The 228,562-nt window shown below is 66.7% G+C and carries 219 protein-coding genes and 3 pseudogenes (1 of these 222 cut by a window edge); 125 read left to right on the top strand and 97 right to left on the bottom strand.

The features are described from left to right. The 4 genes from DTA22_RS26795 to DTA22_RS26780 all read right to left on the bottom strand — a co-directional run. Positions 1 to 1,389, bottom strand: the 5' portion of a protein-coding gene (locus tag DTA22_RS26795) for a GMC oxidoreductase (RefSeq protein ID WP_112301489.1). It extends 207 nt beyond the left edge of the window; 1,389 of the gene's 1,596 nt are visible here — the first part of the coding sequence; it begins with the start codon at positions 1,387 to 1,389; its stop codon lies off the left edge, out of view. 129 nt (positions 1,390 to 1,518) lie between these two features. Further along, positions 1,519 to 2,070 carry a TetR/AcrR family transcriptional regulator gene (locus tag DTA22_RS26790; RefSeq protein WP_037236120.1) on the bottom strand — a complete coding sequence of 184 codons (552 nt, stop codon included), beginning with the start codon at positions 2,068 to 2,070 and terminating at the stop codon, positions 1,519 to 1,521. 42 nt (positions 2,071 to 2,112) lie between these two features. After that, positions 2,113 to 2,412: a hypothetical protein gene (locus DTA22_RS26785; protein ID WP_112301488.1), complete on the bottom strand. Its 300-nt coding sequence runs from the start codon at positions 2,410 to 2,412 to the stop codon at positions 2,113 to 2,115. Between the two features lie 2 nt (positions 2,413 to 2,414). Continuing rightward, the gene (locus tag DTA22_RS26780; RefSeq protein WP_112301487.1) at positions 2,415 to 3,920 is read right to left on the bottom strand and encodes an APC family permease; all 1,506 of its coding nucleotides are present in this window, start codon (positions 3,918 to 3,920) and stop codon (positions 2,415 to 2,417) included. A 164-nt stretch (positions 3,921 to 4,084) separates the two neighbouring features. On the opposite strand from DTA22_RS26780, the gene DTA22_RS26775 reads away from it, so the two are divergent. Beyond that, positions 4,085 to 4,714: a TetR/AcrR family transcriptional regulator gene (locus DTA22_RS26775; RefSeq protein WP_112301486.1), complete on the top strand. Its 630-nt coding sequence runs from the start codon at positions 4,085 to 4,087 to the stop codon at positions 4,712 to 4,714. Between the two features lie 9 nt (positions 4,715 to 4,723). On the opposite strand, the gene DTA22_RS26770 is transcribed toward DTA22_RS26775, so the two are convergent. Beyond that, positions 4,724 to 6,337: an amidohydrolase gene (locus DTA22_RS26770; RefSeq protein WP_112301485.1), complete on the bottom strand. Its 1,614-nt coding sequence runs from the start codon at positions 6,335 to 6,337 to the stop codon at positions 4,724 to 4,726. A gap of 325 nt (positions 6,338 to 6,662) precedes the next feature. Here DTA22_RS26770 and DTA22_RS26765 point away from each other — a divergent pair, with 325 nt between their 5' ends. From DTA22_RS26765 to DTA22_RS26730, 8 genes are all read left to right on the top strand, one after another. Continuing rightward, positions 6,663 to 8,030 carry an MFS transporter gene (locus tag DTA22_RS26765; RefSeq protein WP_112301484.1) on the top strand — a complete coding sequence of 456 codons (1,368 nt, stop codon included), beginning with the start codon at positions 6,663 to 6,665 and terminating at the stop codon, positions 8,028 to 8,030. Between the two features lie 21 nt (positions 8,031 to 8,051). Further along, positions 8,052 to 8,696 (top strand): GntR family transcriptional regulator, encoded by a 645-nt coding sequence (locus DTA22_RS26760; protein ID WP_112301483.1) that lies wholly within the window; start codon positions 8,052 to 8,054, stop codon positions 8,694 to 8,696. 17 nt (positions 8,697 to 8,713) lie between these two features. Then, positions 8,714 to 9,526 carry a carbon-nitrogen family hydrolase gene (locus DTA22_RS26755; protein ID WP_037236101.1) on the top strand — a complete coding sequence of 271 codons (813 nt, stop codon included), beginning with the start codon at positions 8,714 to 8,716 and terminating at the stop codon, positions 9,524 to 9,526. Beyond that, positions 9,523 to 10,200 carry a DUF2848 domain-containing protein gene (locus DTA22_RS26750; RefSeq protein ID WP_037236100.1) on the top strand — a complete coding sequence of 226 codons (678 nt, stop codon included), beginning with the start codon at positions 9,523 to 9,525 and terminating at the stop codon, positions 10,198 to 10,200. The genes DTA22_RS26755 and DTA22_RS26750 overlap by 4 nt, the downstream gene beginning before the upstream one ends. A 1-nt stretch (position 10,201) precedes the next feature. Continuing rightward, complete coding sequence (locus DTA22_RS26745; RefSeq protein ID WP_037236099.1) at positions 10,202 to 11,659, top strand: pyrrole-2-carboxylate monooxygenase subunit; 1,458 nt, start codon at positions 10,202 to 10,204, stop codon at positions 11,657 to 11,659. A 6-nt stretch (positions 11,660 to 11,665) separates the two neighbouring features. Next, positions 11,666 to 12,013 carry a cupin domain-containing protein gene (locus DTA22_RS26740; protein ID WP_016884597.1) on the top strand — a complete coding sequence of 116 codons (348 nt, stop codon included), beginning with the start codon at positions 11,666 to 11,668 and terminating at the stop codon, positions 12,011 to 12,013. 7 nt (positions 12,014 to 12,020) lie between these two features. Beyond that, complete coding sequence (locus tag DTA22_RS26735) at positions 12,021 to 12,545, top strand: flavin reductase family protein (protein WP_112301482.1); 525 nt, start codon at positions 12,021 to 12,023, stop codon at positions 12,543 to 12,545. A gap of 353 nt (positions 12,546 to 12,898) precedes the next feature. Further along, entirely contained in the window at positions 12,899 to 13,594 is a 696-nt protein-coding gene (locus DTA22_RS26730; RefSeq protein ID WP_245973389.1) for a GntR family transcriptional regulator, read from the top strand. 115 nt (positions 13,595 to 13,709) lie between these two features. Here DTA22_RS26730 and DTA22_RS26725 read toward each other — a convergent pair whose 3' ends face one another. The 5 genes from DTA22_RS26725 to DTA22_RS26705 form a co-directional block, all read right to left on the bottom strand. Then, on the bottom strand, positions 13,710 to 14,858 hold the full coding sequence (locus DTA22_RS26725) for an ABC transporter ATP-binding protein (protein WP_174233869.1): 1,149 nt from the start codon (positions 14,856 to 14,858) through the stop codon (positions 13,710 to 13,712). A gap of 12 nt (positions 14,859 to 14,870) precedes the next feature. After that, positions 14,871 to 16,682 (bottom strand): ABC transporter permease, encoded by a 1,812-nt coding sequence (locus DTA22_RS26720; RefSeq protein ID WP_037236092.1) that lies wholly within the window; start codon positions 16,680 to 16,682, stop codon positions 14,871 to 14,873. A 66-nt stretch (positions 16,683 to 16,748) separates the two neighbouring features. Beyond that, complete coding sequence (locus DTA22_RS26715) at positions 16,749 to 17,813, bottom strand: ABC transporter substrate-binding protein (protein ID WP_245973390.1); 1,065 nt, start codon at positions 17,811 to 17,813, stop codon at positions 16,749 to 16,751. Between the two features lie 5 nt (positions 17,814 to 17,818). Beyond that, entirely contained in the window at positions 17,819 to 18,700 is an 882-nt protein-coding gene (locus DTA22_RS26710) for an amidohydrolase family protein (RefSeq protein ID WP_112301481.1), read from the bottom strand. 51 nt (positions 18,701 to 18,751) lie between these two features. Beyond that, entirely contained in the window at positions 18,752 to 19,657 is a 906-nt protein-coding gene (locus DTA22_RS26705) for a substrate-binding domain-containing protein (protein ID WP_037236087.1), read from the bottom strand. A gap of 572 nt (positions 19,658 to 20,229) precedes the next feature. Between DTA22_RS26705 and DTA22_RS26700 the strand changes: the two genes are divergently transcribed. From DTA22_RS26700 to DTA22_RS26665, 9 genes are read left to right on the top strand one after another with little or no spacing between them, the layout of a single operon-like run. Next, complete coding sequence (locus DTA22_RS26700) at positions 20,230 to 20,805, top strand: SRPBCC family protein (RefSeq protein ID WP_037236084.1); 576 nt, start codon at positions 20,230 to 20,232, stop codon at positions 20,803 to 20,805. Then, entirely contained in the window at positions 20,789 to 21,643 is an 855-nt protein-coding gene (locus DTA22_RS26695; RefSeq protein WP_112301480.1) for an HpcH/HpaI aldolase family protein, read from the top strand. The genes DTA22_RS26700 and DTA22_RS26695 overlap by 17 nt, the downstream gene beginning before the upstream one ends. Positions 21,644 to 21,674: 31 nt before the next feature. Beyond that, a complete protein-coding gene (locus DTA22_RS26690) occupies positions 21,675 to 22,733 on the top strand; it encodes an amidohydrolase family protein (RefSeq protein WP_112301479.1) in 1,059 nt (352 codons plus the stop codon). After that, entirely contained in the window at positions 22,730 to 24,382 is a 1,653-nt protein-coding gene (locus DTA22_RS26685; protein WP_037236074.1) for a thiamine pyrophosphate-binding protein, read from the top strand. Before DTA22_RS26690 ends, DTA22_RS26685 begins: the two co-directional genes overlap by 4 nt. 41 nt (positions 24,383 to 24,423) lie before the next feature. Beyond that, positions 24,424 to 25,305, top strand: coding sequence for a substrate-binding domain-containing protein (locus tag DTA22_RS26680; RefSeq protein WP_037236071.1), 882 nt, complete (start codon positions 24,424 to 24,426; stop codon positions 25,303 to 25,305). 34 nt (positions 25,306 to 25,339) lie between these two features. Next, the gene (locus DTA22_RS26675; RefSeq protein ID WP_112301478.1) at positions 25,340 to 26,320 is read left to right on the top strand and encodes a substrate-binding domain-containing protein; all 981 of its coding nucleotides are present in this window, start codon (positions 25,340 to 25,342) and stop codon (positions 26,318 to 26,320) included. 31 nt (positions 26,321 to 26,351) lie between these two features. After that, on the top strand, positions 26,352 to 27,203 hold the full coding sequence (locus DTA22_RS26670) for an amidohydrolase family protein (RefSeq protein ID WP_112301477.1): 852 nt from the start codon (positions 26,352 to 26,354) through the stop codon (positions 27,201 to 27,203). A 16-nt stretch (positions 27,204 to 27,219) separates the two neighbouring features. Then, positions 27,220 to 27,438, top strand: a complete 219-nt coding sequence (locus DTA22_RS35985; protein WP_146777801.1) for a hypothetical protein — start codon at positions 27,220 to 27,222, stop codon at positions 27,436 to 27,438. A 13-nt stretch (positions 27,439 to 27,451) separates the two neighbouring features. Beyond that, on the top strand, positions 27,452 to 28,813 hold the full coding sequence (locus tag DTA22_RS26665) for an MFS transporter (RefSeq protein ID WP_112301476.1): 1,362 nt from the start codon (positions 27,452 to 27,454) through the stop codon (positions 28,811 to 28,813). On the opposite strand, the gene DTA22_RS26660 is transcribed toward DTA22_RS26665, so the two are convergent. Together DTA22_RS26660 and DTA22_RS26655 are read right to left on the bottom strand one after the other, a co-directional pair. Next, positions 28,810 to 32,076, bottom strand: coding sequence for a protein kinase domain-containing protein (locus tag DTA22_RS26660; protein WP_112301475.1), 3,267 nt, complete (start codon positions 32,074 to 32,076; stop codon positions 28,810 to 28,812). The two genes, DTA22_RS26665 and DTA22_RS26660, sit on opposite strands and share 4 nt — an antisense overlap. A 152-nt stretch (positions 32,077 to 32,228) precedes the next feature. Continuing rightward, the gene (locus tag DTA22_RS26655) at positions 32,229 to 33,248 is read right to left on the bottom strand and encodes a LacI family DNA-binding transcriptional regulator (protein WP_112301474.1); all 1,020 of its coding nucleotides are present in this window, start codon (positions 33,246 to 33,248) and stop codon (positions 32,229 to 32,231) included. 164 nt (positions 33,249 to 33,412) lie between these two features. On the opposite strand from DTA22_RS26655, the gene DTA22_RS26650 reads away from it, so the two are divergent. Further along, positions 33,413 to 34,840, top strand: coding sequence for a purine-cytosine permease family protein (locus tag DTA22_RS26650; RefSeq protein ID WP_112301473.1), 1,428 nt, complete (start codon positions 33,413 to 33,415; stop codon positions 34,838 to 34,840). A gap of 59 nt (positions 34,841 to 34,899) precedes the next feature. Beyond that, entirely contained in the window at positions 34,900 to 36,009 is a 1,110-nt protein-coding gene (locus tag DTA22_RS26645) for a C45 family autoproteolytic acyltransferase/hydolase (RefSeq protein ID WP_112301472.1), read from the top strand. A gap of 67 nt (positions 36,010 to 36,076) precedes the next feature. Here the strand turns inward: DTA22_RS26645 and DTA22_RS26640 are convergent, their stop codons facing one another. The 4 genes from DTA22_RS26640 to DTA22_RS26625 form a co-directional block, all read right to left on the bottom strand. Next, positions 36,077 to 36,727 carry a GntR family transcriptional regulator gene (locus DTA22_RS26640; protein WP_037236050.1) on the bottom strand — a complete coding sequence of 217 codons (651 nt, stop codon included), beginning with the start codon at positions 36,725 to 36,727 and terminating at the stop codon, positions 36,077 to 36,079. A gap of 116 nt (positions 36,728 to 36,843) precedes the next feature. Beyond that, positions 36,844 to 37,836 carry a transketolase family protein gene (locus DTA22_RS26635; RefSeq protein WP_112301471.1) on the bottom strand — a complete coding sequence of 331 codons (993 nt, stop codon included), beginning with the start codon at positions 37,834 to 37,836 and terminating at the stop codon, positions 36,844 to 36,846. Between the two features lies 1 nt (position 37,837). Beyond that, positions 37,838 to 38,725: a transketolase gene (locus tag DTA22_RS26630; protein ID WP_112301470.1), complete on the bottom strand. Its 888-nt coding sequence runs from the start codon at positions 38,723 to 38,725 to the stop codon at positions 37,838 to 37,840. Further along, positions 38,722 to 40,113, bottom strand: coding sequence for an MFS transporter (locus tag DTA22_RS26625; RefSeq protein WP_112301469.1), 1,392 nt, complete (start codon positions 40,111 to 40,113; stop codon positions 38,722 to 38,724). The genes DTA22_RS26630 and DTA22_RS26625 overlap by 4 nt, the downstream gene beginning before the upstream one ends. A gap of 237 nt (positions 40,114 to 40,350) precedes the next feature. On the opposite strand from DTA22_RS26625, the gene DTA22_RS26620 reads away from it, so the two are divergent. The 4 genes from DTA22_RS26620 (at position 40,351) to DTA22_RS26605 (ending at position 43,260) form a co-directional block, all read left to right on the top strand. Continuing rightward, positions 40,351 to 41,124 (top strand): SDR family NAD(P)-dependent oxidoreductase, encoded by a 774-nt coding sequence (locus DTA22_RS26620; RefSeq protein WP_112301468.1) that lies wholly within the window; start codon positions 40,351 to 40,353, stop codon positions 41,122 to 41,124. Positions 41,125 to 41,149: 25 nt separating this feature from the next. Further along, positions 41,150 to 41,434 carry a WhiB family transcriptional regulator gene (locus DTA22_RS26615; RefSeq protein ID WP_037236040.1) on the top strand — a complete coding sequence of 95 codons (285 nt, stop codon included), beginning with the start codon at positions 41,150 to 41,152 and terminating at the stop codon, positions 41,432 to 41,434. A 105-nt stretch (positions 41,435 to 41,539) separates the two neighbouring features. Beyond that, positions 41,540 to 41,962: a YciI family protein gene (locus DTA22_RS26610; protein ID WP_037236036.1), complete on the top strand. Its 423-nt coding sequence runs from the start codon at positions 41,540 to 41,542 to the stop codon at positions 41,960 to 41,962. Beyond that, positions 41,935 to 43,260, top strand: a complete 1,326-nt coding sequence (locus tag DTA22_RS26605) for an RNA polymerase sigma factor (protein WP_112301467.1) — start codon at positions 41,935 to 41,937, stop codon at positions 43,258 to 43,260. Before DTA22_RS26610 ends, DTA22_RS26605 begins: the two co-directional genes overlap by 28 nt. A gap of 21 nt (positions 43,261 to 43,281) precedes the next feature. On the opposite strand, the gene DTA22_RS26600 is transcribed toward DTA22_RS26605, so the two are convergent. Continuing rightward, a complete protein-coding gene (locus DTA22_RS26600; RefSeq protein ID WP_112301466.1) occupies positions 43,282 to 44,475 on the bottom strand; it encodes a methyl acetate hydrolase AcmB in 1,194 nt (397 codons plus the stop codon). Between the two features lie 71 nt (positions 44,476 to 44,546). Next, on the bottom strand, positions 44,547 to 45,356 hold the full coding sequence (locus DTA22_RS26595; protein WP_037236031.1) for a DUF1932 domain-containing protein: 810 nt from the start codon (positions 45,354 to 45,356) through the stop codon (positions 44,547 to 44,549). Positions 45,357 to 45,469: 113 nt separating this feature from the next. Here DTA22_RS26595 and DTA22_RS26590 point away from each other — a divergent pair, with 113 nt between their 5' ends. Further along, the gene (locus DTA22_RS26590) at positions 45,470 to 46,132 is read left to right on the top strand and encodes a GntR family transcriptional regulator (protein ID WP_218027723.1); all 663 of its coding nucleotides are present in this window, start codon (positions 45,470 to 45,472) and stop codon (positions 46,130 to 46,132) included. A gap of 14 nt (positions 46,133 to 46,146) precedes the next feature. Here the strand turns inward: DTA22_RS26590 and DTA22_RS26585 are convergent, their stop codons facing one another. Genes DTA22_RS26585 through DTA22_RS26575 form a run of 3 tightly spaced genes read right to left on the bottom strand, consistent with a single transcriptional unit; the run spans position 46,147 to position 49,985 of the window. Beyond that, positions 46,147 to 47,490, bottom strand: coding sequence for an MFS transporter (locus DTA22_RS26585; RefSeq protein ID WP_112301464.1), 1,344 nt, complete (start codon positions 47,488 to 47,490; stop codon positions 46,147 to 46,149). Positions 47,491 to 47,525: 35 nt separating this feature from the next. Beyond that, entirely contained in the window at positions 47,526 to 48,893 is a 1,368-nt protein-coding gene (locus DTA22_RS26580; protein WP_112301463.1) for an MFS transporter, read from the bottom strand. A 39-nt stretch (positions 48,894 to 48,932) separates the two neighbouring features. Beyond that, a complete protein-coding gene (locus DTA22_RS26575) occupies positions 48,933 to 49,985 on the bottom strand; it encodes an amidohydrolase family protein (protein WP_245973392.1) in 1,053 nt (350 codons plus the stop codon). 359 nt (positions 49,986 to 50,344) lie between these two features. Here DTA22_RS26575 and DTA22_RS26570 point away from each other — a divergent pair, with 359 nt between their 5' ends. From DTA22_RS26570 to DTA22_RS26550, 5 genes are read left to right on the top strand one after another with little or no spacing between them, the layout of a single operon-like run. Beyond that, complete coding sequence (locus DTA22_RS26570; RefSeq protein ID WP_005237870.1) at positions 50,345 to 51,082, top strand: PIG-L deacetylase family protein; 738 nt, start codon at positions 50,345 to 50,347, stop codon at positions 51,080 to 51,082. Next, complete coding sequence (locus DTA22_RS26565) at positions 51,079 to 51,795, top strand: 4-carboxy-4-hydroxy-2-oxoadipate aldolase/oxaloacetate decarboxylase (protein WP_037236018.1); 717 nt, start codon at positions 51,079 to 51,081, stop codon at positions 51,793 to 51,795. The genes DTA22_RS26570 and DTA22_RS26565 overlap by 4 nt, the downstream gene beginning before the upstream one ends. Further along, positions 51,795 to 52,886, top strand: a complete 1,092-nt coding sequence (locus DTA22_RS26560) for a 4-oxalomesaconate tautomerase (RefSeq protein ID WP_112301462.1) — start codon at positions 51,795 to 51,797, stop codon at positions 52,884 to 52,886. The genes DTA22_RS26565 and DTA22_RS26560 overlap by 1 nt, the downstream gene beginning before the upstream one ends. Further along, a complete protein-coding gene (locus DTA22_RS26555) occupies positions 52,883 to 53,848 on the top strand; it encodes a VOC family protein (protein WP_037236012.1) in 966 nt (321 codons plus the stop codon). The genes DTA22_RS26560 and DTA22_RS26555 overlap by 4 nt, the downstream gene beginning before the upstream one ends. A gap of 31 nt (positions 53,849 to 53,879) precedes the next feature. Next, positions 53,880 to 54,200, top strand: coding sequence for a DUF2218 domain-containing protein (locus tag DTA22_RS26550; protein WP_112301461.1), 321 nt, complete (start codon positions 53,880 to 53,882; stop codon positions 54,198 to 54,200). On the opposite strand, the gene DTA22_RS26545 is transcribed toward DTA22_RS26550, so the two are convergent. From DTA22_RS26545 to DTA22_RS36365, 4 genes are all read right to left on the bottom strand, one after another. Then, a complete protein-coding gene (locus DTA22_RS26545) occupies positions 54,185 to 56,605 on the bottom strand; it encodes an ATP-binding cassette domain-containing protein (protein WP_112301460.1) in 2,421 nt (806 codons plus the stop codon). The genes DTA22_RS26550 and DTA22_RS26545 overlap by 16 nt on opposite strands. 52 nt (positions 56,606 to 56,657) lie before the next feature. Beyond that, complete coding sequence (locus tag DTA22_RS26540) at positions 56,658 to 57,071, bottom strand: VOC family protein (protein WP_005237883.1); 414 nt, start codon at positions 57,069 to 57,071, stop codon at positions 56,658 to 56,660. 13 nt (positions 57,072 to 57,084) lie between these two features. After that, positions 57,085 to 57,525 carry a helix-turn-helix transcriptional regulator gene (locus DTA22_RS26535; RefSeq protein WP_037236004.1) on the bottom strand — a complete coding sequence of 147 codons (441 nt, stop codon included), beginning with the start codon at positions 57,523 to 57,525 and terminating at the stop codon, positions 57,085 to 57,087. 61 nt (positions 57,526 to 57,586) lie between these two features. Next, positions 57,587 to 57,754 carry a hypothetical protein gene (locus tag DTA22_RS36365; RefSeq protein ID WP_174233868.1) on the bottom strand — a complete coding sequence of 56 codons (168 nt, stop codon included), beginning with the start codon at positions 57,752 to 57,754 and terminating at the stop codon, positions 57,587 to 57,589. Positions 57,755 to 57,950: 196 nt separating this feature from the next. Here DTA22_RS36365 and DTA22_RS26530 point away from each other — a divergent pair, with 196 nt between their 5' ends. The 12 genes and pseudogenes from DTA22_RS26530 (at position 57,951) to DTA22_RS26475 (ending at position 68,011) form a co-directional block, all read left to right on the top strand. Continuing rightward, complete coding sequence (locus DTA22_RS26530; protein ID WP_037236001.1) at positions 57,951 to 58,652, top strand: RNA polymerase sigma factor; 702 nt, start codon at positions 57,951 to 57,953, stop codon at positions 58,650 to 58,652. A 12-nt stretch (positions 58,653 to 58,664) separates the two neighbouring features. Then, on the top strand, positions 58,665 to 58,889 hold the full coding sequence (locus tag DTA22_RS26525) for an anti-sigma factor family protein (RefSeq protein WP_037236262.1): 225 nt from the start codon (positions 58,665 to 58,667) through the stop codon (positions 58,887 to 58,889). 118 nt (positions 58,890 to 59,007) lie between these two features. Then, entirely contained in the window at positions 59,008 to 59,313 is a 306-nt protein-coding gene (locus tag DTA22_RS26520; RefSeq protein WP_112301459.1) for a hypothetical protein, read from the top strand. A gap of 122 nt (positions 59,314 to 59,435) precedes the next feature. Then, positions 59,436 to 60,305: a MurR/RpiR family transcriptional regulator gene (locus tag DTA22_RS26515; protein WP_112301458.1), complete on the top strand. Its 870-nt coding sequence runs from the start codon at positions 59,436 to 59,438 to the stop codon at positions 60,303 to 60,305. 148 nt (positions 60,306 to 60,453) lie between these two features. Further along, positions 60,454 to 61,622: pseudogene (locus DTA22_RS26510) on the top strand (ABC transporter ATP-binding protein). Further along, positions 61,622 to 62,980: an extracellular solute-binding protein gene (locus DTA22_RS26505; protein ID WP_112301457.1), complete on the top strand. Its 1,359-nt coding sequence runs from the start codon at positions 61,622 to 61,624 to the stop codon at positions 62,978 to 62,980. The pseudogene DTA22_RS26510 and the gene DTA22_RS26505 overlap by 1 nt, the downstream one beginning before the upstream one ends. A 31-nt stretch (positions 62,981 to 63,011) precedes the next feature. Then, positions 63,012 to 63,761, top strand: a complete 750-nt coding sequence (locus tag DTA22_RS26500; RefSeq protein ID WP_112301456.1) for a tyrosine-protein phosphatase — start codon at positions 63,012 to 63,014, stop codon at positions 63,759 to 63,761. Positions 63,762 to 63,786: 25 nt separating this feature from the next. Continuing rightward, positions 63,787 to 64,650: a phosphodiesterase gene (locus DTA22_RS26495; protein WP_112301455.1), complete on the top strand. Its 864-nt coding sequence runs from the start codon at positions 63,787 to 63,789 to the stop codon at positions 64,648 to 64,650. Beyond that, positions 64,650 to 65,603, top strand: a complete 954-nt coding sequence (locus tag DTA22_RS26490) for a carbohydrate ABC transporter permease (RefSeq protein ID WP_112301454.1) — start codon at positions 64,650 to 64,652, stop codon at positions 65,601 to 65,603. The genes DTA22_RS26495 and DTA22_RS26490 overlap by 1 nt, the downstream gene beginning before the upstream one ends. Before the next feature lie 8 nt (positions 65,604 to 65,611). Further along, on the top strand, positions 65,612 to 66,505 hold the full coding sequence (locus tag DTA22_RS26485; RefSeq protein ID WP_112301453.1) for a carbohydrate ABC transporter permease: 894 nt from the start codon (positions 65,612 to 65,614) through the stop codon (positions 66,503 to 66,505). Between the two features lie 29 nt (positions 66,506 to 66,534). Further along, complete coding sequence (locus tag DTA22_RS26480; RefSeq protein WP_112301452.1) at positions 66,535 to 67,377, top strand: metallophosphoesterase family protein; 843 nt, start codon at positions 66,535 to 66,537, stop codon at positions 67,375 to 67,377. A gap of 172 nt (positions 67,378 to 67,549) precedes the next feature. Then, positions 67,550 to 68,011: a nitroreductase family deazaflavin-dependent oxidoreductase gene (locus DTA22_RS26475; protein ID WP_037235972.1), complete on the top strand. Its 462-nt coding sequence runs from the start codon at positions 67,550 to 67,552 to the stop codon at positions 68,009 to 68,011. Here the strand turns inward: DTA22_RS26475 and DTA22_RS36880 are convergent. Both DTA22_RS36880 and DTA22_RS26470 read right to left on the bottom strand, forming a co-directional pair. After that, positions 67,998 to 68,192: a type 2 periplasmic-binding domain-containing protein gene (locus DTA22_RS36880; protein ID WP_245973393.1), complete on the bottom strand. Its 195-nt coding sequence runs from the start codon at positions 68,190 to 68,192 to the stop codon at positions 67,998 to 68,000. The two genes, DTA22_RS26475 and DTA22_RS36880, sit on opposite strands and share 14 nt — an antisense overlap. 38 nt (positions 68,193 to 68,230) lie before the next feature. Further along, complete coding sequence (locus DTA22_RS26470) at positions 68,231 to 68,683, bottom strand: LysR family transcriptional regulator (protein WP_245973394.1); 453 nt, start codon at positions 68,681 to 68,683, stop codon at positions 68,231 to 68,233. A 408-nt stretch (positions 68,684 to 69,091) separates the two neighbouring features. Here DTA22_RS26470 and DTA22_RS26465 point away from each other — a divergent pair, with 408 nt between their 5' ends. Then, a complete protein-coding gene (locus DTA22_RS26465) occupies positions 69,092 to 70,444 on the top strand; it encodes a DUF1254 domain-containing protein (RefSeq protein WP_112301451.1) in 1,353 nt (450 codons plus the stop codon). 178 nt (positions 70,445 to 70,622) lie between these two features. Here the strand turns inward: DTA22_RS26465 and DTA22_RS26460 are convergent, their stop codons facing one another. From DTA22_RS26460 to DTA22_RS26430, 7 genes are all read right to left on the bottom strand, one after another. Further along, positions 70,623 to 71,186: a dihydrofolate reductase family protein gene (locus DTA22_RS26460; protein ID WP_037228657.1), complete on the bottom strand. Its 564-nt coding sequence runs from the start codon at positions 71,184 to 71,186 to the stop codon at positions 70,623 to 70,625. A 477-nt stretch (positions 71,187 to 71,663) separates the two neighbouring features. Then, complete coding sequence (locus tag DTA22_RS26450) at positions 71,664 to 71,948, bottom strand: DUF1905 domain-containing protein (RefSeq protein ID WP_037246047.1); 285 nt, start codon at positions 71,946 to 71,948, stop codon at positions 71,664 to 71,666. A gap of 2 nt (positions 71,949 to 71,950) precedes the next feature. Further along, on the bottom strand, positions 71,951 to 72,175 hold the full coding sequence (locus DTA22_RS36500; RefSeq protein WP_218027722.1) for a VOC family protein: 225 nt from the start codon (positions 72,173 to 72,175) through the stop codon (positions 71,951 to 71,953). Positions 72,176 to 72,182: 7 nt separating this feature from the next. Beyond that, on the bottom strand, positions 72,183 to 72,365 hold the full coding sequence (locus DTA22_RS37200) for a VOC family protein (RefSeq protein WP_218027721.1): 183 nt from the start codon (positions 72,363 to 72,365) through the stop codon (positions 72,183 to 72,185). A gap of 222 nt (positions 72,366 to 72,587) precedes the next feature. After that, on the bottom strand, positions 72,588 to 72,962 hold the full coding sequence (locus DTA22_RS26440; RefSeq protein ID WP_245973395.1) for a hypothetical protein: 375 nt from the start codon (positions 72,960 to 72,962) through the stop codon (positions 72,588 to 72,590). A gap of 160 nt (positions 72,963 to 73,122) precedes the next feature. Further along, positions 73,123 to 74,541 carry an SLC13 family permease gene (locus DTA22_RS26435; protein ID WP_112301450.1) on the bottom strand — a complete coding sequence of 473 codons (1,419 nt, stop codon included), beginning with the start codon at positions 74,539 to 74,541 and terminating at the stop codon, positions 73,123 to 73,125. Positions 74,542 to 74,854: 313 nt separating this feature from the next. Next, positions 74,855 to 75,328, bottom strand: coding sequence for an Lrp/AsnC family transcriptional regulator (locus tag DTA22_RS26430; protein ID WP_011593973.1), 474 nt, complete (start codon positions 75,326 to 75,328; stop codon positions 74,855 to 74,857). A 243-nt stretch (positions 75,329 to 75,571) separates the two neighbouring features. Between DTA22_RS26430 and leuC the strand changes: the two genes are divergently transcribed. The 6 genes from leuC to DTA22_RS26400 all read left to right on the top strand — a co-directional run bounded on the left by leuC (position 75,572) and on the right by DTA22_RS26400 (position 84,222). After that, positions 75,572 to 76,975: a 3-isopropylmalate dehydratase large subunit gene (gene leuC, locus DTA22_RS26425; RefSeq protein ID WP_112301711.1), complete on the top strand. Its 1,404-nt coding sequence runs from the start codon at positions 75,572 to 75,574 to the stop codon at positions 76,973 to 76,975. Positions 76,976 to 76,981: 6 nt separating this feature from the next. Further along, the gene (gene leuD, locus DTA22_RS26420; protein ID WP_112301449.1) at positions 76,982 to 77,599 is read left to right on the top strand and encodes a 3-isopropylmalate dehydratase small subunit; all 618 of its coding nucleotides are present in this window, start codon (positions 76,982 to 76,984) and stop codon (positions 77,597 to 77,599) included. Then, entirely contained in the window at positions 77,592 to 78,368 is a 777-nt protein-coding gene (locus DTA22_RS26415; protein WP_112301448.1) for an RraA family protein, read from the top strand. Before leuD ends, DTA22_RS26415 begins: the two co-directional genes overlap by 8 nt. 35 nt (positions 78,369 to 78,403) lie before the next feature. Next, complete coding sequence (locus DTA22_RS26410) at positions 78,404 to 81,913, top strand: indolepyruvate ferredoxin oxidoreductase family protein (RefSeq protein ID WP_112301447.1); 3,510 nt, start codon at positions 78,404 to 78,406, stop codon at positions 81,911 to 81,913. A gap of 77 nt (positions 81,914 to 81,990) precedes the next feature. Next, positions 81,991 to 83,136: an acyl-CoA dehydrogenase family protein gene (locus tag DTA22_RS26405; protein WP_112301446.1), complete on the top strand. Its 1,146-nt coding sequence runs from the start codon at positions 81,991 to 81,993 to the stop codon at positions 83,134 to 83,136. 645 nt (positions 83,137 to 83,781) lie between these two features. Continuing rightward, complete coding sequence (locus DTA22_RS26400; RefSeq protein ID WP_255309519.1) at positions 83,782 to 84,222, top strand: MerR family transcriptional regulator; 441 nt, start codon at positions 83,782 to 83,784, stop codon at positions 84,220 to 84,222. A gap of 182 nt (positions 84,223 to 84,404) precedes the next feature. Here DTA22_RS26400 and DTA22_RS26395 read toward each other — a convergent pair whose 3' ends face one another. The 3 genes from DTA22_RS26395 to DTA22_RS26385 form a co-directional block, all read right to left on the bottom strand. Further along, positions 84,405 to 84,896, bottom strand: coding sequence for a hypothetical protein (locus DTA22_RS26395; protein WP_235214567.1), 492 nt, complete (start codon positions 84,894 to 84,896; stop codon positions 84,405 to 84,407). 195 nt (positions 84,897 to 85,091) lie between these two features. After that, positions 85,092 to 85,589, bottom strand: coding sequence for a hypothetical protein (locus tag DTA22_RS26390; RefSeq protein ID WP_112301444.1), 498 nt, complete (start codon positions 85,587 to 85,589; stop codon positions 85,092 to 85,094). Between the two features lie 103 nt (positions 85,590 to 85,692). Then, positions 85,693 to 86,253 (bottom strand): hypothetical protein, encoded by a 561-nt coding sequence (locus tag DTA22_RS26385; protein ID WP_146777800.1) that lies wholly within the window; start codon positions 86,251 to 86,253, stop codon positions 85,693 to 85,695. Positions 86,254 to 86,671: 418 nt separating this feature from the next. Here DTA22_RS26385 and DTA22_RS26375 point away from each other — a divergent pair, with 418 nt between their 5' ends. The 4 genes and pseudogenes from DTA22_RS26375 to DTA22_RS26360 form a co-directional block, all read left to right on the top strand. Further along, positions 86,672 to 87,337, top strand: coding sequence for a PLP-dependent aminotransferase family protein (locus DTA22_RS26375; protein ID WP_245973397.1), 666 nt, complete (start codon positions 86,672 to 86,674; stop codon positions 87,335 to 87,337). Positions 87,338 to 87,527: 190 nt separating this feature from the next. Next, complete coding sequence (locus DTA22_RS26370) at positions 87,528 to 88,040, top strand: hypothetical protein (protein ID WP_037240892.1); 513 nt, start codon at positions 87,528 to 87,530, stop codon at positions 88,038 to 88,040. 358 nt (positions 88,041 to 88,398) lie between these two features. Beyond that, positions 88,399 to 89,541, top strand: coding sequence for a hypothetical protein (locus tag DTA22_RS26365; protein WP_037240891.1), 1,143 nt, complete (start codon positions 88,399 to 88,401; stop codon positions 89,539 to 89,541). Positions 89,542 to 89,672: 131 nt separating this feature from the next. Beyond that, positions 89,673 to 90,443: pseudogene (locus tag DTA22_RS26360) on the top strand (IS256 family transposase); the annotation flags it as partial. 15 nt (positions 90,444 to 90,458) lie between these two features. On the opposite strand, the gene DTA22_RS26355 reads toward DTA22_RS26360, so the two are convergent. Next, positions 90,459 to 92,552 (bottom strand): ISAzo13-like element ISRop2 family transposase, encoded by a 2,094-nt coding sequence (locus tag DTA22_RS26355; protein ID WP_112301442.1) that lies wholly within the window; start codon positions 92,550 to 92,552, stop codon positions 90,459 to 90,461. A 56-nt stretch (positions 92,553 to 92,608) separates the two neighbouring features. Between DTA22_RS26355 and DTA22_RS26350 the strand changes: the two are divergent. The 5 genes and pseudogenes from DTA22_RS26350 to DTA22_RS26330 form a co-directional block, all read left to right on the top strand. Then, a pseudogene (locus DTA22_RS26350) lies at positions 92,609 to 93,094 on the top strand (transposase); the annotation flags it as partial. A gap of 585 nt (positions 93,095 to 93,679) precedes the next feature. Next, the gene (locus tag DTA22_RS36870) at positions 93,680 to 93,811 is read left to right on the top strand and encodes a hypothetical protein (protein ID WP_009480666.1); all 132 of its coding nucleotides are present in this window, start codon (positions 93,680 to 93,682) and stop codon (positions 93,809 to 93,811) included. 242 nt (positions 93,812 to 94,053) lie between these two features. Next, positions 94,054 to 94,335 (top strand): type II toxin-antitoxin system RelE/ParE family toxin, encoded by a 282-nt coding sequence (locus tag DTA22_RS26340; protein ID WP_112301440.1) that lies wholly within the window; start codon positions 94,054 to 94,056, stop codon positions 94,333 to 94,335. A 58-nt stretch (positions 94,336 to 94,393) separates the two neighbouring features. After that, positions 94,394 to 94,687: a HigA family addiction module antitoxin gene (locus DTA22_RS26335; protein WP_007297375.1), complete on the top strand. Its 294-nt coding sequence runs from the start codon at positions 94,394 to 94,396 to the stop codon at positions 94,685 to 94,687. 223 nt (positions 94,688 to 94,910) lie between these two features. Next, on the top strand, positions 94,911 to 95,513 hold the full coding sequence (locus DTA22_RS26330) for a recombinase family protein (protein ID WP_007297376.1): 603 nt from the start codon (positions 94,911 to 94,913) through the stop codon (positions 95,511 to 95,513). A 59-nt stretch (positions 95,514 to 95,572) separates the two neighbouring features. Here the strand turns inward: DTA22_RS26330 and DTA22_RS26325 are convergent, their stop codons facing one another. Continuing rightward, entirely contained in the window at positions 95,573 to 96,334 is a 762-nt protein-coding gene (locus DTA22_RS26325) for a barstar family protein (RefSeq protein WP_039951252.1), read from the bottom strand. 234 nt (positions 96,335 to 96,568) lie between these two features. On the opposite strand from DTA22_RS26325, the gene DTA22_RS36440 reads away from it, so the two are divergent. After that, positions 96,569 to 97,576, top strand: coding sequence for a hypothetical protein (locus DTA22_RS36440; RefSeq protein WP_176582589.1), 1,008 nt, complete (start codon positions 96,569 to 96,571; stop codon positions 97,574 to 97,576). Between the two features lie 124 nt (positions 97,577 to 97,700). Here the strand turns inward: DTA22_RS36440 and DTA22_RS36360 are convergent, their stop codons facing one another. Next, positions 97,701 to 98,462, bottom strand: coding sequence for a hypothetical protein (locus DTA22_RS36360; protein WP_245973398.1), 762 nt, complete (start codon positions 98,460 to 98,462; stop codon positions 97,701 to 97,703). Between the two features lie 182 nt (positions 98,463 to 98,644). On the opposite strand from DTA22_RS36360, the gene DTA22_RS26310 reads away from it, so the two are divergent. After that, positions 98,645 to 99,280, top strand: a complete 636-nt coding sequence (locus DTA22_RS26310; protein WP_245973399.1) for a hypothetical protein — start codon at positions 98,645 to 98,647, stop codon at positions 99,278 to 99,280. A gap of 119 nt (positions 99,281 to 99,399) precedes the next feature. Next, complete coding sequence (locus DTA22_RS26305; RefSeq protein WP_112301436.1) at positions 99,400 to 99,624, top strand: hypothetical protein; 225 nt, start codon at positions 99,400 to 99,402, stop codon at positions 99,622 to 99,624. Positions 99,625 to 99,766: 142 nt separating this feature from the next. On the opposite strand, the gene DTA22_RS26300 is transcribed toward DTA22_RS26305, so the two are convergent. Continuing rightward, positions 99,767 to 100,861, bottom strand: a complete 1,095-nt coding sequence (locus DTA22_RS26300; RefSeq protein ID WP_112301439.1) for a hypothetical protein — start codon at positions 100,859 to 100,861, stop codon at positions 99,767 to 99,769. 205 nt (positions 100,862 to 101,066) lie between these two features. On the opposite strand from DTA22_RS26300, the gene DTA22_RS26295 reads away from it, so the two are divergent. Both DTA22_RS26295 and DTA22_RS26290 read left to right on the top strand, forming a co-directional pair. Then, complete coding sequence (locus tag DTA22_RS26295; protein WP_112301708.1) at positions 101,067 to 101,417, top strand: cold-shock protein; 351 nt, start codon at positions 101,067 to 101,069, stop codon at positions 101,415 to 101,417. Positions 101,418 to 101,529: 112 nt separating this feature from the next. Further along, entirely contained in the window at positions 101,530 to 102,090 is a 561-nt protein-coding gene (locus tag DTA22_RS26290; protein ID WP_255309518.1) for a hypothetical protein, read from the top strand. Between the two features lie 125 nt (positions 102,091 to 102,215). Here the strand turns inward: DTA22_RS26290 and DTA22_RS26285 are convergent, their stop codons facing one another. The 3 genes from DTA22_RS26285 to DTA22_RS26275 all read right to left on the bottom strand — a co-directional run bounded on the left by DTA22_RS26285 (position 102,216) and on the right by DTA22_RS26275 (position 104,816). Continuing rightward, the gene (locus DTA22_RS26285) at positions 102,216 to 102,695 is read right to left on the bottom strand and encodes a hypothetical protein (RefSeq protein ID WP_039951253.1); all 480 of its coding nucleotides are present in this window, start codon (positions 102,693 to 102,695) and stop codon (positions 102,216 to 102,218) included. A gap of 104 nt (positions 102,696 to 102,799) precedes the next feature. Beyond that, a complete protein-coding gene (locus DTA22_RS26280) occupies positions 102,800 to 103,582 on the bottom strand; it encodes a hypothetical protein (RefSeq protein WP_146777799.1) in 783 nt (260 codons plus the stop codon). A gap of 109 nt (positions 103,583 to 103,691) precedes the next feature. Further along, positions 103,692 to 104,816, bottom strand: a complete 1,125-nt coding sequence (locus DTA22_RS26275; RefSeq protein ID WP_146777798.1) for a hypothetical protein — start codon at positions 104,814 to 104,816, stop codon at positions 103,692 to 103,694. Between the two features lie 80 nt (positions 104,817 to 104,896). On the opposite strand from DTA22_RS26275, the gene DTA22_RS26270 reads away from it, so the two are divergent. The 3 genes from DTA22_RS26270 (at position 104,897) to DTA22_RS26260 (ending at position 106,351) form a co-directional block, all read left to right on the top strand. Continuing rightward, positions 104,897 to 105,169: a cold-shock protein gene (locus DTA22_RS26270; RefSeq protein ID WP_218027720.1), complete on the top strand. Its 273-nt coding sequence runs from the start codon at positions 104,897 to 104,899 to the stop codon at positions 105,167 to 105,169. A gap of 80 nt (positions 105,170 to 105,249) precedes the next feature. After that, positions 105,250 to 105,474, top strand: a complete 225-nt coding sequence (locus DTA22_RS26265) for a hypothetical protein (RefSeq protein WP_112301436.1) — start codon at positions 105,250 to 105,252, stop codon at positions 105,472 to 105,474. A gap of 385 nt (positions 105,475 to 105,859) precedes the next feature. Continuing rightward, positions 105,860 to 106,351: an SRPBCC family protein gene (locus DTA22_RS26260; protein WP_112301435.1), complete on the top strand. Its 492-nt coding sequence runs from the start codon at positions 105,860 to 105,862 to the stop codon at positions 106,349 to 106,351. 79 nt (positions 106,352 to 106,430) lie between these two features. On the opposite strand, the gene DTA22_RS26255 is transcribed toward DTA22_RS26260, so the two are convergent. The 5 genes from DTA22_RS26255 to DTA22_RS26235 are packed head-to-tail and all read right to left on the bottom strand — an operon-like array spanning position 106,431 to position 111,084. Then, complete coding sequence (locus DTA22_RS26255; RefSeq protein WP_112301434.1) at positions 106,431 to 107,639, bottom strand: serine hydrolase domain-containing protein; 1,209 nt, start codon at positions 107,637 to 107,639, stop codon at positions 106,431 to 106,433. 49 nt (positions 107,640 to 107,688) lie between these two features. Continuing rightward, complete coding sequence (locus DTA22_RS26250; protein WP_112301433.1) at positions 107,689 to 107,997, bottom strand: DUF202 domain-containing protein; 309 nt, start codon at positions 107,995 to 107,997, stop codon at positions 107,689 to 107,691. After that, complete coding sequence (locus DTA22_RS26245) at positions 107,994 to 108,338, bottom strand: YidH family protein (RefSeq protein WP_037238205.1); 345 nt, start codon at positions 108,336 to 108,338, stop codon at positions 107,994 to 107,996. Before DTA22_RS26245 ends, DTA22_RS26250 begins: the two co-directional genes overlap by 4 nt. Continuing rightward, positions 108,335 to 109,519 (bottom strand): acyl-CoA dehydrogenase family protein, encoded by a 1,185-nt coding sequence (locus tag DTA22_RS26240; RefSeq protein ID WP_112301432.1) that lies wholly within the window; start codon positions 109,517 to 109,519, stop codon positions 108,335 to 108,337. Before DTA22_RS26240 ends, DTA22_RS26245 begins: the two co-directional genes overlap by 4 nt. Before the next feature lie 14 nt (positions 109,520 to 109,533). Continuing rightward, positions 109,534 to 111,084 (bottom strand): acyl-CoA synthetase, encoded by a 1,551-nt coding sequence (locus DTA22_RS26235; protein ID WP_112301431.1) that lies wholly within the window; start codon positions 111,082 to 111,084, stop codon positions 109,534 to 109,536. Positions 111,085 to 111,203: 119 nt separating this feature from the next. On the opposite strand from DTA22_RS26235, the gene DTA22_RS26230 reads away from it, so the two are divergent. Further along, positions 111,204 to 111,806: a TetR/AcrR family transcriptional regulator gene (locus DTA22_RS26230; protein WP_037238200.1), complete on the top strand. Its 603-nt coding sequence runs from the start codon at positions 111,204 to 111,206 to the stop codon at positions 111,804 to 111,806. On the opposite strand, the gene DTA22_RS26225 is transcribed toward DTA22_RS26230, so the two are convergent. After that, positions 111,770 to 113,116 (bottom strand): MFS transporter, encoded by a 1,347-nt coding sequence (locus tag DTA22_RS26225; RefSeq protein ID WP_112301430.1) that lies wholly within the window; start codon positions 113,114 to 113,116, stop codon positions 111,770 to 111,772. The genes DTA22_RS26230 and DTA22_RS26225 overlap by 37 nt on opposite strands. 327 nt (positions 113,117 to 113,443) lie before the next feature. Here DTA22_RS26225 and DTA22_RS26220 point away from each other — a divergent pair, with 327 nt between their 5' ends. Beyond that, positions 113,444 to 114,124: a class I SAM-dependent methyltransferase gene (locus DTA22_RS26220; RefSeq protein WP_112301429.1), complete on the top strand. Its 681-nt coding sequence runs from the start codon at positions 113,444 to 113,446 to the stop codon at positions 114,122 to 114,124. Between the two features lie 9 nt (positions 114,125 to 114,133). On the opposite strand, the gene DTA22_RS26215 is transcribed toward DTA22_RS26220, so the two are convergent. Then, positions 114,134 to 115,357 (bottom strand): cytochrome P450, encoded by a 1,224-nt coding sequence (locus DTA22_RS26215; protein ID WP_112301428.1) that lies wholly within the window; start codon positions 115,355 to 115,357, stop codon positions 114,134 to 114,136. Positions 115,358 to 115,501: 144 nt separating this feature from the next. Between DTA22_RS26215 and DTA22_RS26210 the strand changes: the two genes are divergently transcribed. Together DTA22_RS26210 and DTA22_RS26205 are read left to right on the top strand one after the other, a co-directional pair. After that, complete coding sequence (locus DTA22_RS26210) at positions 115,502 to 116,281, top strand: hypothetical protein (protein WP_112301427.1); 780 nt, start codon at positions 115,502 to 115,504, stop codon at positions 116,279 to 116,281. Positions 116,282 to 116,482: 201 nt separating this feature from the next. Continuing rightward, positions 116,483 to 117,889, top strand: a complete 1,407-nt coding sequence (locus DTA22_RS26205; protein ID WP_112301426.1) for a guanine deaminase — start codon at positions 116,483 to 116,485, stop codon at positions 117,887 to 117,889. Positions 117,890 to 117,938: 49 nt separating this feature from the next. Here the strand turns inward: DTA22_RS26205 and DTA22_RS26200 are convergent, their stop codons facing one another. From DTA22_RS26200 to DTA22_RS26170, 7 genes are all read right to left on the bottom strand, one after another. After that, entirely contained in the window at positions 117,939 to 118,409 is a 471-nt protein-coding gene (locus DTA22_RS26200) for an SgcJ/EcaC family oxidoreductase (protein ID WP_112301425.1), read from the bottom strand. 86 nt (positions 118,410 to 118,495) lie between these two features. Then, on the bottom strand, positions 118,496 to 119,659 hold the full coding sequence (locus tag DTA22_RS26195) for a Gfo/Idh/MocA family protein (RefSeq protein WP_112301424.1): 1,164 nt from the start codon (positions 119,657 to 119,659) through the stop codon (positions 118,496 to 118,498). Positions 119,660 to 119,845: 186 nt separating this feature from the next. Beyond that, on the bottom strand, positions 119,846 to 120,118 hold the full coding sequence (locus tag DTA22_RS26190; RefSeq protein WP_112301423.1) for a hypothetical protein: 273 nt from the start codon (positions 120,116 to 120,118) through the stop codon (positions 119,846 to 119,848). Continuing rightward, positions 120,115 to 120,396 (bottom strand): hypothetical protein, encoded by a 282-nt coding sequence (locus DTA22_RS26185; RefSeq protein WP_112301422.1) that lies wholly within the window; start codon positions 120,394 to 120,396, stop codon positions 120,115 to 120,117. The genes DTA22_RS26190 and DTA22_RS26185 overlap by 4 nt, the downstream gene beginning before the upstream one ends. A 152-nt stretch (positions 120,397 to 120,548) precedes the next feature. Continuing rightward, positions 120,549 to 120,950 carry a LapA family protein gene (locus DTA22_RS26180; protein WP_037238182.1) on the bottom strand — a complete coding sequence of 134 codons (402 nt, stop codon included), beginning with the start codon at positions 120,948 to 120,950 and terminating at the stop codon, positions 120,549 to 120,551. Positions 120,951 to 121,023: 73 nt separating this feature from the next. Further along, complete coding sequence (locus tag DTA22_RS26175) at positions 121,024 to 121,809, bottom strand: hypothetical protein (protein ID WP_112301421.1); 786 nt, start codon at positions 121,807 to 121,809, stop codon at positions 121,024 to 121,026. A gap of 77 nt (positions 121,810 to 121,886) precedes the next feature. Then, complete coding sequence (locus DTA22_RS26170; protein ID WP_112301420.1) at positions 121,887 to 125,171, bottom strand: protein kinase domain-containing protein; 3,285 nt, start codon at positions 125,169 to 125,171, stop codon at positions 121,887 to 121,889. Positions 125,172 to 125,371: 200 nt separating this feature from the next. On the opposite strand from DTA22_RS26170, the gene DTA22_RS26165 reads away from it, so the two are divergent. Further along, positions 125,372 to 126,820: a hypothetical protein gene (locus tag DTA22_RS26165; protein ID WP_037238176.1), complete on the top strand. Its 1,449-nt coding sequence runs from the start codon at positions 125,372 to 125,374 to the stop codon at positions 126,818 to 126,820. Further along, entirely contained in the window at positions 126,820 to 127,842 is a 1,023-nt protein-coding gene (locus DTA22_RS26160; protein WP_112301419.1) for a glutamate ABC transporter substrate-binding protein, read from the top strand. The genes DTA22_RS26165 and DTA22_RS26160 overlap by 1 nt, the downstream gene beginning before the upstream one ends. Positions 127,843 to 127,892: 50 nt before the next feature. Here DTA22_RS26160 and DTA22_RS26155 read toward each other — a convergent pair whose 3' ends face one another. The 6 genes from DTA22_RS26155 to DTA22_RS26130 all read right to left on the bottom strand — a co-directional run bounded on the left by DTA22_RS26155 (position 127,893) and on the right by DTA22_RS26130 (position 135,144). Beyond that, positions 127,893 to 128,663 (bottom strand): SDR family NAD(P)-dependent oxidoreductase, encoded by a 771-nt coding sequence (locus DTA22_RS26155; protein ID WP_160118535.1) that lies wholly within the window; start codon positions 128,661 to 128,663, stop codon positions 127,893 to 127,895. A 2-nt stretch (positions 128,664 to 128,665) separates the two neighbouring features. After that, entirely contained in the window at positions 128,666 to 130,213 is a 1,548-nt protein-coding gene (locus DTA22_RS26150) for an APC family permease (RefSeq protein ID WP_245973400.1), read from the bottom strand. A 58-nt stretch (positions 130,214 to 130,271) separates the two neighbouring features. Further along, a complete protein-coding gene (locus DTA22_RS26145; RefSeq protein ID WP_112301706.1) occupies positions 130,272 to 131,582 on the bottom strand; it encodes an MFS transporter in 1,311 nt (436 codons plus the stop codon). Between the two features lie 190 nt (positions 131,583 to 131,772). After that, positions 131,773 to 132,525: an SDR family oxidoreductase gene (locus tag DTA22_RS26140; RefSeq protein WP_158461277.1), complete on the bottom strand. Its 753-nt coding sequence runs from the start codon at positions 132,523 to 132,525 to the stop codon at positions 131,773 to 131,775. Further along, on the bottom strand, positions 132,515 to 134,194 hold the full coding sequence (locus DTA22_RS26135; protein WP_112301417.1) for an NADH:flavin oxidoreductase: 1,680 nt from the start codon (positions 134,192 to 134,194) through the stop codon (positions 132,515 to 132,517). The genes DTA22_RS26140 and DTA22_RS26135 overlap by 11 nt, the downstream gene beginning before the upstream one ends. Before the next feature lie 5 nt (positions 134,195 to 134,199). Beyond that, positions 134,200 to 135,144, bottom strand: coding sequence for a dihydrodipicolinate synthase family protein (locus DTA22_RS26130; RefSeq protein WP_037238171.1), 945 nt, complete (start codon positions 135,142 to 135,144; stop codon positions 134,200 to 134,202). Positions 135,145 to 135,520: 376 nt separating this feature from the next. On the opposite strand from DTA22_RS26130, the gene DTA22_RS26125 reads away from it, so the two are divergent. From DTA22_RS26125 to DTA22_RS26080, 10 genes are all read left to right on the top strand, one after another. Then, on the top strand, positions 135,521 to 136,999 hold the full coding sequence (locus DTA22_RS26125) for an aldehyde dehydrogenase family protein (protein ID WP_112301705.1): 1,479 nt from the start codon (positions 135,521 to 135,523) through the stop codon (positions 136,997 to 136,999). A 163-nt stretch (positions 137,000 to 137,162) separates the two neighbouring features. Beyond that, on the top strand, positions 137,163 to 138,494 hold the full coding sequence (locus tag DTA22_RS26120) for a flavin monoamine oxidase family protein (RefSeq protein ID WP_037238225.1): 1,332 nt from the start codon (positions 137,163 to 137,165) through the stop codon (positions 138,492 to 138,494). 198 nt (positions 138,495 to 138,692) lie between these two features. Further along, positions 138,693 to 140,228, top strand: coding sequence for an APC family permease (locus DTA22_RS26115; protein ID WP_112301416.1), 1,536 nt, complete (start codon positions 138,693 to 138,695; stop codon positions 140,226 to 140,228). Positions 140,229 to 140,313: 85 nt separating this feature from the next. Continuing rightward, on the top strand, positions 140,314 to 141,204 hold the full coding sequence (locus DTA22_RS26110; RefSeq protein WP_160118534.1) for a LysR family transcriptional regulator: 891 nt from the start codon (positions 140,314 to 140,316) through the stop codon (positions 141,202 to 141,204). A 240-nt stretch (positions 141,205 to 141,444) separates the two neighbouring features. After that, positions 141,445 to 142,593, top strand: a complete 1,149-nt coding sequence (locus DTA22_RS26105; protein WP_052033497.1) for a PucR family transcriptional regulator — start codon at positions 141,445 to 141,447, stop codon at positions 142,591 to 142,593. Further along, entirely contained in the window at positions 142,590 to 143,345 is a 756-nt protein-coding gene (locus DTA22_RS26100; protein ID WP_112301414.1) for a VOC family protein, read from the top strand. The genes DTA22_RS26105 and DTA22_RS26100 overlap by 4 nt, the downstream gene beginning before the upstream one ends. A 115-nt stretch (positions 143,346 to 143,460) precedes the next feature. Next, positions 143,461 to 144,663, top strand: coding sequence for an aromatic ring-hydroxylating oxygenase subunit alpha (locus DTA22_RS26095; RefSeq protein ID WP_052033496.1), 1,203 nt, complete (start codon positions 143,461 to 143,463; stop codon positions 144,661 to 144,663). Further along, positions 144,653 to 145,597 (top strand): PDR/VanB family oxidoreductase, encoded by a 945-nt coding sequence (locus DTA22_RS26090; protein WP_112301413.1) that lies wholly within the window; start codon positions 144,653 to 144,655, stop codon positions 145,595 to 145,597. Before DTA22_RS26095 ends, DTA22_RS26090 begins: the two co-directional genes overlap by 11 nt. A 63-nt stretch (positions 145,598 to 145,660) precedes the next feature. Continuing rightward, on the top strand, positions 145,661 to 145,879 hold the full coding sequence (locus tag DTA22_RS26085; protein WP_112301412.1) for a hypothetical protein: 219 nt from the start codon (positions 145,661 to 145,663) through the stop codon (positions 145,877 to 145,879). A gap of 149 nt (positions 145,880 to 146,028) precedes the next feature. Beyond that, a complete protein-coding gene (locus DTA22_RS26080; protein WP_005567250.1) occupies positions 146,029 to 146,511 on the top strand; it encodes a carboxymuconolactone decarboxylase family protein in 483 nt (160 codons plus the stop codon). Between the two features lie 4 nt (positions 146,512 to 146,515). On the opposite strand, the gene DTA22_RS26075 is transcribed toward DTA22_RS26080, so the two are convergent. The 5 genes from DTA22_RS26075 to DTA22_RS26055 all read right to left on the bottom strand — a co-directional run bounded on the left by DTA22_RS26075 (position 146,516) and on the right by DTA22_RS26055 (position 152,752). Then, positions 146,516 to 147,409: a LysR family transcriptional regulator gene (locus DTA22_RS26075; protein ID WP_012690836.1), complete on the bottom strand. Its 894-nt coding sequence runs from the start codon at positions 147,407 to 147,409 to the stop codon at positions 146,516 to 146,518. 104 nt (positions 147,410 to 147,513) lie between these two features. After that, entirely contained in the window at positions 147,514 to 148,785 is a 1,272-nt protein-coding gene (locus tag DTA22_RS26070; protein ID WP_112301411.1) for a glucarate dehydratase family protein, read from the bottom strand. Continuing rightward, positions 148,785 to 149,720 carry a 5-dehydro-4-deoxyglucarate dehydratase gene (locus DTA22_RS26065; RefSeq protein ID WP_037238156.1) on the bottom strand — a complete coding sequence of 312 codons (936 nt, stop codon included), beginning with the start codon at positions 149,718 to 149,720 and terminating at the stop codon, positions 148,785 to 148,787. Before DTA22_RS26065 ends, DTA22_RS26070 begins: the two co-directional genes overlap by 1 nt. Before the next feature lie 25 nt (positions 149,721 to 149,745). Then, a complete protein-coding gene (locus DTA22_RS26060; RefSeq protein WP_112301410.1) occupies positions 149,746 to 151,341 on the bottom strand; it encodes an aldehyde dehydrogenase (NADP(+)) in 1,596 nt (531 codons plus the stop codon). A gap of 49 nt (positions 151,342 to 151,390) precedes the next feature. Then, positions 151,391 to 152,752: an MFS transporter gene (locus tag DTA22_RS26055; RefSeq protein ID WP_037238152.1), complete on the bottom strand. Its 1,362-nt coding sequence runs from the start codon at positions 152,750 to 152,752 to the stop codon at positions 151,391 to 151,393. Between the two features lie 189 nt (positions 152,753 to 152,941). Here DTA22_RS26055 and DTA22_RS26050 point away from each other — a divergent pair, with 189 nt between their 5' ends. Further along, positions 152,942 to 153,529 (top strand): GNAT family N-acetyltransferase, encoded by a 588-nt coding sequence (locus tag DTA22_RS26050; RefSeq protein WP_112301409.1) that lies wholly within the window; start codon positions 152,942 to 152,944, stop codon positions 153,527 to 153,529. On the opposite strand, the gene DTA22_RS26045 is transcribed toward DTA22_RS26050, so the two are convergent. After that, positions 153,505 to 154,515 carry an AraC family transcriptional regulator gene (locus DTA22_RS26045; protein WP_112301408.1) on the bottom strand — a complete coding sequence of 337 codons (1,011 nt, stop codon included), beginning with the start codon at positions 154,513 to 154,515 and terminating at the stop codon, positions 153,505 to 153,507. The genes DTA22_RS26050 and DTA22_RS26045 overlap by 25 nt on opposite strands. 137 nt (positions 154,516 to 154,652) lie before the next feature. Between DTA22_RS26045 and DTA22_RS26040 the strand changes: the two genes are divergently transcribed. The 11 genes from DTA22_RS26040 to DTA22_RS25990 all read left to right on the top strand — a co-directional run bounded on the left by DTA22_RS26040 (position 154,653) and on the right by DTA22_RS25990 (position 165,802). After that, the gene (locus DTA22_RS26040; RefSeq protein ID WP_112301407.1) at positions 154,653 to 155,627 is read left to right on the top strand and encodes a quinone oxidoreductase family protein; all 975 of its coding nucleotides are present in this window, start codon (positions 154,653 to 154,655) and stop codon (positions 155,625 to 155,627) included. 38 nt (positions 155,628 to 155,665) lie between these two features. After that, entirely contained in the window at positions 155,666 to 156,580 is a 915-nt protein-coding gene (locus DTA22_RS26035) for a TauD/TfdA dioxygenase family protein (protein WP_112301406.1), read from the top strand. Positions 156,581 to 156,630: 50 nt separating this feature from the next. Further along, positions 156,631 to 157,683 carry a beta-keto acid cleavage family enzyme gene (locus DTA22_RS26030; RefSeq protein ID WP_112301405.1) on the top strand — a complete coding sequence of 351 codons (1,053 nt, stop codon included), beginning with the start codon at positions 156,631 to 156,633 and terminating at the stop codon, positions 157,681 to 157,683. Between the two features lie 122 nt (positions 157,684 to 157,805). Continuing rightward, positions 157,806 to 159,137: an MFS transporter gene (locus DTA22_RS26025; protein WP_112301404.1), complete on the top strand. Its 1,332-nt coding sequence runs from the start codon at positions 157,806 to 157,808 to the stop codon at positions 159,135 to 159,137. Positions 159,138 to 159,164: 27 nt separating this feature from the next. Beyond that, entirely contained in the window at positions 159,165 to 159,767 is a 603-nt protein-coding gene (locus DTA22_RS26020; RefSeq protein WP_112301403.1) for an RBBP9/YdeN family alpha/beta hydrolase, read from the top strand. Then, a complete protein-coding gene (locus DTA22_RS26015) occupies positions 159,764 to 160,522 on the top strand; it encodes a CoA transferase subunit A (RefSeq protein ID WP_037238141.1) in 759 nt (252 codons plus the stop codon). Before DTA22_RS26020 ends, DTA22_RS26015 begins: the two co-directional genes overlap by 4 nt. A 1-nt stretch (position 160,523) precedes the next feature. Continuing rightward, positions 160,524 to 161,171 (top strand): CoA transferase subunit B, encoded by a 648-nt coding sequence (locus DTA22_RS26010; protein WP_112301402.1) that lies wholly within the window; start codon positions 160,524 to 160,526, stop codon positions 161,169 to 161,171. A gap of 36 nt (positions 161,172 to 161,207) precedes the next feature. Further along, complete coding sequence (locus DTA22_RS26005) at positions 161,208 to 162,779, top strand: long-chain-fatty-acid--CoA ligase (RefSeq protein ID WP_112301401.1); 1,572 nt, start codon at positions 161,208 to 161,210, stop codon at positions 162,777 to 162,779. A 16-nt stretch (positions 162,780 to 162,795) separates the two neighbouring features. Continuing rightward, entirely contained in the window at positions 162,796 to 164,493 is a 1,698-nt protein-coding gene (locus tag DTA22_RS26000) for a PHA/PHB synthase family protein (RefSeq protein ID WP_112301400.1), read from the top strand. Between the two features lie 35 nt (positions 164,494 to 164,528). Continuing rightward, a complete protein-coding gene (locus DTA22_RS25995; protein ID WP_112301399.1) occupies positions 164,529 to 164,975 on the top strand; it encodes a MaoC family dehydratase in 447 nt (148 codons plus the stop codon). Continuing rightward, positions 164,972 to 165,802, top strand: a complete 831-nt coding sequence (locus tag DTA22_RS25990) for an alpha/beta fold hydrolase (protein ID WP_112301398.1) — start codon at positions 164,972 to 164,974, stop codon at positions 165,800 to 165,802. The genes DTA22_RS25995 and DTA22_RS25990 overlap by 4 nt, the downstream gene beginning before the upstream one ends. 19 nt (positions 165,803 to 165,821) lie before the next feature. Here DTA22_RS25990 and DTA22_RS25985 read toward each other — a convergent pair whose 3' ends face one another. Then, positions 165,822 to 167,537: an alpha/beta hydrolase gene (locus DTA22_RS25985; RefSeq protein WP_112301397.1), complete on the bottom strand. Its 1,716-nt coding sequence runs from the start codon at positions 167,535 to 167,537 to the stop codon at positions 165,822 to 165,824. 176 nt (positions 167,538 to 167,713) lie between these two features. Next, complete coding sequence (locus tag DTA22_RS25980) at positions 167,714 to 168,961, bottom strand: PucR family transcriptional regulator (protein ID WP_176582588.1); 1,248 nt, start codon at positions 168,959 to 168,961, stop codon at positions 167,714 to 167,716. A 159-nt stretch (positions 168,962 to 169,120) separates the two neighbouring features. Between DTA22_RS25980 and DTA22_RS25975 the strand changes: the two genes are divergently transcribed. From DTA22_RS25975 to DTA22_RS25960, 4 genes are all read left to right on the top strand, one after another. Next, the gene (locus DTA22_RS25975) at positions 169,121 to 170,590 is read left to right on the top strand and encodes a flavin-containing monooxygenase (protein ID WP_174233878.1); all 1,470 of its coding nucleotides are present in this window, start codon (positions 169,121 to 169,123) and stop codon (positions 170,588 to 170,590) included. 14 nt (positions 170,591 to 170,604) lie between these two features. After that, positions 170,605 to 171,537, top strand: a complete 933-nt coding sequence (locus tag DTA22_RS25970; RefSeq protein ID WP_112301704.1) for an alpha/beta hydrolase — start codon at positions 170,605 to 170,607, stop codon at positions 171,535 to 171,537. A gap of 55 nt (positions 171,538 to 171,592) precedes the next feature. Beyond that, positions 171,593 to 172,669, top strand: a complete 1,077-nt coding sequence (locus DTA22_RS25965) for a 3-hydroxyacyl-CoA dehydrogenase (protein ID WP_112301394.1) — start codon at positions 171,593 to 171,595, stop codon at positions 172,667 to 172,669. Positions 172,670 to 172,911: 242 nt separating this feature from the next. Continuing rightward, positions 172,912 to 173,442, top strand: coding sequence for a DUF1269 domain-containing protein (locus tag DTA22_RS25960; RefSeq protein ID WP_009476842.1), 531 nt, complete (start codon positions 172,912 to 172,914; stop codon positions 173,440 to 173,442). A 72-nt stretch (positions 173,443 to 173,514) separates the two neighbouring features. On the opposite strand, the gene DTA22_RS25955 is transcribed toward DTA22_RS25960, so the two are convergent. The 10 genes from DTA22_RS25955 to DTA22_RS25910 form a co-directional block, all read right to left on the bottom strand. Next, a complete protein-coding gene (locus DTA22_RS25955; protein ID WP_157174040.1) occupies positions 173,515 to 173,934 on the bottom strand; it encodes a potassium channel family protein in 420 nt (139 codons plus the stop codon). 170 nt (positions 173,935 to 174,104) lie between these two features. After that, positions 174,105 to 175,652 carry a DUF1254 domain-containing protein gene (locus tag DTA22_RS25950; protein ID WP_112301393.1) on the bottom strand — a complete coding sequence of 516 codons (1,548 nt, stop codon included), beginning with the start codon at positions 175,650 to 175,652 and terminating at the stop codon, positions 174,105 to 174,107. Positions 175,653 to 175,699: 47 nt separating this feature from the next. Further along, complete coding sequence (locus tag DTA22_RS25945) at positions 175,700 to 176,656, bottom strand: SCO6745 family protein (RefSeq protein ID WP_009476839.1); 957 nt, start codon at positions 176,654 to 176,656, stop codon at positions 175,700 to 175,702. A gap of 49 nt (positions 176,657 to 176,705) precedes the next feature. Next, entirely contained in the window at positions 176,706 to 177,959 is a 1,254-nt protein-coding gene (locus tag DTA22_RS25940; protein ID WP_112301392.1) for a cation:proton antiporter, read from the bottom strand. Positions 177,960 to 178,057: 98 nt separating this feature from the next. After that, a complete protein-coding gene (locus tag DTA22_RS25935) occupies positions 178,058 to 179,605 on the bottom strand; it encodes a DUF1254 domain-containing protein (protein ID WP_245973401.1) in 1,548 nt (515 codons plus the stop codon). Between the two features lie 82 nt (positions 179,606 to 179,687). Continuing rightward, positions 179,688 to 179,912 (bottom strand): hypothetical protein, encoded by a 225-nt coding sequence (locus tag DTA22_RS25930; protein WP_112301390.1) that lies wholly within the window; start codon positions 179,910 to 179,912, stop codon positions 179,688 to 179,690. A 91-nt stretch (positions 179,913 to 180,003) separates the two neighbouring features. Then, complete coding sequence (locus DTA22_RS25925) at positions 180,004 to 182,688, bottom strand: LuxR C-terminal-related transcriptional regulator (protein ID WP_245973402.1); 2,685 nt, start codon at positions 182,686 to 182,688, stop codon at positions 180,004 to 180,006. A 562-nt stretch (positions 182,689 to 183,250) separates the two neighbouring features. Further along, positions 183,251 to 183,628 carry an SHOCT domain-containing protein gene (locus DTA22_RS25920; RefSeq protein WP_112301388.1) on the bottom strand — a complete coding sequence of 126 codons (378 nt, stop codon included), beginning with the start codon at positions 183,626 to 183,628 and terminating at the stop codon, positions 183,251 to 183,253. Between the two features lie 63 nt (positions 183,629 to 183,691). Continuing rightward, positions 183,692 to 184,141: a DUF6325 family protein gene (locus DTA22_RS25915; RefSeq protein WP_037238127.1), complete on the bottom strand. Its 450-nt coding sequence runs from the start codon at positions 184,139 to 184,141 to the stop codon at positions 183,692 to 183,694. 90 nt (positions 184,142 to 184,231) lie between these two features. Further along, positions 184,232 to 184,447 carry a three-helix bundle dimerization domain-containing protein gene (locus DTA22_RS25910; RefSeq protein ID WP_037238125.1) on the bottom strand — a complete coding sequence of 72 codons (216 nt, stop codon included), beginning with the start codon at positions 184,445 to 184,447 and terminating at the stop codon, positions 184,232 to 184,234. 219 nt (positions 184,448 to 184,666) lie between these two features. Here DTA22_RS25910 and DTA22_RS25905 point away from each other — a divergent pair, with 219 nt between their 5' ends. The 4 genes from DTA22_RS25905 to DTA22_RS25890 are packed head-to-tail and all read left to right on the top strand — an operon-like array spanning position 184,667 to position 190,443. Continuing rightward, positions 184,667 to 185,065: a DUF7144 family membrane protein gene (locus tag DTA22_RS25905; protein WP_037238123.1), complete on the top strand. Its 399-nt coding sequence runs from the start codon at positions 184,667 to 184,669 to the stop codon at positions 185,063 to 185,065. A 25-nt stretch (positions 185,066 to 185,090) separates the two neighbouring features. After that, on the top strand, positions 185,091 to 185,933 hold the full coding sequence (gene ppk2, locus DTA22_RS25900) for a polyphosphate kinase 2 (RefSeq protein WP_037238121.1): 843 nt from the start codon (positions 185,091 to 185,093) through the stop codon (positions 185,931 to 185,933). A 30-nt stretch (positions 185,934 to 185,963) separates the two neighbouring features. Further along, the gene (locus tag DTA22_RS25895; RefSeq protein WP_112301387.1) at positions 185,964 to 188,717 is read left to right on the top strand and encodes a cation-translocating P-type ATPase; all 2,754 of its coding nucleotides are present in this window, start codon (positions 185,964 to 185,966) and stop codon (positions 188,715 to 188,717) included. Between the two features lie 10 nt (positions 188,718 to 188,727). Then, the gene (locus tag DTA22_RS25890) at positions 188,728 to 190,443 is read left to right on the top strand and encodes a SulP family inorganic anion transporter (protein WP_112301386.1); all 1,716 of its coding nucleotides are present in this window, start codon (positions 188,728 to 188,730) and stop codon (positions 190,441 to 190,443) included. A 10-nt stretch (positions 190,444 to 190,453) separates the two neighbouring features. On the opposite strand, the gene DTA22_RS25885 is transcribed toward DTA22_RS25890, so the two are convergent. Beyond that, positions 190,454 to 191,803 carry a diacylglycerol/lipid kinase family protein gene (locus DTA22_RS25885; protein WP_112301385.1) on the bottom strand — a complete coding sequence of 450 codons (1,350 nt, stop codon included), beginning with the start codon at positions 191,801 to 191,803 and terminating at the stop codon, positions 190,454 to 190,456. A 132-nt stretch (positions 191,804 to 191,935) separates the two neighbouring features. Next, positions 191,936 to 193,966: a phage holin family protein gene (locus DTA22_RS25880; RefSeq protein WP_112301703.1), complete on the bottom strand. Its 2,031-nt coding sequence runs from the start codon at positions 193,964 to 193,966 to the stop codon at positions 191,936 to 191,938. Positions 193,967 to 194,000: 34 nt separating this feature from the next. Here DTA22_RS25880 and DTA22_RS25875 point away from each other — a divergent pair, with 34 nt between their 5' ends. Together DTA22_RS25875 and DTA22_RS25870 are read left to right on the top strand one after the other, a co-directional pair. Then, a complete protein-coding gene (locus tag DTA22_RS25875) occupies positions 194,001 to 194,783 on the top strand; it encodes an MBL fold metallo-hydrolase (protein WP_112301702.1) in 783 nt (260 codons plus the stop codon). 161 nt (positions 194,784 to 194,944) lie between these two features. Continuing rightward, positions 194,945 to 195,553 (top strand): potassium channel family protein, encoded by a 609-nt coding sequence (locus DTA22_RS25870; protein ID WP_112301384.1) that lies wholly within the window; start codon positions 194,945 to 194,947, stop codon positions 195,551 to 195,553. A gap of 26 nt (positions 195,554 to 195,579) precedes the next feature. Here the strand turns inward: DTA22_RS25870 and DTA22_RS25865 are convergent, their stop codons facing one another. Beyond that, a complete protein-coding gene (locus DTA22_RS25865) occupies positions 195,580 to 195,987 on the bottom strand; it encodes a DUF7144 family membrane protein (protein ID WP_009476819.1) in 408 nt (135 codons plus the stop codon). Positions 195,988 to 196,152: 165 nt separating this feature from the next. On the opposite strand from DTA22_RS25865, the gene DTA22_RS25860 reads away from it, so the two are divergent. Beyond that, a complete protein-coding gene (locus DTA22_RS25860; RefSeq protein WP_037238113.1) occupies positions 196,153 to 196,551 on the top strand; it encodes a DUF7144 family membrane protein in 399 nt (132 codons plus the stop codon). Between the two features lie 6 nt (positions 196,552 to 196,557). After that, positions 196,558 to 197,958, top strand: a complete 1,401-nt coding sequence (locus DTA22_RS25855) for a hypothetical protein (RefSeq protein WP_112301383.1) — start codon at positions 196,558 to 196,560, stop codon at positions 197,956 to 197,958. On the opposite strand, the gene DTA22_RS25850 is transcribed toward DTA22_RS25855, so the two are convergent. Beyond that, entirely contained in the window at positions 197,936 to 198,928 is a 993-nt protein-coding gene (locus tag DTA22_RS25850; protein WP_112301382.1) for a GlxA family transcriptional regulator, read from the bottom strand. The genes DTA22_RS25855 and DTA22_RS25850 overlap by 23 nt on opposite strands. A gap of 71 nt (positions 198,929 to 198,999) precedes the next feature. On the opposite strand from DTA22_RS25850, the gene DTA22_RS25845 reads away from it, so the two are divergent. The 7 genes from DTA22_RS25845 (at position 199,000) to DTA22_RS25815 (ending at position 207,365) form a co-directional block, all read left to right on the top strand. Further along, positions 199,000 to 200,310, top strand: a complete 1,311-nt coding sequence (locus DTA22_RS25845; protein WP_112301381.1) for an MFS transporter — start codon at positions 199,000 to 199,002, stop codon at positions 200,308 to 200,310. A gap of 50 nt (positions 200,311 to 200,360) precedes the next feature. Further along, positions 200,361 to 202,211, top strand: a complete 1,851-nt coding sequence (locus DTA22_RS25840) for an AMP-dependent synthetase/ligase (RefSeq protein WP_112301380.1) — start codon at positions 200,361 to 200,363, stop codon at positions 202,209 to 202,211. A gap of 39 nt (positions 202,212 to 202,250) precedes the next feature. Continuing rightward, positions 202,251 to 203,012, top strand: a complete 762-nt coding sequence (locus DTA22_RS25835; protein ID WP_112301379.1) for a MerR family transcriptional regulator — start codon at positions 202,251 to 202,253, stop codon at positions 203,010 to 203,012. Between the two features lie 71 nt (positions 203,013 to 203,083). Next, positions 203,084 to 203,473: a DUF5313 family protein gene (locus DTA22_RS25830; RefSeq protein ID WP_037238102.1), complete on the top strand. Its 390-nt coding sequence runs from the start codon at positions 203,084 to 203,086 to the stop codon at positions 203,471 to 203,473. 168 nt (positions 203,474 to 203,641) lie between these two features. Then, positions 203,642 to 205,264: an acyl-CoA carboxylase subunit beta gene (locus DTA22_RS25825; RefSeq protein WP_112301378.1), complete on the top strand. Its 1,623-nt coding sequence runs from the start codon at positions 203,642 to 203,644 to the stop codon at positions 205,262 to 205,264. Continuing rightward, the gene (locus DTA22_RS25820) at positions 205,261 to 205,560 is read left to right on the top strand and encodes an acyl-CoA carboxylase subunit epsilon (protein ID WP_112301377.1); all 300 of its coding nucleotides are present in this window, start codon (positions 205,261 to 205,263) and stop codon (positions 205,558 to 205,560) included. The genes DTA22_RS25825 and DTA22_RS25820 overlap by 4 nt, the downstream gene beginning before the upstream one ends. A 26-nt stretch (positions 205,561 to 205,586) precedes the next feature. Then, positions 205,587 to 207,365, top strand: a complete 1,779-nt coding sequence (locus DTA22_RS25815; RefSeq protein WP_112301376.1) for an acetyl/propionyl/methylcrotonyl-CoA carboxylase subunit alpha — start codon at positions 205,587 to 205,589, stop codon at positions 207,363 to 207,365. Positions 207,366 to 207,404: 39 nt separating this feature from the next. Here the strand turns inward: DTA22_RS25815 and DTA22_RS25810 are convergent, their stop codons facing one another. Further along, positions 207,405 to 208,310 carry an IclR family transcriptional regulator gene (locus DTA22_RS25810; protein WP_037240360.1) on the bottom strand — a complete coding sequence of 302 codons (906 nt, stop codon included), beginning with the start codon at positions 208,308 to 208,310 and terminating at the stop codon, positions 207,405 to 207,407. Positions 208,311 to 208,423: 113 nt separating this feature from the next. Between DTA22_RS25810 and DTA22_RS25805 the strand changes: the two genes are divergently transcribed. Then, positions 208,424 to 209,329: an oxygenase MpaB family protein gene (locus tag DTA22_RS25805; RefSeq protein ID WP_037240363.1), complete on the top strand. Its 906-nt coding sequence runs from the start codon at positions 208,424 to 208,426 to the stop codon at positions 209,327 to 209,329. Positions 209,330 to 209,463: 134 nt separating this feature from the next. After that, complete coding sequence (locus DTA22_RS25800; protein ID WP_112301375.1) at positions 209,464 to 209,868, top strand: hypothetical protein; 405 nt, start codon at positions 209,464 to 209,466, stop codon at positions 209,866 to 209,868. 30 nt (positions 209,869 to 209,898) lie between these two features. On the opposite strand, the gene DTA22_RS25795 is transcribed toward DTA22_RS25800, so the two are convergent. Then, on the bottom strand, positions 209,899 to 210,576 hold the full coding sequence (locus DTA22_RS25795) for a TetR/AcrR family transcriptional regulator (protein ID WP_037240368.1): 678 nt from the start codon (positions 210,574 to 210,576) through the stop codon (positions 209,899 to 209,901). A gap of 36 nt (positions 210,577 to 210,612) precedes the next feature. Continuing rightward, a complete protein-coding gene (locus DTA22_RS25790; RefSeq protein ID WP_112301374.1) occupies positions 210,613 to 211,458 on the bottom strand; it encodes an SDR family oxidoreductase in 846 nt (281 codons plus the stop codon). A gap of 41 nt (positions 211,459 to 211,499) precedes the next feature. Here DTA22_RS25790 and rraA point away from each other — a divergent pair, with 41 nt between their 5' ends. From rraA to DTA22_RS25770, 4 genes are all read left to right on the top strand, one after another. Beyond that, positions 211,500 to 211,970, top strand: coding sequence for a ribonuclease E activity regulator RraA (gene rraA / locus DTA22_RS25785; RefSeq protein WP_005563989.1), 471 nt, complete (start codon positions 211,500 to 211,502; stop codon positions 211,968 to 211,970). A gap of 131 nt (positions 211,971 to 212,101) precedes the next feature. Beyond that, positions 212,102 to 213,571, top strand: coding sequence for an APC family permease (locus DTA22_RS25780; RefSeq protein ID WP_112301373.1), 1,470 nt, complete (start codon positions 212,102 to 212,104; stop codon positions 213,569 to 213,571). Further along, entirely contained in the window at positions 213,571 to 214,062 is a 492-nt protein-coding gene (locus DTA22_RS25775) for a hypothetical protein (protein ID WP_112301372.1), read from the top strand. Before DTA22_RS25780 ends, DTA22_RS25775 begins: the two co-directional genes overlap by 1 nt. 21 nt (positions 214,063 to 214,083) lie before the next feature. Then, on the top strand, positions 214,084 to 215,439 hold the full coding sequence (locus tag DTA22_RS25770) for a dipeptidase (RefSeq protein WP_112301371.1): 1,356 nt from the start codon (positions 214,084 to 214,086) through the stop codon (positions 215,437 to 215,439). Here DTA22_RS25770 and DTA22_RS25765 read toward each other — a convergent pair. Further along, positions 215,430 to 215,657 carry an RNA-binding S4 domain-containing protein gene (locus DTA22_RS25765; protein ID WP_005263380.1) on the bottom strand — a complete coding sequence of 76 codons (228 nt, stop codon included), beginning with the start codon at positions 215,655 to 215,657 and terminating at the stop codon, positions 215,430 to 215,432. The genes DTA22_RS25770 and DTA22_RS25765 overlap by 10 nt on opposite strands. A 110-nt stretch (positions 215,658 to 215,767) precedes the next feature. Here DTA22_RS25765 and lysX point away from each other — a divergent pair, with 110 nt between their 5' ends. The 4 genes from lysX to DTA22_RS25745 are packed head-to-tail and all read left to right on the top strand — an operon-like array spanning position 215,768 to position 221,227. After that, positions 215,768 to 219,112, top strand: coding sequence for a bifunctional lysylphosphatidylglycerol synthetase/lysine--tRNA ligase LysX (gene lysX, locus DTA22_RS25760; protein WP_112301370.1), 3,345 nt, complete (start codon positions 215,768 to 215,770; stop codon positions 219,110 to 219,112). Then, positions 219,109 to 219,789 carry a DUF998 domain-containing protein gene (locus tag DTA22_RS25755; RefSeq protein ID WP_112301369.1) on the top strand — a complete coding sequence of 227 codons (681 nt, stop codon included), beginning with the start codon at positions 219,109 to 219,111 and terminating at the stop codon, positions 219,787 to 219,789. Before lysX ends, DTA22_RS25755 begins: the two co-directional genes overlap by 4 nt. A 14-nt stretch (positions 219,790 to 219,803) precedes the next feature. Then, complete coding sequence (locus DTA22_RS25750) at positions 219,804 to 220,622, top strand: alpha/beta fold hydrolase (protein ID WP_112301368.1); 819 nt, start codon at positions 219,804 to 219,806, stop codon at positions 220,620 to 220,622. Between the two features lie 5 nt (positions 220,623 to 220,627). Further along, a complete protein-coding gene (locus DTA22_RS25745) occupies positions 220,628 to 221,227 on the top strand; it encodes a histidine phosphatase family protein (protein ID WP_112301367.1) in 600 nt (199 codons plus the stop codon). Here the strand turns inward: DTA22_RS25745 and DTA22_RS25740 are convergent. Further along, positions 221,205 to 222,029 (bottom strand): NAD(P)-dependent oxidoreductase, encoded by an 825-nt coding sequence (locus DTA22_RS25740; protein WP_112301366.1) that lies wholly within the window; start codon positions 222,027 to 222,029, stop codon positions 221,205 to 221,207. The genes DTA22_RS25745 and DTA22_RS25740 overlap by 23 nt on opposite strands. Then, positions 222,026 to 222,922 (bottom strand): NAD(P)-dependent oxidoreductase, encoded by an 897-nt coding sequence (locus DTA22_RS25735; RefSeq protein WP_245973404.1) that lies wholly within the window; start codon positions 222,920 to 222,922, stop codon positions 222,026 to 222,028. The genes DTA22_RS25740 and DTA22_RS25735 overlap by 4 nt, the downstream gene beginning before the upstream one ends. A 140-nt stretch (positions 222,923 to 223,062) precedes the next feature. Here DTA22_RS25735 and DTA22_RS25730 point away from each other — a divergent pair, with 140 nt between their 5' ends. After that, on the top strand, positions 223,063 to 223,440 hold the full coding sequence (locus tag DTA22_RS25730) for a winged helix-turn-helix transcriptional regulator (RefSeq protein ID WP_037240382.1): 378 nt from the start codon (positions 223,063 to 223,065) through the stop codon (positions 223,438 to 223,440). On the opposite strand, the gene DTA22_RS25725 is transcribed toward DTA22_RS25730, so the two are convergent. The 5 genes from DTA22_RS25725 to DTA22_RS25705 form a co-directional block, all read right to left on the bottom strand. Continuing rightward, on the bottom strand, positions 223,437 to 224,657 hold the full coding sequence (locus DTA22_RS25725) for an Hsp70 family protein (RefSeq protein ID WP_112301364.1): 1,221 nt from the start codon (positions 224,655 to 224,657) through the stop codon (positions 223,437 to 223,439). The genes DTA22_RS25730 and DTA22_RS25725 overlap by 4 nt on opposite strands. A 71-nt stretch (positions 224,658 to 224,728) precedes the next feature. Next, positions 224,729 to 226,177, bottom strand: a complete 1,449-nt coding sequence (locus DTA22_RS25720) for an Hsp70 family protein (RefSeq protein WP_174233866.1) — start codon at positions 226,175 to 226,177, stop codon at positions 224,729 to 224,731. A gap of 188 nt (positions 226,178 to 226,365) precedes the next feature. Then, a complete protein-coding gene (locus DTA22_RS25715) occupies positions 226,366 to 227,061 on the bottom strand; it encodes a dienelactone hydrolase family protein (RefSeq protein ID WP_112301363.1) in 696 nt (231 codons plus the stop codon). Between the two features lie 11 nt (positions 227,062 to 227,072). After that, positions 227,073 to 227,366 (bottom strand): putative quinol monooxygenase, encoded by a 294-nt coding sequence (locus DTA22_RS25710; protein ID WP_005249047.1) that lies wholly within the window; start codon positions 227,364 to 227,366, stop codon positions 227,073 to 227,075. Positions 227,367 to 227,427: 61 nt separating this feature from the next. After that, positions 227,428 to 227,925: a hypothetical protein gene (locus DTA22_RS25705; RefSeq protein ID WP_112301362.1), complete on the bottom strand. Its 498-nt coding sequence runs from the start codon at positions 227,923 to 227,925 to the stop codon at positions 227,428 to 227,430. Positions 227,926 to 227,956: 31 nt separating this feature from the next. On the opposite strand from DTA22_RS25705, the gene DTA22_RS25700 reads away from it, so the two are divergent. Then, positions 227,957 to 228,562: SDR family NAD(P)-dependent oxidoreductase (locus DTA22_RS25700; RefSeq protein WP_146777797.1), on the top strand; the 606-nt coding region annotated here is incomplete at its 3' end.

Genomic DNA, 228,562 nt, shown 5'->3' with positions numbered 1-228,562 from the left:
GGGGAACAGCGCGTTGGTGTCCGTGAGTAGGCTTCCCGGCCCGGCGATCTTCCGCACCATCGGATCGATGCGGCCGTTCTGGATGACGGCGTCGCCTTCCTGGGGCCAGCGCAGTACCGCGTCGTCGGTGGCCGAGTCGTACACGAAACTCCCACGGCCGTCGCTGACTCCGTATCCGACGAGCATGGTGCTGCGTGCGTCGAAAGACAGTGGTGGCATCGACGCCTGGATGACCGTGACGGCGGTGGCGGGGTCGTCCCAGTTCAAACTGCCGTAGACGACCGGGCCACCCTGCGGAGCGCCGAACTCTTCTTCGAGGCTCGTCCAGACATAGATTCGGTCGGCGTTGGTTCCCCACCCGGTTCCGAGTCCGTCCGGCAGATCCGGGATCCGGCCCGTCGCCCCCGCGCGCACAAGCAACTTGGTGGTGCCCAGGCTGCCGGCGGCCATCACCAGGGCATTCGTGGTGAGGATCTTGGTCTCGAGCACGGTGCCGGACGTATCGATCCGGTCGACGTACACCGTCCAGCGGCCGTCCGGGGCGCGTTCGACATCGGTGACCTGGTGCAGGGTTTCCACCGTCACCCGGCCGGTCGCTTCCGCGGCAGCGATGTAGGTGACGTCGACCGAGTGCTTGCCGCCGTTGTTGACCCCGAGGGCGCCGTCGCCGTTGGTGTACGAGGGTTTCATGCGGCCGCGGAGTTCGTCGAGCGCGAAGTTCCAGTCGATCGGCATCGGGATCTTCGACACGGGCAGTCCCGCTCGCTGCACGTTCTGCGCAAACACCCTCGCGGCCTGGTAATTCGGGCTGTCGATCAACTCATCGGGGGCGACGGCGAGCCGCAACATCTGCGCGACCCGCGGGTAGTGAACTCGGTCCATGGTGGCCCAGTCGAGTGCTTCGGGAAGGTGCGTGTTGAAGACGGCCTCAGCCGGTTGCAACGTCATCCCTTGGTAGACCAGGGAACCACCGCCGACGCCTGCCGCGCACAGTGCGGTCATGTTGTCGCCGGGCACCGCCTCGAGCAGACCGGTGTACGGCTCCAGCGCCACTGGCTCACCGAACAGTTGCGGACTGGACCGGTACCAGAGGATGCGCTTGTCCGGGGCGGTCGCGCGAGGGAAGGTCTCCGCGTCCGGCCCTGTGGGCCAGCGCATTCCACGCTCGAGCACCACAACGGGCACCCCGGCTTCCGCGAGCCGAAGCGCCGCGACGCCGCCGCCGAACCCCGACCCGACGACGATGACCCGGTGATCTTCGCGGGTGAGAGGCACGGTCGTGCGGCGACCCGCGAGTCCGGTCCCGGCCTGCGCGATGCGTGGACTCGCCAACGCAACCCCCGCGGCAGCGGCCCCGGCCAGAAAGGAGCGGCGATTGAGTGCAGACACAGGTTTCCCCCAGATCGCAGACGGACTCACTCGGCGAGATGTCGAAAGATCAGCGTGGAGCATTTCTCGTGGGCGAGCTCAAACTAGACACTTGAAGCCAGATGTGTCAAGAAGTAACTGTGACTGCCGTTACGAGCTGGACGGCATCGCCGGCAAGAGCCAGCGGGTGAGAAACCGGCGAAGGTCGTCGTCGGCGTGAACGGCGTCGTCGTCGAAAAGGATGACCGACAGCGCCAGCCGAAGTGCGATCTCCACGATGTCGTCGAGGCTCGACTCCACACCGGGATCGCGCTCGACGAGTGGCGCGAGCAGTTCGCGCGCTACAGGTTTCGCGCGAGACATCATGCCGGTGTCGAAAACAGGGTTGCCCCGTTCCGCCTGGAGCAGGGTAGCCAGGACCGGATGGGCGCGCACCGCCGCCCGGCCCGCGACGATGAGTTCGACGACGTATTCGCACGCTGTGTCGGTGGCGTTCGATCGTGAGTGGATCCCGCCCAGCACCTCGACGGCGAGACCGGCGATCGCCTGCGACACGAGTTCCTCGCGCGACCCGAAGTTGGAGTACACGGTCTGTCGCGTGACGCCGGCGCCATGCGCCGCCGCCGCGATGGTGACACCCTCGAAACCGTCACTCGCGATCAAGTCGAGCGTGGCGTCCAAGATTTTCCTCCGCGACCGCATCCGACCATTATCGATCACGATCCCGATGGGCCCGCAGCTTCGCTATTCGTGCTGCGGATAGGCCCGTTTCAGTTGTGTCTCGTCGGCTCGCCCGCAACCGAATTCGCCGATGACTTGCCAGAGTCGTTCCGTGAATCGAGTTGGGCACATCCCGAAGTTGACGAGGGTCTCCTCCTCCGGGGGACCGCCGAACGGCGCCCAGGTTCGGGCGAAGTCGAGGATGTCGTCGACCTCCTTGCCCGGCCTCGGCTGTCGGGCACGATGTCGTTCGGCTTCTCGACGTCGATCGCGCCACCGACGGTAGCGCCGGACGTCCAGCGGATCGGATTTCGGTGAAGGCACGTCTACGTCGCCTTGCCGGGCTGGATCGGACTGTTGCTCACTTCTTCGGACGGCACCGAGGGTTCGGCGTCCACGTCGGTGGTTCCGAGCCGTGCGTAGAGTTCGGGATCGCGTCGCGCGAGCCGTGTACCGAGCACCAGTCCGATCGCCAGGCTCGCCGGTGTGACGGCGACGAGGACCGTGTTCACGGCGGGTCCTGCGGCAGTGAGCAGGTCCATCTTGGCCACGATCAACCACGTCGCGTAGCTCAACATGGCGAGAGCGGCTGCGGGGGCTACCCGAACCCGCCAGATCGAATGCCCGCGGCGGTCCCGCCAGAAGAATGCGAGAACGGCGGCGGCGGCCATGGCCTGGAGTACGACGATGCCGACGACGCCGGGGGAATTCACCCAGAGCAGGAGCTGAAGGTAGGGGTCGGCGCCGGCGAGCGCGAACCCGACGATCACGACCATGGCAAGGAGACTCTGCACGGCGCTCGCCACGTACGGCGACTTGTAGACCGGGTGCAGCTTGCCGAGGGCCCGGGGCAGGACGTGCTCGCGCGACAACGCGAAGGCGTAGCGGGTGATCGCGTTGTGGAAAGCGAGCAGGCTGGCGAGGATGCTCGTGATGATCAACAGTTCCATGAGCGTGCTCGCCCAGCCACCGACGTAGTTCTCGATGGCGTCGAAGTACAGTGCGGCGGGATCCGAGGCTGCGAGCGCGAGCGCCTGATCCGGGCCGTATGCCTGGATGATGATCCACACCATGAAGGCGTAGAACAGGCCGAGGAATGCGACCGCCAGGTAGGTTGCCCGGGGGATCGTCCGGGAGGGATCCTTCGCTTCCTCCCGGTACAGGGCGGTCGCTTCGAACCCGATGAACGCGGCGAACGCCAGAGTCAGCACCCCACCGAGGCCGGGGCTGAAGACGTGGGTGGGAGCGAACGAGTCGACGCCGAGCCCCTCGGCGCCGCCCCGAAGAAGGACGGCGGCTGCGAGCAGGACCAGGATCCCTGTCTCAGCGGTGAGCAGCAGGATCAGGAACCGTGCGCCGACATGGACCGATCGCGACCCCAGGAACCAGATCAGACCGACGCCGATCAGCGACCACAGACCCCACGGAAGGTTGAGCCCGACCAGATCCGCCATGGTGGACTGGGTGAAATACCCCAGGGCGCCGAAGATCCCGATCTCGAGAGCGTTGTAGGAGACGAGGGCGAGTACCGCCGCCGCGAGGCCCCATCGGGGGCCGAGTCCGATCGAGATGTACGAGTAGAAGGCCCCCGCGTTGTGGATGTACTTGCTCATCGCGGTGAAGCCGATCGCGAACACGCCGAGCGCGAGCCCGGCCAGGATGTACCCGCCGGGCGCCCCGATGCCCGCGACGTTCAGCGCCAGGGGAGCCACCCCCGCCATCACCAGCAACGGCGCGGCAGCCGCCACGACGAAGAACACGATGCCGGAGGTGCCGAGGGCGCCGCCTTCCAGCTGCGTGCCGGAGGCGGGTCCGGGTGCGGATTTCTTCATGAGGAACTTCTCCAGTCAGGGCAAGGGCGCGGCGGCGGGGTAAACCGGGGGCGCGGATACGCGACGAGGTTCTAATCGAATGTGTTTCGATTAGACTAGAACGTTGTGACCGGCGCCACAAGGGCATAATCGAATGAATTTCGATTGGAGAGGTGGGTGCACCGATGGGCAGACCTCGCGTCGCACGCCTGGACCGCGAACGCATCGCGGAGGCGGCGCTCGAACTGGTCGATCGTGACGGCGACTTCAGGATGCCGGATCTGGCCCGGCACCTGAACGTGCAGGTGTCGTCGATCTATCACCATGCCAAAGGCCGCGCGGCCGTCGTCGAACTGGTTCGCCACCGCGTCGTCCGAGAGATCGACGGATCGGCCTTCGAGCGCCTGCCCTGGGACGAGGCGTTCTCCGAGTGGGCCCGGTCCTATCGGGCGGCGTTCAGCCGGCACCCCACCGCCATCCGCCTCCTGGCCACCGAGACGGTGCGCGATCCCGGTTCGCTCTCGGTGTATCACGCGGCGGCGGCCGGTCTGCGCGACGCCGGCTTTCCGGACGACCACATCATGGCCGTCATCACCGCCGCGGAGAATTTCCTGCTCGGCGCCGCCCTGGACGCGGCCGCCCCGGAGGTCATGATCGAAGCGGATTCGACGACGGCCGACGATGCGCTGACCCGGGCGCTTGCCGCCGCACCCCGCGGCCCGGCGAGGGCCGAGCAGGCGTTCGAACTCGGCCTGGCGGCCCTGCTGGCGGGCTTCCGCAACCTCCTGCAGGAACGCGGCGCGGTGCAGCGGTAGCGCCGGATCTCAGTGCACCTGCTTGCCGCCCAGCCAGGTTCGGGTCACGGCGAGCTCGCTGAGCGCCTGCGCGGACGACAGGTCGTAGGGGTCGACCGGCAGCTGGATCATGTCGGCCCGCATTCCCGGCCGGAGGCAGCCCCACAGGTTCTCCTCGAATCCCTGATAGGCGACGCCGGCCGAATATGCGGCGAGGGCCCGTTCGAGCCCGACGCGTTCGCCCGGCAACCATCCCTCCGTCGGTATGCCGGACGGGGTCTGGCGGTGGATCGCGGTGGCAATTCCCTTGATCGGCTCATAGGCGGTGATGGGCCAGTCACTGCCGAAGGCCACCCGGGCACCTCGCTCGGTGAGGGTTCCGATGCGATATTGCTGCGCGCCCCGGTCGTCCCCGATCCGCGGAATCGTCAATTCCGTCATCAGGGCGTCGAGCTGGGCCCACAGCGGCTGAAAGTTGGCGACCGCCCCGAGCGACGTGAATCGGTCGAGGTCGTCACCGTCGACCAATTGCAGATGCGCGATCGTGGCGCGCCGATCACGCGAACCATTGCTTCGATCGACGTGCTCGATCGCATCGAGCGCCATGCGCACCCCGGCGTCGCCGATGGCATGGATGTGGATCTGGAACCCCAGCCGGTCCACCTCGGCCGCGGCCCGCGACAGTTCGTCCGTCGTCCAGTTGCTGATGCCGTGGGAGTGCGGACAGTCCGTGTAGGGCGCCAGAAGCGCTGCCGTACCGGCCTCGATCACGCCGTCGGCGAAGAACTTGACCGTTCCCGCCCTGACCGCGTCGCCGCCCCGCTCCTCGACCTTCCGCCGCGCCAGGGCGAACGCCTCCCGGTCGGCCTCCCAGCTCTCCGGCGTCGCACGAAACGCGAGGTTGGCACGGGTGGACAGTCTCCCGCGGTCGGCGGCAGTCAGCCAGACCTCGACGTCGTCGAGTTCGGTCCACGCATCCTGCACCCACGTGATACCTGCGGCGGCGAGCATCGTCGACACCGTCGCCAGCGCGTCGACCCGATCGTCGAGGCTCGCATCCGGCACCAGCGCGAGAACCGGATTGATCGCACCCCATTCGCGCAGGGTCCCGAGCAACTCACCGTCGGCCGTCCGCACGATCTCGCCGCCCGCCGGATCCGGGGTGTCCCGACTCAGTCCGGCACGTCGCAGCGCTGCACTGTTGACCCAAGCCGTGTGGTGGTCCATCGTGCGCAGGACCACCGGCCGGTCCGGAACCACGCTGTCGAGCCACGTGGCCTCGAAACGCCCACCCTCGGCGAGCGTCGGAGAAACCCCGTCCCCGAATACACACCCGGCCTCGGGGTTCTCGTCCGCCCACCGGCGCACCTCGCGCAGGACGTCGTCGACGCTGCCACAGTCGCGAATCGAGGCACCGCGCAAACCCAGCCCGCCCATCAGCGGGTGGACGTGTCCGTCTCCGAACGACGGCAACAATGCGCCCCCATCCAGGTCGATCAGTTCGGTGCGGCTCGACCGCATCGCACGAGCCCGCTCCCCCAGAGCAACCACGCGGCCGGCGGCCACGGCGAGCGCGTCACTGACGGGCCGGTCGGGATCACCGGTGCGCACCGCGCCTCCGACGACGAGCAGTTCGGCGTCCACGGGACCTCCTCCAACTAATCGAATATGATTCGATTAAGCTAGGTCGTACACGGGCCGGCGTCAAGAGACACTCAGTCGCGGACCGGAATCCGCGAATTCGAACCCCTCTTGCGGATCGTAGACCGGTCGTATACAACTGGTGCACGGCCTTTGCGTGATCGGCTTCACAGTCGGAAAGGCAAGAAAAAAGTGGGCTCGGCGGCTGTTGGAGCAACCACCGAGCCCAGGCAGCACCATCTGCGCGACCGTTCGAGTCGCCTACTTGGAGGTAGGCGCAAGGACGCGCAGCTCGTCACGTAGCGACGATTCGACCTAGGAGTCGACTATGGCAACCGCCAACAACAAATCTATCAATCGCAGACCACACACCAGCCTGCCCGTCATCGCAGGTTCGAGCCTCGCCGGCACAGCAGTCGAGTGGTACGACTTCTTCCTGTACGGAACTGCGGCGGCGCTGGTGTTCAACAAGCTGTTCTTCCCCACCGAAGATCCCCTGGTGGGCACCATGCTCGCGTTCGCCACCTACGCGGTCGGCTTCGTGGCGCGCCCCCTCGGTGCCGCGGTACTCGGGCACTACGGGGACGTCAAAGGCCGGCGGGCCACCCTCATCGCCAGCCTGATGCTCATGGGAGTGTCGACCTTCCTCATCGCCTTCCTGCCCACGTACGCCTCGATCGGCGTCGCCGCACCGTTGATCCTGGTGCTTCTGCGGCTGGTGCAGGGTTTCGCCCTCGGTGGCGAGTGGGGTGGGGCAGTTCTGCTGGTCTCCGAACACGGCGACTCGAAGAGACGGGCGTTCTGGTCCGCATGGCCCAATCTCGGTCCGCCGCTGGGCAACCTGCTGGCGGCCGGGGTGCTCGCCGTCCTCGGTTCGGTGCTGTCGGAGGACGCGTTCCTGTCCTGGGGATGGCGGATCGCGTTCGGGCTGTCGGCCCTGCTGGTGATCATCGGCCTGGTGCTGCGGCTGTACGTCGCGGAGACCCCGCTGTTCGAGCAGTCCCGGGAAACCGCGACCGCCGAGAAGAAGGGCATGCCGCTCGCAGCGGCCGTCCGGGGACACTGGCGCCAGATCCTCCTCGCGGCCTTCACCCGCTTCGGCGAGAACGCCGGCTTCTACATCTTCTCGCTGTTCGTCATCACCTACATCACCCAGATCCTCGAACTCGAGCGCAGCACCGGATTGAACGCCGTCATGATCGGTATGGTCGTCGCCCTGGTGACGATCCCGATGTTCGCCGTGCTCGCCGACCGGATCGGCCGACGACCGATCTACATCGGCGCGTCCGCCGCCACCATCGTGTGGGCGTTCGTGTTCTTCGCTCTGCTGGACACGAAGAATCCGGCGGCGATCACCCTCGCGGTGGCGGTGGGACTGCTGATCTTCGCGGCGTACAGCGCCGTGATCGGCGCGTTCTTCTCCGAACTGTTCCCCACCGAGGTCCGGTACTCCGGAGTGTCGCTGGCCTACAACCTCGCGTCCGTCCTCGCCGGCTCGCTGGCCCCGATCATCGCGATCGCGCTCTACACCCGGTTCGGCACCGGATACGCCATCGGTGCCTACCTCGCCGCCATGGGAGTCATCTCCCTGATCGCCTCACTTCTCGCGCGGGAAACGCAGTCCGTGGATCTCGCGGCCGTGGGCGACGAGGCGGCCTCCCGGACGCCGGAAAAGCCGGCGTCCGTCATCTCCTGACTCTCCTCGAAGGGGCAAGCCATGACGACATCGAAGACCACCGGGGCAACGGCACCGGAGCTGGCCTACGAGTGGCTGAAGAACACCATCATCACCCTGCCCCGCGACGAGGAGATGTTTCTGTCCGAAGCGCAGGTCGCCGCGTCCTCCGGAATTTCCCGAACTCCGGTGCGCGAGGCGTTGTTACGCCTCGAGGCCGAAGGCTTCATCCGGCGAGTGCCCCACAAGGGTGCCTTCATCCCGGCATTGTCCGACAGTGACGTGGAAGCCATCATGCAGGCCCGGAGGGTGGTCGAGGAATGGTCGGTCACCGAAGTGGCGCCCCAGCCGGGCCTGGTACCGGACCGGCTCCGCATTCTCCTGGACCTGCAGGAGAACGACACCGACCCGGTCGACTTCATCGCGCACGACCTCGAATTCCACACGGCCATCATCCGCGCGGCGGGCAATCCACTGATGAACACCTTCTACAGCTCGCTGCGGGACCGCCAGATGCGGATGGGCATCCGCATCGTCATGGCCGACGAAACCCGCAAGAAGCAGGTTCTCGTCGAGCACCACGCCATCGCCGACGCGATAGCGGCAGGTGATCCCCACGCCGCGGTACAGGCGGTGCGGGAACACCTCGACACCACCCTGCAGTCAATGAAACAGCCGAATATCTAACGGCACGAAGGAAACCCATGAAGATAGCCCTGGCTCAGCTGGCCAGCCCCGATTCCGAGACCCCCGCGCATCGACTCGAGCGCGTACGCAACCTCCTGACCGGACTCGACGAGCGAGTCGACCTCATCGTTCTGCCCGAGCTGTGGCGCGTGGGATACAACCACTTCGACGACTACTCCGCCGCCGCGGAGACTCTCGACGGCGGTACCGTCCAGGTTCTGGCATCCGTCGCCGTCGAACGGCAGTGCTACATCCACGCCGGCAGCATCGTCGAACAGGGCGAGGAGGGCAGGCTGCGCAACACGGCGGTCCTGATCGGCCCCGACGGACAGGTCCACCACCACTACAGCAAAGTTCACGTTTTCGGATACGACTCCCTCGAAGCGCAGCTCGTGCAGCCGGGGACGCAGATCCACACCACCGACACCCCGTTCGGCCCGATCGCCGCCACGACCTGCTACGACCTGCGGTTCCCCGGATTGTGGACCGAATTGGTCTCGGCCGGAGCGCAACTCGTCATCGTTCCTGCGGCCTGGCCGAAAGCCCGCAAGGAGCACTGGCGGCTGCTGACCTCGGCCCGCGCCGTCGACAACCAGGTCTTCGTGATCGCCTGCAACGCCACCGGCACACACAATTCCGTCGAACTCGGCGGCCACAGCCGGATAGTCGACCCGTGGGGAACGGTGATCGCCGAGGCGGATTCGTCCGAGGGCATCACCATCGCCGAGATCGACCCCGCCGTGGTCGACCGCACCCGCGCCGAGTTCCCGATCCTGAGGGACCGGCTCGACGACTACAGCTTCCTCAACCGCAGAAAGGTCCTTTCATGACCGGCGCCACCACGGAGGTGCTCACCTTCGAAACCCTCGATTCCTCCGAGATCCTGCGTTTCGGCAGCGGCCGAACCCTGGTAGCCGGCTACACCGGCCGGGACGAAGCAGCGGTGCAACATCACATCGACGAGCTCGCGGCCATCGGAGTCGCACCGCCCGCACAGGTGCCGATGTTCTACCCCGTCGAGATCGCGACGGTCACCACCGCGACGCAGGCCCCCGTCGTAGGAACGCACACCTCGGGCGAGGTCGAGCCGGTGATCCTGCGGCACCGCGGGCGGTACTACCTCGGTGTCGGCTCCGACCACACCGACCGCGAACTCGAGACCGTCGACATCGGCGACTCGAAGCGGGCGTGCCCGAAGCCGGTAGGCCCGGCCGTCATCGAGATCGCCGACTGGGCGTCGTTCGACTGGGACGCGTGCCGGGCCCGATCGTGGGTCGACGGGGTCCTGTATCAGGACGGCACCCTGGCCAATCTCCGTACACCGCAGAACCTTCTGCAGATCTTCGCCGACCGGCTCGGCGACACCGGCGAGGACCTGCTCTGCTTCGCAGGCACCCTGCCGCTGCTCGACGGCAAGTTCACCCCCGGTCACCGGTGGGACCTCGAACTCACCCTGCCCGACGGCCGAACCCTGGCCCACTCCTACACCACCGAAGGACACTGACATGCGCACCGGAGCCGACTACCTGGCCTCCCTGAACGACGGGCGCGTAGTGCTCGTCGACGGGGAGAAGATCGACGACGTCACCACCCATCCGGCCTTCGCCCCCGTGACCCGGACGATCGCCGAGATGTTCGATCTGGCGGCGGACGAGGCCAACGGCATGCAGTACGTCGCACCCGAAACCGGGAAGGCGGCCAATCGGGTGTTCTCGATTCCCCGATCGCGGGAGGAGCTCGCGCAGCGGCGGGAGGCGATCGAGCGGTGGGCGAAGCACACGCACGGCTGGATCGGTCGTAGCCCCGATCATGTGGGGACGTTCCTCGCCGCGTTCGCAGCGCATCCCGAGGTGTTCGCGGCCGAGGGTGGGCACGACTTCGGGGCGAACGTCTCCGAGTTGTACCGGCGGCTGCTCGACGAGAACCTCTACGTCTCGTACGCGATCATCCCGCCGCAGGTCTCACGCGCGACGACGGCGTCCGGCTGGGAGGGTGAGTACCTGCAGGCCGGTGTGGTCGAGGAGACCCCCGAGGGCCTGGTCATCCGTGGTTCGCAGATGCTGGCGACCGGCGGGGCGATCGCCGACGAAATCTTCGTCTCGTGCATCAAGCCGCTCGGCCCGGACGACAAGGACTTCGCCGTCGGGTTCGTGGTCCCGACCAACGCTCCCGGTCTCAAGCAGTACGTTCGCCGCCCGTACATCCCGGCCGCGACGAGCTCGTTCGACTACCCACTGACCTGCCGCTACGACGAGCCCGACTCGCTCCTCGTCTTCGACGACGTCCTCGTGCCGTGGGATCGCGTGTTCGTGGACCGCGACACCACCGGTGTCCGCCGGCAGTTCTTCGAGACCGGCGCCCACGTTCTTGGCAACTGGCAGGCCCAGATCCGCTTCGCGACGAAGCTCGAATTCATTGCCGGCGTGGCGCGCCGGGTCACCCAGGTCAACGGGGTGGACAAGATCCCCAGCGTTCAGGAGAAGCTCGGCGAACTCGCCGCACTCGTCAGCGGGGTCCGTTCCGCGGTACTGGCCGCCGAGTACACCGCCGAGCCGGATTCGGCCGGGATGTGGCTGCCGGGCAGGCAGGCCCTGTACGGGTCGATGGGCCTGCAGTCGGAGATCTACCCGCGGGTGATCGCGATCCTGCGCGACCTCGTCGGCGGCGGTGTGCTGCAACTCCCGTCGAGCGTCAAGGACCTCACCAGCCCGCTGACGTCCCGGGACATCGAACACTACGTCCAGTCCCCCGGGGTGCCGTCCGAGGAGCGCGTCAAGCTCTTCAAACTGGCCTGGGACATCATCGGATCCGAATTCGCCGGACGACACCAGCAGTACGAGATGTTCTACGCCGGCGCCCCTTTCGTGGTGAAGGGTGCATACACGTACCGCAACTACGACTACGACAGCGCCGTCGCGGCTGTGCAGCAGTTCACCGACGGCTACAAAGCGGAAAGCGAGTAAACCCTCATGGCCAAGCCCGAATTCGAATTCTTCCCGGTCACCGACGTCGAGTGGACGGTATGTCCGGGTGACGATCCGAAGATCACCGAACGCATCCTCGCCAAGGACCCGGAAGGCAACGTCGCCACCCGGATCCTGCGCTACGAACCCGGCGCCGATTCCACTCCCATGGGCGTGCAGAAGCACGACTTCTGGGAGGAGGTCTACATCCTCGAGGGGTCGTTCACCGACCTGACCCTCGGCGAGACGTTCACCGCGGGAATGTACGCCTGCCGGCCGCCCGGCATGCCGCACGGCCCCTGGAGCACGGACGAGGGCGTCGTCACCTTCGAAGTCCGGTACCACAGTAAGTAGGCCCACGATGACCCTTCCGGCATTCCACGCCCCCACCCCGACGGACATGCGGCGAAGCATGGGCCGGTTCACCACCGGGGTCGCCGTCGTCAGCGCCGACGACGGCGACGGCGACCCCAGTGCCATGACGATCAGCTCCCTGACCTCGATCAGCCTGGACCCGGCAATCCTGCTCGTCTCGCTCACCCACGGCTCCCGCACCACCGAGGCCGTGGAAGCCGCGGGCTCGTTCGCCGTTTCCGTCCTCGGCTCCCGTCAGGAAGCTCTCGCCCGCCGCTTCGCCACGCGGGGCGGCGCCCGATTCGACGACCTGCCCTGCGATCGCAGCCGCTCGGGGCTGCCGCTGATCAAAGATGCTCTGGCCCAGCTCGAATGCAGGGTCCACAGCGCCCACGACATCGGCGACCACCGCGTCTTCTACGGCGAGGTCACCGACATGCGCTGCCGGGAGGGCACCGGCCTGGTGTTCTACTCGGGGCGGTTCGGCGACTTCCACGACTTCGGTCACGACGAGGTCCCCTGGTTGTTCTGATCCGGGCGAACGTGCTCGCCGGCGCATCACTGACGGTGCGCCGGCGAGCACGTGCATTCGCCGTCGGGCTTCTCGTCGGCCGGAGGGTGCACATTGTGTAACAATATGGAGGTCAGTCCGGACCAGATTGATGCAGAAAGGGATCGTCTTGCTGCCCCCTAACCCCGTTCACATCGAGCGCTCGATACGCAACGCGTAATGTTGTTGTACAACATTACGTGGGAGGCACAGATGACGACGCTGTCCATCGCTCCCGGCAACTCCCCCGTACCCGCCCCCTGCCCGCGGGTGACGAGCCCGGCTTCGCGGGGTACACCGCCCCTCGGATCCACGACTTCTCGAGGTGACACACCATGGTGCTAGCTACGGGCACGGGCCCGAGCAACGAGGGCGGCCCGGATTCGGGCGCCAACCGGACGTCGCAGGCGTACCACGATCTGCGTGCCTTGATCCTCTCCGGTCAATATGAACCGGACTCACGCCTCACCGAGTCGGAGCTCACCACGCAGCTCCAGGTTTCACGTGGGACGATCCGTTCGGTGCTCGCACGCCTCGCGCAGGAGGGCTATGTCACCGCCGAGGCGAACCGCAGCGCCCGCACCCGCTCGTTCTCGGTGGACGAGGCGATCGAGATACTGGAGACCCGCGCGGTGCTGGAGGCGGCGCTGGCGGCGAAGGCCGCCGAACGCGCCACCGATGCGGACATCGCCGCGATGACCGAAACCTGTAAGCGCATGTGGGACTGGCAGAAACCGGGCGGGCGCGAGGAATACTGGAACCTCAACCGCAGGTTCCACGAACAGGTCAAACGCGCGGCGCGGCAGTCCACGCTCACCAGGTTCGTCGACAGCCTGCTCTACCCGCTCGTCATGCAGCAGTACCGCGACGCGGACCGCGAGAAGCCGCGGACCGACTCCGTCCGGGAACACGAGGCCATCCTCGCCGCGATCGTCACCCACAACCCGGAGGCCGCCTCCGCGGCGATGCGACACCATCTGTCGTCGGCCCGGCGGGCACTTCTGCTGAAGTTCACCCCCTCGGCCGATTAGTCGGCGCCGCGAAGACCTCCAGGCTGCTCGTGGGTGCGTTGCGACACCCACGTCGCCCGGAGGTCCTCGTCCACTCAGCCCGACACGTCGACAGCACTCTCACGAGTCATGGCCGCTAGGACCAGAGAGCGACCGTCCACGCCGGATCCAGGACAACGGTTACGTCGTCGCCCGGGTGTGCATCGAAGTGTGCATCGGCGTGTGCGCGAAGCGTGACGTCCCCGACGGTGACGACCATCTCCTGGCGGTCGCCGAGGTACTCGGCAGTCATGATGCGCCCCGGGAACCGGTTGGGGCCCTCGGCCTCCCGCGACGCAGTGATGACGCGGATGTTCTCGGGCCGGACGCACACGAATATTTCCTGGCCTGCAGTGGGCGGCGCCGGTGGGGTGGTGAATCTCTCGCACCGCACCACCCCGAGGGTCGTTTTGGCGTCGACCACGCGGTCACGGGAGCCGGCCGGCCGGTCGAGTACGCCGGGGATGAGGTTGGCGCTGCCGACGAAGTCGGCCACGAACCGCGTCGCCGGGGAGTCGTAGATCTCGCTCGGCGAACCGATCTGCTCGATCCGGCCACGGTTCATGACGACGATCGTGTCGGACATGGCGAGGGCCTCGCCCTGGTCGTGCGTCACGTAGATGGTGGTGACGCCGAACTTCTGCTGGAACGACCGCAGTTCGGTGCGCAGTTGTGAGCGCAGTTTGGCGTCCAGGTTGGACAGCGGTTCGTCGAGCAGCAGAACCTCCGGCTCGCACAGCAGAGCGCGGGCCAGCGCCAGCCGCTGCTGCTGGCCACCGCTGAGCTGGGTGGACCATCGGTCGGCGTACTCCGACAGCCCCACCTGTTCGAGCATTGTGAGGACACGCCGCTGCGTCTCGGGGCGGGGGTAGGTCTTTCGGCCGTATCGGAGCGGGAAGGCGGCGTTGTCGAACACCTTCATGTGGGGCCAGATTCCGTAGGACTGCGGCACCATGGCGATCGGCCGGGAGTCGGGAGGGACGTCGCGACCCGCCGCGGCGGAGAAGACGGCCTGCCCGTTCATCCAGATCTCGCCGCGATCAGCGGTCTCGAGTCCGGCGAGGCAGCGCAGCGTGGTCGTCTTGCCGCAGCCGCTGGGCCCGAGCAGGGTGAAGAAGCTGTTCTTCGGTACTGCGAAGCTGACATCGTCGATGACGCGGTTCACCTCGCCGCTGTCGTGGCGGGTGAATTGTTTCTGCAGACCGGAGATCTGTACGGAATGGTCGGTAGCAACGAGTTTCTGCATGTTCACGACACCTCAGATGTGTTTTTGGACGCCACGGCGGTTGACCCACCAGACGGAGACGGCGGAGAGGGCGAGCAGGAGAACTGCGAGGGCGCTGGCCTCGGGATAGTTCGCGCTCTCGCCGATCATGTCCCACAGCAGCACCACGACGGTGCGGTTGTCGGAGCTGGACAGCAGCAGCGCGATGGGGAGTTCTCCGAGGGAGTGGGCGAACACCCACAGCCACGTGCTCGACACCGCGGGGGCGACGAGGGGGAAGATCACCCGGCGCAGCACGACACCCTTCGACGCACCGGAGACGCGGCCCACCTCTTCGAGTCCCTTGTCGAGTTGCAACAGTGCCGTCTGAATCATGCGTGACCCGCGCGGGACGTACCGGGTGGTGAACGCGATGATGATGATCCAGATCGTTCCGTAGATCGGGAAAGGCATGTACAGGTAGAGGAACAGCACCGCCATTCCCAGTACCACGGCGGGGATGGCGAAGACCAGGAACGAGATATCGAACAGGGCCCGGCCGATGCGTCCGCCACGGCTGGCGGCCAGCGCCAGCCACAGGGCGAACCCGGCGGTCAGGGTCGCCGTGATCAGGCTGATCACCAGGGTGTTGAGGACCGCTTGGCTCAAGCTCGGGTTGGTGAAGATCGCGGTGTAGTTGGCGAGGCTGAGCGCACCCAGATTGTCCAGGCTGATCGGCTGGAGGTACGGTGTCAGGCTCGTCCAGACCAGGGTCAGGATGGGCACGATGATCGCGACCAGCACGTAGAGAAAGACGGTGGCGAAGATCGGGATGCGCCAGCGTCCCAGCCGCACCGGCGTGGACCGGTACCCCTTGCCCCCCACCACCTGGAACCGGTGCGACTCTCGGGTCTGGCGTCGGTAGACGGCAATCATCACCAGGGACAGCAGGACCAGCATGATGCCGTACGCGCTGGCCTGACCGTAGTTGGCGAGTCCCGACGGCGGCTGCAGCGAGGCCTGGATGAGGCTGCTGAACACGTAGATCTGGTCCGGCATTCCGAGGATGGCCGGGATCGCGAATTCCTCGAGCGCGATGACGACCAGCAGCATGCTGGCTGCGGTGATTCCCGGCATCGTCAGGGGCAGAACCACTTTGCGGGTTCGTGTCCACCATCCGGCGCCCGCTGTGGCCGCGGCCTCCTCGAACTCGAGGTTGAGCCGGGCGAACGTCGGCGCGAGCATGATGTACATCCCTGGCACGCCGAAGATTCCGGCAACCAGGATCATGCCCGGTAGCGAGTAGATGTCGATTGTGAACCCGAAGATCCGCTCGATGACGATGGCGATCGGGCCGTTGGTGGGGTTGGCCGCCAGCACCCAGGCCACCGCCATGACCGTGGCCGGCACGGCCATGGGGGCCAGAGTGCTCGGCGCGAGAAAGCGGCGTCCCGGAATGTCGGTGCGTTCGAACAGGTAGGCCAGGCTGACACTGATCACGAGAGCCAGGCCCACGGTGCCGACCACGAAGATCAACGAGTTGAGAGCGACTTCGACCAGGCGTTTCGAGGAGAAGATCGCGGTGAAGTTGGCAAGCGTGAACCCGGGGACCTGGAAGGGCAGCTTCGTCTCGCTGTCCTTGAGACTGCTGAACAACAGCATCCCCAGGGGGAAGAGCATGAGATAGGCGATGATCGCACCGATGGCGATGTTGACGCCGATCAGGACACGGTCCCGCCGATGCGGGTGTACGTCGGTGGGCTCAGGGCGGACGCCGGTTCGCTGTGGGCGAGGGCGGGTGCCGGTGGGCGGGCGTCCGCCGGTGGGCGGGCGTCCGCCGGTGGAGAGCGGGGTGCCGGACTGCATCGCTGAAGTCTCCAAAGGTGAGGGGATAAAGTCTTCTGCTGCCGGTCAGGGCAGCGGTGAGGGCCGTCAGTTGACGTCGGTGCCCAAGGCCTCTTCGACCTCGGGGAAGTATTCCGAGAACTGCTCGTACTGCTCGAGGTTGGTTTCGCCGAACCATTCGACGCCGGCGGCGCACAGGGCGCCGATGACACGGTTGGTTGCGGCGTCCGTGCAGTCGGTGTTGGTGGGGATGGCCGAGTTGTACGTGCCGACCAGGGCGGACTGTCCCTCTTCGGAGGCGAGGAAGGCGGTGAGCAGACGGCCCGCCGCCGGGTGCGGGGCTCCATCGGCCACGAACAGGTAGGACTTGTTGGCGTTCGTCGGGCCCACCGGTGCGACGGCGACCGGCGCACCCTTGCCCTGGTCCTCGAGCACGAGGTTGATCAGGTCGGTGCCGACCGGTGTCTGGCCGGAGACGATGAGCGTGTGGGCTTGCGTGGTGTTCTCGGTGTAGTGGGGATTCAGCTGAGCCAGCCGGGAGGCGTAATCGAGTCCGGCGTCGGTGCCGAGGGCCGGATCCTGGGCCCATACGGTCATGAAGGACCCGCGCGACTCGACGCTGAGCTTTCCCCCATCCCAACGCGGATCGAGCAGCTCGTCCCAGCTCGTCGGGATATCGCCGGCGGCCAGAGCGTCGGTGTTGTACGCCCAGACCTTCGGTACGGCCCAGACGTAGACGAAGTCGCCGGCGAAGATCTGGTCGCTCGGCACCTCGTAGGACGCCCAGTCCACCTTCGCCGCCATGGACTGCGACGGCAACACCGTGAGCCCACCTGCGTTGGAGACATCGAAGGTCACGCGCTCCGCGGCCTGCTCCACATTGAGCTGGGTGACGAGGTCCGGAGCCTTCTTGTTCGTGTACCGGACTTCGATCCCGGGGTACTTCTTCTCGAAGGCGTCGATAGCCGGCTTCATCTGCGCCTCCGGCTTCGGCGCAAACCACACGACCTCACCTTCGGCCTTGGCCGCCTGGTACAGCTCGTCGAGATTCTTGGTGTCCGGAACGGCGGGAGGGCCGCCGCAGGCGGACAAGGCGACGGCAACGGCCATGACCGAGGCGGTCAGACAGAACTTGCGCCCAATTCGATTCATGGCAATCAACATTCCTTCGCGCCGGGAGTGACGGCAGGGGTGAGCCCGTACAGCCGGCCGGCGGTGCCGCCGGCGATCAGTTCCAGCTGCGTGTCGTCGAGCGAGGGCAGTTGCTTCTCGATGAGATCGTGAAGTTCGGACAACGACCCGGCCGAGGCGGGGAAGTTCGAACCCCACATGACGTTGGCTGCGCCGAACTTCTCGATCAGCGTGCGGACCACCGGTGCCGCGGATCCGCTTTCGCGCTGTGCGCGCAGGACGGCCGGCGGCGTGAGCTTGATGAAGACCCGGCCCGTCTCCTCGAGCTGGGGAACTCCGGCGGCGCTCGGGTACGGCGCGTCGCCGTCCAGCTGGGGCCGTCCCGCGTGGTCGAGGATCGCGGTGAGTCCCGGGTACTGCTCGAGGAGCCCGGCGAGGATGGGGGCGTGCTTGGCGTGCATCTGGATGCAGACCGGCACCCGGCGGTCGGACAGGAACTGCCAGACCGGCGCCATGCGCTCGTCGTCGAGGCCGCGGCCGGGCGTCGGGACGGCGGTCGTCCCGTCGGCGGCGCGGATGCGGACTCCCGAGAAGCCCCGGTCGTCGATCCAGTGGTGGAGGTCGTCGACGACCTTCGGGGAGAGGAAGTCCACCGAGCAGACCCCGCTGAGGCGGTCGGCGTGCCTGGTGAGCTGATCGGCCACGTAGTTGTTGTCGAATCCGTAGACCGTGGAGGCCTGGACGACGACGAGGTGGTCGACGGCGGCAGCGTCGGCCGCGCGCAGGAGTCCGTCGATGTCGGTGGGCCGTTCCTGCGACCAGGTGGAGCGGTGGCCGCCGAGAGGATCTGCGGGGTAGGAATCGGTGTCGGGCGAAATGATGTGGGTGTGTGTGTCGACGGTGAACATCAATACCTCACGGCTGGTAGGTGGCGGGGGCAAGCGTGCGGGCGGGTGCGCTCATGCACGCTCACCGAGGTGCCGGGTGAAGTCGTCGAGGAGCTCGGCCACGGTCACCGGCGTGCGGATGACGTTCTGCTGCAAGGCGTAGTCGATCGCGATCTGCAGACCGGCGACGAGTTCGTCGGTCACCCCGAACCGGAGGGCGCGGACGCGCGGACCGGGCTCGGTGTCTGCCGCCTTGCGCGCCTCGATCTCGGCGCCGAAAGCCTGGTAGAGCGCTGAGACCGTCTGCGGCTCGGCTTCGAGGAGGTCGCGCCGGACGGTGAGCATGTGGTTGATCGGCACCGTCTGGTGCCGGGCGCCCCACGCCTCCTCGGCCTCGCGCCAGTTCGGGATGATCGGGACCAGCGGTCCCTGCGCGCCGTCGAGCGCCGGCGGACCGAGAACGGCGGCTACGACATCGCCGCGCTCGAGCACGTCGAGCACCTTGCCGGTCGTGCGTTCGACGTTCGGCGGCTCGACGTAACCGGCGACGTGCGGCTCCTCGGTGGTGACCCAGGTGACCTCCTTGGCGTCGACGCCGAACTCCTCGTGCAGGATGCCGCGGACCCACAGCCCGGTGGTCTGGCTGTAGGCACGGACGCCGACCCGTCGTCCTGCCAGGTCAGCCGGGCTGATCTCGGCCGAACCGGGCCAGCGGGTGAGCGAGTGGTGGTGGAAGTCGCCGCTCAGCACCACCGGCAGGAGTGCGATCGGGGCACCGGCCTCGCGGGCCTGCAGGAAGGTGGCGATGGCCAATTCGCTGACGTCGTACCGGAGTTCACGCACCATGGGAGCGAACGCCTTGTAGATCGGATCCGCTGCCGCGAGTTCGACGGCGCGCCCCCCGACAGTGAGTTCGGGATCGGTGAGGAACGCGGTGTGCGGGTAGGACTTCGCGGCGATGGACAAGGGCTGGGGCATGAAACGACTCCTCTGTTGCGTCCGAGCCCGGGGGGAGGGAGTGCACGGTGCCGGTGCACTGATGCTGATCCTCAACCGACGGGCGGACCACCAATATTGTCTTACGGTTTCGCCCAATTTACGCGTGTGACGGGCCCAACACAAGGCCTTCTCGCGTGGATCGTCTAACAATTTTGCGCGACACTGCACCCGAGGAGCTACGACGACCCACTCCGCGACCGCGGCTCACGCCGACGCGCCGCTCCCACGGTCCGCCAAGACGTCTGTTCACAAGAATTGTTGTACAAAATTTCCTGTCAACATCGGGCGCGCCGCCCAAACTACTGATTTATACGTGGTTCTTGCCGACAACTGCGCCGCGCTGCTACTCTGTGCGAGAGAAAGTTGTTAAACAATCTGAGGCCGCGTCGCCAGGAGACTCGGAGACGCCAACGCACCCCTGCGGCCGGCCTGCACTCCGCCACCCAGCGGGGGCACCCGTGACATCAACTCGCTGATCGAGTCTCGCGAGTTCCCAAGCTCCACAACGAATCTGTGGAGGCTGTTCCAGATCGCCAAGCGAGGACACAGTTGTGATAAAGATCGACGAAGAGATCGCCGTACCCGCACCACCGGAACGGGTGTGGGAGGTCATTTCCGACCCCACTGAAGTGGTGTCGTGCATCAACGGAGCCGAACTCGGCCAGTTCCACGACGACGGCTCCTTCGACGGCACGCTGTTCGTGAAGTTCAGCGCGATCCGGGTGCGGTTCGGCGCCCGGATGTCGCTCGACCTCGACGAGCCCGAACGAGAGGGACGGCTTTCGGCACGCGGACGGGACGGACAAGGTGCGACCCGCTTCACTGCGCAGGCGACCTTCCGGATCACCGAGGACCACGCAGTCGGCGGCACGCGGATGCATGTGGCGGGTGAGGTGGCTCTCGCGGGAAAGCTCGCGTCGCTGATCGAAGCGGGCGCCGGAGCCGTGGTGTCCCGGATGACTCAGGACTTCACGGACGAACTGATTCGCCGGTGCGCCGGGGACACGGCGATCACACCACCGCCCAGCCGTCCGTCCGTGTGGGCACGCGTGCGCGCCTGGTGGCACAGGACCATTCACAAGCGACAGAGTGAGCAGATCGGAGTGGCAAGTGGCAAGACTCAATAGCGTGATCGGTGCGCTGGAATCGGGGCAGCACGCCTTCGCGGCGTTCGCGGCACCCGAACCGGCCGCGGCGGTGGACTTCGCGACGACCGACTACGACGGCCTGGTGTTCGAGTCCGAGCACAAGCCCTGGGACGCAACGACATTGCGGGACAGCCTGCAGTATCTGCTCAACCGGCGGCGGATATTCGAAGCCGGCACGCTCGCCCCCTCCCCCACCCCACTCGTCCGCGTCCCCGTCAACGGCGCCGAACACGGGCAGTGGCACGCGAAGCAGGCCCTCGACCTCGGAGCGTACGGAATCGTGTGGCCGCACATCAGCCGGGTCGAAGAGGCCCGCAACGCGGTCGCGGCATGCCGATACCCGCGGCTGCCCGGCGAGGACCGGTTCGACCCGCCGGGCCTGCGCGGCGACGCGCCGGCGGCCGCCGCACGGTACTGGGGCCTGTCGAACGATGAGTACTACGCCAAGGCCGACGTGTGGCCACTCGCCCCGGACGGCGAGATTCTCGTCGTGATCCAGATCGAGGATCAACTCGGCATCGAGAACCTCCCGGCGATCCTCGACGAGGTGCCCGGCATCGGTCTCATCCTCATCGGCGAGGGCGATCTGAGCCAGGAACTGGGTGTGCCTCGCCAGCTCGACCACCCGCTGATGGTCGAGGCCAGGAGCCGGATCGTGAAGATCTGTCACGAACACGGTGTCGTGGTCGGCCACCCGCACGTGACCCCCAGCAACCTCGAGCAAGTGCTCGACGAGGGCTACCGCTTCCTCATGTCAGCGCCGGTGCGCAGCTACCCCGGCCTGGAACTGGGCCGCAAACTCACCGGTCGCTCCTGACCCCGAACACCTCACCTGGAGACAAACCTTCATGATCATCGACTGTCACGGCCACTTCACGACCGCGCCACCCGCGCTCGGACAGTGGCGCGAGCGCCAGATCAAGGCGTTCGAGGATTCGGGCGCCCGAGTCTCACCCGACGAATTGCACATCGGCGACGACGAAATCAGATCCGCGATCGAACAGGGGCAGCTCAAGCTCCAACTCGAACGCGGCACCGATCTCACACTCTTCTCCCCCGGCGCGGGAAAGATGGCCCACCACTACGGCGACGAGCAGACCAGTCTGGCCTGGTCGCAGGTCAGCAACGACCTCATCGCCCGGGTGTGCGGCCTGTTCCCGGACCGTTTCGCCGCGGTGTGCCAGCTCCCGCAGTCCCCCGGTGACGCACTCGCCTCCTCCATCCGCCGATCGGCGACCGAACTCGAGCGTTGCGTCGAGGAACTCGGATTCGTCGGCTGCCTGCTCAACCCGGACCCTTCCGACGGGTACTGGCAGGCGCCGCCGCTGACCGACCGGATCTACTACCCGCTCTACGAGAAGTTGGTGGAGCTGGACGTGCCCGCGATGATCCACGTCGCGATGTCGCGCAACCCCGCCATCCAGGGCACCTGCGCGCACTACCTCAACGGCGACACCGCGGCCTTCATGCAGCTGTGCCAGTCGGACCTGTTCACCGACTTCCCCACGCTGCGGCTGATCCTGCCGCACGGCGGCGGCGCGGTCCCCTACCACTGGGGCCGCTACCGCGGGATGATGCAGGACCAAGGCAGGCCACCCCTGCAGGAATCGTTGCTGCACAACGTCTTCTTCGACACCTGCGTCTACCACAAGCGGGGCCTCGAACTGCTCACCGACATCATCCCCGCCGAGAACGTGCTGTTCGCCTCCGAGATGATCGGCGCCGTCCGCGGCGTCGACCCCGAGACCGGGCACCGCTTCGACGACACCAAGGCGCTGCTGGACTCCATCGACTCCATCAGCGACGACGACCGGCAGGCGATATATGGCGGCAATGCGCTGAGGGTGTTCCCGCGCCTCGCGAGCCGCGTCACCAACCACGACAAGCAAGAGGAGATCGCGCGGTGAAGGTCTACGAAGCGCTCGCAGCAGCGTTCGCCGCCGAGGGCACCACGGATGTGTTCGGCATGATGGGCGACGCCAACATGCACTGGATGAACGCGCTGGCCAGTCGCGGGACGCGCCTGTACGAGGTGCGTCACGAAGGTGCGGGACTGAGCATGGCGCACGGGTACGCCCGCGCATCCGGCCGGCCCGGCGTCGTGACGACGACCAGCGGTCCCGGTACCGCGCAGCTGGCCACGTCGATGATCGTGGCGAGCCGGGCGCGCATCCCGCTGGTCGCGTTCTGCGGGGAGACCCCGTTGGGTGACACGAGCGCCGTGCAGTACCTCGACCAGCGCCGGTTCGCCGCCGCGATCGAGTGCGAATTCCTCCAGGTGACCAAGGCCGAGTCGGCCACAGAAGTGGTGCAGCGCGCCTTCTACCTGGCCCGCACCCAATCCCGGCCGGTGATGATCAGCGCCCCGTTCGACGTGCAGCTGCAGGAGTTCGAGGACGACATGCCGTACGTCCCGTCCACCGAACTGCTCCGGACCCCCAAGCTGCTACCCCACCCGACCCAGATCCAGCAGGCGTGCGAAATCATCGGGGCGAGCAAGCGAGTCGTGATCGTCGCCGGGCGGGGCGCCCGCAACGCGGAAGCCGGCGAGCAGATCCTCGCGCTCCAGCGTCGAACCGGCGCCCTACTCGCCACCACGCTGCAGGCCAAGAACTGGCTGTGCGCCGAAACCGAGTACCACGTCGGGATCGCGGGCCTGTTCGGCAGCAGGCTCGCGATGGAGCTACTGCAGGAGGCCGACTGCGTAGTGGCGGTGGGTGCGAGCCTCAACCACTACACCATCGAGAGCGGATACCTGTTCCCCGAAGCCCGGTTCATCCAGATCGACACCGCGCCGAACCTGGTGATGGGCAACGGTCAGGTCGCCGACTGCTACATGCAGGCCGACGCGATCACCGCCCTCGACGCCCTGACGGACGCGCTGGGGGTCCGCGGTATCGAGCTGGAAGGCTTCCACACCCCCGAGGTGCACGGCCGGCTCACGGCCCCGCTGATCGACCCGGCCGAATACCGCAGTGCGCCGGACCTGCTCGACCCGCGTGAGGCGATCGCGGTGCTCGACGCCGAACTTCCCGGCGAGATCGGGCTCGTGCTCGGCAGCGGACACCAGACGGACTTCGGCACGATGCTCTTCCAGCGCTCACGCGAGATCACCTCGAACTACGGCATGTTCGGCGCCATCGGTCAGGCCCCACTGCTGACCATCGGCACCGTCGTCGCCAACGGCGGCAAGCCCACATTCGTGGTCGAAGGCGACGCGAGTTTCCTGATGCACCTGTCGGAGTTCGAAACCGCGTGCCGCTACCAGCTTCCGGTGCTGGTCGTCGTCATGAACGACGAAGCCCTCGGCGCGGAGTACCACAAGGCGAAGGCCAAGGGTCTCGACCCCGAGCTCGCCGTGATCCCCACCCCCGAACTCGGCACGGTCGGACAGGCGCTCGGCGGCGGCGGCGCGACGGTCCGCACGACCGACGAACTGCGCGCCGCCCTGGCCGAGTACGTCCGTAACCCGCGGCCCACCGTCATCGACGTCCGCATCACCCGCGACGTGCTCAGCGTGCCCTACCGGCGCATCCAGTACGGCGACGACGTGTGAGAGCCGACATTGCTGACGACAAACGACAAGAGGAGTCGGAAATGAAGATCGTACTGGGCAGGGACGACCTCGCGGCCGTAGCCGTCGAGGGGGCCGCGGCCGCCGGTGCCACGCCCGAACGTCTCGACATTCGGCCCGTGCACAAGGCATCGCGCGGTTTCGTGAACGACACATCGGCGGACGTGTGCGAGCTGGCCGTGGTGACGCTGCTGCAGGCGGCCGCCCACGACAAGCCGGTGGCGCTGCTGCCGGTCACCATGCTCGGCCGCTACCAGCACCAGACCCTGGTGACCATGGGCGATCTGAGTGTCGACGATGTGCGGGGCCGAACTGTCGGTGTGCGCTCGTGGAGCCAGACCACCGGGGTGTGGCTGCGCGGATTCCTCAGCGAGCAGTACGGTCTCGATCTGACCGAAATCAACTGGCAGACATACGAGGGCGGGCACGTCGACGGGGCCACCGACCCGGCATGGGTCACGCGCGCCCCCGAAGGCGCCAAACTCCAGGCCGACTTCCTCGAAGGCACGCTCGACTACGGGATCATGGGCAACGAGCTGCCCTCCGACGACCGAATCCGCACCGCCATCCCCAACGCCCTCGCGGTCGCGGCCGAATGGGCCGCACGCAAAGGCTTCGCTCCCATCAACCACGTGGTCGGGTTCAGTGCGGCAGCCGCGAACGAGGACCCGAAGGCCATCCTCGCGGTCTACGACGCCTTGGCCGAAGCAGCCGCGGCCAGCGGCCCGGCGGCGGGTCCGGTGGACCTGAGCCCCGTCGGATTCGACGGTCTGCGCGGCGCCGTCACCGACGCTTCCCGCTACGCCTACGAGCAGGGGCTGCTGCCTCGCCGGGTCGAGTTCGACGAACTCGTCGACCGCACCTGCGCCGCTCTCGGGGTGACCGCCTCACGCCTCGGCGGCTGACCCACTTACTCCTTCTGAACACGAAAGGCTGAACATGAACACGCTCTCGGTCGCACTCGGGGACTACCCGCACGTGCAGGCACTGCTGGGCGGCGACGTCACGGTGAACGGCTACGCAGTCGAACCCGTCGAGGTCAGCCCGATCATCGGCGCGTACCGGCGGATGATCCGCGACCTCGAATTCGACGTGTGCGAACTCGCGCCGACCTCGTACCTGATGGCGCTGCAGGCCGGGGTTCCGCTCACCGGGATCCCCGTCTTCCTCAACCGCCGCTTCCACCACGCCGACGTGCAATGCGGCTCGGCATCGGGAATTCGCTTCCCCGCCGACCTGACGGGCACACGCATCGGTGTCCGCGCCTACACGGTGACCACCGGGGTGTGGATGCGCGGCATCCTGCGCGACGAGTACGACCTCGACATCGACACGGTCAAGTGGGTCGTGGACGACGACGACCACATCGAAGGCCGCGCCCCCGCCAACGTCGAGCGGGTCACCGACGGCCGATCGCTCGGTGAGTTGCTGCGTGCCGGCGAGATCGACGCCGCGTTCAGCGGCAACGCAGGCACCGGGCGTGCGGGTGCGCCGCGGGCGGGGTGGTCGGCGTCGGCCGAGCAACCCGCGGGCGACGACGGGCCGTACCCGCTGTTCCCCGACCACGAGGTGCTCGCCACCGACTGGTACCTGCGGACCGGGATTTATCCACTGCATTCGGTGATCGCGATCCGGCGTGACCTCGTCGACCGCGATCCGGAGTTGCCGACCGCGCTTTACGCAGCTTTCGCCGAGAGCAAGCGCCGTCAGATCGAGGCCGATCCCCAGTGGTCGGCGCTGCCGCGACTGGGCAAGCAGGGCAGGCAGATCCGGACCGACCCGATTCCCTACGGTCTGCAGGCCAACGACGCGAGCGTGCGAGCGCTCGTGAAGTTCTCGCGGGACCAGGGCCTGCTCGACAAGGACTTCGCCGCCGATCCCGCCCTGCTGTTCGCCAAGGGCGACTACCCGGACGCCTGATCCGGCCCACCAACCGAGAAAGGTGCAGACCATGGACATCGTCGACACCCATTGCCACATCATCACCGACGACGTGACCCGCTACCCGCGGGCCCCGATCGGTGGGAAGCAGTCCAGCTGGGCCACCACCCGGCCGGTCACCGCGGACGGCATGGCCGAGCGCATGGACGAAGCCGGGATCAGCCAGGCCGTGCTGGTTCAGGCCACCACCGCCTACGGCTACGACAACTCCTATGTGCTCGACAGCAGGGCGCAGCGGCCGGACCGGTTCATCGCGGTGGGCACAGTGGACCCGTTGCGGCCCGACGCCGCCGACAATCTCGAGGCGGTAGTCGGCGACGGCGGCCTCTCCGGGGTGCGGCTGTTCACCAGCGGCAGCACGGTTCCCACCCAGGGCGAGTGGTTCGCCGCGCCGGAGACCTATCCCTTCTGGGACAAGGCCACCCAGCTCGGCGTGACGGTGTGCCTGCAGATGCGACTCGGGCCGGCGACCGAGCAACTGCACCTGCTGCTGCGCCGGTTCCCCTCGGTCCGGGTGCTGCTCGACCACATGGGTTACCCCGACATCGCGGCCTCCCCCACCGACGCCGGCGAAGCGGTGGCGGCGCTGGCCGTCCATCCCGGCCTGCACCTCAAGCTGACCCACCGCAACCTCGAACGTCTCCACGACGCCGGCCCGAAGGCCGCCGGTTTCCTCGATCCGGTGCTCGCAGCGTTCGGAGCGAACCGGATCGCGTGGGGCTCCAACCTGCCTGCCGCGGAACAGTCGCTGCCCGAACTCGTCGCCCTCGCCCGGGAGGTGCTGGCCGAAGTGCCCGAGCCCGAACGCCGGGAGATCTTCGCAGGCACGGCGCGACGGCTGTACCCCAGCCTGGCCACATAGGGTCTCGGAGAAAATGATGGCAATTCGGCAAAGATGCGATGGCACAATCGTTATCGCACGCCGTGTATTCGATGCATGCGTTGCCCTCGTATCTGCCGCTGCAGCCGCGCCGGTTGCCTTCGCGCTGGCCGAGGGAATGGCGCTGTCCCGCATTACGCGCGACGGCCTCGAGGCGGACGGGTATTCGTCCGACGAGAATCTGCACGATGTCGGCACAGTGATCGAGCTGATATAGGTCGTGCCCCCACGTGCGTGCCGTCCGCTGCCGATGTCCGCCGAAATCCGGCGGACGGCACGCATTTCCACGCTACTTCCTCAGCAGAGGTGATCACCACGAGCAACGACGAACCAGAACCCCGCCCCGGGATGGGCCGATGACCATCCTCTCCGGGCTCCGCCGGCAAACCTTCGCGTCCCTCCGCAGCACCAACTTTCGCCGTTACATCACCGGTCAGGCAATTTCCCAAGCCGGCAAGTGGATGCAAACCGTCGCCCAGTCGTGGCTCGTCCTCGAGCTCACCGACTCCGCCACCGCGATCGGCGTGGTGATGGCATTGCAGACCGTGCCCATGCTCCTCGTCGCACCGTATGGCGGGGTCGTTGCCGATCGACTGGACAAGCGGCGTCTGATGATTGCCCTGCAGGCACTGATGGGCGTGCAAGCACTGATCCTGGGTATTCTCACCGTCACCGGAACAGTCCAGCTCTGGCACGTCTACGTTCTCGCCCTCGTCCTCGGCCTGAACCAGTGCTTCGAAAACCCCACACGCCAATCGTTTCTGCTCGAGATGGTCGGGGCCGATCACCTCCGCAACGCCGTCAGCCTGCAATCGGTGCTCAACTCCACGGCCCGGATGATCGGGCCCGCCGCCGCCGGACTCGTCATCGCAGCAGGCGGTGTCGGTCTGTGTTTCCTGCTCAACGCAGCAAGTTTCGTGGCGGTCGTCGCCTCCCTTCTCGCCCTCGACGTCTCGCAGCTGACCCCCTCACCACCGACGGCCCGCGCTCGCGGTCAGCTCCGCGAAGGTCTCGCATACGTCCGACGCTCCCCTCAGCTGGCCGTACCGTTGACCATGATGGCCCTGATCGGCTGTTTCGCCCTCGAGTTCCCGGTAATCCTGCCCGTCATCGCCGACCAGACCTTCGACGCCGGGCCGGGCGCGTACGGCTTCATCACCGCTGCGATGGGCGCGGGATCGGTGGTGAGCGGACTCGCCGTCGCAGCCTGGGGCCGCACCGGAACCCGGGCGCTCGTGCTCACAGCAACCGCTTTCGGTGCGCTCCTCCTCGTCGCCGCCCTCGCCCCGAATCTGTGGATCATGCTTGCAGTCATGGCCTGTGTGGGAGCATGCAGCGTCGCCTTCACCTCCACGACCAACAGCGCGCTGCAACTCGCCGCCGCACCGGCCACACGCGGACGAGTAATGGCCCTGTTCGGAATGGCATTCATCGGATCTACCGCGGTAGGCGCGCCCATCGCCGGATGGGTGTGTCAGCACTGGGGCGGCCGCGCGGGACTACTCCTCGGCGCCCTTGCCTGCCTGATCGCCGCTGCCATCGCAGCACCGTGTCTGAGACACCGCGACAGTCGGGCCCTGCCCACTACCTAGTCGTGCGCCTGCTCCACGACCCAGGCCGCGACCTGTGTCCGGGAGGTGAAGCCCAGTTTCGCCAGGATGTGCTCCACGTGTCCTTGTGCGGTGCGCGGCGAGATCACCAGTCGGTCGGCGATGGCCTGATTGGTCAGGCCTTCGGCGATCAGATCGGCGACCTGGCGTTCCCTCTTGGTCAGTCGCGTCGACGCGTCGGCGTCTCGCGTGGTGGTGCCGGCCTGTTGCTCGTGGAGGGCGTAGGCGATTGCCGCATCGAAATCCAGGCTTCGGCCCTTGCGGTGGGCCTCCTCGAATACCGCTCCTCCGAGCCGCTTCCGAGCTTCCTGGTCGCAGTTCTGCTGGTATACGAGAAGATTGGAATGTATGACCACAGCACTGCCCACCGACCGCGCCAATCCCTCCGCGGCTCCCATCAGCATTGCGGCTCGGGCGGCGTCGCGCCGCTCGCACGCGATCCAGGCCAGGGCTCCGAGGCAGGCTGCCGCGAAGCGGGGGCTGTGCACTTGCCGGGTCAGCTCCAGCGATTGGTCGAGAAGGCGGATCGCGCGATCGGCGTCACCCTGCTGCCACACCGCAATTCCCAGGGCCCACAGCGAATGCGATCGATACACCTTCTCGCCGTGCATCTCTGTGATCGCGAGAACACGCTCGAGGCTTTCGACAGCCTGCTCCGTCGAACCGGACAGTCCATGGGTCGTCCCCAACAGGTAGAGGGCACTGGTTTCGAGTGTGCGTTCTCCCCGTTCGCGGAACTCTGCGAGCGCGGTGTCGAGGCGAGAGCGGGCCCGTTCGAGATCACCGTTGTAGAGGGCCAGCGTGCCGTCCGCGTCGGCGACGAGAGCGCGCATCATCGGATCGCTCGTGCGCGCGGTGAGAGTTCGCGCCTCCGCCACGAGCGCGGCCCCGGACTCGAGATCCCCCTGCACGTCGGCCATCACGCTGGCGCAGTAGAGCGCTTTGATCCGGTCGACGGTCGGTTCGACGGGGTAGCTGGCCAACAGGTGGTCCAACCAGCGCCGGCCCTCGTTGTAGAGGCCCTGCGACGTCCAGAACCAGCGGAGTGCGGCGGCGGTGCGCAGGCCGGCGGCGGGATCGTCGTCGATGCCGAATTCGAGGGCCTCCCGCAGATTCGGCTGTTCCCGCTTCAGACGGGCGATCCAGTCGAGCTGGCGGGCACTGATCCACTCGGCCTCCGCATCCAGCGCCAACGCCTCGTACCAGTCCCGGTGCCGGCGCCGAAACGCCACAGCCTCACCGGTCTGCTCGAGTTTCTCGTAGCCATATTCGCGGAGAGTCTCGAGCATCCGGAAGCGCACCACCGACCCGTGCTCCTCCCGGATCAGAATCGATTTCTCCACCAAGGACGTCAGCGTGTCCAGCAACTCGCCCGGGTCGAGGTCGGCGCCGCACACCCGCTCCGCGGCATCGAGTTCGAAGCTTCCCGCGAACACCGCCACCCGTCCCCACACCAGTTGTTCACCGGCGGTGCACAACTCGAAACTCCAGTCGATGCACAACCGCAGCGTCTGTTGCCGCGTCGGCGCACCCCGGCTGCCGCGGGTCAGCAGGGTGTAGCGGTCGGTGAGGCGACCGAGGATCTGCTCGGGTGACATCGCCCGCAACCGGGCCGCCGCCAACTCGATCGGCAGCGGCAGTCCGTCGAGCCGGTGGCAGATCCCCGCGACCGCCGCTGCGTTGTCGTCGGTGAGCGCGAACCCCGGAACGGCGGCATTGGCGCGTTCGGTAAACAACGTCACCGCATCGTATTTGGGTAACCCGCGCAAGGAGGGCTTCCGTTCGGGATCGGGGACGGCCAGCGGGGGGACCCGTAGCACTGCCTCCCCGCCGATGCCGAGGGGTTCGCGGCTGGTGGCCAGAATCCGCAACCGCGGACAGGTGTGGAGCAGAGGGCCGGCGAGTTCGGCGACCGCCTCCACGATGTGCTCGCAGTTGTCGAGGACCAACAGCACCTCTCGCGGGGCGAGGAACTCGATCAGGACCTCCCGCAGCGGCCTCGTCGAGTGGTCCCGGACTCCCAGTGCGCCCGCGACGGCGTCGATCAGTGAAACCGCGTCGCGCAGTTCGCCCAACTCGACCAGCCGCACACCGTCGGCGTACTCGCGCTGCACGGCGGACGCGACCCGCATCGCCAGCCGCGTCTTCCCGACACCCCCGATCCCGGTCAACGTCACCAGGCGCGACCCGGTCAGGAGGTTCTTCGCCTCGGTGAGCTCGTGTCGGCGGCCGACGAAGCTGGTCAGTTCCAGGGGAAGGTTCCCCGTCGTGATGGGAGCGGAGGCACCTGCGCCGCTCGGTCGCACTTCGGAACCCGGTCGCCGGTCGTTGCCCTGTGTGTCGGGTTCGGCTCGTAGGGGCATCTCGTCGACCGGGAAGCCGTGGGCACGTTGCAGGGTTCGCAGTTCCTCTCCGAAGTCGGCGGCGGTAGCCGGTCGCTGATCGGGCACGCGGGACATCGCGCGGGCGATCACCGCGGACACGTCGTCCGGGAGCCCCCGCTCACGCAGATCGGGCACCTCCTGTGTGGTGATCCGCAGGAACTGGGCGACGAGCTGTTCGCCGCTGCGACGTTCGAACGCGGCATGGCCGGTGAGGGCACTGAACAGGGTGGCGCCCAAGCCGTAGACATCGGCTGCCGGACTGGGCGGTTCACCCCCGAGCACCTCCGGCGCGGTGTACGCCGGCGACCCGGTGACGGCACCGGTGGCGGTCTCGAAGCCGCCGCTGATGTGCGCTATACCGAAATCGGCCAACTCGGGCTCGCCGTAATCGGTGAGCAGGATGTTCGCGGGTTTGACGTCGCGATGCAGGACACCCAGTCGGTGCGCCGACTCCAGTGCACCTGCGATCTTCACCCCGAGCCGCAACGCCTGGCCCAACGGCAGCGGACCGTGTCGGCGGATCCGCACATCGAGGGAATCTTGCGGGTGGTACGGCATGACGGTGTAGGGACGGCCGCTGTCGGTGGCACCGACCTGCAGAATGTTGACGATGTTCGGGTGCCCGGTCAGCCGGCCCATCGCCTGCTGCTCCCGGAAGAATCGGGCCCGGTTCTCCTCGTCGAACTCGACGGTGAGGACCTTCACCGCGACCGTGCGATCCAGTTCCGCCTGCGTGCAGCGGTAGACCACGCCGAAACCGCCGCGGCCGATCTCCTGAACGTCAGCGAAACCAGATCTACCGAGTTCGGCAGCCGGGGACGGCGGGTACCGCTGCGTGTCGAGCGGATCACCTTCACCCATCGGACGGTCTACTCACCCCGTCGGATCGTGGTTCCGGCGCATTGGTCCCGACGGCGCGACCAGCGCGGATACAACCGTGGACTCACCTCTCGACGGCGCCCTCCCGAGGATATCGTCGAGCAGCACGGCGGAGGTACCCGTCGTCGACGTGACTACCGGGTGGATCCCCGCACGACGAGGCGTCCGTGGAGGTGTCCCGGTGGGACTGGCCGGTCAGAGTTGTCGAGGCGGTTGACCAGCATCGTGACGGCCACGCGGGCGAGGTGTTCGGGCTGTAGGTCCACCGAGGTGATCGCGGGAACGGCGGATCGTGTGTGCTCCGAGTCGGAGCCGCCGACGATCTGCACGTCGCCGGGGACGTCGAGCCCTCGTTCCCGGACCCGCGCGAGCACCCCGGCGGCGTGGCGGCCGGTGAGGCAGTACACCGCGTCGGGTGAATCGTTACGGTCGAACAGTTCGTCCGCGGCTTCGCGTCCGCCGGCCTCACCGGTGGTCTCGGGCCGGCTGGCGACCAGAGCGTCCTGACCACGGTTCGCTGCCCACGCGCGGTACGCGGCCTCGGCGCCCAGGTTCCACGAATTGGGATCGGTTCCGGTAACGAGAGCCACTCGCGTCGCCCCCGCGTCCGCGAGGTGCCGCAGCACTCGGTCGGTCATGAGTTCGGTGTCGGTGTCGAGCCACGCGTCGTAGGCGGCCCTCGCCGGATCCCTGCCGACGGACAGGAACGGCACGCCTTCCCCGAGGAGCATCTCGATGAGGGGGTCGTTCGTGACGGGTTCCGTGATCAGGAACCCGTCGCAGGCGAGGGCGGCTGCCGGGGACTCGTCGCGCGTCGGATCGGACACCAGCATGAGCCCGTATCCGAAATCCATCGCGGCCAGAGCCGCCGAACCCGCGAACCGCAGGAAGTAGTCGACGCCCGCCGGGAGAGTCGAATCCAGTGTCTCGAGCGGCCGGAGCACGAGGGCGAGCACGCCGAGACGGTTGCTCCGCAGGCTCCTCGCCACCACGTCCGGCCGGTAGCCGAGGGACTTGGCGGCCGAGCGGACACGCTCACGCGTCGCGGTGGCGACGACGCCTTTGCCGCTGAACGTGTGCGACACCGTCGTGGTCGACACGCCCGCGTGCCGTGCCACGTCGGCGATGGTGGGCCGCGATCGCTTCTCCGTCACGCACTCAGGCTACCAACGGCTCGACCTGCACCAAATCGATTTGCAAATTCGCTGACCCCACTCTTGTCCAAATCGATTTGGTTCCGTACGGTGACCGGGGTCACGCCAGATCGGCGATTGCGCCCACCAGCCGCACATCCGCGCTCATCTATCCGGAGGACCCCATGGCATCGACAAAAGCAGACCCGCGCGCGGTGACGCCCGGCGAAACACCGCCGGCCGATCGCGCCGGGCGGGTGGAGACGCACGGCATCGACTTCATCCCCGCCGGCGAGCGGCACGGCCGCGCCCGGGACCTGTTCGCGGTATGGGCGGCGCCCAACGTGAGCTACCTGGCCCTGGTCGTCGGCGGCGCACTGATCCTGATGGGCCTGTCCTTCTGGCAGGCTCTCGCGGTGATCGTGGTCGGCAACCTGTTCTCGATCCTCACCGGGATCGTCGCCGCCAGCGGACCCGCGTCGGGCACGCCGAGCGAGGTGATCACCCGGGCGATCTTCGGTATCCGCGGCAACCGCGTGAACATTCTCGTGACCAGCTGGTTCATCAGCGTCTGCTACCTGGCGCTGAACTGGGCGGCCGCGTCGTACACGGCCTTCAGGCTCGTCGAACGGTTCGGGATCGACGCGACCACCCCCGTCAAGGTCGTCATCATCCTGGCGATCGCCGCTGTCACGCTGGCCATCGGCGTGTACGGGCACGCCACGATCGTGCGGCTCTACCAGCCGCTGGCCCTGGTGCTGACGCTGATCTTCGTGGTGATGGCCGGATACGTTCTCGGCAACGCCGACTGGGCTTACCAGCCGGCGGAGTCACTCCACGGAATCGGCCTGTGGGCGACGGTGGCCGCGGGTGTGTCGATTGTGGCGTCGGCTCCGCTGTCCTACACCAACAGCGCGGACTTCGCCCGCTACCTGCCTGCGACCACCTCACCGGTCTCGGTCACCGCCTGGACGGCGCTCGGCGCGTTCGTCCCCAGCGTGCTGTTCACCGCGCTCGGCGCACTCGCCGGAACCGGACTCGACATGGCCGACCCGCAGATCGCACTCGAGACCATTCTCCCGGCGTGGTTCACACCGATCTTCCTGCTCGCCGTCATCGTCGGCACGATCGCCAACAACGCGATGACCGCCTACAGCTCCGGACTCGCCCTGCAATCGGTCGGCCTGCGCCTGCGCCGCTCACGCAGCGTCCTCCTCGACGGCTCGATGGGCGTGGCCATGACGCTGTACGCGCTGCTCGTCTCCAACTTCCTCGACACCGTCAGCAACATGATGCAGCTCGTCGTGACCGTGATGGGTCCCGTCATGGCCGTGTACGTCGCCGACGTCCTGTGGCGCCGCAACCGCTACGACGGCCTCGGGCTCGGCGACGAAACCAGCAGCAGCCCCTACTGGTACAGCGGTGGGATCAACTGGGCGGGAACGGTCGCCGTCTTCACCGGCATCGCCGCGGCCGCGCTCTGCGTCGCCGCCCCGGTCTACACCGGTCCGGTCGCGAACGCGGTCGGCGGCGTGGACCTGTCACTACCGGTCGGGTTGATCGTCTCCGCAGCACTGTACGTCGTGCTGATGCGTTCGTACCGGGCCCGCTGATCGACTGTGATCGGCCGGCACACAGCACTATTCACACCAGCACCACAACGAGGACGACGATGACCGAGACCAGCACTGTCCACTCCCACGTCTGCGTGGACGACACCCGGCCGCACGAACGCGGCGTCGCCCGCGGCACGCAGCTGCGCGGCGACCTACCCGCGTCCGTGGAACTGTATCTGCGCCTGTTCGACACGGTCGGCGTGAGCGAGTCCCGCACCCGCGACAGCGCGCACCGCCTCGCGGATGTGCTGGCGGCGTGGGGCCCCCGGTACCTCGAAGAGATCGAGGGCATCGCTGCCGGCGCCGGGCTCGAGCCCTGGCACGTGATGGCGCTGAACGGCCGGACGGAGATCCTGTCCCAGGCAACCGCGGCCCGTCCCGGCGAGTGCTCCACCATCGCCTACGCACCCGCGGATCGTCCGTCGGCGCCGTTCGGCATCCAAACCTGGGACTGGCACGAAGAACTGGACCCGTACTGGCACACCCATCAGGTGCGCGGAACCCGCCACAGTTACGTGGGGCTGACCGAGCACGGCATCCTCGGCAAGATCGGGATGAACAGCGCGGGCCTCGGCGTCTTCTTCAACATCCTCGGCCACCGCGACGACGCACCGGCCGGGGTGCCCGTGCACGTCCTGTCCGCGGCGGTCCTCGGCGAAGCCGGGACCGTCGACGAAGCCCTCGAACTACTGTGCTCGGCACCGATCGCGACCTCGGGCGCACTGACGCTGATCGACCCCGACACCGTCGCGTGTGCCGAGGTCAGCCCCGTCGGCGTCGCGACGCTCCGCCCGAGCGACGGATTCCTGACGCACACCAACCACTTCCTCGACCCGGCCAACGCCGCCCGCGAGAAGACCGGTCTGTACGAGCCGGACTCGCAGGACCGCTACGGTCTGATCGCCTCCCGGCAGCAGCGGTACGCCGAGCCGGCCGTCGCCGATCACCTCGTCGAGTACCTGTATTCCGATCCGGGGCAGCCCCAGCTGTGCTGCGTCCCCGCCCCGGACGCGGTCTTCGGTCAGCGCTGGGCCACCCTCGCGACAGTGCTGCTCGAACCCGAGCACCGCCGTGCCCGCATCCTCGCCGGCACACCGATCGACGCCCGACGGAGGTCGTGGACCACGCTCGATGCCACCGAGGCCGCGTGCGTCGTGGGCGGGTGACACGGCTGCCTGTCCCGGTACGTGAGCGGCAAAGCGTGTGCCCGCACTCTTTACCACTCACCTGGGGTCAGGACACCAGATTCGCTGAGGCCCAGTCCATGTGCGTCTGAATCGCTGTGGCCGCTTCGTCGGCGTCACCGGTTTCGATGGCGTCGACGATGGCGCTGTGGCGGCCGACGTCCATGTTCCCGACGGCGCGGTCGAGGCCGGCGAACATGATCGACATCCGGATGGATCCTTCGAGGGAGATCCACGAGTGCAGGAGTGTGTCGTTGCCGGTGAGCGAGCACATGGTGCGGTGAAAGTTCAGGTCGGCCTCGATCCGGGCTTCGAGGACGGCGGTGTCCATGACGTCGAGGGCGGCGCGCAGTTCCGCGATGACGGTGGCGCGGTCGGCCAGGCCCGCGAGTTCCCGGACGGCCAGCGCCTCGAGTGCGGCGCGGACGGCGAAGATGTCGCGGATCTCCTTGGAATCGAGGTGCCGGACATACAGCCGGCCCCGCGCGCCGGCGGAAATCAATCCCTCCTGCTGGAGTTGCCGCATCGCCTCGCGGAGCGTGCCGCGGCTGATCTGCAGCATTTCGGACAGTTCGGTCTCCACGAGCGGGCTGCTCGGCGCGAGCTCCCCGCTGGTGATCGCGACCCGCAGGGCGGCGACGGCTTGCTGGCGGAGGCTGGTCTTCTCCAGCCCGAGCAGTGCGGCGGGTTGTCCGGCCATGGATGCCTCCGTGGGGTCAGCGATCAACTGTCGACAGCGGTCTGTTGACAGCAACCTGTTGACAGCCATCGTACGACCCGCACCGCCCGGCCTGCGGCGAGGGCCGTACGCGCTGGTCATGCCAGTTCGCCCAGGACCTTGGCGACGATCCGGTCGGTGCTCAGGCCGTACCGCTCGTGCAGGGTGGGCAGGGCACCGGCGTCGAGGAACTGGTCCGGGAGGGCGATCGGCACAACCCGCTTACCGAGGCCGGCCGTGACGACGGCGGACGCCACCGTCTCGAAGAGACCGCCGATCACGGTGTGGTTCTCCAGGGTCACCACCAGTCGGTCGGTGTTCACCTCGGCGAGGACGGTCTCGGCGTCGAACGGCTTGATCGTGGGCGTATGCACGACCGCCACGTCGACGTTGTGCTCCGCCAGCCGGTCGGCGGCCTGCAGCGCGCGCATCGTCATCAGGCCACTGGCGACGAACACGACGTCGTTGCCGCCGCGGAGCACCTTGGCCTTGCCCAGTTCGAACGTGTAGTCGTACTCGTCGAGCACGGTCGCGACCTTCCCCCGCAACAGCCGCAGGTAGGTGGGTCCGTCGGACGCGGCGAGCTGCGGGACGGCCTGTTCGATGTCGATCGAGTCGCACGGATCGACGATGGTGAGGTTGGGGATGCCCCGGAAGATGGCCATGTCCTCGGTGGCCTGGTGGCTGGGTCCGTAGCCGGTGGTGAGGCCGGGGAGCCCGCCGATGATGTTGACGTTGAGGTTCGGTTCGGCGATGTCGAGGCACAGGAAGTCGTAGGCGCGGCGCGCGGCGAACACCGAGTACGTGGACGCGAACGGCACGAGGCCGGTCTCGGCCATCCCCGCGGCGGCTCCGAGCAGGAGCTGCTCGGCCATCCCCATCTGGAAGAACCGCTCGGGGAACTCCTGCGCGAAGATGTGCATGTCGGTGTACTTGGCGAGGTCGGCGGACAGGCCGACGATCTTGTCGTTCTCCCGGGCGGCCTTCACGAGGGCGTGCCCGAACGGTGCGGACGTGGTCTTCTGCCCGTCGTCGACGAACGAGGCGATCATGGCCGACGTCTTGAGCTTCGGTTTGCTGGCGGTGGTCATGTCAGGCGTCCTTGGGGTCGAAGCCGGCGGTGAGCTGGTCGCGGCAGATCTGCCACTCGTGTTCGTCGATGCGCATGAAGTGCGCCTTCTCCCGGGTCTCGAGCAGGGGCACGCCCTTGCCGACCTTCGTGTCGCAGAGAATGATCGTCGGTTTGCCGCCGGATTCGGCGGCGGCGTTGTCGAACGCGCGCACCAGCGCGGTGACGTCGTTGCCGTCGACGCGTTCGACGTGCCACCCGCAGGCGGCCCACTTGTCGTGCACGGGTTCGGTGCTGAGCACCGTCGAGGTCGCACCGTCGGCCTGGAGCGCGTTGATGTCGACCATCGCCGTCAGATTGCCGAGCCGGTGGTGGTGTGCGCCCATGGCCGCCTCCCACGTCGAACCCTCGTCGAGTTCGCCGTCGGAGAGAAAGTTGAAGACGCGGGCGGTGGAATGTTGGTGACGCAGCCCGAGGGCCATCCCGACCGCGATGGTCAGGCCGTGGCCGAGAGAGCCGCCCGAAATCTCCATCCCGGGGGTGTACGTGGACATCGCCGACATCGGGAGGCGGGAGTCGTCGGAGCCGTAGGTTTCCAGTTCGCTGCGGGGAATGATGCCGGCCTCGGCGAGCGCGGCGTAATGGCCGATGGCGTAGTGGCCGGTGGAGAGCAGGAACCGGTCCCGGCCCTCCCACGCGGGATCGTCGGCGCGGAAGCGCAGTTGGTCGGCGTAGACGGTGGCGAAGATGTCGGCGGCCCCGAGCGCCTGCCCGACGTATCCCTGGCCCTGTTCCTCACCCATGTCGAGGACGTTGTGCCGCATGCGGTAGGCGAATTGTTCGACGGTCGCGATGCGCGACGCTTCACTGATCGTGTCTTCGGCCGCGGTGGTGGCGGTTGTGATGGTCACAGGAGTTCCTTTTCCTTGCGGATCGTGGGCGTGGTGCCGGTGGACGCCGGGGTGTCGGCGCTTTTGGAATCGGCGCGCGCCGCGGCCTCGGCGGCGAGGCGCCGTTCGGTGGGTCCCCAGGTCTCTCGGGTGATCAACGCCGCCCACAGCCCGATCAGGGCGTACGTGCTGAACAGCAGCGCCGGACCCCACCAGCCGAAGGAGACGAACAGCAGCGTGGTGACGAAGGGCGTGAAGCCGGAGACCATCGCCGAGATCTGGTAGGCGAGGGAGGCTCCCGAGGCACGCCGCGAGGCGTCGAACAGTTCGGGGAACCACGCACCCTGCGCTCCCGCCATCGAGTTCTGGCAGACCGCGTAGGCGATCACGATGGTGGCGATCACCAAGAGGAACAGACCGGTGTTGACCAGAAGGAACATCGGGATTCCGAACAGTGCCGCGAAGGCGCAGGACGCGATGTAGAGGGGGCGTCGTCCGATACGATCGGTGAGGCGGGCCCAGGCGACGGTGGCGAAGACGCCGATTGCGGACGCGATACACAGGGCGACAAGGGTTTCGGACTTCCCAGCGAGACCCTGGTTGTGCAGGTAAGAGATCATGTAGGTGATCGACACCGCGTAACCCGCGGTCTCGGCGACTCGAAGACCGATGCCGCGCAGAATGTTTCGCCAGTCGTACTTGATGGATTCGAGTACCGGGGACTTGACGATGTCGCCCTCGTTCTTGACGTCCTCGAATACCGGGGACTCGGGCACCTTCGACCTGATGACCAGGCCGACCATCACCAGGACGATGCTGGCGAGGAACGGTACCCGCCAGGCCCAGTCGCCGCCGAGGTGCACGCTGAACAGGAACACCAGATTCGCCAGCAGCAGCCCGACGGGGAAGCCGGCCTGCACGATGCCGGTGAATTTGCCCTTGGACTTCCAGGGGGCGTGCTCGTAGCTCATCAGGATCGCACCGCCCCACTCGGCGCCGAACGCGAGGCCCTGGACGATGCGGACGAGGACCAGCAGCACCGGCGCGATGAGTCCCACCTGCGAATAGGTGGGCAGCAGGCCGATCGCGAACGTCGCCAGACCCATCGCGATCAGCGATGCCACCAGCACGGGCTTGCGTCCCAGTTTGTCCCCGAGATGTCCGCCGAGCACCCCGCCGAGTGGGCGCGCTGCGAAGCCGACACCCAGCGTCGCGAACGCGGCGAGTGTTCCGGTGACAGGGTCGGCGCCCGGGAAGAAGGCGGTACCGAAGTACAGCGCGGCGGCCGTGCCGAAGCCGATGAAGTCGTACGTCTCGATGACGGCACCCACCGAGGAGCCGATTGCTACGCGCTTGGCGTCCTTCGTGCCATGGACAGGACCTCGCATCCTGAGTGTTTCGGTACTCATGGGGACTCCTCTTCGAGCTGCCGGTTTCTACGATTGCCGCCGATTTGTTGACTGTCAACAGTGCGGTTTCAACAGTGTGATCCGAGCCACGTCGATATGTCAACCGTTACCCGCCGACGGTTGACTGTTAACAGTTGATCGGCTTACTGTGGTGGCAGTCACCTACCGCGTCGTCGACCTTCCAGCTCTCCACCGCATCGGACGGGACGCGCGATTCCAGCAACACGAGGAGCGATCATGTCGTCCATCCAGCGCACCGCCGTCATCACCGGCGCCACCTCCGAGCGCGGGATCGGTCTCGCCACCGCCCGCCGCTACGCCGAAGAGGGCTGGGCGATCGTCGTTCTCGACCTCGACGGGGAGAAGTCCGCGAAGGTCGCCGCCGAGATCGGCAACGAGTTCGGTGTCCCGGCCTTCGGTCACGACATCGACGTCGCCGACGAAACCTCGGTCCAGCGGGCCCACGACGCCGTCGCCGCCGAAGTCGCAGGCGGCAACCTCCCCACCGTGGGTGCGCTCGCGAACATCGCCGGCATCACGTCGCCGGTGCCGTTCCTCGAGACCACGCTGGAACTGTGGAACAAGGTGATGGCGGTCAACGCCACCGGCACCTACCTCGTCACCCGCGCGTTCCTGCCGGCCATGATCGACAACGGCTGGGGGCGTGTGGTGAACATGTCCTCCGTCTCCGCCCAGCGTGGTGGCGGGGTGTTCGGCAAGGTGCCGTACTCGTCCGCGAAGGCCGCGGTCCTCGGTTTCACCAAGTCCCTCGCGCGTGAACTCGGCGACAGCGGAGTCACCGTCAACGCCGTCACCCCCGGTGCAGTCGACACCAGCATCCGCGTGGGCAGCACCGACGAACAGGAAGCCGCACTCTGCCGCGACATCCCCCTCGGCCGGGTCGCGACCACCACCGAGGTCGCCGCCGTCATCACCTTCCTGTCCTCGCAGGACGCCGCCTACCTCACCGGCACCACCGTCGACATCAACGGCGGCAGCCACCTGCACTGAGTCAGGTGCAGCCACGGGACACGCAATGACCGACCACACAGCACTTCACGACCAACCCACAACCGCCGCCGAACGCTGGGGGTGGCGGTACCGCGCCCACTGCCGCACCACCGACCCCTCCGCCTTCTTCGCTCCGGACGGCGAGCGACGCGGCGCCCGGATCAGGCGGGAACGACGCGCCAAACAGATCTGCGACGGCTGCATCGTCGCCGACCAATGCCGCGCACACGCAACCGAACACCGCGAGACCCACGGAATATGGGGTGGCACCACGGAAACCGACCGGCGCAGAGCCGGCCGAGCCCGATAGGTTCGAAAAAGAATTTCGGCAGGTGTGTCGATCCATGTCCCTCCCCGTTCGACCTGAGGATGAGAAGGTCCAAGAGGGACCCCGACATCCAAGGAGACGGACACCATGAAGTACATGCTGATCATGCGCGCCACCGACGAGACCTTCGCGGCGTTCCAGGACGTTGATTTCACCGAGATCATGGAGGCGATGGGCAAGTTCAACGACGAGATGATCCGCGCCGGCGTGCTGCTCGCCGCCGAGGGCCTGGACCCCGACCCCGAATCGGGTGTGGTGGTCGACTACTCCTCGGAGACGCCTGTGGTGACCGACGGCCCCTATGGCGAGACGAAGGAGTTGTTCGGCGGCTTCTGGATGCTCAACGTGGCGTCGAAGGAGGAGGCCGTCGAGTGGGCCAAGCGTGCCCCGATGGCCGGTCCCGGTTCCAAGGCGGAGATCCGCCGGGTCGCGACGATCGACGAGTTCCCGCAGGACAACGTGTGGATCCAGAAGGAGCGGGCGTGGCGCGAAGCGACCGGCCAGCTCTGAGCGGATCGACGGGTGACGGTCACACCGGGCGTGAGGCCGTCGCCGCCGTCTGGCGGATCGAGTCGGCGCGGATCGTCGGTGCGCTCGCGCGGTACACCGGCGATTTCGCGCTGGCCGAGGACCTCGCCCAGGAGGCGCTGGCCGAGGCACTCGTGAGCTGGCCGCGCGACGGCATTCCCCACAACCCTGCGGGATGGTTGCTCACCGTCGGCCGCCGCCGGGCGATCGACGCGTTCCGCCGGCGCTCCGCCCTCGACGAGAGGTACGCCGTCCTCGCTCACGACCTGGGCGAGGGCGGTGCCGTCTCGGGGAGCGCGCCCGCCGATCCGGCCAAGGGCACCGGGGACGTGCTGTGGGATCCGGACCAGATCGACGACGACATGCTGGCGTTGATGTTCATCTCCTGCCACCCCGTGCTGTCGCGGGAGGCGAGGGTCGCTCTCACCCTGCGGGTGGTCGGCGGTCTGACGAGCGACGAGATCGCGAAGGTGTTCCTCGTCCCGACCGCGACCGTGCAGGCCCGGATCACCCGGGCGAAGAAGACCCTCGGGGCGGCCCGGGTGCCGTTCGAGGTGCCGCCCGCCGCGGAGCGGACCGGGCGACTCGGCTCGGTGCTCAGCGTGATCTACCTGATCTTCACCGAAGGGTCGTCGGCCAGCTCCGGCGACGACCTGATCCGCCTCGACCTCGCGAGCGAGGCGCAGCGCCTCGCTCGGGTGCTGACCCGGCTGGTGCCCGACGAGCCCGAGGTGCACGGTCTGCTGGCGCTGCTCGAACTGACCGCGGCGCGGTTCCCGGCCCGCACCGGGGCGGACGGCGAGCCGGTGCTGCTCGAGCACCAGGACCGCCGCCGCTGGGACCGCACCGCGATCCGCCGGGGACGCGCCGCCCTCGCCCGCGCGGAACACGTCGGCCGGGGGCTGGGCGCCTACGGCCTGCAGGCGGCGATCGCCGAATGCCATGCCGTCGCGCCGTCTGTCGACGCGACGAACTGGGAGCGGATCGTCCTCATCTACGAGGCGCTCGGCCGGCTCGCGCCGTCACCGGTGGTCGACCTCAACCGGGCGGTGGCGGTCTCCATGGCCCAGGGACCGGCGGCGGCGCTGCCGATCGTGGACGAACTGGTGGCCGCCCAGGCACTGTCGAACTCGCACCTGCTGCCGAGCGTTCGCGGCGAACTGCTCATCCGCCTGGGCCGCACCGACGAGGCGCGCACCGAACTCGAGGCGGCCGTGCGGTTGTGCGGCAACGAGCGCGAGCGGACGGTGCTGGGGCGCAAGCTCGCCGACCTCCGCTGACCGAACAGCGACCCGGTTGCCCTAGACGGGTGAGGCGAGCGTGGCGTGACGGTACGCCGCCGTCTCGAAGTCCAGGTAGCCGCCGAACGACACGGCGTCGGCGAACGGCAGGACCTGGGTGGCCCAGTACCCGGCGATTCCGTTGCGGCGATCGATCCAGTAGTACGAGTTGGCGAGCCCGGCCCACCCGAGCGACCCCCGGGGCCGGCCGGTGGGTGCGTCCTCTTCGTTCACCATGAACGTGTACGCCCACGACTTACGTTGTCCAGGAAAGAATTCGGCGTCGTTGGTGAGGGCGGGAATTACGGCAGGCAGCATCCCGACCTCTTGTCCCTCGAGACCGTTGCACACGGCGGCCTGCACGGTGTCGGCCCGCAGCACTCGGCCACCCGGGGCGTCGCCGTCGTTCAGCCACATCCGCAGGAACTTCAGGTAGTCGCCCACCGTGGAGTAGAGGCCGTGCCCGCCCATGTGAATCTCCGGGTCCTGCGGCAGCACCAGATCCAACGGGGTCAGCCGGCCGTCCTCCTCCCGCTGGTGGATGGTCGCGCGCCGGGCCGCCATCGATCCGGTCAGGGTGAAGGAGGTGTCGTGCATGCCCAGCGGCGCGAACACCCGCTCGGCCATCACGTCGCCGAGCCGCTTGCCGCGGATCGCCTCGACCACCTGACCGGCCCAGTCGATGTTCGTCCCGTACTGCCACTTCGCGCCCGGATCGAAGAGCAACGGTGTGGTCAGCGACGCCCGGGTCGCCGTGATCACGCCGGGCTGGTCGTGCTCCACACCCAACCGGTTGTAGGTCTCGTCGAAGAAGTCGTACCCGAACCCGGCGGTGTGCAACAACAGCATCCGCGTGGTGATGTCCCGCTTCGGTGCCCTCAGCACCGGATCGCCGTGCGCGTCGAATCCCTCGATGACCTGAATGTCGCCGAGCTCCGGAACGTATTCCCGGGCGGGCGCATCGAGGTCGAGCAGACCCTCTTCGACGCACTGCAGCACGGTGGTCCCGGTGATCGCCTTGGTGGTGGAGAAGATCGCGAACACGGTGTCGGCGGTCATCGGCTCGCGGTCGGCCAGGGACCGCACGCCGGCGGCACCCTCGAACACCGTGCGGTCCCGATCGGTCACCATCGCCACCACTCCGGGCACCCTCGGCGCATCTTCCGTGGTCACGCTGTCGAGAACCTTGCCGAGCGCGGCGTTGAGATCGGACATCCCACTCTCCTGTCGTGTCTGTGGTCACTGACGGAAGGTGACGCTATGACCGGGTGGAGGGTGGCGACGTCTCAGTTCGGCACAGCACGTCTCGGTTCGGCACATGCCGACGGCGCCGGGATCTTGGTCAGCAGTTCGTGGGTGGCCTGGGCGATGTCGGGGTCGATACCGAGGGCACGGAGCATGGCTGCTGCGGCGTCCATTTCGTCGGCGCGGCGCCTGGCGTGGCGACGCGTTCCGTCGAGGACGCGGGCAATCGTGCCGGCGTCGGCCCGGGTCAGTTCGTCGGCGATATCGGCGGTGAGCCAATCGTCGAGGCCGAGGGCGCGACCCGCGGTGAGGGCTTCGACGATGGCCGCGGACATTCCCTTGTAGAAGATGCTGCGCAGCAGTTTTCGTTCCGCGGCCGCACCCGCCGGTGCGTCGAGGATGTCGACGGATGCCCCGTAGCGGGTGAGGATTTCGGCGGCCCGGTGTGCGTCGCGGCCGCTCGCCGTCAGGGGGCTTCGGAGTCCGCGGCCGGGGACCGGAGCCATGATCGCCACGTCGACGAAACCGTGTCCGTGTCGCGCGGCGTGGGCGCCGAGGGTGCGTTTGAGATCCGGCGCCGCGGTGTTCATGTCCACCCAGACGGCGTCGGCACTCATTGCCGGGCTTCCCCGTTCGAGTGCGGCCTTCGCGGCGCGCGCGTTGTTCACGCTGAGGACGAGGTCGGCGGTGTCGACGGCCTCGGCCTCGGACCGGCACGCGATGGCTCCGACCGGTGCCGCGACTGCGGGGTCGAAGGCGCGGACGGTGGCGTCGGCGGCGATCAGGTCGCGCGCGAATGCGCCGCCGGCCTCGCCGAGTCCGAGGACGGCGATCGTCGTCTGCTGGGTCATCGGTTCCTCTTTCCTGGATGGATCTGGTGCCATGTGCGATCCAGGGGACCCTGGGTCGGTACAATATCGGTAACAATTTTGGTGATGATCTGAGCGGAGATAGCCCGATGCCGGTGAAGGAAGCTCGCGAGCACAGCACGGATCAGGCTGCGGTCACCGACCTGATCCGCAAAGCCATCCTCGACGGGGATTTCGCGCCCAACCAGCGCATGGTCGAGGCAGACCTGTGTGCGCAGTACGACGCCAGTCGCAGCGCGGTCCGGGCGGCCCTGCACGAACTCACCGCCCAGGGTCTCGTCGAACGGATCCAGAACCGCGGCGCGCGCGTGCGGTCGGTGTCGCTGGACGAGGCGGTCGAGATCACCGAGGTCCGGATGGTCGTCGAAGGACTGTGTGCGGCGAAGGCGGCCCAGAAGGTCACCGACGCCGAGATCGAGGAACTCACCGCGTTGCGTGAGGAATTGACGACGTCGGTCGCGGCCGGAGACGTGTTCGGGTATTCGCGGGCGAACCAGTTGTTGCACAAGCGCGTTCGAGAGATCAGTGCGCAGCGGTCGGCGGACGAGATCCTCGAACGGCTGCGTGGTCAGCTGGTGCGACACCAGTTCAAGCTGTCGATGCACCCCGGCCGGATGTCGGTGTCGCTGCCCGAGCACGTCGCGATCATCGACGCGGTGTGCTCGCGCGACCCGGAGCGGGCGGAGGCGGCCATGCGACAACACCTGGCGAGCGTGACCGCCGCGCTCGAGGACGTCGCCGAAGCCCGGCAGAGATGATCGCACGCGGGCACTCACGGAGAGACCCGTTCGAGCACTGAACTCGTCGTCGCGCGCGGCCCCACGCGGTCTGTCACGAAAACCACCAGCAGCGCTGCCACGGCGAGCAGGGCGGCAACCGCGAAGGCCCCGAACCCCCACCGTGGAGTCCCGGAAGCGATGAGAACGCCGCCGAGCCAGGGGCCGAAGACAGCGCCGAACCGGCCGATCCCCGACGTGAGTCCGACGGCGGTGGCCCGGAAGTCGGCCTCGCTGTGTGCGGCGGTGCCGGCGTAGACCATGGTCTGGGCGCTGAACAACCACACACCGGTCGCGAAGACCACCACGTAGGTCGCGGCAAGCGGCATCTGCACCGACAACGCGGTGATACCGATGGCGGTCAACGCGAACCACACCAGCGCGGTCGGAATCGGTCCGACGCGGTCGGCCACCTGCCCGGCGATCAGCATGCCCACGATGCCACCGAGATTGATCACCAGCAGGAAGCTCAGCGCCGAGCCGAGTTCGTACCCGGTCGACCTCATCATGACCGGCAACCAGGTGGCCACCCCGTACACCAGCAGCAGCCCGGCGAACGACGCCGTCCACAACGCCGGGGTGGTGATCGCACGGGATCCGGTGAACAGCCGGCGGATGCGGTGCGCAGTCGTCGACGCCGTCCCGCGCCCGCCGGTCGGGGCCGTCACGAAGTCGGTGACCGCGACACCGCGACTACGAGCGAGCGCTTCGGCATCGGCGACGCGGCCGCGAGCGAGCAGGTACCCCATCGATTCGGGGAGGAACTTCAGCATGAGCGGCACGGCAATCAGCGGTAGGCCACCGAGCAGGAACAGGAAGCGCCATCCGCGGCTGTCCAGGAAAAGCATGCTCAATCCCGGGGCGAGGATGCCGCCGGCCTGATGGGCGGTCATCAGCGACGCGACCATCAGGTTCGCCCTCCCGCGCGGGGCGTACTCCATGACCATCGAGATGGCGGTGGGGATGAGCCCGCCGAGGCCGAGCCCGGCCACACCCCGCGCCGCCGCGAAGACCTCCAGCGAGGGGGCGACTGCGCAGGCCAACGACGCGATCGAGAACAACGCGACACCCGCGACGATCGCGGTGCGCCGCCCGAGCCGGTCGGCGAGCGGCCCCGCAGCAAGCGCGCCGATCAGCATGCCGAGGGTCGCGACGCTGCCCACGGTGCCGGCGGCTCCGGGACCCATGCCGAGGGTCGGGTCGGCGAGCATGCGCGGCAACACCGCACCGTAGACGAAGGTGTCGAGCCCGTCGCACAGGATGGCGAACCAACACAGGGCCAGCACCGAGAGAGCGAGGCGGGTCCGGGCGCGATCGGACCCGGTGTGGTCGATGGTCATAGGCACTCCAGATGGTCGTGGGGCGACAGCCCTCGTCATGCCGTGGTGGGTGCTGTCGGTGCCTCCACGGGCGGATCGATGAGCCGGGCCTGCCGGGTCTTGGGCCCGAAGACGGCCAGAGCGAGTGCCCCGACGAGCCAGCTCCCGGCGATGAAGTAGAAGACGCTGTGATACCCGGTGCCGGTGTACAGCGCGGCGATAATGAGTGGACCGACGGCGTTCGACAGGCGTCCGAGTCCGTAGGAGACGCCGGTGCCCAAGGACCGGGTTCGGGTGTCGAACAGCTCCGGGGAGTAGGCGTAGGCCACCGCGGTGTAGCCGCGCTCGAAGAAGTTCACGAGGAAGCCGAACACCACGATCATGATCGGGTTGAACGTCAGCCCGTAGAAGAGCCCGCAGATCGCGATCACCACACCGAATGCGACGAGGCACCACTTGCGTTCGACACGGTCGGTGACCTGTGCGGCGAGGAAGCAACCCAGCGGCGCACCGACGGTGGTCAGCGCGACGTAGAAGATCGACTTCTCCACACTGAGGCCCTCCTGCGCCAACAGGGTGGGCGCCCAGCTGGAGTACCCGAAGAAGCCGATCGTCTGGGTCACCCACATGACCGAGAGCAGGACCGTGGGAACGAGGTACCTCTTCTGCAGGAGCAGTCGCAGCGGAGCCTTGGTCTGCCGCGTGGTGACCGCGACCGGGTCGGCAGGCTCGGGCAGGGGGCCGGTCTCCGCGGCGACGCGGGATTCGATCTGGCTCAGTACGGCGTCCGCCTTCTCGTACTGTCCCTTGCTTTCGTGCCACCGGGGCGATTCCGTCAGGTGCCGGGTGAAGAGGAGGAAGAGGATGCCGAGGCTGCCCCACAGGTAGACCAGCCGCCACGACCAATCGGTGAGCGGAACGACCGCGGCGGCAACGAGGTTGGTGACCGGCGTGCCGCAGATACCGATGACGATGGCGTAGGCCTGGTACTTGCCGCGAACGGCGGCGGGGAAGATTTCGTTGACGTAGATGACCGCCACCACGGTCATGGCCGACAGCCCCGCCGAGGTGAGGACCCGGAGGACTCCGAGGGACAGGATGTCCCAGGAGAACACCGACACGAACGAGAAGACGGCGAACCACAGTGTGGTGATGGTCAACGCGTTCTTACGGCCCCAGCGGTCGGCGATCCAGCCACCGATGAGGGAGCCGAAGAACATGCCGACGAAGGACAGGGAGGTCACGTAGGCGACCTGGTTGACGGTTACTCCCCACAGCTTGATCAGCTTGGGGACGGTGGTGGCGAACGTGTTGATGTCCGCGAACTCGAAGAAGTACGCGAAGGAGACGGCCAGCAGGGTGATCTTGTGGAACCGCGAAATCGGCAGGCGGTCCAGCCGATTCGCCGCGTTGGAGTGCTGCACGGGAAGCCCTTCTCGAAAAAGGTTGCGGTGGAGGGAGTCTCAGTAGTCCTCGCCCGGCCAGTACAGGCGCATCGGGTTGGCAACGAGGAGCTTGTGCTGCAGTTCCGGGGTGGTGGCCACGTGGGGAATGTGGTCGACCAGGAGCCCGTCGTCGGGCATGTGGTCGGTGAGGTTGGGGTGGGGCCAGTCGCTGCCCCAGAGCACCGAGTCGGGGAACTCCTCGACCACTCGCCGGCTGAAGGGCACGACATCGGTGTAGGCGTTCTGTTCGCCGTTCAGCGCCGGCGGACCGGTGACGGTGAGCCGTTCCGGGCAGCTGACCTTCACCCACGCCTCGTTGCGCTCGACGAAGCGGAGGAACCGGCCGAACTCCGGCCCGTCCACGGGCCGAGTGACGTCCGGACGTCCCATGTGGTCCACCACCAGCGGCGTCGGCAGTGTGTCGAAGAAGCCCTCCAAGCCCTCGAGGTCGGGGCCTTCGAAGTAGATGACGATGTGCCACCCGAGCGGGGCGATCTTCCGCGCGATGGTGGTCAGATCATCCTTCGGGGTGCCCTCGACCAGTCGCGGAAGAAAGTTGAACCGCACCCCTCGCACGCCCGCCTCGTCGAGCCGGCGCAACTCGGTGTCGGTGATGTCGGTGCGGACCGTGGCGATGCCGCGCGCCCGGCCGCCCGCCGCCCGAACGGCGTCGACCATCGCACTGTTGTCCGCTCCGTGACAGGTCGCCTGAACGATGACATTGCGACTCATCCCCAGGTGATCACGCAACGCGAAGAGTTGATCCCTGCTCGCGTCGCACGGGGTGTACTTGCGTTCCGGCGCGAACGGGAATTGGGCGCCGGGACCGAAGACGTGACAGTGGGCGTCCACCGCTCCCGTCGGTACCGCGAAGCGCGGTGCCGACGGGTTCTGGTACCAATCCAGCCAGCCCGGCGTCTTGGTGAAGGGACCGGTCACCGGGGCACCCACCTCGGTGGCAGACGTGGGTGTACCGGTGCCTGCCGCGCTGTTCCCGCTGCATGCCACGGTGGTCCCCGCCAGTAGTGCGGACGTACTTCCCAGGAACGCGCGTCGACTCAGATCCGACATAGTTTCTTTCTCCTTGGCATCCTGCACAATGCGTCAGCAGTGCGGCCGTTCTGTCCATGTTGACCGGAAATTCCTGCGGCCCAGCGAGTACCGGCGGTACTACATCGCCGGCGCCCGAATCGGCGCGGCGTCGCCGCGCCGAACGAAACAGCTGGCACGGCTCTCCTCACAGCGATGATTCAATCGCGTGACTCAGGTCACTCGGCACACAACCTATACGATTCGCCACGATCTACACAACCTTCTCGTCGTAAAAAATGAATACGCGATTGTTGACAATTTGGTCGGCAATATGCGCTACTTGCTACCGGGCGAGGTGTCCCCGCCCACATCTCGGACAGCGAGGAAAGGAATCACTCATGGCAAATCAGGTAGAACCGGCCCTGCTGGTCGTCAGCGCCCATGCCGGCGATTTCGTCTGGCGTGCCGGCGGAGCCATTGCCGCCGCCACTGCTCGCGGCGAACGCGCGAAAGTCGTGTGCCTGAGCTACGGCGAGCGCGGTGAATCCGCTCGGGCATGGCGGGACGGCAAGTCGCTCGAGGAAATCAAGGACATCCGGCGGGGAGAAGCGGAAGCGGCCGCGTCTGCACTGGGCGCGGAGATCGAGTTCTTCGACGCCGGCGACTACCCGCTGCTGCCCTCGCCAGAGTTGGTCGACCGGTTGGTGCACGTCTACCGCGACGTCAATCCGACTGTGGTGCTGACCCATCCGCTGATCGACCCGTACAACGCCGACCATCCCGCGGCCGCCCGAATGGCGCTCGACGCCCGCATCCTGGCCCAGGCGATCGGCTATCCCGCCGAGGGTGAGCCCCTGGGGGCCCCGCCGGTGTTCTTCTTCGAGCCGCACCAGCCCGAGCAGTGCGACTTCAAGCCGAACGTGCTGATCGACATCACCGACGTCTTCCCGCAGAAGCGTAAGGCGATGGAATCACTTGTGGCGCAGGAACACATGTGGACCTACTACACCGACCTCGCACGGCGGCGCGGTGTGCAGGTCAAGCGAAACGCCGGACCGAACCTCGGCTTCAGCACCGACACGATGGGTGAGGCGTACGTGCGGTACTACCCGCAGGTGGCGGAGGTTCTGTCGTGAAAGACCCCGTCATCCTCACCGACCCGATCAAGACACCCCTCGACACGGTCGACGCCCTCGCCGAGTTCGGTACCGCGACGGTGCACGAGGCGCAGGGGCGCACCGGCCTCGCCGGCCCGCAGTTCCGGCCCATCCAGTCCGGCGCCCGGATCGCCGGCACCGCCGTGACCGTCCTGTCCTGGCCCGGCGACAACCTGATGATCCACGCCGCCATCGAGCAGTGCGGCGCCGGCGACATCCTGGTGGTCACCACCAACTCCCCGTCGACGGACGGCATGTTCGGCGAACTGTTCGCCACCGCCCTGCAGTCGCGCGGTGTCCGCGGACTCGTCATCGACGCCGGCGTCCGCGACGTCGCCGAACTGAACGACATGGGCTTCCCCGTGTGGTCCACCGCGGTGTCCGCACAGGGCACGGTCAAGGCCACCGCCGGCGCGGTGAACATTCCCGTGACCCTGGGCCGGGTGTCCGTCGACGCCGGTGACGTCGTGGTGGCCGACGACGACGGCGTGGTGATCGTGCCCCGCGCCGCCGCGGCCGACACCGCCGCCGCCTCCCGCGCCCGGCTGGAGAAGGAAGAGGCCGCGCGACAGTCCTTCCGCGCCGGCGAGCTGGGACTGGACCGGTACGGGTTGCGTCCGGTACTCGACTCCCTCGGCGTGCGGTACCTGTCGCAGAAGCAGTACCGGCTGGAACAGCAGGAGGCGCTGTAATGGGCGGCATCGCCTGCACCTGGATGCGGGGCGGTACGTCCAAGGGGGCGTTCTTCCTCGCCGCGGATCTCCCCTCCGACCTCCGCGAGCGGGACGATCTCCTGCTGCGTGTCATGGGCTCCCCCGATCCCCGTCAGATCGACGGGATCGGGGGCGCCCACCCACTCACCAGCAAGGTCGCGGTGATCAGCCCGTCGGATGATCCGCGCGCGGACGTCGACTACCTGTTCCTGCAGGTTGCGGTGGATCAGGCCCGCGTGTCGTCGGCGCAGAACTGCGGCAACATCCTCGCCGGCGTCGGCCCGTTCGCCGTGGAACACGGTCTGGTGCCGGCCGATTCCGAGCACACGAGTGTCCGGATCCGGATGGTCAACTCGGACGGCTTCGCCACGGCAACGTTCCCGACACCGGGCGGGCAGGTCGAATACGCCGGCAGCTGCGAGATCGCCGGAGTGCCCGGCGCCGCCGCCCCGGTCAGCATCGCGTTCTCCGGCACCGCGGGCTCTACGTGCGGGGCGCTGCTCCCGACCGGCCGCGTCGTCGACACCGTCGACGGAGTGGACGTCACCTGCATCGACAATGGCATGCCGACGGTCGTCATCGCTGCCGCCGATCTCGGTGTGAGCGGTCACGAGAGCCCCGACGAGCTCGAGGCCGACACCGACCTGACCGAGCGGATCTCCCACATCCGTTCGCAGGCAGGCAAATTGATGGGCCTCGGCGATGTGTCCACCACGACCGTACCCAAGATGACACTGGTCGCCGCCCCACTCGTCGACGGCACCCTCGACACCCGCACGTTCATCCCCGTGCGGTGCCACACCGCCATCGGCGTGCTCGGAGCGCTCACCGTCGGCACCGCGGTCCGGATCCCCGGATCGGTCGCCGATCGGCTCAGCCGTCACCGCGACGACGGCGTCGTCCGCATCGAACACCCCACCGGGTACTTCGACGTCGACATCGACCTGACCTACACCGGTGACACCGGCGTCGACATCCGCCGCGCCGCCGTGATCCGCACCGCCCGCACCCTGTTCGACGGCACCGTCTACCCCCGGCCCGCCGGCCCCCACACCGAGGACAACTCATGAGCACCGACGACGCCCGCTTCGACATCGCCCACCTCGGCTACGTCGAACTGTTCACCCCGACCTTCGACGAGAGCAAGTGGTTCTTCACCGAACTGCTCGGCCTGCGCGAAGTCGCCGCCGACGGCGACAGCGTGTACCTGCGTTCGTGGGACGACTACCAGCACCACTCCCTCAAGCTCACCGCCCACGACACGTCGGGCATCGGGCGGCTGGGCTACCGGACGTCGAGTGCCGCGGCACTGGAACGCCGTGTCGCGGCGATCGAAGCCGCCGGACGCGGCCTCGGGTGGCGCGACGGTGATCCCGGTATCGGCAAGACCTACACGTTCGCCGACCCCGACGGTCACCCGATGGACCTGTACTGGGAGGTCGAGAAGACCGCCCCTCCGGCGGAGTTCGCGCCGGCGCTGAAGAACCAGGCCGAACGCTACCCGGGCGCGCCCGCCACGGTTCGCCGCCTCGATCACGTGAACTTCCTCGCCGCGGACGTCGAGACCAACGGAACCTTCGTCCGGGACGTGCTCGGCGGCCGTCCCACCGAACAGATCCGGCTGAACACGGGCAAAATCGCCGGACAGTGGCTGACCTTCACGAACAAGAGTTACGACGTGGTCTACACCGAGGACTGGACGGGCAGCAACGGGCGTCTGCACCACATCGCCTTCGCCACCGACACCCGCGAGGACATCCTCCGCGCCGCAGACGTCTTCCTCGAAAACGGCGTCCACATCGAGACCGGGCCCCACAAGCACGCCATCCAGCAGACGTTCTTCCTCTACGTCTACGAGCCGGGCGGCAACCGTATCGAGTTCTGCAACCCCGGAGCGCGGCTGATCCTCGATCCCGACTGGGACGTCATCGAATGGACCGAGGCCGAACGGTCCAAGGGTCAAGCGTGGGGCATGAAGACCATCGAGACATTCCACACCCACGGCACCCCACCCGTTCCGGGCACACACTGAGACACGGGACGCACCGTCGAAAGGGACCGACATGACCGGCGACATCACAGGCGGCGAATCGCACGCGACCGTCCGCACCGACCGCCCCGAACGGTACGGCAAACAACTCGTATCCCACCTCGGACGCCGCAACGGCGGCGAGTGGACACCGGACACACGATCCGGCTGGATCGACCTGGCCGGCGGCCGAGCGACGGTGACCGCCGGAGAGGGCGAAGTACACCTGCACCTCGTCGCCGAATCCGGCGAGCTGCCCCGACTGGAAGACGTCGTCGGAAGGCATCTCGTCAGATTCGGCGAACGTGACGGTCTGACAGTCGCATGGGTGAGGGGCGGTCAGGTGCCGACGTAGGCCGCGAGGTGCTCGCCAGTGAGGGTGGAGCGAGCGGACACCAGATCGTCCGGCCTGCCCTCGAACACGATCCGGCCGCCGTCGTGGCCTGCGCCCGGGCCGAGGTCGATGATCCAGTCGGCGTGCGCCATGACCGCCTGGTGATGCTCGATGACGATGACCGACTTCCCGGAGTCGACGAGCCGGTCGAGCAGTCCGAGCAGCTGTTCGACGTCGGCGAGGTGCAGGCCGGTGGTCGGCTCGTCGAGAACGTAGGTGTCGCCCTTGTCGGCCATCGCGGTGGCCAGCTTGAGCCGCTGCCGTTCGCCGCCGGACAGCGTGGTGAGCGGCTGTCCGAGGCTGAGGTAGCCGAGCCCGACGTCGGCGAGCCGCTGCAGAATCTTGTGAGCCGCCGGGATCCGTGCCTCCCCGGAACCGAAGAACTCCTCGGCCTCGGCCACCGACATGGCGAGGACCTCGCTGATGTCCCGCCCGGCGAGGTGATACTCGAGCACCTCGGCCTGGAACCGCTTCCCCTCGCACTCCTCGCAGGGGGATTCGACGGTGGCCATCACGCCCAGGTCGGTGTAGATGACTCCGGCGCCGTTGCACGTGGGGCAGGCGCCCTCGGAGTTGGAGCTGAACAGTGCCGGCTTCACGCCGTTGGCCTTCGCGAACGCCTTGCGGATCGGCTCGAGCAGTCCGGTGTAGGTCGCCGGGTTGCTTCGCCGGGAGCCCTTGATCGCGCCCTGGTCGATCGACACCACCCCGTCCCGCCCGGACACCGAACCGTGGATCAGCGAGCTCTTGCCCGAGCCCGCCACGCCGGTCACGACCACCAGCATGCCGAGTGGGATGTCGACGTCGACGCCGCGCAGGTTGTGGCTGTCTGCGCCGCGCACCTCGAGCGCCCCCGACGGGGTGCGCACCGACTGCTTCAACGACGCGCGGTCGTCCAGATGCCGCCCGGTGAGTGTGTCACTTGCCCGCAGACCCTCGACGGTGCCCTCGAACACCACCTGGCCACCCTCGGTGCCGGCGCGCGGGCCGAGGTCGACGACGTGGTCGGCGATCGCGATCGCCTCCGGCTTGTGCTCCACGACCAGCACCGTGTTGCCCTTGTCGCGCAACTGCAGCAGCAGGCCGTTCATCCTCTGGATGTCGTGCGGGTGCAGGCCGATCGTCGGCTCGTCGAAGACGTAGGTGACATCGGTGAGCGACGAACCGAGGTGCCGGATCATCTTCGTGCGCTGCGCCTCTCCTCCGGACAGGGTGCCCGACGGCCGGTCGAGTGAGAGGTACCCCAACCCGATCTCCGTGAACGAGTCGAGCAGATGCTGCAGCCCGGTGAGCAGTGGGGCCACCGACGGTTCCTTCAGGCCGCGGACCCAGTCGGCGAGGTCGCTGATCTGCATCGTGCAGACGTCGGCGATGTTCTTCCCCTTGATCTTCGACGATCGGGCGCCCTCGCTGAGTCGGGTGCCGTCGCAGTCGGGGCAGGTGGCAAATGTGATCGCCCGCTCCACGAACGCGCGAATGTGCGGCTGCATGGCATCGACGTCCTTGGCCAGGAACGACTTCTGGATCTTCGGGATCAGGCCCTCGTACGTCACGTTGACGCCCTCGACCTTGATCTTGGTCGGCGGCTTGTAGAGCAGGTCCTGCAGCTGCTTCTTGGTGAACTTCGCGATCGGCTTGTCCGGATCGAAGTAGCCGCAGCCCCGGAAGATGCGGCCGTACCAGCCCTCCATGCTGTAGCCGGGGATCGTCAGCGCGCCCTCGTTCAGCGACTTGCTGTCGTCGTACAGCGCCGTCAGGTCGAAGTCGGTGACCGCGCCCCGGCCCTCGCATCGCGGACACATGCCGCCGGTGATGCTGAAGCTCCGCCGCTCCTTCGTCTCCTGGCCACCGCGCTCGATGGTGACCGCGCCTGCGCCGGAGATCGACGCGACGTTGAAGGAGAACGCCTGGGGTGAGCCGATGTGCGGCTTCCCGAGCCGGCTGAACAGGATGCGCAGCATCGCGTTGGCGTCGGTGGCGGTGCCGACGGTGGAGCGGGGGTTCGAGCCCATCCGCTCCTGGTCGACGATGATCGCCGTCGTCAGCCCGTCCATGACGTCGACGTCGGGTCGCGCCAGTGACGGCATGAAGCCCTGCACGAAGGCGCTGTAGGTCTCGTTGATCATCCGCTGCGACTCCGCGGCGATCGTGGCGAACACCAGCGAACTCTTGCCCGAGCCGGAGACACCGGTGAACACCGTCAGCCGGCGTTTCGGGAGCTCGACACTGACGTCCTTGAGGTTGTTCTCGCGCGCGCCGTGCACGCGGATGAGATCGTGACTGTCCGCAAGGTGCAGATCCGGCGACTCCGAGTTTTCCCGTCGCTTCGCTCGCCCCGTCGTGTCCGCCTTCGTGGCCATGCTCATCGTGTCTCCATCTGTTGGGCGGAGCCGCATTCGCGGTCTCCGTCGGCGTGGATCAGCGCAGTTCCTGGATACGAACCATGTTGCCCGCGGGATCGCGGAAGGCGCAGTCACGAACCCCGTACGGCTGCTCGGTCGGCTCCTGAACGACCTCCGCGGAGTCGCTGGCCTGCAGCTTCTCGAAGACGCCGTCGAGGTTCCTGGTGGCCAGGTTGATGGCTGCGTAGGTGCCCTTGGCCATCATCTCGGCGATGGTGCGGCGCTCGTCGTCGGTGATGCCGGGGTCGGCGGCAGGCGGATGCAGAACGATGGACGTGCCGGGCTGGTCGGCCGGACCGACCGTGATCCAGCGCATCCCGTTGTATCCGACGTCGTTGCGGACCTCGAAGCCGAGAGTGTCGCGATAGAAAGCCAGAGCGGCGTCCGGGTCGTCCTGCGGCAGGTAGGTCTGGTGAATTGTGATGTCCATGGGATCACGATAATTACGAATCGGCGACCTGCGCTTCTCGATTCCTGATCGGTCTCGTGACCTGTTTCGCCACGCACGACGGAATGCCCGCCGCCGCGTCCGCCTCCTGGCGCCGGTAGGTGCTGGGCGGGACCCCGGTCAGCTCGGTGAAACGGGTGCTGAAGGTGCCCAGCGACGAGCAGCCGACCGCGAAACAGACCTCGGTGACACTGAGGTCGCCGCGGCGCAGCAGCGCCATCGCCCGTTCGATGCGCCGCGTCATCAGGTACGAGTACGGGGACTCGCCGTACGCGAGCCGGAACTGGCGGCTGAGGTGCCCGGCCGACATGTTCACTCCACGGGCGAGGGACTCGACGTCCAGCGGCTGCGCGTGCTCCCGATCGATCCGGTCGCGGACGCGGCGCAGCAGCGCGAGGTCGCGTAGGCGCTGGTTCTCAGCGGTACTGCTCGTCACATACGAAATCGTGCCACGTCGCACCGGAGTTGCCTAGCGTTTCTCGCCGCGCTCAGGCTCCTCATGCCGAGTCGGGGGTGGCACCTCGACAGTGGTCGACGAGCGAGACCTGTTCGTCCGGCGCGGGGGGCCGGTCCCGCTCCGCACCGTCCAGGTGGCGAGCCTCCACTGACCCCAGCTGCTCCCAGTAATTCTCCGAACGCGCCAGCGGAGTTCGCCGAAAGTCCATGCGTCGCCCTCCCTGGCCAGGTCCGGTCGTTGCCTGGGGCACCCGGGCCGCCGCGACCGTTACCGCGTCGCCGCGGCCCGCCACCCCTCCGCATCGAGTCTTCCCCGCACCGCGAGGCCGAGAAAGGGCCGTTCGGCCCTACCACCACGAGATCGGGCGCCCGATCGACGGCTGCCGCCGAGATCGGTAGTGTTGGATGTCATCCGGCCGCCTCACGCGGCCACGCTTCCGGAGCGCCTCGATCACCGAGGAGGAGCGGATGACCGAGATCGATACCTCGCACGAGCAGTGCCTCGTCGACTCTCTCCGTGCACGGGATGAGTCGGCATTCGCCGAACTGGTCGACCTGCACACGCCGATGATGCTGCGCGTGGCGCGCGGATATGTCGCCAGCACCGAAGTCGCGGAGGACGTCGTCCAGGAAACCTGGATCGCCGTGCTCCAGGGCATCGACCGATTCGAAGGCCGCTCCACACTCCGTACCTGGCTGTTCCGGATACTCGTCAACATCGCCAAGAAACGGGGAGTGCGGGACCGGCACGATTTCGACGCCGCACTGGCCGCCTACACGGGCAGCGCCGCCGTGGACCCGGCCCGGTTCCTGCCGGCCTCCTCCCCGGAGGATCCACACCACTGGGCGACTCCGCCGACCAGCTGGCCGGAAACCCCCGAAGGATCGGTTCTCGGTGCGGAGGTGCTCGACGTCGCGGGCCGCGAACTCGAACACCTACCCGACCGCCAGCGGATCGTGGTCGTGCTGCGCGACGTCCTCGGCTACGACGCCGATGAAGTGTCTGCGATGCTCTCGATCACCCCGGCGAACCAGCGGGTGCTGCTGCATCGGGGTCGCGCACACGTCCGCCAGGCCCTCGAGGATTATCTTGGAACGGGAGCGTGAGACATGGAAGACATGGACTGCCAGGACCTCGTCGAACTCGTCACGGCCTACCTCGAGGATGACATGGATCCCGATGCCCGGGTCCGATTCGAATCCCATCTGGGCGAATGCCCGGGATGCGCCACCTATCTCGAGCAGATCGAGCAGACGGTGCACACCCTCGGCGCGCTCCCCCCGGACGAGCTCGATCCGACGTTGCGGGACCGCCTGCTCGCCGCGTTCCGGGAGTGGCGCTAGCTGCGGGAAATCACCGCAAAAATAATGTCCGGCAGGGTGTAACGTTTCGCGCCCTCGCGGACACCGTTCGAGTAGCCGTGAACGTCGGGTTCGCGGCACTCGGACAGGAATTCAGACCATGAATGCCACACATTCGCACCAAGACGACCGACGCACCCACCGCGGCTCGCTGCGGAAGCGGATCGTGACCGTGGTGGTGGCTGTAGCCGCACTCGGCGTCCTTCCCGTCGGCGTCGCGGGCGCGGTTGCCCCGGCCGCGGAACACCCGGTCGCCGCAGTGGCGGCCCCTGACACCGGTCGCGACATCCCCGGTGGCAACGACGACCGGACCCGCGATCGGCAGCGCGACCAGCGGCAGGAACGCCGGGCCGAGAACATGCCCACCGACCAGGTCCCGATCATCTGGAACGTCCCACTCAACTGAGGTTGCGTACCCGTTGAGGGACAGCATCTTTCGCCGCACTCCACGGTTCGGTCTCCACGCGATCGGTCACCGGCCTTGCGCTCTCGCACACTTCGTTCACCGCGGTGTGTTATTCAAGGCCCATGACTGCGTCACCGATCGATCCGCCTGTGGGGGCCACGTTGTCCGCCATCCGCGCCGTCGCGCCCAAGCTGGCTCCGAGCGAGCGGCGCGTGGCGGACGTGTGCGTGGAGCGCCCCCAGGATGTTGCGTGGTGGTCGGCAGCCGATGTCGCGGAACACGCTGAGACGTCGACCGCCACCGTCATCCGTGCGTGCCAGAATCTGGGCTTCAAGGGGTTCCAACACCTACGGATGTTGCTGCTGAGGGATCTGGGGTCGGCCGATACCGAGTCGGCGGGAGCACTGACCGTCGAAGAGAACGGTGCCGGACTGGTGCGGGCGGTATTCGGCGAACTGGCGACGGATCTCGCCGGCGCTCTGGCGCCGCTCGACGAAGACTCGTTCGAGCGGGCGGTGAGGGCGCTCGCGGAGGCGGAGCGCGTGCTCGTCGTCGGCAACGGCGGTTCGGGACCGTCGGCGGCAGCCGTGGCGGTGCGGTTCATTCTCAACGGCCGCCACGCCGAGGCACCGACCGACGCCGTGATCCAACAGTTGACTGCCGGACACCTGACGTCCCGCGACGTGTGCCTCGCGGTGAGCGACAGCGGGTTGAACTCCGTCACCCTGCGCCCGGTCGAGGCGGCCCGGGCGGCGGGGGCCACGGTCATCGGTGTCACCAGCTACGCCCGTTCGACCCTCGTGGAGAAATCAGACATCGGACTGGTCATCGGTGGCGGCAGCGGACCCTGGGGCGGCCTGGGCGCCTCGGCCACGGTGGTGCAGCTCGCGTTCCTCATCAGCCTGCAGATCGCCGTCTGCCGGGCGCGGGGCGGCTCGGCCGAGGCGGCAGCCGAGACTTTCAAACAGATTGTGCCGCTGATCCATCCGTGACGGCATCCTGCTACAGCCGTTGCGCGAAGCATCACCGATGATTGGACAGCCATTCGCCCACCATTAACCTGACCCTGGCTAACTACCGATGTAACGAAATTCCCCGTCTCGCCGAGATTGGGTAACGTCATTTCATCGGGAGAGGCCAATGGGCAGGATTCGGATCGAGAATCTGAGTCGAAAGTTCGCAGATTTCACCGCAGTCGACAACATCGACCTCGACATCCGGGACGGCGACTTCCTGGTCCTCCTCGGCCCAGCGGATGCGGAAAGACCACGCTGCTGAGGATGCTCGCGGGCCTGCTCGAACCGACCAGCGGACGGATCCTGCTCGACGACGACGACATCACCGCCGCGCCCGCGCGACGCCGCGACGTCGCGATGGTCTTCCAGAGCTACGCGCTCTACCCGCACCTCAGCGTCGCGAAGAACCTCGCGTTTCCGTTGCGCGTGAAGAAGATGCGCAAGTCGGAGGCCGCCGAGCGCGTCGAGGCCGTCGCGCAGCAACTCGACATCGCGCACCTGCTCGGCCGGAAGCCGAAGGAACTGTCCGGTGGCCAGCGGCAACGCGTCGCGGTCGGGCGCGCGATCGTGCGCAATCCGAAGGCGTTCCTGATGGACGAGCCGCTGTCCAACCTCGACGCCAAGCTCAGGACCGCGACGAGGCGCGAACTCACCGAACTCCATCGCCGACTCGGGGCCACGTTCGTGTACGTCACCCACGATCAGGTCGAGGCGATGACGATGGCGACACGGATCGCCCTGCTGAACAACGGCGGACTCGAACAGGTCGGAACACCCGAGGACGTCTACGACCGGCCGGCGTCCGTGTTCGTCGCCGGTTTTCTCGGCAGTCCCGCAATGAACCTGCTGGACGCACGCGTCCGCACGGTGAACGGCACGGTGGTCGCGTCCGCCGAGGGCGTGACCGCACCTCTGTGGCCGGGACAGACCGAAGGCCGCGACATCGTCCTGGGCATCCGGCCGGAGCATCTCCGCGTCGCCGACCCTGCGGATCATCTCGGGGTGCGGCTGTCGGCCGACGTCACGTCCGTCGAGAATCTCGGCAGCGAACAGGTCGCGTACTGCGAGGTCGGGGGTGCCACGGTCTGCGTGCGAGCGCCGCGACCGATTGCATTGCGCGCCCATCGATCCGCCGTCCTCACCGCGGATCCCACCGACGTGCACCTCTTCGACCGCGCGACCGGACGCCGCCTGGAATGGGTGGACGTCCCCGAACTCACCGATTTCGACTCCTCGGCCCCACGGGCCGTGGGGCACTCTTCCGAAACACTTTCCGCAACAGGAGCAGCGTGATGCGTAGGTCGACATTCTCTGCCGTCGTAGTGGCGGCCGTGGCCGCCGCGCTGACCGGCTGTGCCACCGGCGGGGCCGCGCCGGGCGCTTCGGGCACCGGCGCACCGGTCCCGGAACTGGGACCCGACCAGCAGGTCGACATCGTCTTCGAGTCGTACAACCTCCAACAGGCCGGGCTCTGGTCCGACACGATCAACGGCCTCGTCGCCGACTTCGAGGCGCAGCACCCGAACATCCATGTGAAGGCCCAGCCGCCGCAGGGCAGCGGCACGTCCGGCGCCGGAACCGCGAGTAGCGTGCAGACACAGATGCTCGCCGGATCGCCCCCCGACGTTGCCCAATTGACCTTCGACACGCTCGATTTCGCCGTCAACGAACTCGGCGCCCAGTCACTCGACGGACTGTTCGGCACCGAGGCCGTGGACGTGACGTTCGGTGGGGAGCACCCGTTCCACCCCCGGGCCGCGACCCTCGGCGACTGGGACGGCGAAACGTACGGCATCCCTTACGTGTTCTCCACACCCACCCTCTTCTACAACGCGACTGCCCTCGCGAAAGCCGGGCTGCCCGCCGACGCCGATCTGTCGACGTGGCCGAAAGTCGCAGCCGCCGCCAAGGCGGTGACCGCCGCGACGGGCAAGCCGGCGCTGTCCGTGTCGTGCTCGGTGAAGGGAGGAAACTGGTGCATGCAGGCGCTGTTCCGCTCGGCAGGCGGCGATGTGCTGTCGCAGGACCGCAAGACCATCGAATTCGGTGAGCCCGGTGCGGTGTCGGCGGTGACTGCGTTGCGGCAGATGTACGACGACGGCGTCCTCGCCAACCTCGACTCGACCACCCAGTACGAGAGTTTCGCGAAGGGCGACGTGGCGATTCAGCTGCAGACGTCGGCGCTGCAGGGAATGTTCATGAAGTCGGCGGCGACCGGTGGCTGGGACCTGCGTGCCGCACCGATGCCCGCCTTCGAAGGCCATGCCGCCGTGCCGACCAATTCGGGGTCGGCTCTGTTCACGTTCTCGCAGGACCCGGCGAAGCAGCGCGCGTCGTGGGAGTTCATCAAGTTCATGACGAGCGACCACGCGTACACCGAGATCTCCAGCAAGATCGGCTACCTTCCGCTGCGCCCGTCCCTCACCCAGGATCCGGCATCGCTGAAGAAATGGGCCGACGACAACCCCCTCCTGGCTCCCAATCTCGGCCAGCTCGACAAGCTCGAGGCCTGGGAGTCGTATCCCGGCAACAGCTATGTGCAGGCCGACGACATCCTCGGCCAGGCGGTGGAGGACGCCGTCTACTACGGCAAGGACCCGGCCGCAACCATGCAGGCGGCGCAGGAGCGCGTGCAGGAACTCATTCAGTAACCACCTCCGAACAGGACGAGACACCGACACAATGACCAGCACACTGCCTGCGTCGACGAACCATCGACGCCTGAATCTGACCGGCACCTACAACTTCCGCGATCTCGGGGGGTTCCCGACGGACACCGGAACCACCAAGTGGAACAAGCTGTTCCGTTCGGACGCGCTTCACCGGCTCGACCAGCCGGCCCGTGACCTCCTTCGCGAGCGGAAACTTGCTCTCGTCATCGACCTCCGCGAACAGCAGGAGCTGGACGACAGCCCGAGCGCCCTCGACGGCGTCGGACACCGGGTGGAACATCTGCCGGTGTACGAGGGCGAGGTCGACCTCGACGGCGCGAATTTCGACCTCGCGGTCGTCTACCGCGACATGGTCGAGAACTACGGACATCGTTTGACCCGCGCCGTGCGTGCCATCGCCGCCTCGGGCGACGACCCGACCGTCGTTCACTGCACCGCGGGAAAGGATCGCACCGGTCTGGTCGTCGCTCTGACACTCGCGGCGGTGGGTGCCGATCAACGGGACATCGTCGCCGACTACGCGATGTCCGAGGTTCTGCTGGCCGGCGACTGGGCGCTCGGCATGGCCGAGAAGATGCGAGCCCGCGGTCTTCCCGACGGCGTGGACGTCGATCACCTGGTCGGCGCCAGCCCGGCCGTGTTGATGCGCACGACCCTCGACTCGATCGCCACCGCGCACGGCGGCGTCCGCGACTTCCTCCTCGACCACGGCATGACCGAGCGTGAACTCGACGACCTGCGCGGCGCACTCGTCGCCTGACATCCACTTCCACAGGAGAAATTTCATGTCCCAGTACGGGGAGCCCGACCACTACATCCTGCATGTGAGCGACACCCACTTCGTCACCGACGGCACCCTGCTCCATGATTCGGTCGACAGTGACGCCAACCTCTCCCGGCTGTTCGAGCGGCTCGAGAGGGCCGGCCGGCGGCCCGAGGCCATCGTGTTCACCGGCGACCTCGCCGACAGGGGCGAGCCCGAGGCGTACGTGCGTCTGCGCCGGATCGTCGAGCCCGCCGCGGAGCGCCTCGGCGCGAAGGTGATCTGGGTGATGGGCAACCACGACGCCCGGCCCGCCTTCCGGAGCGGCCTCCTCGACGCCGAACCCACCCAGGACTCGGTCGACTCGGTCGTCGATGTCAACGGATTGCGGATCATCGTGCTGGACAGCACGGTTCCGGGTCACCACCACGGGCTGATCAGCGACGAACAGCTCGCCTGGCTGACGGGCGTCCTGGCTGAGCCGGCACCGCACGGCACCCTGCTCGCCCTGCACCATCCGCCGGTGCCGGGCCTGCTCGACGCCATCGAGTCGGTGGAGTTGAAGGAACAGCACCGGCTCGAGACCGTGCTGGCGGGGACAGACGTCCGCGGAATCCTCGCCGGACACCTGCACTTCTCCACGACGTGCACGTTCGCGGGCATCCCGGTGTCCGTCGCGTCGGCGACCTGCTACACCCAGGACCTCCTCGTCGACCGGGGCAGCATCCGCGGCCAGGACGGCGCCCAGGGTTTCAACATGGTGCACGTCTACCGCGACCGTGTCCTGCACACGGTGGTCCCGCTCGACGTGTCCCCCACGGTGTACGAGATGACTGCGGACGAAATTCGGCAGTCGATCGAGCAGCTCACGGCGCCCGGCATCTGATGTTCGTCGAAGTTCCGGCCGCGACCGCCTCCGTCCACGCCGAGATGCCGACAGCTCCGTCGCGGGTCGGCCTGGTGCGACGCGGTCTCGCGCCGTATCTCTACCTCCTGCCCGCCGTCGTCCTTCTGATCGTGTGGATCTACAAGCCGCTCGGGGAGACCATCGGCCTGTCGTTCTACAAATGGAACATGGTGCCCACCAGTCCGAAGGTTCCGGTGGGCATGGACAACTACGCTCGCGTACTGTCGCTGCCCGAACTCCATCAGGCACTGCGGAACACGATTGTGTACGTCCTCGCGTTCATGGTGTTCTCGTTGCTGCTGCCGATGGTCGTCGCGCTGCTGTCGAACCGTGTTGCCGGACGATGGAAGACGCTCTACCAGGCCTTGATCTTCGTCCCGTTCCTCATCACCCCGGTGGCCGGCAGCGCAATCTGGCGGTGGCTGTTCAACCCCGAGGGAGGCACGATCCCGCGGGTGGCCGCGACTCTGGGTTTCGAATTGGGCAACGTCTTCCGAGAACCCGGCCTCGCGATGCTCGGTGTCGTGCTGATCGTCGGGTGGCAGATGCTTGGCTTCGGTGTACTCGTCATCTCCGCCGGGCTGGCCGGGATCAATCCCGACTACGCGTCGGCGGCGGCCCTGGACGGAGCGTCACAAGCGACGATCACCCGCAAGATCACACTGCCGCTGCTGTCCCCGACGATCGTGTTCCTCGGACTCATGACGATACTGCTGGGCGCGCAGTGGGCGTACCCGATCATCGACATCGTCACGCAGGGCGGCCCCAGCGGTGCCTCCACCAACATCTATTACCTGCTGTACCAGTTCGGATTCCAGAATTTCGACGCAGGATTGTCGGCTGCTGCGGGAACCCTGTTCTTTCTGGGCTTCGGCCTGATCGCCGTCGTGTTCGTTCGTGTGTCGGACCGACTGAGCTTCTACGACAACTAGGACATCCCATGGCTTTTGCACTCGTCGATGCGCCGGCCCGATCGACCACCGTCGCCGCCCCGACCCGCGATCCCGGCGACGCCCCGGTCGCCACCCGTTCCCGCAGCCGGGTGGCGACCGGGCACGTGGTGCTCGCCGCCGTCACCGTGTTCAGTATCTTCCCGGTGTACTGGATGTTCGCCACCGCATTCCGTCGTCCCGAGGACTCCCTGTCGGTCAGCCCGGTACCGTCCCCGTTCAGTCTGGACAACTTCCGCTACGTGTGGGAGACCATTCCGATGGCGTCGATGCTCGTCAACACGTTCGTCATGGCGCTGGCGATGTCCGTCAGCCAGCTTCTGGTCGCGATCCTGGCCGCCTACGCCTTCGCGCGGTGGACGTTCTTCGGGAAGCAGGTGCTGTTTCTGCTGTTCGTGGGATCGTGGCTGGTGCCGTTCCAGGTCACCATGATTCCGAACTACCTTCTCATCTCACAGATGGATCTGCTGAATACCGTTGCCGGCATCGTGATCCCGAATCTGTGCTCGGCCTTCGGTGTTCTGTTGATGCGCCAGCACATGGAGGCGTTTCCGCGAGAGTTGCTGGACGCGTCCCAGATCGACGGCCAGAACTCGTGGTCAACCCTGTGGAAGGTGGTGCTGCCCAACATGAGACCGGCGCTCGCGGCGCTCGGCATCATGTTGTTCATCTCGGCATGGAACGAGTACCTGTGGCCTTCGCTGATCATGCGGCAGTCGAATGCGGTCGTCCAGATCGGAATTCGCGGCTTCCTCGGCGCGGAAGGCAACAACTGGGGTGCGGTGATGGCCGCGTCCGGCCTCGCGTGCCTGCCCATCTTTCTGATCTACCTGTTCCTCCAGCGCTACGTGCGCGACGCATTCGTCCGGTCGGGCCTCAAATGATCGGCCGAACACAACCCGAAGGAGCTCCGATGAAGATCGTCCAGATCAGCGACACGCACCTGTCCGCCCGCGGCGGGCGCACCCAGCAGAACTTCGAGCTCGTCGTCGACTACGTGAACAATCAGGTCCGTCCCGATCTCGTCGTGCACTCCGGCGACATCGTGATCATCCATCCCGACGATGTCGACGACCGAGCGCACGCCCACACACTGATGCAGCGGTTCACCGCGCCGGTGCTCGTCGTGCCCGGCAACCACGACATCGGTGAGCCGGGCTCCGCTCCCTGGCAGGGAATCGGCGTCACCGATGAGCGGATCGCCGCCTTCGAGACGGTGTGGGGGCCCGATCACTGGCGCCACGACGCCGACAACTGGACGGTCCTCGGATTGAACAGCGAGCTCTTCGGTTCCGGTCTCGACCGGGAGACCAGGCAGTGGGCCTGGATCGAAGACGTCGCCGCGGACGTCCCCGAGTCGCAGCGGGTGATCGTTTTCCTGCACAAGCCGATCTGGAGCGCGGTCGACGAACCCGTCGGGCATGCCGTCGACATCGGGGAATCCCGCACCCGGTTGCTCACGGCCCTCGGAAAGGTGTCACTCGCTGCCGTCGGCAGTGGGCACCTGCACTGCTATCGGCAGACGCGACGGGGTGACACGCTCGAGGTCTGGGCGCCGTCCACCGGGTTCGTGGCCGGCGACGGTGACGCGCTGCCCGGGCCGCTCCACCAACTCGGCATCGTCGAGTACGACTGCACCGACGGGGTCGTACGCGTGAGCTACCGATCCGTGCCGGGCCTCGACGACGTCACGGCCGGGGCCGTCCCCGAGGTGACCGAGGCAATCGACGCATTGGGACACAGGGCAGTCGGCTGACGTCGAGTGGCGACGATGGCGATCCCGGTTCGGTCATCGGTAGCGATGACCGAACCGATCAGGAATCGAGAAGCGCCGACCACCGGGCCGCACTAGCGTCATTGCCGAGAGCCGCAGAGCAGGCGGCTCAGTCGTGGATGTCGCGAGGCGAAGTGACCGATGGGAGAAGCGGATGACGAACAACCAGGCAGGCAAGCGGAAGCCAGGCACCCCCGGAGCGTTCTCACGGTGGATGCAGCGAAAGATGAACGCCCGCATGAACCGCAAGATCCGACGCGGCCGCGGCCAGTTCATGGGCATGGACGTGCTGATCCTGAACACGGTCGGTCGTCGCAGCGGACAGCCGCGGCAATCGCCGGTGGCGTGGTTCGACGACGGTGACGATGCCCGGCTGGTCGTCGCGTCGGGCGGCGGGAGCCAGAACCCGGACTGGCACGCCAATCTGATGGCGCACCCCGACAAGGCGTCGATCGAATTGCCCGGTCACGACGCCACGCCGGTGATCCCGCAGCAGCTCGACGGCGCCGAGCGTGAGCAGGCATGGCAGCGCATCGCCACCGCCCAGCCCCGCATCGCGAAGTACCAGAGCAAATCCGACCGGGAATACCCCGTGATCCGACTCACCGCGCGGTAACCACATCCGGATCCCGGTTCGTCGCGGCGCCCAAGGCTTTCCTCACGGTGGCACGGAACCATTCAGTGCCGGGGTCCGGAAGCACCTTCTTGAGGGTATAGAGCGAAGTCTCCATCGCTGGAACGGAAAACGGTAGTTCGAACGTTTTCACGTCGGCCATCCGGGAGAACTTGTCGGACACCGACCGGGGGATGATCGAGAGATGGGGCGCCTTCTCGATCAGCTGTGGAGGGCCGCGAAATGCGCGATGCGTAACGCGACGTCGTGTGAGTGGCCGTGCAAGGACAACGATCTGTCGACGTCCGTGTGGCCGGCGCTCACGTCGACGGCGACGTGGGTGCAGATGACGGCGTCGGCTTGCCCTTGCCGGAGTTCGGTCTCGACCACGGCGATGTTGAGCGGAATGATGTGGACGTCGACCCCCGGAGCAGTCTCCGGCGGCAGCAGACTCACTTCACCGAGGTCGGTGGCGTGGAGTCGGAAGGTGCGGCGCGACGTCGCGGGATCGAACTGGCCCACACCGCTCACCGTGGTGTCGATGGCCTCGAACGCCTCACGAAGCCTCAGGGAATGGCTGACCGACGGCTGGGTGAGCGAGAGGCGCTCGGCAGTTCGTGTGACGCGCCGTGTCTCGTGAAACGAATGGCACACGACATGATCTGCTCTGGACACTTATGCGCAGTTTGGGTTTGTCTCTCATTCAACCATTTCGGGGCATTGACCTCATGAAACACCGCAAGGGGATCGCTGACCGGTCAACGATCCTCCACGTGGTGGGTCCCATCGACGGACGGAGGCAGGGATCTGCCAAATTTCCGGGCGCCACAAGCACACAATGGAGAAGTGTGTCCGAGGATCGAGTCGCGATGAGCATGGAGAGACTGCTCCACCATCAGCCGGGCGGAGTTCGACGTCCTCGAGGCGAAGGCGCTCGGCTGACACACCACGCTCAGCGCGGGCACGAGCCGAACAAGGATCACCGCGAGGTCGCGTCAACAAGACTCTTGGAAGGCGAGCGGGTGAGATCCTCCCGCGCAATGACGGCATCAATGCTCAGGCAAAAACCGGACGGTGAATGCAATGAACGCAGAACTTTCCCATTCCATCACATCTGACGAGGCGCGCTCCATCGCCAAGGAGGCGTACATCTACGGGTTCCCGATGGTCGACAGTTACCGTGTCCAGTATTCCTATTTCGTCGACAGCGCCGACTCCGAGTACAAGGCGCCCTGGAACCAGATCCGAAACATGGGGCGCGTCTTCACACCGGAGGACAAGACGATCCAGACCCCGAACTCGGACACACCGTACTCCATGGCCGGCTTGGACCTTCGCGCCGAGCCGGTCGTGCTCACCGTGCCGGAAATCGACGAGAGCCGATATTTCTCGGTTCAGCTCATCGACCTCTACACCTTCAACTTCCACTACCTCGGAAGCCGCACCACCGGCAACGGCGGCGGCAGCTATCTCATTGCCGGTGCGGGCTGGCAGGGAGAGACACCGGCGGGGATCACGGCAGTGATCCCTTCCGCCACGGAGTTCGTCCTCGCGGCCTATCGAACGCAGCTGTTCGACCCGGCCGACCTCGACAACGTGATGAACGTCCAGGCCGGCTACACGGTGCAACCCCTGTCGGATTTCCTGGGAACACCCGCGCCCGCACCGGCACCGACGGTCGACTTCATCACGCCGCTCACCGCCGAACAGGAGCGCACCTCGCCGGCGTTCTTCGACATCCTGAATTTTGTTCTGCAGTTCTGTCCGACGGACCCCTCCGAAACGGACCTGATGGCGCGGTTCGCCCCGCTCGGCATCGGCGCTGGAAGGACTTTCGACGCGAGTTCACTCTCTCCCGAGGTGACCCAGGCCGTCGAGGACGGCATAGCCGACGCCTGGGCAGCGTTCGCGGACCTCGAAAAGACGAAGGTGAACACGGGCGAGGTCACCGCCGGTGACGTCTTTGGAACACGCGGATTCCTCGACAACAACTACCTCTACCGGATGGCGGGCGCAGTACTGGGAATATACGGTAACTCGAAAGACGAAGCCCTGTATCCGGCCTATAACGTGGATGCGAACGGGACGGCGCTGGACGCCAGCCGAACTCGCTACACGCTGCGCTTCGCGCCGGGCCAACTTCCGCCCGTCAACGCATTCTGGTCCCTGACGATGTATGAAATGCCGGCGAGCCTGCTCGTCGCCAACCCCCTCAACCGGTACCTCATCAACTCGCCGATGCTGCCGCAGCTGCAGCGCGATCCCGACGGCGGCCTCACCCTCTACATTCAGGCAGAGTCGCCGGGCACCGAGAAGGAGTCGAACTGGCTTCCCGCACCTCGCGGACCGTTCGCCATGTTCATGCGCCTGTACTGGCCCAAAGCCGAGGCACTGGACGGAGCATGGACGCAGCCGCCGCTCGAGCCGGTGCAGTAGCCCACTCGACCGATGCCTCGCGTTCGCAGATCGGATCGCCGGGATTGTCGCCGAAACCCTCTGCTTGGTTGCCGCCGATCAGCAGCCGCTCCTCAACTGGGTATCACGATCGCCTCGACACACAGCGCCACGAGATCCTGGGGCGGCCCGAAGCCCGGGCCGCCCCGAGGTTGGGTACTCAGCGCCTGGTCTCGTACCTGGTCAGGACCACGCCGTCAGGGAACGTCCCGGTCTCCACCAGGGTCAGGTTCACCCAGTTGTCCAGGGCCGCAAAGAACGGCGTGCCGCCACCTATCAGGACCGGATGGGTGACGATCACGTACTCGTCGATCAGCCCCTCCCGCATGGCCACTGCGGCGAGTGTGGCACCGCCGATATCCATGGGGCCGCCGTCCTCAGCCTTGAGCCGGCCGATCTCGGTGACCGCGTCGCCGGTGACCAGGCGGGTGTTCCAGTCGACTGTGCTGGTCGTCGAGGAGAACACCACCTTCGGCATGTCCCGCCAGCGGCGGGCGAACTCGATCTCCGCCGGCGTGGCAGCCGGCTGCTGGTCGGCGGTCGGCCAGTGGGAGCTCATCGTCTCCCACAATTTGCGCCCGTACAGCGCCGTGCCTGTCGCCCTCACCCGGTCGGACCACCACTGGAACAGTTCGTCGCTCGGCACACCCCAGCCGAGGTCGTCGCCGGGCGCGGCGATGTAACCGTCCAGGCTCACGTTCATGCCGAAGGTCAGTTTCCGCATGGTGTCAGCCTCCCGTAAGTCGGTACTCGGTGTACAGACCAGCACGGCGCGGAAAATCATCGGTCAGGCCACACCGCGGGCTGGTTCACCGCCACGCCAAGCGGATGTGCGTACGGACGCGAACGACTGGGACGGATCATCCGAACGTCGAGTCCCCGACCCGTCCCGCAGGCGGATCGATGACCGGCGCAGCTTCCTGCATCATCGGGAGATGACTTCACGGGGCGTTGTCCGGTTCTGGAAGAGAGAAGACGGGTGGGGCGCCATCGACTGTGTGCAGACCCCGGTGGCTGCTGGGTGCATTTCAGTGAAGTCGAAATCGATGGATTCCGAGCGCTCAACCCTGGCCAAGAGGTCGACTTCGAGTGGCAGAAGCCAACCGGCGCGGTTAGAGGGCTTCGCATTCGTGGCCACTCAGGTACGACCTGTCCAAACCCGATTAACGATCCCGGACCGGACGTCCTTCCTCTGGTGAGTTCAGTTCAGTCGCTCGGTGAGGTGGACCTCGATGTCGTCACCGTCGTTCTTGCCGATCGCCTTGCGGATGGCAGCAGCCACCGGCAGCTTGTGGGTTCCGTCTCCCAGGGCCATGAACGCTCCGGTGAACGGGTGCGCGTCGATGGTCCCGGCAACCTTGACCAGACCACGGGTACCGAAGATCTGTGCTGAGTCGGGTAGCTGCACACACGTCCACGTGTCCCCGGGACGGACCTTGCCCAGGCGAGCGGTGAAGGTGATGTCCAGGGGTCGGGGATCTGCCATGCTCATGCTCCTTCGCGCTGCTGGTCGGGGGCTGTCGCGCTTACCGAGGCTCCGCTCTGGTCGGTCTCCTCCAGGTAGACCAGACCGTTACCGTCGGGGTCGGTGAAGGAGAACATCGCCGGCACTCCTTCCATCCGGACCAGCTCCTGGTTGTGCAGGGTCACCCCGGCCTCACGGACCTTGTCGAGGGCCTGTTGAGCATCGGAGGTGCCCAACCGGATTGCCACCGGGATCTCACTGTCGACCGGTAGGAGCACCAGGGCGACATTCGAACCCGGTGGCACGACCTCGCAGCCGTGCACCCGGCCACACCTCCACGTCGGTGCGGAGTTCGCAGCCCAGCACCTCGGTGTAGAACCTCAGCGCGGCGTTCTGGTCAGCGACCGGAACCGACACACTCAACACTCTCGTCGTCATCGTCATACGCAATCAGACCCCGCCGCGCCCCGAAACTCATCGCCCAAGCCGTGAACCGGTCGTCTCGCAAGCCGAACCCGCACCGGGACGAGTTCGGCGATGTCGGATGCCGGCAGCAGTCGGTGCTCGTTCCGTACGCCGATCGGTGTCCGGTCGCCGCCTCCGCGGCGGGTTGGGCGCAACCCGGTTCACTGGGATATCGCATCCATGCAGACGGTGCCTTCAGGGATACGAGTACTCGCGTACGAGTTCGGGGTGCTTGGCACGCAGATAGAGGCTGGCGAACTCGTTCCGGTCCGCGGCAATCCACGCCCACCCCCGCCTTTCCCACTTGGCGAGGTCGGCCATGGCGTCGGCGACGGTGATCGTGCCGTTCTCACTGTCGCGCAATACGACTGTGGGATCGTCCCAGTCGATGGCCGCCGCTTCGGTATCGAGCGTTCCGGTGGCGGCGATGACGGCGAGGTCCGCACCTTCCGAGAAGGTCCCGAACTGAACCCGGCGTTGAAAATCGTTGTCCACGACCATGTCGAAGTCGAGGGCAGCGACCAACCAGCGGAGGGGATGAGCAGGAGCTGCCACCAAGACCGCGGTCACGGAAACTCTTGGATGATGATCGGATTCCGTCGGTACGGTTCCGACGACGATCGTTGACCGGACAGGCCGAACCGCCGGCCAACCGTAGACAGGGGAAGCGCCGGTCGCCCCACATGGGGCGCCCCGGCGCTTCAGCTGCTGGACGTCGTCATTGACAGGACTACATCGAGGTGGGGAGTACGACGAAGAGCCAGGCGAGGATTGGGGCGACAAGGACGATGTAGCCGGTGTATTTGAAGAGGGAGCGTTGGAACTTGTCGCGGTCGGGGACCTGGGCGTTGGCAAGGACCATGACGCCGTTGCTGGAGAGGGGGCTGACGTCGACGATGACCGCGGAGAACGAGACGGCGGCGACGAAACCGATGAGGCCGACCTCGCCCATCATCAGCAGCGGTGCCGCGAGCGGGAGGACGATGCCGAGGGTTCCGATGGAGGAGCCGACGGCGGAGACGGCGGCGACGGCGTAGCAGAGGATCAGGGCCGTGAGGAGCGGCGATCCGAGTGACGCTGCAGCGTCGCCGAGGAATTCGAGGGTGCCGTTGGCCTTGAGCACGCTCATGTAGGTGAGCATTCCGCAGACGAGGAGTACCGCGGACCAGGTGACGTTGTTGACGGCGGGCTTGTGCTTGTTCGGTGCGAGGACGAGGAGGATGGCGGCGATGACCATCGAGCAGACACCGACGTCGATCTGGAAAACGGCGGATCCGATGAGGAGGGCGACCATGCCGAGCAGGGTGAGGACACGCAGCGGGGTGAATCCGGTGGATTCGATCTCGGTGAGCCGATCCGGTTCGCGGGCGGGCTGCGGCGATCCAGTAGTCAGCACCATGGGGCCGGCACCGTGTCGGGCTGAGGTGGCGCGCTGTCCGGCGCTCGCTCCGGTTGTGACGAGGTCGCCGCCGCGGGGTTGCGGTGCGGGACTGCCTGCGACGGTGGGGTTGTCACTCGAGGTGAGGTCGTCGATGTCGATCGACTGGTCATCGGCACGGAGCAGGTCGCGGCCGCGGACGAGGAAGAGGCCGAGGGCGAGCAGGAAACTGAGTCCGAGGGGGATGGCGTACAGCGCGAGGGGGTTGGTGGGTAGGCCGGCGGACTGGAGCCAGCCGTTGGTGAATGCGCCGTAGACGGTGATGGGGGAGAAGGCCGCACCGAGTACGCCGTGGCTGATCATCATGCCCATCAGCAGGGGGTCGATCTTGTAACGCTTGGCGATCGGCATGGCGATGGGGGCGAGCATCCCGACTGCAAGTACCGAGCCCATGGTCATCAGGCCGGCGCCGAGGAAGAACATCAGCCAGACGATGGCCCAACGTTTGCCTCGGACAAGCTTCAGTGCGCCGCCCACGAGGAGGTCGACGGTGCCGTTGACCCGGGCGATTCCGAACAGCAGGGTGATCCCGACGATGATGGTGAAGATACTGCCGGGGAAGAACCCGAAGATCTCGTCCATGGACAGTCCGGACAGCCAGCCGCCGATCACGAAGGCGGCGGCGAATGCCAAGACTCCCATGTTGATGGGTGTCATGGTGCCGATCGCGAACAGGGCGATCAGCGCCGCGATCGAGATGAAGTAGAGCATCGGAGGTAACCCTTTCGGTGGATGCCCGGAGATCCGAGCCGCCTGCCGGTGTAAACCGGTGGCAGTGAGCCGAGAGCGGCGACGCCTGATCCGCCGGGGACGGCATGTGGCGTTGCCGTGCCCCGCTATTCAAGGGTGATGGCGGTCACAGAATCAACTCGACCGCCGAGAAAGCATCCAGGTGCTCAACGTGAACCAGTCGCGGTCGGGGTGGTTGAGCCAATAGCTCAGTATCCCGGCTCTCGGGCGGCGGATGGTTCAGCTGTGTCGCGGGCAGTGAGCCAGAAGCTCGGCTACCCCGGCATCCGGCAGATCAATTTTCTGCCCGCAGTTTCTCCACGATCGGAATGGTTCGGGGCCAGATGCGCCGGCTCAGGACGATCTCGGAGCGGGTGCGCAGCACGCCCTCGGTCTTCATGACGGACTGGAGGACGTCTTCGAAGTGGGAGTTGTCTCGGGCGACGAAGCGGCAGAGGAGGTCTCCTTCGCCGGAGACGGTGTTGGCCTCGATGAGTTCGGGGATCGCGGTCAGCCGTTCCAGGGTTTCGTTGACTTGGCTTTGGGCGATGTGGACGTGCACGAACGCCATGACGGCGTAGCCCAGCGGTGCGAGATTGATTTGAGGGCGCCAGGTGACGATCACACCCGCTTTTTCGAGTTTGGTGATCCGGGCCTGCGCGGTGTTGCGGGCGATGTTGAGTCTGCGGGAGTACTCGCGCACGCCGGCCCGCGGTTCTTCGACGATGAGTCGAAGGATGTCTAGGTCGAGTTTGTCGAAGCCGTCCACTGGTACTCCTGTCGTGAGGGCGGGAAAGTAGTCCACATGCGCACCCGGTTGTTTCGAGGGCGCCGGTAGTTGAGCACTTGGCATCATTTTTTGCGCGTGTGTTTATCTCACGGTACAGGTCTGCGTATGTTGTGGGTCACATCGAGCACGGCGGTCCGGTCCAAGGACGGCCGCTCTGCACACTCCGCCTCACCACAGTGGGTCGATGGTGGAACGTTGGCTAGGAAGGAACAGGTGCTGATCATGGGCTACACGCTTGCGGACAAGATCTGGAGGAGCCATCTGGTGCGCTCCGTCGAGGGCGAGCCGGACTTGGTCTACATCGACCTGCACCTGCTGCACGAGGTGAACACCCCCGCCGCGTTCGCGGGTCTGCGCGCCGCCGGCCGCACCGTCCGCCGCCCCGACCTGACGCTGGGCACCGAGGATCACAACACGCCGACCGACGACGTGCTGCGCACGATCACCGACCCGGGCGCGGTCGAGCAGCTCGACCACATTCGGCGCAACTGCCGGGATTTCGGTATCGAGTTGTACTCACTCGGTGATTCCGCACGCGGCATCGTGCACGTCATCGGTCCCGAACTCGGACTGACGCAGCCCGGGATGACGCTGGTCTGCTGTGACTCGCACACCAGCACCCACGGCGCTTTCGGAGTTCTCGCCTTCGGTATCGGCACCAGTCAGGTCGAGCACGTCCTCGCCACCCAGACACTGCCGATGGCGCCCATGCAGAACATGCGCGTAGTCGTCGACGGTCAGCTGCCGCCCGGAGCGACGGCGAAGGACCTCATCCTTGCGGTGATCGAGCAGATCGGCACCAGCGGCGGGCAGGGCCACGTCATCGAATACCAGGGCGAGGCGATTCGCGCGTTGTCGATGGAAGGCCGGATGACGGTGTGCAACATGTCCATCGAAGCCGGAGCCCGGGCCGGTCTCATCGCCCCGGACGAGGTCACCGTCGAGTACCTGCGGGGCCGCCCGCACGTGCCGTCCGGGACCGCGTTCGATGACGAAGCCGAGTATTGGCGCACCTTCTTCACCGACGAGGATGCCGTCTTCGACAAGGAAGTGCACCTCGACGCCGCCACCATCGCCCCTCGGGTGTCCTGGGGGACGACTCCCGCCCAGTCCGTCCCGCTCGACGCCAAGGTCCCCGACCCGGGCTCATTCGTCGACGTGGTGGATCGCGCCGCCGCTGAGCGCGCACTGGCCTACATGCAGCTGACTCCGGGGACGCCGCTGCGCGACATCGAGGTCGATGCGGTGTTCATCGGTTCGTGCACCAACGGCCGGATCGAGGACCTGCGGGAGGTGGCCGCGGTCTGGGAGGGTCGGCGCATCGCGCCCGGTGTCGACGTCCTCGTCGTTCCCGGGTCGGAGGCCGTCCGCGCCCAGGCCGTCGAGGAAGGCCTCGATGAGATCTTCGCCGCTGCCGGTGCCGCGCTGCGGTACTCCGGGTGCTCGATGTGCGTTGCGCTCAACGACGACCGACTGCGGCCGGGACAGCGGGCGGCGTCGACCAACAATCGCAACTTCGAGGGCCGGCAGGGGCGGGGTGTGATGACGCACCTGGTCTCACCCGCAGTGGCCGCCGCGACCGCGATCACCGGACGCCTCACGGCGCCCGCAGACCTGAAGGACTGACCACACATGGAACGTTTTACTGAATACACCGGAATCGCTGCGCCGCTGCGCATTTCCGATGTCGACACCGATCAGATCATTCCGGCTCGCTTCTGCACCGGGGTGACCAAGGAGGGCTATGAGGACGCCTTACTCCACGATTGGCGCCTCGACCCGGAGTTCGTGCTCAATCGACCCGAGTACCGGAATGCGTCGATCCTGGTGGCCGGGAAGAACTTCGGTGTCGGATCGTCACGGGAAATGGCGGTCTGGGCGTTGCAAAACTTCGGCTTCAAGGCCGTCCTCGCCCCGCGGTTCGGGGATATCTTCCGCGGCAATTCCCTGAAGAACGGTCTGCTGACGGTGACGCTCGCGCAGTCGGTTATCGACGAACTCTGGGACACGATCGACAGCAGGCCCGAGATCCCCGTCACCGTCGATCTGGTCCGACGGGAGGTCCGAGCGAGCAGTGCCGTTTACCCGTTCGACCTGGACGACAATGCCCGCTGGCGACTGCTGGGCGGCTACGACGACATCAGCCTGACCCTGCGCGACGTCGAGGACATCGACACCTACGAGGCGGCCCGCCGGCGCACCCTGCCGACGTCGCGGCGTGTCGTGATGGAAGGAGCTCTTCGTGGCTGACACCGATCTCACCGACACCCGATCGCGCATGACCGGCACCGTTCCGCAGTCGAAGATCCTGACCACCGAGATCCCGCGCTACGTCGAAGACTATGTGTCCCGGTTGCTGGCGATACCGGACACGGCATCCGCCGTCGCCGACGCCCTCGACGAGCTGGGCATCGGCACCGCAATCACTGCGACCGAGCTGAAACCGGTTTCGGAACAGGCGCGAATGTGCGGTCCCGCGGTGACGTTGCGGTATGTGCCCCTCGGAGGGGACGTGACCGGAAACCGCGAAAGCGGGCGCGGCACCACCTTCGGCGACCGCGACCTCTACGGCCTCGGGCGCCCCGGGGACGTCGCCGTCATGGACTGTTCGGGATCGCGGTCCGGCGCGGTGATGGGTGCCCTGTCGGCCCGGTGGGCGGTGAAAGCACAGATCGGGGGCTGCGTCGTCGACGGCGCGATTCGCGACACCGGCTCCATCCTCGCAAGTGGTCTGCCGGTGTGGAGTGCCACCAGGCATCCCGCCGCCGCCCGCTACCGCTACGAGACCGTGCAGATGAACGGTCCGGTCTCGCTGTGCGGCCATCTGGTCAACCCCGGCGACTACGTCGTCGCCGACATCGACGGTGTCTGCGTGATCCCGTTCTTCGACGTCCCACAGGTCGTCGACTTCTGCGAAAACGCTCACCGCACCGAGATCGCGTTCATCGACCGCATCGACGCGGCCGCGACTCTGGAAGAACTCGTCGCCGGGCTGGCCCCGGGCACAGCCCCCGCCTGACCGCCGACGTCGACATCACACGAAGGAACACAGCCTTGTCCTCCACCATGCAGACCCGCTCGTCCACGTTCTCCCTCGACGACCGCTACGTCCTCGAAGACGGATCGGTCTACCTGACCGGAATCCAGGGGTTGGTACGCGTGCTGCGGGACAGGGCCATCCTCGACCGGCGGCGCGGCCACCGCACCTCGTCCTTCATCTCCGGCTACGAAGGATCACCGCTGGCCGGGTACGACCTCGAGATCGCCCGCAAACGCAAGATCCTCGACGAGTACGACCTCGTGCACCGTCCCGGTGTCAACGAAGAACTGGCCGCCACCGCCGTGCTCGGCACCCAAATGGCACCACAGATCGGGCATCTGCGCTCGGACGGGGTCACCGGATACTGGTACGGCAAATCCCCCGGACTCGACCGCGCCTCCGACGCGATTCGGCACGCCAACCTCGTCGGAACCGATCCGCGCGGCGGCGCCGTCGCCCTTGTCGGCGACGACCCGGGCGGCAAGTCCTCGAGCCTGGCATGCGCGTCCGAGGTGGCCATGGCGGATCTGCTCATCCCCACCCTCTACCCGGCCGATTCCCAGGAGGTGCTCGACTACGGGCTGCATGCACCGTTCCTTTCCCGGTTCACCGGCCTGTGGTCGGGATTGAAAATCGTCACCGCCGTCGCCGACGGCGCGAGCTCCGCCGTCGTGCACCCCGACCGGATCGACCCGAGCTTCGGTGACCTCGGACCGAGCACGTACACCCCGAACGCCAACCTCGTCGGCCCCAACCTGCTCACCCTCGAACGCAGCCAGATGATGGACCGGCTGCCCCGCGCGCTCGACTACGCGCGCATCAACAAACTGAACCAAATCGTGCAATCCGGGCCCGACGACCGGATCGGCATCGTCACTTCCGGTAAGACGTATCTCGATCTGCGCGAGGCACTCTCACTGTTCGGCCTCGGACCTGCAGACTTGCTCCGGTACGGGATCCGCATTCTCAAGCTGGGCATGATCTACCCCGTCGACCCCGAGATCGTGCACCGGTTCGCTGCGGGGCTGGACGAGATCATCGTCGTCGAGGAGAAGCGGGCGTTCCTCGAGACCGCGGTCCGCGACATCCTCTACCGGCGCGCCAACGCCCCGGTGGTCATCGGTAAGACCGATCCGAACGGCAAGTCCCTGGTCAACATCTTCGGAGAGCTCGACGCCGACCTGATCGCCAATGCCCTCAGCCGCCGACTGGGCGACGAATACGGCATCGAACCGGTCCAGCTGTGGAGACAGCGCCCCAGGACCTCGAAGATCGCACTGCCGCTGCTGAACCGCACCCCCTATTTCTGCTCGGGATGCCCGCACAACTCCTCGACCAAGGTGGCACCGGACACGCTGATCGGCGGCGGAATCGGCTGCCACGCCATGGTGATGATGATGGACGACAAGCAGGTCGGCGACGTGATCGGGTTGACCCAGATGGGCGGCGAAGGCGCCCAATGGATCGGCATGGCCCCGTTCCTGGAGGAAAACCACCTCATCCAGAACATCGGCGACGGCACGTTCATGCACTCGGGCAGTCTGGCGCTGCGCGCCGCCGTCGCCTCCGGGGAGAACGTCACCTACAAGCTGCTCTACAACGCCACCGTCGCCATGACCGGCGGACAGGACCCGGTCGGCGCCATGCCGCTGGACCGGATCACCCGGCTGCTCCTCGCCGAAGGGGTCAAGAAGGTCGTGGTCACCACCGAAGACCGCAAGCGCATCAGCTCACTGAAACTCCCCAAGGGCGTCGAGATCCGGGATCGGGACGACCTCGTCGACGTTCAGACGGAACTGGCGACGATCGCCGGGGTCACCGTCCTGGTGCACGACCAGGAATGTGCCGCCGAGAAGCGCCGCAAGCGCAAGCGCGGCACCCTGCCCACCCCGACCACCCGGGTGATGATCAACGAACGCATCTGCGAAGGCTGCGGCGACTGCGGGGAGAAGTCCAACTGCCTGTCGGTGCACCCCACCGACACCGAGTTCGGCCGCAAGACCACGATCCACCAATCCTCCTGCAACCTGGACTTTTCGTGCTTGAAAGGGGACTGCCCTTCCTTCGTCACCATCACCCCCGGCCCGAAGGAGCAGCGCACACCTGTCCCGGCCATCGCCGCCGACCTGATCACCGACCCCGACGTGCCGGCGATCGACGGCCAGTTCGGGGTGCGGATCATGGGCGTCGGGGGTACCGGTGTCATCACGGTCGCGCAGGTCCTGGCTACCGCCGCCGTGATCGACGGCAAGTTCGTCCGCAGCCTGGACCAGACCGGCCTGGCGCAAAAGGGCGGCGCCGTGGTGTCGGATCTGAAGATCAGCGCCGAACCCCGCGAGGGCGCCTCGAAGATCGGCGAGGGCCGCTGCGGTCTCTACCTCGGCTGCGACTCCCTCGTCGCCACCGACCCCAACAACTTGAAGGTCGCCAACAGCTCCGACACCGTCGCCGTCGTCTCCACCACCGAAATCCCCACCGGTCAGATGATCGTCGACACCGCAGTGCATTTCCCGGAACTGAGCACCATCCGCACCGCCGTCGACGGCGCCACCTCCCGCGCGATCTACCTCGACCCGGCTCTGCTCTCGCGTGAGTTGTTCGACGACGAGCAGTACACGAACATGCTCCTGATCGGAGCCGCCTTCCAGACCGGTGTCCTCCCCATCGAGGCGACCGCAATCGAACAGGCAATCACCCTCAACGGTGTCTCGATCGAGGCGAACCTGCAGGCATTCCGCCGCGGCCGTCAGGCCATCGCGGACCCCGAAGCCCTCACCGCCGCTATCGAGGGCAACCGGCGGGCCGACTTCGAACCGGCCGTCCCATCTCTCCAGGCGCTCGCCCTCGCCGGCACGGTCCGGGCCTCAGCCGATTCCGAACTCGCCCGCATCGTCGGGCTACGCACTGCCGAACTCATCGACTACCAGGACATCGACTACGCCCGCGACTACGCCCAGTTCGTGGAATCGGTACGCCAGCGGGAAGCCGCGCTGGTCGGACACTCCACCGCACTGACCGAGGCCGTCGCGAAGAACCTGTTCAAACTCATGGCCTACAAGGACGAGTACGAGGTCGCACGCCTGGCCTTGGACCCTGCCTTCGACGCCGCGATCAAGGACGCGTTCGGCAAGAGCGCGAAACGGTCGGTCCGGCTGCACCCCCCGATGCTGCGCGCCATGGGGATGAAGAACAAGCTCTCACTCGGATCCTGGATCAACCCCGGATTCCGGACGCTGCACCGCATGCGCAAGATCCGCGGCACCAAGCTCGATGTGTTCGGCTACCACCACATCCGGAAGATGGAACGCGAGCTGATCACCGAATACCGCGAAACCATCGAGCAACTCCTCCACCTGCTCAACCCCCACAGCGTTTCCGCGGCGGTGGAGATCGCCGAACTGCCCGACCTCGTCCGTGGGTACGAACAGATCAAGGTCGCCAATGTGGCGTCGTACCACCAGGAACTGCACAAGCTCCTCGAGGCGTACCCCCTTGCCGCCCGAGCCGAGAAGCAAGCCGTATAGGGCCCACAAACCGGCGGACACCGGTCAGCCCGAGGCCGCCTCACAGCACGCACGGAAACGATCACAAAGGAACATCCATGAAGAAGTACGTCCCGTCATGGCACGACGAGGAGGTCAAAGCACTGTCCGACCTCGCCGCCGGGTTCTTCGAACGAGAAGTCGTCGCCCACAACGAAACCTGGGACGCCCAGCAGCGCATCGACCGCTCGGTGTGGCTCGAAGCCGGCAAGCTCGGACTGCTGTGCTGCTCGATCCCCGAGGAGTACGGCGGCGGCGGTGGCTCCTTCGCGCACGATCTTGCCGTCTTCGACGCCCAGGGTTACGCCGGTGACCTGTCCTTCGGCATCTCCGTGCACTCGGGCATCGTGGCGCACTACATCCTCGAATACGGCACCGACGAACAAAAGACGACCTGGCTTCCGGGGATGGCGACCGGGGATATCCTCGGCGCCATCGGCATGACCGAACCCGGCGCCGGGTCGGACCTGAAGGCAATCAAGACCATCGCGGTCCGGGACGGCGACCACTACATTGTCAACGGGTCCAAAACCTTCATCACCAACGGCGCGTCCGCCGACATGATCGTGCTGGCGGTGAAGACCGACCCGAAGGCCGGTGCCAAAGGGGTGGCACTGCTGATCGTCGACCTACGCGACTGCCCCGGCTTCACGGTCGGGCGGGTCCTCGACAAGGTCGGCCAGCACGGCGCCGACACCGCCGAGCTGTCATTCACCGACGTACGCGTCCCGGTGACGAACCTGCTCGGACAGGAAGGACAGGGATTCGGACAGCTGATCGCGCAGCTGGTGCAGGAACGGCTGATCATCGGCGCGCAGGCGGCGGGGGCCATGCGCCGCGCGGTCGAGGACACCGTCGACTACACGAAATCACGGCAGGCCTTCGGGCACAGCCTGTTCGAATTCCAGAACACCGCCTTCGAACTCGCCGAATGTCAGACGATCGCCCGCATCTGCGAGGTGTTCCTCGATCACTGCATCAGCGAACACTTGGCCGGGCAGCTGGATCCGGCCGAGGCAGCGATGGTCAAGTACTGGCTCACCGAACAGCAGTGCTCCGTCATCGACCGATGCGTCCAACTGCACGGCGGCTACGGCTATATGCGCGAGTACCTGATCGCCCGGATGTACGAGGACGCCCGCGTCCAGAAAATTTACGCCGGCGCCAACGAGGTGATGAAGAGCATCATCGCGAAATCGCTGTAGGAGAGTCGCCGTTGGAGAAATCCCGGCAGGCACGTATGACGACGCCGATTGCGGAACGACGACCGGGGCGGACTGTCCGAACGTCGAGTCCCCGACCCGTCCCGTAAGCGGATCGCTCATCAGGGGCTATCGACGCGGCGGCGGAGGGGTGCGCATGGCCTCACAATGCCCTGCGCCATGCCGATACTCCCTGAATATCGATCCGACACTCACATCTGATTCCCGATCTCGATACCAGTGATCCTGCCGACGACGGGATCGGGACGACCACACCTGATCTGAGGAAGCGGACATCTCGACGCCTACTGCGACTAGCGACTTCGCCGTCCGTCATCGATCAACGAGAGCCGGTCCGTCGAGCGAGCAGCCGCCGACGTGGACAGAAAAGTCGGTTCGGGTGTGAAATCCCCGGTCAACCGCTCCAGAATATCTGTAGTGGTGACTGTAGACATTGAGGGGTCGCTGTTGTAGAGTTCCTCTCGTCGCAAGGTAAGAGTTCACGAGGTGCGGGAGAGAATGAACTGCCCGCAGCGAAGTACCGCAAGACCAGGATGTGCCGGGCAAGGGTTGATGTGAGTGTGTAAGGCCCCGGCATATCCGGCGGCGGTCGGGCGGCACGAAGGCCCGACGGCCGGAAGAAGTGCAGTGAATAAGGAAGTGAAACCCGCTCCGGCCCCCGGTGCCTCACGGCGCCGGGGGCCCTGTCCGTTCGAAAGGGGTCACCCCATTCCGGAAGATTCGCCCGACCGCCGCGCGGCCGGGAAGCTCGACGACGAGGACTACCCGGCATACAGCATGGGTCACGCCGCTGAGATCCTCGGCGTGACACAGGCATTCCTGCGCAGCCTCGACGCCGCGAAGCTGCTCACCCCCGGACGCTCGGAGGGCGGCCACCGCCGCTACTCCCGATACCAGCTGCGTCTCGCCGCCCGAGCCCGCGAACTGATCGACCAGGGCACCGCGCTCGATTCCGCGTGCCGCATCATCATCCTCGAAGACCAACTCGCCGAGGCCCGACGCATCAACGCTGAACTCCAGCACACCCACCGCCCCAAGTCGGATCAGCCCGGCCCCGCATCCGGCTGAACCACCGCCGCCCCTTCGGAACACCAGTCGAGGTCCATTCCGCGGAAGCCGTCCATCCGCTCGGCGACCTCACCTCGGATCTTTGCGAGAACGGACTGTCCGCACAGCCCAGACCACACCATGCGAGGCGTCGGTGTGCGGTCCCGCAAAACGATCGATGAGCGGACAAAATCGGAGGCCTTTCAGCGGCCCATCACCGCGTGCACACTCCGATGTTGGACCACGACCGGGCCAGTGAGTCTGGCGGGCCAGATCTGAATCTTGTACTGCTCGACCGGCACTTCCGCGACGAGGTCCCACATAAGGTCACGCCCGAATGAGTGGACTCGGACGCGGTAGGTTCCCACGCCGGCGGAGAGGACGGTAGGCGGAAAACTGGCGATCGGTGTCTCCGAGTCGGTCAGCACGGTGACAGTGTCGGAAAATGTCTCGAACGAAACCTCTTCGATGTCTTCCCAACCGTCGTCGACAGTGACTGGACGGTCGCCGAGCACTTCCACCTCGAGATCGAGCGGACCCATGTACATCCCGGTATAGACGTAGACCATCCCGGGATCGCTCCCGGCTAGGCCGAAGCCGATTTTCGGCAGTGGCGGAAGCTCCTCCCACGCGCGTTCGTCCTCGTCCTTCAGACAGAACATGCGGTCGACCTCCGCGCTGCCCGTATATCGCACTCGTCTCACCTTCCATAGTCCGATCGATTCTGTATCCATCTCCGAGTACCGCCGGAGGATCCGCTGACGCTCAATGACAGGTCACCGAACCACCTGCGGAACGGTCGGGAAACGCGCCGGCGGACAGGTGGTTCCCGCGAGCGGATCGGCAACCGGTCACCGATCTGAACAAATCGGTTGGCCTGTCGACCAGCCTTAGTTGCAGACCTGCGGTGCGACGAGAAACAATCCGCCACAGACGAAGGCGCGGGATAGCTTCCACTCACTGTCGGAACGCACGAAGGGGATGGGTCCGACCGGGTAAGGGGCCATGCGTTCGAGGTGGCCCTGGCCAGTCGCGTTGATCATGTCTGGGCCGACGGGTTCCACGGTGGTGAACTGGATGTATTGGGGTGAGGGTTGCGCACCCCAGGCCCGCGCGATCGGCAGGGTCTGGTCGCTGGGGCCCTCCAAGAGTCGCGCGCGGTCCTCCTCGCGTATGGAGTAGTTGGTGGTGGCGTTATACAAGGCGGTCAGTTGCTCGGCGGTGGGGACGGGATCGGTGATCGGCGCCGGCGGCGGTGCAAACTGGGTGGATTGGACGAAGACGCTCGGATCGCGCGATTCGGCTTCATCGCCGGGCGAGCAGGCACAGGCCGCGATTGCGATCGCGAGAACAGAGCTGGCGCCTAACGCGACTTCCCTCACCCTCATGATCTAGGTATCGCCCCAAGCCGACGCAGCGTGACAAACCCGTGCCACGCCCCCACCGTCTTGCTCGACGCCTCCCCGATAACGCCTCGCCGGCAGGGGTTGGTCAGCTCGGGCGTTCGGGCCGCAGGCTTGGATGATGGATGGGGACTGTCTCGCCGCTGGCAAGGGTTACTGTGACGTGCAGTTTCTCTCTCCACCGCGCGCGGAGCACCGCAAAGACGACTCCGTCGGCTCCGACACCTCCGGTGTCTGTATCGAGCGACGACCTCACTTCGAACTGAGACACGCCTTCGGCAGCGATTCCGGTCAGTGCCATCCATCCGAACTCTGGTGGTTCCTTCGCGACGGACGGATCGCCGGATTGATGGACGGTCAACCGCTTCAAGTGCGAAGCCCGAAATGAGCGACCGAAGTTAGCGCGGGGATTGGGTACCCCGAGGATGAGGGATGCCTTCGGTGAATCGTCACCGGGCTGAACAAGAACCGCCCAACGGGTCGTGTCTGCGGCGAATACGACGGCGACTTCGGAGTCGCGCTCGATGAGCCGGACTGGACCGAATCGATCTCCGGCGGTGGTGCGGTGCATCAAGGGGACTTCTTCGCTCGCAAGCGTCACCGCTGGGTGGGTGCGTAGGTCTTCGTCGATTCTGTCGAGAACCGGCAACAACGTGTTCCCCGGTTCGTCATCCGGTGTGTTCGACGATATTCGGATGCTCATGAACCCTCCAGACCGTGCCCTCAGACCCGATCGATAGTCAGCAGTACACCGTAAGTGGGCCACGTCTTGGCGATCTGTCATCGTTTCGAGACCCGCGTGGGTCGAATCCCACGCGGGTGCTGAGCGTCCCGGAGACGGAACGGTGACCGGTCATCGATCCATCACCGGGATCATCCGTCACCTGCCGGGCCGAGTGGAAGATTGGCACGTGAACGTTCGTGGTGATGATGCAGTATCGACTTATGTCTCCGACGATCGGAATCGTTCGTAGCTGGAACCTCGAGGAGGGCTGGGGGTCATCGACTCACCCGAGACGCCCGGTGGTTGCTGGGTCCACGCGACGACGCCGTCGACGAAGACTCGTATGGGCTTGGATCTTGGTCGTCGAGTGTATTTCGAGTGGGAACGTCTACCAGGGAAGGGGGTCCAGGACGGCTTCGACTTCGTCGCTACCGACGCATGGTACGTCGGTGAAGAACCGTATCGCCGTCCTCAGGGACCTAGCTCTGCTGCATTCAGCACGTCGCTGACGATCACCTTCGACGATGGCCCTGACCACAAGGATCACCGGATTCCGCTCTTCGGCTCTCGCGGTGAGCAAGTGCTGACCGCCACCTGGATAGCGCGGCAGGGCCTGCACCTGGTGTCGTCGGACCTACCGGATGCGTGGGTCAACGCGCTGGGTCGGGTTGGCCACGATCTGAACGTGCGTCAGTACGGCGGTGTGGTCGAGCGGATCGACTGGGTCGCTGAGTACCAACCGGACAGCGGCTACGTGTTCCTTCTGAGCGATGTGACGGTGCTCGGTCGCGGTCCCAGCGGTTTAGGTATGAGCGGAAGTGCCGCGCAGGTCGACGATGAAGTGGAGTCGGTCGTCGTCTGCATTGCCGACCTCGTTCAAGACCAGGTGGCCCGCGCTCATGTCGCGTGGCCGTGGGGCGATACCGGTGGATTCATGACGCCTCGACTCGTCGATGCCGTCGCGGTCTGGTCCGGTAAGGGCCACCATAGAGTGATCGGCAGCCTTTGAGAGCAATCCGAGTCGACACGACGAACGGGTCAGTGTATTCAGGGCCCGTCGGAGCACCAGCGCCGCCCGAAGGTCCATCGGTATGCGGTAATGAGAGCGAAGATTTCGAGGTCAGGTCGCCGCCCTATTTGCCACACTGTGTATCGATGCGGGATACGACAACGCGGGCGGGGGAACGTTGCTGGCGCCAATGGACATCGTGATCGACGTCGACTACAACACGCTGATTCTGCGGCCACCGTTCGACAGCGAGTTTCTCGGTACGGAGTGGTTCAACCAAGAACCGTGGTTCGTGAATGGTGGTCGCGGCCGGGTGGTGATCCATACGGGCGGGCGAGGCTTGATCCGCGTGACTGTCGCCGCAACCGAAGGCGTGGCCCCTCCGATCACAGACTCGTTGCTCGATGAGTGGGAAGACATCGGGGAGGCGTCGTTCACCACCGAGGATGACGAGATCTGCTTCGATGGTGTATCTGGGAGCATCATCGGTCCGATGGAGACGGCGGGACCTGGCAGCTACCGGATCCGCGTGCTCGCCCAGGGGCGCACTGAATACTGGGACTCGTACCCACCTAAGTCCGCGCAGCCGTGGGTGCACCTCCAGCTCCAGATCTGGCCTCAGGACCCTGCGCCGCAGAGACTCCTTCAGTACCGGGACCGATTCACGGGCGATGTGATTAGACCTGCTGGCGGTGTCGTATAGCGATCCGCTCTCGGGGATCGCTCGAAGGCTCACGGTATCGCTGTGAGCTTCATTCACCGCGAGGTCGCACAGTCTGGTAAGTATTGAGGATGATCCTCAGCAACTCGCCGAAAGGCGCATGAGCGGCGACAACACTGCGTCATCTGGGCGCACAGGTTCGACGAGAGAGTTTCGGGCGGGGCCGTTGGCCGGACATGGTTCGGTGTTGTGGATCCTCGATGTAGGGCAGCCTGTTCTCATTCGTCGAGCAGAGGACGGTTCCACCAGCACGCACACCATGCCGGGTGTGACGCGCCGCTCGGGAATAGTCGGATACACACCTCGTTGGCTTCACGCCGACAACTCTGGATGCTGGATCGTGGGGGCTGACGGCATCGCGCACTGTGATCACGCCGGTACCGTCACGATCGTTGACTCCGCCCCGGTCTCGGCATCGGCACTAACAGACGGCGTCCTGGCCACCGCGGCACCAACACATCCGGTGACGAGCAGCTCCCTGATGCTGCGGACATTGAGCAAGGGCGTCTATGCCACCGTTGGTGTGCCGGCGGACATCGAGTCGGTCAGCCCGGGCGATGGCGGCTTTCTCCTGTTCATGCGCACCGGGGCCCAGGGCAGGATAGTCGCGCAGAATCAGCGTGGGCCGTGGTGCGCGCGGGTTCGCCTCGACGGTGCACTCGAACTCGGAACGGCCTGGCCACGCCCGTTCTGGAACTCCGGTGACACCACGCTGGTGGATGTGGGGGCGCCACTCGCGGTCGGCCGGTCGGAAATGCGCGGCCAGTTGCTCGACGAAGAACTATGCCCCATCGTCTCGGTGCCGTTCACATCGGCTTTCCCGCCGTGGACGACCGAATCGGGGACCTGGCTGGTGATGCGATCGAGGGCGTTGGCGTACCAACTGCAGGACCCTGCCTTTGCGGCCGGTTACGACGGCACCGACGAGCAGTTCACCTACTTTCGTCCCGATCGCGCCATAACCCGGCCCGAAACATGGGTAATCGCTCCCGGCTTCCCGATTAGTCTGGCGACACTGCCGAGTTTCGATCAGGTATGGGTGTCGACCACGTCGGGCACGTTCGCCACGGCCCATGGCGCACTCACCCACAGCGGTGCCCTCGCCCTACACGACGTGGATGCGGAATTGCCTGCGATACCGGAACTTCCAGTCTCACCACTGCTCAAGCTGGGCGATCCTGACGAATGGACGGAACGTCAACGTGTCCGACTACTCGCGGAAAACACCCCACAAGGTTTGCTCGATATCGAGATCGACGGCTGGTTCCCGACGACGACCCTTATCGTGACGTTCCGCGTCGCTGGACTGAGCGGGCGGGTGTGCGCGCGGCGTATGTCGGTGTTCGACCGCGACGGACGGCCACGGCTGTGGCAGGGTGCCCCTAGCCTGATGGAATCGATACTCCTCGATATTGACGAGTCCGGGGGTGTCCGCCGGTTGCAGAAGAAGGAACCGGGTCCTTTCGGATGGGTCTGGGTTTGATGGCGGTTGCGTCCATAAAGATGGTGTACCGACCGGATTCGGATCTGACCGGCGTGTCGTAGCCCAATGAAGGCGGCCATCGCGTGACTCTTCGAGAGACCGACCAAAGTCACTCGATGAAGGACCACGCGATGACCACTGCCCACGATATCGACCTGCACCAGTTCCTGACCGACCGCCTCACCGACGCCAGCCCCGACCTGCTGCGCAGCCTGCTGTCCACGTTCATCGACGCGCTGATGGGCGCCGAGGCCGACAGCCTGTGCGGTGCCGGTTTCGGTGAACGCTCCGACGACCGCATCAACAGCCGGAATGGCTATCGGCACCGCGACTTCGACACCCGTGCCGGCACACTCGACGTCGCGATCCCCAAGCTGCGCTCCGGTTCGTATTTCCCGGACTGGTTGCTGCAGCGCCGCAAACGCGCCGAGAAGGCCCTGACCTCGGTGGTGGCCACCTGCTACCTGCTCGGCGTCTCCACCCGCCGGATGGAGAAACTCGTCGATTCCCTCGGCATCACCAGCCTGTCCAAGTCGCAGGTGTCCGTGATGGCCAAGGACCTCGACGCCCAGGTCGAGGCGTTCCGCAGCCGACCCTTGGACGCCGGACCGTACACGTTCGTCGCCGCCGACGCCCTCGTGTTGAAGGTCCGCGAGAACGGTCGGGTGGTCAACGTGCACGCACTCGTCGCGGTCGGCGTGAACGCCGAGGGCTACCGAGAGATCCTGGGCCTGGACGTGACCTCCAGCGAGGATGGTGCCGGTTGGTTGGCGTTCTTCCGGTCGCTGGTCGCCCGCGGGCTGTCCGGAGTGCGGTTGGTGACCTCCGACGCGCACGCCGGCCTCGTGTCGGCGATCGGCGCGACCCTGCCCGGGGCCGCTTGGCAACGCTGCCGAACGCATTGTGACTGTAAGGAATTAATGTGCCGATTCGGGTGTGTCGCCCTCTCGTGGTGGTATGGCGGCGAGGAGGGCGGCGGCGGTGCGGTAGCGGATGGTTGCCGGTGCCGGGGTGTAGCCGTCCTGTTCGAGCAGTGGCCGCACGTCGAGCAGGGCATTGCCGATGGTGCGGGGGCTGACCTGGAACAGTTCGGCCAGGACGGCGCGGTTGCAGAGCTGGCGCATATGCAGAACGGTGGCCAGGACGCGTTCGGCATCGGTGATCTTCTGGAGGAAGATTCCGCCGCGGCCCCCTGGCATGCGTTCGCCGCCGCGTTGGGCGTAGCGGCGTCGCTCGACCATGGCGGCTTGCCGGACGGCGAGGCGTTCGACGAGGTCGCCCAGTTGCCGGCGACTCATGCCGGTCAGAGCCGGATGCGACAGTGCCTCGGGGAGCGGCCGATTCGGTGTCGGGTCGGGTGCCGTGCCGTCACGGAGAAATCCCGCGAGGTCTGCAGCGGTGCTGAAGCGCAGCCCGACGGTCGGGGTGACGTGATGGCCGTGTTCGTCGAGCAGCATCCGCGTTTCGGCGATAATTTCGCCGATGGAGTTCGGATTCACCCCGAGCAGATCCGACAGCACCCGCTGAGGGCAGACCTGCCGCAGATACACGACGGTGATCAGCAGGGCCGCGGCGTCCGACAGCAGCCGTCGCCCGCCGGCACCCGGGGCATTGCGGCGCCGGCCGCCGCGTTGGTGCCAGCGGCGTTGCTCGGCGCGCGCGGCCTGGGCCGGTGCCAGCCGTGCGGTGAGTTCGTCCAGCTCGTCGCCCGTCATGCCGGTCAGACGCGAGTCGGCGAGCATCGCGACAGCCGCGACGCGCTCGCCTTCCCGGTCCCGGCCGGGAACCGGAGCGGCGTCGGCGTGAGTGGGTTCGATGGTGTAGTTCCACGTTCCGCACTGGGCGTGCGGTCGGATGGGCAACGCGCGCAACTCGTCTCGACCAACCGAAATCCCGATCGGGTAGTCGCCGGTGTCCAGCTCGGCGTCCACGCGCAACCCGGTGCGGGTGCGGGTGGAGGCGATGGTCTTGACCACGACCTCATGGCTGGTCAGCGGCCGCCCCCGCCAGTTCATGGTGATCTGGGAGAACAACCGGTGCTCGATCTTGTTCCACTTCGAGGTGCCGGGCGGGAACTGGCAGACCGTGATCGCCAACCCGGTCTCGGATGCCAGCGCAGCCAATTCGGCCTTCCACAACCGGTACCGGTAGCTGTTGGAGCCACCTGCGTCGGCGGTGATCAGCAGCCGGCTCGCGTGCGGGTAGTCGGCGGCGCCGCGCGCCTGCCACCAGCGGCGGATGGAGGCGACCGCGAACGCGGCGGTGTCGTGGTCGACGCCGACATTGACCCAACCGGCGTCGGTGGTCAAGTCGTAGACGCCGTACGGGATGGCCCGTTCCGCATTCGGTCCGGTGAAGAAGCTGTGATCGACCACCCGCACCGGATCGCCCTGCGGGCGCCACTCGCGCCCCGGGGTGGGCAGCTGGCCGAGTTGTTCCTTCTTCTTCGAATCGACGCTGATCACCGGCTCGCCCGCGTCCTGGTGCGCCTTGACCTGCTCGTTGATGTAGCGGAACTGCACGTCCCGGTCCGGGTGCTGCTCGCCTTCCAACGTCTTGGCGTTGGCCTGCAAACTGAATCCGTTGTCCCGCAACAATCGTCCCACCGTCGGCGCGGACACCGGATGGCCCTGCCGGGTCAGCTCCTCGGCCAGGTGTCGCAGCGACTTGGTCGTCCACCGCAACGGAGACTCCGGATCCCCACGCTCATCCGGCTCGACCAGCGCCAACAACGCAGGCACCAGCTGCGGATTCAGCGCGTCCGCACCCTTGCGGCCCCCACCCGGACGGCGGACCCGACCCGTCGGCGCCGGCTGCTCGCCGGCCTCCAACTCGAACACGCCCCTGCGAACCGTGGTCTCGCTGACACCGACCGCCCGGGCCACCGCCCGCACCCCGCCATGCCCCAGCGACCGGGCCTCCGCCGCCAACGCCAAACGCCGCTGCCGCTCGTTCAGATGCGGCAACAAGACCTCGAACCGCTCCCGCAGCCGCCCGTCGACCTCGCTCACAACCGCCCTACCGCACCGACCCGACTCAAACCGCAAAACACCATGTTATTACCTTACAGTCACATTATTCGACCAATCTCATGTCCCAGACACCGAAGAATTCGTGGCCCTGGGTGCGTGCGCTCCTGCACTCCGTTTACGACCAGCCGGACGCCGATTCCGTTCATGCTCAATATGATCGAGTGATCGACGCCTTGTCGGAGAAGCTTCCGAAGGTCGCCGACCATCTCGACGCGGCTCGCCCGGATCTGCTCGCGTTCACCGGCTTCCCGAAGCAGATCTGGCGTCAGATCTGGTCGAACAATCCCCAGGAACGGCTCAACAAGGAGATCCGGCGCAGAACCGACGTGGTCGGGATCTTCCCCGATCGCACCGCCCTGATTCGGCTTGTCGGCGCGGTACTCGCCGAGCAGCATGACGAGTGGATCGAAGGCCGCCGCTATCTCGGGCTCGACGTGCTGGCCCGCTCCCGCGGTGTCCACCCCGACGGCACCGCCACCGAATCCACTCAGGAGGTGACTCAAGCGGCACTGACCGCATAACCACCCGACGAAGACTCACGCGACGATGTCGTACACCACCTCACGGGACTTGACCTTGATGGCGGACAACCGAACTGAACGCCCCCGAGGAGCAAATCGGTTGTTCCGATGGCGCGTCTCCCCACTCCTTGTGTGGACGTCCGGTGAGGGATCCCTCAGAGACTTACAGGCTTCGAGTGCACGCACCCATACCTGCGGCGCCTCGACGTCGTGATCAGACCCGATCGCGGGGCCTCCGTCGAACAAGCCAAAGTGCCACACCAAACTGTCCTGATTCCACAAGTCCTGGATCGGCATAACGCCATCTTCGCGCGTCCGAGCTGCCCGCCCGTGTCATTAGCCTGATTGCACGCCAGGCCCGTCTCGACGCTGTTGCCTCGGTGACGAGGCGGGGTGTCGTGCGCACCAATCCAGCTCTGCAATACCTGCCGCTGGTCGGAAAGGGATCCGTCATCGAAGACCGTCACCATTGGCGTGCCGCTCCCTTCTCATCCTTGTTCCGGGCTGTCGGCCGTCGGATGTCGAATATCGTTGGCCGTGCTCCCCGACGACTTCGCCAGCCGTCGCTCGTAGAAGGTGATTCAGATGGACAGCTTCATTCATCTGGCAGGAGACAGCTGGAACTTCTGGTCCCCATTTCCGCCCGCAGTAACTTTCTGGCTGATCGATGTAATGGGCCAGCTTTCGCGGGCGGGAATCATCCTCGGAGGCAGCTGAGGATCGAGCGATGCCGCACCCGTAGCCGCCAGCGTCTGGACCTGGTGGACATCCCGGCCGCGCAGTTCGGACCGAGCAAGATCGGTCGTATGCGCTCGGCCGTTGCTGCTGACCGAGTGAGATTTTGAGCCTCCGCAGCTCCCGCCAGCGGATGGCCAATTGGAGCACCGCTGGAGACGCGCCGCCACTCTCCACGGAGCATAACGTTTCACGTTATTAACGCAGTGCGTTATACTCGTGGAGTGATCGAGTCGTTCGCCGACAAAGAGACCGAGCGGGTCTATCACCGACAGTTCTCGAAGAAGCTCCCGCAGGACATTCAGCGGATCGCGCGCCGGCGCCTCCTGTTGATCGAGGCTGCCACCGACGTCAACGACCTGAGGGTGCCCCCAGGCAACCGCCTGGAGAAGCTCTCCGGGGACCGGTTGGGCCAGTACAGCGTTCGGATCAATGATCAGTACCGCATCTGTTTCATCTGGCGCGCCACCGCCGCATACGACGTGGAGATCACCGACTATCACTAACCACCAGAGGGGAGCCGACGCTCCATCCGACCACAGAATCGACAAAGGAACACCGACAATGACTACAGACCTGAGCCCAATTCACCCCGGCGAGATCCTCCGCGAGGACTTCCTCGAGCCGTTCGGCATCACGCAGAACCGCCTAGCCACGATCATCGGTGTTCCGCCCCGACGGATCAACGAGATCGTGCTCGGCAAGCGGTCGATCACCGCAGACACCGCGTTGCGGCTGGCCAAGGCGTTCGGCAACAGTGCGCAGTTCTGGCTCAATATCCAGGACCGCTACGAGCTCGACCTTGCGGCCGACAAGATAGGCGACGCCCTCGCCAAGATCACGCGTCTCTCGGCATAGAGAGGCAGAAGGGGACCGTCGGTGTGATTGCCCGCCGCACCGGACGGAACGATCACCGGGATGAATCGTTCGAAGGCTGAGCCATGCCGGGCCTGGAAGGCCAATGCACCAACGGCATCAGCTCCGGGCAGCGGTCCTGGCCTGCCCTTGCCGATGATGTTTGACCGTGGAGTCCCAAGCACTGCGCCGCCGGCGTTGTGCGTTCGAGAGATGGGAATCAGCGATGTACATCGGGTATGCACGAGTGTCCACCGATCAGCAAGACCTGACCACACAGCAGCACGCACTGCTCGGGCTCGGGGTCTCACCGGAACGGATCTACGTCGATCACGGCTTGACCGGCACCAATCGTCAACGGCCAGGACTGCAGAACGCCCTTGCAGCGTGCCGGAACACCGACACCCTCGTGGTGACCAAGTTGGATCGCCTGGCCCGTTCGTTGCCCGATGCTCGGGACATCGTCGACGAGCTCACCGCTCGGCACGCGTGTCTGCAGATCGGAGCCTCGTTGCACGATCCCACCGACCCGGTCGGTCGCCTGTTGTTCAACGTCCTGGCGATGGTCGCCGAGTTCGAGGGCGACCTGATTCGGGCACGAACGAGGGAGGGGATGCGGATCGCGAAGGCGAAGGGACACCTGAAGGGCAAGAAGCCGAAGCTCAACCCACGCCAGGAACGGCACCTGGTCGAGCTTCACGTGTCAGGCGAGTACTCGACCGCTGAACTGGCCGATCTGTTCTCGGTGGGCCGGTCGACGGTGTACCGGGCCATCGAACGCAGCGCCCACCGGGCTCAGCGTGACGCTCTCTCAGATTTCAACACCTAGCCATCCCCGCTGGAATGTCCGCCGGTCCCATACCGGCGGACGATCGCTCTCTGGGATGGTTACTCCGCCGGGTAGTCGTAGACGTGCTCGTGGGGATAGACGAGACCGACCTGTGTGTGGAGTTGTTTGGGTTGGACGTCTTCGCCGAGGTAGTAGATGACACGGAGATCGCATCGTCGCGGAATCTCGGAGATCAACTTGTCGATGATCCGGATGATCTTCGCTGGGCCAATGACAGTGTCATCTCGAAGAACGTCTTGAGCATCCGCAACAGAAATCACGACCCGTTTCACCGGGCGTCCCGGTCGGTCGCGATATCGGCTGCCGATGCCTCCATGCGTGATATCCACGAGATCTCGAAAGCACTCCTCGAACGAGCCGATTCCATCCGCTCCGTAGTAGCTCGGAAACTCGAGGGCATCGCCCCATGTTCGAGCAAAGTCCGGGAGAGTTCTGCACCGAACGCCTTGGATCGTGACGAAGTGAGTAGCCGGCTCTTCGCGGTCAAGGCATGCACCCATCACGGCATCACGGACAGGCGGCATGTTCGGGTAGACCTTGATCCAGGGGAAGGCTGGATCGGAGGTTCCGAGCTGGGCAGCAAGGCCCGCAAAGGTCTCAGCCAACCGACTTTCGACGTTCGCCCAGAAAGAATCACCAGTCCGAGAACGGCGGAGGAGGGAGGAAATCTCTGCGGCTACGTCATCGAGTCTCCGTCCTGATGTCTCCAGCCGATCCTCGAGTTCTCTGACATCACTCAGCAGCCGATCCCGCTCACCCAATAGCCGCGTGACCTGGTCTGCATCAGGGTCGCTGCTCATCAACCCACGGTAGGCGGGAGTGCACCCGGTCGGGGGCGATCCGTCATCTTCCGAAGATCATCCGACCGAAGCCGAAAGCTCCACGCCCATCGATTGCCTGGCCGCGGTCGCGCTCGTTCCGAAAGCGGATCGCTGATCGGGTCCGACTTTCGCAGGAACGGGTGAACGTCTTCGTCCGTGGTCGGACTCGCCGAAGGTGGTCCCGACCGGGGAAACCTGGCTTACGCTCACCGCATGACGGCATGGATCGAGGTTCTGAAAGCACTCACCACCGGCCCTGAACTGCCCATTCGCGGCACCATCCGGGAAGTGCGCCCGGACGGGTACACCGAAGGCTTCGCAGGAGGGGCGTCGAGCGGGCCGAGTCCGATGCTCGTTGTCACCGGCGACGGTTGCCGAGTGTGGCGGCATGGCAACCGGCTCCGCGTCGAGCGCGTCGACGGACGATTGACCTTCGTCACCGACGGTATCCAGGCGTGGGACTTCACCGCCGATTCCGAACGACCTCGAACCGGCCCACCAGATCGTGTCCACTATCTGGGGTCGAACCAGTTCTTGCTGCAACGGCGTAGCGCCGCCGACTGGTCCGGCGATGACTTCACCACCCCCACCGGCCCGGTGGAAGAAACCGAGTTCGCCGACCGAGAGTGCTGGACGGTCGAGCTGGCACCACCGCCCCACAAGCCTTACCCGTTGCGGATCTGGGTCGATACCGCATCCGGACAGATGCTCGGCTACCGCTCCGAGCATGCCGGCCAAGGGGCGCAGTTCGTCGATCTCGTCGTCGGCGAGGACTTCGACGACGGACTTTTCGGCTGGGACGGACCGGTCTATACGCCGGAGGAGTATCAACGGAGGCTGAAGGACCAGCACCTCACGGTGCAGCGCGAACACGCGGCCTGGTTCTCTGAGGCGGTCACTGCGTCGCCGATCGGTACCCGAGTCCCGGTGGACTTCACTCCCGACAGTTTTCCCTTCCGGGACCCCGAGACGGGAGCATTCGACGCCTTCAATCACGACACATTGCTGTCTCGGCGTCCGCGCAGCGAAGACGGGTGGACGCCGAATTGGGGTCCCCTCCACTATGTTTGGTCGACACCAGACTGGGACTGGGCGGCCGGCGGCATCAATCTCGACCTCGACGACGAGGCGATTCGTCTCCTCCAGAGGTCCTTGCACCCCGAAGAGCCGGTCGACCGGCAACGGAAGATCGATCCACCCGGACGAGGCCGCACGAAGTGACCCTCAAGTTGAGGTCGGAACCAAAACTCAATGAACGACGACGCCAGCTTCTCTCCGGTTATCCATCGTTGACCGGTCGGCGGTCCTCGCCGTACGGGTGGACCGGTGCGCACCGCGGCATAGGTCAGGATCCCGACGATGGGCTTCCGGGCAACGGGTTGATGGTGTCGCTGTCCCACGTGATCTTCTGATCGGGGGTCGCGGGGAGTGCTTCAAGTTCAGGGGCGGAGAGTACGGCCTCGACACATTCGGCTGACGCACCGAGGTAGGTCGTCATGAGGTCGATGTCGGTCGCCACGCACCATGCGCGATCCTCGGGCCACCATAGGTGCGCACTCATCCCCAGCATGCCGCCACCGAATTGAGTGTCCGCGAGATCGATGTCTCCAGAAAACAGGACCATGTGCTCTCGGCTGGGCATCGGCAGCCGCGGATAGTGTTCGGGAGCGGTGATGCGGCCGGATCCTTCCCAGTGGGCAAACCAGCAGGTATCGGGTGTCCGGGTGAAGCGTCGGAGTACACCGACCACGGCGCGTGCAGTCCGAGGCGGCAGTGATCCTCGCTCCGGCGCCTCCTGCCATACCCCCGGTTGTTCAGGGGTGCGCCAGCTTCCCACAAGCGATCCCCACTCCATGACGGGATGCGCCGTGGTGCCGTTGGCGGCAGCGACGTCAGCCCAGCGGATCGGATCGCCGTCAATGGTCATTGCAGGATGGAAGATTCGGGCGTACGAGGCGAACACCGGAGGCACCAGGGACGCAATGGCGTGTTCGTTGAACCGGTGCACGTGCTTGACGATCCACATCCCGGGCTCGACATCGGCTGCCATCCGCAGGCCGCGCTCTTGCCAGTCCCGATCGTCAGTCGGGTCGGGATCTCGTGCCATGGGTCCATGGCACCACAGGCGTCAGGGCTCTGTACTGCCATTGATCGGACACAGATGCTGACCGAAAGGGTATCCTCATCCGGTGCCTTGATTGGCGTTCGGCTATCGGAAGTGCCGATACCTGTCGGCTCTTACACTGTGGCGATGGGGGCGCGCACCGAGATCGATCCCGCTGGAGTGGCATGAGCTGGTTGATGCGTGAGGATCAGCGAATGGTGGAAAAACTTCTCCTGCAGGGCGTTATCAGCCTCGCCGAGGCACGTCGGCTGCGAACACCATCTGGTCAGGATCCGTTTCTCCGGGACGCCGTCGACAACCTTCTGATGGATCTGTCCGGCTACCCCCTCAGAGAAGGTGGGCCGCGCTCCGGGTTGGACCAACTCGAGTACTTCAGCAAGGCCATCGCCCGGGAGCCGATCGAGTTCGCCCACAGTCTCGATACCCGAGTCGGTCGAATCGTTCTCGATGCGACGTCGGGTCTTACCCATGAGAACCGCGCCGAACGTCGATGGGCGATTCTCGATCCTCTCGGGGCGCCGCGGATGGACCGGCGGGAAGCCGGCATGAACGTTTGGGTGCGTCTCCTGTCTTCCCGTGTGACGGACGGCCTGCTTCACCCGGTTCTGTGTGCAGGGCAAATTGCGGGAGTGGGCCCGCTGTCTGTGGATGATGCGTACAACTCGCGGGAGGTGCAGATCAACCGCGCTGCTCCGCGTTTGTACAAGACGTGGGTGTCCGATCCCGGCACCCGTGACAGCCAGGAACACAGCATGCGGGATCTGTTCGAGTCAGTCAGTTGGGCTCGTTCGTTGTCCTGAATGCCCGCGGTCCCCTTTCGCCGATCGGTGACCGGTCATCGATCGCTGATCGGCCCACGATCCAGTAGCGGACTCGACAGGTCGTACCTGGTGGCAAGTACGGCCGTACCGTCTTCGAGATGAGTATGAACCATAGCTTCGAGGTCCACACCCTTGAACTCGGGCCGTATGACACCTTGACTGATCTCCACCGTGAGCTCTCAAACCACACGTCGACGTTCGCCAACATCGTGTTCGAGCGGGAGAACGAAGTGGTCGTTTCGATCTCTCATTCCATTGTGGTGATCAACGGGAAGCTCTTTGTCTCGGCTGTGACCACGACGGACGTGAGCACCGACTCCTAACCGTTTGAGGAACCACCAGCGGGACGAGATCCGCTTTTCGGGACGAGCGCTGCCCCTTGTGAGTGCGCGCTGGGCGCCGATTTCGTCCCGGTGCAGGTTCGCCGACCGGACGGCGTTCCCAGAAAGAGCGTAGAAAACAGAGTCACTGGCCCGCCGTCTCGTCCGGCAGCCGCGGACGTGGCATCGGCACCGAGATTCTCGCCATGATGTCCGCGTTTGCTGGATCGGCATACGGATCCGGCTGCATCCAGTGCACCGTGCCACGTGTACGCACATCGAGATCGACTCGCCGGCGCGTGCCGTCCGGAGACTGCGCGGTGAGTTCGACGACGGCGACCCATTCGGTGTCGTCGGCGCCGCGCGCCGTGTCGGCACGTCGCCTCTGAGCCGTCACCCGGGCAACGGTTGCCGGATCATCGACCGGGATGAACTGCCGCTCGTCATCGAGCATCCGCACCGGGTGTGCATCGGGATCGACGCGAACGACACCGTATCGGCGGTCATGGCGCAGCGTCGGATGCGTGGAGCCGACCAGGAACAGTCGCCCGTCGACGATGACGCTGCTACCGCCGTCGGCGCAGACGCGTTCAATGGTCACCGTCCCGTCCCCGGCACGGTCGCACCGGAACACCTCGTGTCGGGAGGTGATCCAGCACCCGTCGCGGTCGGCGTGGACCTTGCGGGTCCACTGGTTTTTCGGTGGCTCGATCGTCAGCGGCAACAGATACTCGACGATTCGTGGTGGTGTCGACCCTGTATCAATGTGCAGCAGGAAAGGATTCGACCGATCCATCACCCACACGTCGGGTCCGTCTACGGAGACTGCGCCGGCGACGAACTCCATCTTGGTGACCGGTACGTCGTCGAGGTCCAGGTCCACTAGCACTCCGGTCCCTTGGAAGTGGTCCTCGGTCGAGGGGGTCTCCCAGTTCGACCAGAAGCGGTGCGGGGTGGACTCGACCACGGTCAGTCTTTCGGTGCCGTCCACGGCGCGCAATCCACTGCCGGTGTGTTCGATGCGCTGTTCGACAAGCTGGACCCGTCGAACCCTGCCGCGAACCAGTACGGGATTGTCGGACCCCGTCCAGGAGATACCGACGACGAGTCTTCCGGTGAGTTCGACTCGTCCCGTCAGGGGCCGGTCGGACAACCACTCGGCGGACCATCCGTCTCCGATTGCCTCGAGCGGCCACCGCAGTCCACCCTCCGGGTGGTTGTAGGGGGTGTGCCCGAACACCGGCCGGACGGTTGCCCGCACGGTTTGCCCACATGGTGAGGGTGTTTGGCCGGTGGGGTGGAAGGTCAGCACGACTTCGACGACGTCACCGCGAGCGGGTGGTGTGAGCGAGCGGTCATCGAGAACCCATCCAGGGACGAACACAGCAAGAGTGCGATTAGCCGTTTCGGCGATCATCGTCACACCCCACGCACTCGACGAACCGATGGACGACGCCATCGGGCGCGGGGCCACCTTGCGCCGAAGAATACCGCGACGGTCAGAGCCCGCGATAGCTGTCCCGGAAAGGATCGCTGACCGGCGCAATCTCCTGCATCATCGGGAGATGACTTCACGGGGCGTTGTCCGGTTCTGGAAGAGAGAAGATGGGTGGGGCGCCATCGACTGTGTGCAGACGCCGGGTGGCTGCTGGGTGCATTTCAGTGAAGTCGAAATCGATGGATTCCGAGCGCTCGACCCTGGCCAAGAGGTCGACTTCGAGTGGCAGAAGCCAACCGGCCCGGTAGAGGGCTTCGCATTCGTGGCCACTCAGGTACGACCTGTCCAAGCCGATTAACGGTCCGCTTACGGAGCGAGGGCCGACTGCCGCCGGCATGCGCTGGGACGCCACTTCGTCCCGGTGACATTTTGTTCCCTACCCGTGGCGCGGCCCGGGCAAGATGAGGTGGGTGACGACGTTACGGATCATCGTGCCTGAGGAGCTGATCATGGACGGGATAGTCGGCATCCCGCAGGTAGGTGACCGCGTCGACTACACGCTTCAGTTCTACGAAGCTCAACCGTGGATCAACCCGGAGGCCTCCAACGATGTCGTAGCACTCGTCGAACCGCTGAACGAGGGCAGGCTCTCAGCGGAATGGACCGACCCCAACGGACAGGTCCACCCGGGGACGTACTCGATGATGGTGCATGGTGACGGGTGGCGTGCGTACTTCCTATCGACCCGGCTCTACGAGGGCACAGCGCAACTTGTCGGGTCGTTCGAAGCCGACTGGCCCGAGGTACTTCCATCTGAGGCCCAGGTAGCCGGGACAGTAGCCAGGTGCCAACTGATCACGCGTACCAGCTCGCCGGACGCAGAAGGCAGAAGCACCGAAGGATGGACCGACACGCTAGGGCCTGTGCCAGAAGGGCAGACCGGCTTCCGGATTCCATCGCAGGACTGCCCTGACCCTAGGGTCCGAGAGGTCGGCGTCCTCGTGGATCTGGCAGTAACGACATCTCAGTAGCGAAGACGAGGTCAGTCAGGGCGATGGCCGGTCCCGATCCGCTATCGGGACGGGTGCGCACCTTGCAGGTCCGATCAGAGACCGCTCAACGATTGGCAACCGGTCACCGGACCCACTGGAGTTCGCTAACAGGCGCCGGTGATTGGGCAGGCCCAACTGCGGGCGATCTTCCAGGTGCCGTCCTCGGCGACGAACGTTACCGGGCCCACGTCACCAGGCGGATTTCCGTCGACGGTGACCTGCCCACGGGCGGATACTTCGCCCTCACCGGTGCTGGTAACTGAGGTGAACTCGACCGTCAGTTTCTCCTGGACGAAGCGTTGGGCGAGCGCCGGATCGTTCTCGCTCACCCCCTGGAATAGCTTCACACGATCGGCCAACCGAACGTCGTAATCGAGGGCGGTCTGGACGAGGGCAGTCAACTCCGCCGGTGTCGGGTCCGCGGTAGCCGGAACCTCGGGGGCAGCTGCTGCGAAGGCTGTTGCCTCCACGCCCGTTGCTGATGCGGGTGAATCGTCGCCCTCGTTGTCCGAGCCGCAAGAAGTTAGCAGACCTGCGGTAACCGCCGCTCCCGCGAGTAGCACCGGAACGAGCCGAGACGTCATCGGAATCCTTTGCACGCGAGAGGCTGCTGGTCGGTTGTACTAACCCACTATGTCAGCTTCAGTAGGTGAACCGTCGAAGGCATCGATTCCCACTCACTGATCGCTCACCGGTCATCGATCGCTTGCCCTCCTGCAGGGGCAGTTGGCTCGACCCTCATATGGGCTGACGGACGAAGCCAGGCTGTGCTCGGAACGGCCCATTCGGCGACGCCGACGTAGGGGCCGGACTGGCAGTGGGTATATCCGCTGGGATCTTCTCCGGTGTAGGGCACTTGCGATATCAGCGGTTCGGCGCAGAGCAGTCCACTGAGCGATACGCGGACCGCGTCCCACTCCTGGGCGATCGACGGCCAATCGGGAAACACGGTCCCCTCACGCTCGCGGGGATGCGCCTTCAGCAGCGCCTCCCATGCGGGCGCCGAATCGACCCGCGCGATCCGCGCCTTGGCGGGATCGAAATGAACGTCGTAGCGCAGGGGACTGCGTTCTCCGTCGTGTTCGCCGTGGAGCAGCCAGGCATCGTTTCCGCAAGCAAACTTCGTCGCCGTCCAGAAGGCGCCGTCCGGTAAAGCGCTGGGTCGGTGGCGGTTAGCGACGCTTAGTGTGCGGAACTCGGTGAGGTTGCCGTGATGACTTTGTGGGGAGAGCAGTGTTTCCCTGTTCGGTGAGGAGAGTGCGGCTGCGACGGCCTCGCTCATCTCCACGATGTCGGGGTCGGAGGTGTCGAGGTCGATGACATCTTGGAAGTCGCCGCCGTACAGATACATGTGAAGGACCATCGCTACGCGGCCCGAGTAGTCCTCGGTGTCGATCGAGGCGGCGTACTGCCCAGCGGAGGAGAACTCTGGGTGCAGTGCGCGCCACTCTCCCCACCAATCGATCAACATGCGGCCGGGGAACGTGTCCAGGAGGTTGACCGCAAGATCAGACGTCATAGCCATAGTGTCGCAGCGCTCGCTGTCAGCAAACCGCCCAGCGGAGCCGGATGACGATCCTCTACTGGGGCTGTTCTTCCAGTGTGGTGACATCCGCGATCGAATAGAGGGTGTTTCCGGCCGGTGAACCGACAATGGATTCGAGCCAGGGCAGTTCAATCGGATCACGCGTCTGGTTCCCGGTGATCAAGTCGTGCTGAGAGAACACCGGCCGGCCTCGGTAGTTGACCACGGTGACGGTTGTTCCGCTGACCGTTGTGGTGGTCTTGTCCGGGTCGGGAATCGCCCATTCCAGAGCCACCGCCGAAGGGCCCGTAGTGGAAACGGACAGGACCTGCCCGTCCTGATTGAGCCAGTACAGCCGATCACCGACGACCGCGGTCGTCCCCCAGGCGTTCTGCGCGAACCCAGGCATGTCGAGAACGGTTTCGGACTGCGAACCGTCCGAAACATCGATGCGGACCAGCGCCAGGTCGGGCATCCTCCACAGGGCAAGAATCGATTGTCCGTCAGCAGCGCAGGCGGGGTTCCGCGACGCTGGTCCAACGCCGACGGGAAGGTCCCATTCCCCACGCACGACGAGCCCGCCACCCGGCGGAAGCTCGTACAACCGGTGTTTGGTCATCTCCCCGGTGGGGATGATGTCGCGTACGACGGCGAACTGGCGGTCTCCGCAATAGGTTGCCGTTCGTACCATTCCCTGCACGCTTCCCGTGCGGGTTTGGCCGTCGGCGTCGACCGAGACGAAATTGCTGGTGCGTCCACTGTTGAACCAGACGGTTGCGGAACCGGTTTCGGGATTGTTCGCTGCGGCCTCGACGATGCCCTCATCGACGGGGACATCGATCCTTGAGGTACTCGTGAGTGTGGTGACCGCTCGCCCAGACGCTGTGACGAGGCTCTGCTTCGATGCCAAGACAGGATTGGCATAGATCGGTTCGTCTTCGAGTCTGCCGAGAACGTTGCCCCCCTCATCGAACACGAACACGATCGCGCGGCCGCCTGTTGATTCGAGACCCTGTGGCCCGAGGGACACGGCACCGACTGCGCCTGGTGGGAGATCATCGAGGATGGCCCCCGGATGGTCTGGGGTGGTGCCGCAGGAGACGGCAACCGATAGCAGTGCCGCCCACGTTGCAGTTCGGACTGCCTTGCTGCTGGTGGTACCTGCTTTGGGTTGCCGCATGGGCTAAGCATCCGGTATGACCGCGAGGATGGTTGCGGGACCCTCCTGCCCGGAATGAGAAACGCCGGTGGGCGCACCGCATGAGGATCGCTGACCGGCGCAACTTCCTGCATCATCGGGAGATGACTTCACGGGGCGTTGTCCGGTTCTGGAAGAGAGAAGACGGGTGGGGCGCCATCGACTGTGTGCAGACCCCCGGTGGCTGCTGGGTGCATTTCAGTGAAGTCGAAATCGATGGATTCCGAGCGCTCGACCCTGGCCAAGAGGTCGACTTCGAGTGGCAGAAGCCAACCGGCGCGGTAGAGGGCTTCGCATTCGTGGCCACTCAGGTACGACCTGTCCAAGCCGATTAACGATCGCTGATCGGCCCACGATCCAGTAGCGGACCCGACAGGTCGTACCTGGTGGCAAGTACGGCCGTACCGTCTTCGAGATGAGTATGAACCATAGCTTCGAGGTCCACACCCTTGAACTCGGGCCGTATGACACCTTGACTGATCTCCACCGTGAGCTCTCAAACCACACGTCGACGTTCGCCAACATCGTGTTCGAGCGGGAGAACGAAGTGGTCGTTTCGATCTCTCATTCCATTGTGGTGATCAACGGGAAGCTCTTTGTCTCGGCTGTGACCACGACGGACGTGAGCACCGACTCCTAACCGTTTGAGGAACGGCGACCGACACTCCCGAGAGCCGGCCCATGACCGGGACGAGCTGAGCTGCACGCGTCCCGATAGCCCCGTCCGGTGAAGGAATTCCGAATCGGGGCGACCAACGGGACACTAGTTTGGATAGTTATGCGCTATATCGGGTTGTCTCTCATTGGATCATTTCCGAGACCCTGAAACGCGAGACACGGCCGCGCCGGTGCCGTAGTGGAGGGGCGGTGAGCAACTGTGCCGCCCCTGGGCCCGCACTTGGTGGTGGACAATCACCCGCCGTGACCACGCGGACCGGGGGATCGTTGAACATGCCGTGACCTCATACTATGAAGCGAGGCCGCTAGCGTAGGCCTCTTTACTCTGGACCCAGGAGCGCTCCGCCATGAAGTACACCGTCTCGACCGAGATCGCCCTGCCGCGGGAGACAGTGGTACAGCTGCTCGCCGACTCGGCACACCTCCCGAAGTGGCTGCGGGGTCTGGTGCTGCACGAGCCGCTGAGTGGGGTGCACGGGCAGGTCGGTACCACATCGCGGGTCGTGATGCAGATGGGGAAGCAGAAGTTCGAGTGCACCGAGACCATCACACGTCGGGAACCGGCAGACCTGCGCGGGATCCCGAAGGGGAGCGTCGTTCACTTCGACCGCGAGATCGTCGGCGAGGGCATGTGGAGCGCCGTGCGCGAACGGCTGACCGAAGCCGGTCCGGAGATGACGCTCTGGGTGAGCGAGAGCGAATACCGGTTCAACGGCTTCGTGATGCGGCTGGTGGGGCTCCTGATGCCCGGCGCCTTCCGCAAGCAGTCGCAACAGCACATGCAGGACTTCAAGGCGTTCGCCGAGCAGGGAAAGGACGTCCGCGAAGCGAAGGACTGATCAACGTCATCAACGGAGTGACGTCTCGCTCGATGTGCAGGCGAGCGTCAAACAGGCACTCGCGAGATGACTTTCACGCTCAGCCAGTGGCTATAGCGTCCTTCACCGCTGACGCCGACAGGTGTGTCCCGAGCCGGGTGAACACCGCCGGGAACGGTGGCGTCGGGACGCACGGCGAGATGATCTGCGATCCGAAATGCGCGACGACGAGGTCGAGTTCGCGGGAGACGAACAACCGCTGGCCGTGGATTCCGCTGGCCATGAAGGAGTCGAACGGGTCGTTGAGAATCCACCAGTAGTCCCGGTAGCTCATCGTGGCAGGCGAATTCGCCGCCGCACGCGGCAACCGCACCTGAGCGGTGGCTCCCTCGGGGACGGTGCTGATCGCGCGCACCACCGACTCCGGGACGATCTGGCGGTCGCCGAGAGACCCGCCGCAGCGGAGCATCTCCCCCACCCTGGCGATGTCTCGCAGTGTCGCCGCGTACCCTCCGCATGCGGTTTCGACGCCGGCGGCGTCGAGGATGTACCGGGCATCCTCGTCGGCGCCGATCTTCGACCAGATCAACTCGCTCATCAGGTCCGAGACGGTCGCGCCGGTGACGCGGCTGATCAGCGCGCCCATCGCCTCGCAGCTGCCGTTCTCGTAGTGGAAGACCTCGCCGTACGGGCCGGTCGCGCGGGCCGTTTTCAAGCGGTCGAGCAGGGTCGTGGGCCCGCCGTATCCGTCGGGCCGCATCCGCGGGGCCACCACTGCCCACCACCGGTGGGCCTCGACCTCGCGGTGGAATTTTCGTCCCCCGTAGGCCACCTGGGTCGTCATGTCGAGCAGGTGACGAATGGTGGCGTCGCCGAACGCCGTTCCCGCCAATTCGGGGACGTAGGTGGCGACCTGATCGTCCCGCGTGAACAACCCCTGGTCCTCGAGCATCCCGGCGAGCAGGCCGATGAACGCCTTGGCCATCGACGCGGTCAGGTGCAGGTCCTGACGGCGCAGGCCGTGCAGGTACTGCTCGTAGACGACCGCGCCGCGGTGCAGCACGATCATCCCGTCCGAGTGCGAGTCGACGAGGAACTGGTAGAGGGTGCTCGCTCCCCCGCCTCCGGTCTCGACGGCGAGACCGGAGAGGTCCTGCACGTGCTCCGGCAGTTCCCAGCGCGGGCCGTCGCCGCGCCAGACTCGACGCGTGGGACCGGTCTCGCCGACGGTCGTCGCCTGCCGGCGGACGTGCGCCGGGTCGGTGAATCCGAGCGTCCATTTCAGTTCTGCGAGTGGCAATTGCGACACAGCGGATCTCCTCTGTCGGATCGGGATATGGGCTGGGGAACATCGAGCTTCAGGCCAGTGCGGCAAGGGCGGCGCCGGCCGTCGCGAAAACGGCGATGCTGACCGCGGCGGGTATCAGATTGCCGAGCGGGCGGGGGTCGTCGGCGCGCCGACGGTATCGGCGGTGCCGCGTCACGGCGCCTGCGACCACCGACACGGCAGCGACGCAGGCTCCGGCTACCGCAACGACGTGCGCGACGTGCGGGTGCACCAGCGCGGCGCGCACGAATGCGGCGACGCACAGGCACACCGCCGGTAGCGTGCGGCGCCACGCCAGCACGGTACGTTCGGCCTGCAGCCCCGGCGGCAGCACGGTCACGTCGCCGCCCAGACGACGCCGAGCACGGCGGCGAGACACACACCCGCGACCACGGCCGGGGCCAGACGCGAAGCCGGTAGCGGCACGGCGCGGCGCATCGCGGACTGCACCGACCGCCAGCGCATCAGCGCACCGACCGCGACGAGCGCGGCCAGCAGGATGCAGACCGCACCCAGCGCGTCGTGGAACGCGGACCCGCCACGCGGCACGTAGAACTGGCTGACCGCGACCCCGCCCGCCAGCAGTGCGAGCGCGGTGCGGATCCAGGCCAGGAACGTCCGCTCGTTGGCGAGCGTGAACCGGTAGTCGGGCTCCGTCTCCGTGTCGGCGGCGGCGTTCACGGGAGCAGGAGGAATCGGGCGATGCCGTTCTTCTGGATCTCGGAGGACCCGGTGAGAATCCGGAACATCCGCAGACGCTGGAACAGCGACTCCACCTCGCTGCCGCGGACGACACCCGACTTGCCGTGGATCTGCACGGCGGCGTCGGCGATCGCGAACGCCTTCTCCGCCACGAACAGTTTGGACATGAACGCTTCGATCCGCGGCCGCTCGCCTCGGTCGAGCGCGGCGAGTGCGTCGTAGGTCATCGACCGTGCCGCATAGTAGTCGGTTGCCATGTCCGCGAGCCGGTGCTGGATGCTCTGCAGCATGCCGAGCGGCGCACCCTGGACCTGCCTGGTGCGGGCGTACTCGATGGACAGCTCCAGGGCTCGGCGCGCACCGCCCAGTGCCGTCGGGCAGTGCAGGAGCCGGTTGACCGTGACGCGTCCGAGGCCGATCTTCAGCCCCTGCCCCACCTCACCGAGCAACTGTTCCGGCCCGACGTAGCAGTCGTCGAGAACGATGTCGGCCTCGATGTGCTGGCCCGACATCGGGGTCTCCCCCGGCTGCACCGTGCATCCCGGGGTGTCCAGGTCGAGGAGGAACGCGGAGTAGCGCGGGCCGGCGTCGCCGTCGTCCGCCATCTTGGCGATGAGGATGGCGAAGTCCGCGAACGGCCCGGCGGTGGAGAACACCTTGTGTCCGGTCAGGCGCCACCCGTCGCCGTCCGGGGTGGCGGTGGTGAGCATGCCGCGCACGTCGGAGCCGGCGTCGTTCTCCGTGAGCGAGAAGCAGCACGCGCGCTCGCCGCGCGTGACGGGGAGCAGGTACTTCTCGATCTGGTACTCGGTGGCGTACTGAAAGATGCTGCCCACCCGCAGCGGTCCGCCCATGTCGCCGAGTACCGACGTCGACAGCACCCGCGGTGAGGCGCCCACTTCTTCCTTGAGCGCGGCGAGTTCGGTGAACGACAGTCCCGCGCCGCCGAGGTCCGCGGGCAGGCTGACACCGTAGAAGCCGAGTTCCCGGCTGCGCCGCCACACCGGCTCGAGCGTCTCGCGGGTGTACACGCTCTCGGAAGTGAGGCCGAGTTCGCGTTCGTAGTCGGCGAGTTCGCCGTCCAGATAGTCACGCAGCTGTGCGACGAGGTCGCGCAGGCGAGGGTTGTGGTCGTACGTGGGGTTCAGGGTGAAGGTCATCGGAGGCTCCGCTTTCAGTTGACGTGGCGGGCGCCCTGCGCCCAGTAGCATTCGCGCACCGATTTGCGGTCGATCTTGCCGTTTCGGTTGACGGGGAGACTGTCGACGAAATCGATCGAGCGGGGCTTCTTCATGCGCGCGAGGCGTTCGGCGCAGTGCTCGATCAGCTCGACCTCGGTGACCGGGGTCCGTGTGACCACGACGGCTTTGACTGCCTCGCCCCACTTCTCGTCGGGCACACCGACGACGCACGCGCTGGACACGGCCGGGTGCTCGTACAGCGCGGCTTCCACCTCGCTGCAGTAGATGTTGAACCCGCCCGAGATGATCATGTCCTTCTTGCGGTCGACGATGAACAGGTAGCCGTCGTGGCGGAAGTACCCGACATCCCCGGTGTGGACCCAGCCGTCGACAAACGTCTCGGCGCTCAGATCGGGCTCGCGCCAGTATTCGCGCACACAGTCGGGGCCGCGCGCGACGATCTCGCCGATCCCACCGGCAGGCAGTTCGTTGCCCGCGTCGTCCACCACGCGCACCTCGGTGTCGAATACCGGTCGCCCGCACGACATCAGCAGTTCCGGATCGGATTCGACGCCTCGCACGACGTCGTCGTAGGTGAGCACGGTGATGCCGCTCGTGGTTTCCCCGAGACCGTATCCCTGCATGATGACGGGGCCGAACATCGCGACCGCGTCACGCAGTCGTTGCGGTGAGACCGGGGCGCCGCCGACGCCGACGCACCGCAGGCTCGACAGGTCGACGTCGTTCGCGGCGGGATGGTCCATCAGCATGTTCAGCATCGTCGGGACGACGAACGTGGTGGTGATGCGTTCCTTCTCGATGGTGCGCAGGAACAACTCGGTGTCGAACGCAGGCAGGACGACGACCGCGCCGCCACGGGCGAGCACGCCGAGCATCATCATCCCGGAGGCGTGGGTGATGGGTCCCGGGGCCAGGTACCGGTCCGTCTCGGTGGGCGCGCCCGTCGGGCTCATCAAGCGTTTGCGCATGTTGGCGAGCCGGTTGCCGTACGTCTGCACGGCGGCCTTGAGCTTTCCGGTGGACCCGGAGGTGTAGTTGAGGACGGCGGGCGCGTCTTCGGTGAGGTCGACGGCCACGGGATCGCCGAGTCCGTCGGCGAGGAGGTCGGTGTACCGGTCCGCGCCGGGTGTGCTGTTCCCGTAGTCGTAGACGGCGATGTCGAGGCCCAGGTCCGCGACCACCTTCAAGGCGACGTCCGCGTGCGCGGGGTCGACGAAGAGCGACTTGACGTTCGCGTCGCGCAGGACGTGGCCGAGTTCGTCGGCTCCCAGGCGCGCGTTGACGGGAACGCGCACGAATCCGGCCTTGCACACCGCCATCTCGGTCACGACGAGTTCTCCGCAGTTGCCGGCGAAAGTGGCTACCGCGTCGCCGATTCCGAGCCCGGTGCGCATCAGCGCGGACGCGAGACGGTTGGTCGAGTCGTCGAGTTCCCGGTAGGTCAGGCGACTGTCGCCGCACACCACGGCCTCGCTGTCCGGCCGGAACTTCGCACTCCGGGTGAGGTAGGTACCGAGATTCATGCAGTCTCCAAGATCGACGTTGTGATCGTTATTGGACATACTGTCCAGCATCGGGCGCGATGTCAAGGGTGCACTATGCTGATCGGACTGCTGACGTGAGACGAAGGGCGGAAGTCACCGTGGCCACCGAAGACCGGCGTGTGCGCCGCACCAAGCGGCTGCTGCGCGACGCACTCGTCTCGCTCGTGCTCGAACGGGGCTATTCCGCAGTCACCGTGGAAGACGTCACCGAACGTGCCGACGTCGGCCGCGCGACGTTCTACACGCACTACACGGACAAGGACGAACTGCTCGGCCAGATCGTCGCCGACCTCGGCGAGGACCTGAAGGAGCGGTTGCGGCCCCTCGTGTCCGACTCCTCGGTGGGGTTCACCGGCAAGCCGGTGCTCGAAATGTTCCGGCACGCCGCCGAGGAACGCGACGCCTACCGCGTCGTACTGCGCGGCGAGGGCGACGGGCGCGCACTGCGCCGATTCGTCGACGAACGCGCCGCCCTTGCCGCCCAGATCTTCTCGGCCCGATCCGAGTCGAACGGGGTCACACCCCGCATCGACATGGAAGTGCTGTCGCGGGCGTGGGTGGGTGAACAGGTGGCCGTGCTGCAGTGGTGGCTCGAATCCGATCCACCACCGCTCACACCGGAAGCCGTCACCGAGATGTTGCTGGAGCTGTCGCTGCGCGGGCGCTACTGGGCATCCGGCTTCGACGGCTCACCCTCGTAGGACGAGGGCACCACCTGAGAGTCGCGTACTGCGGCGCTGTCTCGTGCGTACGGCCGGTACAGCAGACCCGAACACAACCCGTTGACGACGGTGAGCGCGACGGTCACGAGCAGGAGCGCCCCCTGCAACCCGATCGCATCTCCCAGATAGCCGACCAGCAGCGCATATCCCGCGTACGCGAGCGCCTCCACCGTCGACAGCGACACCGCAAAGGCCAGAGCCCGCTGTTCCGGGCGCACCACCGCCATGATCAGCGGACGGTTGACCACCGGCACCTGCCCCTGCAGAAACCCGACCACCGCGAAGATCGCGACGAAGAATCCGATCGACGATGTCGGCGTCTGCAGCTCGACGAATACCGCTGCCGCGAAGGCCAACTGACTGGCCTGCAGCATCATCACCCGTCCACTCGCGGGCCACCGGCGGTGTACGGCATCGTTGACGCGCCCGCCGACGACGGTTCCGAGCAAGTACCCGATCGCGAACGGCGTTGCGACGATCGCTGCGGTGGCTGTCGAGAATCCCCGCTCCTCCACCAGGAACACGACGCCGAAACTCATGATCACGTTCTGCCCCGAGAACAGCCTCTGCACCAGGATGTACCGGAACGACTTGATGCGCAGCAGCTCCCGCACACCGGCGACGACGTTCTGCGCCTTCTCCTCCGCCTTCGCCGCCGCATCGCCGGCTCTGCGCTCGCCCCCGCCCGGCCGCGTGTCGTCGAGAAACACGACGACGAGAACACCGATCAGGATGCACATGCAGCCGGAGAGGACGTAGCCGTACCGCCAGCCGTCGTCGAAACCCGACAGCTGACCGAACAGCGGGGCGCTCACACCGGTGATGATCGCGACACCGCCGTACAGCATCCCGGTGGCCCGGCCCCGCCGCCGGTCGTCGTAGAGGTCACCCATGATCTCGAGAGCGATCGGCCCGGCGCCCGCGAAGCCCGCAGCCGCGATGCCGTACAGGACGACGAACTGGGTGAAACTGCTCGACAGGCCCGCCAGGACGACCCATACGCCCCAGAAGCCCGAGCACGTCGCGAGCACCGCACGCCGCGAAAAACGTTTGGCGAGGAATACCCACGGAACCGCGGCGAAGATTCCCACCGCCTTGGACACCGCCACGATGACCCCGAGCGCCGACGACGAGAGCCCCAGCGCCTCCCGCATCAGCGGGAACAGCACCGTGGTGATGCTGTTCTCGGCGTTGTCCATCGCGGTGGAGGCCGTGAGCAGACCCAGGTTCTTCCCCCGGGTCCGGCGACCTGCCCTCAGCGTGGGAGTGGTGGAGACGTCCAGTGCCATCTGCGTCCTCTCGACGAGTCAGCCTGCGATGCGCGTGGTCTGCATCACAGGAGCCAATGCTGGCGACAGTATCCATAAATGGACTTCGTGTCTATGATTGGATTCGAGAGGTCGGCATTGGTGGCGGTCTTCCGGCTTCGCGCTCGCGGGAGATCGACTGCACCGGGACCGACACCTCATCACCCCTGTTCACAGCCCTCTCATGCACTCGGTGATCCTGCAAAACCGACCCCGCACCCGTTAATCTCGAACCGACAACGGCGCAGCACGTCGACCCGCACGGGCTCGAGCGCCGCGGGAACCGCGAGAGCAACGAGGAGCGCGACCATGCCGATGGCACCGTTCGACCCCATCACCGCGATCTACACGCCGGCGCACGCCTGGATGTACGAGACCATCGTGGCACCGGCCGTCTACCGCTCACGCCACGTCATCGACGAGTACTTTCTGCCGCATCTCCCACCGAACGCCCGCATTCTGGACGTCGGATCGGGCGGGGCGCTGTTCACGAACTACATCGCCGACCAGCGCCCGGACGTGCGCATTCTCGGTCTCGATCTGTCGGAGGCCCAGATCAAGCGCGCCACCAAACGCATGCGTCACTACGGCGACCGGGTCCGGTTCGACGTCGGCGACGCCACGCGACTCGATTTCGCCGACCAGTCCTTCGACGGCGTGATCAGCTACGGCTCCATCAAGCACTGGTCGTCGCGCGAGGCCGGGCTCGCCGAGTGCGTGCGCGTCCTCAAACCGGGTGGCCCGCTGCTGATCACCGATGCGGACCGCAGCACGAGTTTCGAGGACGCCGAAAAGTTCGTCGAGAACTACAAGGCGCCGCGGCTTCTCGGCAGCATCAACCTCGCGATCTTCCACACCTGGATCGCCGGTCGCTCCATCAGTCTCGACGAGGCGCGTGACCTCGCGAGCCGACTCGATCTCGTCGACGAGCACGTCTCCCGCATCACCGAAATGCCGCTCGTCATGATTTCCGGGCGTCGGCCTGCGTGAACCTCACCGTCAGTCACATGTCTGGGCCGGCAGCGCGGCGACGCCATTGATGAACGCGGAGAGCAGCAGTTCCGGCTCGCCCACCGCGTGAAGTGAGGGGTGGGCGGCGAAAAGTTCTTCGAGCATGACGCGCAGCTCCAGCCGAGCGAGGTTCATGCCCAGGCAGTGGTGGATGTCTTTCGCGCCGAAACCGAGATGCTTGCCTGCGTTCGACCGGGTGATGTCGAACCGGCCCGGACCGTCGAAGATACGTTCGTCGTGGTTCGCGGACAGGTACCACATGACGACCTTGTCGCCCCCCGCGATGTGGGCGCCGCCGAGCTCGGTGTCGACGGTCGCGGTCCGCCGCATGTAGGGCACCGGGGAGGCGAAGCGGATCACCTCGTCGATCGTGTTGTCGATGTGGCCGGCGAAATCGGCGAGCAGCAATTCTTTCTGGTCGGGGTGCTCGCTGAGCAGATGCAGCGCCCAGGCCAACGCTTGCCGGGTGGTCTCGAACCCAGCCGTGATCAGCAGGATGACGAACGAACCGAACTCGGTCGGTGTGAGGGTCTCGCCGTCGACCATCGTCGACACCAGCCGGGACGTCAGATCCTCGCCGGGATCCGCCTTGCGTCTCTCGCCCAGTTCGAGGGCGTATCCGTAGATCTGGCCCAGGCCGGCCGCGCCGCCGGGTCCGGTGACGAACTCCTGATCACCGCCTCCGGCAATGACGTCGGCCGCCGCGGCGAGGACCATCGGCCGGTCGCTCTCCGGGATCCCGAGCAGCTCACAGATCACCTGCACCGGCAACCGGGTCGCGACGTCGGAGACGAAGTCGAACTGGGCATCTCGGGGAAGGTCCGCGGCGATCTGCGCAGCGTAGCCGCGCAGCCGCTCGGCGATGCCCCGCACCGAGGCCGCGGTGAACGCCGATTGCACGATGCCCCGCAGACGCCGGTGACGGGGGTTGTCCATGGCGATCATCGACATGGCGAACTCGAGGATCTCGACCGGGACGTCGTCGATGGTGAAGCCCTTGGCCGAGGAGAAGACCTCCGGGTTCCGGCTCACCGACACCACGTCGTCGTATCCGACGACCGACCAGAAGCCCGGACCGGCCGTTTCCGTGTGGAACTCGATCGGCGACCGCTGACGAAGCTCTTCGAACAGGGCGCGCCGACCCGCGAAACTGCGGTCCCAGAACGCGCGTGATGCAGGCGAGATGATTTTTTCGGACGCAGAACCCGTCACCGGTCCCCCTCGGTCGGTCGTACAGATACTGCGACCCTACTGGGCAAGCAGTGGTTACGCCGATGAGGCATCACTGCAGGTCAACCGCTATGATCAAAGGGTCACCCGGCGATGCGCCGGAGATTTGACGGGGAGGATCGACCTGTGGCGTCCAGAGTTCGGCTCGGTAACCTGCGAGAGGTGCGCGATCATCCGTTGGGGATGACCGAAGCGGGGTTTCGGGCCGAATTGACCCAGCACGACGCGTTCGCCAGAGGTCGTGGCCCGTTTCCCGGTGATGCCCGCAGCGTCCGCTCCGAGCGTGAACTGTTCGTGACCGCGCCGGACGACGAGGTGCTCGCGGTGGCGACGATCACCGGGGTCCGCGAGTACGACGACGAACTCGTCGTCGACGGAGACCTGGTTGTCGATCACGAGCGGGTGGGGACGAGGCTGCTGATCCGAACCCCGGCCGAGAACGTGTTCTCCTGCGCGGACGAGGAATCGGCGTGGGCGGGCTCGGTCGAACGAGCGCGATGGGTCTACGTGCGGGCGCTGGTCGAGGTCGCAACGGTCAAGACGGCTTCCTACGACCGCCGGATCGCCGGCGCAGATCCCGCCGCCGACCCCGAGGTGACTCTGGCGACTGCCGACGAGACGATGCAGGTGGTTCCCCGGTACGTGATGATCCACCGCAGCGGAAAGCTGCGTCTCGGTGGGCCGTACGCCGACGCCGCCGACTGGGATGGCCACGTCGAACCCTGGACGGACTACGGGTACGTCGATTGCCTGCGCCTCGACGACGTCCTGGACACCAGCGGCGACCTCGACATCAACGTGCTCCGGCCGCTCACCTCGCGTGCCGCCGCCGCGGAACTCCTCGAGGCATTGGGGTGGGACAAGGTCATCCGCCGATTCGTCGACGACCGCACACGCTTGCAGTAGCACCCGGTCGGCAGTGACTGCCGCGGGCGCTTGGCCTGTTCGGCCGCGATCCGGGTCTGATCGGTGGCATTGTTAGTACGGGCTGTTATCTCATCGTGGGTGCGGCACGGCCGCACAGGTGCTACTCGGCTGGGCGACGTCCAGCCGCCGAAGTTCACTGCAGAAGGCATGATCCGTTACCACTCGACGGGAGTTCATCGCATGGCCACGCACACTCATCTCGGGCACATCTTCCACATCGCCGGCGCGCCGAAAGTGACCGAAGCCGCGGCCGCCCTGGTATCGATTCCCGACGGCGCCCTGGTGCTGGACGACAGCGGGCGAATCGTGTTCTGCGGTGACCGAGCCGAGATCCCTTCGGAGTACGAGTCCGGCACCGTGCACGACCACCGGCCCGGGTTTCTGTTGCCGGGGTTCGTCGACACCCACATCCACTTCCCGCAGACCTACGCCGGCGACTCCTACGGCGGCGGCCAGCTGCTGGAGTGGCTGACCCTCTGCATGTTCCCGTCGGAGACGAAGTTCGCCGACCCGGAGTTCGCGCAGCAGGCGGCCGTCGAGTTCACCAACCGGCGCATCTCGGCGGGCACCACGGCCGCCATGGTGTTCGGGTCGGCGTTCCCACATGCGCAGGACGCGTTGTTCACCGAGACGCAGAAGGCCGGTCTGCGCATCGTCAGCGGCCGCGGAATTCAGACCGTCGGCGGCGAAACCGCTCAGCCGCTGATGACGTCCGAAGAGGACGCGATCCGGCTCACTCGCGAGGAGATCGAGAAATGGCACGGCGCCGACACCGGCGATGTCGCCACCGCGTTGCTGCACGTGGCGATCATCCCGCGGTTCTCGTTGTCGGTGACACCCGAGACCCTGAAGAACCTCGGAGAACTCTACGAAGAGGTGCGGGACCGCGGTGTGTACGTGCACTCCCACCTCAACGAGAACAATCGCCCCGGCACCGGCGAGGTCGACTCGACCAAGGAGACCTATCAGGTGAATTCGTACCTGGACACGTACGACGGGAAGTTCCTGCCCGGTTCGGAAGTGGGCGGGAAGAGCCTGCTGGGCCGACGCACCATCCTCGCGCACTGCGTGCACTGTCAGGATGTCGAGCTCGAACGGATGGCCGAGACCGGCACGTCCGTCTCGCACTGCCCGATCTCGCAGCTGTTCCTGGGATCCGGAACGATGCCGTGGAAGCGCACCGTCGCGTCGGGCGTGAACATCTCGGTGGGAACGGATTTCGGCGGCGGCGACGAATGGCTGATTCCACGCGTGCTCGGCGACGCGTTCAAGGTGCACATCACCGAGGCCGGTGACGACGGGGTGTCGATGCATCCGGCCGAGATGCTGTTCGTAGGCACCCTCGGCGGTGCCCGGGCCCTGGACATGGAGAACCGGTTCGGCAATTTCGACGTCGGGAAGGAAGCCGACTTCGTCGTCGTCGACCCGTCCGGCACACCGGCACTCGACGGATTGCTGCGCAACGCCTTTCGCTCCGCCGATCCGGAACTTGCCCGCGATCAGACCCTGTTCGCACTGCTGATGGGAATCCGCGAGACGTCCATCGCCGAGGTGTACGTCGCGGGCAGGCGCGCACAGTCGTCCTAGAGCAACGCGGTGGTGGCCGACCCCGCGGGCCGGCCACCACCGCGTTGCCTCAGCTGGGGTTCACCGACGAATGATGGTTGGCGATCATCCACTTTCCGTCTTCGTACCGGTAGACCCACGTCACCCTGGCCGCCACATCTTGACCGTTGGCATTGATGACCCAGCGGCCTACGTTGTATGCGAGGTTGCAATCCGAATATTTGACACTTTCTTCCATCCGGGCTGTGGGATCGGCCTTGATCAGGTTGACGAAATACTCCGTAATCTCCTGCGGGGTGTCGGCGACAGGAACCGACAGAGTCGGCAGCAGTATCGCGTCCGGCCGGTACAGCGCGGCGACCCTGCTCGCGTCGCCGGAGACCAGTGCGTCGTTCCAACTCGTGAAGAGCGCGTCCAGCTCGCTGTCACTGGCGCGGACGCAACTGTCCTCGCTGTCGGAGGACGTGTCCGACGAGCATGAAACCACCGAAATCGTCAACGCGAGAATCGCAAAGCCTGAGCCGAACGGTTTGGTATTCATACCAACCTCCGCGGAGAAAGGCGCCTACGGGAATAGACCCGATAACCGATAAAGCGTAACCCCGGGACCAGACTGTGCGGATCGGATCAGCGCACGTCGACCCACGCACGAGATGCGACCGATGCCGTGATGGCGTCGAGGGTTTCGGCCGCGGCCACGGCGTCGGCGATCGTTGCGCCCCGGGGCTTTCCGTCGACGATCGAGGCGATGAAGTTGTTCCCCTCGATGACCTTGAGGTCGTCGTAGCTCATCGAGGACGCGGAACCCGGCTGGAAGCGGGCGTACGCTCCGGCGTCGGGGCCCACCCACACCGTGGTGATCGACTGGTCCTGGTACTTGCTCCCGAGGCTCGTTCCGAGTTCGTTCATCCGGCGGAAGTCCCAGTACACCGCACCCTTGGTGCCGTGGATCTCGAACCCGTAGTTGTTCTGCTCGCCGACGGCCACGCGACTGGCGTCCAGCGTCACGCGTCCGCCCGATGACAGGCGAACCAGCGCGCTCACGAAGTCGTCGTTCTCCACCGGCCCCAACTTTCCGCCCGTCGCGCGCGCATGCCCGCTGGTGGCACCCGTCGGGATGGCGCGCTGGGGGATGAAGATCGCAGTGTCGGCAACGACTGCGTCGATGTCGCCGAGCAGGTGCCGGACCAGGTCGACACCGTGCGAGGCAAGGTCTCCCAAAACGCCCGAACCACCGCGCACGTTCTCGTAACGCCAGCTCAGCGCGCCATCCGGATGCGCGGCGTAGTCGCTGAGGAAGCGGAACCGCGAGTGCGTGATGGTGCCCAGTTCGCCCGACGCGATCAGATCGTGCGCCATCGCAACGGCGGGTGCGTTTCGGTAGTTGAATCCGACGGTCGACTGGACGCCCGCCTTCTCGACGGCAGCAGCGACTGCCTTGGCGTCGTCGGACGACAGGCCGACCGGCTTCTCGATCCAGATGTGCTTTCCCGCCTCGGCCATCGCGACACCGATCTCCCGGTGCAGGAAGTTGGGTGCGGTGATGCTCACCGCGTCGATGGTCGCGTCGGCGGCGATGTCGCGCCAGTCGGTCAGCGCTGCGCCGAACCCGAACTGGGCGGCAGCCTCCTCGGCGCGGCCGGGTACCTCGTCGGCGACGGCGCCCAGACGGATGGACGGCGCTTCCGGGAAGTGGTGGCGCTGACGCAGATACGCGTTGGTGTGGACTCGGCCCATCCAGCCGAATCCGGCGACTGCTACAGCGATTTCGGTGGGGTTGACGTTGGTCAAGATCGACTCCGGGACTGATCGGTGCGACGTGTGTCTCTACGACAGTGCTGCGCGCCGCGAGCGAAGTCAACCATTTGTGCTGACAAAGTGACTCTCGAGGTGATTTTGATGGCTTTCCACCCCTCACACCGCCACGCGCGGAGGGGACCGTTGATCGCCGGACCAGCGCTCCCCCTCGATCAGCGGCTACGCGCCTACGCGTCGCACCAATGCCGGTTCGCCGGCGTCGACCCGCACCACCCACTGATCCAGCGACTCGAACATCTCGTCCCCGGGAACAGAAAGTTCATGCAATGCTTGACCTTCCGAAGGAACCAGCGAAACCTGAGGCGGAACGTCCTCACCCGATGCCGGGCCCGACGCCACATCCGCAGTTCGCAGGACAGCAGCGAGAATGCTGCCGTGTTCGTCCGTCAGGACCTGCATCCGGGAAATCCTCGGTGATTCCTGTGTCGTCATGCGAGCATGCCTCCTTCCAGATGGAACCACACGCCCGAAGTGGAGCTGTTGTGGATGCCGAGCACGTAGTACTGCTTGCTGGGGCCGCCGAACACCGGCGCGTTGGCGGTGCCCTGCCACTGCGTCATCAGGATCTTCGTGCCACCACCACCCTGGCTGGCGTCGAGTCTCGCGGTCGCCAGCTGCGGCCCTTTCCAAATGTCCCCGAACGAGAAGGAGAATTGATTCGCCTGCCCAGCGGCGAGAAAAAGCCCCTGAGGGGTTGTCGACCAAGCCATTTCGGTGTCCTTTCGTCGAATCACGAATGCGATACAGGACCGACCGTACGAGGAGATTCGACAGTTGAACTGAGTAGTCGACTACTCGAATCTCGTGGCCGAGGACCTGAGGTCAACGCTTCGATCGAGCGAACACGGAAACAAGCATGGGGTCAGGTGGTCAGTTTCCGTTGCCGGTTCGCTGCCCGCCGGATCTGGAGGATCCGGACACCGCCGACGAGGGCCATGATCACCGCACCCGCGATGGCGGCGAACAGCAGTGTGACGCCGAGCGGGACGGTGAACTCCCAGACGAACAATTCCAGGACGACGCTGTCGAGGTTCTGCAGGATGAATACGAGAAGCAGGACCAGGACGACAATGCCGATCACCAGACCTGTCCACGTCGCCCCGGTGCGGGTGTGCTTGATCCCCTTGCCCCTCGCCACGTCCGGCGGCACCCCGGAACCCGCGTCGTGGGCATGCGGGTCGGAAGACGGCACCTCACCGCCCGGCGGGTGTCCTGTCGGGAGGTGCGGTCCGGTGTTCGGTGTTTCGTCCGTCGGGGGCAACATGAGACCCGATTACCCAGGCCGTCACCCCACCAACCGGGTCAGGGCTGTTCCCTCGGGTGCGTCGAGTTGTCGATCATCGTGGTGCTATCGCCGGGGGCAGGTAACGGTCGATTAGATCCTGGATGGGATCCGGCGCCACCTGCGGTGGTGGCGCCGGGTCCTGCGCGAAGGCACCGAGCACGTCGCTGGTGTGCTGTTCGGCGGTGCCGTACGTGTTGGCCGATACCGAGAAATCAGGCCCGAAGGACGCGGAAGCGACAATGCTGGGCCCGTAGTCCGACCACCCCCATTTGGTTCCGGTCACCGACGGCAGGCGCCCGGTGCCCCAGTTCTGATGGGTCCCATCGGCGGCGACGGGGGCCGCGGTAGCCATCCACTCCAGGATGCGGCTGTCCGGATCGGTGGTCTTCTTCGCCTCGAGGAAAGTCACGGTGTCCGCGGTGCTGGTAACCGCATCGCCCCAGAATCCGGAGCCACGGGTACTGGTGAGCCGATACTCGGCGGCGATCACGTCGATCGACTGCGGGTACTTGGCGTACACCTGCGAGGCGGCGGTGTCGTCGCTGTCACGGATCATCCGCTGTCCGAGTGCGAGGTCACCGGGTGAGCCGTCGCCGTGCCGGAGCATGTAGTCGGCTACATACAGTTTCACGATCGACAATCCCGGCCGGGCTTCCCCCTGATTCGCAGTCCCGACGCGGGTTCCGCTCGGGGTGTGCATGAACGACAGCGCCGTCCGCCCGGGCACCTCGTCGATCCTGTCGGGCGTCGGTGCCGAGTGGGCCGTCAATCCGGACGCGGAGGCGACGAGCCCGGCCACCAACAGCGACAGCGCGGCGCGGCACGTCCAGTTATTCATGCTGTGCGTGTACCCGGTTCGACCCTGACTCAGCCGTCCTGACCACCGGAATGTTGCCAGCGGTGCTCGCGCATCCCTCAGCGTCCCGTGAGAGGTGACTTCGACGACTGCCGATGCTCCACAACCCACGCAGCGACCTGCGCTCGCGACGTGAATCCGAGTTTGGTGAGTATGTGCTCGACATGCCCTTGAGCGGTGCGCGGTGAGATCACGAGGCGAGTGGCAATGGCCCTGTTGGTCAGGCCCTCGGCGATCAGTTCCGCAACCTGCCGTTCGCGTTTCGTCAGGAGAGCGGAGGCAGGAGAATTCGTCTTCGGGGTGTGCTCGCCGAGTGCGTAGGAGACAGCGGAGTCGAGATCCAACGCCTTGCCGTGCTGCCAGCACTCCTCGAAGACGCGGTTGGTGAGCAACCGGCGAGCGGCCTGTTCGCATTCTTCGTGATACACGAGCAGGTTGGGAACGGACACGGATGGAATTCCGGCAACGAGGCCGCGCGCTTCCGCGGCTCCCATCAACGTGCCGGCACGTTTCGGGTCACTGGTTCCGGCGATCCAGGCTAAGGCTTCGAAGCAATTTGCGCACCCGACCGGGTCCTCGACGCGTCGAGCAAGCCGCAATCCCTGCCCGAGCAAGTCGAGTGCGCGACTCTGCGCACCCAGCCGCCACTGCGCAACAGCCATCGCCCACACCGCGTACGACCGGTAAACGGATTCGCCCCGAGCTTCGGTAATCGTGAGAACTTCCTCATAGCATTCGACCGCCCGGTGGGGTTCGGCGTCGCGCAGCTGATACGCCAACCCCAGCAAAGTCAATGACTCGATTTGTAGCGCCAGGTCGTTCTCTGCCTCTCGGAACACTGACAGTGCCCGCTCCAAACCCGAAACCGCCCGCGCGAGATCACCACTGAACAACCCGACGAGGCTGTCCGTATAGTCCGCGATCGCATGACCTATCGGATCGGTGATCTGGTCGGCAAGGATGCGCGTCTGCTCGACAAGAGCAGCACCTCGCTGATGGTCACCCTGCTGTTCGGTCATGAGGCAGTCGGCGTACAGCGCTCTGATGGTGGCGATCGTCGGGGGTAGACCCTGGTGTGAGAGGAATCGGTCGAGCCAGCGCCGTGCCTCGCTGAGCAGGCCGCGTGACCCCCAGAGCTGCAACAAGGGTGTGGCGATCTGCAAACCTGCTTCGGCATCGCCCTCGGCGAGGCAGAAGTCCATCGCGTCCCTCAAATTCGGCTGCTCCCCGCCGAGCCGCGAGAGCCATTCGAGTTGCCGGGGACCTATGAACTCGGCCTCGGCGATCCGAGCCAGCCGTCGAAACCAATCTCGGTGACGCCGACGCAGATCGTGATAGTCGTCGTCTTCCTGTGCCTTCTCCCGGCCGTAGGCTCGCAGGGTCTCGAGCAGACGGAAGCGGACTGCGGCTGCGTTCTCTTCGCGGATCAGGATCGACTTGTCGACAAGGGATGCCACCGAGTCGAGCAGGGCCTCGGGCTGCACGTCTTCCCCGCACACGTATTCGGCGGCATCCAGATCGAAGCCGCCGGTGAATACCGACAGTCGTGCCCACGTCAGTTGTTCGAGCGGAGTGCACAGGTCGTAGCTCCAGTCGACGCACAACCGGAGCGTCTGCTGCCGCGACGGCGCGCCTCGGCTCCCGCGGGTCAGCAGCGCGTAGCGGTCGGAGAGCCTCTGCAGGATTTGTTCGGGGGACATCGCGCGCAACCGCGCCGCCGCCAGTTCGATGGGCAGCGGCAACCCGTCCAGCCGGTGACAGATCCGAGTCACCGCGGACTTGTTGGCATCTGTCAACGTGAATGTCGATACCGCGGTGGTGGCGCGTTCGGTGAACAGCGACACCGCGTCGTAGCGGGGCAGACCCTGCAGTGACGGCTCGCGGTCGGGGTCGGGAACGGTGAGCGGGGGGACGCGCAGCGTTGCCTCCCCTGCTATTGCAAGGGGTTCGCGGCTTGTCGCGAGGATCCGCATGTTCGGGTTCTGTTGCAGCAGTGCGGTGGCGAGGTCGGCCACGGCGTCGACCACTTGCTCGCAGTTGTCCAGTATCAGCAAGATGTCTCGCGTGGACAGGAAGTCCAGCAGAATCTCGCGTAACGACCGGTCGGTGTGATCTCGCAGGCCCAATGTGGTGGCCACGAGTTCGACGAGGAGCGGCGGGGTGTGGACCTCGTCGAGTTCCACGAGCCACACACCGTCGGCGAATTCTCGTTGGATGCTCGTTGCGACCCTGAGTGCAAGGCGCGTTTTCCCGACGCCGCCGATCCCGACCAGTGTCAACAGGCGCGACGACGCGAGCAGACTCTTCGCTTCGGTCACCTCGTGCCTGCGACCGACGAAACTGGACAATTCCAGGGGCAGGTTCCCCCTCGTCCGACGGGACGAGTTGGCCGGATTCCGGCTGTGCGAGAGAGCCTGTGGTTCCTGCGTGTCTGCGTCGTCTGGCGAATTCAGTGCCATGTCGTCGGCAATCAATCCCCGTCGACGCTGGACATCGCGCAGCTCCTCGCCGAAGGCGGCGGCAGAGAGTGGCCTGTCCTCAGGGCGCCCTGCCATTGCCCTCTCGATCACAGCGGCCAGATCGTCTGCAACACCGTGATCCCGCAAGTCGGGGACGGGTTCGGTTGTGATGCGGACGAATTGGGCAACCAGCTGTTCGCCGCTACGCCGTTCGAACGCGGCATGGCCGGTGACCGCGCAGAACACGGTGGCTCCGAGCCCATAGACGTCGGAGGCGGGGCTCGGGGAGGCGCCGCCGAGAACCTCGGGCGCAGTGAACGCAGGTGAACCCGTGACGATGCCCGTAGCAGTCTCGAACCCGCCGGAGATATGCGCGATACCGAAGTCCGAGAGCGCCGGCTCACCATAATCGGTCAGAAGAATGTTCGCGGGCTTGACGTCGCGGTGGAGGATGCCCTCGTTGTGGGCGGCCTGCAGCGCGCCGGCCAGCTTCACTCCGAGCCGCAGCACTTCGTCCACAGGCAATGGGCCGTGCCGCCGAATCCGTTCGTCCAGGGAGCCCTGCGGGTGGTACGGCATGACGATGAATGGTTGCCCGCCATCGGTGACCCCGACCTGGAGCACGGTGACGATGTTGGGGTGACCGGTGAGACGGCCCATTGCACGCTGTTCGCGGAAGAAGCGCTCCCGATTGTCCTCCGCCAGCTCGTTGGTGAGCACCTTCACCGCGACGGTCCGGTCAAGCGAGGTCTGCGCGCACCGGTACACGACACCGAAGCCGCCACGCCCGATCTCCCGGGCGTCGTCGAATCCGTCAGCACCGAGCTCCGAGGTGACCGAGGGAGTCACATCACGGTGGGTCTCGTACGGATCGACATCGGGCATCGTCCAGGTCGATTCATCCGGTCTGCGATACGTTCGACGAAATCCGCACGACTAGCCTCTCGGTGACGTGTTCCCAGGATATCGCTGTCGCCTCCAGCGAGGGAGCCATTGCTTCGTGCAGCAAAGGAAACGACAGATCGGCTCACCCGAACCCATGCACAGAGCTGTGTCGGTTCGTACGCTGTCCGTTCCCCGAGTCGGTGCGCCGGTCGGCACCGTCGGTGCACACTGAACTCAGCAACGTGGCCCGGATCGGTGCTCTTCCCGGAGCCACGGAGGCGGTGCAGGAGGACCGGATGTTCCACCGCGGCGAGCACGCCGTCACCGAAGCCCCCACGCTCGACGAGGGCCTGCTCGTCGAGCCCGTGGCCCGCCGCCGTCCGTGGGTCGAATTCTTCACGTCCACGCCCGGTCGGCTGTCCGTTCTCGGGATCGCACTCATCGCCGCGGTCATCGCCGCGGGCGCGATCACCTCGGCGGCGGTCGGTGCGCGGCAACAGCGGGTCGAGACACTGCGCACCCACACCGAACCCCTGGCAAACGCCGCCCAGGCCCTGTACAGCTCGCTGTCGATCGCCGATGCCGCCGCGACCACGTCCTTCGTCTCCGGTGGCGGTGCGATCGAGTCGACAACCGGGCCGGACCAGTTCACCCAGGCGATCGGCGACGCGTCGAACGCGCTGGTCACGGCGACCAATGGGGTGTCGTCGCAGGACGCCGAATCACTGGCGCTGCTGTCGGACGTCGTGCGCAACCTCGCCGAGTACTTCAATCTCGTCGCCACGGCTCAAGCGAACGATCGGGCCGGCAACCCGGTCGGGGTGGCGTATCTGGCCGATGCGTCCGCGATCATGCAGGGCACCATCCTCCCGTTGGCGGAGCGACTCTACGTCCACCAGGCCGAGGCGGTCGCCGAGACCCAGACGCACACGGCCCAACTGCCCGCGACCGCCTTCACGGTGACCGCGGCCGCCCTCGTCGCCCTCGTCCTCGCCCAGCTGTACCTCATCCGGAAGAGCAAGCGCCGGTTCAACCCCGGCCTCGCTGTCGCCACCCTCCTCATGGCCGGACTCCTGTTCTGGCTGATCGCCGGAAGCCTGGTGTCGACGTCGGCAAGCGAACACGCGAGAACCGAAGGAACGCAACCCATCAACACTGTTGCCCGCGCTCGCATCCTGGCGCAGCAGGCCCGCGCCGACGAAACCCTCGCCATTCTGCAACGCGGGTCCGACACCCAGTCGGAAATCGACTACGCGCGGCACTCCCAGGCGTTGTCCGACGAACTCACCCGGCAGCTGGACAGCTCGCATGGTCGCGCCGCCGAGCAACACCTCCGCGACGCCATGACGGCCCGTGAAGGCTGGCTGGCCGCGCACCGGGACATCGAGATCTCCCTCGAGCGCGGTGACTACCCGACCGCCGCGGCGATCGCCGCCGGATCCGGCGCCCGCACGTCGTCGGCGCAGTTCGCCGCCCTGGACGAGTCCCTCCGGGACGCGATCGACCGGCTCCGCGACGACGAGGCCAACGCCGTGACGGACGTCTATCGATCGATGTCGTCGCTGGCCGTCGGTAGCATGGTTATCGGCGTGTCCTGCGGATTCGCCGTCGGCGGGGGTATCTGGCCGCGACTGAACGAGTACCACTGATGACACAGGTGAGGCTTCCGAGACCGGGGACGAGACCGTGTGCCCGGCACCTCGTCGGCGTACTCGCCGTCGCCGTCCTCGCCGGTTGCGCCGCACCCGACCCTCTCACCCCGACCATCGCGGCCACGTACACCGCACGACCGATGACCGACGGCGCACAGATCATCCCGCCCACGGACAGTCCGCCGCCGAAGCCACCGCTCCCCGAGTCGTGTGGGGCGCTCGCGAGCCTGCGCCCCGGCCCGCAACCCCCACCCGGGCAGATGCCGACCGGTGGATCACTCGCCGAGATCGCGGGGCGGGGCCGGTTGATCGTCGGCGTCGACCAGAACACCAATCTGTTCAGCTTCCGAGACCCGACCACGGGCACCCTGCAGGGGTTCGACGTCGACGTGGCGAAGGAGATCGCCCGCGACATCTTCGGCGATCCGACGAAAGTCGAGTTCCGGCTCCTCACCACCGCCGGCCGGTTCTCCGCACTCGAGAACAACGACGTCGACGTCGTCGCACATGGATTCTCGATCACGTGCGAACGCGCCCAACGCGTCGGCTTCTCCACCGAATACTTCCGCGCCTTTCAACGTATTCTGGTCCCTCAGGGTTCCGACATCACCGGACCGGCGGACCTGGCCGGAAAACGGGTCTGCACCTTTCTCGACACCACCTCGCTCGGCACCGTCCAACGGGTCGCGCCGGACGCCACGATCATCGCGGTCCCCGACTGGGACGACTGCCTTGTCACCATGCAGAAACGGCAGGCCGACGCGACCAGCACCTCCGACTCGCTCCTCGCCGGGCTCGCCTCCCAGGACCCGAATTTTCAGATCGTGGGGCCACGGCTGGAGACAGAAGAGCACTGGGCCATCGGTGTCAACAAGTACAAGGAGGACCTGGTGCGGTTCGTCAACGGCACCCTCGACCGACTACGTGCAGACGGAACGTGGATGAGCATCTACGACCGGTGGATAGCGGCCCCGCTCGGACCCGTCGCGGGCCCGCCCCCGGCAACCTATCGCGATTGAGGGGGCATGAGAACGTCGGACCGTGGCGGCCACCCCGGCAGGTCAATCCTTCACAGCATCGGCTGGCGGGTCAGTGTGCCGCCGTCGACGGTGATGGTCTGCCCCGTGATGTAGCTAGCGTCGTCGGAGACGAGGAAGGCCACCACCGATGCGATCTCCTCCGGCAAACCGAGTCGGCGCATCGGTACGTACCGTGCGATGACCTCATCGGATAGGTCGGAGACCAACGGATCAACCATCGATGTTCGTATGCAGCCGGGCGCAACACAATTGACCCTGATGTTGTCATCGGCCCACTCGATGGCGCTGGTCTGCGTCAGAGATATCAGTCCGGCTTTCGAGGCGTTGTAGGGCGCGAAGTTGGCTTCGGCCGCCAGCCCGTTGACCGAGGCGATGTTGACGATCGATCCGCCGCCGGTGGACCGCATGGAACGCGCCGCCGCGGCAGAGGTGAGTGCCGCTCCACGCAAGTTGTTGTGCAAACTGGCGTCCCATCCCTCGGCCGTCATGTCAACCATGGCGATCGGCTCATAGACGCCGGCATTATTGACAAGATAATCGACCCCACCGAAGAGGTCGATGCACCGACCGACAATGCTGTCACCCACGTCCCGATCCGCCAGATCGGCTGCCATTCCGGCAACTTGACCGTTGTGCTGGTTCAACTCCGCGGCCACCGCCTCGACCTGGGCTTTATTGCGCGAGCAGATCAGCACCTGGCAGCCCCGCCGTGCAAATAACTCTGCGCAGGCGTAACCGATCCCCTTGGTACCGCCGGTGACGATAACGCGGCGGTCCACACCGGTTTCCGAGTTGTTCACAATTACTTCCTTTCCTCGCTTGGATGAATTCGGCGTCGGCCGGCCGCATCGTTCTCGTCGTGCACGTCGTGGACGGTCGGGGGACCCGTGGTCGCACGCATTTCGAACTCGAGGGCGAGCGCGTCGGCGCCCTGAGGCATCGCCGGAGCGGGAAGTCGCCACAGCATGGGAAGTTTGTCCTGGACCACGCGCCGATACGCATACAGCACGACCGAGAACAACAGAATGGCCACCGCGATCACAGACTCCCGGGCGCCGCCGTAGCCCAGCAGTTCGGGATTCAGAACACCGATCACGGTGATGAAGACGTTGAACGCCACCAGGACTGCCACGACAGGAATCCAGCCATTGCTCCGCCGAATCGGCCGCGGCCAGTTCGGTCGGTCCCTGCGCAGCAATATGAATGCCGACAGACCCAGGATGATCGACAGCAGGTAGCCGAGGTTGCTCGCCAGCAAGATACTCACCGGGTGGCCCACCAAGAGCATGACGGTCGCGTTGAGGAGCACGTCCAGGGTCAGGGACCGGCCAGGCACACCCCACCGGTTGACCCAGTCGAGTTGCTTGATGGTCATGCCTTCCTGCGCAAGCCCAAACAGCGCGCGGCCCCCGTCCGCAGTCGTGGAAATCATTCCCACCAGAAGCGAGAACGCGATCACGATCGTTCCGATCCACGAGGCGCCGCCGAACGCCTGGCCGAACGCCACGGCGACATAGTTCACCGGGTTGTCTCGGATCGTTTCCTCGCCGAGACCACCCGAAAGAGCAGTCGGGACGACGACGAACAACACGATCATGAACAACGAAATGCGCGACATGGCCCTGGAAGTGTCGCGGGCGGTGTCCTTGTACTCGGGTGCGAACGAAGCAACGATCTCCCCTGCATAGACTGCCCACGCGGTCACGTAGAACACGACAGCGACCGTTCGCCAGTCGCCGGCGACCGACCAGGACAAGTTGGCCGTCGACCAATCGATCGACGGGCTCACCAGGCACGCCACCGACACCACGGTCAAACCCACGACAACCAGCAGTCCGAGCACCTTGTTGACCGCGGCACCGAACTTCAAGCCGAAGTAGTTGAAGGCCCAGGCGAACAGCATGGCACCGAGAGCGAAGAGGTGCTCGAGCCCGAGGTGGTTGCCGAAGATGCCGAAGTCGAGAGTGTTGTCCTGGAACCAGGTCGCCTCGATCAATTCTCCGAACACGACCGCCGCCATCGAGATGGTCAGAGACCAACCAATCCAGTAGCCGAACGCGGCGATGGCTCCGAGCGGGGCGAAGTACTTCTTCCAGCCCTCGATGGCATAGCGCGCTACTCCCCCGGAGTCGCGCGGAAACATTGATGCCATCTCCGCGAAGACCCGGCACTGGAGATAGCTGATGACAGCCCCGGAGAACCAGACCGCGATTGCAACCCAGGCACCGACGACGCCGAGAAGGTAGCCGAATGTCACGAACAACCCGGTAGGTAGGGCAAGCCCGAGGGCAATGCCATCGCGCCAGGTCAGTGTCTTGGCGAGTACATGTTGGTCGATGCTGTCGCTCATCGTTGTGCTCCTTCGTAGCCCGGATTGCCGAGGGTCCTCGTGTTCATCGCGTCGGTGGTCAATCTCCGGCGAATGTGCCGCTGTGGCGACGGGCCGCGACGTACAGGACAGCGCTGATGACCGACAGAAGCGCGGTGTAGACGGGGAAGGCCCACAACAAGTTACGGCTCTGCAGCCAGACGATCAGATAGGACGCGGTGCCACCGAAGGCGGCGACGGCGACACCGTAGCCCAGCCCGGTGCCGGTCGCCCGGCAGTACTTGGGCATCAGCGACGTGGACACGACGTTGTAGAGCGTCATGTTCGCCGCCAGCAGTACTCCGCCGAGCAGCAGGACCACGGTGAAGGTGCGCAAGCCAGGGCCGGCGTACAGCAGCATCAGGAAGATGACGGGGACGACCGCGAGACGGGTGACCACGAATGCGCGGGACAGGCGCACCCGATCAGCGATCCGGCCGGTGACGATCGACCCGACCAGCATGATCACACCGAGCACGCTGGTGACGGCGAAGATCGTGGTCGGGTTCTCGCCGTAGGCGCCGCGGGCCACGCTGGGCAGGCCGACGTTCCACGCGTAGTTGTAGGCCTGCGCGGCGCCGACGACGAAGATGATCGCGGCCAGGCCGAGCCAATGCCGTCGGACGCCCTCCCACGTGCCCGACGTGTGTTCGGACTTCTCCTCCTCCGACAGCGTCTCGGGGAGAGCACGCCGCAGGTAGAGCACGAAGAAGCTCATCGCGGCGCCGACCAGCATCGGGACCCGCCAGCCCCACGTCGACATGGCGTCGCCCCCGATGACGTAGCTGGTCGCGAAGCTGACCAATGAGGCGAGCAGGATGCCGAAGTTCTGGAAGAAGCTGATGTAGCCGGCCGCCCGGCCTTCGTGTCCGGCCGGCATCAGCTCCACGGCGTACGCCGTGGACAGCGGCGCCTCGATACCGGTGGACAGGCCCTGTAGCAGCCGGCATGCCAGCAGCAGGATTCCGGCCCAGACGCCGATCGAGTCGTAGGACGGCAGCAGCGCGATGCTCAGGGTGGTGACCGCCATGATGCCGACCGACCAGAGCATCACCTGGCGACGGCCGACGCGGTCGGCGACGTTACCGAGCAGGACCCCGCCCAGCGGCCGGACGCAGAACCCGACCGCGAAGACGGCCAGCGCGTCGAGGGTGGACGACATCGGGTCCTGCGATGGAAAGAACTGCGGCCCGATGAACGCGGCGAGGAGACCGAAGACCATCCAGTCGTACCACTCGAGGGTGTTGCCGAGGCCGAGGCCGAGCATCGCCCTGCGGGTGGACGGCGGGGAGGCCGTCCCGCGTTGCGACGCGGCCACGGAGTTCGCCGTGGGGTCCTGGGTGTCGGTCATGACGAACTCTCCGAGGATGTAGGGAGGACCCGTTTCCGGGTGCACTCGGTGGTTCCCTGGGCGCCGGAGTTCCCGGCAGGGGATAGCAATCCCCCGTGTGGAGACGTGGGTTGCTCGCGGTCGGTTCCGGCCGGTGGGCGTGATCGTGGTGGCGAGGACGATCGATGGTGCGCGTCGTCGTCTTGTCGGATCAGAGTGACTGCGCGCCGTCGACGACCAACGTCACACCACGCATGAACTCGGCAGCCGGTGAGGCCAGGAAGCCGACAGCCTGTGCGATGTCGTGTGGCGCCGCCAGCCTGCCCGCCGGGATGCCGGATCGATAGGACGTCAGGTCGCCGACGACCTGTCGATCCTTCGGGACACCGAGCTCCTCCCACTGACGACGCTGCATCTCGGTGTCACAGGACCCCGGAGCGACAGCATTCACGCGGATTCCGTCAGCTGCGAGCTCGAGTGCGAGGCATTCGACCATCATCTTGGTGGCGGCCTTGGTGGCGCAGTAGGCGCCGAGGTCGAGGCGGGGCTTGTGCGCACAGTTCGAGGTGATCGCGATCAGCGACCCGCCCCCTTCGGCGCGCATAGGGGAGATGTGGGGACGGAACGTGTTGAGCACCCCCACGGTGTTGATCTGAAAGTGGTTGACGAGGTTGTCGACCGGGTCGCTCGCCAACCGACCGGATACACACCTGCCTGCATTTGCGACCACCGTGTCGGGTGGCCCTCCCAATGCATCTGTCAGTGCCGCAGCTGCAGCCTCCATAGCAGCGGAATCGCTCACGTCGCACTCGGCGAACGCTACCCGGCCCTTCAGCCGGGCAGTGGGTTCCTGCCGGTCGATTACGGCGACAGCAGCTCCATCTGACAGGAGTTTCTCGACGATGGCCTCGCCGATGCCTTGGCTGCCCCCGGTGACGATGCACCGCATCGGGTTACTGGTCATCATTGTCTTCCTTCCAAGCGTGGATGTATGCGTCGTGCACGGCGGCGGCCAGCTCGCCCGGCTGTGCCGCGTCGCCGATCTTGATGGTGCGAGCTCCCGGAATGCGGATCGGCTCCTTGCTCCGGGGGTTGCGCAGGTCGTAGAGCAATATGTGGTGGAGCCAGTCGCTCTTCATCAGCCGCTTCGGCAGGGGTACGCGGGACAGGACTCGGATGAGGATGCGGACGAGAGGACCGAGGTTGCCCACGTAGGTGGCGCCCCTGGCGTCGGCGACGACGTCGATGTCGGTACGCCATTCGGGCGGTGGTTCCCGCTCCCCCTCCGGGGCGATGTGAACGCCGGCGTCGACGGCCTCCTTCCACAGTCCGTCGAAGTAGCGGTGCATCCGCTGTCGATCAGGCCGGTAGCCGTTGAAGGTGGGCGCTGCCGCCGCCTTCCAGGTGCGGTCCCGTGCAATGACATACACCTCGTGTCCCGCTCGTGCCGATTCGACTGCGTAGGTCAGGCCGGCAGGCCCGGCACCGAACACGAGTCGACGCTGCGCAGCGGTTCCAGCGGCAGGCCGGTCGGTGGTCGTCACGGTGGGGTTCACCGCGCAGGCCAGCTGTTTACCCGAGCGCATGGTCCGCACACAGTGATTGCACGCCAAGCACTCTCGCACTTGCTGCTGTTGCTGCGTCTTGCGCGCCCAGTGGGGATCGGCGATCTGGCCGCGCCCCACGGCGACGAAGTCCGCCCACCCCTGTGCGAGCGCGTCCTCGGCCACGGCCGGGGTGTTCACCCGCCCGACCGCGATGACGGGCAGGCGCGTGCGCGCCTTGACCATCCGGGCCGCGTCGAGGAATACGCCGTCCTCGTACGGCATCGGCGGAATCATGATCTCGGGATCGACGGACTTGTAGTGCCCGCCGGTCACCGAGACGGCGGAGACGCCGGCGTCCTCCAGGTAGGGAAGGAACGCGAGCGAGTCGTCCACGGTTTGTCCGGCCGAGTAGTAGTCCTGACCGCTGAGGCGATAGCTCAGGGGAATTCCGACGGCGTCGACGATGCGGCGCACCAATGACGCGAGGAAGTCGTACCGGGCCGCGGCGTCCGGCAGCACCCGATTCTCGTCGGCGCTGATCAGCTGCGCCAGCAGGTACCCATGGGCGCCGTGAAGCTCGACCACGTCGAACCCTGCCTCCTCAGCCCGTCTTGCCGCGTCGACGTGATCGACCACGAGCTGCTCCAGCGAGTCCTCGTCGAAGAGCTCGGGAAAGTTCACGAAGCGGGCCGTCTCGAACACCGGCACCGGCCCCGCGGTCGCGGCAAGGGGGCGCCCACCGAGTTCCGTCGGGAGCGCCCGCGCTCCGCCGTGACCGAGTTGGATGCCGGCCCGGGCCCCTTGCTCGTGGATGGCTGCAACGAGGGAGCGCAACCCGGGTATGTACTCGTCCGAGTCGATGCCCAGCTCGCGCCCTCGGTGCCGACCGCGACGCTGCGGCGAGGCCATCTCCACGATTACGAGACCGCAGCCACCCCTGGCCCGCTCCTGGTAGTAGCTCACGAGCTCCGGCGTGACCTCTCCGGAGGGTGTGGCCAGCCGAGTGGTCATGCTGGGCAACACGACTCGGTTACGGATCTCGACGCCGCCGATCGCGCTCGGACTGAAGAGGTGGACGTAGGACATAGCCGTTACACGAGCCCAGCGCTGACGCAGGCAGCCTCGAGTGTGGCGAGCTCGGCGTCGTCGACCTCCACCAAGGGGCGCCGCACATATGTGGCGTCGCGCGGGATTCGACCCAGGATGCCCAGGGCCGCCTTCATCCGATTGTGCTGATCGAAGAAGGGATCGGCGTAGCAGGCAACGGCGAGGGGGTAGATGCGATCCCAGGCCTTCCGCGCACCGGTCAGGTCTCCCTCTTGCATTGCGGCAAGGAGTTCACTCTGCAGATCCGCGACGATACTGCCGTGACCACTCAGCACACCGTCGCTGCCCACCAGAAGGGATGCAAAGAGGGCGCGGCTGAAGCTGCTCAGGACCGAAACGTGGGGAGCGTCGGCCTTGATCGCCCGCCACGTGTCCTCGTACTCGACGATGTCGTAGGACCACTCCTTGATGGCCGCCACGGTCGGGATGGTCTGACAGATTTCCAGCGTGGTCTCGAGCGGCAGCGTGAGAGGGTTGCCGACCGGATACTTGAAGATGATCAGGGGCACGTCCACGGCTTCAGCGACCGCTTCATAGTGGGAGCGTTGGGATTCCGAGCGCCGCTGCGACCCTCCGGCGAAGACTCCCGAGGGGAACACCAAGAGCGCCTTCGCTCCGGACTCGACCGAACGTCGCGCCTCGGCAGCGGCCCGGGCGCTGCCGTCGTCGTAGACGCCGGCAACCACACCAATGGATTCCGGAACCACGGAGACGGCATGCTCGATCATCCGCTGCCGTTCCTCGGTGGTCAGGGTCGCGACCTCCGAGGCGTGGGCAGTGGTGGTGATCCACTCGACTCCCGGTATTGCCGCCAGCCACCGGAGGTGAGTGGTGAGTGCATCCCAGTGAATCGCTCCGCCCCTCGACATCGGAGTGAGGTGGGCTGGAATCAGACCACGCACTGACGAGACTGAGTCGCTCTGGACCATGATGTTCCCTTTCTGCTGCGGTTGGAAGAAAGGTAGGAACGAGCGCGGTTGCCGAACAAGGGACAGTCCTGCACGGCGATATGCATTCGTGCAGACATCGCAGGTCAGAGATGGGTTCCGGGTCCGCCACTTCGCGCGGCACTCATCTCGCGCCACCCGAGTGTGGCTGCGCACAGAATGTTCGTTCCGAACTGTGCACGAGCATATGTTGTCGGGTCGAATTAGTGATTAAGTTCATTGTCACTTGATCCAGCCGAGCAGATCACCTTCACCTATCGACGGTCCGCCGGTGCTGCGCACTCCGCATCCGACGATCCAGGTGCGGCCGACGATGCCCCTGAATGGCAGATCCCTCCCCCACGATGGAGACGACGACATGACCACCGCCCCACCGCCCGCACCCCTCCAGATGGACACTCCGGTCGCCATGGCCGACCTGGCAGATCAGACCTTCAAGCAGCTGATCGATGGGCAGCTCGTCGAGGGGGCATCGAGTCAGCCGGTCCTCGACCCGGCAACCGGTGAGGCCATTGCGACGGCACCGGTCGCGGATGAGAAGCAGGCCGACGAGGCATACCAGGCCGCGACCCGCGCCTTCGGAGAGTGGCAGAACACCACCGTGGAGGAGCGGTCACGAATCCTGCACCAGCTCGCGCAGCGCATCGAGGCGCGGCGGGAGGAGATCTCGCGGGTCATCACCTTGGAAACAGGCAAGCCGGCCGCCTCGGCCGACGGTGACGTCGACTCGGCCCTCATCTGGATGCGTCACATCGCCGACCTGCGCCTCGACCCCGAGGTGGTGCGTGACGACGAGGACTCGCGGATCGAGATCCACCGCAAGCCCATTGGCGTGGTGCTCGGGATCATCCCGTGGAACTTCCCCTTTTTCCAGACCATCTACAAGGTGGCGCCGGCATTGCTTGCGGGCAACACGATAGTGATCAAACCAGCACCGACCACGCCGCTCAACGCGATGTTGATCGGTGAGATGCTCCAGGATCTGGTTCCGGCGGGAGTGGTCAACGTGGTGGGCGACGGCGGCGATCTGGGCCCCTACCTGACCGCCCACAACGAGGTCGACAAGATCTCCTTCACCGGTTCGACCGCTGCGGGCCGCAAGGTGATGGCAAGCAGCGCCGAGACCCTCAAGCGCGTCGTCCTGGAGTTGGGCGGAAACGACGGAGCTGTCGTGCTCGACGACGCAGACGTACCGAAGGTCGCCAAAGGCATCTTCGAATGGGCCTTCTGGAACTCCGGCCAGGTCTGCATCAACATCAAGCGGATCTTCGTGCACGCTTCGCAATACGACGAGTTCTGCGAGGAGTTCGCCAGGCTTGCCACCGACGCCAAGGTCGGACACGGGCTCGACCCGGACACCGAATACGGTCCGGTGCAGAACCCCAAGCAGTTGGAGGCTGCCAAGACGGCGCTCGACATCGCAGCGCGTGACGGGAAGATCATCGCCGGCGGCCACGTGTTCGACACCCCCGGCTACTTCGTGCAGCTCACCGTCGTCCGCGACATCGACCACGCCAGTCCGCTCGTCTCCGAGGAGACGTTCGCGCCGGTCCGGGCCATCTTGAAGTACGACGACCTCGACGAGGTCATCGAGCGGGTCAATGGGACCGAATACGGTCTGGGCAATTCGGTGTGGGGCACCGACGTGGAGCGCGCCACTACTGTCGCGCAGCGCCTCGAGAGCGGAACCGTCTGGGTGAATACGCATTGCGCCGTTCTGCCCGACGTTCCCTTCGGCGGACGCAAGCAATCGGGTCTCGGCGTCGAGTTCGGCATGGAAGGGCTCCTGGAGTTCACCGACACCAGCGTCATTCACATCGTCAAGAACGGGGACTGAAGCTTTCGTGAAAAGAGGGAGCGAAAGAGGGAGCGCATATTCGAGGGCCGAGCGAGACAACCGGAGGACAGTAGTCCCCGATCCCGGGACTTGACTTCGTTCCGAAGGCGACCACATCGGTTTGTCACCGATAAACACATTCTTTCTATCAGTGGATGAGGACATGGGAAACAATCAGTCGTGTGATGTTGTGATCATTGGAGCCGGCTTCGCCGGCATTACCGCCTCTCGGGAACTCAGCCGCCGGGGGTACGACGTGGTGGTGCTGGAAGGCAGGGATCGTATCGGCGGCAGAACCTGGTACAAGGACGACGCCCTGCCGGGACACTCTCTGGAGTTGGGGGGCACGTGGGTCCATTGGTTCCAGCCACATGCGTTCGCGGAGATCTCTCGCTACAACCTCGAGCTCGTCGAAACAATTGGGGTGTCCGCGCCCGAGATCGCGGCCACGGTCACTGGCGGCCGGCGGAAGAGCGTTCCCTACGAGGAGGCCTCGTCGGCCATCGAGTCCCTCATGGAGATGGTCGTTCAGGACGCTCGGGAGGTACTCGAGCGACCTTTCGAGCCCTTCTTCCACAAGGATGCGTTAGAGGTGATCGACAAGTTGTCGATCCAGGATCGGATCGACGGACTCGACCTGACCCCCGAAGAGAAAGATCTGGCCAACGGCTTGTGGACAGCCATGGGCTCCGCGCCGTGCGGAGACGTCGGCCTCGTTGCCGCGCTGCGTTGGTATGCGCTCAGCGGCTTCGATATCAATGCAGTATTCGATACGGTCGGGCGCTACAAACTCAAGAACGGAACACGATCTCTGATCCAGGCCATAGCGGACGACTCCTCAGCCGAAATTCGGCTGAGCACTCCGGTTGCCGCGGTGGAACAATCGGATGACGGCGTGGTCGTGACCACTCGACAAGGGGATACCTTGCGGGCTCGGTATGTGGTCGTCGCGGCACCATTGAATACCTTCGGTGCCATTGACTTCAGTCCCCCACTGTCCGCCGCGAAACAAGCGGGGATTTCCGAGGGCCAGCCCGGCCGTGGTTCGAAAGCGTGGGTGCACGTTCGAGGGGACTTGCCCAAGCCGTTCTTCGCTGTTGCTCCGGAGAACCACTTGATCAACTATGTCGTGACCGACAAGGTCCTCGATGACGGTCAGTTGCTCATCGCATTCGGCCCCGAGGGAGCTGATTTGAACGCCGGCGACATCGACCAAGTCGGTGCGGAACTCCAAAAGCTGTTCGGGGATCTGGAAGTCGTCGCCACCACCGGACATGACTGGGCAAGTGACGAGTTCTCGCGCGGCACGTGGTGCATGTTCAGACCGGGCCAGACAACGAGGTTGCTCGCGGAGCTACAGAAGCCCGAGGGCAGGGTCTTCTTTGCCGGTTCGGATCTCGCCAATGGATGGAACGGGTTCATCGATGGCGCGATCGAATCCGGAATCCGGGCTGATCGAGAGATTCACGCGCGGATCTCTGGGAATCCCAGCTGACCCCGGTCACGGTCTGTACCACTTTCGCGCGACTCGGATGGACGCGCAGTCAGGGGTGAAGGCCTGGGCATGAAAGGGCCGGGACGCCGGCGGCGGCCTGCCGTCCCGGCCCTGCTGCCCATACAGGTCACCAGATGGTCCGATCCAGGCGATCGCATCGACCTATCAACCGGGGGACAATAAAACGAAGGACGAGACATGACCGAAGACAGCATGGACCATCGAAGACTCGCCAAGAAGCTCACCTGGCGCGATGGCATGGCCATGGCGCTGACCCTGCCAGTTGGGTTGTTCGTGACATTCGGCTACCTTCTCGGCGTCGTCGGCGCCTGGACCGCAATTACCGTCTGGTTCATCGGAGCGGTGATCAGCTTCCTGCAATGCCAGGTCTTCGCGGAGATGGCGGCGATGTTCCCCCGCGACTCCGGAGGAGTCGCACGCTATGCCATCGAGGGCTGGAAGAAGTACTTCGCCCCACTCGGAGCCATCGCCGCGTTCGGCTACTGGCTCGGTTGGTCACTGTCCATCTCCATGGCCTCGGTCGTCTTCGGAGAATTGATCGAGGCGACCTGGTTCCAGGACAACACCCTCGCCTTCGGCATCTTCGGCAACCACCTCGGGCTCGAGCACCTCTTCGCTCTCGGTGCCATGCTGTTCGCCTGGGCCTTCAACTACTTCGGCTTGAAGTTCGGCGCCACGGTCAACAAGGTGCTCGGACTGCTGGTTGTCGCAGGTCTAGCCGTCATAACGGTGGCGTGCCTGGTCAGCCCGTCGATCCATTGGTCGACGGCCAACTTGTCCTGGTCGGTCGCCGGCGACTGGCGAACAGTCGCTGTCGTGTTCTACGTGACCGCGTGGACGATCTACGCGGGCGAGATCGTTGCTTCGTTCGCACCCGAATACAAGGACACCGCCCGCGATACGTCGAAGGCCATGTCGCGCATTTCGCTGTTCATGATCGTGCTGTTCGTCGTCGTCCCGACCGCCCTCGCGGGTGGTCTCGGAGAAGGCGTGGTCCGAGACAACCCGGTGAACTATGTCGCCGTGGCATTCGAGCAGGCGTTCGGCGGCGCGGCCTGGATCGGAACGATCGTGATCGCGTCGGCCCTGCTGATCTCTATCATCTCCACGACCGCCGACGGGGGCCGCGCGCTGTTCGGGCTTGCGCAGGAAGGCATGACCATCAAGCAACTCGACTGGGTCAACCGGTGGGGTGTGCCTGGCCGGTCCCTGACCCTGGACGTGCTCCTCAACGCGACCGTCATGGTCCTGGTGGGCCACCCGGTGAGCATCTTGCTGGCGAGCAACCTCGGCTACCTGCTGTCGATCATCCTGGGACTGTCGGCTTTCATATTGCTGCGCAGGGACCGACCCAACTGGCCGCGGCCGATCAGACGACACCGCGCGTGGATTCCCGTCGTGGCAGTCCTGGTGGCGTTCAACGTCTTCATCACCGCGATCGGTGTCCTGAATCCCGAACTGCTGGGCTACGGCGGCGCCCGGGAGTCTGTGATCGCGGTGGCCGTCCTGCTGTTCTCGGTCGTGCTGTATGCGTATCGGCGCGTGGTCCAGGACAAACTTCCCATGCTGTGGCGACTTCCCGCTCCGGCGATGCCCCAGGGCGCCGACGCCATCGCCCTCGAGCACGAGATGCGGCAGATGCATTCCTCTCCCACCCACTCGACGAACCGTGACTCGACGACGCCGAGTGAACTCGAGAAGGAACCTCTGTGAGGACCCTGCGAGGACGATGACCGGCAGGTTGCGCCGACAGTCGGGGACGCATCGAAGTGAGAGCAGAATGAGGGACCGGTTGAGAGTGGATGCGGAAGACGTGAAGTACTTCCACGTCGTGGCCGAAGCCAAGACTCTGGTCCGCGCCGGCCAGGAACTGGGGGTCGACTACACAACCGTCAGCCGCCGGATAAGTCGACTGGAGAAAGCGCTCGGCACTCGACTCTTCAGCCGAAGTGGGACTGGGTGGAAGCTGACACCCACGGGCGAAGGTCTCCTGCCGGCAGCACGCATGGTCTCCCTCGGTGTCGATGTGTTCGCGGACGGCGACCCGATCGTCTCGGGCCCGGAGGAATGGACCATTCTCGCCCCGGACGGATTCGCGGCGACAGTCCTGGCGCCGCGCTGCGGTCGCCTGATCGCCGAGAGCGGGGTCGTCCTGCGTATCGTGACCGCGGATTCCCTCGCGAGCCGTGACGGAGTGTCCTACGACGCGGCGGTGGTCCGCACCAAACCCACGTCTTCCCGGGTCAGGATTCAGGAACTCGTCACCTACGAGATCGGGCTCTACGCTACCGAGGACTACCTGCGCGAACACGCCGAGATCAGACGGATCGAGGACCTGCAACAGCACGTCCTGTGCTGGTACGCAGAGGACCCCCTCGCAGCCGTGCCCGACTTTGTGGCTCTCAGGCCGATGCTGCCCAACATCATCCGATTACAGTCCAACAACCTCCTGGTACACGAGGAAGCCGCCCTGGCCGGGGTGGGGATTGCCGTCATGCCCTCCTACATCGCACAGAGGCGCCCGTCCCTGGTCCGGGTCCTCCCCGAGGAGGTCACGTACACAGGGCACTACTGGACGGTCCTGCCTGCCGCCCAGCTGCGCTGGGAAATCACTCGGAAGGTCCTGCGATTCCTGCGCGAGGCCGTCCTCGACGCGGGTCTCGCCAACTCGGAAATGGAGCCGCGTTGAACGAGCGAGAAGTCGGCATGCCCGTGCCCGGCGGAGGCCGCGCTTGCCCGCATTCTTCGCGGACAACGCCTCCGGTGGTATCGGCGGCACTCTGAATTCAACCGCAGCGGCGATCGTGTCGACGTCGAGTAGCCCGCACTTTTCCGCGTTCGGCTCCGCGGTTCGTGGAGGAATCGTCCACCGATTCCGCGCCGACATCGACTGGCGTGGCCCACGTCGCCCGTGCGTAGGATGCACGCTATGACGTCGGCCGACCCTGACCTCGCCGACCATCGGGTCCTGGCCGACGCGCTGACCGCCGAGCGGCCGCTGTATGCGCTGGTGACCGCGCTTCACGGGCTCTCGGCCGCACCGGTGGCCGTGATCGATCTCCGCGGCGGAGTGTTGGTCAGCGTGCCTGCGCGGTCGGAGTGGTCGGCGGAGGAACTGGTTGCCGCCTCTCCCCAGTCCGGGGAGCTGGTGGCCGGTTGCATGCTCCGGCCGGTGGAGCTGGAAGGCGAGCCGGTCGCGGTGCTGTGCGCACGGGGACAGGACATCCCACCGGCGCTGCTCGCGTTCGCCGCGACGCTGGCCGGCATCGAGCTGTCCCGCCGGCACGCCGTCTTGAGCGGGCGACGGGAGCTGCTCGGCCAGGTACTGGAGGACGTCATCGCCGGTCAGTCCAGTGAACAGGAGGCCGCGCGGCGGCTCGGCGAGCACGGCTTGGACGCCGGCAGGGCACACGAGGTAGTCGTCGGGTCCGTGGCTTGTCCGCCTCGACGGCTCCGCTCCTACCCGTGGAACTTGCACACCCTGCTGAGCCAGCAGCACGACCCGCACCTACGTGCCATCGTGCACGACCGCGTCGTCCTGGTCGTCCCGGAAGGGGCTGGACTGTTCGTGGCCAAACTGTGCCATGAGCACCTCACCAGCCTGGGACCGGACGCCCGCGTGGGGGTGAGCAAGGCGCGCGTCGGGGTCCGCGGTCTTCGGCTGGGCTATTTCGAGGCGCGCAACGCCCTGGCCGAGGGCCACGGTGTGCACGTGCACCGGATCCAGGACCTCGCCACGGCGCTGCTGATCGCCAGTATCGAGGCCGGGATGCCACTGGGCGATCTAGCGGCCGAGGCACTGGCGCCACTCCTCGAATACGACCGGAAGAACGGCACCTCGCTCGTGACCACGCTCCGCCGCTACCTGGCCGAGGACTGCGCACCGGCCGCGACTGCGACGGCACTATTCGTGCACCGCAACACCTTACGCAACCGGCTGAAACTGATCGAGGAGCTCACCGGCCGCGATATCGATTCGCCGAGCAGCCGCACACACTTCTGGCTCGCCACGACCGGCTGGGAACTCGGCTCCGCCGCCGACCTGTCGTCACTACTCGACGGGCGGGGCCCAGAATGACCGGAAACGCCCAGATCGCCCTCGACACCGTCCTCTTCGTGGGCGGTGACACACCGGCCAGTCGCGCCTTCTACACCCTCGCCATGAACCACGAACCGGCGGGAGACAGCCCCGGACAACGCATCTCGTTCGTGCCGGCCGACGACGTTCCCGCGCCACCGTCCGGATGCTGGGTGCCCTGCTTCAGCACCACCGACCCGGCCGGTGCCGGCCGCCGGGCACTCGACCTCGGCGCCCGCCCGGCCGGCACCGTGCCCGTCGACGGTCGGCACCAGCCCGTGTACTCCGCACCCGACGGGGCACTGTTCGCCCTGACAGACCCGACCGGGCCCCGACCGTCGAGTCAGCAACTGGGGGACGTGGCCTTCGTCGATCTGTACACACCGCTCGCCGAAGAAGCCGCAACCTATTACGCCCAGGCCCTGTCCTGCCAGGTGATCGACGAGCCGGCGCCCGGCCCGGGCAACTACCGCCTCCTGGTGTTCGCAGACCGTCCAGGCGCCGGCGTAGTGGACATGCTCGACGTCCTGCCGTCTGCCGTTGCGCCGCACTGGATCCCCTTCCTGCGAGTCCTGGACCTGGAAGCGGAGGTCGCCCGCCTGAGCGACCTCGGCGCGCGGGTCCGGGTACCGGCCACCGAATCGGAAATGGGTCCCTTCGCCATCCTCGCCGACCCGTACGGGGTGGCGTTCGGAATCCAGACGCCGGCCTCCGACGATCTCCTCAGACGGTACGTATCCAGCACCCATTGACTGTGGTCACGCACAGGCAGCGTTAGTCAAACTGTGCACACGCATATGTTGGCGGGCTGAATTAGTGATTAAGTTCATTGTCACTTGATCCGGCACTCCCGACGATGGAGACGACATGACCACCACCCTCCCGCCCGCACCCCTCGCTGCTGCTGCGCTGGACCACGTGCTCCGGGAACAACTTTCCGACGCACGGACGCTTCCGGCCGAAGCGTATCTGTCCCCCGATGTCCTCGACTGGGAGCGTAAGCACCTGCTGGAGGCCGCTTGGGTCTGCGTGGGACGCAGCAGCGACGTCGGCACCCCCGGCGACCAGCGCGCCGTCCGGGTCGGAACCCAGGGGATCCTGCTGACCCGCGATGCCGCCGGCGCCATCCACGCCTTCTACAACGCGTGCCGGCACCGGGGGCACGAGCTGTTGCCGGTGGACTCGTGCACCAACAAGAGGGTGGTGCACTGCCCCTACCACTCGTGGGTCTACGAACTCGACGGTGACCTCCGCTCCGCGACTCAGTTCACCGGTACGGAGAACTTCGCCAAGGAGGAATGGCCGCTTGTCGGGTTGCGCGCAGTCGAGTGGTTCGGCTGGATTTTCGTCAACGCCTCCGACGATGCCCCCGACTTCGGTGAGTGGGTCGGCAATCTGACCGAGGTCGTCGCCCCCTGGGATCCCACGGACATGGTCGTCGGCGAGTCTCACAGCTACACGCTCCAGACCAATTGGAAATTGGTGATCGAGAACTACCTCGAGTGCTACCACTGCCCCTCGATCCACCCGGAGCTCTGCCGGGTCAGCCCGCCGGAGACGGCGATGGGCCTGCGGCACACGGGTATGTGGCTGGGCGGACCGTTGGAGCTGCGCGAGAATGCGGAAACCATGAGCCTCGACGGCCGCAGCGGCGGGGAGCGCATCGCCGGGATCAGCGACGAGCAGGCCCGACGCACGATCTACTTCATGCTCGCACCCAATCTGCTGCTCACCCTGCAGCCGGACTACGTGATGACCCACCGTCTGGTGCCGCTCTCGCCCGGTGAGACATTCGTGGAGTGCTCCTGGCTGTTCCCCCGCCACGTGGCCGAGCGTCCGGGTTTCGACCCCTCGTACGCCGCGGGGTTCTGGGACATCACCAACCGCCAGGACTTCGCGGCCTGCGAGTCCGTGTACCAGGGCCTGCTGAGCAACGGTTACCGGCCCGGGCCCTTCGACGCGCGCGAGGACGGCGTCCGCGCCTTCCAGGCCCAGCTCGCCTCCGCTTACCTCACCGGGCGCTGGGACATCGCACAAGCCATCTCCTTCGGCGGCCGCGATGACCAGTGACTCCGAGTTTTCTCTCGAGGTCACCGCCGTCGTCTCACTGGCAGCGGGTGTGCGGCAGGTGCGCTTGGAGCGTCGCAATCGCACACCGCTGCCCGGTTGGGAGCCCGGAGCGCACATCGACGTGCTGCTGCCGAACGGGTTGGTGCGCCAGTACTCGCTGTGCGGTGACCCACGGGACGATGCGGCCTACGAGATCGCGGTGCTGCGCGCGCCGCAGAGCCGCGGTGGCTCCGAGCACGTGCACACCCGACTTCGCGTCGGCGACGAGGTCGCCGTTCGGGGCCCGCGCAACAACTTCACATTCGCTGCCCGGCACCGAGCCCTGTTCATCGCCGGCGGAATCGGAATCACGCCGATTCTCGCGATGATCGGACAAGCCGAGCGGGAAGGACGCGAGTGGAAGCTCGTCTACGGCGGGCGGAACCGCGACTCGATGGCCTTCGCCGGCGAGCTACAGCGCTACGGAGACCGGGTCCAGCTGGTCCCGGAGGACGAACTCGGGCGCCTCGACCTGCCCGCGCTGCTGGGCACACCTCTGCCGGACACCGAGGTCTACTGCTGCGGCCCCACCGGCCTGCTCGACGCCGTGCAGCAGTTGTGCAAGCCGTGGCCCCCGGGGTCACTGCACCTGGAGCGGTTCTCCGGCGCAATCACCGACGGGCCGACGGCCGCGTTCACCGTCGTCGCCGAACGCAGTGGCGTGGTCTGCTCCGTGGCGCCGGGCCGGTCGATCGTTGACGCGCTGGCCGACGTCGGCGTCGTCGTCCCCACCTCCTGCGGAGAGGGGCTGTGCGGCACCTGCGAGACGAAGGTGCTCGACGGGGTGCCCGACCACCGCGACCTTCTCCTCGGCGACGACGAACGGGAGGCAGGCACGTCGATGATGATCTGCGTCTCCCGCGCCATCGGACCACGACTGGTCCTCGACCTGTAGCGCCGGGCACCGGGGCGGGGTCCTGCACACCCGTACATCAGGACTGGAAAGAACGGAGACGACGTGACCGAAGACGAACTGGCCATGCTCGACTTCGCGGTCAAGTGGGCGCCTTTCGGAGGCGGGGACGAACACATTCTGCCCGAGTTCGGCGTCTTCCCGGCCGTGTTCTACCGGCAACTGCAACGTCTCCTCACACGTCACCACGGCGTGAACGACAGCGTCCGACGCCGGCTCGACGAGTTGTGCGCCCTCAAACTCGCGGCGATGTGTCCGGACTAGGCACGGTCGCATTCGAGCGTCCGCGACAGCGGATTGCACTACCCCTCGCCGTCTCGCCGCGGCATATCGCGTCCCACCAGCATGAGATCACCACATAGAACACGTGTCAGATCTTCCGCCCGCGATACCTGCCGCTGTAGCATTCGGGGATGAGTCGAGTAGGTAGCTACAGTGACGATGACGTGGCAGGTTGGCTGTCGATCTCGCCCGAGCTGGGTGGTGCGCTCGGGGCTTTCACGGACGCCGTGTACAACCGGAACCGGTTACCGTTACGGGTCCGGGAGATCGCGCGGATGGCGGTCGCGGAGGCCAATGAGTGCGCCGTGTGCCTCGGCACCCGCGACAGGAGCGGCGCCGATGCGGGGATCGACGAGCACTTCTACGATCACGTTCTCGAGTGGGAGTCGTGGCCGGGGTACAGCGCCGAGGAGCGGACCGCGGCGGAATTCGCGCACCGGTTCGCCACCGATCACACGGCACTCCGCGACGACGAGGACTTCTGGGCGCGGTGTCACGAACATTTCTCCGACGAGATCCTGACCGACCTGGCGCTGTCGTGCGCGTTGTGGCTGGGGACGGGCCGGGTGCTGCGGGTGCTCGACATCGGTCAGACGTGCAAGCTCACCCTGTAAGCACTCACTCCCACTCCCGCTGCGGGAGAACGTCCTCCATGAGCCTGCGCAGCGCGGGGTTCCGACTGTCCGAGCGCCAGGCGGCGTTCATCTGGACGGGCCGGTCGCGGATCGCGGAGACGGGGCGGAACACGACCCCTTCCGGGTGCATCGTCTGCGCGGATTCGGGGACGAGGGCCATGCCCAGCCCGGAACGGACGAGCACCAGCATGGTGTGCACCTGCGTGACGTACTGGACATAGCGCGGGGAGGCACCGACGATCGTGAACGTGCTGATGAGCAGTTCGTGGAAGTACCGCGCATCGACGGGCGAGTACATGACGACGGGTTGATCGTCGAAATCCTCCACCGCCAACTGCTCGGCGTCGGCGAGGGGGTGACCGGCGGGCAGCGCGGCGACGAGCCGCTCGTGGTGGATGGGGCGGGTGTCGATTCCGGGACGGGTGAGGATGGGACGAATCAGCCCGAGGTCCAGTTCACCGCTGATCAGCGATTCGATCTGCACGGAGGTGACCATCTCCCGCAGAACGATTTTCACGTCCGGCAGCCTGTCGCGTGCGGCCTCGAGCAACCTCGGCAGCACCGCGTGCGCGGATGCTCCGGTGAACCCGACAACGACGGTGCCGAGGTCGCCGGCGGGTACGCGCCGCACAGTCAGGGCGGCACTCTCCGACAGACTCAGGATGCGCCGGGCATCGGGGAGGAACGCCGCACCGGCTGCGGTGAGGGTGACGGATCGGCTGGTGCGGTCGATCAACTGCACACCGAGTTCGCTTTCGAGCTGCTGGATCTGACGGCTCAGCGGTGGCTGCGTCATGTGCAGGCGCTCTGCGGCGCGACCGAAATGCAGTTCCTCCGCGACGGCGATGAAACACGACAGCCGCGCGAGGGAGAACATCCGATCCACTCCTTTGCCTCGAGGTGGGCCCGAGCCCGAAGACTCAATCTAGCCCACCCGGAAGGCGCCGACCGAGACCGCGGTCGGCGCCTTCCGTGAGACAGCTACCAGCGAGGGCAGGTGTTCTCGAACGTCGGGTCCACCGACTTCATGTATCCGGTGTCGTCGCGGTCGCGCACCCCGCAGTCGAGGTACTGCTGGTGCAGGGCGGCGAGGGCGTCCTCGTCGATCTCGACACCGAGTCCCGGCGTCGTCGGCACCGGGACCGCGCCGTCGACGAACTTCAGCACACCCGGCTCGACGACGTCCTCGGTCTTCCACGGCCAGTGCGTGTCACACGCGTACGTGAGGTTCGGGGTGGCGCCGGCGAGGTGCACCATCGCGGCCAGGCTGATGCCCAGGTGCGAGTTGGAGTGCATCGACAGCCCCAGACCGAAGGTGTCGCAGATACCGGCGAGCAACCGTGACCGCTGCAGGCCGCCCCAGTAGTGGTGATCCGACAGCACGACCTGGACGGAATCCTTCAGCACGGCGGGCTGGAGCTGATCGAACGCGACGACGCACATGTTCGTGGCCAGCGGCATCTTCGCCTCCCGTGCGACCTCGGCCATGCCGTCGAGGCCCGGCGTCGGGTCCTCGAGGTATTCGACGATGCCGTCGAGTTCCGACGCGACCCTGATCGACGTGTCGACGGTCCATGCGGCGTTGGGGTCGAGGCGCAGCGGCAGGTCGGGGAACGCGGCACGCAGCGCCTTGATGCCGGCGATCTCCTCGTCGGGTGAGAACACGCCACCCTTGACCTTGATGGCCTCGAAGCCGTACTCGCCGATCATCTTCTGCGCCTGACGGACCAGACCGTCGGGGTCGATCGCCTCGCCCCACTCGTCCTGCTCGGCGCCGGGGTGCCCGGCCCACTTGTAGAACAGGTAGGCGCTGAACGGAACGGCGTCGCGCACCTTGCCGCCGAGCAGATCGGACACCGGCCGGCCGAGGGCCTTGCCCTGCACGTCGAGGCACGCCACCTCGAACGGGGAGAACACGCGGTCGGTGGTGCTGGCCGTGGTGATCATGCCCGCGACACCGTCACCGCCCGTGACGGTCAGGGTGGCGATCTTCTCGTCGATCGCCGCGCGGATCGCGTTGAGCGCGAACACGTCCAGCCCGACGATCGCTTCGGCGGCCGCTTCGAGCCGGATGAGGTGGGCGGTGTCGGCGTAGGTTTCACCGAGTCCGACGAGGCCACCGTCCGTGTCGAGCTGGATGATCGCGCGCAGCGCGTAGGGCTGGTGCACACCGACGGTGTTGAGGAGCGGCGGGTCGACGAACGCGACGGGCGTGATCCGTGCGCCGGTGATCCGGATGGGTGCGGCAGCCATCAGACCGCCGCCTGCACGGCGAGGGCGTCGGCGAGAACGGCGCGGCCGGCTGCGGTGATCTGCGCGAGCTCCCGCACATGGGCCTCACTCGTCGGCACGAGCGGCGGCCGCACCGACCCGGCGTCGATGCCTTCCATCGCGACCCCCGACTTGATCAGCGACACCGCGTATCCGGGCACCTGGTCACGCAGGCGCACCAGGGGGTGGAAGAAGTCGCGGAGCAGCGCGGCGGTGAGTTCCTCGTTGCCGGATTCGAGCGCGTCGTAGAACCCGAGAGCGAGTTCGGGCGCGAACGCGAACGTCGCGGACGAGTACAGCGTGACACCGATCGCGCGGTACGCCTGCTGGGTGACCTCGGCGGTGGGCATGCCGTTGAAGAACAGGAACGGCTTGCCGGACGGGGCGAGCGCGTCCTTCACCGCACGGACGATGCGGCCCACCTTGTCGAGATCACCGGTGCCGTCCTTGAACCCGACGACGGTCGGGAACTGCGCCACCTCCACGGCGGCCGCCTCGTCGAACCGGGCGTTGCCGCGGTTGTACACGACGAGCGGGAGGTCGGTGGTGTCGGCGACCGCGCGGGTGTACTCCACCAGTCCGGCCTGCGGCATCGTCACCAGGTACGGCGGGAGCAGCAGGATGCCGTCGGCGCCGTTGGCCTTCGCGCTGGCGGCGAACTCCTTGGCCTGCTGCACCGAGCCGCCCGCCCCGGCGAACACGGGGACACGTCCGGCGACGATCTCGGTCGCCTTGGCGACGATCTTGCCGAACTCCTCCAGCCCGAGGGCGTGGAATTCGCCGGTGCCGCAGGCGATGAAGACGCCTCCGGGGCCGGCGTCGACACCCTTGGCGACGTGCTCGGCGAGCCGGTCGTAGTCGACGTCGCCGGATGCGGTGAACGGTGTGACGGGGAAGAACAGGACGCCGTCGAGCATGGGGAACTCCTTCACGAAGGGAAAATCAGGCTTGAGTGAGTCGGCCGTCGATGCGACGCCACAACTGGTCGGGGTTGCCGTCGGCGATGGCGGCGGGGAGCAGCGAACTCGGAACATCCTGGTAGGCAACGGGACGCAGGAAACGTTCGATCGCCAGCGAGCCCACGGACGTGGTGCGCGAGTCGGAGGTCGCGGGGTGCGGGCCGCCGTGCACCATCGCGTGGCCGACCTCGACCCCGGTGGGCCAGCCGTTGAACAGGATCCGGCCGGCCTTGAGCTCGAGGACGGGCAGCAGTCGTCCGGCCTCGTCGAGATCGGCGTCGTCGACATGGACCGTCGCGGTCAACTGGCCTTCCAACTGCGCCGCCACGGCACGCACCTGCTCGGCGTCGCGGCACTTGACGATCAGGCTGGACGAGCCGAACACCTCCTGCTGCAACACCTCCGATCCCAGGAACGTGTCGGCGTCGCTGCTGAACAGGGCGGCACGGCACGAATTGGGGGCGTCGGACTCGACGCCGCGGGCCTCCACGGTGGCCGCGCCCTCGAGTGCGGCAACCCCGTCGGCGTAGGAGCCGGCGATGACCGGGGTGAGCATCGGCGTCGGCACCGCCTCGGCGACCGCGGCATTCGCGGCCGCAACGAACTCGGCGAGGCCGGGACCGTCGACGGCGATGACGAGACCGGGGTTGGTGCAGAACTGGCCGGATCCGAGCGTCAGGGACCCGACGAACGCGCGGCCGAGGTCGGCGCCGCGGGTGGCGAGTGCGTTCTCGAGCACGAACACCGGGTTGATCGAACTCATCTCGGCGTACACCGGGATGGGTTCCGGACGCCCGGCGGCCGCGGCGACCAGAGCGGTTCCACCGGAACGGGATCCGGTGAATCCGACGGCCTTGATGCGCGGGTCGGTGACGAGTGCGGTGCCGAGCCCGCGGCCCGAGCCGAACAGCAGGGAGAACGTGCCCGCGGGCATGCCGGTGCTCGCGACGGCGTCGGCGATGGCACGGCCGACGAGTTCGGAGGTGCCGGGGTGCGCGTCGTGGGCCTTCACGACGACCGGGCAGCCCGCAGCCAGCGCGGACGCGGTGTCGCCGCCGGCCACGGAGAAGGCAAGGGGGAAGTTGCTCGCGCCGAACACCGCGACGGGTCCGAGCGGCACCTTCCGCTGGCGGATGTCGGCACGGGGCAGAGGCGTCCGGTCGGGCATCGCGGGATCGATCCGGGCACCGTTCCAGCCGCCGTCCCGCAGGACGCCGGCGAACAGCCGCAGCTGTCCGGACGTGCGGCCCACCTCACCGGTGATGCGGCCCTGGGGAAGTCCGGATTCGGCGCACGCCCGTGCGATGAGCGTCTCGCCGAGGGCCTCGATGTTGTCGGCGATCGCCTCGAGGAACTGGGCGCGCTTCTCGCTGCTCGTGGCGCGGAACGGCGCGAACGCCTCGTCGGCGGCGGCGCAGGCGGCGTCGACGTCCCGTTCGTCACCGTGCGCGAAGCCCGGTTCCAGCCGTCCGTCGGTGGTGGGGTCGATGCCGTGGATCGTCGTGCCGGAACCCTGGACGGGCTTCCCTGCGATGATCATCTGTCCGGTCACGTCGGTCCGGTTCACCGTTGCTGTCATGATTCAGTCCTCGAGTTCTCGTCTGCGTTTCGTCTGTGCCGGTGAGAGGTCACTTGGCTGCCACGGCGGTCTCGTCGGAGCCCACCTCTGCCAGGTCCGCGACGTCGTCGATGTCTTCCTTGTCTCGCCGGAAGTACGTCACCGCCGCGGCCGCGGCCAGGGCGAAGAGCGACAGCACGACCAGGCCCATCGTCACCGTGCCGGTCTGCTCCTTGATCACCCCGAAGCCGAACGGGGCCACGAAGCCACCCAGGTTGCCCAGCGAGTTGATGATCGCGATCGCCGGCGCCAGCACCATCGGGTGGAGCGTGCGCTGCGGAATCGACCAGAAGAGCGGGCTCGCGCTCTTGAATCCCATCGTCGCGACGCACAGCAGCGGAAGCGCGAGCCAGGGCGTGACGAACGCGGCGGCCATCGTGCCGATACCGCCGATGAGCAGCGCGGCGACGAGGTAGGGCTTGTGCCGTCCGGTGCGGTCGGCGGAGCGGTTGGAGAAGTACATCGCGAAGATCGCGCAGATCCACGGCAGCGAGGAGAGCAGCCCGACGGTGATGTCGGTGGTGCCCGGGATGCGCCGGATGATCGACGGCAACCAGAACGTGTTGGCGTAGATCGCCATGGTGATCGCGAAGAAGATTCCGCAGCACACCAGGATCCGCGGCTGCAGGAGCAGCTTCCAGCGCGAACCCGACTCGCCGCGCTTCGCGGACGCCTCACTGCGCAGCACGTCCTCCTCGGCGATGACGGCCTGCAGGTCGTGCTTCTCCGCGCCGGTGAGCCACTTCGCGTCGTCGATCTTCGAGTCGAGCAGGCGGTAGGCGAAGCAACCGACGACCACCGACAGCAGACCCTCCAGCGCGAACATCCACTGCCAGCCGTGGTGCCCACCGAGTCCGTCGAGGGACAGCAGCGGTCCGGACAGCGGTCCCGAGATGGCGGCCGCGATGGAGGACCCGGCGATGAACAGTGCCGTGGCGCGGCTGCGATGGTTGTTCGGTAGCCAGCGGGTGAAGTAGAAGATGATGGCCGGGAAGAAGCCGGCCTCCGCGACACCGAGGAGGAATCGGAGGGCGTAGAACATCTCCGGGCCGTTGACGAACGCCATCGCGGCGGACACCAGGCCCCACGAGATCATGATGCGGGTGAGCCACACCTTGGCGCCGAACTTCTCCATGAGCACGTTCGACGGCAGTTCGAAGATCGCATAGGCGATGAAGAAAACACCCGCACCGAAGCCGTACGCCGCAGCGCCGATGCCCACGTCCGCCTCGAGATGCGTCTGCGCGTAACCGATGTTGGATCTGTTGAGCTGATTGCAGATGAGCATGACGATGAACAGCGGAACGACGCGACGGAAGATCTTGGAGACCGCGCTGTCGACCGCCGGGGAAACGGCGAGGGGGAGGGTCATCGGTGACTCCTCTCTGTGCTGGCGCTGGTGGTGCGGGGAACGTTGGAGGACTCCGATCACGCCCGGCTACCAGGCGTGACCTGAGTCATAGGAATCACGCTAGAGGCATGTTCGATACATGTCCAAGTCAAAGATTCTCGTTATCGATGCTGAAGTTGAATCGACGGGGCTTCTGCTAGTTTCCCTGTCGTGAGCGCTGACGCAGTCACCTTCGAGTTCGTCCGCACGACCCGTGAATTCTTCCCTCAACTGCAAAAATGGCTCCGCGAACCGCACGTCGCGCGGTTCTGGAACCACGACACCGCGGACGCCGACATCGAGCGCGATTTCGGCGGCAGCATCGACGGCACCGAGCCCTGCGAGGACTTCCTCGTCCTGCGCGGCGGCCTGCCGTTCGGATTCATCCAGCGGTACCGGATCGCCGACTATCCCGAGGACCTCGCGCTCCTCACGGCCCTCGTCGAGATCCCACCGGGGAGCATCTCGATCGACTATTACGTCGGCGACGCGCAGCACACCGGCCAGGGGCTGGGAACCGCGATGATCAGCGCTTTCGTGGCCAAGTGCCGGGCCGACCTACCTGACGCCACCGCGATCGTCGTCCCCGTCGTCGCCCCCAACCGGGCGTCGTGGCGCGCACTCGAGAAGGCCGGATTCCGCCGCGTCGGCGAGGGCTACCTCCCACCGGACAATCCGATCGACGACGGCGCCCACTACATCAGCAGGCTCGATCTGGACGAGAGCGGGCCGATTCAGCCGGTGTCGCCCGCCCGCTGAGCTCTCCAGCGGCTCGGGCTGCACCCGAACCGGCCGCTGAACCAGCGTGAGAAGTTGCTCGGCGCCGAGAACGCCAGCATGTCCGCGATCTCGGTGAGACTCAGCCGGGGGTTCGCGACCATCCGTTCGGCGAGTTCGGCGCGGGTCGCGTCCAGGACCGTCGAGAACGTCTCCCCGCTCTCGGCGAGGCGGCGGTGCACCGTTCTGCGGTCGACTCCCAGACTGCGGGCCACCTGCTCGACGGAACACCGTCCGGTCGGCAACAGCAGCTCGATCAGCTCGCGGACCCGGCTCACGATCGTCACGTCGTCCGACGGCTCCCAGGATTCGAGGAGTTGCTGGGTGTAGGGACGGAGTAATGGATCGGACATCTTGTTCGGCGCGTCCAGGTCGCCGGCCTCGATGACGATGCCCGCGAACTCGTTCTCGAAAGTCGCGACCGGCCCGAACAGACGCCGGTGGGTCGCCGTGTCTGCCGGAGCCGGATGAGGGAAGCAGACGTCGAGTGGCTTCCAGCCGCCACCGAGGAACCCGCGCAGCAGCCGGTGCAGCACCCCGACCGCCAGTTCCACCGACTGCCGGGTCTCGGTCGTCTCCCCCACGTCCAGTTCGACGCGCACAGTCACCAGCCCGCCGCGCTCCGACATCCGTGTCCGCAGCGCCTCGTTGTACGTGTGCTCGTAACGGGTGAGGACGCGCAGCGCACTGCGAACGTCGGGCTCCTCGCGCACGACGAGGCTGAGAGGGCCGAGGTTGGAGAACTGCCTGCGCTCGGCAAGGCGCAGCCCGAAGTCCTCGTACCCGGATGCGCCGGCCGACTGCTCGAGCAACCGCGCGATCGACGCGGCCGGAATCCAGCGGTCCTGCAGGCCGAGTCCGGAGAGGTCCAGACCGGCCGAGCGCAGCAGCGGTGCCGGCTCGAGTCCGAGCGACCGGCACAGCTCTACGTACCCGTTCAGCGACGCATACCGCGCAAGGGGTTTCATACCGCCTCCGACATGTCCCGAAATGATACGCCGCCTGTCACGAAGGGATAAGCAGCCGCCCGATCGCGGCCCTACTGTTAGGTGCATCACAGCAAGGGACCGGCGCGGCGGTCATCACATCGAAGAGGAGAAGTACTGTGGCACAAGCGGTTCGGTTCTACGAGCACGGCGCCCCCGAGGTCATGAAGTGGGAGACCGTCGAGGTCGGGGAGCCCGGCCCCCACGGTGTCCGGATCCGGCACGAGGCCGTCGGATTGAACTTCGCCGACACCTACTTCCGCACCGGCCTGTACCCGGCCGAGTTGCCCGCGGGCATGGGCGTGGAGGCAGCAGGCGTCGTCGAAGAGGTCGGTTCCGGCGTGACCCACGTGCAGGTCGGTGACCGCGTCACCTATACAGGCAGCCCCCTCGGCGCCTACAGCACCGAACGCGTGATGCCGGCCGCATCGCTGATCCCGTTGCCCGAAGCGATCCGCTTCGACACCGCGGCCGCGATGACGATGCGCGGTCTGACCACGGCCTACCTGCTGCGGCGCATTTACCCGCTGAAGGCGGGCGACACCGTGCTCCTGCACGCGGCGGCCGGCGGTGTCGGCCTGATCTTCACGCAGTGGGCAAAATTGCTGGGCATCAACGTGATCGGCACCGTGTCCACCGACGAGAAGGCCGCGATCGCCCGCGCCCACGGGTGTGAGCACGTGATCGTCTACACCCGGGAGAACGTCGCCGAGCGGGTTCGCGAGATCACCGACGGCGCCGGCGTTCCGGTCGTGTACGACAGCATCGGCGAGTCCACCTTCCAGACCTCGCTCGACTGCCTCGCCCGGCGCGGTCTGCTGGTGTGCTTCGGAACGGCCTCCGGACCGATTCCGCCGATCAACGCAATGCAATTGGCGGTCAAGGGTTCGCTGTTCGTCACCCGCCCCGCGCTCGCCGACTACATCGCCGACCCGGCGGAGCGCGCCGAACTCGCCGGTGAACTCTTCGGACACGTCGAAGCCCGCCGGATCCGGATCGAGATCAACCAGAGTTACGGGCTCGAGGACGCCGTCCAGGCGCACCACGATCTCGAATCCGGCCGCAGCATCGGCTCCTCCGTGTTCCGACTCTGACAGCGCGCCACCACATTCACCACGACGGAGACACCACCATGACCGACACCGCGCAACTGACCCACTCGCCCGAACCGCACACGATCCTCTCCCCTTCCGGGTCCTTCCGGTTCGCACCGCTCACCTGCTCGATCGGCGCCGAACTGTTCGACGTGAACCTCGGCGACGCCGCCCGCGACGACGCCCTGTTCGCCGAACTGCGGGAACTGCTGCTCGAGTACAAGGTTTTGTTCCTCCGCGACCAGGACATGTCCCGCGCCGAGCACGTGGCGCTGGCCGAGCGGTTCGGCCCGCTCGAGGACCACCCCGCCGTGGGGAGCGACCCCGACCACCCGGGGCTGGTGCAAATCTACAAGGACCTCGACAGCCCGGCCGAGCACTACGAGAACGCCTTTCACTGCGACGCCACCTGGCGGGAGAACCCGCCCATGGGCTGCGTGCTCCGCTGCGTGGAGACGCCGCCGATCGGCGGCGACACCATCTGGGTGAACATGGCCCTGGCCTACGCGAAGCTTCCCGACGCGGTGAAGAAGCAGATCGACGGACTGCGCGCCCGGCACAGCATCGAGGCTTCGTTCGGTGCCGCGCAGCCGCCGGAACAGCGGCACGCGCTGCACGAGAGGTTCCCCGACGCCGAGCACCCCGTGGTGCGCACGCACCCCGAGACCGGCGAAAAGATCTTGTTCGTCAACGCATTCGCGACCCACTTCGTCAACTACCACACCCCCGAGCACATCCGGTACGGCATCGACTACGCACCCGGCAGCAGCAACCTGCTCAACTACCTGATCAGCCAGGCGGCGATTCCCGAGTACCAGGTGCGGTGGCGTTGGACGAAGAACAGCGTCGCGATCTGGGACAACCGGTCCACCCAGCACTATGCGGTCCAGGACTACTGGCCCGCCGTCCGCAAGATGGAGCGCGCCGGCATCATCGGCGACCGGCCCTTCTGAATTTCTCACTGCCCCAATTCATCAGATCCGATTTCGAACGGAGAACACCCATGCACTTCCACGACGACGCCCTCTTCCCCGAGACCCAGGAGAAGCTGGTCATCACCTGTGCCCCGTACGGCCCCGAGTGGGAGCCGGACGACTTCCGCGAAGACCTGCCGCTGACGATGGACGACCACGTCCAGAAGGCGGTCGACTGCTACGAGGCCGGCGCCACCGTCCTGCACATCCACGTCCGTGAGCTCGACGGCAAGGGCTCCAAGCGGCTCTCGAAGTTCAACGAGTTGCTCGCCGGACTGCGCCAGGCGGTGCCGGACATGATCCTGCAGGTCGGCGGATCGATCTCCTTCGCACCCGAAGGCGAAGGGGCTGATGCGAAGTGGCTCTCGGACGACACCCGGCACATGCTGGCCGACCTCGATCCCGCACCCGACCAGGTGACGATCGCGATCAACACCTCTCAGATGAACATCATGGAACTCATGACCGCCGACGACATCGCCGGCACCTCGATGGAGCGGCCCGAGCTCGCCGAGGCGTACCGGGAGATGACGGTACCCGCAGGCCCGGCGTGGGTCGAGGAGCATCTGCGTCGCCTGCAGGCGGCCGGAATTCAGCCGCACTTCCAGCTCTCGAGCATCCCCCAGCTCGAGACCGTCGAGCGGCTCATCCGGCGCGGGATCTACACCGGTCCGCTCAACCTGACCTGGGTCGGCATCGGCGGTGGCTTCGACGGCCCCAATCCGTACAACATCATGAACTTCATCCAGCGAGTCCCGGACGGTGCCTGCCTGACCCTCGAGACCCTGATGCGTAGCGTGCTGCCGGTCAACGCGATGGCGATCGCGATGGGCCTGCACCCCAGGTGCGGTAACGAAGACACCATCTGGGGACGCAAGGGCGAGAAGATGACCTCCGTCCAGCAGGTCGAGCAGTTGGTCCGCGTCGCGGGTGAACTGGGTCGCGAGGTGGCCACCGGCAAGGAGGCCCGCGACATCTACCGGATCGGCCAGACCTATGCCGATGCCGACGAGACCCTCGCCAAGCTCGGCTACGCGCCCAACCGCCGTCCCGGCCAGGTGGGCTTCACCCACCACGCCTGAGTTCCGGCGCCTGGGGGATCTCGGTCACGACCGGGGAGAGAGCCGGGAAGACCGCTGCTCGCACGAGCACGGCCGGCTCTCTCCCCCACCCTTTATCACTCCTGACGGCCATAGGAGGCCTCATGGGACTGCCTGCCACCACCGCCCTGAACACCACCACCCCTAATGCCACCACCGGGAACACCGCCCCGGCCTCCCGGTCCCGGTTCTACCCGTGGATCGTCTTCGCACTCACCTTCGGTCTGCTGCTGTCGGACTACATGTCCCGGCAAGTCCTCAGCGCCGTATTCCCGCTCCTCAAAACCGAATGGACGCTGACAGATTCCCAGCTGGCGTCGCTCAGCAGCGTCGTCGCGCTGATGGTCGGACTGCTGACCCTCCCGCTGTCGCTGCTCGCCGACCGGTGGGGTCGCGTGAAGAGCCTCGTCCTGATGGCCGTGCTCTGGAGCATCGCCACACTGCTCTGCGCGGTAGCGAGCAGCTACGAGCAGATGCTCGGGGCCCGCTTCCTGGTCGGCGTGGGTGAAGCCGCCTACGGCAGCGTCGGCATCGCGGTGGTTCTCAGCGTGTTCGCCCCGCGAGTGCACTCCACGCTCAGCGGCGCCTTCATGGGCGGCGGATCGTTCGGGTCCGTGATCGGCGTCGCCCTCGGCGGCGTGATCGCTGTCAACCTCGGCTGGCGCTGGTCGTTCGCCGCGATGGCCGTCTTCGGGCTCATGCTCGTCGCCCTGTTCCGGGCTCTGGTCTCCGAACGCAAACTTGCTCAGCATGCAGCCGACGACGACCCGGCCGACGCACCCGGCCCCGCCGGATTCCGGGCGCCGATCTCGAGCCTGTTCACCACCCCCGCCGTCGTGTTCGCCTACATCGGTGGTGGTCTCCAGATGTTCACTGCCGGTGTCCTGCTCGCGTGGCTGCCGAGTTTCTTCAACCGGTCCTACGGCCTCGCACTCGACAAGGCCGGTGCGATGGCGTCGATCTTCGTCCTCCTCGTCGGCAGCGGCATGGTGGTGTGCGGCATCATCACCGACCGCGTGAGCCGCAACGATCCCGCACGGAAATGGACCACCGCGGTGGTCTTCGGCGTGATCTCCCTCGTCTTCCTCGGCGCCGGATTCCAGTTGCCGACCGGCACGCCCCAACTGGTCCTGATCGGTATCGGTGCCTTCTTCTCCGCCGGCTCGTCCGGCCCCATCGCCGCGATGGTCGCGAACCTCACCCACTCGTCGGTGCGCGCCTCGGCCTTCGGCACCCTCACCCTGGCCAACAATCTCCTCGGACTGGCACTGGGACCCTTCGTCGTCGGGGTGCTGGCCGACCGCTTCGGCCTCGTCACCGCATTGCAGATCGCGCCCCTGATCTACATCGTCGCGATCATCGCCCTCGTCCTCGGCAGACGCGCCTACCCGGCCGGACGCCGCAAGCTCGCCGCCCTCACCGCCGCACCCGCCTGATCCACCTCCGAAGAACTGGAGTCGACCGTGACCACTTCCACCTCACCGACCGTGGTGATCGTGCCCGGACTGCGCGACCACGTCGCCGACCACTGGCAGACGCTGCTCGCCGAGCGACTCGACACCGTGCGGACGGTGCCGCCGCTCGAACAGGACAAGCTCAGCCTCGCGGCCCGGGTCGCCGCACTCGACGCCGTCCTCGCCGACATCGACGGCCCGGTCGTGCTGGTCGCCCACAGTGCGGGAGTGGCGATCACCGTCCACTGGGCCCAGCAGTCCACCCGCCCGATCCAGGGCGCCCTGCTCGCCACCCCACCGGACCTCGAGGAACCACTGCCCGCGGGGTATCCCACCCCCGGCGAACTCGAGCAGGGTGGCTGGGATCCCGTCCCCCGGGGCCGGCTGCCGTTCCCCAGCGTCGTCGCCGCCAGCACGAACGATCCGATGGCCCGATTCCGTCGGGTCGCCGGGATGGCCGAGTCGTGGGGCAGCAAGCTCGTCGACCTGGGTGCCGTCGGCCACCTCAATCCGGCCGCAGGCTACGGGTACTGGCCGTACGCCGAGGAACTGCTCCGAGACCTCATCGAGAGCACGGTCGTCCCCGGTCTCGCGAACGCAGATGCCCGATGACGCGCAAGGTCTTCGGTTCGGCCGCCGACGCCGTCGCGGACATCGGGTCCGGTGCGTCGCTGGCGGTCGGCGGGTTCGGTTTGTGCGGCATCCCGGACGAGCTGATCGCCGCGATCGCCGACGGTGACGCCACCGACCTGGAGGTGTTCTCCAACAACTGCGGGGTCGACGAACGCGGGCTCGGGATCCTGCTCACCCGCAACCGGATTCGACGCGTCACCGCGTCATACGTCGGGGAGAACAAGGAATTCGCGCGCCAATACCTGTCGGGTGAGCTCGAGGTCGAGCTGACGCCGCAGGGAACCCTGGCCGAGAAGCTGCGTGCCGGCGGTGCGGGGATCCCCGCCTTCTTCACCCCCGCCGGGGTCGGAACGCCCGTCTCCGACGGCGGGCTGCCGTGGCGGTACGCCCCCGACGGATCGGTGGCCGTCGCCTCCCCGCCCAAGGAGATCCGCGAGTTCGCCGGCCGCGAATACGTGCTCGAGGAATCGATCACCGCCGACTTCGCACTCGTCCACGCCCTCATCGGGGACAGCGAGGGCAACCTCGTGTTCGCCAAGGCCGCGGGCAACTTCAACCCGCTCGCCGCGATGGCCGGCCGCATCTGCATCGCCCAGGTCGAGCAGCTCGTCGAACCCGGGGTGCTCGACCCGGCGCGGGTGCACCTGCCGGGGATCTTCGTCGACCGGATCGTCCACACCGGGACTCAGGACAAGCACATCGAGAAGCGCACCGTCGCCGCGAGGAAGGACTGACATGACGACCATCGTCGAGACGATCGGCTGGACGCGCGAGGACATGGCGGCCCGTGCCGCCGAGGAACTGTCGCCGGGCGAGTACGTCAACCTCGGCATCGGGCTGCCCACGCTGATCCCGAGCTTCCTCCCCGCCGGGGTTCAGGTGACGCTGCACAGCGAAAACGGGATCCTCGGCACCGGTCGCTACCCGGACGAGGATGCGGTCGACGCGGATCTGATCAACGCCGGCAAGGAAACGGTCACCGTCAACGCGGGCGCGTCGTTCTTCGACTCGGCGCTCAGCTTCGGAATGATCCGCGGCGCCCACATCGACACCGCCGTCCTCGGCGGAATGCAGGTCTCCGCGGCCGGCGACCTCGCGAACTGGATGGTTCCGGGACGGATGGTCAAGGGCATGGGCGGCGCAATGGACCTCGTGCACGGCGCCCGCAAGGTCATCGTGCTCATGGAGCACTGCGACAAGTCCGGTGCCCCGAAGATCGTCGAACGCTGCACGCTGCCACTCACCGGCCGCCGCGTCGTGCACCGGATCATCACCAACCTGGCCGTCGTCGACGTCACCGACTCCGGTCTCGTGTTGCGCGAGTGCGCGCCCGGGGTCACCGAAGACCTGGTCCGCGCCGCCACCGCAGCGCCGCTCTCGTAGCGCTTCTCCCACCTTCCCACCACGAGAAAGTGTCCCGTGCTCAACCTCTCCGTACTCCTCGAAGACTCCGCCCGCCGGTTCGGCGACCGTGACGCCCTGATTCTCGGTGACGAGCGGATGACCTACGCCGACCTCGACGCCCGGTCGAACCAGGTCGCGAACCTGCTGGTGTCGTGCGGCATCGAACCCGGCGACACGGTCGCGCTCTCCTGTCCCAACATCCCCCAGTTCCCCGTCGTCTACTACGGCATCCTCAAGGCCGGCGCCGTGGTCGTGCCCCTCAACGTGCTCCTCAAGGACCGCGAGATCGCCTACCACCTCACAGATTCCGACGCCAAGGCGTACTTCTGCTACGACGGCACCCCCGACCTGCCGATGGGCGAGTACGGGCGCTCCGCGTTCGCGCAGAGCCCGCACTGCCGCAGCATGTTCCGCATCACCGCCGACCCGGACGCTCCCGCCGCGATCGACGGCATCGGCACGTTGGCCGACGCGATGGCGCTGCAAAACACCGCTTCCGAGACCATCGTCCGCGAACCCGGTGACACCGCCGTCATCCTGTATACGAGCGGGACCACCGGAAAACCCAAGGGCGCCGAACTCACCCACGCCAACATGGTGCTCAACGCGCTGACCGCCAACCGCCTCTTCGACAGCACACCCGCCACCCACGACCGGTATCTGGTGACGCTGCCGCTGTTCCACTCGTTCGGTCAGACGGTCACCCTCAATGCCGGGATCTCGGTGGGGGCGACCCTGGTGCTGCTGCCTCGGTTCGAGGCCGCCGCCGCACTCGACCTCATCGAGCGGGAGAACATCACCGTCTTCGCCGGCGTGCCCACCATGTACTGGGGTCTGCTCGGCGCCCTCGACGGACACCCCGCCGACATCGATCGCATCGCCGGCAACATGCGACTCGCGATCTCCGGCGGTGCCGCGCTGCCGGTGGAGATCCTCACCCGGTTCGCCGACCGCTTCGGTGTGCAGATCCTCGAGGGATACGGACTGTCCGAGACGTCGCCACTCGCGACGTTCAGCGACCCCGGCGGCGAGCCCCGGCCCGGTTCGATCGGCGTCCCTGTGTGGGGAATCGAGGCCCGGCTCGTCGACAAGGACTGGAACACCGTCACCGGGTCCGGTGAGATCGGCGAGATCGCGTTGCGCGGCCACAACGTCATGAAGGGGTACTACAACCGACCGGACGCCACCGCGGAAGTGCTGCGCGACGGCTGGTTCCGGACCGGTGACCTCGCCCGCGTCGACGACGACGGCTTCTATTACATCGTCGACCGGGCGAAGGACCTGATCGTGCGCGGCGGATTCAACGTGTATCCCCGAGAGATCGAGGAAGTCCTCCTCGGCCACGACGCCATCTCCCTGGCCGCCGTCGTCGGCGTCCCCGACGACAGTCACGGCGAGGAGATCAAGGCGTACGTCATCCTCGAGCCCGGCGCACAGGTCACCCCGGACGAGTTGATCGCCTGGGCCAAGCAGCAGATGGCGAGCTACAAGTACCCCCGCAGCGTCGAATTCGTCACCACCCTGCCGATGACCGCCACCGGCAAGATCCTCAAACGCGAACTCGGCCGCGCCCCGGCCGCCCTCTGATACCGAAAGCACCAGTGTGAGCACCACTCCCCTCCCGACTGTCCCCGACGAGCTCACCGCTCCCCTCGATCTTCTCCTCACCAGCGGAACCCGCGGTGTCGCAGCTCGCATGCTCCCCGACAGCTCGTGGACCCGTCTCGGGCGGAGCCTCGCCGGCCGCCCGGGTACCCTCGCCCGGCGCGGCGGTGCCCTCGCCCGCGAACTCGGCGCCATCGCCGTCGGCACCTCGGACCGCTCTCCTGCGAAGGCGGACAGGCGCTTCGGCGACGCCGCGTGGCAGCAGAATCCGGCCCTGCGCCGGGCGATGCAGGCGTACCTCGCGACGTCGCACACCGCTGCGGCCCTGCTCGACGACGCCGAACTCGACTGGCGTGACCACGAGCGGATGCGGTTCGTCCTCGACAACCTCGTCGAAGGCCTGTCCCCCACCAACAATCCACTGCTCAGCCCGCTGGGATGGAAGGCAATGGTGGACACGGGCGGCCTCAGCGCGGCACGCGGCGTCCGCGCGCTCGTCCGCGACCTGCGGTCGAAACCGCGCGTGCCCGCCATGGTCGAGCCCGACGCGTTCGCCGTCGGGGAGGACGTGGCTGCGACGAAGGGCGCCGTCGTCCTGCAGACCCGCACCTTCGAACTGATCCACTACACGCCGCAGACGGAAAAGGTCCACGCCACACCGCTGTTGATCGTCCCGCCCGTCATCAACAAGTACTACATCCTCGACATCGCACCGGGCCGCAGCCTGATCGAGTATCTCCTGCAGCAGGGTCAGCAGGTCTTCGCCATCTCCTGGCGCAACCCCCACGCCCGGCACCGGGACTGGGATGCCGACACCTACGGCGCGGCGATCGTGGAGGCGCTCGATACGGTGCAGTGCATCGCCGGGACCGACAGCGCCCACGTCCTGGGCACCTGCTCGGGCGGGATTCTCGCGGCGATGGTCGCAGCGCATCTCACCGAGATCGGTGAGGGCGACCGCATCGCCGGCCTCACCCTGGCCGTCACCGTGCTCGACCAGACTCGGGCCGGCACCGCGGCGGCCGTCATGAGCGAGCGCGCCGCCGCGGCCGCGATCCGTGACTCGGCCGCCAAGGGATATCTCGACGGCCGCACCCTCGCCGAGATGTTCGCCTGGCTGCGTCCGACCGACCTGGTCTGGCGGTACTGGGTGAACAACTACGTGCAGGGCCGGGCTCCCGCCGCCTTCGACGTGCTGTTCTGGAACTCGGACACCACCCGCATGGCGGCGGCACTGCACCGCGATCTCGTCTTGCTCGGCCTGCGCAACGCGCTGACGATGCCGGGCGCGGCGACCATGCTCGGCACACCCGTCGACCTGGCCACCGTGACCGCCGACGCGTACGTCGTCGGCGGCTCCGCCGACCACCTCTGCCCGTGGCAGTCCACCTACCGGAGCGCTCGCCTCCTCGGCAGCAAGGACTCCCGGTTCGTGCTGTCGTCGAACGGTCACATCGCCTCACTCGTGAACCCGCCGGGCAATCCACGGGCGTCCTTCCGATTCGGGCAGCCCGTCCCGGAGACTCCGGACGAATGGCTTGCCGCAGCGGAGACCGCACCGGACTCGTGGTGGCCCGACTACGCGCGCTGGCTGGCCGAGCGCAGCGGACCCGACATCGACACCCCCGGCAGCCTCGGCGCCCGGCAGTTCCCCCCGCTCGGGCCCGCCCCGGGGACCTACGTCCACCACAACTGACCCGCTCTAAACACCACAGAGGGACATTCCTACCCATGCATCTCACACAGCCCACCGATCTCCTCGGGCTCGTCGGACAGACCATCGGAACCACGGGCACGCTCAAAATTGCGCAGGATCAGGTGAATCTGTTCGCCGACGCGACCGGGGACCACCAGTGGATCCACACGGATCCCGAACGCGCGGCCAGTGGCCCCTTCGGCGGCACCATCGCGCACGGCTATCTCACGCTGTCGCTGGCCCCGAGCATCCTCGCCGAAGTTCTCACCGTCGACGGCGTGCACGCCGCCCTCAATTACGGCCTGAACAAGGTGCGGTTCCCGGCGCCCGTGCCCGTCGGTTCCGCGCTGCGCGTCACCGTGTCCGTGATCGCCGCGCAACGGAAACCGGCCGGCATCGAGGCAGTCTTCGGGTTGACCTACGAGATCGACGGCGGAACGCGTCCGGTGTGCATCGCGGACGTCGTGGTGCTCTACACGTGAGCGTGACCGAATTGTTCGGCCGGAGCGATCGATTCGACGACAAGGTTGTTCCGGTCGGTGGTCGACCGATCCGGGTGCGGGTCCGCCGCGGGACCGGTGTGCCCCTGGTCCTGTGCAACGGCATCGGAGCAGGCCTGGAAGTGCTGGACCCGCTGGTCGCCGCGATGGACCCGACAGCGACGATCATCAGCTTCGACGTCCCCGGGACCGGGGGTTCGCCGGCATCACCGGTCCCGTACGGGATTCCTGCCCTCGCGTGCGGCCTGAGCCGCCTCCTCACCGAGATCGGGGTCGATGTCGTCGACATCCTCGGCTTGTCCTGGGGCGGAGCGCTGGCCCAGCAGTTCGCCCTGCAGAACCCGCGGCGCTGCCGGCGCGTCGTCCTCGTCGCCACCGGGACCGGCGCCCTGATGATTCCGGGGCACCCGCGTGTGCTCGCGAAGATGCTGACGCCGAGGCGGTTCACCGACACCCGCTACGCGGCAGCCATCGCCGGCGACCTGTACGGTGGCACGGCCCGCCTCGGGGGTGAAGCCGTGGCGCGAGTCTTCGGAAAGCAGATGCACTCGGGCTCGCGCATCGGTTATCTCCATCAGCTCATCGCGGGAGCGGCGTGGACGAGCCTGCCGCTGCTTCCCCTCATCCGACAGCCCACGCTGATCCTCGCGGGCACCGACGACCCGATCATTCCCATTGCCAACGCTCACATCATGAACGCGCTCCTGCCGCACGCGACCCTGCACCTCCACCGCGGCGGGCACCTCGACATCCTCACCAATGCACCCGATCTCATCCCGGCCGTCACGTCCTTCCTGACGGCACCGTAGCCGCCGGCCGGCACAGCAGTCAGCCGTCCGCGCCCATCTCGGCAAGCACGGTCCGCAGGCGGTCGTTGTCCGCCGGGGTCCAGCCCTCGGGCGGCAGGATCGCGCTCCACGCGTCGGCGATGTCGACGACGTACGAATGCCCGTGCCCGTCGGGAACACCTGTCGATACCGCCATGTCGGCCGCAACCTGGAGGAAGGTCACGAACGGGAACCACTGTGTGCTGTCGAGGACGTCGTAGCCACGGTCCTCCTTCAGCCAGTCCGGCTCGCTCAGCAGCAGCTGGGGCGACCACCAGACGATCGGATCCGATGGGTGCTGCAGATAGACCATGCGTGGGATCCCCCAGGGTGAATCGGGGCGCGGAAGGTCCTCCGGTGCGCGTGCTCCGAAGCGGACGGTCTCGCCCTGCTCGTAGATCGGCAGCCATTCGGGTGAGCCCGGATCGCGGTTCGTGGTGACATCCGTCCAGATCTCGTTGGCATTGGGTGGTCCCGTGAACAGCACCCCGTCGGTGCGGGCCTCGACATCATCGACGCTGCCGAATGCGCTTTCGCCACCGAAGGAGCCGAGGCTCTCGCCCATCACGACGAGCTTCGGACGGGTCTCCGCCGGCAGGGCCTTCCACTTGTCGTACACCGCGTCGAACAACGCCTCCCCGGCCTGGTGGGCACGCTCCTTGTCCACCAGGAAGGACAGCCAACTCGGCAAATAGGAGTACTGCAGCCCGACCATCGCAGTGTCGCCGTTGTACATGTATTCCAGTGAGGAGACGAGACTTTCGTTGATCCACCCGGTCCCGGTTGTGGTCGCCACCCCCACCACCGCGCGGTCGAACCCGCCCGCACGTTCGAGTTCGTCTGCTGCCACCTGTGCGTTCTCCCGGATCGAATCGCCGCCGCTGGCGAGCCCGGCGTAGGTTCGAATCGGCTCCAGCGCCGGCCGCCCACCATTGAACGCCGACAGTTCGCCGACGGTCGGGGCACGCGAAATGAACGAGCGGCCCTGCCGTCCCAGCGAATCCCACGTGACGAGCGAGTCCGGCCCGCCCGAACGCAGCGACGACGTCGGCGGCTCGTCGCCCGCCTTGGTTTCCTGGTTGACGGCGGCGAACGAGTTGTTCAGCCCCGACATGATCACGCGCACCATCGCGCCGTTGACGAGTGCGAACAGCAGCGCCACCACCAATACACCGATGACCGTCGCCGAGATCCGCCGCGGCACCACCCGGCTGATCTTGCGTTCGACCCACCACACCGCCCGCAGCAGCACCCGGGCGATCGCAACGAACAAGACGAAGATCAGCACCGCCACGAACACCATGACGAGATAGCCGAACCACGGGAACGGTGCGGCACTCATGATCGCCCGCAACTGCGACTGCCAATCCCAGAACCACACCAGCATCGCCGCGGTTCCGACGATTCCGGCCACAAACGCCACCCGGCGAACCATGATCTTCACGCGGGTCGGGGCCTCCCGCTGCACGAGATGACGAACCAGCTTGGAGCCGAGGAACCCGATGGCGTACCCGAGGGCCGCCGATACGCCGGTGACGAGACCCTGGAAGAACGGACCACGGGGCAGAAGCGTCGGCGTCAACGACAGCCACACGAACAGCACCGCGACCACCAGCCCCCCGAAGGCATAGCGGTCGGGAAGCCAGCGACGATACCCGGGTGGCCGGACAGGACCGGCTTCGCGCTCGGGTGCACCATCGATCACATCGTTCGGCACCTACCAAGCGTAGCCGTCACAGAGTCGCTATCGACGGCAATCCGCAATCACACCACGTCCCGAACACCGAAGCCCACGTGGGATGTTCGCATTTCGGCCGAATCCGCTCACCCCGGCGTCATCGGCGACCTGTGAGACCGGTGTCCGCACGCGACCCCGGGATCCTGAATCGTTCATCAGGTCCGGGTGAGGACCCGTGGCCCGATCTGGTGGGCGAGCTCGAGCGCGAGTTCGAGCGCCAGCCGGCGTTCGCCGGGATGGTGACCGAGGAGTTCGGTTGCACGCGCGACGCGTTGCAGGACGGTGTTGCGGTGGGTGTGCAGGCGGACGGCGGCGCGGGGTGCGTTGTCGGCTTCGTCGAGAAACACCCGCAAGGTCTCGCGGAGCCGAGCTGCACTGGGTGTGTCCGCGGCGAGCGGGCCCAGCGTCGTGGCGACGAAATCGGCCGCGCGGTCTGGGTTCTGCGCTGCCAGCGCCGTGACTTCGAGGTCGCGGTAGAGCGCCAGGCGCGCGCCGCTCGGATGCCCGCTGAGCAGCCGCTGGATGGTCAGCGCCGCATCATGTGAGCGGCGGAACCCGGTGATGCCGGGCTGGGTGGGGCCGACCGCGACGCGGACATTGGGTTGCGCTCGGGTGAGCGCGTCGCGCAGTGCGTCGAGCGCGGGGTCGGAGTCGGTGCTGAACCATGCCCACAGCGTCGAGATCCCGGCGGGGAGGGTCAGCGGGGGGCGCGCACCGGCGGCGCGGGCGAGGCTGGTGGCGGCGGACTCCAGCGCGCCCTGCACCTCGCCGGGCGGTTGGGCCCACAACACGAGTGCGGTATGGCGCCGGGCCAGTTCGTACCCCAGGCGTTCGCCGGCTCGGCGGCTGTCGATCGGGGCACCGTCGAGGATCAGACGAATGGTCTCGGCACGGCGTGCGAGCGCACCACCGAGGACCTCCTCGCGCTCACGCTGCGCGTCGGCAATGACACGGCCGATCACGTGGTCTACGTACTCGAACAGATGCTGCGAAAACGCCTCCAACAACTCGACGAGCTGCGGGCCCGGTGGGACGATCCGAGCGGCATGCGCGATGAAGCTCTGCCACACCAGGTTCTGCCCTCGGCGGTAGGCGTGGAAGATCACGTCGAGGTCGATGCCGCGGCGAACGACGGTGCGGACCACATCCAGCGCCTCCGGTGGGACGTCGATCGGTGCGGCGCGGCCGTCGCGGCGTGCGAGTGTAGTGAGTAGGCGCGCGACGTTCGCGCGGTTGCTTGCCGACATCTCCGCCGCGATTGCTGCATCGGCGCCCAGCGCTGGGGCCAGCTTGACCTCCTCGGCGTCCATGTCTTCGACGAACTGATCGAGTTCGGCGAGCATCGACTCGGCGACATCACCCATGAGACCGACGATCACAGTCGGGGTCGTTCCGCTGGTCATGAAACGAGTGTGCTACCGCACATAGCCGGAGGCAAGGATTAGGCGAGCGGACATGTCGCTGGGTGCGGGTGCAGACCTACTGTGAAACACATCACAACCTCGCACGACAGCGACCAGGAGACCCCAGTGACGATCACGACCATCCCCGAGGTGGAGACCATGGACTTCGATGTGTTGATCATCGGCGCCGGCATCTCCGGAATCGGTGCGGCCTACCACCTGAAGACCCGCCGGCCCGACACGACGTTCGCGATCCTGGAGGGTAAGGACGCGATCGGCGGGACGTGGACCCAGTTCCGCTACCCGGGGATCCGCTCGGACTCGGACATGCCGACCTTCGGCTTCGGATTCAAGCCGTGGACGCACAAGAAGGCGATCGCCGACGCGCACATCATCCTGGACTACCTGCAGGAGACCGTCACCGAGAACCACATCGACGAGCACATCCGATTCGGATACCGGGTGTCGTCGGCGGAGTTCTCCTCGTCGGCGGGGCGCTGGACCGTGACCGCGCAACGTTCCGGCAGCGACGAGACCGTGCAGATCACTGCGCGATTCCTGTTCTCCGGCACCGGCTACTACAACCACGAAACCGGCTTCACGCCCGAGTTCGACGGCATCGAGGACTTCACCGGCCGGGTGGTTCATCCCCAGCACTGGCCCGAAGAGCTCGACTACTCCGGCAAGAAGGTGGTTGTCATCGGCAGCGGCGCGACCGCGGCAACGCTGATCCCCGCGATGGCCGGCACCGCCCAGCACATCACGATGTTGCAGCGCTCGCCGAGCTACGTGCTCTCGCTGCCGGCCGAGGACGCGATCGCGAACACGCTCAACAAGCTGATCGGCCCGAAGCGGGCCTACCCGATCATCCGGCGCAAGAACATCATGATGCACCGCGGGATCTTCAAGGCCTGCCGCCGCTCCCCGAAGCTCATGCGCAAGCTGTTGATCGCCAACGTCCGCCGCCAGCTGCCCAAGAACTTCGACGTCGACACCCACTTCACCCCCCGCTACAACCCCTGGGATCAGCGCCTGTGCATGGTGCCCAACGGCGACCTGTTCAAGGCGATCTCGACAGGCCAGGCCTCGGTGGTGACGGACCGGATCGAGCGTTTCACCGAAACCGGGATCCGGCTCGAGTCCGGCCAGGAACTCGAGGCCGACATCGTCGTCACCGCCACCGGTTTGAACATGCTCGCGTTCGGTGCGATCCAGATCAGAGTCGACGGAGAGCCGGTGAATCCGCCCGACACGACCGTCTACAAGTCGATGATGCTCAGCGGCCTACCGAACTTCGTGTTCGCACTCGGCTACACGAACATCTCCTGGACGCTCAAGGTCGACCTCATCAGCGAGCACTTCTGCCGACTGCTCGACCACATGGACGAGCGCGGCTACACCACCGTCGAACCGGTCCTCACCGATCCGGGCATGGAACGGGTCCCGTTGCTCGACCTCACCTCCGGATACGTCCAGCGTGCGGTCGCCGCGTTCCCCCGTGCAGGCACCAGCGGCCCGTGGACGGCCGCGATGGCCTACGAGAAGGACGTCGAGCGGCTGCGTGAGGGGCCGATCGAGGACCGCGACCTGCGGTTCACCGCCAGCCAGCCGGCTCTGCTGGCCTCGTGATCGGAGTGAGCACGATGAAGAACGAGATCACCTTCACCAGCCACGGCGTCACCTGTGCGGCCTGGCACGTTTCGGCCACCACCGACGCGCCGGACCGGGAACCCGGCCGGCCGTGCGTGGTCATGGCACACGGCTTCGGCGGCACCCGGGACACCGGCCTGCTGGGCTACGCCGAGGCATTCGCTCAGGCAGGCATCGATGCGTTCGTCTTCGACTACCGCGGCTTCGGTGACTCGGACGGCAGTCCACGCCAGGATGTTTCGTTCCGGCGTCAGCGACAGGATTACCGTGCCGCGATCGATGCGGCCCGCCGCCTGCCGGGCGTCGACCCGGACCGGATCGCACTGTGGGGGACGTCGTACTCCGGTGGTCACGTCATCGCGGTCGCGGCGGAGGATGGGCGCGTCTCGGCGGTCGTTTCCATGACACCGGCCACCGACGGGCTGGCCGCCCTGGTGCAGATCGCCCGCTACGCCGGCCCCGGCCAGCTGGTTCGCGCCACCGGACACGGGTTGCGGGACGTCGCCCGTGTGCTGACCAAGCGCGCGCCGCACCACGTTCCGGTGGTCGGTCAGCCCGGGTCGGCGGCGATCATCAGCACGCCTGGCGCCGAGGAGGCCTACACCTCCATGGCGGGCGCGACCTGGCGCAACGAAGTGTGTGCACGCACCGCACTGGAGGTCGGTTTGAACCGGCCCACTACCTTCGCCCGTCATCTCACCTGCCCGATCCTGGTGCAGGTCGGCACGCGCGACCGCATCGCGCCGCCCGACGCGGCGCGCCGGACCGCCGCGAAGGCCGGTCCTCTCGCGCAACTGCGCGAGTACCCCGTCGATCACTTCGACGTCTATCAGGGGCCCTGGCAGCAGCAGGCACTGGCCGACCAGCTCGCCTTTCTGCACCGAGTCCTCGACCCCGTCCGCAGCACGCCGTCGCTGACGATGTGAGACGGCACCCACCGCACATCAGAAATATGCATCACCGAACACGAATGGAGAAGTTATGTCAGACCTGAATCGGGTCACCGTATTGGGCGCAGGCGTCCTCGGCGGGCAGGTCGCATGGCACAGCGCGTTCAAAGGGAAGGACGTAGTCGTCTACGACCTACACCAGAAGGCCATCGACAATTGCCGTGCTGCGCACGAAATGTACGCCGACATCTACCGCGTGGACGTCGCCGCCACCGACGAGGACATCGCGAAGACCCGGAAACGGTTGACCTACAGCACCGATATTTCCGAGGCCGTTCAGCATGCAGACTTGGTCATCGAAGCGGTATCGGAGAGGCCCGACGTGAAGACCAGCGTCTACGAGACCATGGCACCGCACCTCCCCGAACACACGTTGATCGCGACGAACTCGTCGACATTGTTGCCGCAGGACTTTGCAGCAGCGACCGGCCGTCCGGAAAAATACTGCGCGATGCATTTCGCCAATCTCATCTGGAAACTGAATGCAGTGGAGATCATGGCGCACCCGGAAACCGCGCGAGATACGTTGATCGCGGCAACGGAGTTCGGAATCGAAATCGGCATGGTCCCCGTCCCGATACAGAAGCAGCAGAATGGGTACGCCATCAATACCTGGCTCGTTCCCCTGCTGAATGCCGCACAAACCCTCGTGACAAACGATGTCGCAACCGCCGAGGACGTCGACCGCACCTACATGATCGTCAATCGAGGCTGCTCCATGGGCCCATTGGGGCTGATGGACGTCGTCGGTATGACCACCGTGTTCAATGTTCTCGACCACTGGGGGCATGTGAACAACGACGAGCAGATGCTCCGGAATGCCCACTACATCGAGAAGAACTTCCTCGATCAGGGTCTGCTGGGATTGCAGACAGGACGGGGATACTACAACTATCCCGATCCCGCCTACGGCACCGACGACTTCCTTTCTCCCCCAGACATTTCCGCAGCCTCCGACATTGCGGAAAAGGCGTTACTGCTCCACACGTCGGCCAATAGGCCACCGGCGCGATGTGGCAGCACAGGGGTCAACAACCCCGACGAGCAATCGCGACATGTCGGTAAGCCTCATGAGCACGCACCCACTACCCGGGTGGTCGCCTGGTAGTCACCCGTTTCGGGGGATGTGACCGGCGCTGCGGGTGTCGAGGCTGGATGCCGGACAACAATGCGAGGCGGCTACAGCATGCACAACCGGATCGAGGTGACGTCAATCGATATCCGCGATTGGTCGGAGCCATTCCGCGCGAAGGCCAACTACTGGCCGAGCCGGGCGACCCACCGGCCTGGTGGCCGACCTAGCCCGCGCCTTCACTGACCCACCGTCATCCACATCAATTGGAGGAAACCATGGCCCTCGATACATTCGCCCTCCTGGCGGCGACCTACGACTCGCAGGACGCCGCGATCGCCGACTACGACGCCGTGCACGAGCTCTACGTCGAGACGGGCCTGGTCGATACCTACGACGCCGCCGTCATCACCAGAACGGACAAAGGCAAGGTCAAGATAGTCAAGAAGCATGAGCAGCCGACCCGGCAGGGCGCCTGGGGCGGACTCGGCATCGGCCTGGTCGGGGGTGCGCTCGTTGCCCTGTTCCCAGCCGTAGGGCTCGGGGCCGGGCTGTTGTTGGGTGGCGCCGGCGGCGCTGGTCTCGGGGCCCTCGGCGGGCACGTCGCGGCCGGGATGAGCCGCTCCGACCTCAAGGAGGTGGGTGAGCTGCTCGACGCGGGTGACAGCGGACTGATCGTCGTTGCGGCGACGGACCTCGAGGCGCGCGTCGAGAAGGCGCTCGAACGCGCCTCCAAGGTGACCAAGAAGCAGCTCGAGGCGGACACGGAGCAGGTCAGCAAGGAGATCGACGAGGCATCCAAGTCCTGAGAATTGCACCGACACGACGGTTCGACGCCTCGCGCCTCCGGTCGCACGACGTCGAGGGCGAGCCCGATTCTTCTAGACGGGGTCCGTGGGCTCTCGGCGCTTCCGTGAGCGCTCGATGGCGCCGTAGAGGAGTTTGCCGCCGATCCCCAAGAGCACCAGGTTGGTGACCATCTGGGTGGTGACCACCGCCCGCCCGGTGTCCGAGACGGCCAGGATGTCCCCGAATCCGACGGTCGAGAAGACGGTGACGGTGAAATACAGCGACGCCATCCGGGACAGCGCGGCCGAGAAGCTGCCCGGGTTCACCGCCGCCATCAGGTAGTACATGATCGAGAATCCGAGCAGGTAGAGCGGCAGGACGGTGGCGATCGCCTCGACGGCCTGGGGCACCGGGTACCGCGATCGCAGGATCCGGCGGAACTGCCACGTGGTCACCGCACCGAACACGCAAATCGCCCCGACGAGCAGCAGCCAGCTCCGTGGATCGTTCACATTGTCCAGTGGCACAGTAAAATACAGCGCAAGTAGCAGTGCCGTTGTCAGTATCGGACGCAGAATCGCTCCGCGCAGCTGTGCGCGCCGGCTCGCGCGTGTCGGCGCCGGTGAGTGGTCGAACATCAGGTCGCCTCCCTGGGACACTCGCGGAAGACTTCCCTACCGCGTTACTGCACCCGCTCGATTTCGCTCGGTCGCCAGGTCTTGTCGAAGAAGGATTGCAGCGGGCTGTACAGCCGAAGGATGATGAAGAATCCCTTGTCCGGGTCGGTTTGGATCCAGTTTCCCTGGCCGACACCATCCGGTTTCTCGGGGGCGAAGTGGATCGTGGTCGACCCATCGGCATCGGCGTCGGCGGCCGGGGACGGGTAGCTCTGGCTGCCGGCCCTCGGGAAGCGCTGCGGTGTTTGTAGCATCGACCGGGTCTGGTTGTCGTACAAGGTCAGTGACCAGAATCGGGCCGCTGGAATGTCTAGCGGCAACGACATCGTGTACGTCTTCGCACCGTCGTAATAGGCGTTCTCGCTATCTTTGAACGCAACCAGGTATTGCGACCCGATGCCGGTCAGCAGCATGCACATCGCCGGGGTGATCGCGGTGTAGCCGTAGAAGAACATCGTCCGCAGGTGCAGCTTCTTCGCACCGCCGGGCGGGAAGGGTTTGATGCCTTCCTCGGTGACGAGCGGCGGCGGCGTTTCGAAGGTGTAGCCGCCTGGGAAGAGCATGTTGGTCCACGCCGACCCCGGGTAATACACGTGCCCCTCCGCCTCGCGGGCATCGAACATCAACGACCGCGAGGTCGCGTGGCCCACCGCGGCCGCCTCCTCCAGGATCTTGCGCATCCGCTCGTCCGGGTCGAACTTTTCACCCTTCACGATGCCGATCGCGGCCAGCTGTCCCAGGGTTTCGGCGTCGGTGGCGGTGGCGGGTGTGTCCTGGACCAATGCGTTGAGCAGTTCGTAAAACCCGAAGTCCGATGGTGGAATCGTGTTGAACTCCTTCCCACTCGCCTCGACGAACCGGGTCTCCGGCGGCGCCGCCGACTTCCCTGGCGGGACTTTCCCTTCCAGGAGGGTCGCGACGGCGGTGCCGTACCCACCGGGCACGTACGGGTACAGCTTCAGCGTTTTCTTGATCACCGCGACCGTGGGTTTCGGGTCGCTGTCCTGCATGAACGAACGGCCGATCATCATGACGCGGTTGGTCCGCGAGTGGCCCAGATGGACTCCGCTGTCGGGCAGGGGACCGTCGTAATCCGGCGGGATGAGCAGGAATCGGCCGCCCTCGCCCCGGTCGGGGCCAGGCAGTCCGAAGTCGCTGATCCAGTGAAACCACATGTCGTCGAAGACGCCCAACGCCATCGGCGGTGTCTCGACCACCATCGGCCCGCCGTTCAGATCCACGATCGACCAGAAGTAGATCGTGTCGGCGTTGGCGGTCAGGAACAGCGACTGGGAATCCAACAGCTCTGAAAAGAGCAGTACTGAGTTGTCCTCGGCACCGGCGTCGAGGAAGCCTTGGCGCAGCGCCCAGGTAGATGCTCCCGGGAAGGCGTTGAGGAAGACGTTCACTCCGTGGAGAAAGTCGAGGTGGTCGTACGCCTTCTCCACTGTGTCCCTGGCCGGCGCGCCGTCGGTGAACTCCAGGGCGTTGAGGCGGGTGTGCATGCGGTCCGGTGCGGAGATCGATTCCAGGGTTTTTCGGTCGACACTCATCTGACGGTTCCCTTCCACTCTTAACGCTGGCTATCGGCCAGGGCGGTTCATGCCTTGTTCTCATACTTTTCGGCCGCGGTGTCGATGGTCAATCCGGAGCCGAAATGCGGCCCGCCGCCGACGTTGTAGATACCGGCGATCCGCTTGGGGTAGGACTTGGCGGCGACGACGGCCTCGGACCAGGGGTCGAGGTGTGAGAGCAGTTCGTCGAGGTCGTCGCCGAGCGCGTCCAGCACGGACCGTTCGAGTTCGTCGGTGCGGACCTCGATTTCCTCGCGGAATGCGCGGCCGGCGTCGGTGAGCTTCTCGTCGCCGGTCACAAGTCCACGTTTCTCGAGTCGCTCGAAGCCGGCGTCCATATCGGCCGCTTTCCAGCCGCGGGTCGGGGCGTAGGCGCGGGCCGGGAGTCCCCACCACTGTTCGGTCAGCAGGAGGATCTCGACCGCGTCGACGCCGCCGACCGCCCAGGCGATGACGTGGCTGTCGCCTCGGTGCTCCCTCAGCAGGTCCGCCGCCCGCCACAAGTCACCGATCGGGGTGCCGGGGAAGCCGAGCGAGCGCAGGCCCCCGTAGATCGGGTGCGCTTCCCACCGGGCCGCGTCGGCGCCGCGGCGGAGCAGGTCGGTCACCCGAGCGAGCCCCTCGGGCTTATCGCCGAGCACCCGCGCCAGCATGGCGGTCGCCCCCTTTTCCCGGGCTGCGAGGATTGTTTCGCGGTCGGCGAGCTGCCGTCCTTTCTCGACGGCGGGCACGACGGCCTTCGGGTTGAAGCAGCCGAAGGCGGCGGCGACCACTTCCCCCGGTACGTCGCCCATGCAGGCGCTGCGGCTGGTGAAGTACGCCGTCATTTCCGGGCGGGCGGCGCCTTCGTGGGTGACGGGACTGCCCGCGAAACCGAGTTTCTCGTACGCCGCGTGCGCCTCGGGGGCGAAGTACACCCCGGCCGCCACGGGTTCGAGTGCGTTGCGCAGCCGGCGGGCCCTCTCCCGGAATTCTGTGGCCATCGGATCTTCTCCCTTGTGTGTTCGGTGCCCGGTTGTCATGTGTCATGTGTCATGTCGAGGGTGTCGTTTGCTGGGCTGGTTGTGTCTCACCGCGGGGGTTGTTGCGGAACCAGGTGGCGTAGCGGTTGGCCAGCGGCGAGGCGCTGAGTCCGTGGGCCAGGACCGAGAGGCCGATCGTGACGATCGCGGTGGTCAGGAGCAGTTCCTCGTGGGGTAGTTCGCCCGGTTCTTCGAGGATGAGAATGGCGCAGACGATGGTGGCGAGCCCGCGTGGGCCGAACCAGCCGATGAAGCCGACGGTCGTTGCGCGGGCGTGCATCCCGATCATCGACAACGCCACCGGGATCATGCGGACGACGGTCAGGCTCACCACCGCGTAACCGAGCACCGCCCAGGACAGGTGACCGAGGGCGGGGCCTAGCAGGATGGCGCCGAAGACGATGAAGGTCACGGCGTTGAACAGGTCCCCGGACTCGTCGAGGAGACCCGCACCGTCACTGCCGGCCGCCTTGCGGCGGCGGATGGTCCCGAAGGTCAGTCCGCCGACGAACGCGGCAATGAAGCCCGACCCGCCCAGCGGCACGGCGACGGTGTAGGCGAGCACGGCGGCGGCGACGGGAACGATCTGCGCCCACAACGGGTCGATCGTTCCGCGCCGTTGGGCGGTGATCAGGATCGTGGCGGCGACCGCCCCGGCGCCGAGGCCGGCCACGATGCCGTACCCGATCTGTTCGGCGACCAACCGGACGGCCGCGCCGCCCCCGATCGCCCCCGACTCGGCCTGAGCGATCGCCAGCACGATCAGAAAGAGCGGCACGCAGATCCCGTCGTTGAGACCGCTCTCGACGTTCAAGCCCTGGCGTACCCGGGACGGGAGAAGCGGGAGCGTGACCACGGCCTGCCCGAGCGCGGCGTCGGTGGGGGCGAGGATCACCGCGAGGAGCAGCGCCTCGGGCCAGGCGAGGTCGCCGAGCATCACCACCGCGGCGCCGAAACCTGCCGCGATGGTCAACAGCAGCCCGATGCCGAGCAGTCGTGCGGGCAAAGAGATTTCGGCGCGAAGTGCGGGCAGGTCCACGTGGGAGGCATCGGAGAACAGCACCAGTGCCAGCGTCACCTCGGCGAGGAGTTTGATGATCTCGCCGGTGGACTCGACGTCGATCAGCCCCACCGATATGCCCCCGAGTAGGAGGCCACTGCCGGTGAAGACGATCGGGGCCGTAATCGGTGTGCCCTCGATGCGGCCGGAGATGGCGGCGAAGACGAGCAGTACGCCGGCGATTTCAGGAAATGCCCACGTCACGGTGCCACCGCCTCAACGCACCCGGTCAACCTCGCCGGGTCTCCAGGTAGCAGCACACCCGCGATTGCGAGCAATGCCCATGTCACGGTGCCACCGCCTCAACGCACCTGGTCAACCTCGCTGGGTCGCCAGGTCTTGTCGAAGAAGGACGCCAGCGGACTGTAGAGGCGCAGGATGACAAAATATCCCTTGCCCGGATCACTTTGGACCCAGTTGCCCCCGCCCACGCCGTCTGGTTGCTCGGGGCCGATGTGTACGGTGGTCGACCCGTCGGCATCGGCCTTGGCGGACGGGGTGGGGTAGCTCTGACTGCCGGACCTCGGGAAGCGTTGCGGTGTTTGCAGCATCGACCGGGTCTGGTTGTCGTACAAGGTCACCGACCAGAACCGGGCGGCAGGGATGTCGGGCGGCAGCGTCACCGTGTAGTGCTTGGCGCCGTCGAAGTAGTTGTTCTCGGAATCCTTGAACGCCACCAGGTATTGCGATCCGATACCGGTCAGGCGCATGCACATCGCCGGGGTGATGCCGGTGTAGCCGTAGAAGAACAACGTCCGCAGGTGCAGCTTCTTCGCGCCGCCTGGCGGGAACGGTTTGATGCCCTCCTCGGTGACGAGCGGCGGCGGCGTTTCGAAGGTGTAGCCCCCGGGGAAGAGCATGGCGGTCCACGCCGATCCCGGGTAGTAGATATGTCCCTCCGACTCGCGGGCGTCGAACATCAACGACCGCGAGGTCGCATGGCCCACCGCGGCCGCCTCCTCCAGAATCTTGCGCATCCGCTCGTCCGGGTCGAACTTTTCACCCTTGACGATCCCGATCGCGGCCAGCTGTCCCATCGTCTCTGGGTCGGTGGCGGTGGCGGGCTCTTCCTGGACCATCGCGTTGAGCGTCTCGTAGAAACCGAAGTCGGACGGCGGGATGGTGTTGAACGCCTTCCCGCTGGCCTCGACGAAGTTGGTTTTCGGCGGCGTCGCCGACTTTCCCGGGGGGACCTTTCCTTCCAGCAATGTCGCGACACTGGTCCCGTATGTACCCGGCACGTAGGGGTAGATCTTCAGCCGGTCCTTGATCTCCTCGACCGTCGGCTTCGGGTCGCTGTCCTGCATGAACGACCGGCCGAGCAGCAGGGCGCGGTTGGTCTGCGACTGGCCCACATGGAATCCGCTGTCGGGCAGGGGCCCGTCGTAACCCGGGGGAAGGAGTAGGAACCGGCCGCCCTCGCCCCGATCGGGGCCGGGGAGGCCGAAGTCGATGATCCAGTGGAACCACATGTCGTCGAAGACGCCCAACGCCATCGGCGGCGTCTCGACCACCATCGGCCCGCTAGTGAGATCCACGAACGAGAGGTAATAGACGGTGTCGGCGTTGGCGGTCAGGAACAGGGACTGGGAATCCATCAGTTCGGAGAACATCACGACCGTGTTGTCTTCGGCGCCGATACCAAGGAAACCTTGGCGCATCGCCCAGGTGGATGCTCCTGGAAAGGCGTTGAGGAAAACGTTCACTCCGTGCATCAGATCGAGGTGGTCATACGCCTTCTCCACGGTTTCTTTGGACGGGGCGCCGTCGGTGAATTCGAGTGCCCCTAATGGGGTCTCGAGGTGATCGGGGGCGGAGAGCGATTCCAAGACTTTTCTGTCGATGCTCATCTGGGTTTCTCCGATTCGGATGGTCAGGCGGTGAATGCGTTGTGGCGGGCGGGGCGCGAGCAGGTCCGGTGTCGAAAGACGCTCATTCGTTCGAGGGTGGGCCGGCACGTGAGGCGGGGACCTGCCGCATCTCGAGGACCTGCAGTCCGAGGTTTTGGAACCGGTTGAGCAGCCCGTACAGGTGGGCTTCGTCGGTCACGGCACCGAAGAACAGGGTTTGATCGGGCATGCGGACGTGGTCGAGTTCGGGGAAGGCGTCGGTCAGTGCCTGCGACACGACGCCAGCGACACGGAATTCGTAACGCATGTGAGCTCGTTTCTCGGAGCCGAAGGCGAGTTGTCTTCATCATCTGCCCCGCCCGGACCTGTTGGGATCACCCGGTATGGGCGACCCGCCGCTACAGAATCCCGAGGTCGCGGGCGCGATGGACGGCCTCGCGGCGGCGCGTGACGCCGAGCTTGCGGTAGATGCGCAGCAGGTGCGTCTTGACGGTGTTGGTCGAGATCGACAGTTCTGTCGCGATTTCTTCGGTGGTCAGCATCGCCGCGACCTGGCGCAGCACGTCGAGTTCTCGTGGGGTCGGGGACTCGATCACGGCGGGCAGTGCCAGATCGTCGGCCGGGAGCGGACCAGGGTCGAGGGGGGTGGGCAGCCAGTCGTGTCCGTTCGCGCGTTGCGGGTTCTGCCGGAGCCAGTGGTGCACCCAGGGTCCGCTCTCGACAAAGACCCGCCGCAACTTTTGCGGGCGGGCGAGGCCGAGCGCCTGCTGGAGCAGTCGGCGGGCCTGGTCTGTGTGCCCGTCGTCGGCAGCGGCCTGGGACCGCAGCAGGCACGCCTGCACCCGGGTCGGGACCGATGTGCCCGCCGGCACGTCCGCGAGGACTTCCAGCGCGCGGGCGGTGTCGTGACCGGTGGCGAGCTGTACCCGGGCCCGTGCCACGGCGTGCTCCGGACGGCCGGAGGGTGCGGCGTCGAGGACATCGAGGGCCGCCCGGGTGTCGGCGTGCGCGAGGTGGGCGCAGGATGCGGCGATGACCAATTCATCCGCCGCCCACTGCGGCGGGGGGTGGACCAGAGCTGTTTCCGCGGTGCGCAGGATCTCGAGGGCGCCGCGCCAATCACCGTCGGCGGTGGCAAGCCGGGAGCAGATGACGGCGGCCGTGGCCGTCGTCATGGGGTCGGGCCGGGATCCGGGCTCGATTGCCAGGTCGAGATGGGTGTGGGCGGCCACGCGGTCGTCGTGTTCGGCCGCGACTCCGGCCAGGACGAGGTGACTGAGCCGGACCAGGTCGTCCGGCGGCACCGCCGAGCGCTCGGCGACGGCGAGCGCTCGGCGCGAGTGTGCCAGGGCTTGTCTCAGACGTCCCCGCAGCAGCTCGACCAGGGCGAGGGAGCCCAGCGAATCCCGCAGCGGCTGTTCGGTTCCGGTTTGCTCGCTCGCGGTGACCGCGTCGGTGAGTATCTGTTCGGCGCGGTCGAGATGGCCGGCGCCGAGTTCGGCCGAGCCGAGCCCGCCCAGCACCATCGCGGGGATCTCGGGGTGTTGCCCGCGCAGGGGCTGCGGCACCGTGTGGAGCAGCCGGTCGGCGGTGGTTGCCGCCTGCCGGGTGGCCGCCAGATCGCCGGCGGCCCGTCCCGCGAGCACCCCGACCATCGAACGGACCAGCTGGGGTGCCGGGGCCGCGGGCCCGGCGCGCAGGAACTCATCGGCCCGGGTCAGCGCGGCCGTGCAACCGGTCAGGTCTTCATCGGCGAGTCGGAGGGCGGCGTCCACCAGCGCCGGAGCCGCGCCGGGCAGGTCCGCCGGCATCGCGGCGAACGCGTGAGCGAGTCGTGCGGTGTCGAGTCCGGTGAGGAGCCGGCCGACCGCAAGGTTGTCGACCAGCTGACCGGCGGCGAACTGCCAGTCACCGGCGGCGGCGGCCTGTGTGACGGCATCGGCGACGCGCCCGGTATCGGCGAACCAGCGCGCCGCCTGGGCGCGCAGACGGGGTTCGAGGCCGGGGTACCGCTGGGAGAGGTGCGCGCGGAGCACCTCGGCGAACAGCGGATGCAGCCGGTACCAGGCCGATCCGTCGACGCGATCGAGGAAGACGTGGTTGCGGGCGAGGCGTGCCAGGGTCCAGTCGCCGTCGCCACGGCCAGTGAGCAGGTCCACCAGTTCGGGGTGGATCCGGTCGGTGATGCAGGCACACAGCAGCAGCTCCTGCGCCGCGGGCGGCTGTGCGGCGAGCACCTCCGAGAGGAGGTAGTCGGCGATCGTGGTGCGGTCCGCGGCAAATGCGCCGATGAACGCCTCCGGGTCGGCGCTGCGCTGCATCGCCAACGCGGACAGGCGCAGCCCGGCGGCCCAGCCGGCGGTGCGTTCGGCCAGCAGTGCAACATCCGCCCGCGAGATCTCCAGCCCGTGCGAGCGCAGCAGCAGTTCGACCTCCGCGGGGGTGAACATCAGGTCGGCGTTGCGGATCTCGGTGATATCGCCGTGCGCCCGGTAGCGGTGCAACGGCAGCAGAGGCTCGGTCCGGGTGGTGAGCACGAGCCGCAGCACGCCGGCTGCGTGCGTGACGACGAAGTGCAGGCCGGCGGCGATCTCGGGTGCGGACACCGCATCGAACTGGTCGAGTACCAGAATCGCCGGCTGCCGGGAGGCGGCCAACGCGTCGGCGAGGCGCACCAGCAGTGAGTGGTCGACCTGCTCGGCCCGCGCCGGCCGCCCGACCTCGACCGGCAGTACCCCGCCCCGGTGCAGCGCCTCGAGCACATAGGCCCAGAACAGTCCCGGGGCGTCGCCGGGTTCCACGGTCAGCCATACCGGGCGTGGGAGCGCCGTGTGCTCGCGGGCCCACTGGGCGGCGAGCACCGTCTTGCCGGCGCCGGCCGGTCCGGCGACGAGCGTCACCGGCCCGCCCGTTCCGGCGGTCAGCCGGTCGAGCAGCCCCTGCCGGCGGACGAGGATCTTCGGGGCCGCCGGGACCGCGAACCGGGCCGTGAGCAGCGGGTCACCCGAACATGCAGGGCGGCGCGGGTGCTGCGGGTCGAGGGACCCGGGACCCCTGCGATCGGGAACCGCGGGATCAGGCACTGCAGGGTTCTGCATGGGGCACCGGCGTCCGTCCGAGGCGATTCTGGGTGATCGCTCGACCCCTCCATTGAACTCCGATGCTTCCCAGGTCGTCACCAATTCGGTGGATGCGACCGGCGACCGGGCCGCGAAGACTGAAACCAGACCACAGGTGAGACTGCCCGACCTCGCACCGTATTTGTCCTGCCGTCGGCTCGGCGATCTGGCATGGCACCGTCAGACGCGCCATCACCAGACGAACCACCGTCGCCGCGAAGAAAGCTGACCGCCCGGCCCCCGGACGGCTGAGGCCGAGCCCACGTCGGAATCCGATAGCAGAGCAAACCTGTTGCGGGACAGAGAATGTATCCGGTTACGAGGGGTCAGGGTGCAAGTTCGATTTCGCCGGGTCGCCGGTCGAGCCGTCCAGTTCAGTGGCGGCGGGTTGGTGAACTCGAACCCCCCGGCGAACAGCGAGTGCCACCGCGAGCTGCGAGTTCCTCTACGCTGCACAATCATCGGTGCGGCCTACTCGCGCGCAGCGCTGTAACCGCTCCTCCGCTCGGCCGTCCGCCGACCGACGCTACGTCAGTGTCTTCGTCTTGATCGCCTGGAATTCGGCGTCGGTGATCGCCCCGGAATCGAGCAGCGCCTTGGCGTCCCCGATCTGCTGCGCCGGAGACTTCCCGGCGACGTCCCGGATGTAGGAGTCCTGTGCCTGCTTCACCAGATGAGCGGCGGCCATCGACCGCTTCGCCATGCCGTCGCCGCGGGCGATCACGTACACCAGTGCCGACAGGAAGGGAATGACGAACAGCAAGAAGATCCAGATCGCCTTGACCCACCCCGAAGTCTCGCGGTCCCGAAACAGGTCGGTGATGATCGAGAACAACACGGACAAATAGGCCGCGAAGGCGAAACAGACGAAGATGAACCAGAAGAACTCCCAGAAACCTTCCATTTTCGACGCTCCGTCCACTCGGTGTTTCCGATCAGAAGGCCAGGATTCCGGCCTCCTCGAACCTCAATTGGTGGCGTCGAGCGCGTCGAGCGCCGCCAGGATCCCCTGAACGGGGATCCGCCCCGAGGCCACCAGCTGCGCGCCCTCGCGGCGCAGTGCGGAGGCGAACGGTGCGGCCCAGCAGTTCTCGTAGACGAGAATGGCTCCGGAACACCCGGGGGCGAGTACGGCAGCCGCATCCTCGAGGTCTGTTCGGTCGATCAGACCCGTCGCCGCCTCGGCGAACAGCGTCACGTCCACACCACCCTCGAGCCCGAGGTCCTCGATGGCCATCCCCACCAGCGATCCGTCGGCCTCCTTGCGAACGAAGATCAGATCGAGCACACGGATGATGCGTCGTTCGACCAGATCGACCAGAAGGGGCAACGCCGATCCGTCGGGTCTGCGGTCGGCGGGAAACTCCACGACGAGATAGTCGATGGGCCCGAGTTCGTCGAAATCGGTGTCGTTCACTGCAGAACCTCTCTTCTGAAGACAGCAGCGACAGCCACACGGCTCTTGGTCAGTATCCACCCGACGGGCCACGGCGACTAGAGCACAAGGTCAACTGACCGCTTCGGTCGCTGCGCGGTCCGACAGTTCGCGTCGTGCCGCCTTCTCCACGAGGAGGGGGACGAAATCACGGATTCTGCCTTTCGCGAGCCGCTTGTGAACGGTGCGAACGATGTGCTCGATGTCCACGGGTGACACTGTGGGATAACGAGTGGTCAGGCGCTCGATGACCTGTTCGATCTGAAGCAACTCGTCGTCACCGATCATCACACCATCGTCTTCCCACTGCGTAACCAGCGTCAAGACACGAAACGGCCTCTGGAACAACTCAGTTCGGCGCCAGGACCGTGAATGTCCCTGCGTCTGGAATGAATCCAGTATCCGGGGCACCGTCCGGAAATACAGTTTCCCGACTATCACCAGGTGGAAATGACGGACAATGTGAGGTACCGGGCCGCCGGGCTCGCGGTAGGGAAAGGGACGGTCATGTCCGAGACAAGGTCAGTCAAGCAGGGCGTCGCGGCAGGCACTTCGATCGGGGCGGCCATCATCATGGTGACCGTCGGGATCATCCAGTTCTTCCAAGGAATCGCCGCGGTCGCCGAGAACGAAGTATTCGTGACGGGGCTGAACTACGTGTACAAGTTCGACCTGACCACCTGGGGCTGGATCCACATCGTGCTGGGTGTGCTCGTCGCAGCGGTCGGCCTCGCACTGTTCACCGGAGCGGGATGGGCGCGGGTGTCCGCGATCGTGATCGCGGCCGTTTCCATACTCGCCAACTTTCTGTGGCTTCCGTACTACCCGTGGTGGTCGGTACTCATCATCGCGCTCGACGTCGTGGTGATCTGGGCCCTGTCGACCTGGCAGCCGGATCGGTACTGAGCCGCAGGCAGCCGGGGTCGAAGCCGTGGGTAAGAAATCGAAGCACGAGAAATCCGGGATCGATCTGCCCCGACCGGACGGTGCCGAGCCCGGCGCACCGATGAAGAACAAGGAGTACCGCCGCCTGCTCCGTCCGCTCCACTGCGAACTCGTCGCATTGCAAGAGTGGGTGAAAGCATCGGATGCGAGGATCTGCATCGTCTTCGAGGGTCGCGACACCGCCGGGAAAGGCGGCGTCATCAAGGCGATCACCGAGCGGGTCAGTCCGCGCGTGTTCCGTGTCGTCGCCCTACCCGCCCCGACGGATCGCGAGAAGTCGCAGATGTATGTGCAGCGGTACCTACCGCACCTCCCGTCCGGCGGGGAGGTCGTCATCTTCGACCGTAGTTGGTACAACCGCGCGGGCGTCGAACGGGTGATGGGCTTCTGCACCGAGGAGCAAGCGCAGCAGTTCCTCCAACTCGTCCCGACGGTCGAACGCGCGATCGTCGACTCCGGCGTCATCCTGCTGAAGTACTGGCTGGAGGTGAGTGAGGACCAGCAGACGCTGCGCCTGCAGAGCAGGATCGACGACCCGCGGAAGGTCTGGAAGCTGTCGGACCTGGACCTGAAGTCGTACACCCATTGGTACGACTACTCGCGGGCCCGGGACGAGATGTTCCACTTCACCGACACCGGCTGGGCGCCGTGGTACGTCGCGGTCAACGACGACAAGAAACGCGGACGGCTCAACGTCATCAGCCACCTTCTGAGCCAGATCCCCTACGAACCCCTGGAACGCCCCGACATCACTTTGCCGGATCGGCGGGGCCCGCACGGCTACACACCGCCGAGGCAACCCCTGCACTGGATCCCCACACCCTACTGAGGACCGAACGCAGGAGAAGGACGAGCGGTCATGGCCACCACGGAACCCACGCAGGCGCAGACAGCCTGGCATGCCCAGGACACCGACGCCGTGGTGTCCGCACTGGCCTCCGATCGGCTGGCGGGTCTGACGGTCGGCGAAGCGGACGAACGTCGCCGACGGCACGGTCCCAACGAGATCGCCTCCGAGCCGGCGCCGTCGACGTGGGCGATCGCGCTGCAACAGCTGAGGGATCTGATGAACCTGATGCTGGTCGCCGTCGCGGTCGTCAGCGTCGTCATCGGCGAGGTGCCGACGGCGATCATCGTCGCGGCACTCGTCGTGCTCAACGTCGTGCTGGGCACGCAACAGGAACTGAAGGCACGCGCCAGCGTCGACGCGCTCGCGAAGATGCAGACACCGCAGGTTCGGGTCACCCGGGACGGGGCGCTGGAACAGTTCGCCGCCACCGAACTCGTACCGGGCGACATCGTGCACCTCGAGGCCGGCGACGTCGTCCCCGCCGACGGTCGACTGCTCACGTCGGCGACCCTCGAGGCACAGGAGGCCGCGTTGACGGGAGAAAGCGCGCCCGTCCCGAAGGACCCTCAGACCCTCGACACCGCCGAAGTTCCCCTCGGTGACCGCAGCAACATGGTCTTCCAGAACACTTCGGTCACCCGGGGCACCGCCACCATGGTGGTCACCGAGACCGGCATGCACACCCAGATGGGTCAGATCGCGTCGATGCTGTCGGCCGTCGCACCGAGCAAGTCTCCGCTCCAGCGCGAACTGAATTCGCTCACCAAGGTGCTCGGAATCATCGCGTGGACGGCGGTCGCGCTCATCGTCGTCCTCGGGGTGATTCGCGGACAGAGCCTGACGACGGTTCTGCTGCTGGGCATCTCCATGGGTGTGTCCGCTATCCCGACCGGTCTGCCGACGTTCGTGCAGGCGATGCTCGCCTTCGGCGCCCGGCAGCTGGCCGAGGCGAAGGCCGTCGTGAAGAACCTCACCGACGTCGAGACCCTCGGCGCCACCAGCGCGATCAACTCGGACAAGACCGGCACGCTGACGATGAACCAGATGACAGCGCGGTCGCTGTATTTCCATTGCCGGTGGTACACCGTCGACGGCGAGGGATACAGCAAGACCGGGAGGATCACCCACGTCGCGGGTGAGGCCGTCCCCGACTTCACCCTGCTCGCGTACGGACTGTGCCTCGACAGTGACGCCACCGTCTCCGACACCGGGGAGGTCGTCGGCGATCCGACGGAGGCCGCATTGGTCGTGCTCGCGGCCAAGGTCGGCGTCGACGCCCCACTCACCCGGCAAACGTATCCCCGCGTCGCCGAGGTGCCGTTCGACTCCGCCTACAAGTTCATGGCCACGTTCCACCATCTCCAGGTGGACGGGAGCACCCGGTTCGTGGAACTGGTCAAGGGCGGACCCGACGTGGTCCTCGCCCGATGCGCCACCGCCTACCGGCCGGGCCGGCAGGTGGCAGCACTCGACGAGGTCCGGGAGGAGCTGACCGCAGCGAACCGGACCATGTCCGAGAAGGGTCTGCGCGTACTGGCATTCGCCGCCCGCCGACTCGACGGGCAGGAGGTGGAGGCGGCGGCCGACCCCATGTCGTTCGTGGAGGACCTCACATTCGTCGGCATGGTCGGCATCATCGATCCGCTGCGGCCGGAAGCGATCGACGCCGTGCGCACCGCCCACACAGCAGGCATCGACGTCCGCATGATCACGGGCGACCACGCGATCACCGCATCCGCGATCGGCGCCGAACTGGGCCTCGGACCGGGCGCGATCGGCGGTCCCGAACTCCAGGCGATGACGGACGAGGACCTCGCGGCCGCACTTCCGAACCTGCACGTGTTCGGCCGCGTCACCCCCCAGGACAAGCTCCGCCTGGCCGACATCATGCAGAAGGGCGGCGCGGTCGTCGCGATGACCGGGGACGCCGTCAACGACGCCGCCGCACTGAAGAAGGCCGACATCGGCGTCGCCATGGGATCTGGTAGCGAGGTCACCAAACAGGCCGGGAAGATGATCCTCACCGACGACAACTTCGGAACCCTGATCACCGCGATCCGCTTGGGCCGCAACATCTACGAGAAGATCGTGTCGTACATCCGGTACCAGATGTCGAAACTCTTCTCGCTGGTTCTGCTGTTTCTCGTCGCAAGCATCTTCGACATCAACGACGGGGTCGCGCTCACCCCGCTGATGGTGCTGTTCCAGCACTTTTTCATCACACTGTTCCCGGTCGCCGTCATCATGCTCGACCCACCTGCGCCGGATCTGATGAACAAGCCGCCCCGCGACCCGCAGATGCCGATCGCCAACCGGAGGGCGTTCGTGCAGTGGCTGGCGTACGGCGTCCTGCAGTTCGCCGTCACGCTCGCCGCGATGCTCCTCGCGCCGGGCGACATGAGTACCACCGAGGCGAGCGTCCCCATGACGACGGCGTTCGTGGTGTTGTCGTTCGGTTCCATCCTCGCCGGACTCGTCATGCGACGCGACCCCGAATCCGGGCTCACCGCACCGATCCTCGGCGCACTGAAAATCCTGTCCGTACCGGTCGTGGTCACCGTGTTCGCGGTCGAGATCGGCTTCCTCCAGGACCTCCTCATGACCACGTCGCTGACCGGCGCCCAGTGGCTCGCCTGCCTCGGCTGGTCGCTGATCATCCCGATCGTCGTCGAGGCGGAGAAGGCGATCCGGCGCCGCCTCCACTCGGAGCCGCCCACACCGATGACCACCCCCGCCGCCGTCGACCCCCAGCGCGCACGCTGAGGCCCGGACCATGTCCTGGACAGGAAGCCTCGGCCGGTTACCGGGGATCGTCACGGCCCGGGCCTACCGCCGGGAGTGGCTGCGTTCGGACATCACCGCCGGACTCGTCCTCACCGCCCTGCTCATTCCCGCCGGGATGGGGTATGCGGAGGCCGCCGGGTTGCCCGCCTACGCCGGCCTCTACGCCACGATCATCCCGCTCCTCGCGTATGCGGTGGTGGGACCGTCGAAAATCCTCGTGCTCGGCCCGGATTCGTCGCTGGCGCCGCTCATCGCCGCCGCGGTGCTGCCCCTCGCCGTGGCCGATGACCCGGAGAGCGCCCTCGCCCTCGCCGGCATCCTGGGCGTCCTCATGGGCGTCATCCTCCTCGTCGGCGGATTCCTGCACCTCGGCTTCGTGACCGAACTGCTGTCGAAACCCATCCGCCTCGGGTACCTGAACGCGATCGCGCTCATCGTCGTGGTCGGCCAACTACCCAAGCTGCTCGGGTTCTCCGTCGACGCCTCCGGCCTTCTGGGCGAGATCGGCGGGATCGGACAGGCGGTCGTCGAGGGTGAGATCGACCCCATCGCCGCCGCGGTGGGCATCGGCTCCCTCGCGGTCATCGTGGCGTTCCGCATCTGGATTCCCCGCATCCCCGGTGTTCTGGTGGCCGTGGTCGGGGCGATCGTCCTGTCCGCCGCACTCGGACTCACCGACGACATCGGGATGGTCGGCGCCCTGCCCGCCGGCCTGCCGCTGCCGTCGTTCGGCGGTGTCGACTGGGGCGACGTGGGGCAGCTCGTCGGACCCGCCGCCGGTATCGCGCTGATCGCGTTCGCCGACACGGGTGTACTGTCCCGCACGTTCGCCGCCCGGCACGGCGAAGACGTGAACGGCAGCACGGAGATGAAGGCGGTCGGCGTCGCCAACATCGCCGGCGGACTGTTCGGCGGGTTCCCCATCTCCGCCAGCGGGTCACGAACCCCGGTTGCCGAACAAAGCGGCGCCCGCACCCAATTGGCGTGTGTCGTCGGCGCGCTCGCCGTCCTGGTCTTCGTTCTCGTCGCTCCCGGCGTCACCACCTATCTCCCCGACGCGACGCTCGGGGCCGTGGTGATCGTCGCCGCCACGGCGCTCGTCGACGTGGGTGGAATGGTGCGGATGTGGCGCATGAGCACCGTGGAATTCGGTCTCGCCATCGCGGCGTTTCTCGGGGTTGCCCTGGTGGGCGTGCTGCAGGGAATCCTCGTCGCGATCGGGCTGTCCTTCGTCGCAGTGGTCGCGCAGGCCTGGCAGCCGTACCGCACCGAACTCGTCCGGACGACCGATCGCCCCGGCTTCCACGACGTCGAACGCCACCCCAGCGGGCAGCGCATCCCCGGACTGGTGCTCGTGCGGTTCGACGCTCCCCTCTTCTTCGCGAACGGCGAGATCTTCGACGAATACGTGCGCTCGGTGGTGGCGACCGCGCCGAGCCCTGTCGAGTGGGTGATCGTCGCGGCCGAACCGATCACCGGTCTCGACACCACCGCCGTCGACGAACTCGTCGACCTCGACAGGTACCTGGAGGGCAACGGGATCCGGCTGGCATTCGCGGAGATGAAAGGTCCGATCAAGGACCGGCTCATCCGGTTCGGGGTCGGCGACAGGTTCGACGCGACACACTTCTATCCCACCGTCGAGTCCGCCGTCAGCGCATTCCACGGTCGGGCCGACCACACCGGCGATCCGACCGACGACTGAACCGACACATTCAGCCTCGGGACGCCGACCCGGACGCAGGGTGAGGGCCGTACGCCGCCCGCCACAGTCGAACCCAGTCGAACGCGGGCGCTGCGGGACGCACCCCGGGCCTCGTCCTGGGCACCCGCACCCGTAAGGCGTCCGGTTCGATGGTGCACCGCACCGGAGTACGGAGCAGGAGTGATTCGCCGTCGACTCCCACCGGGATCTCCGGGGTGTCGGCGTCCACGACCACCTCGATCGCCGTTTCCTGCGTCAATCCGTGAACGTTGGTGCGACGCAGCAGACCGACCGCTTGCCGGGTGTTCGCCACCGACAGGGTGACCGCGCCGAGGACGCCGCGATCGAGACGGTCCCGGCGGCTCAGTCCCGCCAGATCACTGTTGCCGTAGGGATTGTTGCTCACCAGGACCGCCTGTGGTCCCTCCACGGCCGTCTCACCGATTCGCGCGACCAATCGAGGCCCGGCGTCCCCGGTGAGCAGATCGGGGAGCAGCGTCAGCACAGTTGCCGCCTTGTCGTCACGGTATGCGGGACTGCGCACGATTTCGGCGTAGACCCCGAACGACGCATTGTTGACGAAGGGTCGACCGTTAATGGTGCCGAGGTCGACGCGCAACTCGACACCGTCGTTGAGCGCGTCCAGCGATCGGGACGGATCGGTGCGGTCGAGTCCGAGATCCATCGCGAAGTGGTTGCGGGTTCCGGCACTGATCACGAGGAACGGCAGGTGGTGTTCGGCCGCGACCGCCGCGACGAGCGCCTGGGTCCCGTCTCCGCCCGCCACCCCAAGCAGATCGGCCCCCTGCGCGACCGCCCGCTGGGACAGTGCGGTGACGTCGATGGTGGACGGCCCTTCGAGCAGCACGACCTCGGCGCCCAGCTCTTCGGCCCTGCGCTTCAGGTCGAACTTTTCGACCTTCCCGCCACCGGAATGAGGATTCATGATCAGGAACGGGTGCTGCGGTGGCGGGGCAGGATATTCGGGCATGGTCGTCTCCGCACGTCTGCGACGCAAAGCAGCGCGCGCACAGACGACGGCCAGCAGCGCGAGCGCGTACGAGAGCAGCACCACCCACAGCAGGTGCGCGCGGACGAACAGCGTCAGCACGACGATCGGCGCGACGATCGCCACGCCCAGGGAGATCCACCTGAGCACTCCGCGCCGGGTGAGGAACCAATACAACGCCGCCACCGTGACCACGACGCCACCGGTCCCCACGATGAGCAGCGCCACGGTGCCCAGCACCCCGGCGAACAGCACGGGCACCGCGGCCGCACCGACGGCGAACACGAACGCCACACGCGCCCACCAGCGCCGGCCACGGTTGTCGGTATCGGGGATGCCTGATCTGTTCACGTGACTACCCCCTCAACGGCGGCGCGTACTTCCTCACGACGGCCCGACGTCCCGTCGTATTTCCATCTTCCGCCGTGCCCGGAGGCGATCGCAGCACATTGCACGTCTTGGGCTGCGTGTCTTCGCCAGCCGTCAAGGGCCGGTTCCCGACAAGTCGCGTGCGCGCGGCCCCGTCGAAAGGTCCCGCCAGCCGACGAGCACCGTGTGGACGGCCTCGGCCCCGTGCAGCGGGTCGGGCGGTGCGGGCAGGTCGGCGGGGTAGATGAGAAACGGAGTGCTCTGCGGTCCGCCCATTCCGCCGTGCGAGCCGACCTGCTCCTCGAACGCCGCGACCTCGTCCGTGTCGGGCCAGTACGTGCCACCGACCATGATGTCGGCAACGTTGTCGAAGGTGTCGGTGCGTCGCACCTTGGCCAGCGCGTCGGATCCCATCACCGCGAGCGGGTTCTCGCCGGTGACCTCACCGGTCGTGACATCGACCTGGCCGCGGGGCCCGAGCACCACCGACCCGTCCGGCGTGGCGACGAGCAGGAAGCCGACCCCGGGATGCTCGCGCAACCCGGTGAGCAGGCCCGGATGGGCCGCCTCGATGGCATCGACATCGGCGCGTCCGGGCAGGTGCGGGAAGTAGATCAGACCGAGGTTGCCCGAGCCGAGCACGATCGGCTCGCCTGCGGAGGGGTGCGCCTCCTCGCCCGCCGTCGGCGAGTGCACACTGGCCGCGGCGTAGCCGCGCCCCTCCGCCCCGGACTGTCGGGAGACGTCGGATTCGCGCTCGTACCAGCGACGCCTCACCGCGGCCGGTTCTCGCCGCGCGGCCAACCGGATGACCAACTGCCCCAGAGTTTCCCCGTAGCGTTGCAGGAAGGTCGCACCCTGACTCTGCCCGTGATCGGACAGCACGACGACGCGGTAGGGCCGATCGGCCTGCACCACCACGGCGAGCAGCATCTCGATGACGTCGTCGAGTTTGGTCAGCACCGCGAGCGTCTCGGGCCGGGAAATGCCGGAATGGTGCGACACCTCGTCATAGCCGATCAGGTCGACGTAGACGACGCTGCGCCCCTTGATCAGATCGCCGACCACCGCGGCGGCGGCGACGTCGGTGGCGAGCACGGTCGCGAACGCACGCACGAACGGATAGACCCCGCCCCGCGGGACCCGCGGCTGGATGTCCTTTCGCTTCTGCCGCAGCGACTGGCGTAGTTCCCGTTGCAGTTCCGCGACCATCCGGATGAACGTGCGCAGCGCACTCGCCGGGTCCGCGAAATAGTCGCTGTAGCCGGCGCCGCCGCCGAGGCGGGCACCGCGCATGCGACTGACGACGAGCACGTTGTCGTGCGCGCCGCCGGTGAACAGGTTGCCGCGGCTCGCACCGTCGTGCGCCAGCAGGCCGGGGATGTCGGCGCGTTCGAGTTCGCGCTGCTCGTTGTCGGCCGGGTTGCTGAACACCGAAATGTGTTCGGTCGTCTTGTCGTACCAGCGAAATGCCGGCACGTTGTGGTTGGAACCGTGCAGCACGCCCAGCTGGGTCGCACCCGTCTGACTGCTCCAGTCGGTGTGCCACGGCGTCAGCCGATGGGTCCGGCGCACCAACTTCGCCAGCCCGGGCGTGACGCCGTCCGCGATCGCGCGACGCAGCACGTCGTAACCGAGGCCATCGATCTGGATGCACAACAGCCCCGGGGACGCGTCCACGAGCGCGGCGTTGCGACGCAACCGGAACCGCTGTCGGCGCACCTGCATCAGTCGGTACGCGGTATCGGAGCGGGACGCGATCGCTCCCGAAACCACGGAGGTGAACAGCGAGAGCAGCGCCGCGAGGACGAATGCATCACTCAGCTGGTCCACCGAGGCGACCGGCACCAGGTACAGCGTCAACACCATGATCAGTCCGCCGGCGAGGAATACCCCGACGAACAGCAGCACCGGGCCGATCCACGACATGAACCGCATGATCACCGGCCACAGCGCGGCGTTGAGCAGGCCGAACACCAACGCGAGGACCAGCGCGGCCGGGAGTGTCGGGATCGGAGTGAAGCTCGACCGGTCCAGGGTGATGCCGCCGAGGATGCGGTCGAGCACGATGAGTGCGAGCGCCGACGACCCCCACAGCACGAAGAATTCGACGAGCACCCGCACCACGCCGCCCACCGTGCGCATCGCACCGCCTTTCGTCATCTGGAATCGTAAGGGTGTGAGCACAACGCCGTGGTCGGATGCCGCCGCATCCGGTGTGCGCTGGCTCGGACATGCCAGCGCGCTGATCGTGGACCGCGGGACGGTCGTCCTGACCGACCCGGTGCTGACCGACCGCGTCGCGCACCTACGCCGCCGCCGAGGGCCTGCGCCGATCGGGCCACACGTGCGTAACCCGGACGCCGTACTGCTCTCGCACCTGCACGCCGACCATGCCCACCTGCCGTCGCTGCGGCTGCTCGACCCGGACGTCCCGATCGTGGCCCCGTGGCGGGCGATCGACGGCCTGCCCGCGCTGCGCCAGTTCGCCGACCGCCTGGTGCTGCTGCGACCCGGCGACGAGACAAGGATCGGCAAGGTCACGGTGCGCGCCGTGCCCGCCCGACACGACGGCAGGCGCTGGCGGCGCGGCCCGGAGCTCGCGCCCGCGATCGGATACGTCGTCGAGGGGGACCGGCGGACCTATTTTGCCGGCGACACCGACCTGTACCCGGACCTCGCCGACCACGTCGGCCCCGTGGACCTCGCGCTGCTACCCGTCGGGGGCTGGGGTCCGACACTCGGCAAGGGTCACCTCGACCCGTCTCGGGCCGCGGTCGTCGCGCGTCTGGTGGAGGCGGGACTGGCGGTGCCGATCCACTACGGCACACTGTGGCCGATCGGCCTCGACGCCGTGCGCCCCCGGCTGTTCTTCGGTCCGGGCGCCGAGTTCGTCCACCACGCCGAGCGGGCGGGTGTCGTTGCGGTGGAGTTGCATCCGGGTGACGAACTCGGCGTGTGAACTCGGTTGCGCTGAAACCCTGCCGATCGACAGGTAATTGCGCTCCGGAGGACGAAGACCACCAATGTGCTCTGGTCGGCTCCTCGATCGGCGGAAACTGGAAAGTGGCGACTTCAGTTCGAACCAATCGCCGAGAAGGTGGTGATCTGGGCGGTCTCGACGTGGGGCCCCGAACGGATCCGAGCGCAGCCGACGACGAGAAACGGGCGGTGACGGTGGCCGAGGACGGCGTGCGAAGTCTCTCCCGACATGCGCGGGTGCGTGTGCTGGTGCCGGCGGTACTGCGCCCGGTGGGCGCCACGGTGGTACTGGTGAGCGCATATTTCCTACTGCCCTTCACTACGGTGGACAACCTGCGCACCGTGTCCATGGTGCTCGGTGGTCTCGCTGTGGTCTGCGCGGTGTACGTCTGGCAGATCCGCAGGGTGCTGCATGCCGAGTACCCGGTCGCGCAGGCAGTAGAGGCGTTGGCCGTCACCGTGGGGGTCTACCTCGTCGCCTACTCGACGACGTACTTTCTGCTCTCGTACTCGGGGCCGGACAACTTCAACGAAGCGCTGACCCGACTCGACGCCCTCTATTTCACCTTGACGGTGTTCGCCACAGTCGGGTTCGGTGACATCGTGGCCACCACGGAGGCCGCGCGGGCGGTGGTGTCGGCACAGATCATCGGCAATCTGATCCTGATCTCGTTGGGCATCCGTGTGCTGACCGCGTCGGTTCGCTGGCGGCGGAAGCCCGGGATCGCCCGTGACTCGGCAGCGCCCTGACGTCAAGTACTCGACGGGTTCGTGACCTAGAGCCGCTCCTCGTAGCCCGGCTTCCAGGTCGCGACAGCCCAGATCACGAACACGTCCAGCACGATCATGACGACCGACCACCACGGGTAGTGGGGCAGCCACAGGAAATTGGCGAGGAGGGACAGAGCACAGATCACCATGGCGCCGACACGTGCCCAGGTCGCCCCGGTGAACAACATGACACCGACGGCCGCAACGATCACACCGAGCACCAGGTGAATCCAGCCCCACGCTGTCGTGTCGAACTGATAGATGTACTCGGGGCCCGCGACGACGAGGTCGTCCTTCATGAGCGCCGAGATGCCCGAGAGCACATGAAGAATTCCGATAGTGAGCAAAACTATCGCCGCCACCATGGACGTCGCGGCCGCGACCCCCTGCTTGACCAACGACTCGTCGGACATCGCGATCCCCTTCCCGGACATACCTTGGCCTGCAAATATTTTCCGTCGCCGCGTAGAGCGAGGTCAATACGCGTACGTCCGGGCATCTTCCAGACAAAGGGGGAACCGACGGAGGATACTTACTTACGCCAGTTCATTTCGTACGGTGACGAAAGAGGAACGGTCATGTCCGATGAATCGCTGGTCAAGCAAGGTGTGGCAAAGGGAACGTCGATGGGCGGGGCGGTTCTTCTCGTCACCGTCGGCGTGCTCGAGTTCTTCCAGGGGATCTCCGCGATAGCCAAGGACGACGTGATCGTCGTCGGCATCGAGTACACCTACCAATTCGACGTCACCACCTGGGGATGGATTCATCTCGTGCTCGGCGTGATCGTTGCGGCCGTCGGTGCGGCACTGTTCACCGGGGCCACCTGGGCACGTGTCGCCGCGATGGTGCTGTGCGCCCTGTCGATCTTCGTCAACTTCCTGTGGCTGCCCTACTACCCCGCGTGGTCGATCACGATCATCGCACTGAACGCCGTCGTGATCTGGGCGGTCGCCACCTGGAACCCCGAAGTGATCTGATCCGCAATGGAAGACGGCACGAGCACCGGCCCACTCGACAAGGACGAACGCACCGAACTCCTCCGGTTGCGCGACGAGGTGGCGACGCTGCGCGGACAGGCCGCGGGCGCCGCCGCCGGTGTTCCGGCAGAACCGGTCACCCGCCCACCCCGGAACGGATTGCGCTGGACGGCCGTCACCATTCTGCTGGTCCTGGTCGCCGTCCTCGCACTCGCGTCGGTCACCGCACGCTTCACGAGAAGTCAGATCCTCGACACCGACCGCTACGTGAGCACGGTCGCCCCCCTCGGAGCGAATCCGGCCCTCCAGGCGGATATCACGAACCAGATCACCGACGAGATCTTCACCCGAGTCGACGTCGAGGGGCTCACCAAGGACGCACTCGAGGCACTGACCGACGTCTCGAATCTCGCAGCGAACGCTCCCCGGCTGGACGCGGCCGTGATCGGCCTCGCACCGGTGATCACCAGCCAGGCAAAGAACTTCGTCCACGACACCGTCAGCTCACTCGTGCAGTCGCAGCAGTTCGAAGATCTCTGGATCCAGGCGAACCGTTCGGCGCACAACGCGCTCGTGGCGGTGATGACGGGGAACTACGGTCTCAGCTCGGTGGAGGTCGACCAGAGCGGCACCGTCAGCATTTCTCTGGGCACCGTCATCGACAAGGTGAAGGCCGCGCTGACCGAGCGTGGATTCGCGTTTGCCGACAAGATCCCCGCGGTGGACAAGCAATTCGTGCTGTTCCAGTCCCCCGAACTGGTCAAGGCGCAGCGCGCCGTCAATGCCCTCGACAAGGCGTCGGCGATCCTGCCGTGGCTGGGAATCGCCTGCGCCGCCGCCGCGGTCGCCGTCGCCCCCACCGGCCGACGGCTGCGCGCGCTCTCCCTCGCCGGCCTGTCGATCGCCCTGGGAATGCTCGTCCTCGCAATCGGGATTCTCGTCGGACGCGCCATCTACCTCGACAGCGTCCCACCCGACATCCTGTCTCCCGACGCGGCGACGGCGGTCATCGACACCGTCCTGGTGCCGTTGCGGACGAGTCTGCGTGCGGTCGCGGTTCTCGGTCTGGTGATTGCGATCGGCGCCTTCCTCATCGGCGGCTCGTCGTCCGCCACCGCCGTGCGTCGCGGATACGGGCAGGCGCTGGACTTCGTCCGCAAGTCCGGCACCGGCCGACCGCCGAACGAGGTGGAACGGTGGGCCAACCAGCTCCGAGTTCCACTGCGCTGCCTCATTATCGGCGTCGCAGCTCTGCTGCTGATGTTCTGGCGCTACCCCACCGGACTGGTCGTGTTGTGGATCGTGTTCATAGCCCTCCTCGCGCTGGCGGCACTCGAACTGCTCATCCGCCCGGCCCGCACAGCCACCGCGCAGGACTCGGGATCTACGCCGGTGCCTTCGTCGTGACCGACTGGCCCCGAAACGTTCTGCGATACGCCGACGGGGGGACGCCGAGCACGGCGCCCATGTGCTGACGCAGCGACACCGCCGTCCCGAACCCGACCTCGCGGGCGATGACGTCGACGGACAGGTCGGTGGTCTCGAGGAGCTGTCGCGCGCGGTCGACCCGGTGAGTGATCAGCCAGCGGTTCGGGGTGGTGCCGACCTCGTCACCGAACCGCCGCGTGAACGTGCGGACGCTCATGTTCGAGTGCGCGGCCATCCGGCTCAGCGTCAGGGACTCACCCAGCCGGTCCAGCGCCCAGTCCCGGGTGGCCGCGGTGGACTCGGCCGTGGACTCCGGGATCGGCCGCTCGATGTACTGCGCCTGCCCGCCGTCGCGCCACGGTGGGACGACGCATCGGCGCGCCACCTGATTGGCGACGTCGGAGCCGTGGTCGCGGCGCACGATGTGGAGGCAGAGGTCCAGTCCGGCGGCGACGCCCGCCGAGGTGAGGATGTGCCCCTCATCGACGAACAGCACGTCGGGATCGACCCGGACCTGAGGATACGTCCGCTGGAAGTGTTCGGCGTTGCGCCAATGGGTGGTGGCGCGCAGTCCGTCGAGCAGCCCCGCGGCGGCGAGGATGTAGGAGCCGGTGCAGATGGAGACGTACCGCATGCCGGGCCGGACGAAGGCGAGAGCCGTCTCGAGGTTCGGGGGCAGATGCCCGTCGTCGTAGGCCGGTCCGAGTTCGTAGGACGCCGGGATCACGACCGTGTCGGCCTCGGCCAGCAATTCGGGCCCGTGATCGACGGACACCGAGAAATCGGCGTCCGAACGCACGGGCCGTCCGTCCGCTGTGCACGTCTGCACCTCGTACAGCGGGTTCCCGTCGGCGTCGTGCGCCCGTCCGAAGACCCGCGACGGAATGCCGAGTTCGAACGGGATCACACCGTCCAGGGCGAGCACGACCACCCGATGACGTTCAACCATGGCCAGATTCTTTCACATGTTGTCATTCTGGCAACTGTTCCGAGGGGAGACCGTCGCGCAGACTTACCGTCGTGACGTCCGACATCGCGCCCCCGGCACCTCCCACCCAGACGGCCCCGCCGCGCCTCCACTACGCCTGGCTGGTCGCCGCCGTCGCGTTCCTCGCCCTCGTGGGCGCCGCCAGCTTCCGGGCGGCGCCCTCGATCCTGATCGACCCCCTGCACGAAGACTTCGGCTGGTCGCGGGCGAGCATCTCCTCCGCGGTGTCGATCAACCTGGTGCTGTATGGGCTGACCTCGCCGTTCGCGGCGGCGCTCATGGAACGCTTCGGGATGCGGCGGGTGGTCACCGCGGCGCTGGTCCTGGTATCCGCCGGCAGCGGACTGACCGTCTTCATGACCGCCACCTGGCAACTGGTTCTGCTGTGGGGCGTGCTCGTCGGACTGGGCACCGGCTCGATGGCGCTCGCCTTCGTGGCCACCGTCGTCGACCGCTGGTTCGTCGCCCGCCGCGGCCTCGTGACCGGCATCCTCACCGCGGGCAGCGCCGCCGGACAGCTGGTGTTCCTGCCGATCCTCGCGATGGTCGCCGAGCACTACAACTGGCAGACCGTGGCGCTGACGGTGTCGTTCGCGGCCCTCGCCGTCGTGCCGCTGGTGCTCGTGTTTCTGCGCAACCGGCCGTCGGACGTCGGGGCGGTCCCGTACGGCGCCGGACCCGACTACGTCGCGGAACCACCCGCCCCGACCGGTCGCGGCGGTGCCGCGGGCCGGGCCGTGACGGTGCTGGTGTCCGCGGCGCGGACCCGGGTGTTCTGGTTGCTGGCCGGCACGTTCGCCATCTGCGGGGCGAGCACCAACGGACTCGTCGGCACCCACTTCGTCCCCGCCGCCCACGACCACGGCATGCCGGTGACTGCGGCGGCGAGCCTGCTGGCGGTGATCGGGATCTTCGACGTGATCGGCACCATCGCGTCGGGGTGGTTCACCGACCGGTTCGATTCGCGCAAGCTCCTCGGCATCTACTACCTGCTGCGCGGGATCTCGCTGATGCTGTTGCCGATCCTGTTCGCGAACACCGTGCACCCGCCGATGATCGCGTTCGTCATCTTCTACGGTCTCGACTGGGTGGCGACCGTCCCCCCGACGGTTGCGCTGTGCCGCAAGCACTTCGGCAGCGACGCACCAATCGTGTTCGGCTGGGTGCTGGCGTCGCACCAGATCGGCGCCGGCATCGTGGCGTTCCTCGCAGGATTGGTGCGCGACCAGTTCGGCGGATACGACTCCGCGTTCTACGTCGCGGGCGGACTGTGCGCGATCGCAGCGGTCATGTCTCTGGCCATCGTCGCGAAACCCCGCAAGGAGGCGTCCGAGATCGGTTGACCTGCGTCGAAACCACTCCCCCGAGCGGCCCCGGTTCCTAAGATCGATACATGGCAGCTCAGCGCGCGTCGGACGAGGTCATTGACCGCTCCAAGATCGAGAATCGGGCTCCGTCGGTAGCCGCACTGTTCGTGGATCGGGTGGCCCACTCACCCAACCGCGAAGCGTTCCGGTACGTCGACGCAGCGGACCCGAAGCAATGGTCCAGCGTCACCTGGTCCGAGGCGGGCGACCGGGTGCGCAATCTCGCGGCGGGCCTCATCGTCCTCGGCGTGCAGGCCGAGCAGCGGGTGGCGCTGGCATCCGCCACCCGCTACGAGTGGGTGCTCGCCGACCTGGCCGTCATGTGTGCAGGCGCCGCCACCACCACGGTGTATCCCACCACCACGGCCGGCGACGTCGCCTACATCGTCGCCAACTCCGGCAGTCGCATCGTCTTCGCCGAGGACGACGCGCAGCTGGCCAAGCTGCGCGAGAACCGCGGCGAACTCGGCGACGTGGAGAAGGTCGTCCTGATCGACGGCGACCCCGGCGACGACGACTGGGTGATCACGTTCGACCAGCTCCACGACCTCGGCGAAGAACTGCTCGCCGAGACACCCGACGCCGTGCACGACCGGATCGAGGCGATCGACCCCGACGACCTCGCCACCCTGATCTACACGTCCGGCACCACCGGGAGACCGAAGGGCGTGCGGCTGTCGCACTCGGCGTGGACGTACGAGGCGGCCGCGATCGACGCCACCGGCATCCTCGACGCCGACGACCTGCAATACCTCTGGCTCCCGCTGTCCCACGTGTTCGGGAAGGTCCTGCTCACGCTGCCGCTGCAGATCGGTTTCGCGACGGCGGTCGACGGCCGCGTCGACAAGATCGTCGAGAATCTCGCGGTGGTCAAACCCACGTTCATGGGCGCGGCCCCCCGCATCTTCGAGAAGGCGTACGCGCGGATCGTCTCCACCGTGCGCGAGGAGGGTGGGCCGAAGGAGAAGATCTTCGACTGGGCCGTCGGCGTCGGACTGCGGGTGTCGAAGGCCAAGCAGGCAGGCGAGAGTCCGTCGCTGCTCGACTCGGTTCAGCACGCCGTCGCGGATCGGCTGGTGTACAGCACGATTCGCGAACGGTTCGGCGGACGCCTGAGGTTCTTCATCTCCGGATCCGCAGCGCTCAATCGTGATGTCGCGCAATGGTTCGACGCCGTCGGCATCGTCGTCCTCGAGGGGTACGGGCTGTCCGAGACCAGTGCCGCGTCGTTCGTCAACCGCCCGGCGGCGTACCGGTTCGGCACTGTCGGCTGGCCCATCCCGGGCACCGAGACCCGCATTGCCGACGACGGCGAGATCCTCATCAAGGGTCCCGGCGTCATGAGTGGATACCACGAGAACCCCGAAGCCACAGCCGAAGCGCTCACCGACGACGGCTGGTTCCACACCGGCGACATCGGCGAACTGGACGACAACGGTTACCTGCGGATCACCGACCGCAAGAAGGACATGTTCAAGACGTCCAACGGCAAATACGTCGCACCCTCCGCCGTGGCGGCCACGTTCAAGGGCATCTGCCCGTACGTCGGTGAACTCATCGTCGACGGTGAAGGGAAGTCGTACTGCGTCGCCCTGATCTCCCTCGACGCCGAATCGATCGGCGAATGGGCACAGAATCACGACCTGGGCGGCAAGTCTTTCGCCGAGATCGCGAACGCCCAGGAGACGCGCAACCTGATCGGCGGTTACGTCGAGGAACTCAACGCCGGACTGAACCGGTGGGAGCAGATCAAGAAGTTCCGCATCCTCGAACGGGAACTCACCGTCGAGAACGGCGAGATCACACCGAGCATGAAACTCAAGCGCAAGGTCGTGATGACCAATTTCTCCGACGAACTCGAGAATCTCTACACCTGAGTTGACCCTCACGCGACGTCAGGCTGCACGGTAGAGGACGTGAGCGAGAAACACACGGTCGGCGTGGTCGCCAGGCTGGTCGGAGTGAGCGTGCGCACTCTGCACCACTACGACGAGATCGGTCTGGTGACACCGTCCGACCGCACACCCGGTGGGTACCGCAGCTATTCGGATGCCGACGTGGAACGTCTGCACCGCGTGCTGACGTACCGCGAACTGGGTTTCCCCCTCGAAGAGATCGCAGCCCTCCTCGACGACCCGGACGTCGATGCCCTCGCGCATCTACGGCGACAGCACGCGTTGCTCAGCGAACGGATCGATCGCTTACACGAAATGGCTGCAGCCGTGGAGAAGATGATGGAGGCGAGAAGCATGGGCATTCAGCTCACCCCCGAGGAGCAGAACGAAATTTTCGGCGACAACTGGCCGGGCGAGGAGTACGCCGCCGAGGCCGAAGAGCGCTGGGGCGACACCGACGCGTGGAAGCAGTCTCAGCAGCGGTCCGCGAAGATGAGCAAGGAGGACTGGAAGCGAATCAAAGCCGAGGGTGACGCATTCGAGGCGTCGCTCGCGCAGGCGATGGCCGACGGCATCGAACCCGGGTCCGATCGCGCCAACGCACTCGCCGAGGAGCACCGCGCCGGCATCGAACGGTTCTACGACTGCGACCACGCAATGCAGGTGAACCTCGCCGAGATGTACCTCGCCGACGACCGCTTTCGCCGGCACTACGACGACGTCGCCCCCGGTTTGGCGCAGTACGTCCGGGACGTCATCGTCGCGAATGCCGAGCAGCAGTAGCGGGAACAGAGCGAACTCGACCACGCACCGTCGTCGAGTTCGCTCCGTTTGTCAGCACTATCCTGAGACCCATGTCCGATTCGCAGCGTCCCAGCCCAAGTCAGTACGTCGGGTATCTGTTCGGTCGCACGCTGCCGGATTCGATGCAGGATTGGGTCCGCAACGACCTCGTCGGGCCGGGGGCCTCGGTGCGGTACGTCCTCCGTTTCATGCTTCCCGTCGCCGCGGTGCTCGCGTTGTTCCTCCTCATCCCCGGTCCGATCTGGATTCCGCTGGCGATGATGGCCCTCCTGCTGCTCCCGCTGCTCTACTTTGCGGTCGCGCTGATGAACATCTACCGTCGCCATCGTCTGCTCAGCCACGGCCTCGATCCGGACCTCGTGGGCGAGAAGGCGCAGCGCCGCGCCGACCGCACGCGCGAGGACTACGAGCGCCGCCACGGCCGCACCGAGGACCAGTAGCAGCAGCACGATGCATCACACCCTCTCCTCCGGAGTGACGCAGCGCACGTGAACGATCGATAAGTAATGCGTTAAAGTGGCGGCGTCCGAGTGGGTAATCCCACGAACCGCGTACCCCACAGGGTGCAGCGCAGGTTCCGACAGCCTCGACGGGAAGAGCAGTCATAGATGACAGTCACAGATTCGGCGGTCACGCCCGATATTCACACGACGGCGGGAAAGCTCGCCGACCTGCGTAATCGTCAGGCCGAGGCGCAGCACCCGAGCGGTGAAGCCGCGGTCGAAAAGGTCCACGCCAAGGGCAAGCTCACCGCCCGCGAACGCATCACCGCCCTGCTCGACGAGGGCAGCTTCGTCGAACTCGACGCCCTCGCCCGGCACCGCTCGGTGAACTTCGGCCTCGCCGACAACCGCCCCGTCGGCGACGGCGTCGTCACCGGCTACGGCACCGTCGACGGCCGCGACGTGTGCGTCTTCTCCCAGGACGCCACCGTCTTCGGCGGCTCCCTCGGCGAAATCTACGGCGAAAAAATCGTCAAGGTCATGGACCTCGCCCTCAAGACCGGCCGCCCCCTGATCGGCATCAACGAAGGCGCCGGCGCCCGCATCCAGGAAGGCGTCGTCTCCCTCGGCCTCTACGGCGAAATCTTCCACCGCAACGTCCAGGCGTCCGGCGTCATCCCGCAGATCTCGCTGATCATGGGCCCCGCCGCCGGCGGCCACGTCTACTCCCCCGCCCTGACCGACTTCGTCGTCATGGTCGACCAGACCTCCCAGATGTTCGTCACCGGCCCCGACGTCATCAAGACCGTCACCGGCGAAGACGTCACCATGGAAGATTTGGGCGGCGCCCACACCCACATGGTCAAATCCGGCGTCGCCCACTACGTCGCCTCCGGCGAACAGGACGCCCTCGACTACGTCAAGGACCTGCTGTCCTACCTGCCGTCCAACAACCAGGCCGCCGCCCCCCGGATGCTGCCCACCGACCCGATCACCGGGTCCATCGAAGACTCCCTCACCGCCGAGGACCTCGAACTCGACACCCTCATCCCGGACTCGGCGAACCAGCCCTACGACATGCACGAGGTCATCCGCCGCATCCTCGACGACGACGAATTCCTCGAGGTCCAGGCCGAACGCGCCGGCAACATCGTCGTCGGCTTCGGCCGCGTCGACGGCCGCTCCGTCGGCATCGTCGCGAACCAGCCCACCGTCTTCGCCGGCTGCCTCGACATCGACGCCTCCGAAAAAGCCGCCCGCTTCGTGCGCACCTGCGACGCGTTCAACGTCCCCATCATCACCCTCGTCGACGTCCCCGGCTTCCTGCCCGGCACCGACCAGGAATACAACGGCATCATCCGCCGCGGCGCGAAACTCCTCTACGCCTACGGCGAGGCCACCGTCGGGAAGATCACCGTCATCACCCGCAAGGCCTACGGCGGCGCCTACGACGTGATGGGCTCCAAGCACATGGGCGCCGACGTCAACCTCGCCTGGCCCACCGCCCAGATCGCCGTCATGGGCGCCTCCGGCGCCGTCGGCTTCGTCTACCGCAAACGCCTCCTCGAGGCCGCCAAGAACGGCGACGACGTCGACGCGCTGCGCCTGCAACTGCAACAGGAATACGAGGACACCCTCGTCAACCCGTACGTCGCCGCCGAACGCGGCTACGTCGACGCCGTCATCCCCCCGTCCCACACCCGCGGACAGATCGTGGCCGCCCTGCGCCTGCTCGAACGCAAAATGGTCACCCTCCCGCCCAAGAAGCATGGGAACATTCCGCTATGAGCGGCGGCGAATCATTTAGCACCTTGACCGCGGAGTTGTCTGTCGACGAGGTGCTCGACGAGATCGCGCTGGGCGCCGGCCTCGCCGAAGAGACGCCGGCGGCGCCGGCCGTGACGTTCACGGGCAACCCGAGCGACACGGACATCGCCGCGGTGCTCGCAGTGTTCGCTGCGATCGCCTCGTCCGGTTCCGCGGCGGAAGCGCCCGCGTCCGATAACGATTCGTGGGGCACTCCCGCCCTCATTCTGCGTCGGCAAGTAGCCGCCGCTGCCGTCCTGGTCAACGCAGGCTACTGAAACTGTAGAAAAGGGAAGACATTTCGATGAGTAGTGCACGTATTTCCAAGGTGCTCGTCGCGAACCGCGGTGAGATTGCAGTGCGGGTGATCCGGGCCGCAGCCGATGCCGGCCTGGCCAGCGTCGCCGTCTACGCCGAACCCGACGCCGACGCCCCGTTCGTGCGCCTGGCCGACGAAGCCTTCGCCCTCGGCGGGCAGACCTCCGCCGAGTCCTACCTGGTGTTCGACAAAATTTTGGACGCCGCCGCCAAGTCCGGCGCCGACGCCATCCACCCCGGCTACGGCTTCCTCTCCGAGAACGCCGACTTCGCCCAGGCCGTGATCGACGCCGGCCTGATCTGGATCGGCCCCTCCCCGCAATCGATCCGCGACCTCGGCGACAAGGTCACCGCCCGCCACATCGCCGAAAAAGCCAAGGCCCCGATGGCCGCCGGCACCAAGGACCCGGTCAAGAACGCCGACGAGGTCGTCGCCTTCGCCAAGGAATACGGGGTCCCCGTCGCCATCAAGGCCGCGTTCGGCGGCGGCGGCCGCGGCATGAAGGTCGCCCACACCATCGAGGAAATCCCCGAACTGTTCGACTCCGCCACCCGCGAGGCCGTCGCCGCGTTCGGCCGCGGCGAATGCTTCGTCGAACAGTATCTGGACAAGGCCCGCCACGTCGAAGCCCAGGTCATCGCCGACCAGCACGGCAACGTCATCGTCGCCGGCACCCGCGACTGCTCCCTGCAACGCCGCTTCCAGAAACTCGTCGAGGAGGCCCCCGCCCCGTTCCTCACCGACGACCAACGCCACCGCATCCACACCTCCGCCAAGGCCATCTGCAAGGAGGCCGGCTACTACGGCGCCGGCACCGTCGAATACCTCGTCCAGGGCGACACCGTCTCCTTCCTCGAGGTCAACACCCGCCTGCAGGTCGAACACCCCGTCACCGAGGAAACCGCCGGCATCGACCTGGTCCTGCAGCAGTTCAAGATCGCCAACGGCGAAAAACTGGACATCCTCGAGGACCCCACCCCCCGCGGGCACTCCTTCGAATTCCGCATCAACGGCGAGGACGCCGGCCGCGGGTTCCTGCCCGCCCCCGGCCCGGTCACCACGTTCGTCCCGCCCACCGGCCCCGGCGTGCGAATGGACTCCGGCGTCGAAACCGGCAGTGTGATCGGCGGCCAGTTCGACTCCATGCTCGCCAAACTGATCGTCACCGGCGCCACCCGCGACGAGGCCCTCGCCCGCGCCCGCCGCGCCCTCGCCGAATTCCAGGTCGAGGGACTGGCCACCGTCATCCCGTTCCACCGGGCCATCGTCTCCGACCCCGCCTTCATCGGCGACGGCACCGGCTTCGACGTCTACACCAAGTGGATCGAAACCGAATGGGACAACCAGATCGAACCGTTCACCGGCACCCAGCCGATCGACGAGGACGAAACCCTGCCCCGGCAGAACGTCGTCGTCGAGGTCGGTGGCCGCCGCGTCGAGGTGTCCCTGCCCGGCCAGTTCACCCTCGGCACCGGCCCAGCCCCGGCCGGGGCGATCCGCAAGAAGCCCAAGGCCCGCACCCGCGGCGGCGCCCACGGCGGCGCCGCCTCCGGTGACGCCGTCACCGCCCCCATGCAGGGCACCGTCGTCAAGGTCGCCGTCGAAGAAGGCCAGCAAGTCGCCGAAGGCGACCTCATCGCCGTCCTCGAGGCCATGAAGATGGAAAACCCCGTCAACGCCCACAAGGCCGGCACCGTCACCGGCCTCGCCGTCGAACCCGGCGCCGCCATCACCCAGGGCACCGTCCTCGCCGAACTGAAATAGCTTGTGAGTACTTGTCAACCGCCCGCGGTTGACAAGTACTCACGGGTGGCGGCCGTGCATGGCGGCCGTCACCCGCGCCGCGGCGTCGCGGACCAATTCACCGATCTCCGCCGTGCGCACACCCGACATCGGACGGGAAGCATCGGCCACACACAGCACGACCGCGGGTTCACCGTCCCGGTCGAACGCCGCGGCATTGATCGACAGCGGCTGGTAGCTGCCCTCCGGGTCGATGTCACCGACCACCGCATCCGCCGACAACAGTTTCCGCGCCTCCCGCAGCGCGACGGTCGAGCGGTGCCCGCCCACACCGCGACCGCGAAGTTCCGACACGGCATCCGCCAGTGAATGCTGTTGCTGTTCCATGCATTCCATCGCGTATCCGCGCTCCCGGACGAGTGCGAGGGCCGGCTCGTACGTCGCCCGCAGCACGTCCACGTCGACACCCAGATTCTGCCCGCCGAGGGCATACCATTCCTCGCGCTGCTCCGGCGGATACCAGGCCGCGATCCCCGACCCGATGGGCGGCGCGAGCAGCACCTTGTCGCCGAGCCGCAGGCCCAGGGTTCCGCGGCGTCCCCCCACTGGTTGCACCACCTCCGCCACCACCACGTCGCTTCCCGATTGCACGAACGCGATGGATGCCATGTCGGACGCGTCGGCCAGTTCGTGCATCACCGACCGCGCGAGGTCGACGACGTCCGTGGCCGTCTCGGCGGCGCGTCCGACCGGGATCAGCGCGGGACCGAGACGGTAGGTCTTGCGGGTGGGGTGCCGGATGAGCCAGCCGGCCTCGGTCAGCGCCACGACCATCGGATAGCAGGTGGCCTTCGCGACGCCGAGGTGCCGGGCGATGTCGGCGAGGCTCCGGGGCGTCTCCGGCTCGTCCGCGAGGAGTTCGGTCAGCATCACGATGCGTTCGGTCTGCGGTGAATTTCGCGCCATGTGTTTGCATAATGCCACTCTGGCGTCGCACTGTGACGGGCGATACAGTCGAGCTGTCTGAACGATCGCTAAATTGCCTGGTCATCTCACAGCCGCTGCAGGAAGTGAAACTCATGAAACGCTTCGATCTACGTCACCGGACCGAGCGACTCGATCCCGAGACGCAGCACGAAGAGATCTACCGGATTCTCGCCACGCAGGAATTTCCCTGGGACATCAATCAAGCCCTCAGCTTCGCGCTGTTCCGGACGTACGCCGTGCCCACCATCGGCCGGTTGCTGTTCGAGACCGGCGAGTTCACCGAACGCGTGCAGAAGCGCTACGACGACACCGGACTGATCCTCGACGCCGTCCTCGAACACGGCTTCACCAGCGATCCCGGCCGCGCCGGGATCCGCCGGATGAACCAGATGCACGGCTCCTACGACATCTCCAACGACGACATGCGGTACGTGCTGTCGACGTTCGTGGTGACCCCGGTGCGCTGGATCGACGACTTCGGCTGGCGGAAACTCACCCGCAACGAGATCGTCGGATCCACCAACTACTACCGTGCGCTCGGCAAGTACATGGGCATCAAGGAGATTCCCGAGACGTTCGAGGCGTTCGAGACGTTCCTCGACGACTACGAGCGTGAGCACTTCCTCTTCGATCAGGGTGGCCGCGCCGTCGCCGACTCCACGCTCGAACTCCTCTGCACGTTCCCGCCGAACAACCTCGCGCCCGCCGCCCTGATCAAGCGATTCTCCTGGGCACTCATGGACGATCCGCTTCTCGACGCGTTCGCCTACCGCAGGCCCTCCCGCCTCGTGCGGACGCTCTCCCGCGGGGCGCTGAAGGCTCGCGCACGCCTCGTCCGGTTCTACCCCGTGCGCACCGAGCCCAAGTTCGCCCGCGACCTCCCCAACATTCGCAGCTACCCGACCGGGTACGAAGTGGAGAAACTGGGCACCTTCCCCAGAACCTGCCCCGTACAGCACACCAACGGTACGGTCGCGCGGGAAAACACCGCATCCTGAACCGCTTTGGAGATGTGATCGACGGAAAGCCGTGTGTTCGAACTATTCTCGGACACACGGCGAATGAGGGTGGGCAACTCCCGGTTCTGCCGTAACGTGGCTGCGCGTAGAGACCGTCGACAGGAAGGGATTTTGTGCACTTCTCGCGAGGGACCCTGACCATTGCCGCACTGGCAGGAGCGGCCTCACTCGCTCTGGCGCCCACGGCAACCGCCGCAACCACCTATCAGATCACCGTCGTTCCGCCCATCGGGACCGTGCACGCCAACAATCTGGTGACGCTCGGCGCGCTGGTCACCCCCACCCCGACCGGCACGGACGGATCCACTCCGGTCGAACTCGAGATCACCGAGCCCGACGGCGACGTGAACACACGAACCATCCCGCTCACCCTCGGTGCCGGGACGGCAGCGATCCGGACGCACGAGGCCGGCCGCTACACAGTCGTGTTCACCTACGCCCCACCGAACGGCACCCCCGCCGAGACGACGACGCAGTTCGACGCCGTCCCGTCACCGGGGCTGGGCCTGGGGAGCTGACAACCGAAACCTGCCGAGGCGCATCGCCGGTCAGACGTCGGCGGTGCGCCTCTTCTTCGGTTTGACGGGAGCCTCGGTGGATCCCACCGTCTTCATCGCGATCTCGACGTACTTGCGGGCAACGGCGTCCGGGGTCAGCTTGCCCTCGGCGTGATACCAACGCGGAATCGACTGGCACATACCGAGAAGCGCCCGCGTCGTCTCCGCGGCATCCGCCACGTCGAAAAGCTCCCGCTTCTTGCCTTCCTTGACGATCTCGAGGACCAGTTCCTCCACACCCTTGCGGACCGTGCGGTAACGCTGCCGATTCTCCGGGCTCAGGTAGCGCACCTCGCTCTCGAGCGCCGCCAGCCGGGATCGCATGGTCATCCGCAGCACGATCGCCTCGATGACGTTGGCCAGTCGCTGCACCGGATCGTCGCCGCCGTCGGCGCTCGCGGCGTGGGCGCGCTCGAGAACGTCGCTGGTGGAGAGTTCCAGGAGCGCCAGGAGAACGGCCTCCTTGTTCTCGTGGTGGTAATAGAGAGCGGGTACCGTGACACCGACTCGGCGGGCGATGTCGCGCACCGAGGTGCCGTGGAAGCCGTGTTCGTAGAACGCGTCGAGGGAGGCGCTGAGGATCGGCGTCAACTTCGTGGGTTCGAGGCGGCGCCAGTCTGCTGCGTTGCCGACCTCGGTGGGCGTCGCACCCTTGGATGAGCTGACCATCAAAGACCTATCTACCGCTCGCTATGCCAGGACGGGTCAAGTGTAGCTGTTCAGATAGTCGGCGAAGGTCTGCGGCGGCCGCCCGGTGAGCGTCTCGACGTCCCCCGTCACCACGGCCAACTCACCGGCCGCGATCGCTGCGTACGAGGTCACCCACCCTGCGACCTCGAAGTCCGGCGCCCCGAAGTGAGCGCGGGACGCGTACGCCTCGTCCAGGGTCTCGTTCTCGAACCGCACCGAACGTCCGGTCACCCTCGTGATCGTCTCGGCGGCCTCCGTGAGGGTGAACGCTTCCGGTCCGGTCAGCCGGTAGGTGACGCCGTCATGGTCGCCGTTTCCGGTGGTGAGCACCGCCGTCACCGCATCGGCGACGTCGTCCGGCGCCACCGCGCTCACCCGGCCGTCCCCGGCGGGACCCCGAATGACGCCCTGCTCGTCGGCCATCAGCGGGATCATCGACTGGTACCAGCTGTCCTGCAGGAACGTGTACTTCAGACCACTCTCCCGGATGTGCTGCTCCGTGAAGTAGTGGTCGCGCCCGAACGTGAACGTGCACTCGGGCGCCGCGCCCAGAAACGACAGGTAGACGATCCGCTCCACCCCGGCGGCACGGGCGGCGTCCACGGCGGTGCGGTGCTCCTCGCGGCGGGTGGCGCTCTCGTGGCCCGAGACCAGGAACAGCAACCGGACGCCGTCCAGCGCGGCGGTCATCGCCGGACCGTCGGCATACGTGGCCACCGCGAACGCGGAGTCGAAATGCTCGGCCAGCGGCTCGAGCCGCTGCGCGTTCCGCCCGATCAGCCGGACCCCGGCGCCGCCGCCGAGCCGCTCGAGCACCCTGCCGCCGATGGACCCCGTGGCTCCTGTCACTGCAATGGTCATGGCCCGCATTCTCCCAGCGCCTGCCCTCTATCCTGACGCGTATGACTGAACCCGTGGCAACCGCTGACCTGGCAGACGAGATCGGACCCGACATCCGGAGCTGCGACACGCAGTTCATCCAGTTCGGTGGCCGTGAAGTGTTCTCCGGCCCCATCACCACCATCAAATGCTTCCAGGACAACCTGCTGGTCAAGCAGACCCTCGGCGAGCCCGGCAACGGCGGCGTCCTCGTGGTCGACGGTGACGCCAGCATCCACACCGCCCTGGTCGGCGACATCATCGCCGGACGCGGCGTCGACAACGGCTGGGCCGGCGTGATCGTCAACGGTGCGGTCCGCGACTCGGCGATCCTGAAGACCCTCGACATCGGCGTCAAGGCGCTGGGCACCAACCCCCGCAAGAGCACCCAGACCGGCTCCGGTGAGAAGAACGTCCCGATCGAGATCGGCGGCGTCACGTTCAATCCCGGCGAGACCGTCTACAGCGATCAGGACGGCGTCGTCGTCCGCTGATCCGGCGAGAACCGAGCGGCGGTTCGGTATCTATCGGTCCCGAACCGCTGCGAGGCTTCGAGCGCTGACGCAATAATCCGGAGGAATCCAGCGGTCGTTCGCACGACCCGCTCCTACGGAGGGTGAAGCCGATGAGTGTCGACGCCGCCGGAGAGACCAGCCGGGAAGACGCGCCCCGATCGGTGCGAGCCGCGCCCCGGCAGCAATACATCACCTGGATCGCGCTGGCCATGATGACCACCAGTTCGGTGGCCAGTCTGAGATCGGCACCCTCGATGGCCGTGTACGGGCTGGCCTGCGTGTTCCTGTACGTCGTGCCCGCCATCGTCTTCCTGCTGCCGACGTCGCTGGTCTCCGCGGAGCTCGCCTCCGGATGGTCCGGTGGCGTCTACCGCTGGGTGGGCGAAGGCATCTCGGCGAAGATGGGATTCCTGGCCGTCTGGTGCCAGTTCGCGATGACGATCTTCTACTATCCGACGCTCCTCGCCTACGTCGCGAGCACCTTTGCGTACGTGATCAATCCGGCCCTCGCCGCGAACGGGCTGTACACGGCCATCATCATCGTCACCCTGTTCTGGACCGGTGTTCTCGTGTCCTCCCGGGGAATGAAGGCCGTCGCGGGTCTGTCGAGCGCCGGACTGGTACTGGGCACGTTGATTCCCGGTGTGCTGCTCATCGTGATGGGCATCGTGTTCCTCGGCCAGGGCAATGCCTCGGCCGCACCGATGGAATTCAGCGCCCTGCTCCCCGCCTGGACCGGCATCGCCAGTCTCGTGCTGATCGTCAACAACTTCCTCTCCTACTCGGGCATGGAGATGAATGCCGTCCACGTCTCCAGCCTGCGGAGACCGGCGAGCGAGTTCCCCCGGGCGATGTTCGTGGCCATGGGACTGGTCCTCGGAATCTTCATCCTTCCCGCCATCGCCATCAGCTGGGTGGTGCCCGCCGAGAAGCTGTCGCTGACCGCAGGCGTGATGCAGGCGTTCGACACCTTCTTCGCCCACTTCGGGTTCGGCTGGGCCACTCCCGTTCTGGCCCTCATGCTCATCGCCGCCTCCCTCGGCGGCATGCTCACCTGGCTCGCGGGACCGTCCAAGGGACTGCTCATGATCGGACGTCAGGACGGATTCCTGCCACCGATCCTGCAGCGGCTCAACAAACACGGCATCCAGCAGAACATCCTGGTGGCGCAGGGTGTGGTCACCACCCTGATCGCCCTTCTCTACGCGTTCATCCCCGAGGTGTCGAGCGCGTACTGGATCCTCTCCGTCATCACCACCCAGGTGTATCTCGTGGTGTACGTGCTGATGTTCGTCGCCGCGATGCGGCTGCGCAGGCAACAGCCGGACCACCCCCGCGGCTACCGTGCGCCCGCGCTGTTCGTGCTGTGCTGGGTGGGCATCGTCGCGAGCCTCGCCGCCTTCTGCATCGGCTTCGTTCCGCCCTCCCAATTCGGCGGCGGCAGCGTGCTCGTCTACGTCCTCATCGTCGGGGGCGGATTCGGAATCGTCGGACTCGGCGTCCCGCTGCTGATCCTCGCGCTCCGCAAACCGTCCTGGAAACAGGACCTGGCGGCCGACCCGCTCGCCGGGGAGGCATGATGACCACCTCCGGGCGCATGGGCCCCGACGACCAGTCCGTGAACACCGCCCCGGTCGACGACCTGCACAAGAGACCTGAAAACACCCACTGGATCCTGTATTCCGTCCTTGCCGCCGCGTTCGTCGGACTCCTCGTCTGGGGTCTCGTGGTGTTCAACCAGCACAAGCAGTCCGCCGAGGCGGTAGCCAAGGCCACCGAACTGTCGGAACGATTCGAACGAGCCAGGCTCGGGCCGCTCGACGTCGACGCGACCGCCCGCGTGCTCGGAACCGACGGTGCCGCGGCGTGCACCGATCCGGACAACGCCCTGAAGACGGGCGTGCTGGATCAGCAGCTGGTGAGCGGAGCAGCCGGGCCCGGACAGCGTCCGATTCTCGCGACCAGCAATCTCGTCGAGGGCGAGCGACTGGCGATCTCCGTGTACTGCCCGGACAGGTCGGCGGAATTCGAGTCCGCCGTCGCCGATCTGAAACTCGTGGACGAGAATTAGGGGAACCCCGAGGAGGCGTTGATGTCCGACGAAATCCGTTCCAAGGTAGCCGAGCTGATGCCCGCGGCGCGTGACGAACTCGCCGCGCTGGTGGCGATGCGGTCGGTGGCCGATCCGCGGCAGTTCCCACCGGAGGAATGCGTTCGCGCCGCCGAATGGGTCCGGGACGCCTTCATCGGAGCGGGAATCGGACAGGTCGAACTGCTCGAGACATCCGACGGTTCACACGCCGTCGTCGGCCACCAGGCCGCGCCCGAGGGTGCCCCGACGGTACTGCTGTACTGCCACTACGACGTTCAACCGCCCGGCGACGAGAAGCTCTGGCACACCGACCCCTTCACCCTCACCGAGCGGGACGGCCGCTGGTACGGGCGCGGCGCGGCCGACTGCAAGGGCAACATCGTGATGCACCTGCTGGCGCTGCGCGCGCTCGGCACCCCGTTCCCCGTCGGCATCAGAATCGTCGCCGAAGGGTCGGAGGAGATGGGCACCGGCGGGCTCGAGAACCTCGTCGAGGCCAGGCCCGAACTCTTCGACGCCGACATGATCCTCGCCGTCGACACCGGAAACGCCGCGGTCGGCAGCCCGACCGTCACCACAACGCTGCGCGGCATCGCGAACGTCGTGGTCCACGTCGAGACCCTGGCCGGGGAGGTGCATTCGGGCATGTTCGGCGGACCCGCCCCCGACGCGCTGGCCGCCCTCGTCCAGATGCTCGCCACCCTGCGTGACGCGGACGGCAACACCGTCGTCGACGGGCTCGACTCGGACCAGAAGTGGGCGGGCGTCGACTACCCCGAGGCACAGTTCCGCACCGACGCCGGCGTGCTCGACGGTGTCAGTCTCGCCGGTACGGGTTCCGTCGCCAACGCCGTGTGGGCACGGCCTGCCCTGACGATCCTCGGCATCGACTGCCCGCCGGTGGTCGGCTCGGCCGCCGCCATCCAGCCGCGCGCATCGGCCCGCCTCAACCTGCGGGTGCCGCCCGGCATGGACCCGCAGAAGGCGCAGGACGCGCTCGCCGCGCACCTCGAGAACGCCGCCCCGTGGAATGCGCGGGTGACCGTGGACCGCGAAGCGGTGGGCTCCCCGTTCCGGGCGACCACCGACGGTCCCGGTTACGCCGCACTCGGCGCGGCGATGGAGGAGGCGTTCGGGAAGGAACTCGGAACCGTCGGGCAGGGCGGCTCCATCCCGCTGTGCAACGTCTTCTCCGCCGTCGTCCCGAATGCGGAGATCGCCCTGATCGGGGTGGAGGAACCGCGCTGCCTCATCCACGCCCCCAACGAAAGTGTGGATCCCAGCGAGATCGAGAACCTCGCCGTCGCCGAGGCGCTGTTCCTGCAGAGGTTCGCGACCGCGAACCGTCAGGACTGAGAACTGACCCGGGCCGTCATCCCACCGATCTCCACGACGTCCCCGTCCCGCAACTGCCGCCCCCGCCGCACCTCGACCTCACCGTTCACCGACACGAGTCCGTCGGCGATCACTTCCTTCGCCTCCGCACCCGACTCGATGAGGTTGGCGAGCTTGAGGAATTGGCCGAGGCGGATGGATTCGTCGCGGATCGGGACGGCGTCGTGAATGTCGGACATGCCTCTATCTTCCCTCTCCACCCAAATCGCGGCCCGACGGCTCACACTGAACACTGGAACACCTGTCTCCCGTGATCGGTACGTATCTCTCGCCGGGAAGGAAACGCTCGATGTCAGCTAGCACCGAGACACACCACGCGTCCGAGGCGGCCGCCCCCACCGCACCACGGCCCCGCCCCGCCCTCGGCTCGAAGAACGGGCGCCTGCACCAGGTTCCTCACATCGCGGGACTGATCCTGGGCGTCTTCTCGGTGCTCGTGTTCCTGTGGAGCATCTCGCCGGTGCTGCGCTACTACGTGCACGTGCCGCGGGAATACGTCGACACCTACTACTTCGACGCCCCCGACACCAGCCTGTCGTGGGCTCTGGTGGTCGCGCTGCTCGCGGCGGCGCTGGCGAGCCGCAAACGGATCGCCTGGTGGCTGCTGACGATCTACCTGATTCTGTTCCTGATCTCCAACGTCGTCGTGAGCATCACGGACCGGAACGTGAATGCGATGGTCGCCGCCGTGGTGCAGGTGGTGCTGATCGGCATCCTCGTCGCGGCCCGCCCGGAGTTCTACACCCGGGTCCGGCGCGGCGCCGGCTGGAAAGCCCTCGGTGTACTGATCGCCGGACTCGCCATCGGCACCCTCCTCGGGTGGGGACTCGTCGAACTGTTCCCCGGCACCCTGCCACAGGGAGAACGCTTCCTGTGGGCGCTGAACCGCGTGACCGCGCTCGCCGCCGCCGACAACGAACAATTCACCGGGCGGCCACACGGATTCGTCAACACCCTCCTCGGCCTGTTCGGCGCGATCGCTCTGCTGGCCGCCGTCATCACCCTGTTCCGCGCCCAGCGGTCCCACAATGCCCTCACCGGCAACGACGAATCGGCGTTGCGCGGACTCCTGCTGCAGTACGGCGCGGACGACTCCCTCGGCTACTTCGCCACCCGCCGCGACAAGGCCGTCGTGTTCGCACCCAGCGGGAAGGCGGCCATCACCTACCGCGTCGAACTCGGCGTGTGCCTGGCCAGCGGCGACCCGATCGGCGACCCGGAGGCGTGGCCCCACGCGATCGAGGCGTGGCAGGCACTCGCGTCCCAATACGGTTGGGCCACCGCCGTGATGGGTGCCAGCGAAACCGGCGCCACCGCGTACAACAAGGCCGGTCTCACCGTGCTCCAACTCGGCGACGAAGCCATCCTCCGCACCCGCGAGTTCAACCTCAGCGGACGCGACATGCGGCAGGTCCGGCAAGCCGTCACCCGTGTCCGGCGCCAAGGAGTCACCGTCCGGATCCGCAGGCACCGGGACGTCCCCGCGGAGGAGATGGCCGAAACGATCCGGCTCGCGGACGCGTGGCGCGACACCGAGACCGAGCGCGGATTCTCCATGGCCCTCGGCCGACTCGGTGACCGTCTGGACGGCGACTGCCTGCTGGTGGAGGCGATCGCCGAGGACGGTGAGATCGACGGCATCCTGTCGCTGGTGCCGTGGGGGCCCACCGGTGTCTCCCTCGACCTGATGCGCCGCAAGCCGACCTCCCCCAACGGGGTGGTGGAACTGATGGTGTCCGAACTGGCCACCACCTCCGATCAATTCGGCATCACCAAGGTGTCGCTGAACTTCGCGGTGTTCCGCTCGGTCTTCGAGGAAGGCTCCCGCATCGGGGCAGGACCCATCCTGCGGATCTGGCGCTCGATCCTCGTCTTCTTCTCCCGCTGGTGGCAGCTCGAGGCGCTCTACCGGTCCAACGTGAAGTACCAGCCGGAATGGGTTCCGCGGTACCTCTGCTTCGAGGACAACCGGGAACTGCTGCGCGTCGGATTCGCGTCGGCCGTCGCGGAAGGATTCGTGACCCTGCCCCGGTTCGGCCGCTCCGGAACCCGGGACGCCCTCGAGCACACCGGCACCCACGCCGCGGTCCCCGCCGCCGTCGTCGCCGCCGAAGGGCTGCACTCCGACGGCAGCGCACCCGGCGAAGGCCTCGCACCGACGGCGACCGGACCGAAACGTCCCGAGCAGGTCCGCGTCCGGCTCGACAAGCTGGCCGGCCTCGCCGAACAGGGCATCGACCCCTACCCCGTCGCGTATCCGCCGACACACACGGTGACGGAGGCCGTGGAGTCGCCGGAGGGAACGACGGTCCGCATCGCAGGCCGGTTGCTCCGGATCCGCGACTACGGCGGGGTCGTGTTCGCGGTGGTCCGGGACTGGTCCGGCGACATCCAGATCCTCGTCGACGAGGCCCGGGTAGGCACCGACCGCATCCGGGCATTCGCCGCCGAGTTCGACCTCGGTGACCTCGTCGAGGTCGCCGGCGTCATCGGATACAGCCGCCGCGGAGCGCTGTCGCTGCTCGCGAACGAGTGGCGCATGACCGGCAAGTGCCTGCACCCCCTGCCGGACAAGTGGAAGGGCCTGTCCGACCCGGAGACCCGCGTCCGGCAGCGATACGTCGACCTCGCCATCAACTCCGACGCCCGCCGACTGCTCGAGGCCCGCAGCGCCGTCGTGAAATCGCTGCGCGATTCGCTCGGCGGCCGCGGCTTCCTCGAGGTGGAGACCCCGATCCTGCAGCAGGTACACGGCGGCGCCAACGCGGCACCGTTCCTGACCCACATCAACGCCTACAACCTGGACCTGTACCTGCGGATCGCGCCGGAGCTGTACCTCAAGCGGTTGTGCGTCGCCGGCATGGAGAAGGTGTTCGAGATCGGCCGCGTGTTCCGCAACGAGGGCGTCGATTTCAAACACAACCCGGAGTTCACGATCCTCGAGGCGTACGAGGCGCACAGCGACTACGAGAAGATGATGGTGCTGTGCCGGGAGCTCATCCAGACCGCGGCGATCGCGGCATACGGGCGCGAGATCATCATGCGCCCCGGCCCCGACGGCACACTCGTGGAGATCGACATCTCCGGCGAATGGCCCGTCAAGACGATGCACCAGGCGGTCGCCGAGAAACTCGGCGTCGACGTCTCACCCGAGACGCCGCTCGCGGAACTGCAACGGCTGTGCGACGAGCACGAGATCCCGTACCAGTCCACCTGGGACGCGGGCGCCGTGGCGCAGGAGATGTACGAGCACCTGGTGGAGGACTACACCGAGTTCCCCACCTTCTACACCAACTTCCCGACGTCGATGTCACCGCTCACCCGGCCGCACCCCACGATTCCGGGCGTCGCCGCGAAATGGGACCTCGTCGCGTGGGGTGTCGAACTCGGCACCGCGTACAGCGAACTCACCGACCCGGTCGATCAGCGGAACCGTCTCACCGAGCAGTCGATGCTCGCGGCCGGCGGCGACGAGGAGGCGATGGAACTCGACGAGGACTTCCTGCAGGCCCTCGAACACGCCATGCCCCCGACCGGTGGGCTCGGGATGGGCGTCGACCGGGTGGTCATGCTCATCACCGGCGGCAGCATCCGTGAAACACTCGCGTTCCCCCTGGCCAAGCCGAGGCAATGACCTCCCGTGGCCGGGTGGCCGTCGCGGCGCTGCTGATCCTCGGCGCCGTCGGCTACGCGTCGTGGCTGCTCGAATTCGTGCTGGACACGGGCATCGACCCGCTGCGGGGGTTCGCGAGCGAACTCGCCGCGGCGGACCAGCCGTACGGATTCTGGTTCCGGACCGGCGACCTGCTGACCGGATGCGTCGTCGCCGTGGCCGGGGTGCTGGGACTGTCGCGGTACTCGCAGGGCTGGGTGACGGCGGTCGGGTGGCTCGCGCTGATCGTGTTCGCGCTCGCGACCATCGCGGATTCGCGTCTGCCGATGAGCTGCGCGGCCACCAACGACCCCGTCTGCGCTGCGCGTGAGGCCGCCGGACACCTGCCGCTCACCCATGATCTGCACGCCGTGACCAGCGCATCCGCCTCGACGGGAGGTGTGGTGTCGAGTCTCGCGTTCCTGTTGGCCGCGTTCCGCTACCGCTGGCCGACCTGGTTGAAAATTACCGGCGCGGCCGTCGCGACGGTGTTCGTCGGGGGCACGGTCTGGACGCTGACGGCCGCGGGAGTGCGCGACGAACAGGACGCCTGGCTCGGACTCGGCCAGCGCGTCCAGCTGCTCGCGTTCTGCGGATGGCTGATCTTCGTGGCGCTCAGCGTGATTCACATCACCCCGGAAACGGATGGTTCCACGTGAAACGTCCTGGGGAAATGGTCGCGGGAGTGCACGTGGTGGTCGACGGTGAGGGCCCACCCGTCGTCCTCTACGGCGGTCTGGGCGGCAACTGGTTCGACTGGGACGAGGTGGCCGAGCTGCTGTCCGGGAGCTGCCTCGTGGTGCGGATCGATCGTCCCGGGTACGGGTTCAGTCCCCCCTCCGCCGAGAGGCCGTCCGCTCGCGGCGAGGCCGAGAGAATCGCCGACGTCCTCGACGCGCTTTCCGTGGCCACTCCGGCAGTGCTCGTCGGCCACTCGCTCGGCGGCATCTACGTCGAGGCCTTCGCCCGGCTGTACCCCGACCGAACCGGCGGTGTGATCCTGTTGGACGCCACCGTCACGGCTCATCCGCACCGTGTGATCCCGACCCGGTGGCGCGTCACGATGGGCAGACGGGTGGCCCGAACGGCCAGCAGAGTGGGGCTGCAACGCCTCCTCGGCCCCACGGTCCGCCGGATCCTGAACCACTCGACACCGCCCGACGGGGTCGCGCCGGACACTCGTCGTTGGGTCGAACGGATCTACCGCGAGCCCGCGTACCTCGAATCCTCGATCGTCGAGAACGCGTCGTACCCGGCTCTGGCCGAAGAGCTGGCCGAACTGCGCGAGACCACGACGATGCCGGCACCCGTCGTCGTGGCCGCCGCCCACACCGGACGTCCGACGCCCTGGGGATCGGCGTGGATCCGCATGCAGAGACAGTTCGCCGAGTTCCTGGGCGCCGCGTTCCGTGTCGTACGTCCCGCGCACCACCACGCCATGATCGATCAGCCCGGCCAGATCGCGGCACTGGTACGGGAGCTGGCAAGCTGATCGACGTGCAACTGCTACTGATCCGCCACGCGCTGCCCGAGCTCGTCACCGCGTCCGACGGGCGCGCGGACCCCGCACTGACCGAGGAAGGTCACGCCCAGGCCAAGCGGCTGCCTGCCGCGCTGGCCCCGTACCGCATTGCCCGGATCGTGAGCAGCCCGCAGCGGCGCGCACTCGAGACGGCTGCGCCGGTCGCCGAGGCCCTCAACCTGCCCGTCGCCGAGTACGTCGGCCTCGCGGAATACGACTACGACCTCGACCACTACATCCCGTTCCACGAGGCGGAGGCGCGGGCGCCCGAGGCGTTCGCCCGGATTCGGGCCGGCGAGTTCCCGAAGTCCGTCGACGCCGACGCGTTCCGCGCGCGGGTGTTCGAGTCCCTCGGCCGCATCGTCGACGAGTCCGGCCACGAGGACACCGTCGCCGTGTTCGCCCACGGCGGTGTCATCAACGTGTTCCTGCAGCAACTGCTGGGGCTCGACCGACCCCTCGTGTTCCCGATCGAGTACGTGTCCGTGACCCGGGTGCTCGTCTCCCGCAGCGGTGAGCGGCGAGTGGCGTCGGTCAACGAGACCGGTCACGTCAGGGACATGCTGCGTCGATAGAACCCGCGAGAACGGCGCGCACGGCGGTCGGCAGAGCGGTCGGCACGCCCGCTTCGGCGCCCGCCCGTGCGATCGTGTCGATCGCCGCCGCGGTGAATTCCGCGCTCTGCACCGGCTCGTACCGCGCGGGAGTGTCGATGCCGACCGCGAACTCCGCGAAGCTTCCGGTCATCGCCCGCAGGAACGGCGCCGCCATCGCGGCAAGTTCCCCGGCGGTGCCGCCGGCGCCGCGGACCATCGCGGCGCCCTGCTCGAACCCGGCGAACATGGCGTACATTGCGCCGAGCAGCGCGAGGTCGTACATCGCGGCGGCGCCGGCATCGTCACCGACGAACACCGCGCGACCGAACAGTTCCAGCACCGGCCGGTTCCTGTCGAACGCCTCCGCCGCGCCGCTGTAGAGCACGAACGTGTCGCCGCCGCCGATCATGTCGGGCACCGCCATGATGCCGCCGTCGACGTACTCCACTCGCGCCACGCCTGACCACCGGGCCATCGCCCGCGCCTGCTCGGGTGTGGTCGTCGTCAGGTTCACGAGCGTTCTTCCACGCAGGTCGCCGGCGACCGGCTCGATCAGCTCGTGCACCGTCTCGTCGTCGAGCACGCAGACGAGCACCAGCGGCGACGCCCGTACTGCCGCGGACACGGACTCGGCCGGGTGCGCACCGGAGTTCGTCAACGTGTCCGCTTTCTCGGGCGTGCGGTTCCACACGGTGACCGTCCGCCCAGCCCGCAGCAGCGCGGCCGCGAGAGCCCGTCCCATGGCGCCGAGCCCGAGAACCGTGACGTCGGTGCCGGTCATGCGACGCCCCGGGCGGGCTGCGCCGGCGCGACGATCGCCTCGTACACACTGCCCGAACCGTGCCCGCCGAAGCCGAGGTCGAGGGCGCGCCGGTACAGGTCCCGGACCGCCACCGGGAGTCGCGAATCGATCTGCGCGTCCTCGCTGGTGGTCGCGATGTGATCGATTCCGGCGGCCATCATGGCCAGGCTCGCCCCGACGTCGGGGTACTCCCGACGGTCGATCTCCTCGGCAGCACCGTCCAGGAAGAACGGCATCTGCGCGAGCAGGTCGGAGGCGTAGGGCAGGAACGTCTCGGCCTGCACCCCGGCAGATTTCATCAGCGCCGCCGCATGACTCGTGCCGACCAGCGTGGTCATGAACAGATCGAGCAGAGCCTGGTACCAGAGCAGGGCCAGACCCGGATCGGCGCCGACGTACTCCGGCCGCGCGAGGAGCGCGAGCGTGTCGGACCACCGGTCGAGGACTTCGCGCGGCCCGCTGTAGAAGGCGTAGGCGGTGTCGTCGCCGACCAGCGTGGCCGGAACCATGATGCCGCCGGTGAGGAATTCGGCGCCGTGCCGGACCGCCCACGCGGCCGCACGCTCGGCCTCGCGGGGAGTGCCGGAGCTGAGGTTGACGAGGACCTTGCCAGCGAGACGGTCGGCGGCGGGTTCGAGCAGGTCGTACATCGCCCGGTAGTGGGTGAGGCTGACGATCACCAGATCGGCGGCGTCGAGCGCGTCCTTTGCGGTGATCGCGCGGCGGGCGCCTGCCGCGACGGCGGCGTCGGCGCGCGACGCGGTGCGGTTGAACACCGTGACCGGCACGGCGTGATCGAGGAGTGTTCCGGCCATGGCCCGGCCCATCGGCCCGAGCCCGACGACGGTGACGGAAGGCAGTTGTGCAGGCATGATTCGCTTTCGGACGTCCGTGCCCGAGTGACCGGGCAACGCTGCGGAGCAACGCCTTCTCCAGTCTCAGCGTGCGCACTACACTCGACAAGTACCCACTTCAAAGTCAGGTACTTACCAAAAAGTCAGTGAGGAGCGTCATGCGCAGACAGCAACGTCCCTACTCCTGCGGAATCGATGCGGCGATCGACGTCATCGGCGGCAAGTGGAAGGTGCTGATCCTGTGGGCGCTCCACGCCGGCGAGCAGCGGTTCGGCGACCTCAAGCGCCTGGTCCCCGGCATCTCGGAGAAGATGCTGATCCAGCAGTTGCGCGAACTCGAAGCCGACGCCATCGTGCACCGCGAGGTCTACCACCAGGTTCCGCCGAAGGTCGAGTACTCGCTGACCGAACTCGGCGTCTCCCTCAACCGCTCCCTCGAACCGCTCGGCGCGTGGGGCGCCGAGCACATGGACCACATCGTGGCCGTCCGTGAGATCGAGGCGAACGGCGAGAGCCTCGATCCGTCGGGCCGCTAGAGCCCCGGGATCCGGGGCAGCGGAGGGAGCGGCGGCGGCGGCGGGAGGGTCGGCAGCTGAATCTGCGGCAGACCGGGAATGAAGGGGCGCGGGGCGGGAGCAGGCGCGGGAGCGGGTTCCGGCACGCTCGCCTCCTCCTCGGCCGGGCCCGGAACCGACACCGCGGCCGACGGCGGTGGCGTCGACGCCGGTGCCGGCGCGGGCGACGGAGAGACGTCCGCGTTGCTCGGCTGAGTGGCGACCGGACGTGCGTCACCGTCGGAGCTCTGCAGGTGGCTGCCACCGACGCCGAGGCCGAGACCGATCACGGCGACGACGGCCAGTGCACCGCCCGCCAGAACGCCACCGCGGATCACGGGTTTCGCGAACCTCTCGGCGCCGTTGCGGTCCGGAGTGTCCTCCTGCGCCAGCAGCGCAGCGCCCTCCGCGGCGACCAGTTCCGGCTGCGCCGGCACGATCACCGGGAGCGCGAGCCACGATTCCATCAGAGACGCGACCAGCGGAATATGCGCGCCGCCCCCGATCAGAACCACGGCGTCGGCAGCACGCCCGGACGATTCGATCACCTCGCGGGCCAGGCGCGCCGACGCCTCGACGCGGCGCACGATCAGCGAGTCGAGAATGTCCTGCGAGAGCAGGAGCAGACCGCCGTCCCCGGGTACGCAGACCGCGGTGTTGGTGGACAGCTCCTCTTTGGCGCGGCGGCAACGGGCGTCGAGCTCCGACTCCGCGACCTCGTCGGCCGGCGGCGCGATGCGCTTCTCGTCGAGCTGGTGGTCGCGGATCAACCGGTCGACGACGTCGCCGCTGATCTCGTCGGTCCGCGCCGTCCCGAGCACCGCGCCGGTGAGTCGGTCGACCACGGTGACGGTGAGGCCGGAGCTGCCGAGGTCGTAGAACACGAGCGTCGCATGGTCGCCGAGCTGTCCCGACGCCTCGAGCATCCGGAGCGCGGCCGTCACTTCCGGGACCAGCCGGCAGTCGATCGCGGCCTGCACGGCAGCTGCCTGCGCCTCGTCCCGGTACGCGACACCGAAGACCTGCACGTCGTCGACGGGGCGCTCGGCTATCACCGTTTCGATGGCATCGGCAACCACGTGTTCCGGGTGCTCGCGGGCGGCATCCACCGGAAACGTCCGGATGACGGCCCCCTCGTCGTCCGGATACGCCACGCGCACCGCGCTGGCACCCACCGATACACCGAGAACTGAAACCATGGAAAGACTATAACGGTTTGATCACGGAACGCGTGTCGGGGCCTCGCAGCCTCCGGCTTCGTTATATGTGCTCAGAGCCCGGGTATCCGGGGAAACTCCGGCATGGGGAGCGGCGCCGGCGGCGGAATCGTCGGCAGCTGAATCTGCGGCAGACCCGGAATGAGCGGAGCGGGTTCCGATGTGGTCGGCGGAGCCGACGTGTCGGACGGCACGACACTCTGACTCTCGGGGGCGGCCGGTGCCTGAGTCGAACTCTGCGCCTGCCGCTGGTACGTGGTGCGCACCTCGGTCTGCGGCGGGATCACCGGCTGCTCGTCGACCACCGACGGGGCTGCGTCCGCAGGCGGGGCCACCTCCGCGGTCGTCGTGGGCTGCGGCGGTATCACTTGCCGCGCTTCCGGCGCCTGCGTGTTCGACTGCGTGGCGGCCGGCTGCGCTTCCTCTTCCGAACCCTGCAGGAGGTCGGTGCCGACGCCGAGTCCGAGACCCACCGCGGCGACCACGGCCACGACGCTGCCGGCGAGGACGAGGCCACGACGCTTCCGGATCGGCGCCGACTTCGACTCGGGTTCCGGCTCGAACTCCGCCTCCGGCTCGAACTCCGCCTCCGGCTCGAATTCCGGCTCGAACCGGTGCTCCGGCGCCACCGCCGCGACGAACTCGTCGGACGTCGGACGCGCCAGCAGGGCCGCACCCTCGGCGGCCACCAGTTCGGGCTGTGCGGGAACGATCACCGGAAGGTCGAGCCAGGACTCCATCACGGACGTGACCAACGGAATATGCGCGCCGCCCCCGATCAGAACCGCGGCGTCGGGAAGGCGTCCCGAGCGGCGAATGACCTCGCGGGTCAGGCGCGCCGAAGTCTCCACCGGGCCCACGATGAGCGAATCGAAACTGTCCTGCGACAGGAGGAGAAGGCCGCCCTCGCCCGGCATGCACACCGCGCCGTTCGTGGACAACTGCTCCTTCGCATCGCGGCACCGCGCGGCCAGCGCGAGCGTTGCTGCCGCGTCGGCAGGGTGCGCGAAGCGGTGCAGTTCGAGTTGGTTGTCACAGATCAGCCGGTCGACGAGGTCGCCGCTGATCTGGTCCGACCGCGCACTGCTCAGCACCATGCCGGTGTCTCGGTCGACCACGGTGACGGTGAGACCCGAACTGCCGAGGTCGTAGAACACGAGTGTCGAGTGGTCGCCGAGTTCTCCGGACATCTCGAGCATCTGGAGCGCGGCCGTCACTTCGGGAACCAACTGGAAGTTGCCGATCTTCAGCCGTGCCATCGCGGCCTGCACGGCACCGGCCTGCGCCTCGTCCTGGTATGCGACACCGATGGCCTGTACTTCGTCGGTCTCGTCGCGCTCGGCGAGCACCGTCCCGATGGACTCGGCAGCGAGTTCCTCCGGCCGTTCGAGTGTTGCGGTCACCGACCGCGATTGGAAGATCGGCGTTTCGAGTGTCACGGCGTCGTGGCACGCGAAGCGCACCGCGCTGGCGCCTACCGATACACCGAGAACTGAAGTCATGCCGCCGACTATAACGGTTCGATCACGGGTCTCGCGCATGAAGCAGACCGGACGGCACGTCAGGCGCTTTTCGGCCGTACCCCCGTGACGCACATCGGGTTTCCACCCGAATCCGCGACACGCCGTTACGTGTCCTAGTGGTCGACAAACACGGCGTCGGCGTACGCCGGGGTGCGGCGGGAGCGCCGTCAGTCGGTTCCGGCGGCAACGTCGACGTGGGTGCCGAACCACTGCAGCGTTCGTGCCCAACCGTCCCGGGCGGCCGCCTCGTTGTACACGGCCGGACGGTCGTCACAGTGGAAGCCGTGTTCGGCCTCGGCGTAGCGGACGATCTCGGTGTCGACCGGGGCGTGGGCGACCGCGGCGCGCAACTCCTCGACCTCCGCGGTCGGGATCCCCTTGTCGCGGTCTCCGAACAGGCCGAGCCACGGCGTTCCGAGCTGCCCGGCGACGTCGAGTTGCGATGGATAACCGAAGCGCCCCTTCGCGACGCCGCCGCCGTAGAAACTCACCGCCGCCCCGAGGTCGAGTCGCGTCGCCGTGTGGAACGCGACCGTCCCGCCCATGCAGAATCCGACGATCGCGGTGTTCCGCCGGTCGATCGAGGCCGCCGACAGGGCCGCGACGGCCCCGTCGACGTCCTCGCCGATGTGCGCGGCGGTGAGCTCACCGATCAACGACATCGCCGACTTCATGTCGTCGTACTCCAGCACCGGATCGCCGCTCCGGTGGAACAGGTGCGGCGCGACCGCGTGGTACCCGGCGGCGGCGAAACGACGGCAGACGTCGACGATGTGCCCGGTGACGCCGAACGCCTCCTGGATGACGACGACACCGCCGCGGACGGGACCTTCGGGGGTGATGCTGGTGAGTGGAGTGGTCACGAACTACGACTCTAGGAAACCGGCTTCAGCGGGTGGATCGCCGGTGCCCCGGCGAGGTGCTCACCGAACGTCCCGAGCGCGGCCTGGAAGTGCGGCGACTTCATGTGCGCGTCGACCGCCTCCTGACCGGTCCACACCTCGACGGTGACGAAGGTTCCCGCGACGGCGGCTGATTCGAACACCTCGTACGAGATGCAGCCCTCTTCCTTGCGGCTCTCCGCGGCCAGCGCGGACAGTCCGTCGCGGACGGTGTCCTCGGAACCGGGCTTGGCAGGAATGGTCGCTACGACATGCAGATCGGACATCGACTCCCTTTCGTGGACGCCACCTCGTGTGGCCCGTCTCACGTAAGCACAGTTGGGTCGGCTAGGAAACCCGAAGTCGCGTCAAATAATCGGCGACCTGCGGTTCGTCCCAGCCGTGCGCTTCACGGAGGCCGTCCGCGATGGTCGCGAGATAGGCGGGCGCCGGTGCGTTCCGGGCGACGACGTCACCGCGGGCCCGGGTGGTGAACGTGCACATGGGGACACCGTTGTGGGATCCGAGCGTGACCAGACGGTCGTAGCAGGCGGGTTCCTGCGCGTGGATGTCCTCGAACTGCTCCTGCGTCACCAGGAATGCGCGGGCCGCGACGGAGCCGGGCGCGTCGGGATCGTAGAACGCGCGGCCGCCGCCCCAGATCCGCGACTCTCCCGCGAAGAACACCGAGCCGGGTATCACCACCGGAATCGACTCGCGCGGGGCGCTCGCGTCGCGGGCGCCCGCGTGCACGAGGTTGCCCCCGGCCGGACAACCACCACGCAGGTAGCAGGTCAGACGCGTCGTCGCCATGTTCGATCCATAGCTGACGTACCAGATCAGCACACAAACGACCGTACTCGGACAAGATGGTCACATGAGTCTTCTCGGCGAAGTCAGGGGCTGGCGCAGCGGTTCTCGGAAGCATCACCGCCTGCGGGACCTCGACGGCACCCTCGTCGTCGTCACCGGCGGCGGCAGCGGGATCGGCCGCGAGACCGCGCTGGCGTTCGCGTCCGAAGGCGCCGTCGTGGTGGTCGCCGACCGCGACCTCGAATCCGCGCAGCAGACCTCCGATCTCATCAACTCCGCCCAGATGAAGGGCGGCGGTGCGGTGGCCATCTTCGGTGGCGGCTCCCACGCGTATCAGGTGGACGTCGCGGTGGAGGAGGAGGTGCAGCGCTTCGCGGAGAAGGTGCAGGCCGAGCACGGCACCCCCGACATCGTGGTCAACAACGCCGGAATCGGATATTCGGGCACGTTCACGAAGACTCCGCAGAAGGATTTCGAGCGGGTGATGGACGTGAATTTCTGGGGTGTCGTCTACGGCTCTCGCGCCTTCTCCCAGCAGATGATCGACCGCGGAACCGGTGGGCACATCGTCAACCTGTCGTCCGCCGCGGCTTTCACGCCGCAGAAGCAACTCACCGCGTACGCGACGAGCAAGGCCGCGGTGTTCATGCTGTCGGACTGTCTCCGAGCG

The sequence above is a fragment of the Rhodococcus wratislaviensis genome (genome assembly GCF_900455735.1).
GTDB classification, from domain to species: Bacteria; Actinomycetota; Actinomycetes; order Mycobacteriales; family Mycobacteriaceae; genus Rhodococcus_F; species Rhodococcus_F wratislaviensis.
This window is presented reverse-complemented; position numbering and strand designations above follow the sequence as displayed.

Excerpts from the sequence above, each read along its gene's own strand:
- DTA22_RS26390 (WP_112301444.1), bottom strand. The coding sequence starts at position 85,589 with ATGAGGGTGAGGGAAGTCGCGTTAGGCGCCAGCTCTGTTCTCGCGATC.
- DTA22_RS26375 (WP_245973397.1), top strand. The coding sequence starts at position 86,672 with ATGGGCTTGGATCTTGGTCGTCGAGTGTATTTCGAGTGGGAACGTCTA.
- DTA22_RS26130 (WP_037238171.1), bottom strand. The coding sequence starts at position 135,144 with ATGGTCCAGAGCGACTCAGTCTCGTCAGTGCGTGGTCTGATTCCAGCC.
- DTA22_RS26645 (WP_112301472.1), top strand. The coding sequence starts at position 34,900 with ATGACCGAGACCAGCACTGTCCACTCCCACGTCTGCGTGGACGACACC.
- DTA22_RS26175 (WP_112301421.1), bottom strand. The coding sequence starts at position 121,809 with ATGAATAACTGGACGTGCCGCGCCGCGCTGTCGCTGTTGGTGGCCGGG.
- DTA22_RS25975 (WP_174233878.1), top strand. The coding sequence starts at position 169,121 with ATGGACTTCGATGTGTTGATCATCGGCGCCGGCATCTCCGGAATCGGT.
- DTA22_RS26150 (WP_245973400.1), bottom strand. The coding sequence starts at position 130,213 with ATGAGCGACAGCATCGACCAACATGTACTCGCCAAGACACTGACCTGG.
- DTA22_RS25850 (WP_112301382.1), bottom strand. The coding sequence starts at position 198,928 with ATGGTTGAACGTCATCGGGTGGTCGTGCTCGCCCTGGACGGTGTGATC.
- DTA22_RS25820 (WP_112301377.1), top strand. The coding sequence starts at position 205,261 with ATGAGCGGCGGCGAATCATTTAGCACCTTGACCGCGGAGTTGTCTGTC.
- DTA22_RS25970 (WP_112301704.1), top strand. The coding sequence starts at position 170,605 with ATGAAGAACGAGATCACCTTCACCAGCCACGGCGTCACCTGTGCGGCC.
- DTA22_RS25770 (WP_112301371.1), top strand. The coding sequence starts at position 214,084 with ATGTCCGACGAAATCCGTTCCAAGGTAGCCGAGCTGATGCCCGCGGCG.
- DTA22_RS25740 (WP_112301366.1), bottom strand. The coding sequence starts at position 222,029 with ATGACCGGCACCGACGTCACGGTTCTCGGGCTCGGCGCCATGGGACGG.
- DTA22_RS26140 (WP_158461277.1), bottom strand. The coding sequence starts at position 132,525 with ATGACCAGTAACCCGATGCGGTGCATCGTCACCGGGGGCAGCCAAGGC.
- DTA22_RS26270 (WP_218027720.1), top strand. The coding sequence starts at position 104,897 with ATGAGGATCGCTGACCGGCGCAACTTCCTGCATCATCGGGAGATGACT.
- DTA22_RS26240 (WP_112301432.1), bottom strand. The coding sequence starts at position 109,519 with ATGACCTTCACCCTGAACCCCACGTACGACCACAACCCTCGCCTGCGC.
- DTA22_RS26100 (WP_112301414.1), top strand. The coding sequence starts at position 142,590 with ATGACCGGAAACGCCCAGATCGCCCTCGACACCGTCCTCTTCGTGGGC.
- DTA22_RS36365 (WP_174233868.1), bottom strand. The coding sequence starts at position 57,754 with ATGGACTTTCGGCGAACTCCGCTGGCGCGTTCGGAGAATTACTGGGAG.
- DTA22_RS25920 (WP_112301388.1), bottom strand. The coding sequence starts at position 183,628 with ATGGAAGGTTTCTGGGAGTTCTTCTGGTTCATCTTCGTCTGTTTCGCC.
- DTA22_RS26090 (WP_112301413.1), top strand. The coding sequence starts at position 144,653 with ATGACCAGTGACTCCGAGTTTTCTCTCGAGGTCACCGCCGTCGTCTCA.
- DTA22_RS26735 (WP_112301482.1), top strand. The coding sequence starts at position 12,021 with ATGACCCTTCCGGCATTCCACGCCCCCACCCCGACGGACATGCGGCGA.
- DTA22_RS26790 (WP_037236120.1), bottom strand. The coding sequence starts at position 2,070 with ATGCGGTCGCGGAGGAAAATCTTGGACGCCACGCTCGACTTGATCGCG.
- DTA22_RS25730 (WP_037240382.1), top strand. The coding sequence starts at position 223,063 with ATGCGCAGACAGCAACGTCCCTACTCCTGCGGAATCGATGCGGCGATC.
- DTA22_RS26610 (WP_037236036.1), top strand. The coding sequence starts at position 41,540 with ATGAAGTACATGCTGATCATGCGCGCCACCGACGAGACCTTCGCGGCG.
- DTA22_RS26670 (WP_112301477.1), top strand. The coding sequence starts at position 26,352 with ATGGACATCGTCGACACCCATTGCCACATCATCACCGACGACGTGACC.
- DTA22_RS26730 (WP_245973389.1), top strand. The coding sequence starts at position 12,899 with ATGGTGCTAGCTACGGGCACGGGCCCGAGCAACGAGGGCGGCCCGGAT.
- DTA22_RS26295 (WP_112301708.1), top strand. The coding sequence starts at position 101,067 with ATGGACGACGCCATCGGGCGCGGGGCCACCTTGCGCCGAAGAATACCG.
- DTA22_RS26330 (WP_007297376.1), top strand. The coding sequence starts at position 94,911 with ATGTACATCGGGTATGCACGAGTGTCCACCGATCAGCAAGACCTGACC.
- DTA22_RS26105 (WP_052033497.1), top strand. The coding sequence starts at position 141,445 with ATGACGTCGGCCGACCCTGACCTCGCCGACCATCGGGTCCTGGCCGAC.
- DTA22_RS26625 (WP_112301469.1), bottom strand. The coding sequence starts at position 40,113 with ATGAGTACCGAAACACTCAGGATGCGAGGTCCTGTCCATGGCACGAAG.
- DTA22_RS26755 (WP_037236101.1), top strand. The coding sequence starts at position 8,714 with ATGAAGATAGCCCTGGCTCAGCTGGCCAGCCCCGATTCCGAGACCCCC.
- DTA22_RS26515 (WP_112301458.1), top strand. The coding sequence starts at position 59,436 with ATGACTGCGTCACCGATCGATCCGCCTGTGGGGGCCACGTTGTCCGCC.
- DTA22_RS37200 (WP_218027721.1), bottom strand. The coding sequence starts at position 72,365 with ATGACGACGAGAGTGTTGAGTGTGTCGGTTCCGGTCGCTGACCAGAAC.
- DTA22_RS26325 (WP_039951252.1), bottom strand. The coding sequence starts at position 96,334 with ATGAGCAGCGACCCTGATGCAGACCAGGTCACGCGGCTATTGGGTGAG.
- DTA22_RS26190 (WP_112301423.1), bottom strand. The coding sequence starts at position 120,118 with ATGACGACACAGGAATCACCGAGGATTTCCCGGATGCAGGTCCTGACG.
- DTA22_RS26280 (WP_146777799.1), bottom strand. The coding sequence starts at position 103,582 with ATGTTGATCGATTGGTGGGGAGAGTGGCGCGCACTGCACCCAGAGTTC.
- DTA22_RS25810 (WP_037240360.1), bottom strand. The coding sequence starts at position 208,310 with ATGGCGCGAAATTCACCGCAGACCGAACGCATCGTGATGCTGACCGAA.
- DTA22_RS26745 (WP_037236099.1), top strand. The coding sequence starts at position 10,202 with ATGCGCACCGGAGCCGACTACCTGGCCTCCCTGAACGACGGGCGCGTA.
- DTA22_RS26595 (WP_037236031.1), bottom strand. The coding sequence starts at position 45,356 with ATGACCCAGCAGACGACGATCGCCGTCCTCGGACTCGGCGAGGCCGGC.
- DTA22_RS26760 (WP_112301483.1), top strand. The coding sequence starts at position 8,052 with ATGACGACATCGAAGACCACCGGGGCAACGGCACCGGAGCTGGCCTAC.
- DTA22_RS26765 (WP_112301484.1), top strand. The coding sequence starts at position 6,663 with ATGGCAACCGCCAACAACAAATCTATCAATCGCAGACCACACACCAGC.
- DTA22_RS25855 (WP_112301383.1), top strand. The coding sequence starts at position 196,558 with ATGGAAGACGGCACGAGCACCGGCCCACTCGACAAGGACGAACGCACC.
- lysX (WP_112301370.1), top strand. The coding sequence starts at position 215,768 with ATGTCAGCTAGCACCGAGACACACCACGCGTCCGAGGCGGCCGCCCCC.
- DTA22_RS26235 (WP_112301431.1), bottom strand. The coding sequence starts at position 111,084 with ATGAATCTCGGTACCTACCTCACCCGGAGTGCGAAGTTCCGGCCGGAC.
- DTA22_RS25930 (WP_112301390.1), bottom strand. The coding sequence starts at position 179,912 with ATGCGTTACGAATTCCGTGTCGCTGGCGTCGTGTCGCAGGCACTGACC.
- DTA22_RS26680 (WP_037236071.1), top strand. The coding sequence starts at position 24,424 with ATGAAGATCGTACTGGGCAGGGACGACCTCGCGGCCGTAGCCGTCGAG.
- DTA22_RS25995 (WP_112301399.1), top strand. The coding sequence starts at position 164,529 with ATGCATCTCACACAGCCCACCGATCTCCTCGGGCTCGTCGGACAGACC.
- DTA22_RS26450 (WP_037246047.1), bottom strand. The coding sequence starts at position 71,948 with ATGGCAGATCCCCGACCCCTGGACATCACCTTCACCGCTCGCCTGGGC.
- leuD (WP_112301449.1), top strand. The coding sequence starts at position 76,982 with ATGGAACGTTTTACTGAATACACCGGAATCGCTGCGCCGCTGCGCATT.
- DTA22_RS26185 (WP_112301422.1), bottom strand. The coding sequence starts at position 120,396 with ATGGCTTGGTCGACAACCCCTCAGGGGCTTTTTCTCGCCGCTGGGCAG.
- DTA22_RS26370 (WP_037240892.1), top strand. The coding sequence starts at position 87,528 with ATGGACATCGTGATCGACGTCGACTACAACACGCTGATTCTGCGGCCA.
- DTA22_RS26750 (WP_037236100.1), top strand. The coding sequence starts at position 9,523 with ATGACCGGCGCCACCACGGAGGTGCTCACCTTCGAAACCCTCGATTCC.
- DTA22_RS25840 (WP_112301380.1), top strand. The coding sequence starts at position 200,361 with ATGGCAGCTCAGCGCGCGTCGGACGAGGTCATTGACCGCTCCAAGATC.
- DTA22_RS26335 (WP_007297375.1), top strand. The coding sequence starts at position 94,394 with ATGACTACAGACCTGAGCCCAATTCACCCCGGCGAGATCCTCCGCGAG.
- DTA22_RS25895 (WP_112301387.1), top strand. The coding sequence starts at position 185,964 with ATGGCCACCACGGAACCCACGCAGGCGCAGACAGCCTGGCATGCCCAG.
- DTA22_RS26740 (WP_016884597.1), top strand. The coding sequence starts at position 11,666 with ATGGCCAAGCCCGAATTCGAATTCTTCCCGGTCACCGACGTCGAGTGG.
- DTA22_RS26560 (WP_112301462.1), top strand. The coding sequence starts at position 51,795 with ATGGGCGGCATCGCCTGCACCTGGATGCGGGGCGGTACGTCCAAGGGG.
- DTA22_RS25935 (WP_245973401.1), bottom strand. The coding sequence starts at position 179,605 with ATGAGCATCGACAGAAAAGTCTTGGAATCGCTCTCCGCCCCCGATCAC.
- DTA22_RS25790 (WP_112301374.1), bottom strand. The coding sequence starts at position 211,458 with ATGACCATTGCAGTGACAGGAGCCACGGGGTCCATCGGCGGCAGGGTG.
- DTA22_RS26530 (WP_037236001.1), top strand. The coding sequence starts at position 57,951 with ATGTCATCCGGCCGCCTCACGCGGCCACGCTTCCGGAGCGCCTCGATC.
- DTA22_RS25905 (WP_037238123.1), top strand. The coding sequence starts at position 184,667 with ATGTCCGAGACAAGGTCAGTCAAGCAGGGCGTCGCGGCAGGCACTTCG.
- DTA22_RS25735 (WP_245973404.1), bottom strand. The coding sequence starts at position 222,922 with ATGCCTGCACAACTGCCTTCCGTCACCGTCGTCGGGCTCGGGCCGATG.
- rraA (WP_005563989.1), top strand. The coding sequence starts at position 211,500 with ATGACTGAACCCGTGGCAACCGCTGACCTGGCAGACGAGATCGGACCC.
- DTA22_RS25945 (WP_009476839.1), bottom strand. The coding sequence starts at position 176,656 with ATGGCCACAGAATTCCGGGAGAGGGCCCGCCGGCTGCGCAACGCACTC.
- DTA22_RS36360 (WP_245973398.1), bottom strand. The coding sequence starts at position 98,462 with ATGGCACGAGATCCCGACCCGACTGACGATCGGGACTGGCAAGAGCGC.
- DTA22_RS26505 (WP_112301457.1), top strand. The coding sequence starts at position 61,622 with ATGCGTAGGTCGACATTCTCTGCCGTCGTAGTGGCGGCCGTGGCCGCC.
- DTA22_RS26225 (WP_112301430.1), bottom strand. The coding sequence starts at position 113,116 with ATGGCACTGGACGTCTCCACCACTCCCACGCTGAGGGCAGGTCGCCGG.
- DTA22_RS25765 (WP_005263380.1), bottom strand. The coding sequence starts at position 215,657 with ATGTCCGACATTCACGACGCCGTCCCGATCCGCGACGAATCCATCCGC.
- DTA22_RS26285 (WP_039951253.1), bottom strand. The coding sequence starts at position 102,695 with ATGACGTCTCGGCTCGTTCCGGTGCTACTCGCGGGAGCGGCGGTTACC.
- DTA22_RS25725 (WP_112301364.1), bottom strand. The coding sequence starts at position 224,657 with ATGGTTTCAGTTCTCGGTGTATCGGTGGGTGCCAGCGCGGTGCGCGTG.
- DTA22_RS26030 (WP_112301405.1), top strand. The coding sequence starts at position 156,631 with ATGCACTTCCACGACGACGCCCTCTTCCCCGAGACCCAGGAGAAGCTG.
- DTA22_RS25780 (WP_112301373.1), top strand. The coding sequence starts at position 212,102 with ATGAGTGTCGACGCCGCCGGAGAGACCAGCCGGGAAGACGCGCCCCGA.
- DTA22_RS26465 (WP_112301451.1), top strand. The coding sequence starts at position 69,092 with ATGAACGCAGAACTTTCCCATTCCATCACATCTGACGAGGCGCGCTCC.
- DTA22_RS26705 (WP_037236087.1), bottom strand. The coding sequence starts at position 19,657 with ATGCCCCAGCCCTTGTCCATCGCCGCGAAGTCCTACCCGCACACCGCG.
- DTA22_RS26460 (WP_037228657.1), bottom strand. The coding sequence starts at position 71,186 with ATGCGGAAACTGACCTTCGGCATGAACGTGAGCCTGGACGGTTACATC.
- DTA22_RS25750 (WP_112301368.1), top strand. The coding sequence starts at position 219,804 with ATGGTCGCGGGAGTGCACGTGGTGGTCGACGGTGAGGGCCCACCCGTC.
- DTA22_RS26145 (WP_112301706.1), bottom strand. The coding sequence starts at position 131,582 with ATGACCGACACCCAGGACCCCACGGCGAACTCCGTGGCCGCGTCGCAA.
- DTA22_RS26775 (WP_112301486.1), top strand. The coding sequence starts at position 4,085 with ATGGGCAGACCTCGCGTCGCACGCCTGGACCGCGAACGCATCGCGGAG.
- DTA22_RS26095 (WP_052033496.1), top strand. The coding sequence starts at position 143,461 with ATGACCACCACCCTCCCGCCCGCACCCCTCGCTGCTGCTGCGCTGGAC.
- DTA22_RS26635 (WP_112301471.1), bottom strand. The coding sequence starts at position 37,836 with ATGACCACCGCCAGCAAACCGAAGCTCAAGACGTCGGCCATGATCGCC.
- DTA22_RS26205 (WP_112301426.1), top strand. The coding sequence starts at position 116,483 with ATGGCCACGCACACTCATCTCGGGCACATCTTCCACATCGCCGGCGCG.
- DTA22_RS25980 (WP_176582588.1), bottom strand. The coding sequence starts at position 168,961 with ATGACCAGCGGAACGACCCCGACTGTGATCGTCGGTCTCATGGGTGAT.
- DTA22_RS26720 (WP_037236092.1), bottom strand. The coding sequence starts at position 16,682 with ATGCAGTCCGGCACCCCGCTCTCCACCGGCGGACGCCCGCCCACCGGC.
- DTA22_RS25815 (WP_112301376.1), top strand. The coding sequence starts at position 205,587 with ATGAGTAGTGCACGTATTTCCAAGGTGCTCGTCGCGAACCGCGGTGAG.
- DTA22_RS26485 (WP_112301453.1), top strand. The coding sequence starts at position 65,612 with ATGGCTTTTGCACTCGTCGATGCGCCGGCCCGATCGACCACCGTCGCC.
- DTA22_RS26275 (WP_146777798.1), bottom strand. The coding sequence starts at position 104,816 with ATGCGGCAACCCAAAGCAGGTACCACCAGCAGCAAGGCAGTCCGAACT.
- DTA22_RS26575 (WP_245973392.1), bottom strand. The coding sequence starts at position 49,985 with ATGTCGGATCTGAGTCGACGCGCGTTCCTGGGAAGTACGTCCGCACTA.
- DTA22_RS25860 (WP_037238113.1), top strand. The coding sequence starts at position 196,153 with ATGTCCGATGAATCGCTGGTCAAGCAAGGTGTGGCAAAGGGAACGTCG.
- DTA22_RS26305 (WP_112301436.1), top strand. The coding sequence starts at position 99,400 with ATGAGTATGAACCATAGCTTCGAGGTCCACACCCTTGAACTCGGGCCG.
- DTA22_RS26170 (WP_112301420.1), bottom strand. The coding sequence starts at position 125,171 with ATGCCCGATGTCGATCCGTACGAGACCCACCGTGATGTGACTCCCTCG.
- DTA22_RS26715 (WP_245973390.1), bottom strand. The coding sequence starts at position 17,813 with ATGAATCGAATTGGGCGCAAGTTCTGTCTGACCGCCTCGGTCATGGCC.
- DTA22_RS26600 (WP_112301466.1), bottom strand. The coding sequence starts at position 44,475 with ATGTCCGATCTCAACGCCGCGCTCGGCAAGGTTCTCGACAGCGTGACC.
- DTA22_RS26160 (WP_112301419.1), top strand. The coding sequence starts at position 126,820 with ATGACACAGGTGAGGCTTCCGAGACCGGGGACGAGACCGTGTGCCCGG.
- DTA22_RS25965 (WP_112301394.1), top strand. The coding sequence starts at position 171,593 with ATGTCAGACCTGAATCGGGTCACCGTATTGGGCGCAGGCGTCCTCGGC.
- DTA22_RS25865 (WP_009476819.1), bottom strand. The coding sequence starts at position 195,987 with ATGTCCGACGAGTCGTTGGTCAAGCAGGGGGTCGCGGCCGCGACGTCC.
- DTA22_RS36870 (WP_009480666.1), top strand. The coding sequence starts at position 93,680 with ATGGACAGCTTCATTCATCTGGCAGGAGACAGCTGGAACTTCTGGTCC.
- DTA22_RS26540 (WP_005237883.1), bottom strand. The coding sequence starts at position 57,071 with ATGGACATCACAATTCACCAGACCTACCTGCCGCAGGACGACCCGGAC.
- DTA22_RS26065 (WP_037238156.1), bottom strand. The coding sequence starts at position 149,720 with ATGCTCGACGGCGTCCTGTTCTTCCCCGTCACACCGTTCACCGCATCC.
- DTA22_RS26495 (WP_112301455.1), top strand. The coding sequence starts at position 63,787 with ATGTCCCAGTACGGGGAGCCCGACCACTACATCCTGCATGTGAGCGAC.
- DTA22_RS26525 (WP_037236262.1), top strand. The coding sequence starts at position 58,665 with ATGGACTGCCAGGACCTCGTCGAACTCGTCACGGCCTACCTCGAGGAT.
- DTA22_RS26045 (WP_112301408.1), bottom strand. The coding sequence starts at position 154,515 with ATGAAACCCCTTGCGCGGTATGCGTCGCTGAACGGGTACGTAGAGCTG.
- DTA22_RS26265 (WP_112301436.1), top strand. The coding sequence starts at position 105,250 with ATGAGTATGAACCATAGCTTCGAGGTCCACACCCTTGAACTCGGGCCG.
- DTA22_RS26310 (WP_245973399.1), top strand. The coding sequence starts at position 98,645 with ATGAGCTGGTTGATGCGTGAGGATCAGCGAATGGTGGAAAAACTTCTC.
- DTA22_RS26055 (WP_037238152.1), bottom strand. The coding sequence starts at position 152,752 with ATGACCCTCCCCCTCGCCGTTTCCCCGGCGGTCGACAGCGCGGTCTCC.
- leuC (WP_112301711.1), top strand. The coding sequence starts at position 75,572 with ATGGGCTACACGCTTGCGGACAAGATCTGGAGGAGCCATCTGGTGCGC.
- DTA22_RS36440 (WP_176582589.1), top strand. The coding sequence starts at position 96,569 with ATGACGGCATGGATCGAGGTTCTGAAAGCACTCACCACCGGCCCTGAA.
- DTA22_RS26780 (WP_112301487.1), bottom strand. The coding sequence starts at position 3,920 with ATGAAGAAATCCGCACCCGGACCCGCCTCCGGCACGCAGCTGGAAGGC.
- DTA22_RS26035 (WP_112301406.1), top strand. The coding sequence starts at position 155,666 with ATGACCGACACCGCGCAACTGACCCACTCGCCCGAACCGCACACGATC.
- DTA22_RS26435 (WP_112301450.1), bottom strand. The coding sequence starts at position 74,541 with ATGCTCTACTTCATCTCGATCGCGGCGCTGATCGCCCTGTTCGCGATC.
- DTA22_RS25805 (WP_037240363.1), top strand. The coding sequence starts at position 208,424 with ATGAAACGCTTCGATCTACGTCACCGGACCGAGCGACTCGATCCCGAG.
- DTA22_RS26490 (WP_112301454.1), top strand. The coding sequence starts at position 64,650 with ATGTTCGTCGAAGTTCCGGCCGCGACCGCCTCCGTCCACGCCGAGATG.
- DTA22_RS26180 (WP_037238182.1), bottom strand. The coding sequence starts at position 120,950 with ATGTTGCCCCCGACGGACGAAACACCGAACACCGGACCGCACCTCCCG.
- DTA22_RS26480 (WP_112301452.1), top strand. The coding sequence starts at position 66,535 with ATGAAGATCGTCCAGATCAGCGACACGCACCTGTCCGCCCGCGGCGGG.
- DTA22_RS25775 (WP_112301372.1), top strand. The coding sequence starts at position 213,571 with ATGACCACCTCCGGGCGCATGGGCCCCGACGACCAGTCCGTGAACACC.
- DTA22_RS26135 (WP_112301417.1), bottom strand. The coding sequence starts at position 134,194 with ATGTCCTACGTCCACCTCTTCAGTCCGAGCGCGATCGGCGGCGTCGAG.
- DTA22_RS25910 (WP_037238125.1), bottom strand. The coding sequence starts at position 184,447 with ATGATCGGTGACGACGAGTTGCTTCAGATCGAACAGGTCATCGAGCGC.
- DTA22_RS26545 (WP_112301460.1), bottom strand. The coding sequence starts at position 56,605 with ATGAGCATGGCCACGAAGGCGGACACGACGGGGCGAGCGAAGCGACGG.
- DTA22_RS25825 (WP_112301378.1), top strand. The coding sequence starts at position 203,642 with ATGACAGTCACAGATTCGGCGGTCACGCCCGATATTCACACGACGGCG.
- DTA22_RS26555 (WP_037236012.1), top strand. The coding sequence starts at position 52,883 with ATGAGCACCGACGACGCCCGCTTCGACATCGCCCACCTCGGCTACGTC.
- DTA22_RS26550 (WP_112301461.1), top strand. The coding sequence starts at position 53,880 with ATGACCGGCGACATCACAGGCGGCGAATCGCACGCGACCGTCCGCACC.
- DTA22_RS25795 (WP_037240368.1), bottom strand. The coding sequence starts at position 210,576 with ATGGTCAGCTCATCCAAGGGTGCGACGCCCACCGAGGTCGGCAACGCA.
- DTA22_RS25720 (WP_174233866.1), bottom strand. The coding sequence starts at position 226,177 with ATGACTTCAGTTCTCGGTGTATCGGTAGGCGCCAGCGCGGTGCGCTTC.
- DTA22_RS25880 (WP_112301703.1), bottom strand. The coding sequence starts at position 193,966 with ATGCGCACGGTGGGCGGCGTGGTGCGGGTGCTCGTCGAATTCTTCGTG.
- DTA22_RS26025 (WP_112301404.1), top strand. The coding sequence starts at position 157,806 with ATGGGACTGCCTGCCACCACCGCCCTGAACACCACCACCCCTAATGCC.
- DTA22_RS26725 (WP_174233869.1), bottom strand. The coding sequence starts at position 14,858 with ATGCAGAAACTCGTTGCTACCGACCATTCCGTACAGATCTCCGGTCTG.
- DTA22_RS26640 (WP_037236050.1), bottom strand. The coding sequence starts at position 36,727 with ATGGCCGGACAACCCGCCGCACTGCTCGGGCTGGAGAAGACCAGCCTC.
- DTA22_RS26660 (WP_112301475.1), bottom strand. The coding sequence starts at position 32,076 with ATGGGTGAAGGTGATCCGCTCGACACGCAGCGGTACCCGCCGTCCCCG.
- DTA22_RS26015 (WP_037238141.1), top strand. The coding sequence starts at position 159,764 with ATGACGCGCAAGGTCTTCGGTTCGGCCGCCGACGCCGTCGCGGACATC.
- DTA22_RS26585 (WP_112301464.1), bottom strand. The coding sequence starts at position 47,490 with ATGACCATCGACCACACCGGGTCCGATCGCGCCCGGACCCGCCTCGCT.
- DTA22_RS26120 (WP_037238225.1), top strand. The coding sequence starts at position 137,163 with ATGGGAAACAATCAGTCGTGTGATGTTGTGATCATTGGAGCCGGCTTC.
- DTA22_RS26405 (WP_112301446.1), top strand. The coding sequence starts at position 81,991 with ATGAAGAAGTACGTCCCGTCATGGCACGACGAGGAGGTCAAAGCACTG.
- DTA22_RS25830 (WP_037238102.1), top strand. The coding sequence starts at position 203,084 with ATGTCCGATTCGCAGCGTCCCAGCCCAAGTCAGTACGTCGGGTATCTG.
- DTA22_RS26650 (WP_112301473.1), top strand. The coding sequence starts at position 33,413 with ATGGCATCGACAAAAGCAGACCCGCGCGCGGTGACGCCCGGCGAAACA.
- DTA22_RS35985 (WP_146777801.1), top strand. The coding sequence starts at position 27,220 with ATGGCAATTCGGCAAAGATGCGATGGCACAATCGTTATCGCACGCCGT.
- DTA22_RS26615 (WP_037236040.1), top strand. The coding sequence starts at position 41,150 with ATGACCGACCACACAGCACTTCACGACCAACCCACAACCGCCGCCGAA.
- DTA22_RS26520 (WP_112301459.1), top strand. The coding sequence starts at position 59,008 with ATGAATGCCACACATTCGCACCAAGACGACCGACGCACCCACCGCGGC.
- DTA22_RS26220 (WP_112301429.1), top strand. The coding sequence starts at position 113,444 with ATGCCGATGGCACCGTTCGACCCCATCACCGCGATCTACACGCCGGCG.
- DTA22_RS26570 (WP_005237870.1), top strand. The coding sequence starts at position 50,345 with ATGGCAAATCAGGTAGAACCGGCCCTGCTGGTCGTCAGCGCCCATGCC.
- DTA22_RS26115 (WP_112301416.1), top strand. The coding sequence starts at position 138,693 with ATGACCGAAGACAGCATGGACCATCGAAGACTCGCCAAGAAGCTCACC.
- DTA22_RS25710 (WP_005249047.1), bottom strand. The coding sequence starts at position 227,366 with ATGTCCGATCTGCATGTCGTAGCGACCATTCCTGCCAAGCCCGGTTCC.
- DTA22_RS25960 (WP_009476842.1), top strand. The coding sequence starts at position 172,912 with ATGGCCCTCGATACATTCGCCCTCCTGGCGGCGACCTACGACTCGCAG.
- DTA22_RS26010 (WP_112301402.1), top strand. The coding sequence starts at position 160,524 with ATGACGACCATCGTCGAGACGATCGGCTGGACGCGCGAGGACATGGCG.
- DTA22_RS26710 (WP_112301481.1), bottom strand. The coding sequence starts at position 18,700 with ATGTTCACCGTCGACACACACACCCACATCATTTCGCCCGACACCGAT.
- DTA22_RS26080 (WP_005567250.1), top strand. The coding sequence starts at position 146,029 with ATGAGTCGAGTAGGTAGCTACAGTGACGATGACGTGGCAGGTTGGCTG.
- DTA22_RS26075 (WP_012690836.1), bottom strand. The coding sequence starts at position 147,409 with ATGTTCTCCCTCGCGCGGCTGTCGTGTTTCATCGCCGTCGCGGAGGAA.
- DTA22_RS26200 (WP_112301425.1), bottom strand. The coding sequence starts at position 118,409 with ATGAATACCAAACCGTTCGGCTCAGGCTTTGCGATTCTCGCGTTGACG.
- DTA22_RS26690 (WP_112301479.1), top strand. The coding sequence starts at position 21,675 with ATGATCATCGACTGTCACGGCCACTTCACGACCGCGCCACCCGCGCTC.
- DTA22_RS25755 (WP_112301369.1), top strand. The coding sequence starts at position 219,109 with ATGACCTCCCGTGGCCGGGTGGCCGTCGCGGCGCTGCTGATCCTCGGC.
- DTA22_RS26070 (WP_112301411.1), bottom strand. The coding sequence starts at position 148,785 with ATGGCTGCCGCACCCATCCGGATCACCGGCGCACGGATCACGCCCGTC.
- DTA22_RS26475 (WP_037235972.1), top strand. The coding sequence starts at position 67,550 with ATGACGAACAACCAGGCAGGCAAGCGGAAGCCAGGCACCCCCGGAGCG.
- DTA22_RS26125 (WP_112301705.1), top strand. The coding sequence starts at position 135,521 with ATGACCACCGCCCCACCGCCCGCACCCCTCCAGATGGACACTCCGGTC.
- DTA22_RS26620 (WP_112301468.1), top strand. The coding sequence starts at position 40,351 with ATGTCGTCCATCCAGCGCACCGCCGTCATCACCGGCGCCACCTCCGAG.
- DTA22_RS26500 (WP_112301456.1), top strand. The coding sequence starts at position 63,012 with ATGACCAGCACACTGCCTGCGTCGACGAACCATCGACGCCTGAATCTG.
- DTA22_RS26260 (WP_112301435.1), top strand. The coding sequence starts at position 105,860 with ATGAAGTACACCGTCTCGACCGAGATCGCCCTGCCGCGGGAGACAGTG.
- DTA22_RS25950 (WP_112301393.1), bottom strand. The coding sequence starts at position 175,652 with ATGAGTGTCGACCGAAAAACCCTGGAATCGATCTCCGCACCGGACCGC.
- DTA22_RS25890 (WP_112301386.1), top strand. The coding sequence starts at position 188,728 with ATGTCCTGGACAGGAAGCCTCGGCCGGTTACCGGGGATCGTCACGGCC.
- DTA22_RS26060 (WP_112301410.1), bottom strand. The coding sequence starts at position 151,341 with ATGACAGCAACGGTGAACCGGACCGACGTGACCGGACAGATGATCATC.
- DTA22_RS26675 (WP_112301478.1), top strand. The coding sequence starts at position 25,340 with ATGAACACGCTCTCGGTCGCACTCGGGGACTACCCGCACGTGCAGGCA.